This window comes from Sorangium sp. So ce385 (genome assembly GCF_051474135.1).
GTDB classification, from domain to species: Bacteria; Myxococcota_A; Polyangia; order Polyangiales; family Polyangiaceae; genus Sorangium; species Sorangium cellulosum_D.
On the sequence record NZ_CP150337.1, the window covers coordinates 804,762 to 1,035,447 of the forward strand.

The 230,686-nt window shown below is 72.8% G+C and carries 167 protein-coding genes and 5 tRNA genes (2 of these 172 only partly in view); 97 read left to right on the forward strand and 75 right to left on the reverse strand.

The genetic code is table 11. The features are described 5' to 3' along the window. The 7 genes from WME83_RS03055 to WME83_RS03085 all read left to right on the forward strand — a co-directional run. Positions 1-1,117, forward strand: partial view of a substrate-binding domain-containing protein gene (locus tag WME83_RS03055; RefSeq protein ID WP_437317764.1) — the 3' portion only. 74 nt of this gene lie to the left of the window's left edge; the window shows 1,117 of its 1,191 coding nt (coding positions 75-1,191); its start codon lies off the left edge, out of view; its stop codon occupies positions 1,115-1,117. 288 nt (positions 1,118-1,405) lie between these two features. Beyond that, positions 1,406-2,365, forward strand: coding sequence for a hypothetical protein (locus WME83_RS03060; RefSeq protein WP_437317765.1), 960 nt, complete (start codon positions 1,406-1,408; stop codon positions 2,363-2,365). A 42-nt stretch (positions 2,366-2,407) separates the two neighbouring features. Next, positions 2,408-3,178: a thioesterase II family protein gene (locus WME83_RS03065; protein ID WP_437317766.1), complete on the forward strand. Its 771-nt coding sequence runs from the start codon at positions 2,408-2,410 to the stop codon at positions 3,176-3,178. Positions 3,179-3,270: 92 nt separating this feature from the next. Then, a complete protein-coding gene (locus tag WME83_RS03070; RefSeq protein WP_437317767.1) occupies positions 3,271-4,917 on the forward strand; it encodes a fumarate hydratase in 1,647 nt (548 codons plus the stop codon). A gap of 363 nt (positions 4,918-5,280) precedes the next feature. Then, a complete protein-coding gene (locus WME83_RS03075; protein WP_437317768.1) occupies positions 5,281-5,604 on the forward strand; it encodes a hypothetical protein in 324 nt (107 codons plus the stop codon). After that, positions 5,604-6,551, forward strand: a complete 948-nt coding sequence (locus WME83_RS03080; RefSeq protein ID WP_437321956.1) for an alpha/beta fold hydrolase — start codon at positions 5,604-5,606, stop codon at positions 6,549-6,551. Before WME83_RS03075 ends, WME83_RS03080 begins: the two co-directional genes overlap by 1 nt. Positions 6,552-7,100: 549 nt before the next feature. Beyond that, positions 7,101-8,735: a serine/threonine protein kinase gene (locus tag WME83_RS03085; protein WP_437317769.1), complete on the forward strand. Its 1,635-nt coding sequence runs from the start codon at positions 7,101-7,103 to the stop codon at positions 8,733-8,735. 197 nt (positions 8,736-8,932) lie between these two features. Here WME83_RS03085 and WME83_RS03090 read toward each other — a convergent pair whose 3' ends face one another. The 4 genes from WME83_RS03090 to treS form a co-directional block, all read right to left on the reverse strand. After that, positions 8,933-9,568 (reverse strand): superoxide dismutase family protein, encoded by a 636-nt coding sequence (locus WME83_RS03090; RefSeq protein ID WP_437317770.1) that lies wholly within the window; start codon positions 9,566-9,568, stop codon positions 8,933-8,935. A gap of 214 nt (positions 9,569-9,782) precedes the next feature. Next, positions 9,783-10,322, reverse strand: coding sequence for a hypothetical protein (locus tag WME83_RS03095; RefSeq protein ID WP_437317771.1), 540 nt, complete (start codon positions 10,320-10,322; stop codon positions 9,783-9,785). A gap of 112 nt (positions 10,323-10,434) precedes the next feature. After that, a complete protein-coding gene (locus tag WME83_RS03100) occupies positions 10,435-11,313 on the reverse strand; it encodes a hypothetical protein (protein WP_437317772.1) in 879 nt (292 codons plus the stop codon). A gap of 470 nt (positions 11,314-11,783) precedes the next feature. Next, the gene (treS, locus tag WME83_RS03105) at positions 11,784-15,179 is read right to left on the reverse strand and encodes a maltose alpha-D-glucosyltransferase (protein ID WP_437317773.1); all 3,396 of its coding nucleotides are present in this window, start codon (positions 15,177-15,179) and stop codon (positions 11,784-11,786) included. A 430-nt stretch (positions 15,180-15,609) separates the two neighbouring features. On the opposite strand from treS, the gene WME83_RS03110 reads away from it, so the two are divergent. Both WME83_RS03110 and WME83_RS03115 read left to right on the forward strand, forming a co-directional pair. Continuing rightward, the gene (locus WME83_RS03110; protein WP_437317774.1) at positions 15,610-16,209 is read left to right on the forward strand and encodes a hypothetical protein; all 600 of its coding nucleotides are present in this window, start codon (positions 15,610-15,612) and stop codon (positions 16,207-16,209) included. Between the two features lie 104 nt (positions 16,210-16,313). Then, the gene (locus tag WME83_RS03115) at positions 16,314-17,915 is read left to right on the forward strand and encodes a serine/threonine-protein kinase (RefSeq protein WP_437317775.1); all 1,602 of its coding nucleotides are present in this window, start codon (positions 16,314-16,316) and stop codon (positions 17,913-17,915) included. A gap of 34 nt (positions 17,916-17,949) precedes the next feature. Here the strand turns inward: WME83_RS03115 and gspC are convergent, their stop codons facing one another. The 3 genes from gspC to WME83_RS03130 form a co-directional block, all read right to left on the reverse strand. Beyond that, positions 17,950-18,903, reverse strand: coding sequence for a type II secretion system protein GspC (gene gspC / locus WME83_RS03120; RefSeq protein WP_437317776.1), 954 nt, complete (start codon positions 18,901-18,903; stop codon positions 17,950-17,952). 270 nt (positions 18,904-19,173) lie between these two features. Then, positions 19,174-20,961 (reverse strand): cytochrome b N-terminal domain-containing protein, encoded by a 1,788-nt coding sequence (locus WME83_RS03125; protein ID WP_437317777.1) that lies wholly within the window; start codon positions 20,959-20,961, stop codon positions 19,174-19,176. Continuing rightward, positions 20,958-21,515 (reverse strand): ubiquinol-cytochrome c reductase iron-sulfur subunit, encoded by a 558-nt coding sequence (locus tag WME83_RS03130; protein WP_437317778.1) that lies wholly within the window; start codon positions 21,513-21,515, stop codon positions 20,958-20,960. Before WME83_RS03130 ends, WME83_RS03125 begins: the two co-directional genes overlap by 4 nt. Before the next feature lie 314 nt (positions 21,516-21,829). On the opposite strand from WME83_RS03130, the gene WME83_RS03135 reads away from it, so the two are divergent. Next, positions 21,830-24,136 carry an autotransporter assembly complex protein TamA gene (locus WME83_RS03135; RefSeq protein ID WP_437321957.1) on the forward strand — a complete coding sequence of 769 codons (2,307 nt, stop codon included), beginning with the start codon at positions 21,830-21,832 and terminating at the stop codon, positions 24,134-24,136. 80 nt (positions 24,137-24,216) lie between these two features. Here WME83_RS03135 and WME83_RS03140 read toward each other — a convergent pair whose 3' ends face one another. The 5 genes from WME83_RS03140 to WME83_RS03160 all read right to left on the reverse strand — a co-directional run bounded on the left by WME83_RS03140 (position 24,217) and on the right by WME83_RS03160 (position 29,595). Further along, a complete protein-coding gene (locus WME83_RS03140) occupies positions 24,217-24,570 on the reverse strand; it encodes a hypothetical protein (protein WP_437317779.1) in 354 nt (117 codons plus the stop codon). 181 nt (positions 24,571-24,751) lie between these two features. After that, positions 24,752-27,115 carry a (Fe-S)-binding protein gene (locus WME83_RS03145; protein ID WP_437317780.1) on the reverse strand — a complete coding sequence of 788 codons (2,364 nt, stop codon included), beginning with the start codon at positions 27,113-27,115 and terminating at the stop codon, positions 24,752-24,754. Between the two features lie 198 nt (positions 27,116-27,313). After that, entirely contained in the window at positions 27,314-28,012 is a 699-nt protein-coding gene (locus tag WME83_RS03150; RefSeq protein ID WP_437317781.1) for a hypothetical protein, read from the reverse strand. 13 nt (positions 28,013-28,025) lie between these two features. Then, positions 28,026-28,862 carry a TrmH family RNA methyltransferase gene (locus WME83_RS03155; RefSeq protein ID WP_437317782.1) on the reverse strand — a complete coding sequence of 279 codons (837 nt, stop codon included), beginning with the start codon at positions 28,860-28,862 and terminating at the stop codon, positions 28,026-28,028. 205 nt (positions 28,863-29,067) lie between these two features. Next, positions 29,068-29,595: an ureidoglycolate lyase gene (locus WME83_RS03160; protein WP_437317783.1), complete on the reverse strand. Its 528-nt coding sequence runs from the start codon at positions 29,593-29,595 to the stop codon at positions 29,068-29,070. A 205-nt stretch (positions 29,596-29,800) separates the two neighbouring features. On the opposite strand from WME83_RS03160, the gene WME83_RS03165 reads away from it, so the two are divergent. From WME83_RS03165 to WME83_RS03180, 4 genes are all read left to right on the forward strand, one after another. Then, on the forward strand, positions 29,801-30,427 hold the full coding sequence (locus tag WME83_RS03165; RefSeq protein WP_129572892.1) for a LemA family protein: 627 nt from the start codon (positions 29,801-29,803) through the stop codon (positions 30,425-30,427). 15 nt (positions 30,428-30,442) lie between these two features. After that, entirely contained in the window at positions 30,443-31,240 is a 798-nt protein-coding gene (locus WME83_RS03170) for a TPM domain-containing protein (protein ID WP_437317784.1), read from the forward strand. A gap of 236 nt (positions 31,241-31,476) precedes the next feature. Then, a complete protein-coding gene (locus tag WME83_RS03175; protein WP_437317785.1) occupies positions 31,477-32,688 on the forward strand; it encodes a thiolase family protein in 1,212 nt (403 codons plus the stop codon). A 131-nt stretch (positions 32,689-32,819) separates the two neighbouring features. Then, complete coding sequence (locus tag WME83_RS03180) at positions 32,820-33,389, forward strand: peptidylprolyl isomerase (protein WP_437317786.1); 570 nt, start codon at positions 32,820-32,822, stop codon at positions 33,387-33,389. A 67-nt stretch (positions 33,390-33,456) separates the two neighbouring features. Here WME83_RS03180 and WME83_RS03185 read toward each other — a convergent pair whose 3' ends face one another. The 3 genes from WME83_RS03185 to WME83_RS03195 all read right to left on the reverse strand — a co-directional run bounded on the left by WME83_RS03185 (position 33,457) and on the right by WME83_RS03195 (position 37,461). Then, on the reverse strand, positions 33,457-34,530 hold the full coding sequence (locus WME83_RS03185; RefSeq protein WP_437317787.1) for a hypothetical protein: 1,074 nt from the start codon (positions 34,528-34,530) through the stop codon (positions 33,457-33,459). Positions 34,531-34,693: 163 nt separating this feature from the next. Then, the gene (locus tag WME83_RS03190; protein WP_437317788.1) at positions 34,694-35,872 is read right to left on the reverse strand and encodes a CHAD domain-containing protein; all 1,179 of its coding nucleotides are present in this window, start codon (positions 35,870-35,872) and stop codon (positions 34,694-34,696) included. Next, positions 35,869-37,461: a ribonuclease J gene (locus WME83_RS03195; protein ID WP_437317789.1), complete on the reverse strand. Its 1,593-nt coding sequence runs from the start codon at positions 37,459-37,461 to the stop codon at positions 35,869-35,871. Before WME83_RS03195 ends, WME83_RS03190 begins: the two co-directional genes overlap by 4 nt. Before the next feature lie 432 nt (positions 37,462-37,893). Here WME83_RS03195 and sppA point away from each other — a divergent pair, with 432 nt between their 5' ends. From sppA to WME83_RS03210, 3 genes are all read left to right on the forward strand, one after another. Beyond that, positions 37,894-39,681 (forward strand): signal peptide peptidase SppA, encoded by a 1,788-nt coding sequence (gene sppA / locus WME83_RS03200; RefSeq protein ID WP_437317790.1) that lies wholly within the window; start codon positions 37,894-37,896, stop codon positions 39,679-39,681. Between the two features lie 565 nt (positions 39,682-40,246). Next, positions 40,247-43,612: a vitamin B12-dependent ribonucleotide reductase gene (locus tag WME83_RS03205; protein WP_437317791.1), complete on the forward strand. Its 3,366-nt coding sequence runs from the start codon at positions 40,247-40,249 to the stop codon at positions 43,610-43,612. A gap of 470 nt (positions 43,613-44,082) precedes the next feature. Next, entirely contained in the window at positions 44,083-44,583 is a 501-nt protein-coding gene (locus WME83_RS03210) for a hypothetical protein (protein WP_437317792.1), read from the forward strand. Positions 44,584-44,628: 45 nt separating this feature from the next. On the opposite strand, the gene thiL is transcribed toward WME83_RS03210, so the two are convergent. From thiL to WME83_RS03240, 6 genes are all read right to left on the reverse strand, one after another. Next, a complete protein-coding gene (gene thiL / locus WME83_RS03215; protein WP_437317793.1) occupies positions 44,629-45,618 on the reverse strand; it encodes a thiamine-phosphate kinase in 990 nt (329 codons plus the stop codon). Between the two features lie 10 nt (positions 45,619-45,628). After that, complete coding sequence (locus WME83_RS03220; RefSeq protein WP_437317794.1) at positions 45,629-47,230, reverse strand: ATP-binding protein; 1,602 nt, start codon at positions 47,228-47,230, stop codon at positions 45,629-45,631. Then, the gene (locus WME83_RS03225) at positions 47,227-47,955 is read right to left on the reverse strand and encodes a GTP-binding protein (protein ID WP_020732588.1); all 729 of its coding nucleotides are present in this window, start codon (positions 47,953-47,955) and stop codon (positions 47,227-47,229) included. The genes WME83_RS03220 and WME83_RS03225 overlap by 4 nt, the downstream gene beginning before the upstream one ends. A gap of 149 nt (positions 47,956-48,104) precedes the next feature. Continuing rightward, complete coding sequence (locus WME83_RS03230; protein WP_437317795.1) at positions 48,105-49,922, reverse strand: dynamin family protein; 1,818 nt, start codon at positions 49,920-49,922, stop codon at positions 48,105-48,107. Between the two features lie 47 nt (positions 49,923-49,969). After that, the gene (locus WME83_RS03235; RefSeq protein ID WP_437317796.1) at positions 49,970-50,863 is read right to left on the reverse strand and encodes a M48 family metallopeptidase; all 894 of its coding nucleotides are present in this window, start codon (positions 50,861-50,863) and stop codon (positions 49,970-49,972) included. A gap of 143 nt (positions 50,864-51,006) precedes the next feature. Further along, positions 51,007-52,026, reverse strand: coding sequence for a homoserine kinase (locus WME83_RS03240; protein WP_437317797.1), 1,020 nt, complete (start codon positions 52,024-52,026; stop codon positions 51,007-51,009). A gap of 290 nt (positions 52,027-52,316) precedes the next feature. Here WME83_RS03240 and hflX point away from each other — a divergent pair, with 290 nt between their 5' ends. Then, positions 52,317-54,176: a GTPase HflX gene (gene hflX / locus WME83_RS03245; protein ID WP_437317798.1), complete on the forward strand. Its 1,860-nt coding sequence runs from the start codon at positions 52,317-52,319 to the stop codon at positions 54,174-54,176. Between the two features lie 45 nt (positions 54,177-54,221). On the opposite strand, the gene WME83_RS03250 is transcribed toward hflX, so the two are convergent. The 6 genes from WME83_RS03250 to WME83_RS03275 all read right to left on the reverse strand — a co-directional run bounded on the left by WME83_RS03250 (position 54,222) and on the right by WME83_RS03275 (position 60,748). Next, on the reverse strand, positions 54,222-55,178 hold the full coding sequence (locus tag WME83_RS03250) for a hypothetical protein (protein ID WP_437317799.1): 957 nt from the start codon (positions 55,176-55,178) through the stop codon (positions 54,222-54,224). A gap of 12 nt (positions 55,179-55,190) precedes the next feature. Beyond that, entirely contained in the window at positions 55,191-56,507 is a 1,317-nt protein-coding gene (locus WME83_RS03255) for a PEGA domain-containing protein (protein WP_437317800.1), read from the reverse strand. 148 nt (positions 56,508-56,655) lie between these two features. Then, a complete protein-coding gene (locus WME83_RS03260; RefSeq protein ID WP_437317801.1) occupies positions 56,656-57,264 on the reverse strand; it encodes a precorrin-2 dehydrogenase/sirohydrochlorin ferrochelatase family protein in 609 nt (202 codons plus the stop codon). 83 nt (positions 57,265-57,347) lie between these two features. Continuing rightward, positions 57,348-58,148: a hypothetical protein gene (locus WME83_RS03265; protein ID WP_437317802.1), complete on the reverse strand. Its 801-nt coding sequence runs from the start codon at positions 58,146-58,148 to the stop codon at positions 57,348-57,350. Continuing rightward, the gene (locus tag WME83_RS03270) at positions 58,145-59,764 is read right to left on the reverse strand and encodes a BamA/TamA family outer membrane protein (RefSeq protein WP_437317803.1); all 1,620 of its coding nucleotides are present in this window, start codon (positions 59,762-59,764) and stop codon (positions 58,145-58,147) included. The genes WME83_RS03265 and WME83_RS03270 overlap by 4 nt, the downstream gene beginning before the upstream one ends. An 81-nt stretch (positions 59,765-59,845) precedes the next feature. Continuing rightward, the gene (locus WME83_RS03275; RefSeq protein WP_437317804.1) at positions 59,846-60,748 is read right to left on the reverse strand and encodes a hypothetical protein; all 903 of its coding nucleotides are present in this window, start codon (positions 60,746-60,748) and stop codon (positions 59,846-59,848) included. A gap of 100 nt (positions 60,749-60,848) precedes the next feature. On the opposite strand from WME83_RS03275, the gene WME83_RS03280 reads away from it, so the two are divergent. Next, positions 60,849-61,391 carry a hypothetical protein gene (locus WME83_RS03280; RefSeq protein WP_437317805.1) on the forward strand — a complete coding sequence of 181 codons (543 nt, stop codon included), beginning with the start codon at positions 60,849-60,851 and terminating at the stop codon, positions 61,389-61,391. A 12-nt stretch (positions 61,392-61,403) separates the two neighbouring features. On the opposite strand, the gene hisIE is transcribed toward WME83_RS03280, so the two are convergent. Together hisIE and WME83_RS03290 are read right to left on the reverse strand one after the other, a co-directional pair. Next, a complete protein-coding gene (gene hisIE / locus WME83_RS03285) occupies positions 61,404-62,093 on the reverse strand; it encodes a bifunctional phosphoribosyl-AMP cyclohydrolase/phosphoribosyl-ATP diphosphatase HisIE (RefSeq protein ID WP_437317806.1) in 690 nt (229 codons plus the stop codon). A gap of 3 nt (positions 62,094-62,096) precedes the next feature. Further along, positions 62,097-63,578, reverse strand: a complete 1,482-nt coding sequence (locus WME83_RS03290; protein ID WP_437317807.1) for a prolipoprotein diacylglyceryl transferase — start codon at positions 63,576-63,578, stop codon at positions 62,097-62,099. 213 nt (positions 63,579-63,791) lie between these two features. On the opposite strand from WME83_RS03290, the gene WME83_RS03295 reads away from it, so the two are divergent. Next, positions 63,792-64,547, forward strand: a complete 756-nt coding sequence (locus WME83_RS03295; RefSeq protein WP_437317808.1) for a hypothetical protein — start codon at positions 63,792-63,794, stop codon at positions 64,545-64,547. Positions 64,548-64,552: 5 nt separating this feature from the next. After that, positions 64,553-66,184 (forward strand): MXAN_5187 C-terminal domain-containing protein, encoded by a 1,632-nt coding sequence (locus WME83_RS03300; RefSeq protein WP_437317809.1) that lies wholly within the window; start codon positions 64,553-64,555, stop codon positions 66,182-66,184. 208 nt (positions 66,185-66,392) lie between these two features. Here the strand turns inward: WME83_RS03300 and WME83_RS03305 are convergent, their stop codons facing one another. Together WME83_RS03305 and WME83_RS03310 are read right to left on the reverse strand one after the other, a co-directional pair. Further along, the gene (locus tag WME83_RS03305) at positions 66,393-66,545 is read right to left on the reverse strand and encodes a hypothetical protein (protein ID WP_187345854.1); all 153 of its coding nucleotides are present in this window, start codon (positions 66,543-66,545) and stop codon (positions 66,393-66,395) included. A 371-nt stretch (positions 66,546-66,916) separates the two neighbouring features. Next, complete coding sequence (locus WME83_RS03310) at positions 66,917-68,716, reverse strand: serine/threonine-protein kinase (protein ID WP_437317810.1); 1,800 nt, start codon at positions 68,714-68,716, stop codon at positions 66,917-66,919. 885 nt (positions 68,717-69,601) lie between these two features. Here WME83_RS03310 and WME83_RS03315 point away from each other — a divergent pair. The 18 genes from WME83_RS03315 to panB all read left to right on the forward strand — a co-directional run bounded on the left by WME83_RS03315 (position 69,602) and on the right by panB (position 88,819). After that, positions 69,602-69,674: transfer RNA gene (locus WME83_RS03315), tRNA-Thr, on the forward strand. 81 nt (positions 69,675-69,755) lie between these two features. After that, positions 69,756-69,837: transfer RNA gene (locus WME83_RS03320), tRNA-Tyr, on the forward strand. Positions 69,838-69,910: 73 nt separating this feature from the next. After that, positions 69,911-69,983, forward strand: a tRNA-Gly gene (locus tag WME83_RS03325). A gap of 16 nt (positions 69,984-69,999) precedes the next feature. Continuing rightward, positions 70,000-70,075: transfer RNA gene (locus WME83_RS03330), tRNA-Thr, on the forward strand. A gap of 52 nt (positions 70,076-70,127) precedes the next feature. Further along, positions 70,128-71,318, forward strand: coding sequence for an elongation factor Tu (tuf, locus tag WME83_RS03335; RefSeq protein WP_020733175.1), 1,191 nt, complete (start codon positions 70,128-70,130; stop codon positions 71,316-71,318). A 9-nt stretch (positions 71,319-71,327) separates the two neighbouring features. Continuing rightward, complete coding sequence (gene rpmG, locus WME83_RS03340) at positions 71,328-71,498, forward strand: 50S ribosomal protein L33 (protein ID WP_020732607.1); 171 nt, start codon at positions 71,328-71,330, stop codon at positions 71,496-71,498. Between the two features lie 29 nt (positions 71,499-71,527). Beyond that, a tRNA-Trp gene (locus WME83_RS03345) sits at positions 71,528-71,600 on the forward strand. Between the two features lie 87 nt (positions 71,601-71,687). Then, positions 71,688-72,314, forward strand: coding sequence for a preprotein translocase subunit SecE (secE, locus tag WME83_RS03350; RefSeq protein WP_437317811.1), 627 nt, complete (start codon positions 71,688-71,690; stop codon positions 72,312-72,314). A 30-nt stretch (positions 72,315-72,344) separates the two neighbouring features. Then, positions 72,345-72,875 (forward strand): transcription termination/antitermination protein NusG, encoded by a 531-nt coding sequence (gene nusG / locus WME83_RS03355; protein WP_020732609.1) that lies wholly within the window; start codon positions 72,345-72,347, stop codon positions 72,873-72,875. Positions 72,876-72,992: 117 nt separating this feature from the next. Then, on the forward strand, positions 72,993-73,436 hold the full coding sequence (rplK, locus tag WME83_RS03360) for a 50S ribosomal protein L11 (RefSeq protein ID WP_061618350.1): 444 nt from the start codon (positions 72,993-72,995) through the stop codon (positions 73,434-73,436). 145 nt (positions 73,437-73,581) lie between these two features. Beyond that, positions 73,582-74,292 (forward strand): 50S ribosomal protein L1, encoded by a 711-nt coding sequence (gene rplA / locus WME83_RS03365; protein WP_020732611.1) that lies wholly within the window; start codon positions 73,582-73,584, stop codon positions 74,290-74,292. 3 nt (positions 74,293-74,295) lie between these two features. Continuing rightward, entirely contained in the window at positions 74,296-74,826 is a 531-nt protein-coding gene (rplJ, locus tag WME83_RS03370; RefSeq protein WP_061628734.1) for a 50S ribosomal protein L10, read from the forward strand. Positions 74,827-74,924: 98 nt separating this feature from the next. Beyond that, positions 74,925-75,317 carry a 50S ribosomal protein L7/L12 gene (gene rplL / locus WME83_RS03375; protein WP_061628733.1) on the forward strand — a complete coding sequence of 131 codons (393 nt, stop codon included), beginning with the start codon at positions 74,925-74,927 and terminating at the stop codon, positions 75,315-75,317. A 366-nt stretch (positions 75,318-75,683) separates the two neighbouring features. Next, complete coding sequence (gene rpoB / locus WME83_RS03380) at positions 75,684-79,820, forward strand: DNA-directed RNA polymerase subunit beta (RefSeq protein ID WP_437317812.1); 4,137 nt, start codon at positions 75,684-75,686, stop codon at positions 79,818-79,820. A 141-nt stretch (positions 79,821-79,961) separates the two neighbouring features. Further along, the gene (rpoC, locus tag WME83_RS03385; protein ID WP_437317813.1) at positions 79,962-84,251 is read left to right on the forward strand and encodes a DNA-directed RNA polymerase subunit beta'; all 4,290 of its coding nucleotides are present in this window, start codon (positions 79,962-79,964) and stop codon (positions 84,249-84,251) included. A 430-nt stretch (positions 84,252-84,681) separates the two neighbouring features. Further along, positions 84,682-87,027 carry an HD domain-containing phosphohydrolase gene (locus WME83_RS03390; RefSeq protein ID WP_437317814.1) on the forward strand — a complete coding sequence of 782 codons (2,346 nt, stop codon included), beginning with the start codon at positions 84,682-84,684 and terminating at the stop codon, positions 87,025-87,027. Between the two features lie 22 nt (positions 87,028-87,049). Continuing rightward, complete coding sequence (locus WME83_RS03395; protein ID WP_437317815.1) at positions 87,050-87,679, forward strand: GNAT family N-acetyltransferase; 630 nt, start codon at positions 87,050-87,052, stop codon at positions 87,677-87,679. Positions 87,680-87,871: 192 nt separating this feature from the next. Then, positions 87,872-88,819: a 3-methyl-2-oxobutanoate hydroxymethyltransferase gene (gene panB, locus WME83_RS03400; RefSeq protein ID WP_061621593.1), complete on the forward strand. Its 948-nt coding sequence runs from the start codon at positions 87,872-87,874 to the stop codon at positions 88,817-88,819. A gap of 79 nt (positions 88,820-88,898) precedes the next feature. Here panB and WME83_RS03405 read toward each other — a convergent pair whose 3' ends face one another. Both WME83_RS03405 and WME83_RS03410 read right to left on the reverse strand, forming a co-directional pair. Further along, positions 88,899-91,010: a VWA domain-containing protein gene (locus WME83_RS03405; protein ID WP_437317816.1), complete on the reverse strand. Its 2,112-nt coding sequence runs from the start codon at positions 91,008-91,010 to the stop codon at positions 88,899-88,901. Continuing rightward, positions 91,007-91,951, reverse strand: a complete 945-nt coding sequence (locus tag WME83_RS03410) for a DUF58 domain-containing protein (protein WP_437317817.1) — start codon at positions 91,949-91,951, stop codon at positions 91,007-91,009. Before WME83_RS03410 ends, WME83_RS03405 begins: the two co-directional genes overlap by 4 nt. Before the next feature lie 212 nt (positions 91,952-92,163). Here WME83_RS03410 and ftsH point away from each other — a divergent pair, with 212 nt between their 5' ends. Next, positions 92,164-94,023 (forward strand): ATP-dependent zinc metalloprotease FtsH, encoded by a 1,860-nt coding sequence (ftsH, locus tag WME83_RS03415; RefSeq protein WP_437317818.1) that lies wholly within the window; start codon positions 92,164-92,166, stop codon positions 94,021-94,023. A gap of 34 nt (positions 94,024-94,057) precedes the next feature. Here the strand turns inward: ftsH and WME83_RS03420 are convergent, their stop codons facing one another. The 3 genes from WME83_RS03420 to WME83_RS03430 form a co-directional block, all read right to left on the reverse strand. Continuing rightward, on the reverse strand, positions 94,058-95,482 hold the full coding sequence (locus tag WME83_RS03420; RefSeq protein WP_437317819.1) for a choice-of-anchor D domain-containing protein: 1,425 nt from the start codon (positions 95,480-95,482) through the stop codon (positions 94,058-94,060). Positions 95,483-95,544: 62 nt separating this feature from the next. Beyond that, positions 95,545-96,792, reverse strand: coding sequence for a serine/threonine-protein kinase (locus WME83_RS03425; protein WP_437317820.1), 1,248 nt, complete (start codon positions 96,790-96,792; stop codon positions 95,545-95,547). Then, positions 96,789-97,769, reverse strand: coding sequence for a LysM peptidoglycan-binding domain-containing protein (locus WME83_RS03430; protein ID WP_437317821.1), 981 nt, complete (start codon positions 97,767-97,769; stop codon positions 96,789-96,791). Before WME83_RS03430 ends, WME83_RS03425 begins: the two co-directional genes overlap by 4 nt. A 116-nt stretch (positions 97,770-97,885) precedes the next feature. On the opposite strand from WME83_RS03430, the gene WME83_RS03435 reads away from it, so the two are divergent. Further along, positions 97,886-98,884: an OmpA family protein gene (locus WME83_RS03435; RefSeq protein ID WP_437317822.1), complete on the forward strand. Its 999-nt coding sequence runs from the start codon at positions 97,886-97,888 to the stop codon at positions 98,882-98,884. A gap of 111 nt (positions 98,885-98,995) precedes the next feature. Here the strand turns inward: WME83_RS03435 and WME83_RS03440 are convergent, their stop codons facing one another. From WME83_RS03440 to WME83_RS03450, 3 genes are all read right to left on the reverse strand, one after another. Beyond that, positions 98,996-99,880, reverse strand: a complete 885-nt coding sequence (locus WME83_RS03440) for a hypothetical protein (protein WP_437317823.1) — start codon at positions 99,878-99,880, stop codon at positions 98,996-98,998. A gap of 149 nt (positions 99,881-100,029) precedes the next feature. Continuing rightward, the gene (locus WME83_RS03445) at positions 100,030-101,586 is read right to left on the reverse strand and encodes an ArnT family glycosyltransferase (protein WP_437317824.1); all 1,557 of its coding nucleotides are present in this window, start codon (positions 101,584-101,586) and stop codon (positions 100,030-100,032) included. Continuing rightward, positions 101,579-103,237: a helix-turn-helix domain-containing protein gene (locus WME83_RS03450; protein WP_020732631.1), complete on the reverse strand. Its 1,659-nt coding sequence runs from the start codon at positions 103,235-103,237 to the stop codon at positions 101,579-101,581. Before WME83_RS03450 ends, WME83_RS03445 begins: the two co-directional genes overlap by 8 nt. Positions 103,238-103,441: 204 nt before the next feature. On the opposite strand from WME83_RS03450, the gene WME83_RS03455 reads away from it, so the two are divergent. Next, positions 103,442-104,665, forward strand: a complete 1,224-nt coding sequence (locus tag WME83_RS03455) for a DUF1015 domain-containing protein (RefSeq protein WP_437317825.1) — start codon at positions 103,442-103,444, stop codon at positions 104,663-104,665. Between the two features lie 32 nt (positions 104,666-104,697). After that, positions 104,698-105,135 (forward strand): rhodanese-like domain-containing protein, encoded by a 438-nt coding sequence (locus WME83_RS03460; protein ID WP_437317826.1) that lies wholly within the window; start codon positions 104,698-104,700, stop codon positions 105,133-105,135. 64 nt (positions 105,136-105,199) lie between these two features. Here the strand turns inward: WME83_RS03460 and WME83_RS03465 are convergent, their stop codons facing one another. Continuing rightward, positions 105,200-105,775, reverse strand: a complete 576-nt coding sequence (locus WME83_RS03465; RefSeq protein ID WP_437317827.1) for a hypothetical protein — start codon at positions 105,773-105,775, stop codon at positions 105,200-105,202. Positions 105,776-105,897: 122 nt separating this feature from the next. Here WME83_RS03465 and WME83_RS03470 point away from each other — a divergent pair, with 122 nt between their 5' ends. From WME83_RS03470 to WME83_RS03480, 3 genes are all read left to right on the forward strand, one after another. Next, complete coding sequence (locus WME83_RS03470; RefSeq protein ID WP_437317828.1) at positions 105,898-106,677, forward strand: glycosyltransferase family 2 protein; 780 nt, start codon at positions 105,898-105,900, stop codon at positions 106,675-106,677. Positions 106,678-106,893: 216 nt separating this feature from the next. Beyond that, positions 106,894-109,032 carry a HAMP domain-containing sensor histidine kinase gene (locus WME83_RS03475; RefSeq protein ID WP_437317829.1) on the forward strand — a complete coding sequence of 713 codons (2,139 nt, stop codon included), beginning with the start codon at positions 106,894-106,896 and terminating at the stop codon, positions 109,030-109,032. Next, the gene (locus tag WME83_RS03480; RefSeq protein ID WP_044985472.1) at positions 109,029-109,397 is read left to right on the forward strand and encodes a response regulator; all 369 of its coding nucleotides are present in this window, start codon (positions 109,029-109,031) and stop codon (positions 109,395-109,397) included. The genes WME83_RS03475 and WME83_RS03480 overlap by 4 nt, the downstream gene beginning before the upstream one ends. Here WME83_RS03480 and WME83_RS03485 read toward each other — a convergent pair. Further along, a complete protein-coding gene (locus WME83_RS03485) occupies positions 109,385-110,410 on the reverse strand; it encodes a squalene/phytoene synthase family protein (RefSeq protein ID WP_437317830.1) in 1,026 nt (341 codons plus the stop codon). The two genes, WME83_RS03480 and WME83_RS03485, sit on opposite strands and share 13 nt — an antisense overlap. A gap of 964 nt (positions 110,411-111,374) precedes the next feature. After that, on the reverse strand, positions 111,375-115,298 hold the full coding sequence (locus tag WME83_RS03490; RefSeq protein WP_437317831.1) for a serine/threonine-protein kinase: 3,924 nt from the start codon (positions 115,296-115,298) through the stop codon (positions 111,375-111,377). Positions 115,299-115,843: 545 nt separating this feature from the next. Here WME83_RS03490 and WME83_RS03495 point away from each other — a divergent pair. The 4 genes from WME83_RS03495 (at position 115,844) to WME83_RS03510 (ending at position 120,273) form a co-directional block, all read left to right on the forward strand. Further along, positions 115,844-116,368 (forward strand): hypothetical protein, encoded by a 525-nt coding sequence (locus WME83_RS03495; RefSeq protein WP_437317832.1) that lies wholly within the window; start codon positions 115,844-115,846, stop codon positions 116,366-116,368. 295 nt (positions 116,369-116,663) lie between these two features. Further along, positions 116,664-117,797: a hypothetical protein gene (locus WME83_RS03500; protein WP_437317833.1), complete on the forward strand. Its 1,134-nt coding sequence runs from the start codon at positions 116,664-116,666 to the stop codon at positions 117,795-117,797. A gap of 283 nt (positions 117,798-118,080) precedes the next feature. Then, a complete protein-coding gene (locus WME83_RS03505) occupies positions 118,081-119,547 on the forward strand; it encodes a PLP-dependent aminotransferase family protein (RefSeq protein ID WP_437321958.1) in 1,467 nt (488 codons plus the stop codon). Positions 119,548-119,805: 258 nt separating this feature from the next. Then, positions 119,806-120,273 (forward strand): carboxymuconolactone decarboxylase family protein, encoded by a 468-nt coding sequence (locus WME83_RS03510; protein WP_437317834.1) that lies wholly within the window; start codon positions 119,806-119,808, stop codon positions 120,271-120,273. Between the two features lie 99 nt (positions 120,274-120,372). On the opposite strand, the gene WME83_RS03515 is transcribed toward WME83_RS03510, so the two are convergent. Genes WME83_RS03515 through WME83_RS03525 form a run of 3 tightly spaced genes read right to left on the reverse strand, consistent with a single transcriptional unit; the run spans position 120,373 to position 123,633 of the window. After that, positions 120,373-121,935 (reverse strand): AMP-binding protein, encoded by a 1,563-nt coding sequence (locus tag WME83_RS03515; RefSeq protein ID WP_437317835.1) that lies wholly within the window; start codon positions 121,933-121,935, stop codon positions 120,373-120,375. A 10-nt stretch (positions 121,936-121,945) separates the two neighbouring features. Then, positions 121,946-122,215, reverse strand: coding sequence for an acyl carrier protein (locus WME83_RS03520; RefSeq protein ID WP_020732644.1), 270 nt, complete (start codon positions 122,213-122,215; stop codon positions 121,946-121,948). A gap of 32 nt (positions 122,216-122,247) precedes the next feature. Continuing rightward, positions 122,248-123,633: a cystathionine beta-synthase gene (locus WME83_RS03525; RefSeq protein WP_437317836.1), complete on the reverse strand. Its 1,386-nt coding sequence runs from the start codon at positions 123,631-123,633 to the stop codon at positions 122,248-122,250. A gap of 151 nt (positions 123,634-123,784) precedes the next feature. Between WME83_RS03525 and WME83_RS03530 the strand changes: the two genes are divergently transcribed. Beyond that, positions 123,785-124,414, forward strand: coding sequence for a hypothetical protein (locus WME83_RS03530; protein ID WP_437317837.1), 630 nt, complete (start codon positions 123,785-123,787; stop codon positions 124,412-124,414). Between the two features lie 100 nt (positions 124,415-124,514). After that, a complete protein-coding gene (locus WME83_RS03535; RefSeq protein WP_437317838.1) occupies positions 124,515-124,949 on the forward strand; it encodes a VOC family protein in 435 nt (144 codons plus the stop codon). A gap of 54 nt (positions 124,950-125,003) precedes the next feature. On the opposite strand, the gene WME83_RS03540 is transcribed toward WME83_RS03535, so the two are convergent. Continuing rightward, a complete protein-coding gene (locus WME83_RS03540) occupies positions 125,004-126,536 on the reverse strand; it encodes a phytoene desaturase family protein (RefSeq protein ID WP_437317839.1) in 1,533 nt (510 codons plus the stop codon). A 140-nt stretch (positions 126,537-126,676) separates the two neighbouring features. On the opposite strand from WME83_RS03540, the gene WME83_RS03545 reads away from it, so the two are divergent. Then, positions 126,677-128,041 (forward strand): sigma 54-interacting transcriptional regulator, encoded by a 1,365-nt coding sequence (locus WME83_RS03545; protein WP_437317840.1) that lies wholly within the window; start codon positions 126,677-126,679, stop codon positions 128,039-128,041. A gap of 97 nt (positions 128,042-128,138) precedes the next feature. On the opposite strand, the gene WME83_RS03550 is transcribed toward WME83_RS03545, so the two are convergent. Then, positions 128,139-128,438 (reverse strand): CsbD family protein, encoded by a 300-nt coding sequence (locus WME83_RS03550; protein WP_437317841.1) that lies wholly within the window; start codon positions 128,436-128,438, stop codon positions 128,139-128,141. 409 nt (positions 128,439-128,847) lie between these two features. On the opposite strand from WME83_RS03550, the gene WME83_RS03555 reads away from it, so the two are divergent. Continuing rightward, positions 128,848-129,105 carry a GlsB/YeaQ/YmgE family stress response membrane protein gene (locus tag WME83_RS03555; protein WP_020732654.1) on the forward strand — a complete coding sequence of 86 codons (258 nt, stop codon included), beginning with the start codon at positions 128,848-128,850 and terminating at the stop codon, positions 129,103-129,105. Positions 129,106-129,663: 558 nt separating this feature from the next. Beyond that, positions 129,664-130,878 carry a pyridoxal-phosphate-dependent aminotransferase family protein gene (locus tag WME83_RS03560; protein WP_437321959.1) on the forward strand — a complete coding sequence of 405 codons (1,215 nt, stop codon included), beginning with the start codon at positions 129,664-129,666 and terminating at the stop codon, positions 130,876-130,878. Positions 130,879-130,898: 20 nt separating this feature from the next. On the opposite strand, the gene WME83_RS03565 is transcribed toward WME83_RS03560, so the two are convergent. Together WME83_RS03565 and WME83_RS03570 are read right to left on the reverse strand one after the other, a co-directional pair. Beyond that, positions 130,899-132,800 carry a chloride channel protein gene (locus WME83_RS03565; RefSeq protein WP_437317842.1) on the reverse strand — a complete coding sequence of 634 codons (1,902 nt, stop codon included), beginning with the start codon at positions 132,798-132,800 and terminating at the stop codon, positions 130,899-130,901. Between the two features lies 1 nt (position 132,801). Continuing rightward, positions 132,802-133,362 carry a MarR family winged helix-turn-helix transcriptional regulator gene (locus WME83_RS03570; RefSeq protein ID WP_437317843.1) on the reverse strand — a complete coding sequence of 187 codons (561 nt, stop codon included), beginning with the start codon at positions 133,360-133,362 and terminating at the stop codon, positions 132,802-132,804. 333 nt (positions 133,363-133,695) lie between these two features. On the opposite strand from WME83_RS03570, the gene glyQ reads away from it, so the two are divergent. Next, the gene (glyQ, locus tag WME83_RS03575) at positions 133,696-134,643 is read left to right on the forward strand and encodes a glycine--tRNA ligase subunit alpha (protein WP_437317844.1); all 948 of its coding nucleotides are present in this window, start codon (positions 133,696-133,698) and stop codon (positions 134,641-134,643) included. Between the two features lie 82 nt (positions 134,644-134,725). On the opposite strand, the gene pyrE is transcribed toward glyQ, so the two are convergent. Genes pyrE through WME83_RS03595 form a run of 4 tightly spaced genes read right to left on the reverse strand, consistent with a single transcriptional unit; the run spans position 134,726 to position 136,812 of the window. Further along, entirely contained in the window at positions 134,726-135,304 is a 579-nt protein-coding gene (pyrE, locus tag WME83_RS03580; protein ID WP_437317845.1) for an orotate phosphoribosyltransferase, read from the reverse strand. Further along, on the reverse strand, positions 135,301-136,014 hold the full coding sequence (locus WME83_RS03585) for a bactofilin family protein (RefSeq protein WP_437317846.1): 714 nt from the start codon (positions 136,012-136,014) through the stop codon (positions 135,301-135,303). The genes pyrE and WME83_RS03585 overlap by 4 nt, the downstream gene beginning before the upstream one ends. Before the next feature lie 3 nt (positions 136,015-136,017). After that, positions 136,018-136,332, reverse strand: a complete 315-nt coding sequence (locus tag WME83_RS03590; RefSeq protein ID WP_020732660.1) for a bactofilin family protein — start codon at positions 136,330-136,332, stop codon at positions 136,018-136,020. Between the two features lie 54 nt (positions 136,333-136,386). Continuing rightward, positions 136,387-136,812, reverse strand: coding sequence for a bactofilin family protein (locus WME83_RS03595; RefSeq protein WP_061623199.1), 426 nt, complete (start codon positions 136,810-136,812; stop codon positions 136,387-136,389). Between the two features lie 674 nt (positions 136,813-137,486). Here WME83_RS03595 and WME83_RS03600 point away from each other — a divergent pair. Together WME83_RS03600 and WME83_RS03605 are read left to right on the forward strand one after the other, a co-directional pair. Continuing rightward, a complete protein-coding gene (locus WME83_RS03600; RefSeq protein WP_437317847.1) occupies positions 137,487-138,881 on the forward strand; it encodes a styrene monooxygenase/indole monooxygenase family protein in 1,395 nt (464 codons plus the stop codon). Between the two features lie 124 nt (positions 138,882-139,005). Then, entirely contained in the window at positions 139,006-139,983 is a 978-nt protein-coding gene (locus tag WME83_RS03605) for a serine/threonine protein kinase (RefSeq protein WP_437317848.1), read from the forward strand. A 54-nt stretch (positions 139,984-140,037) separates the two neighbouring features. On the opposite strand, the gene WME83_RS03610 is transcribed toward WME83_RS03605, so the two are convergent. Beyond that, positions 140,038-142,113 (reverse strand): hypothetical protein, encoded by a 2,076-nt coding sequence (locus WME83_RS03610; RefSeq protein ID WP_437317849.1) that lies wholly within the window; start codon positions 142,111-142,113, stop codon positions 140,038-140,040. A gap of 83 nt (positions 142,114-142,196) precedes the next feature. Beyond that, positions 142,197-145,409, reverse strand: a complete 3,213-nt coding sequence (locus tag WME83_RS03615; RefSeq protein ID WP_437317850.1) for a VWA domain-containing protein — start codon at positions 145,407-145,409, stop codon at positions 142,197-142,199. Between the two features lie 386 nt (positions 145,410-145,795). On the opposite strand from WME83_RS03615, the gene WME83_RS03620 reads away from it, so the two are divergent. From WME83_RS03620 to WME83_RS03635, 4 genes are all read left to right on the forward strand, one after another. Continuing rightward, positions 145,796-146,941 (forward strand): serine/threonine-protein kinase, encoded by a 1,146-nt coding sequence (locus tag WME83_RS03620; RefSeq protein ID WP_437317851.1) that lies wholly within the window; start codon positions 145,796-145,798, stop codon positions 146,939-146,941. Between the two features lie 131 nt (positions 146,942-147,072). Beyond that, positions 147,073-148,449, forward strand: coding sequence for an AAA family ATPase (locus WME83_RS03625; protein ID WP_437317852.1), 1,377 nt, complete (start codon positions 147,073-147,075; stop codon positions 148,447-148,449). Between the two features lie 91 nt (positions 148,450-148,540). Beyond that, positions 148,541-148,999, forward strand: coding sequence for a hypothetical protein (locus tag WME83_RS03630; RefSeq protein WP_437317853.1), 459 nt, complete (start codon positions 148,541-148,543; stop codon positions 148,997-148,999). Positions 149,000-149,123: 124 nt separating this feature from the next. Continuing rightward, positions 149,124-149,714 (forward strand): Uma2 family endonuclease, encoded by a 591-nt coding sequence (locus WME83_RS03635; RefSeq protein ID WP_437317854.1) that lies wholly within the window; start codon positions 149,124-149,126, stop codon positions 149,712-149,714. Positions 149,715-149,748: 34 nt separating this feature from the next. Here WME83_RS03635 and WME83_RS03640 read toward each other — a convergent pair whose 3' ends face one another. Then, positions 149,749-151,830 (reverse strand): VWA domain-containing protein, encoded by a 2,082-nt coding sequence (locus WME83_RS03640; protein WP_437317855.1) that lies wholly within the window; start codon positions 151,828-151,830, stop codon positions 149,749-149,751. Position 151,831: 1 nt separating this feature from the next. Further along, positions 151,832-152,746, reverse strand: a complete 915-nt coding sequence (locus WME83_RS03645; RefSeq protein WP_437317856.1) for a DUF58 domain-containing protein — start codon at positions 152,744-152,746, stop codon at positions 151,832-151,834. A 356-nt stretch (positions 152,747-153,102) separates the two neighbouring features. Here WME83_RS03645 and WME83_RS03650 point away from each other — a divergent pair, with 356 nt between their 5' ends. From WME83_RS03650 to WME83_RS03675, 6 genes are all read left to right on the forward strand, one after another. After that, positions 153,103-154,260, forward strand: coding sequence for a zinc-dependent alcohol dehydrogenase (locus tag WME83_RS03650; RefSeq protein WP_437317857.1), 1,158 nt, complete (start codon positions 153,103-153,105; stop codon positions 154,258-154,260). Between the two features lie 340 nt (positions 154,261-154,600). Then, positions 154,601-156,181, forward strand: a complete 1,581-nt coding sequence (locus WME83_RS03655; protein WP_437317858.1) for a hypothetical protein — start codon at positions 154,601-154,603, stop codon at positions 156,179-156,181. A gap of 11 nt (positions 156,182-156,192) precedes the next feature. Continuing rightward, positions 156,193-157,767 carry a vWA domain-containing protein gene (locus WME83_RS03660; protein ID WP_437317859.1) on the forward strand — a complete coding sequence of 525 codons (1,575 nt, stop codon included), beginning with the start codon at positions 156,193-156,195 and terminating at the stop codon, positions 157,765-157,767. A gap of 305 nt (positions 157,768-158,072) precedes the next feature. Next, positions 158,073-158,897 carry a hypothetical protein gene (locus WME83_RS03665; protein ID WP_437317860.1) on the forward strand — a complete coding sequence of 275 codons (825 nt, stop codon included), beginning with the start codon at positions 158,073-158,075 and terminating at the stop codon, positions 158,895-158,897. A gap of 10 nt (positions 158,898-158,907) precedes the next feature. Then, positions 158,908-159,810 carry a hypothetical protein gene (locus tag WME83_RS03670; RefSeq protein WP_437317861.1) on the forward strand — a complete coding sequence of 301 codons (903 nt, stop codon included), beginning with the start codon at positions 158,908-158,910 and terminating at the stop codon, positions 159,808-159,810. Between the two features lie 353 nt (positions 159,811-160,163). Next, positions 160,164-160,832, forward strand: a complete 669-nt coding sequence (locus tag WME83_RS03675) for a YsnF/AvaK domain-containing protein (protein WP_437317862.1) — start codon at positions 160,164-160,166, stop codon at positions 160,830-160,832. Here WME83_RS03675 and WME83_RS03680 read toward each other — a convergent pair. Then, entirely contained in the window at positions 160,829-162,304 is a 1,476-nt protein-coding gene (locus tag WME83_RS03680; protein ID WP_437317863.1) for a WD40/YVTN/BNR-like repeat-containing protein, read from the reverse strand. The genes WME83_RS03675 and WME83_RS03680 overlap by 4 nt on opposite strands. 84 nt (positions 162,305-162,388) lie before the next feature. On the opposite strand from WME83_RS03680, the gene WME83_RS03685 reads away from it, so the two are divergent. Both WME83_RS03685 and WME83_RS03690 read left to right on the forward strand, forming a co-directional pair. After that, on the forward strand, positions 162,389-165,103 hold the full coding sequence (locus WME83_RS03685) for a hypothetical protein (RefSeq protein WP_437317864.1): 2,715 nt from the start codon (positions 162,389-162,391) through the stop codon (positions 165,101-165,103). Positions 165,104-165,150: 47 nt separating this feature from the next. Then, complete coding sequence (locus tag WME83_RS03690) at positions 165,151-165,897, forward strand: hypothetical protein (RefSeq protein WP_437317865.1); 747 nt, start codon at positions 165,151-165,153, stop codon at positions 165,895-165,897. A gap of 94 nt (positions 165,898-165,991) precedes the next feature. On the opposite strand, the gene WME83_RS03695 is transcribed toward WME83_RS03690, so the two are convergent. Next, the gene (locus WME83_RS03695; RefSeq protein ID WP_437317866.1) at positions 165,992-166,960 is read right to left on the reverse strand and encodes a hypothetical protein; all 969 of its coding nucleotides are present in this window, start codon (positions 166,958-166,960) and stop codon (positions 165,992-165,994) included. A gap of 386 nt (positions 166,961-167,346) precedes the next feature. Here WME83_RS03695 and WME83_RS03700 point away from each other — a divergent pair, with 386 nt between their 5' ends. Next, on the forward strand, positions 167,347-168,807 hold the full coding sequence (locus WME83_RS03700) for a hypothetical protein (protein WP_437317867.1): 1,461 nt from the start codon (positions 167,347-167,349) through the stop codon (positions 168,805-168,807). Positions 168,808-168,822: 15 nt separating this feature from the next. Here WME83_RS03700 and WME83_RS03705 read toward each other — a convergent pair whose 3' ends face one another. Continuing rightward, positions 168,823-169,794 (reverse strand): tetratricopeptide repeat protein, encoded by a 972-nt coding sequence (locus WME83_RS03705; RefSeq protein WP_437317868.1) that lies wholly within the window; start codon positions 169,792-169,794, stop codon positions 168,823-168,825. 467 nt (positions 169,795-170,261) lie between these two features. Here WME83_RS03705 and WME83_RS03710 point away from each other — a divergent pair, with 467 nt between their 5' ends. Next, positions 170,262-171,950, forward strand: a complete 1,689-nt coding sequence (locus WME83_RS03710) for a serine/threonine protein kinase (protein ID WP_437317869.1) — start codon at positions 170,262-170,264, stop codon at positions 171,948-171,950. Positions 171,951-172,048: 98 nt separating this feature from the next. After that, positions 172,049-174,238 (forward strand): bifunctional alpha,alpha-trehalose-phosphate synthase (UDP-forming)/trehalose-phosphatase, encoded by a 2,190-nt coding sequence (locus WME83_RS03715; protein ID WP_437317870.1) that lies wholly within the window; start codon positions 172,049-172,051, stop codon positions 174,236-174,238. Between the two features lie 16 nt (positions 174,239-174,254). Here WME83_RS03715 and WME83_RS03720 read toward each other — a convergent pair whose 3' ends face one another. Further along, positions 174,255-175,808, reverse strand: coding sequence for a right-handed parallel beta-helix repeat-containing protein (locus WME83_RS03720; RefSeq protein WP_437317871.1), 1,554 nt, complete (start codon positions 175,806-175,808; stop codon positions 174,255-174,257). A 582-nt stretch (positions 175,809-176,390) separates the two neighbouring features. Here WME83_RS03720 and WME83_RS03725 point away from each other — a divergent pair. Then, complete coding sequence (locus WME83_RS03725; RefSeq protein WP_437317872.1) at positions 176,391-177,008, forward strand: Maf family protein; 618 nt, start codon at positions 176,391-176,393, stop codon at positions 177,006-177,008. A gap of 69 nt (positions 177,009-177,077) precedes the next feature. Here WME83_RS03725 and WME83_RS03730 read toward each other — a convergent pair whose 3' ends face one another. Beyond that, the gene (locus tag WME83_RS03730; RefSeq protein ID WP_437317873.1) at positions 177,078-178,094 is read right to left on the reverse strand and encodes a LacI family DNA-binding transcriptional regulator; all 1,017 of its coding nucleotides are present in this window, start codon (positions 178,092-178,094) and stop codon (positions 177,078-177,080) included. Positions 178,095-178,492: 398 nt separating this feature from the next. On the opposite strand from WME83_RS03730, the gene mgtE reads away from it, so the two are divergent. Beyond that, positions 178,493-179,827 carry a magnesium transporter gene (gene mgtE, locus WME83_RS03735; protein ID WP_437317874.1) on the forward strand — a complete coding sequence of 445 codons (1,335 nt, stop codon included), beginning with the start codon at positions 178,493-178,495 and terminating at the stop codon, positions 179,825-179,827. 25 nt (positions 179,828-179,852) lie between these two features. Here mgtE and WME83_RS03740 read toward each other — a convergent pair whose 3' ends face one another. Next, complete coding sequence (locus WME83_RS03740) at positions 179,853-180,458, reverse strand: hypothetical protein (RefSeq protein ID WP_437317875.1); 606 nt, start codon at positions 180,456-180,458, stop codon at positions 179,853-179,855. 314 nt (positions 180,459-180,772) lie between these two features. Between WME83_RS03740 and WME83_RS03745 the strand changes: the two genes are divergently transcribed. The 3 genes from WME83_RS03745 (at position 180,773) to purU (ending at position 182,894) form a co-directional block, all read left to right on the forward strand. Then, positions 180,773-181,078, forward strand: a complete 306-nt coding sequence (locus tag WME83_RS03745) for a hypothetical protein (protein ID WP_437317876.1) — start codon at positions 180,773-180,775, stop codon at positions 181,076-181,078. Positions 181,079-181,201: 123 nt separating this feature from the next. After that, positions 181,202-181,939, forward strand: a complete 738-nt coding sequence (locus tag WME83_RS03750; RefSeq protein ID WP_437317877.1) for a histidine phosphatase family protein — start codon at positions 181,202-181,204, stop codon at positions 181,937-181,939. A 58-nt stretch (positions 181,940-181,997) separates the two neighbouring features. Continuing rightward, positions 181,998-182,894 (forward strand): formyltetrahydrofolate deformylase, encoded by an 897-nt coding sequence (gene purU, locus WME83_RS03755; RefSeq protein ID WP_437317878.1) that lies wholly within the window; start codon positions 181,998-182,000, stop codon positions 182,892-182,894. Positions 182,895-182,997: 103 nt separating this feature from the next. On the opposite strand, the gene WME83_RS03760 is transcribed toward purU, so the two are convergent. The 3 genes from WME83_RS03760 to WME83_RS03770 all read right to left on the reverse strand — a co-directional run bounded on the left by WME83_RS03760 (position 182,998) and on the right by WME83_RS03770 (position 185,737). Further along, positions 182,998-183,585 (reverse strand): hypothetical protein, encoded by a 588-nt coding sequence (locus WME83_RS03760; RefSeq protein ID WP_437317879.1) that lies wholly within the window; start codon positions 183,583-183,585, stop codon positions 182,998-183,000. A 431-nt stretch (positions 183,586-184,016) separates the two neighbouring features. Continuing rightward, complete coding sequence (locus WME83_RS03765) at positions 184,017-184,709, reverse strand: glutathione S-transferase N-terminal domain-containing protein (protein ID WP_437321960.1); 693 nt, start codon at positions 184,707-184,709, stop codon at positions 184,017-184,019. A gap of 149 nt (positions 184,710-184,858) precedes the next feature. Beyond that, on the reverse strand, positions 184,859-185,737 hold the full coding sequence (locus tag WME83_RS03770) for a homocysteine S-methyltransferase family protein (RefSeq protein WP_437317880.1): 879 nt from the start codon (positions 185,735-185,737) through the stop codon (positions 184,859-184,861). A gap of 384 nt (positions 185,738-186,121) precedes the next feature. On the opposite strand from WME83_RS03770, the gene WME83_RS03775 reads away from it, so the two are divergent. From WME83_RS03775 to WME83_RS03785, 3 genes are all read left to right on the forward strand, one after another. Further along, the gene (locus WME83_RS03775) at positions 186,122-186,730 is read left to right on the forward strand and encodes a hypothetical protein (RefSeq protein WP_437317881.1); all 609 of its coding nucleotides are present in this window, start codon (positions 186,122-186,124) and stop codon (positions 186,728-186,730) included. Positions 186,731-186,777: 47 nt separating this feature from the next. Next, the gene (locus WME83_RS03780) at positions 186,778-188,397 is read left to right on the forward strand and encodes a S53 family peptidase (RefSeq protein ID WP_437317882.1); all 1,620 of its coding nucleotides are present in this window, start codon (positions 186,778-186,780) and stop codon (positions 188,395-188,397) included. A gap of 89 nt (positions 188,398-188,486) precedes the next feature. Beyond that, positions 188,487-189,452 carry a hypothetical protein gene (locus WME83_RS03785; RefSeq protein WP_437317883.1) on the forward strand — a complete coding sequence of 322 codons (966 nt, stop codon included), beginning with the start codon at positions 188,487-188,489 and terminating at the stop codon, positions 189,450-189,452. 76 nt (positions 189,453-189,528) lie between these two features. On the opposite strand, the gene WME83_RS03790 is transcribed toward WME83_RS03785, so the two are convergent. Next, positions 189,529-192,087, reverse strand: coding sequence for a glycoside hydrolase family 31 protein (locus WME83_RS03790; RefSeq protein ID WP_437317884.1), 2,559 nt, complete (start codon positions 192,085-192,087; stop codon positions 189,529-189,531). Between the two features lie 605 nt (positions 192,088-192,692). Here WME83_RS03790 and WME83_RS03795 point away from each other — a divergent pair. The 7 genes from WME83_RS03795 (at position 192,693) to WME83_RS03825 (ending at position 202,227) form a co-directional block, all read left to right on the forward strand. Next, positions 192,693-194,201: a L,D-transpeptidase gene (locus WME83_RS03795; protein WP_437317885.1), complete on the forward strand. Its 1,509-nt coding sequence runs from the start codon at positions 192,693-192,695 to the stop codon at positions 194,199-194,201. Between the two features lie 502 nt (positions 194,202-194,703). Further along, positions 194,704-197,442: a Kelch repeat-containing protein gene (locus WME83_RS03800; RefSeq protein ID WP_437317886.1), complete on the forward strand. Its 2,739-nt coding sequence runs from the start codon at positions 194,704-194,706 to the stop codon at positions 197,440-197,442. 209 nt (positions 197,443-197,651) lie between these two features. Then, complete coding sequence (locus WME83_RS03805) at positions 197,652-198,032, forward strand: cupredoxin domain-containing protein (protein ID WP_437317887.1); 381 nt, start codon at positions 197,652-197,654, stop codon at positions 198,030-198,032. 29 nt (positions 198,033-198,061) lie between these two features. Continuing rightward, complete coding sequence (locus WME83_RS03810) at positions 198,062-198,637, forward strand: hypothetical protein (RefSeq protein WP_437317888.1); 576 nt, start codon at positions 198,062-198,064, stop codon at positions 198,635-198,637. Continuing rightward, positions 198,627-200,108 carry a TolC family protein gene (locus tag WME83_RS03815; RefSeq protein WP_437317889.1) on the forward strand — a complete coding sequence of 494 codons (1,482 nt, stop codon included), beginning with the start codon at positions 198,627-198,629 and terminating at the stop codon, positions 200,106-200,108. Before WME83_RS03810 ends, WME83_RS03815 begins: the two co-directional genes overlap by 11 nt. Before the next feature lies 1 nt (position 200,109). Further along, positions 200,110-201,438, forward strand: a complete 1,329-nt coding sequence (locus WME83_RS03820; protein ID WP_437317890.1) for a multicopper oxidase family protein — start codon at positions 200,110-200,112, stop codon at positions 201,436-201,438. Positions 201,439-201,642: 204 nt separating this feature from the next. Continuing rightward, positions 201,643-202,227, forward strand: coding sequence for a DUF2914 domain-containing protein (locus WME83_RS03825; RefSeq protein WP_437317891.1), 585 nt, complete (start codon positions 201,643-201,645; stop codon positions 202,225-202,227). 36 nt (positions 202,228-202,263) lie between these two features. Here WME83_RS03825 and WME83_RS03830 read toward each other — a convergent pair whose 3' ends face one another. From WME83_RS03830 to WME83_RS03865, 8 genes are all read right to left on the reverse strand, one after another. Next, complete coding sequence (locus WME83_RS03830; RefSeq protein ID WP_437317892.1) at positions 202,264-202,869, reverse strand: Uma2 family endonuclease; 606 nt, start codon at positions 202,867-202,869, stop codon at positions 202,264-202,266. A 68-nt stretch (positions 202,870-202,937) separates the two neighbouring features. Then, positions 202,938-204,305, reverse strand: a complete 1,368-nt coding sequence (locus WME83_RS03835; RefSeq protein WP_437317893.1) for a metallophosphoesterase — start codon at positions 204,303-204,305, stop codon at positions 202,938-202,940. 110 nt (positions 204,306-204,415) lie between these two features. Beyond that, positions 204,416-206,395 carry an alpha/beta hydrolase gene (locus WME83_RS03840; RefSeq protein ID WP_437317894.1) on the reverse strand — a complete coding sequence of 660 codons (1,980 nt, stop codon included), beginning with the start codon at positions 206,393-206,395 and terminating at the stop codon, positions 204,416-204,418. A 37-nt stretch (positions 206,396-206,432) separates the two neighbouring features. Further along, complete coding sequence (locus tag WME83_RS03845; RefSeq protein ID WP_437317895.1) at positions 206,433-207,473, reverse strand: hypothetical protein; 1,041 nt, start codon at positions 207,471-207,473, stop codon at positions 206,433-206,435. Further along, positions 207,466-208,695: a tyrosine--tRNA ligase gene (gene tyrS, locus WME83_RS03850; protein WP_437317896.1), complete on the reverse strand. Its 1,230-nt coding sequence runs from the start codon at positions 208,693-208,695 to the stop codon at positions 207,466-207,468. Before tyrS ends, WME83_RS03845 begins: the two co-directional genes overlap by 8 nt. Positions 208,696-208,939: 244 nt before the next feature. Beyond that, positions 208,940-209,284 (reverse strand): HU family DNA-binding protein, encoded by a 345-nt coding sequence (locus WME83_RS03855; RefSeq protein ID WP_437317897.1) that lies wholly within the window; start codon positions 209,282-209,284, stop codon positions 208,940-208,942. A gap of 134 nt (positions 209,285-209,418) precedes the next feature. Then, positions 209,419-211,911, reverse strand: a complete 2,493-nt coding sequence (locus tag WME83_RS03860; RefSeq protein WP_437317898.1) for a hypothetical protein — start codon at positions 211,909-211,911, stop codon at positions 209,419-209,421. Position 211,912: 1 nt separating this feature from the next. Then, positions 211,913-214,360, reverse strand: a complete 2,448-nt coding sequence (locus tag WME83_RS03865; RefSeq protein ID WP_437317899.1) for a hypothetical protein — start codon at positions 214,358-214,360, stop codon at positions 211,913-211,915. A gap of 619 nt (positions 214,361-214,979) precedes the next feature. Between WME83_RS03865 and WME83_RS03870 the strand changes: the two genes are divergently transcribed. From WME83_RS03870 to WME83_RS03910, 9 genes are all read left to right on the forward strand, one after another. Beyond that, positions 214,980-215,249: a hypothetical protein gene (locus WME83_RS03870; RefSeq protein WP_437317900.1), complete on the forward strand. Its 270-nt coding sequence runs from the start codon at positions 214,980-214,982 to the stop codon at positions 215,247-215,249. A gap of 467 nt (positions 215,250-215,716) precedes the next feature. Then, positions 215,717-217,855 (forward strand): GAF domain-containing protein, encoded by a 2,139-nt coding sequence (locus tag WME83_RS03875; protein ID WP_437317901.1) that lies wholly within the window; start codon positions 215,717-215,719, stop codon positions 217,853-217,855. A gap of 12 nt (positions 217,856-217,867) precedes the next feature. Beyond that, on the forward strand, positions 217,868-219,559 hold the full coding sequence (locus WME83_RS03880) for a sensor histidine kinase (RefSeq protein ID WP_437317902.1): 1,692 nt from the start codon (positions 217,868-217,870) through the stop codon (positions 219,557-219,559). Between the two features lie 170 nt (positions 219,560-219,729). Then, positions 219,730-220,560, forward strand: coding sequence for a TIGR02757 family protein (locus WME83_RS03885; protein WP_063823778.1), 831 nt, complete (start codon positions 219,730-219,732; stop codon positions 220,558-220,560). Between the two features lie 801 nt (positions 220,561-221,361). Then, positions 221,362-222,561 carry an alpha/beta fold hydrolase gene (locus WME83_RS03890; RefSeq protein ID WP_437317903.1) on the forward strand — a complete coding sequence of 400 codons (1,200 nt, stop codon included), beginning with the start codon at positions 221,362-221,364 and terminating at the stop codon, positions 222,559-222,561. Between the two features lie 236 nt (positions 222,562-222,797). Continuing rightward, a complete protein-coding gene (locus WME83_RS03895; protein WP_437317904.1) occupies positions 222,798-225,746 on the forward strand; it encodes an MXAN_6577-like cysteine-rich protein in 2,949 nt (982 codons plus the stop codon). 233 nt (positions 225,747-225,979) lie between these two features. After that, a complete protein-coding gene (locus WME83_RS03900) occupies positions 225,980-228,655 on the forward strand; it encodes an MXAN_6577-like cysteine-rich protein (RefSeq protein ID WP_437317905.1) in 2,676 nt (891 codons plus the stop codon). 534 nt (positions 228,656-229,189) lie between these two features. Continuing rightward, positions 229,190-230,296 (forward strand): hypothetical protein, encoded by a 1,107-nt coding sequence (locus WME83_RS03905; RefSeq protein ID WP_437317906.1) that lies wholly within the window; start codon positions 229,190-229,192, stop codon positions 230,294-230,296. Between the two features lie 255 nt (positions 230,297-230,551). Then, a protein-coding gene (locus WME83_RS03910; protein WP_437317907.1) for an NADH-quinone oxidoreductase subunit A crosses the window boundary here: on the forward strand, positions 230,552-230,686 show its 5' end (the start). 222 nt of this gene lie beyond the right edge of the window; the window shows 135 of its 357 coding nt (coding positions 1-135); its start codon is at positions 230,552-230,554; the stop codon falls past the right edge of the window.

A 230,686-nucleotide genomic window follows, 5' to 3' on the forward strand; every position in this document is an offset into this window, starting at 1 on the left:
GGCGGCGCAGGCCGTGCCGTGCTCCTCGCTGCCCTTCCCGGTCTACGTCACCGGATCGAGCGCGGTGAAGCCGTTCCTCGCCGAGCTCGCGAAGGTGCTCAGCGCGTCGACGCCCCCCATCTCGGTCGTCTATCAGGGGCAGGGCTCGTGCTCCGGGGTCGCCGCCTTCTTCGAGGGCGCGCCGCTCTCGGGCGCCGGCCTGAGCCACTGGGACGCGGACACCGAGCTCCGCTGCGACGCCGGTCCGGACGGGAGCCCGATCGACGTCGCGGTCTCCGACGTGTTCGCGACGACCTGCGACGCCGCCTTCACGACCTCGAGCACGATCAGCGACTTCACCGGCCCCATCCAGCCGATGACCTTCGTCGTGCCCAACGCGTCGACGCAGGCGTCGATCAGCGCCGAGGCCGCGTACTTCGTGTACGGGTTCGGCCAGGGCTCCGGCGTCGCGCCCTGGGTCGACGAGCGGTTCATCTTCCAGCGCAACGCCGGCTCCGGCACGCAGCAGATGATGGCGGCGGCGATCGGCGTCCCCGCGTCGCGCTGGCTCGGGGCGCCGACCGAGTCGAGCGACGACATGAGGAGCAGCGTCGCGTTCTCGACCGACGCGGAGCGCACGATCGGCGTCCTCGGCGCCAACGTGGCGAGCGAGAGCGCCTCGCTGCTCAAGGTGCTCGCTTACCAGCACTACGACCAGCGCTGCGGCTATTACCCCGACTCCGATCCTCTGAAGCGCGACAAGCGCAACGTCAGAGACGGCCATTACGCGATCTGGGGGCCTCTCCATTTCCTCACGCGGGTCAACATCAACACCGGAGCTCCGTTGAGCGACGGCGCGGCGCTGGTGATCGACTATCTCACCGGCAGGAAGCAGCCGCCGGCGGGGCTCGATCTCATCAAGCTCGAGGCGCAGCACGACGTCGTCCCCGAGTGCGCCATGCGGGTGCGGCGCACCGAGGAGATGGGGCCGCTCGCGTCGTTCATGCCGACGCGCTCGTGCTGGTGTTACTTCGACGCCGTCGCCGGCGGCAGCGCCGACTGCGCGCCTTGCGACAGCGACGCGGATTGCCCGTCGGACGCGCCGAAGTGCAACTTCGGCTACTGCGAGCCGCAGTGAGCCGGGCGCCCCGCGCCGGCGGCCGCGCGGCGCGGCGCCGGCGGTGACCCACGGCGCTCCGCCGGCCCTGCGCCGCGCGGCCGGCGCGCGCTCCGGCGGGGCCGCGCGACGCAGGGCGTCGCAGGGTCGCGGCGGTCAAAAAGCTTGCATCCAGGGCGCTCGGGCTGCATGGATCCGAGCGAGCGCCGCGGTCATGGGGCCTCTCCCGTGCGATGCGGCGGCACAGTGCGACAAGGTGGTTCATCGCCCTCAGAGCCCGCGCGTCGAGAACGAGATGGGAGACACCAGGTGAGCACGACCAAAGCGTCTCTTGGCACCCTGTTCCTCATGCTCTCCCTGGCCGCGCCCGCGCTGGCGCAGGAGCCGCCGCCTTCGCGGCAGCCCGTCACGGACAAGACGAAGGAGCGTTGGGCGAAGAGCCAGGGAGGCCGGTTCGGGTTCGAGGTCGACGTCCTCAGCTCGTCGTACCAGAAGCAGATCGTCGAGGTGCGCCCGGGCCCCGACGAGGCCAGGCTCGAGGAGTCCGATCGGCTCGGCATCGCGATCACCGCCGCCGCGCAGTACCAGATCGTCGCGGGGCTCCACCTCGACGCGGAGATACCGTTCGTCTACGGCGACGTCTCGGGCCGCCAGGACACGGACCTGTTCGGCAAGCGATTCTGGAGCGAAGGCGAGCACAGCCATTTCTTCTTCGGTAACCCCACGTTCGGCCTGCATTACGCTGGCAACGCGCTGCCGAACCTCGCGCTGTTCGGCGGCATGAGCCTGACGATCCCGCTCCATCCGCACCCGGGCTCGCGCCTCGAGGTCGCGGCGGTGGCGAATTTCCCGGCGCGGGCCTACTTCGACGCGCAGCGCGTGCTGCTCGGACACTGGGCCCTCCGGGCGCGCGTGGGGACCGAGATCCACTTCGGGAAGATCCTGTTCCTCACCCACGACGTCGCGACTCAGTTCTTCATGCCGACCCGTGCAGGGGATTTCACGAAGACCGTCATCGAGCAGGGCAACGAGATCGCGTTTCGCCCGTTCGGCAACTTCGGCATCGGCATGCGCCTCCAGGCCGCGTTCCCCCTCTCCTCGAGCAACTCCGCCCAGCTGGCGGCGGAGCCGTTCATCGACTGGGAGCCGCTCGTGAAGGGCTCCTTCACCCGGGTCGGCGCGCTGGTCGCGCTGGACGACGATCTCGGCTTCGGCCTGGACCAGGGGAAGGTCGCCACCATCCGCGTCGCCCTCGGCAGCAAATGGTAGGGGGCGGGCGCGGCGGCGGCGAGCTACGCTGAGCGCCGCACGATGACCACGAGCTCAACCTCCGACACGTGGGTCGGCTGCCCGCGGCCGAACCCCGGTGCCCGGCTTCGCCTCTTCTGCTTCCCCTACGCCGGCGGCGGCTCATCGATCTACAGCGCCTGGTGGCGCGAGCTCCCCGCGCACACCGAGGTCTGCGCGATCAAGCTCCCCGGCCGGGAGGCGCGCCTGAGCGAGCCGCCGTTCGATCGCCTCACCCCGCTCGTCCAGGCCCTCGCCACCGGGATCGAGCGCTGGCTCGCGAAGCCGTTCGCCTTCTACGGCCACAGCCTCGGCGCGCTGGTGAGCTTCGAGCTCGCGCGCGAGCTGCGCCGGAGGGGCGCCCCCTTGCCGCGCCACCTCTTCTTGTCGGGCCGGCGCGCGCCCCACCTGCCCGGCCCGGCGCCGCTCCACGGCCTGCCCGATCGCGAGTTCCTGGACTGGATCCGCCGCATGGGCGGCACGCCCGACGAGGTGCTGCGCGAGCCGGAGCTCCTGGCGCTCTTCCTGCCCACGCTCCGCGCGGACGTGGCGGTCAACGAGGTGGAGCCGTTCGTCCCCGAGCCCCCGCTCGGCTGCCCGATCTCCGCCTTCGGCGGCCTCGAGGACGAGCGCGCGGGCCGCGCCGAGCTCGAAGCCTGGCGCGAGCACACGCGCGGGGCGTTCCGGGTCGAGATGTTCCCCGGCGGGCACTTCTTCCTGCGGAGCGCCCGGGAGCCGCTCCTGCGGTCGATTTCGGCCCTCCTCGACGACACCGTGCGCGAGCTGCCCGCGTGAGGCGGCCGGCGCTGGGCGGGTGTTGAGCCCGGGGCCGGAGCCATGCAAAGAAGGGGGGACCCGCAGCCTCCCTGCCCCCGGAGACCCGAACGATGACCGAATTCCAGTACCAGGACATGCTGCCCATCGGGCATGACGAGACGCCGTACCGCCTCGTCAGCCGCGACCATGTCTCCACCTTCGAGGCCGCCGGCTCGACCTTCCTCAAGGTCGAGCCGGAGGGGCTCACCCTGCTCGCGCGCGAGGCCATGCGCGACATCGCCCACCTCCTCCGGCCCGGCCACCTCGCGCAGCTCGCGCGCATCCTCGGCGATCCCGAGGCCTCGTCGAACGATCGCTTCGTCGCGCTCGAGCTCCTCAAGAACGCGAGCATCGCCGCGGGGGGCGTGCTCCCGTCGTGCCAGGACACCGGCACGGCCATCGTCATGGGCAAGAAGGGCCAGCTCGTCTTCACGGGCGGCGGCGACGAGGCGGCGATCGCGCGCGGCGTCTTCGAGACCTACCGCGCGCAGAACCTCCGCTACTCGCAGCTCGCGCCGCTCGACATGTACAAGGAGGTCAACACGAACGACAACCTCCCTGCGCAGATCGAGATCTTCGCGACGGACGGCGACGCCTACAAATTCCTGTTCATGGCGAAGGGCGGCGGCTCCGCGAACAAGAGCTATCTCTACCAGGAGACCAAGGCGCTCCTGAACCCCGAGAGCCTGCTCTCCTTCGTCGAGGCCAAGATCCGCGCGCTCGGCACGGCGGCGTGCCCGCCGTACCACCTCGCCATCGTCGTCGGCGGCACCTCGGCCGAGCACACGCTCAAGGTCGCGAAGCTCGCCTCGGCGCGCTACCTCGACACGCTCCCGGCCGAGGGCAACGCGCGCGGCCGCGGCTTCCGCGACCGCGATCTCGAGCAGAAGGTCCTCGAGATCGCGCAGCGGACCGGGATCGGCGCCCAGTTCGGGGGCAAGTACTTCTGCCATGACGTGCGGGTCATCCGCCTGCCGCGGCACGGCGCCTCGTGCCCGGTGGGCATCGCGGTCTCGTGCTCCGCGGACCGGCAGGCGCTCGGCAAGATCACGCGCGAGGGCATCTTCCTCGAGCAGCTCGAGGCCGAGCCCGCGAAGTACCTGCCCGACACCACGGACGCGGATCTCGGGGGCGAGGTCGTGAAGATCGACCTCCGCCGCCCCATGCGCGAGATCCGCGCCGAGCTCTCGAAGTACCCGATCCGGACGCGGCTCTCGCTGACCGGGCCGATGATCGTCGCGCGCGACATCGCGCACGCGAAGATCAAGGAGCGCCTCGATCGCGGCGAGGGCATGCCGAGCTACATGCAGGAGTTCATGGTCTACTACGCGGGGCCCGCGAAGACGCCGGCGGGCTATGCCTCCGGCTCGTTCGGGCCCACCACGGCCGGCCGGATGGACGCGTACGTCGATCTCTTCCAGGCGAACGGCGGCAGCTACGTCATGCTCGCCAAGGGCAACCGCTCGCCCGCGGTCACCGCGGCGTGCAAGAAGCACGGCGGCTTCTACCTCGGCTCGATCGGCGGTCCGGCCGCGCGCCTCGCCAAGGACTGCATCAAGAAGGTCGAGGTGCTCGAGTACCCCGAGCTCGGCATGGAGGCGGTCTGGAAGATCGAGGTCGAAGATTTCCCCGCCTTCATCGTCGTGGACGACAAGGGCAACGACTTCTTCGCCGACATCAACAAGCCCGCCGGCCGGAAGCTCGACGTCGCGGGCTGAGCTCCCGAGCCCGGGGATCGCGGCCGGGCAGCTCCTCGGCCCTCGCCGGCGCGGCCGCCGATCGGCCGCGCCGCGCTGCGCGCGCCAGACCTTCCAGGACGTGCGGACATTCCGCGCCGGCGGACCTGAAATAACGAGTTCGACTGGCGATCATGTCCGCCGGACCGATCGTGGAAAACCCCTGTTTCATCCGTTCGTGACAAGGTCCTTGACCTGCGCTTCGCCGGGATCGAACGAGGCAAAAGGTCACACTCGGGGCGTCTTTGCCCCTGCTCAGTCCGCTCTAGGCCCCGCGATCATCTCTGGATCTGCGGTTCGCAGGGGCACGGTCCGTGCTTTGACTCGGTGCGGAAGGAGCTGAGCATGACAGTTCGAGCTGATCGCATGGTGTCCCATGGCCATGCTGAGAACGGGCACCACCGCTTCGAGGATCGTCACGGCGGTCCGAACGGGGCTCGCCATCACCTGGAGGAGGAGCGCCTGGAGCGGCTGGTGCGCGCCGCGCAGGAGGTCTCGGACCAGGCCGAGCGCGGAGAGCGCGACGGGCGCCGCGACGCTGGCCAGGCTGGCCAGGATCGACGGGCCGCCGCTGGCGGCGCCGAGGCGCGGCCGGCTCCGAGGACCGCGAGCATCGCCGATATCGAGCGCGCGGACGACGAGGGGATGCCCCCCGTGGAGGGGACGTGATGACGACGCGCGCGATGAGCCTCGATGGGGTCGTCGATCGATTCCGCTTCGTGCCGAGCGCGCTCCGCCGGCTGGAGCGCGCGCCCCTCGCGGCGGCGCTCGACGCGGAGATCCGGCACGTCGACACGTGGAGCGCCGGGCGCCTCGCCTACTACGTGGACACGCGCGCGACGGGGCGCCCCGTGGTGCTGCTGCACGGGGTCGACGCGGCCGCCTCGTCCAAGGAGATGGCTCCCCTGTTCGATGCGCTCCGCGGGGAGCGGCCCGTCTATGCGCTCGATCTCCCGGGCTTCGGCCTCTCGGAGCGCGCGGACCGCGCCTACGATCGCGAACTCTATCGCGCCGCGGTGCGCCGCTTCCTCACGGACGTGGTCCGCGAGCCTGGCGGCGCCGACGTCATCGCGCTCTCCCTCACGTCGGAGTTCGTCGCCGCCGTCGCCTGCGAGGAGATGAGCCTCGTGCACAGCCTCGTGCTCGTCTCGCCGACGGGGCTCGGCCGCGAGGCGCCCGGCGCGAGCGCCGTCCTCCGGACGATCGCGCACGTCCCCCCGGTCGCCGGGGCGCTCTATCGCATGCTGGCCTCGCCGCCGAGCATTCGCTGGTTCCTGAAGAAGAGCTTCGTCGGCGCTCCGGATCCCGGCCTCGTCGACTACGCCATCCGCACGTCGAAGGAGCCTGGCGCCCACCGCGCGCCCCTCGCGTTCATCTCGGGCGCCCTGTTCACGGAGGACGCCTTCGAGCGCCTGTATGCGCGCCTCCCCGTCCCCACCCTGATCGTCCATGATCAAGACCCGTATTCGCGCTTCGAGCGCCTCGGCGACCTCCAGCAGCGGAACGCGCGCGTCGAGGTCGCCCGCATCGCGCCCACGCGGGGCCTCCCCCACTTCGAGCAGCTCGACGCCACGCTCGAGGTCGTGCGCAGGTTCTGGGCGCAGGACCCCTGGTAAAGACCCCTTCCACGAACGACCCGGACAGCGCGGAGGCGACTCCGCGCTGGGCGGATGTTGCGCGCTCGCGCAGCCCCGGCGCGGCCGGGAGCGACGAGACTGCCGGTGTCCGAGCGGTCGGACGAGAGTGCGTAGGCTGGATTACGGAAACGCGCTCTCCGGGCTCGCCGGCGCTCCGCCGGCCGAAGCCGATCGAGCCGAGGCTCGACCGGGCCCCTTGCGTTCCGGGTCGTGAAGCTGCTGTTGTACAAGGAAGCCGTTGCCGAGCGGCGGGCGAGATGACATCACCGCACTGTGTGCACGGCTACACATGAGCCGCTCACATTCTATCCACTTCGTTAGGACCCTGACATTTCCTGCCTCGACCGGGTTTGCCCGCGGGCGCGATGGAGCGCTGCGCCAGAATGCCACGGTGTGGCGGCGAACGATGGAGCGGCGCGCCACGCGTCCGGGAGGTGCTCCGGGAGGTGCGCGGAGTGTTTCCAAACATAAAAGTCTTTGCAAACTCGGGGTCAACGGGGTAATTAAGCTCTTATAGCGGGGGATGTCGTGAATGCAGGCGGCCAAACCATCTCGACGAACAAGCAAGCGAGCAATAGCTTGCTTGGTCGATACCGCCTGGTTGCAAAATTAGGCCGTGGGGGAATGGCGGATGTGTTCCTCGCCGTTTCCCGCGGGCCCGGATCGTTCAACAAGCTCGTTGTCGTGAAGTGTCTCCGCGTCGGGATGGCGGAGGACCCGCGCTACGTCCTGATGTTCCTGGACGAGGCCAAGCTCTCGGCGCGGCTCAACCACCCGAACGTCGTCCAGACCTACGAGATCGGGGGCGAGAGCGGCGGGTACTTCATCGTGATGGAGTACCTCGAGGGGCAGCCGCTCAAGGACATCGTGAGGGCGGTGGTCAGCAGCTGTCCCGGCGCCGCGAACTTCACGCGCGCGGTGTGGGTCAGGATCATCGCCGAGGCGCTGCGCGGGCTGCACTACGCGCATGAGCTCACGGATTTCGACGGCCGACTGCTCGGCGTCGTGCACCGCGACGTCTCGCCGCACAACATCTTCATCACGTACGACGGCGCGGTAAAGATCGTCGATTTCGGCGTTGCGAAGGCGTCCCTGAACGCTGCGCACACCGAGAGTGGGACGTTCAAGGGCAAGATGGCGTACGCCGCGCCCGAGCAGGCGATGGCGAGCGGCGACGTCGACCGGCGGGCCGACATCTTCGCGATCGGCATCGTGCTCTGGGAGCTCCTGGCGATGCGGCGGCTCTTCGATGGCGATCATGTCGCCGTGATGCACCAGCTGCTCACGCGGGACATCCCGCGGCTCTCCGCCGTCGTTCCGGACATCGATCCGGCGCTCGACGAGATCGTGGCCCGGGCGCTCCAGCGGGATCCGGCGCAGCGGTTCGCCACCGCGCAGGAGATGGGCGACGCGCTGGAGAGCTACCTGCGGGGCTCGGGCGAGGACGTCCGCACCGAGCAGCTCGGCGCGCACGTGCTCCAGATGTTCGCGGAGAGCAGGGCGCTCGTGCGCCAGCAGGTCACCGCGCAGTTCGAGTACCTGACCTCCCTGGACGTCGCGGGCGACATCCAGCGCGCCTCGATGGTCGGCGAGTTCCCGCGCGCGTCGATGGTCATGGGGATGAACCGCTCCATGTGGCCCTCCGCGACCGCGGCGTCGCTGCCCGTGCTCACCGATCACAGCAGCCCCGCGAACCACCAGTACGAGCCTGCAGCCGTCGACCCCGACAGCCTGGGCGCGACGGTGGGGCGCGTCTCGTCGTGGCGGCAGCGCGGGTATCTCGCCTCCGCGCTCGGCGTGGTGGCGCTGCTGGCCGTGGGGGCCGTCGCGATGCTCCGTGGGGGACCGGCGGAGCCGGTGGAGCCTGTCGTGTCGACGCGGCCTCCTCCCGAGTCCACGGTCGAGCAGGTGGTCGAGCCCAACGTGGCGAAGGCCAAGGTCACGATCCGGAGCGAGCCCGCGGACGCGAACGTGAGCTGGAACGGCAGCATGCTCGGCACGACGCCGCTCAGCATCGAGCTCCCTCGGGGGATGCAGGTCGTCGTGGTGTCCAGGTCCGGCTGGTTCGACGAGTCGATCTTCCTGCAGCTCTCCGCGTCCGACGTCGTCGAGCGCACCGTGACCCTCCGCCGTCAGGAGGTCACGGGGATGCCTCCGAAGTAGAGACTCCGAGCCTCGGCTCGTCGGGCGTCCTTGGCGTCGTGGCGGTCATCGTATCCGGGCGGCGCGCCCGAGTCGCACGCTGGCGCGCCTGACGGACGCCGCGAGCGGCCCGGGCCCGGAGAGCGCGCCTGCCGGGAAGCGGCGCGCCCTCGGCGGGCCCGGACAGAAGAGCTCCACAGAAGAGCTCCGCGGAGGGGTTACTCCTGCTCGATGAGGCCGCAGCCGATGCGGCCGCCGGCGTTCGGATCTGCCGCGGCGTGGACGACGATCGAGTACTTCGTCACGTCGGTGGCCGCGTCGCCGCCGACGGTCCAGACGTCGGTCCCGCGCTTGACCGTGTGCGTGCCCTCGCCAGCGTCATCGCACGTGAAGCTGCCGAGTCCTTCGCCGTTCGGAATCCAGTGGGCGCCCGCAGCGTCGCCGTTCTCCTCGCAGCTCTTGTTCTCGTGGATGTGAGCGGAGTGCTCGCCGGCAGGGCAGCCGGACACCGTGATGGTGAGCGTCACCTCCTCGCCGGACTGCGTGAACGTCGCGGTCCCGCTCAGGCCGCTCGAGTTGAGCTCCAGGAGCTCCGCCTCGGCCTGCAGGGACTCGCCGCCGCTCCCGCCGTCGCCGCCGCTCCCGCCGTCGCCGCCGCCGTTCCCGCCGTCGCCGCCGTTCCCGCCGTCACCGCCGCCGTTCCCGCCGTCGCCGCCCGAGCCGGTCGTGGCCGACGTGCTCGTGCCGCTCGACGTGCTGCTGGACCCAGCGGGCGATTCTCCGTCGTCTCCGCACGCGGCCAAGAGGGCGCTGGCACCAACGGCAAGCAACGAGAGCTTCAACCAACGTGACATAAGTCTCCTTTCCTCGGCGCGACCCGAGCGGCACACCATTGCCCCCGGATACGGCCAAGCCATCGAGGGCACGAGTATGTCCCAACACGGCGAGCGTCCAAGCAGCTACGCCACAAAAGTCATGCAATGACCGCCTTTTCGGCGAAGAAATTGCGCTGATGATAGAAAAATGTGGCCCTGCTCGCCGACTCCAGCGCTCCGGCCGCGTGATGGTCTATTCGGCCCGGAGCGCTCGAGGGGAGGACGCTGCAGTGGCAGCGCGGCGATCGTATTCTCGACCGAGCCAGTCGAGAAAATCCTGATTCCACGTAGGGCCGTCTGGCCAGCCTTGAAGGATGAGCGCGGCGAGCTCGAGATCCCAGCGGCCGTAGAGGTCCACGAGCGCGTCCTGGGCCCTGCGGCCGGCCAGCGCTTCAGGGTCGCCGCGACCCTCGCCCCCGTGCGCGAAGGCGTCGTCGCAGACATAGTAATTGCACGTCGCGGCGCGCCGCTCGGGCGGGATGGTGCACCCCTCGGGGCCGTGGAAAGCGCACCGCTTCGGCAGCGCGTGGCCGTCGCTGCCCTGGGGCTCGACGCGCAGGATGAGCAGGCCGCGGCGGCCGGGGCGCAGGTTGCCCGCGGTCATCTGATCGAGCAGCCAGCCTGCGCCGCCGAGCGACACGATCCGCCCGATGTCCGACCACTCGACCCCCGGCGGGCTGGCGCAGCAGCCGGTCGGCCCCTGCGGGCAGGCGCCGCACAGCGTCGAATGCAACCGCGTATGCGCGCCTGCGAGCTCCAGCCGGATCATCGCCACACCAGCGCTCGAGGATAACGGCGGCGCCCGCGTCGTCCAGCGCGCCGGCGGGCTCAGCGGAGGGGCTGGCTCACCACACGCCGCGGAGCGCGATGCCGCTGGGCGACGCGGTGACCTCGGCGCGCGGGCTCGGCGACGACTCGGTGAAGAGCGCAATCCCGAGGGTGCCGGCCGCCAGCACGCCGCCGGTGATGAAGCTGGCGGCGCCGAGCTCGCGCGCCGTGAACATGGTGTCCTCGTACCTGGCGGCCCGCTTGCATTCCGGCGCGATGAGGCGAAGGCAGTTGTTGCCGCCGGCGCTGCGCGCGGTCTCGTTCCGGCTCATCTCCGCCTCGTGCGCCACGATCATCAACCCGCCGCCGAGCGCCAGGAAGAGCGTCGAGGCCGCGGCGCCCCCGAGGATGAGGCCGGTCCGCAGCCTGGAGGCGGGCGGCGCGCTCGCGAGCGCAGGGGCCCTCGTCGCCGTCGGCCGGAGCGATGGACCAGGCACGTCGAGCCGGACGTCGCGGAGCTCCCCGCGGCGGACATCGACGTCGACCCGGGCGGCGGCGCCGTTCAGCGTCGCCACCACGGCGTGGCGCCCCGGGGTGACGGGGATCGGCTTGTCGCGCTCGACCGTGACCTGCTCGCCGTCGATCGTGCAGGTCGCCCCGGCGGGGATGGCGATGCGGAGCTCGCCGACGAGCTGGCGCGCGCGCGCCAGGTCGAAGAGCCGCGACTCGTACAGCTCGCGCTCCTCCGGCGTGCGCGGCGGCCGCATGATCTCCTTGCAGAGCGACAGCCAGCGCACGGCCGCGGGGGCGTCGCCGATCCGGTAGGCGAGCGCCCCGATATTGCAGGCGGCGACCTGCGAGCGCTCCATCGTCCAGATCGCCTCCCAGATCTCCCGCGACTCGGCGAAACGCCCCTCCGCCTGGGCGGCGTTCGCCTGCGCGCGCAAGCGGGTCACCGCGTCGTTGGCGGAATTTCCGGGCTCGGCGCGCACATTGAATGAGAAAATCAGAAGCGTGGCGACAATGCGTAGTCCCAAACCGAGTTGCGAACTCCTGCTCACTGGTAGGACCTCCTGGCCCGAGGTTCAGGCCAACCGCGCTCCTGGTGCTGTCCGTCAGCCGCGCAGGCCGCCAGTCTAGCAGAGATAACTGCCGTCCGACTCGACTCTTCGCCTGCCGACCAAGCCAGTCGCACCACGCCAAAGCACCTTCTCCGCGGGAGAGCCGACGCGCGCGCCGCCGGACAGGCCCTCGCGGTCGCGGTGGGCGCGGCCCGCGCGGGCAACGAGCTGCAGCCCGCGAGCCCGCGAGCCCGCCGGGTCTCCGCGAGCGCCGCGCATCGGGCGCGCGCTCGGCTGGGCGGCGCCCGATGCGGTCTGACCGGCTGGAGGGGAAGGGGAGGGGAGGGAGGCGCGCCGGGAGGTGATTACGCCCTGGGCGTAATGAGACGCTCCAGCCCGCGCAGCGGGATGTCCAGCCAGTCGGGCCGGTTGTTGAGCTCGTAGCCGAGCTCGTAGATGCACTTCTCGAGCTGGTAGAAGTCGAGCAGGAGCGCCGTGTCCGCGTCGCTCGCGGGCACGTACGGCGCCGTCTCGTCCGCCCGCGGCTCGGCGTCCGCCTGAGCGCGCGCGATCGTCTCCAGGTATCCCGCGAGGTAGCTCGCGGAGATCCACGCCACCCAGGCGTCGGTCCACGGCTTGAGGACGGTGACGTCCTCGGGCCGGAGGCGAGCGTCGCGGAGCGCGGAGGCGCCGGCGTAGTCGAACGAGCGCAGCATCCCGCCCACGTCGCGGAGCGGGCCGCGCTTGTAGCGGCGCTCGCTCAGCGGCCGCGCCGGCTCCCCCTCGAAATCGATCAAGATGAAGTCGTCGCCCGTCGAGAGCACCTGGCCGAGGTGGAAGTCGCCGTGCGTCCGGATGCGGGTCACGTCGAACTTCCTCGACACGATCTGCTGGAGCTTGGCGTTGATCTCGGCCTCGCGCTGCAGCATCGCCGACACCAGCTCGCGCACGTTCTCGGGGAGCGCGCGCTCGCGCTTCCGGAGCAGCGTGAAGGTGCGCGAGAGCATGCCGTGCGCCGACTGGAAGATCGACTGCTGGTGCAGCGTCGTGAACGCCTGCTGCCCGAACGCCGGGTCCTTGCTCTCCTTGCCGAGCGTGAGGTGGAGCTGCGCGGTGCGCTCGCCGAGCAGCCGCATCCTCACGAGCTCGGTGCCCATGAGCTGGTTCACGACCGGAGGCGGCGCCGCGCGCGACGCGTCGACGAGCGTGCCGGCCGGCATCGGCGGCACGCTCCCCTTCACCGAGCCCTCGTCGGCGAGCACCCGCTCGAAGAAGCGGTTCAGCGACTCGAGCGTGCTCGTCCACGCGTCGCTCTGGCTCTGCACGTACTCCTGGAGCATCGCCACCGTGGTCGGCTCGCGGCCGCGGCCCTTGTACTCGATCGCCCCGGCGAGCCGCGGCGTCGCGGGGAACTGGTGGTCGGTCAGGAACCTGCCGATCTCGAGCTCCGGGTTGATGCCCTCCTCGACCTGCCGGAAGATCTTGAGGAGCAGCTTGTCGCCGTAAATGATGGTGGTGTTGCTCTGCTCGCTCTCGGCGACGCGCGCCGGGAGCTCTCCCTCCGCGCCGAGCGCCTCGAGCGTCGTCCCGAACGGCAGCGCCTGGAGCTCGCCGGCGGCGCCGGTCGCGACGCCCTGCGCGCGGATCGCGGCGAGGATGAGCGCGGCGAACTCCGGGGTCGTGAGCGCGTCGTACAGGACGCCCTCCGGCGCCGCCGCGGCCTCCGGCTCCGGATCGCGCACCGTGACGTCGGCGATCACCGCGTGGCGCGTCCGCGTGGCGAGCGTCCGCGCGTAGTCGCCCGTGGCGAAGCCGATCGGCACGACGTACGTCTCCGGCGAGCCGTCCGTGTACTCGACGCGCACGAGCAGGAGGTAGTGCTCCGCCACCGCCTGCTCGCTGCGCAGGATCGGGATGACGTCCGCGAGCGTCGTCGCGCGCCGGGTGCGCGCCTTGCCGCGGAACCAGCGCCGCGCCGCGATGAACTTCCCGAGCGCCGGCTCGAGCGCCCTGCGCCCCTCGGGCGAGAGCAGCGCCCGCCACGAGCCGCTCGTCGAGATCGCGGGCACCGCCTGGGCCTCGCCCACGGACGTCGCCGGCGTCGCCGGCTCCAGCGCGAACCAGAAGAAGTCGTGCGGCCCGAGCGACAGCGGGTAGGAGCGGCTCGTGATCTCCGGGAAGCGGCTCCTGCCGAACAGCTCGACGGGCACCATGCCCTCGAAGCGCGCGAGGTCGAGCTCGACGTGCTGCGCGTACCGCGACAGGTTCGCCACGATGAGCAGCCGCTCGTCCCCGTACGCGCGGATGAACGCGAGCACCTTGCTGTTGTCCGGGTGCAGGAACTCGATCGTGCCGCGGCCAAGCACCTTGTTCTGCTTGCGCAAGGTGATGAGCCGCTTCATCCACCAGAGGAGCGAGGCGGGGTTCTGCTGCTGCGCCTCGACGTTGATCGCCTCGTAGTGGTACTCGGGGTCGATGATGATCGGCAGGTAGAGCTTCTGCGGGTTCGCCCGCGAGAAGCCGGCGTTCCGGTCGGCGCTCCACTGCATCGGCGTGCGCACGCCGTCGCGGTCGCCGAGATAGATGTTGTCGCCCATCCCGATCTCGTCGCCGTAGTAGAGGACGGGCGTCCCCGGCAGCGAGAAGAGCAGCGCGTTCATCAGCTCGATCCGGCGCCGCGTCTTCATGAGCGGGGCGAGCCGCCGCCGGATGCCCAGGTTGATCCGCGCGGTGTGCTCCTGCGCGTAGACGCGGTACATGTAGTCCCGGTCCTCGTCGGTCACCATCTCGAGCGTGAGCTCGTCGTGGTTCCGGAGGAACGTCGCCCACTGGCAGGTCTCGTGGACCACGGGCGTCTGCTTCAGGATGTTGACGATCGGGAAGCTGTCCTCGAGCTCCACCGCCATGAACATCCTGGGCATGAGCGGGAAGTGGAAGTTCATGTGGCACTCGTCGCCGTTCCCGAAGTACGCCGCGGCGTCGGCGGGCCACTGGTTGGCCTCGGCGAGGAGCATGCGATCGGAGAAGTTCGCGTCGATGTGCCGCCGGAGCTTCCGCAAGAACTCGTGCGTCTCCGGCAGGTTCTCGCAGTTCGTGCCGTCGCGCTCGTAGAGGTACGGCACGGCGTCGAGCCGCAGCCCGTCGACGCCCATCTCGAGCCAGAAGTCGACCACCTTGAACACGGCGGCGTGCACCTCCGGGTTCTCGAAGTTGAGGTCGGGCTGGTGGGAGTAGAAGCGGTGCCAGTAATAGGCGTTGGCCACCGGATCCCACGTCCAGTTCGACGTCTCGAAATCCTTGAAGATGATCCGGGCGTCCTTGTAGCGGTGGGGCGTGTCGCTCCAGACGTAGAAGTCGCGCCAGCGCGAGCCCTTGGGCGAGGTCCGCGCCCGCTGGAACCACTCATGCTCGTTCGAGGTGTGGTTCAGGACGAGCTCGGTGATGACGCGGATGTCGCGGCGGTGCGCCTCGCGCAGCAGGCGGGCGAACTCGCGCCGCGTCCCGTAAGACGGGTTGATGTTCGTGTAGTCCGCGATGTCGTATCCGCCGTCGCGCAGCGGCGATGGGTAAAACGGCAGGAGCCAGATCGCAGTGACGCCGAGATCCTGGAGGTAGTCGAGCTTGTCGACGAGCCCCTCGAAGTCGCCGATGCCGTCGGCGTTCGAGTCGCTGAACGCGCGGACATGGAGCTCGTAAATGATCGCGTCCTTGTACCAGAGGGCGCTGCCTTCGGCGGGAGGGGGCTTTTGATCCTGGCTCATGGCTGCTCCGACGAATGCGCGTTATCCGCGCGACGACGCCGGGCGCTCAGGACACAGCGGGACGGCCCCCCGCGGCGTGAGCACGCCGCCTGGGCCGGAGGAGGCCAGGAGGCAAGGCACGCTGCGGAGGTCCACCACTGGGCGCGCACTGCCGTCCCACGCAGGTGACGCGAATCACGTGTATAGTTTAACTACTTGGAATTGCAAGACCGCGCAGGCCAACCTCGGATAGCACGCCGCGCGCTGGGCGCAAAGCGGCGCGGCGGCGGCGGGCGCCGTCCGTTGTCGTTCGTCGCCTTCCGTTGCCGCCGCGCTGTCGAGGCCGCTGCGTCGCGCGCTCGGCCAACACGTCGAACCGCAGCCGGTGTAAGAAGCGCCGGCACCTCGTTCAGTGATCGGGCGAGCTCATGCCCATCGAAGGAGCATTCTCATGATGCGTGTCTTCCACGTACTCCCGCTCTCCCTGGCCGCGCTCGGAGCGCTCGCCTGCTCGTCGACGCCTGAGCCGACGATCGACCCGAGCAACCCGTGCCCGCCCGGCCAGTGGTGCGCGTCGGCCGTGCCGACGACGGCGACGACGGTGCCCACGACGACGGCCACGCCCGCGCCCGCGGGCACGGCCGCCACGCCGATCCCGCCGGTCGCCGCGGTGGCCGCGACGCCCGTCCTGCAGGGGATGGGCACGACGGAGGCGCCGGGCATGAAGGCGGACGGCGGGCCGTTCGCGGGGCAGTTCCAGGAGGGCCAGACGCTCGAGCAGGACATCTCCATCTCGGCCGGCAAGTGCTACACGGTCGTCGGCATCGGCATCGGCGTCCAGGAGCTCGACATCCAGCTCGTGTCGCAGCCGGCGCCCGGGCTGCCGCCCGTCGTCCTCGCGCAGGACAGCACGACCGGCGCCGCGGCGACGCTCGGCGGCAAGGCCTCCGGCTGCTGGAAGAACCCGCTGCCGGTCGGCGGCCCGGGCAAGGTGATCCTCAAGGCGACGAAGGGCACCGGGCTCGCGGCCGCGCAGGTCTTCTCCAAGTAGCGCCGCCGGAGCGCGCGGCGGGGGCGCCGCGCTCCTCTTCTATTCCCCCCGCCTGCGTGCTCCCCTAGAGGCTGGCGGGCGCGGCCGTGCGCCGCGCGCGACGCATGAGCGAGACCGTCTTCCTCGGCCCCGACGCCAGCAATCCCTGCGCGAGGACGCGCTGGGAGTGGCTGTCGCCGCGGCTCCCCCCGGACCTCGAGGAGGAGGCGGTGCGGCGCATCGCGTGGCTGGCGCTCTTCACGATCGTCGTGGGCGCCGCCGGCTTCATCGTGTCGGAGCTCTTCCCGGGCGTCGCGCTCGGCCCCCGCCCGATCCGCTTCGCGGTCTTCCTGCCGTTCGTGCTCGTCTCGGCCGCGCTCTTCGTCGTCGCGCGGCGGCGGCTGCTCTCGCCGCCGCGGATCGTCGACCTCTCGTTCGCCTACAAGGTCCTCGGCGCCGCCTCCATCGCCGTCATGACCAACGCGCAGCCGTGGCCCGAGGGGCCGATGCTGCCGGGCTGGCCGCCGGTGGCCGTCTGGGTGCTGGTGTTCCCCATCATCATCCCCGCCCCGAGCGTTCGCACCCTGCTCACCTCGACGGTGGCGATCCTCACCGACCCGGCGTGCCTCTGGGTGCTCGTCCGGTCGGGCTTCATGGAGATGCCACCGCGCGAGGCGATGTTCCGCCGCTTCTTCCCGAGCGTCATCGCGCTCGCGCTCTCCGTGTTCGTGTCGCGCGTGGTCTTCGGCCTCGGGCGCAAGCTCGACGCGGCGCGGGAGCTCGGCAGCTACCGCCTCGTCGAGCGGCTCGGCGGCGGCGGCATGGGCGAGGTGTGGCGGGCGAGGCACCGCATGCTCGCGCGCCCCGCGGCCGTGAAGCTGATCCGCCCGGAGGCGTTCCAGGGCGAAGCGGCGAGCGGCGGCAACGCGAAGGCGCGGTTCGAGCGCGAGGCGCAGGCGACCGCGGCGCTGAGGTCGCCGCACACGATCGGCATCTTCGACTTCGGCGTCGCCCGCGACGGGTCGTTCTACTACGTGATGGAGCTGCTCGACGGCATGGACCTCGACACGCTCGTCAAGCTGGACGGCCCGCAGCCGCCCGCGCGGGTGGTCCACCTGCTGCGGCAGGCCTGCCACTCGCTGCACGAGGCGCACAGGGCCTTCCTGGTGCACCGCGACATCAAGCCCGCCAACCTCTTCCTGTGCCGCTACGGCGCGGATCTCGACTTCTTGAAGGTGCTCGATTTCGGGCTCGTCGCCGTGCGCAAGAAGGACGCGGCCCCCTCCACGCTGACGGCGGACAACGCGATCACCGGGACGCCCGCGTTCATGGCCCCGGAGGTGGTGGTCGGCGACCGCCCCGTCGACGGCCGGACGGACATCTACGCGCTCGGGTGCGTCGCCTACTGGCTGCTCACGGGCGCGCTCGTGTTCGAGGCCGAGACCGCGATGAAGATGGTGCTGCTCCACGCCACCGAGGCGCCCGTCGCGCCGTCGAAGCGCGCGGGGCGCCCGATCCCGCCGGCGCTCGACCGGCTCGTGCTCGACTGCCTCGAGAAGGACCCGGCGAAGCGGCCGCAGTCCGCGCGCGAGCTGTCCGAGCGGCTCGCCGCGCTTCGCCTGGACGCCGAGTGGACCGAGCAGCACGCGGCGGCGTGGTGGGAGTCGGTCGCGCCGCCGTCGCTGACGGGCCGGGCGGCCAAGGCGACGCTCGACGCCCTCGGCTGAGCCCCGCGGGGCTCCGCCCGAGGCGCCGACGCCGTCAGCGGATGTTGAAGTCGACGGTCATCAGCTGGCCGCCGCGCTCGATCGCCACGGACAGGTGGTTCGCGGTCCGGAGCCGCGCGTAGGCCTCCAGCGCCTTCTGCGGATCGGTGACGTCGAAGCCGTTGATCGACCTCAGCGAGTCGCCGCTCTCCAGCCCGAGCGACTCGAGCAGCGAGCCCCGCTTGATCCTGAGCTTCAGCCCGACGACCCGTCCCCCTTGCCGCTCCGGGATCACCCGGGCGGAGCGCATGAGGAGCGCCTGCTGCTCGAGGATCTGGTCGACCGCCGACCGGTCGACGTTGAACTCCGTGGCGCTCACCCGCCGGATGCGGGCGGCGATCTCCGGCGGGATCGAGCTCATGCCGCCCTCGGCGCCGACCGGCCTCGCCTCGGGCCGCGGCGGCGGCGGCTCCGGCGCCGCCGCGCGCGCGCTCTTCCCGAGCTGCAGCTGACAGCGCGCGCCGCCCGCGGCGATCCAGACGCGGTCCCAGGCGATGCGCGCGAGCGTGCCCCCCGGCGCGTCGCCGCCGAGCCGCCGGAGCTGCGTCCGCCCGTCGGGGCCCTCGATGGCCGCGAACGACCACGCGTCGTCCTGCGAGGCCGCGATGAGCACCACGCGCCCGGCGTCGCAGATCGGATCGCGCCACGGATCGCCGCCCGCCGCGGCCGCGCGCGCCTCGGGGGCGCCGCCCGGCGCCGGCAGGAGCGGCCCCGTCGCCGAATCGAACGGGTTGCGCTGCAGGATCGCGTCGGCGTTCGTCGCGTGCAGGTCGTTCCGCTGCGCGCGGCGGGAGGCCTGCGCCAGGGGCGCGATCCCCGCGGCTCTGTCCGGGATGATCGTCCTCCCGAGAAGGTGCGAGAACCCCGCTGCCTGGAAGTAGGCGGCGGACGCGATCAGCGTGCCCGCGATCCACGGGAAGTGATGCTTCACGGCCGCATCCAGGTCCACGGATCCTGCTCTTTCTGGGCGCGCGCGCGCCGCCGCCGTCGAGGCGAGCGCCGCGCGCACGCCGGCGTGAGAGGCGACCGTGCACGATGTCGCCACCGGCCCCCGCCCTCGTGGACGCACAGCACCGCGCATGCCGGCGTGCGCGCCGGGGCGCGCGCGAGCGCCGGCATGCGCGCCGCGACCCGAACGGATCAGCGCGCGCCGGCGTTCATCGAGAGGAGGAGCGAGCGGAGGGAGGTCTGGGACGGCGGGGGCCCGAGCGCGGCGCGCTCAGGGCTTCTTCTCGGGCTCCTTGGCGCCGGCCGCGGCCTCGCCGCGGCCGCGGCGGTACACCCAGGCGGCGAGGATCTTCCGGTCGTTCGCGGAGATCTTCTCCTCGAACGCCGGCATGTGGCCCTCGAGATCCTTCGCCATGGCCGCCGGCGGGTAGGCCTTGCCGCTGCCGGGGTTCGCGATCTGCGCCTCGATCCACGCGACCGAGGCCCAGCCGCGGAGCTCGGGCGCGGCCGACTCCTCGTCGTCGGTCTTGCCGTCGAGCCGGTGGCAGCTCGTGCACCGCTGCCGGACCAGCTTCTCCCCCTGGGTCCCGGCGCTCGGCTCCCCGCGCGCCTGCGCCTCGAGGAACGCGGCGATCGTCTCCTGGTCGGCCGCGCTCATCGGCGTGAACACCTTCGCCGCCTCGGGATCCGCGGGCGGCTTGACCACCGACGGCATCATCTCCTTGAACGGCGTCTTGCCGAAGAGGTGGTCGGCGTCGGGATCCCTCAGCACCTCGAGCGCCCAGGCCTTCGTCCCGAACCCGGTGAGGTCCGGCGCCGTCTGCTTGTCCTTGGGCGGGCCGAGATCGTTCAGCCGGTGGCAGCTCGCGCACTCCTTCTTGTAGAGGTCCTCGCCGCGCGTCTCCGGATCGTTGCGCAGCATCGCGAGCGCGCCCTCGGGCGGGACGCCCTGCTTGAACAGCGCGATCGCGCGCGCGGTCCGCTGGGCGTTCTGCGCCTGCGAGCGCTGGTAGCCCTCGTCCTTCGCGTCGGACGCGAACGATTTCGCGAGGAGGCCGACGGCCCCGAGGCCGACCAGGAACAGCGGCGCGAGCGCCGGCAGGCGCGCGCGGAGCGGGCCGGGCTTCCTGTCGATGAACGGGAGCAGGGCGAGGTACAGCCCGAGCACGCCCGGCAGGCCGACGGTCGCGATGAGCTCCAGCGAGCCGGGGAAGAACTTGCGCAGCTCGAAGAGCGGGCGGAAGTACCACGCCGGGCGGGCGGTGTAGTCGCTGACCGGGTCCGCGGGCGCCTCGAGGGGCGCGCCGTGCTCGATGGCCGCGAGATCGAAGAGGACGACGAGCGCGACCGCGGCGGCGAGGAGGATCATGCCGAGCTGCTTCGGGAAGAACCGGTCCGCCTTCGAGAGGTTCGCGCCGTGGGGCGCGCCGAAGCCGTGCTTGCGGAACTGCGCGAAGCTGCCGGCGAGCAGCAGGGCCGTGGCCGCCGGCAGCACGAACACGTGCAGCGCGTAGAGCCTCGTCAGCGTCAGGTGGCCGAGCGAGCTGCCGCCGACCACGAGCTCTTGCGTGAGCGGCCCGACGACGGGGACCGCGCCCATGATGCCCGTCTCGACGCGCGTGCCCCAGTAGCCGTCCTGGTCCCACGGGAGCGGGTTGCCGGTGAAGGCGAAGCCGAGGATCATCAGCAGCAGGCCGAGCTTCAGGAGCCAGCCGACCTCGCGCGGCGCGCGGTACGCCCCGTGGATCGCGATCTGCGCCACGTGGACCGCGACCAGGATGACGAGCGCCTGCGCTCCGAAGTAGTGCAGGCCCCGGATGAGCCACCCGGCGCGCAGCGTGAAATTGATGTGCGCGACGCTCGCCCACGCCGTGGTCGCGCTCGGCGCGTACGCCGACATGAGCAGCGCGCCCGTGACGGCCTCGACGAGCAGCAGCAGCGCCAGCGCGCCGCCCCAGACGTAGCCGATGCGCGCGCCGCCGGGGATGGGCTCGTCGAGCAGGCGGCGGAGGGGCTCGCGGTAGCCGACGCGCTCGTTCAGCCAGTCGCCGAAGCTCATCCTGCGATCTCCTGGAGCTCGGCGGTCCCGTCACGGTAGCGCCGGAAGTCCACCTCGACCCAGCCGTCCACGACCCGCGTCGCGAGCGCATCCATCGGGCGCGGGGACGGCCCCGTCTCCGGCACGCCCGACAGGGCGAAGCGCGAGGCGTGGCACGGGCAGTTGAAGCTCTTCTTGTCGTCGTTGAGCTCGATGCCGCAGCCGAGGTGCGGGCACGTGGCGCTCATCGCGCGGATCTTCTCGCCCTCGCGGATGACCCAGATGGCGCCGAGCATCTGGTCCTTCGCGACCGTGAAGGCGTCGCGCTCCTCGCCGATCACCTTGAGGCGTCGGGGCTCACCCGGCGGGAGATCCGCGAGGCGCCCGACCCGCACCCAGCGCTCTCGCCCGCTTGACGTGCCGGCGTTGCCGGTGGGACTGGCGAGGAACGTCGCCGCCGGCACGGCGATCGCGCCGGCGTACGCGAGGCCGCCGATCGCCACGAGCGCCTTCAGGGCGCCGCGCCGCTCCTCGGGGGGCGGCGCTCCGAACGGCGCGCCGGCGCTCGCGGGCACCCCGTGGGCACCAGGCTCGTGCGGCAATCCATATCCCGGGTACCCACCGGCACCAGGTTCCTTTTGCGTCGGCTCTGCCATCTCGTAGGCTCTCCCTCGCTCGCGCCGCTCCGAGGGCCCGCTCAGACTCGGAGCGGGCCTCCGGCGGCCGAAGTGGACGGCAGCATATCGAAAACACGGGCCAAACGTTGAATCCTCGCCATCGCGCTCACCGGGGCGGCCGCATCGTCGCCGGCTCAACCGAAAGTTCTCTTTCAGGTGTCCAGGTCCCGCCGTCGCGATCCGTCGCCGCAGCGCTCACGGCGCTCGCAGCGCTGGGGGTCTCCGCCTGTGCCGCTTCGCGTCAACCGCCGGCGTGCACGCGCCCGGACCTCAGCGGGTGCGCCATCGAGGAGGTCTCGTTCGACGGCGACGAGGTGATCAGCGGCGACGAGCTCGCCGATCGGATCGCGACGGCGGAGAGCTCGCATCTGCTCGGCGGCGCGTTCGAGCCCGTGCCGATCCTGAGCATCTGGGACGCGCTCACGGTCGAGTACGAGCGGTTCGACCGGTTCGTCCTCGAGCGGGACATGGCGCGCATCGAGCGGTATTACCGGGCGCGCGGGTTCTACCACGCGCGGGCGCGCGCGGCGCGGGTGCAGCGGACCGGCGGCCCCGGCAAGGAGGGGCGCGTGCGGGTGCGCATCGTCGTCTCCGAGGGGCAGCCGGTGAAGATCGCCTCGGTGGACCTCCAGTGGCGGGACTGGACCCTGGAGAAGGGCAAGGACATCGCCCGGCCGGTGACCGACGCGAAGGCCCGGCTCCGGGTCGGCGAGCGCCTGGACGAGGAGCAGTACGAGGAGCTGAAGAAGGCGCTGCTCCGGGTGCTCACGGATCGCGGCTTCGCCTACGCGACGGTCGAGGGGCACGTCGACGTCGACCTCGTGAAGAACGAGGCGCGGGTCCGCTACACGATCGAGCTCGGCCCCGAGTGCACGTTCGGCAAGGTGAAGCTGGAGGGGCTCGGCGAGCTGCCCGAGGGGCCGGTCAGGACGGCGATCGGCATCGAGGAGGGCGAGCGCTTCTCGACCGCGGCGCTCGCGGAGGCGGAGCAGGCGCTGGCCGATTTCGGCGTGTTCGGCGCCGTCGCCGTGAAGCCCGAGCTCGCGCCGCCCGGGCAGCCGAGGAGCCCGGTCGTCCCCGTGACGTTCTCCGTGGAGCCGGCCGCGCTGCGCGCCGTGAAGCTCGGCGGCGGCGCCGAGGTCGGCTCGCGCGTCGAGGCGCACCTCGTCGCCGGGTGGGAGGATCGCAACTTCCTCGGCGGCCTGCGCCGCTTCAACATCGAGGCCCGGCCGGGGCTGGTCTTCTATCCGGTCGAGTTCTCGACCCTGCTCGGCGAGGATCTCGGGGACACCTTCCGCCTCCTGCCGGAGATCCAGCTGCGGTCCGAGCTCCGCCAGCCGGGGGCGTTCGAGCGGCGCACGGCCGCGGTGCTGCGCGGCTCGTTCAAGCTCTATTGCCCGCGGACCGGTGAGTTCTGCACCAAGCCCGATAAGGCAGAGAAACCGGAAGAGGGGGAGTCAGAAAATGCAGCAAACCCTCCTCAGGAGCCGCCGGAGCACGCGATCATCGGCTACCGCGAGTACGTCGGTTCCATCGGTCTGGAGCGGCCGTTCCTGAAATCGGACCTGAACGCGGCCCTCCTCTACAACGTTCAGCTCAACAGCCCGTTCTCCTACAACGACGTGCCGCTGCCGCAGGGGTTCCAGTCCATCTTCATCCCTTATCTGCAAGCGCTCGTGTCCTACGATCGCCGCCTGAACCGGGCGGGCAAGCCGGACCGGCTGACCCCTCACCATGGCTACTACGTCTCGCTGGACGCGCAGCTCGCCGGGTACTTGAAATTCGACACCGCGCTGGCGAACGCCATCGTCGGGCACGAGGTCCGCGCCGCGCGCGACCTCCGCCTCCAGCCCGAGTTTCGCGCCTACCTCCCCGTCTCGCGGAAATGGACCCTCGGCTTCCGCATGACCACCGGGTGGCTGTTCCCGAGCGGCTACGGCGACGCGTCGTCCGCGGATCTGACCCGGTGCGACACCCTCGCGGAGGACGATCCGGCCCGGGCGGGCTGCCGGGCGGACGTGGGGGCCGACGTCCAGCTCATGCAGTTCCGCGGGTTCTTCAGCGGCGGCGCGACGAGCAACCGCGGCTACGGGTTCAACGAGGTCGGTCCCCACGCCCGCGTGCCGAGCCTGACCGGCCAGCGGGATACCCAGGGCGATGAGGCCCCGCTGGTCCCCATCGGCGGCCGGCTGCTCTGGGAGGCGAGCCTGGAGCTCCGGATACCGCTCGGCGAGAGCTTCGGCACCGTGATCTTCGCCGACGCGGGCGACGTCACCCGGGAGCTCAGCCTGTTCCGCGCGGGGGCGCAGCGGCCGCACCTCTCGGCCGGCGTCGGGCTGCGCTACACCACGCCGGTCGGCCCGCTGCGCTTCGACGTCGGCTACCGCGTCCCGTGCATGCAGGTGTTCGGCAAGTGCACGCCCGGGGAGGAGGGCTGGCCCCCGGACGAGCGGACGCCGGACGCGCTGTTCGGCGTGCTGCCCATCGCCGTGAACCTGGCGATCGGCGAGGCGTTCTGAGAGATGCTGAGGTGGAGCGAGCCGCCGGGCGGCGGCGCGGCCCGCGCCCGTCGCCCCTCGACGCGGCCGCGGAGGCGGGCTCAGCCCTCTTCTTCCTCGACGTTCCAGGCGGACAGCGCGGTCATTCCGATGGCGACGGCGCAGCCGCCGCACAGGGCGGGCTCCTCGATCCGGAGCTCATCGCCGCGCGACCACACGTAGAGGCCGCGCCCGGCGGGCTCGCCCTCGATGGCCGCGTCGCACACATCGCAGCGGAGCTCGGTCGCCCCTGAGGCGGCCTGACGCGCGCGCAGCGCGCTGTCGGCGACCGCGTCGACCGAGATGCAGATCGGGTGAGTCAATGTCCCCCTCAGCCGGTGCTCCGCGTTCGCGGCTCCCTCCAGCGTAGGGCGGGGGTCCAGGTTCGCGGTCCCCTTCAGAGCGCCTTCAATCACATCCACCTCCGGCGGCACGGCCGAATCTAGCTCAGGCCGAGACGGGACGCACGAGAAGGCTGCGCCTGATCCTCGTCAGGCTTGCTCCAGGGCGCAAATGTAGGCGAATGCGCGGGATCGTACGCCGTGGACCTCACGGCGCGGCGGTCCCGCGTGCGTTCGCAACGGAAATATGGGGGAGCTAGGCGGTGGCGGCCGTCTCGGAGCCGGCGGCCTCCTGGGCGGCGCGGCTGCCGGCCGTGCGGTCGAGGGCGCAGCTCTCTTCGAGCAGCTCGACAACGTCGAGCTGGCGGATCGAGTCCTCCTTGGACTGATCCTTGAGCCCGTCGGTGATCATCGTCTGGCAGAACGGGCAGGCGGTCGCGATCGTCTTCGCCTCGGTCTGGAGCAGCTGCAGCGTCCGCTTGACGTTCACGCGGTCCTTGTTCTGCTCCTCCATCCACATCTGCGCGCCGCCGGCGCCGCAGCAGAGCCCCTTCTGCCGGTTCCACCCCTCGGCCTCGACGAGCTGCACGCCGGGGATGCGCTTCAGGATGTCGCGCGGCTGCTCGTACACGTCGTTGTAGCGGCCGAGGTAGCAGGAGTCGTGGAAGACCACCTTCCCCTCGACCGGCTTCTTGGGGACGAGCTTCTTCTCGGCGACCAGGCCGAGCAGGAAGTCCGTGTGGTGCACGACCTCGAACTTCGCGCCGAAGTCCGGGTACTCGTTGGCGAGCGTGTTGAAGCAGTGGGGGCAGGTCGTGACGATCTTCCGGATGCCGCCCTGCTCCTTGTAGCCGTTCAGGGTCGCGGCGTTCTGCTCGGCCAGCATCGCGAAGAGGTACTCGTTGCCCGCGCGCCGCGCCGGATCGCCGGTGCAGGTCTCCTCCTGGCCGAGGATCGCGAAGTCGACGCCGGCCGCCTTCAGGAGCCGCGCCGTCGCGCGCGCGATCTTCTTCGCGCGGTCGTCGTAGCTCGCCGCGCAGCCGACCCAGTAGAGCACCGGCGCCTGCGGCTTGTCGGCCATCGTCGGGATCTCGAGCCCCTCGGCCCAGTTTGCGCGATCGAGGCGCGCGAGGTTCCACGGGTTGCCGTTGACCTCGATCGCGTTGAACGGATTGCCGAGCTCGGCCGGGAACTCGCCCTTCACCATGACCAGGTGGCGGCGCATCGAGACGATCTTGTCGACGTAGCTGATCATCACCGGGCACTGCTCCTCGCAGGCCCGGCACGTGGTGCAGGCCCAGAGCACGTCCGGGTGGACGACGTTCGCCACGAGGTCGACGGGCTTGTACCCCGCCTCCGGGGTCGGGACCGGGTTCTCCGGCGCCGCCTGCTCCGCGTGGCCGGCGCCCTCCGCCTCCGCGCCCTGGCCGTCCTGCGCCGCCGCGCCGTCGCCGGCGTGGCCGTTCGCCTGCGCCGCGTGGCCGTTGCCCTCGCCCCGCGGGCCGCCGGGCCGGTTGAGGAACTCGACGTCGCGGCCGTACAGGTGGTCGCGCAGGTCGAGCGTGAGCTGCTTGGGGCTCAGGATCTTGCCCGTCTTGTGGGCCGGACAGTTGTCGCTGCAGCGGCCGCACTCGGTGCACGTGTAGAAGTCGAGGATCGCCTTCCAGGTGAAGTCCTCGATGCGCCCGACGCCGACCGGCTCGGCCTTCTCGGGCTCCTCGGCGGCCTTCATGACCATCTCGCCGATCGCCTCGGCGCTGCCCGCGACGAGCGGCAGCCGGCCGCGCGGGTCGAGGTTGCGCGCGAAGACGTTCGGGATCGACGTGATGATGTGGAAGTGCTTCGAGTACGGGAGCAGGTTCAGGAACACGAGCACCAGCGTGACGTGCGTCCAGAACCCGATGTGCGCGAGGACGACGAGGGTCCCGGGGCTCGCGCCGCTCAGGAGCACGGCGAACAGCGAGCCCGCCGGCGCGGGGAACAGGTGCCAGCGGAGCGCCGCCGGGTCCGCGGGGACGCCCGCGAACGGGGCGGTCACGGTGGCGACGCGCTCGCAGAGCGCCGCGTCGCCGGAGGCGCACGCCGCGGTCGACCAGCGGTGGTGCAGCACCAGCGAGGCGCCGTCATAGAGCATGTCGCTCAGCATCATCGTGACGATGATGCCGAGGATGAGCAGCCCCTCGCCGGACAGGGTCATGCGCCGCTCGCGCTTGATCGCCCGGTAGTAGATGAACACGAGCGCGCCGGCGACGACCAGCGAGGCCATGACGTCCTTCACGAACTCGTAGATGCCGCCGAGCGGCACCGCGCCGATGCCCGGCAGCCGCACCGGGTCGTGCCCCAGGATCCACAGGTCGAACGCCGGGTCGAAGCCGCGCCCCCACAGGATCAGCGTGCGGAGCAGGAGAACCAGGAATCCGAAGAAAATGAGCTTATGCGCGAGCCCGGCGAGCGGGTAGTAACCCATCTTTCGCTGGCGGAAGGCGTACTCCCAGGTGCCTTTGAGGCGCTCGGCGAGCCGGTCGAGCCGGTTTTCCCCGCGCCCGACCTTGAGGAGCTGCCAACGCCGGTTGGCGCTCCACGCAAAGGCGGCGAAGAGGCCGACGAGCAATGTGAGCATCCAAATGGGATTCATTCGCGGGACGTCTCCGGGTGTAAAATGGCCACATCTTTTAAGGTGGGGGGATGGCGGACGTCAACCGCGCGGCGGCGGCGAAGCGCGCGGATCGCTGTCGCTGGATCCCGTTCCTGTTAGGGCGGAGTTGCTGGTGCGCGCGCTCGCGGATCGCGCTCGGGCCGGAGGTGGGCCCGCCGGGGCTCAGAGCGTGAACTCGACGCTCTTCTCCTCGCTCGCGGGCGAGGGAGACAGGTCGAGCGCCATGCTGTACGAGCGCTGGCCGACCCGCGCGCTCAGGCGGACGCGGATGGGCGCCGTCGCGTCGTTCAGCTTGTCGAGCCGCACGACGACGCGGTAGCGGCCTCGGGCCGGCTCGCCCTCGGTGAGGAAGACGTTCTCCACGTTCTGCTCCTGGCATTCGCCGCTCACGCGCGGGCAGTCGCGGTCCTTCATGAGGCCGCTCGCCGTCGGCTCCCCGACGCGGGCGAGCTCTCCCGCCGGATCGTAGACGTTGAGATCGACGTCGGCCTCGGCCTCTTCCCAGGCGATCGTGAACTGGAGGATCCCGGTGTGGAGCCCGCACCCCTCGTCGATCACGCCGTTGCAGTTGTTGTCGCGGGCGTCGAAGCAGAGCTCGACCCCCGTCGGCGTGCACGCGATCTCGAGCCCGACACCCTCGGGGACCTTGAGGTCCTTCGGCTCGAGGGGCGGCTTGGGCGGAGGCGGCGGCACCTCGATGCAGCCGGCGAGGAGCACGGCCGCGAGCGCCGCGCCGAGGGCGCGCCTCGCCCCTGCGAGCGCCCCGCGCACGCCGGCGAGGCGCGCGCGGGGGCCGGGGGTCGCTTTCGGGACGGCGCCGCGGGGTCGGCGCTCGCGCCGCGGGGGACCGGGGCTTTGCATGGGGGGCTGCATGCTAGCCGCCTTCCGGCTCCTGCGGGGCGCCGGCGCCGCGCTCGTCCCGCGCGGGGGCCGCGGCCGGCCGCCGCGGCTTGGGGCCGCGCGGCTTCGGCGGAGGGGGCGGCGTTCCTCCGAGCGGCGGCGGCAGGTGCATGCCCCGCGCGGCCAGGATCTCCGCCGCGTGAGGGACGGTGAGCACCAGCGCGCGGGCGTAGAGGCTCGTCTGGTAGGGCTCGGGCAGATCGCCGGGCCGGCCGCTGGTCGCCTGCTCGAGCAGGATCGCCGCGGTGACGCTCACGTTGAGGCTCTCCGCGAAGCCCCGCATCGGGACGCGCACGGCGCGGGCGCAGGCGGCGGCCAGGTCGGGGCGGATCCCGTCGCGCTCGTTGCCGAGCACCAGCGCGAGGCGGGGGATGCCCGCGAGATCGCGCGGGGTCAGCTCGCCGTCCGGGCGGGTCGCGACGAGCTCGTGCCCCGAGGCGCGGAGCGCCGCGACCGCGGCCTCGGTGGTCGCGTGCGTGCGCACGTCGACCCAGCGCTCGGAGCCGCGCGAGACGGTGTTCGACACGAGGAACTGCTCGGCGCGCTCGATGATGTGCAGCCGCTGGAGGCCGAACGCGTCGCACGACCGGAGCACGGCGGCCCCGTTGTGCGGGTCGTGCGGCGCGTCCATGGCGACGGTGACCGCGTCGAGCCGCGCCGCGATGACGCCGCGCAGCCGGGCCTTGCGCTCGTCGGTGACGAACTCCTCGAGGATGCGGGCGACGGCGACGACGTCGAGGGAATCGAGCGCGGCGAGCAGCCTTCGCTGCTCCTGCGCGACGAACGAGCAATTGGGGGTCGAGCGGCGCATGGGATGGGTCGGGGGCGCCTCTATAGCGCGGCGCGCCCCCGGAGGCTGCGGCGCATCGCGGCCCGGAGGGACCGCCTCCGCCGCGGCCCCGCCTCGGCCGGCGCAGGCCGCCGCGCCTCGCCGGGCCGGCGCGGGCGGCGGGCCGGCACGGGCGGCGGGCCGGCACGGGCGGCGGGCCGGCACGGGCGGCGGGACAGAGCGGCGGTCAGGGCTCGATCGCGATCACGACCCGCTCGCCCTCGGCGTACTCGACGACGGCGCAGTCGCCGGGGGAGCCGTCTTCCCAGACCAGACAGACGAAGTCGGCCTCGGCGTCGAGCGCGATCATGGGGTGGTGCCACACGCCGGGGCGATAGGTGATGCCCTGGGCGCCGTGGGCGATGAAGGCGGCGAGCGTCGTGAGGTCGGGCCGGTCGCCGCCCAGGGCGACGACGACGAGGTAGCGCCGCGCGTTCATCGGCACGAACGCCTGCGTGGAGCCGGGGTGCTTCTCGAGCAGCGCGAGCGGCAGCGGAAAGCTCGAGCGCGGAGCGCAGCGGAAGACCGAGACGTTCAGCGCCGCGTGCCCGGGGCGGAGGTTCTCGATCGCGGCGAGGTGATCGAAGCGGCGGGCGGTCCCCTGGTTGGCCGGCCTGCCGGGCTGGCCGTGCGGCGAGGCCATGAGGATGTCGCCGTACGGCGCATAGGCTGCAGGGCTGAGCGAATGGGCTGCGATGCGCGGGCGGTGGCTCATCGGAACGGGCGGCTGTGGCGGTGCGCCACGCGTGTGGCCCTCCTGCGGCGAGCGCCCGGGCCGCGGGCGCGATCGCGCAGGCGAAGGGTACCACGTCGCCGGGGCGGCCGGCGGGACACCCCGCGACCGCCACGAGGCCGACGTTTTGCATGACACGGCGCGACGCCTTACCCGTCGGGTAACGCGAGCGACCCTGGAGTCAGTCATGCGGATTGTTCACAAATCGACATTTCGGAAGCGCCTCGCGGTGTTCTCCGTGTTCTTGGCGGTGCTCGCCCTCATGACGTCTGTCGTCGGCTGCCAGCGCTACGACGTGCTCGTCGAGAAGGATCAGATCGCGGCCCAGAAGTGGTCGGATCTCGAGGCGAACCTCCAGCGGCGTTACGACCTCGTCCCGAACCTCGTGGCGGTGGTGAAGGCGTCGGCCAAGCACGAGGAGCAGACGCTCGCGAGCGTCGCCGAGGCGCGCGCCCGCGCCACCAGCGTCCAGCTGAAGGCCGAGGACCTGACCGATCCCGAGAAGGTGCAGGCCTTCCAGAAGGCGCAGGAGCAGCTCAGCGGCTCGCTCTCGCGGCTCCTCGTGGTGCAGGAGCAGTACCCCGATCTCAAGGCCAACCAGAGCTTCCACAGCCTCCAGGTCCAGCTGGAGGGCATCGAGAACCGCATCCTGCGAGCGCGCGAGGAGTACAACCAGGCGGCGCGCGAGTACAACGCGGAGCTCCTGAAGATCCGGGGCCAGGTGGTGAACAAGGCGACGGGGCAGCCGTTCAAGCCGCGCGTGTACTTCACCGCTTCCCCCGAGGTCCAGTCGGCGCCCAAGGTCGCGTTCTGAGAGGAGGGGGTGGCGATGCGCCAGGCAGTCTCGGGCGGAGCGCGGCTGCGGGCCGTGGCCAGGGCGGTCGCCGCCGCGATCGCGCTCGTCTGCGCGCTCGTCGCCCGGCCCGCCCTCGCCGAGTTCACGCCGCCGAAGCTCACGGGGCACGTCGTCGACACCGCCGGGCGGCTCGGCCCGTCCGATATCCTCTACCTCGACCAGAAGCTCGATCGCCTCCGCCGCCAGACCGGCTTCGAGATCGTCGCCTTCGTGGCGGGATCGCTCGAGGGCGAGACGATCGAGGACGTCGCGTACGAGGCCTTCAACACGTGGCAGCTCGGCCAGCGGGGGGCCGACAACGGCGTCCTCCTGGTGATCGCCCCGTCCGAGCGGCGCGTCCGCATCGAGACGGGCAAGGGCGTGGGCGGGGCGCTCACGGACCTCCAGTCGAACGACATCATCCGGCAGACGATCAACCCGCTGCTCCGGCAGGATCGGTTCCGCGACGCCATCGATCAGGGGACGACCGAGATCGCCCGGGCGCTGATCGCCGGGACGCCCGAGGAGGAGCGGCGCCCGGCGCCCGGGCCGGCGCCCACCCCGGTCTCGCCGATCAAGATCGGCGTCACGCTCGTCGCGATCGTGGCGGCGCTGCTGCTCGCGCTGATCTCGCCCTCCTTCCGCTGGTTCCTGTGGATCGTCCTGCAAGCGCTCCTCTTCCGCGGCGGCGGCGGCTTCCGCGGCGGCGGCGGTCGCGGCGGCGGTGGATCCGGGTTCGGCGGCGGCGGCGGCGGTCGCTCCGGCGGCGGCGGATCCAGCGACAGCTACTGAGCCGCTGCGGCGCGCCAGCGTCATGCTGCGGCGCGCCAGCTCGCCTGCGTTGCGCCAGCGCTCCGTCGGAACACGGATCGGGTCGCCCGTCCGTCGCGACGTCGCCTGCGGCGCTGTGCTGCGCCGGCCGTGACCCGGCGGGCAGGCGCGACCTCGTCGCCGCCCCGCGCGGACGAGGGCTCGAGCGCGCGCCATCTCGGGGCGGCGCCGCGACCGGGCGAGGCTACGCTCTCCTCATGGCTGCTGCCCTGCGCCCTGTCTTCGTCGTCGACGCCGTCCGCACCCCGATCGCACGTTACGCCGGCGCCCTGGCGACGGTCCGCCCGGACGACCTCGCGGCGCACGTCCTCGAGGCGCTCGTGCGCCGCCAGCCCTCGCTCGCGCCGCGCCTCGACCAGGTCGTCCTCGGCGCGACGAACCAGGCCGGAGAGGACAACCGCAACGTCGCGCGCATGGCCGCCCTGCTCGCCGGCCTCCCTTACGAGGTCCCGGGCGTCACGGTGAACCGCCTCTGCGGCTCGGGGCTCGAAGCGGTGGCCGACGCCGCGCGCATGATCGCCACCGGCGAGGCCGACTGCGTGATCGCCGGCGGCGTCGAGAGCATGACGCGCGCGCCGTTCACGATGCCCAAGCAGGCCGAGCGCTTCGAGCGGAGCGCGCCGACGGTCTACGATACGACCCTCGGCTGGCGCTACCCGAACCCGAGGATGGCCGCGCGGTTCGAGCTCCAGTCCATGGGCGAGACCGCCGAGAACGTGGCCAAGAAGCACGGCGTCAGCCGCGAGGATCAGGATCGGTTCGCGCTCCTGTCCCACGAGCGCGCCACGCTCGCGTGGGAGTCGGGCGGGTTCGCCGCCGAGGTCGTCCCGGTCCCCGTCCCCCAGAAGAAGGGCGCGCCCGTCCTGTTCGAGCGCGACGAGTCCGTGCGCGCCGACGCCTCGCTCGAGGCGCTGTCGAAGCTGAAGCCCGCCTTCCGCGAGGGCGGGACGGTGACCGCGGGCAACGCCTCGCCCCTCAACGACGGCGCGGCCGCGCTCCTGCTCGCCTCGGGCGACGCCGTGCAGTCCACCGGGGCGACGCCGCTCGCGCGCGTGGTCGCGACCGCGACCGCGGGGGTGGATCCCAACCTCATGGGCGAGGGGCCGATCCCCGCCGTGAAGAAGCTGCTCCAGCGGACCGGGCTGCGCGTGCCCAACGTGGACGTCTTCGAGCTCAACGAGGCGTTCGCGGCGCAGGCGCTCGCGTGCTCGCGCGCGCTGGAGCTCGATCCGGCGCGCGTCAACGTCCGGGGCGGGGCGATCGCGCTCGGGCACCCGATCGGCTGCTCGGGCGCGCGCATCGCGTGCACGCTCGTGCATGCGATGCGCGCGCGCGGCGCCAAGGTCGGGGTCGCTTCGCTGTGCATCGGCGTGGGCCAGGGCATCGCGACGCTGTTCGAGCGCGCCTGAGGCGATTTCGCCGCTCGTCCGCGGCGCCAGATGCGATAAGACCGCCGTACCAGGACGCAGGAGGGGGGCTCGCGGCCCTCCTCCCTCGGCTGACGGCGCCGCCTCGGCGGCAAAGAACAGGAGAAGGCCCGATGGAGTTCCCCCCGATCAATGTGCCCGGCACCGGCCAGCTTCACGCTCGACTGAAGACCTCGCTCGGTGAGATCACCATCCGCCTCGAGGAGCAGCGCGCCCCGAACACCGTCAAGAACTTCGTCGGCCTCGCCACGGGCGCGATCAACTGGACCGATCCGACGACGGGCAAGGGGATGCAGGGGACGCCCTGTTACGACGGCGTCCGCTTCCACCGCGTCATCTCGGGGTTCATGATCCAGTGCGGCGATCCGCTCTCGCGCTACCCGGAGAAGGCGCCGCTCTGGGGCACGGGCGGCCCGGGCTACAAGTTCGCCGACGAGTTCAACCCCGAGCTGCGGCACGACGGCCCCGGCGTGCTCTCCATGGCGAACTCCGGCAAGAACACGAACGGCGCGCAGTGGTTCATCACCGAGGGGCCGACGCCGCACCTCGACAACCGGCACTCGGTGTTCGGCAAGGTCGTGAGCGGGCTGGACGTCGTGAACCGCATCGCCAACGTTGCGACCACGCGCGACCGGCCGAACCAGGACGTCGTCCTCGAGCGCGTCGAGATCTTCCGGCAGTAGCCGCGCCGAGCGCCGCGCGATCGCGCCGAGCGCCGCGCGATCGCGCCGAGCGGCGCGCGGCGCTCGTTCAGCGGGCGCAGCAGACGGTGATCTTGTCGTCGCCTTCCTCGACCTCGCCTCGAGGGTCGCCGCCGCGCGGCTGGCAGCTGCCGGTTCCGGTCACCTCGATCGACACCGAGGCGGCGGCGGGCGGATCGTCGACGCAGGCCCCGTTGAACGGCACGGTCTCGATGGGCTCCCGACAGCGGGTCTCCCCGAAGAGCGCCAGCGTCGCCGCGCAGCGCACGCCGTCCGCGTCGCACGTGCACTGCGTGCAGCCGCGGTTGTCGACCATCGAGCTCGCGAACACGTGCCGCTCGCCGAACTCCTCGGGGCAGCGCCGCTCCCCCTCGCGCCAGATGCAGACGCCCTGCTCGAACGGCGCGTCGACCTCTCGCGGGGCGCAGGCCTCGCCCGCGTCACATCCGCCGGCGTCCGGCCCGGGGGCGCACACGAGCCCCTCGATGCCGAAGCGCGGCGGCGGCAACGTCGGCTCGCCGCCCGACGCGGCGCACGTCGCCGAATCCACGTCGGGGGCGTCGGCGCTGTAGCTGCCGGGCTGGAAGTCGCGGAGGTTGATGCAGTTCTCCGACTCGACCGGCAGCGTCACGCTCGCCCCGTCACACCCCTCGTCCCCATACACGGTGACCGCCGGACGCTCGCACGCCACGTCCGGCGCGCCGCACGAGCACGGGCTGCAGGTCGCGGGCGCGTCGACCGGATCGCGGCCGCCCACGTCCACCCGCGTGGAGAAGCCCGCAGGACAGGCGACGTCCGCGGCCTCGGGGCCCTGGTACAGGAGGCCGGGCCCCTGCCAGTCCTCGGGCACGGCGACGCACGCGAACCCGCCGCAGTCGTCGTCGGCGCAGTCGACCGCGCCGTCGCCGTCGTCGTCGTCGCCGTTCGAGCACTGCTCGCCGCCGCCGCCGCCGCTGCTCGTGGTGCTCGCGGTCGTCGTCTGGCCGCCGCCGTTGCCGCCGGAGCCGCTCCCGGACGACTGCGGGAAGAGCTCGGGCTCGAACTGATCGAAGTCCTGGGTGCAGGCGCTCGCCGCGAGGAGAGCGACGATCGCGGTGACGCTTTGGACGGCAGAGCGGCGCAACACGACCTCCTGGATCGGCGAGCTTCGCCTCGATGAAGGCAGCCACGGCGACGGTATCACGACCGCCCGCCATCATGGCGAGCTCCGCGGTCGGCGAGGCTCGGCGCCCGTCCGCGGCCGTCTTGCTGCGGCGCTCCTTGCTGCACCGCGCCCGCGCGCCGCGTCACCCCGGCGGGGGCGCCGCAGGCGCGTCGGACCAGAGCGACGCGAGCGTCTCGAGCTCCTGCGCGAGCTCTTCCGTCGCCTTGCCCGCGAGCCGCGCCCGCTCGGCGCCGAGCGCCTCGACGACGGCGGCGCGATCGTCGGGGGACAGCTCCGCCGCCTTCGTCATCTGCGCGAGCGCCTCGTCGACGTCGTGCAGCTGGCCGAGGCGGCGCTGCAGGCGTGACGCCGATTTGGCGGTGCGCTCGGCGCGCTCTCCGAAGAGCGGCGAGAACGTCTCCGCGGAGTAGCGCAGCCGCTTGAAGCGGATCCGGAGCGCGTGCATGGCCGCGCCGTCGCTCGGATCGCTCGCCGCGAGCGCGCGCACGTCCGCCAGGGCATCGCGGATCGCCCGCCGCGCGAGCGCCTCGGCGCCGCGCTTCTTCGCCTTCTTGCGCGAGATGCGCCGCTCGAGGCGCGCGAGGTACGGCTCCAGCCGGAGCCGCTTGCCCACCACGGGCGCGCCGGCCCGCGGCTCGCCCGCGTCGCCCACCACGGGCGCGCCTGCCCGCGGCTCGTCCGCCTCGCCCGCCGGCGGCGCGTCGGCCCGCGGCTCATCCCCGTCGCCCGCCGGCGCATCGGCTTTCGGCGCACCTTTGTCGACCGGACGATCCCGCCGGAGCAGCTCGACGATGTGGGCCCTCGCCTCGTGCTCGCGGCGCGAGCGCTGCGCGACCCATCCGGCGACGGCCGCCCGTGGCGCCTCGCCCAGCTCGAGCGCGGTGAGCGTCTCGCGCAGCACCTCCTCGTCGCGCAGCGTCCCGGTCGCCCGCGCGAACTCCCGCAGCCCGTCGGCGATGGGGCGGATCCGCTTCTTGCCGTAGATGCGTCGCGCCGGCTTGAGCAGCGTCCGGAGCCGGCGGAGCGACACCCGGAAGTCGTGCACCGCTTCCTCGTCCGGCTCGGCGCCGTGCGCGCTCGTGGCGACCACGCGCCGCGCATCGGCGCGCACGCTCTCGATGTGGGTGAGCAGCACCGGACCCAGGAAGTCCCGCGCCGAGAGCTTCGCCCCGCCGCCGCCCGCCGGCGGGGCGCTCCCCTCACCACCGCCTTGCGGCGGCGCGCTCCCCTCGCCACCGCCTTGCGGCGGCGCGCTCCCCTCGCCACCGCCTTGCGGCGTGCTCCCCTCGACCGGCGTCACAGCCGCGTGAGCGCCACCGTCACCAGCGGTCGCCTCCCGAGCTTCGCCTCGAGCGTCCGGCGCGCTGCGAGCCGGGCGACCTCGATGATGTCGTTGTCCCGGCGCCGCGCGCGCGGCTCGCAGTCGTTCACCGCCTGCGCGACCGCGCGCGCCGCGGCCCTCAGCGCGCCGCCCTCGAGCTCCCCGGTGACCCCGCGGGCGACGACCTGCGGCGGCGCCGCGAGCGCCCCGTGCACGTCGACGACCAGCGACACGAAGGCCACCCCGGAGCGACCGAGGTTCGCGCGCTCCCGGAGGATCTCCTCGCCGAGCTCCTCGCCCCCCGCCGTCGCCACCCGGCCGGTCACGGCCCGGCCGCTCCGGCCGAGCGGCTGCGTCTTGCCGATCTCCACGACGTGGCCGTTCTCGGCCACGAGCACCTCGGCCACGCCGCGCTCCCGCGCCAGCGCCGCGTGCCGCGTCAGGTGGTGCAGCGCGCCGTGCACGGGGAGGAAGCTGCGCGGCTGGGTGAGATCGATCATGCGCTCCTGCTCTGTCCGGTGCGCGTGCCCGCTCGCGTGCACGCGCCGATCCGTCGACCACGTCACGAGCTCGACGCCGAGGCGGAGCAACCCGGCCATCATATCGACGACCGGGCGGTCGTTGCCAGGGATGACGCGGCTCGAGAGCACGACCCGATCCCCCTCTTCGAGGCGCAGCAGCGGGTGCGTCCCCGACGCAAACCGCGTCAGGGTGGAGGCCCGCTCGGCCTGGGTGCCGCTCGCGACCACGAGGAGCCGCTCGCGCGGCATGGAGGAGGCGACCTCGGGCGGGACGAGCAGGTCGCTCGGCCACGGGAGCCGCCCCACGGCCTGCGCGGCGCGCACGTGCGTCTGCACGCTGCGGCCGAGGAGGCAGATCTTGCGGCGCGCGCGGACCGCGGCCTGACCGAGGGCGAGCAGGCGCTGGACGTTGGAGGCGAAGACGCCGACCACGACGCGCGCCGGCGCGGTCTCGACGAGCTCCGCGAGCGCGTGGGCGACGTCGCGCTCGCTCCCCGCCTCGCCGGGCGAGTCCACGTTCGTGCTGTCGGACAGGAGCAGCCGGACCCCGGCGTCGCCGAGCGCGCGGAAGCGGGCCTCGTCGGTCGGCTCGTTGTCGAGCGGCGTCGGGTCCAGCTTGAAGTCCCCGGTGTGGACGACGAGCCCCGCGGCCGTCTGGATCGCCAGCGCCGTGGCGTCGACGATGGAGTGCGTCACCCGGAGCGGCTCCACGACGAAGCCGCCGATCGCGACCTCGCGCCCGACCTGCGTCGGCAGGAGCCGCACCTTGTCCTCGAGCGCGTGCTCGGCGAGCCGGTAGCGCACGAGCTCCAGCGCGTGCGGCGGGCCCCAGACGGGGACGTCGAGGTGGCGCAGGAGGAAGGGCAGCCCGCCGATGTGGTCCTCGTGGCCGTGCGTCAGCACGACGCCGCGCACCCGCTCGCGCAGCGCGAGCACGTGATCGAAGCGCGGGTGGTACACGTCGACGCCAAGGTCCGAGCTCGGGAACGTCACCCCGCAGTCGATGAGCAGCACGCCATCGGCCTGCTCGAGCGCGAGACAGTTCATCCCGACCTCGCCGAGCCCTCCGAGAGGCACGAGCCGCAGGGTGGACGGGGCTGGCGGGGGGAGCTGGCTCGGGGCGGGGGCGCTCTGCTCGGGATGCACGTTCGATGAAGGGGGTCTGCCACCCAGGGCGCCGGAGGCCTACGGCCCGCGGCTTGCTGAGCTGGTCTGTAAGAGAGAGGACGACTTCTTCAAGACCTAACCGACATCGGCTCGCCGTCCCCTTCGAAACTTCGAGCGACAGTGTAGCCACAGGGTGGCCCCTTGCGTCACGCTCTCTCTTTCTCGTCGCGGCGCGAGGCCTGGGGCCGCCGGCCTCGCCGGGGTCGCGCCGCGCGGTCCGGTCCCAGCGCACCTTGCCTTCTCCGCCGTCTCACCGCCGCCCGATGTCGGACCCCGAGCCGCCTTTCCCCTGAACGTTCCGAGGAGCCACCGGTGATCGCTGCCCTGCTCGTCAATCTCCTCCGCCTGCTGCTGCTCCCGGTGAGCGCGCTTCGCTGGGCGTTTGCTGCACCACGGGGCGGGTATGTCGTCCTCGAAATCGACGGCCGGGTGGTCGACCTCCAGCCGCCCCGGGTCCGCCTCGCCCTCTGGTGGCGTCCTCGGAAGAGGGCTCCGCTCTCGGTGGAGCGCGTCCGGGAGCTCGGCAAGCACCTGATGAAGGACCCGCGCCCGGCGGGGCTGCTGCTCCGGATGCGATCGGTCCACGCGGGGCCCGCGGTGCTCGCCTCGCTGCGGGACGCGCTCCTCGAGATCCGCGCGGGGGGCAAGGACATCGTGGCGTACCTGCCGATGGGCGCCGACAACGCGATGCTCCTGCTCGCCTCGGCGGCGCGCGCCGTCGTCGTCGGGCCCGAGACGCTGGTCTCGCCGCTCGGGTTCGCGGTGGAGGGCCGCTACGTGCGCCGCGCGCTGGAGCGCGCCGGCGTCGAGCCCGAGGTGTTCGCGAAGGGCATGTACAAGAACGCCGGCGAGGTGCTCGTGCGCGACACGATGAGCCCCGCGCAGCGCGAGCAGGTCGGCGCCCTGCTCGACGCGCGCCTCGGCGACCTCGTCGCGGCGCTCGCCCAGGGGCGCCGCGTCGATCGCGAGACGGCCGCGCGCTGGATCGACGAGGCCCCCTACGGCGCGGAGCAGGCCGTGGCGCGGGGCATCATCGACGCGGTCGCGTACGAGGACGAGCTCGAGCACATGCTCGCGACGGGGCTGCTCCCCGGCACGACCGCGCCGCGCCGCGCCCAGGTCAGCGCCTCGGGCTCCGCGGGCGAGGGGGCCCTCGCGTCCGGGCGGCACGGGAGGGCCCGCCTCGTGGCGGCGGGCCGCTACCTGCGCGCGCGGCGCGCGCTCTCGCTGCGGCCGATGCTGCCGCGGCCCATCATCGGCGTCGTCGAGGTGCACGGCGCGATCGTCAGCCGCGCCCGCTTCCGGGGCGCCTCGCTCGCCAGCGAGGAGCGGCTCGTCGCGAGCCTGCGCGCGGCGCGGCAGAACCCGCGCATCCGGGGGGTCATCCTCCACATCGACTCGCCGGGCGGGTCTGCGCTCGCGTCCGACCGCATCCACCACGAGGTCACGCGGCTCGCCGAGGTGAAGCCGGTCGTGGCGTGCATGTCGAACGTGGCGGCGAGCGGCGGCTACTACGTGGCGGCGGCGGCGCACGCGATCGTCGCGCAGCCGCAGACGATCACGGGGAGCATCGGCGTGGTGTCGGCGCGCTTCGCGCTCGGCCCGTTGCTCGAGCGGCTCGGCGTCTCGACCGACGTCGTGAAGCGCGGCGCGCGGGCCGACCTGTTCTCCCCGTCGCGCAAGCTCGACGCGGGGGAGCGGGCGGTGATGGAGCGCGAGCTCGACGCGATCTACGCGACGTTCCTCCGGGTGGTCGCGCGCGGGCGACGGCGTCCGGTCGAGGAGATCGAGCCGCTCGCGCAGGGGCGCGTCTACAGCGGCGCCGAGGCGCAGGCGCGCGGGCTCGTCGACATGCTCGGCGGGTTCGAGCGGGCGCTCCACGAGCTGCGCCAGATGATCGGGCCGAAGGCGGCGGCCATCGAGCCGGCGATCGTGCGCGCGTCGCGGTACATCCCGCCGCCGCCGCTGCTGCCGGCGCCGGTGCCGACGCTGCTCGAGCTCGTCGGGCTGCGCGGGGTCGCCGAGGAGGTGACGCTCGCGATCCACTGCCAGGGGGAGCGGGTGCTCGCGTACTGCGCGGAAGCGACGGAGCTCGACTAGAGCAGCGACGGCTGCGGGAGGTGTGGGCGCGCCCGCGCTCCCACACCTCGCCCGGCTCTCCGGATTCATTGAATCCCCTTCCGGACGGCGTCGGATTTTTGCGGGGGAAAGCTGTGCGTAATCTGTGCGCCCGGTGGGTAGCACCTGTTCAGAACTGATCAGAGATCGCGACGAATCCCGCGCCGAACGGACGAGACGCTATATGTGGGCCCTGTTCGGCCCGGGATACCAAGATGTAGCGGTTCTCCTTGACGCACGGGCCCTTCGCGGGTTTGACTAGCTGGCGGTCAGGCGCTCCCGAATGTCGGCGCACGCCTTTCAGGCATGGCACCTGGACCTATGCTCACTGGCCGGAAGCCGGAACGTTTGAGCAGGTAGCAGGGGAGAAGCAACGGGACCTGTGGAGATCCGAGGCGAACAAGCCTCAGGTGTTCTCCCGGGAACTATTTGTGCTTTCGGTACGATCCGAGTCACCGACCGGTGCGGTGGCTTACAGGAGGACTTGGAGATGGCCCAGTCGGCAGTTGTGGGTGACGGCGGTAAGCTACCCGCCGGGAACGGGAAGATGACGGCGCGGACGAAGGAAGATGCGGGGGCCCGTCCGGTGACCGGCGGGGCTGCCAGGGCGCAGGTCAACGGCGCGGCTGCGACGAAGGCCGCGAAGAAGGGGGCCTCGCGCCCGCGTGGGCTCGGGTTCGAGCGGCGGTTCACCCACCGCGGCGTGGACCCGCTCGACGAGGTCACCTGGGAGCGCCGCTCGAGCGTCATCACCAACCCCGACGGCTCGGTCGTCTTCAAGATGGAAGGGGCCGAGATCCCCGCCGGCTGGTCGCAGCTCGCGACCGACATCGTCGTCTCCAAGTACTTCCGCAAGGCAGGGATCCACGGCAAGAAGGAGCTCGGCGAGACCAGCGTCCGCCAGGTCGTCCACCGGCTCGCGCGCACCATCCGCGAGGCGGGCGAGCACTTCGGCGGCTACTTCTCCTCCACGAAGGACGCGGACACCTTCGAGGCCGAGCTCGCGTACCTGCTCGTCCACCAGTACGGCGCGTTCAACTCGCCCGTGTGGTTCAACTGCGGGCTCTACCACCGCTACGGCATCGAGGGGTCGGGCGGCAACTACGCCTGGAACGAGGCCTCGGCCGACGCGGGGAACGGGAGCGCCGTCGGGAAGGGCGCGTCCACGAGCCGGGCGAACGGGGCGGGCGCGGTCGACGAGATCGTCGAGACCCGGAACGCGTACGAGCGACCGCAGTGCTCCGCGTGCTTCATCCAGGCGGTCGAGGACGACCTGATGAGCATCTACGACCTCGTCAAGGCCGAGGCCCGGCTGTTCAAGTACGGGTCGGGGACGGGGACGAACTTCAGCGCGATCCGCGGGAAGCAGGAGAAGCTCTCGGGCGGCGGGACGAGCTCGGGGCTCATGAGCTTCCTCGAGGTGTTCGACCGCGCCGCCGGCGCCACCAAGAGCGGCGGCACGACGCGGCGCGCCGCCAAGATGGTCTGCCTCGACATGGACCACCCGGAGATCGTCGACTTCATCCAGTGGAAGGTCCGCGAGGAGAAGAAGGCGATGGCCCTCATCGCCGCGGGGTACCCCTCCGACTTCAACGGCGAGGCGTACCACACGGTGAGCGGGCAGAACTCGAACAACTCCGTGCGCGTGAGCGACGACTTCATGCGCGCGGCGGCGACGGGCGCGCCTTGGGAGACGCGCTCCCGGACCACCGGTGAGGTCGTCGACACCCTGAGCGCCAAGGACCTCTGGCGCCAGATCGCCGAGGCGGCGTGGGGCTGCGCCGACCCGGGGGTGCAGTACGACACGACCATCAACCGCTGGCACACGTGCCCGAACACGGCGCGCATCAACGCCTCGAACCCGTGCTCCGAGTACATGTTCCTCGACGACTCGGCCTGCAACCTGTCGAGCCTCAACCTCACCCGGTTCCTCCGCGAGGACGGCTCGTTCGACATCGAGGGCTACCGCCACGCGGTGCGGGTGTTCTTCGTCGCGCAGGAGATCCTCGTCGACTTCTCGGCGTACCCCACCCGGAGCATCGCGAAGAACTCGCACGACTACCGCCCGCTCGGGCTCGGCTACGCGAACCTCGGCACCCTGCTCATGCTGCAGGGCATCCCGTACGACTCCGACCAGGGCCGCGCGGTCGCGGGCGCGCTCACCGCGATCCTGTGCGGCCACGCGTACCGGGTCTCGGCCGAGATGGCCGCGGCGAAGGGGCCGTTCGCCGGGTTCGCGAAGAACCGCGAGCCGATGCTCCGGGTGATGGGCATGCACCGCGACGCCGCCTACGCGATCGATCGCGACCGCTGCCCGGAGTCGCTCTGGCGGGCGGCGTGCGCCGACTGGGACGAGGCGGTGCGGCTCGGGCAGGAGCACGGCTACCGCAACGCCCAGGCGACCGTGCTCGCCCCGACCGGCACCATCGGCCTGCTGATGGACTGCGACACGACGGGCATCGAGCCCGACTTCTCGCTCGTGAAGTTCAAGAAGCTCGCCGGCGGCGGCTATTTCAAGATCGTGAACCAGTCCGTCCCCGAGGCGCTCCGGCGGCTCGGCTACCCCGAGGCCGAGGTGCAGGAGATCGTCGCCTACGTCTCCGGCACGAACACCCTCCTGGCGGCGCCGCACGTGAACCGCGCCTCGCTCAAGGCGCGGGGGCTCACGAATGACGACCTCGCGAAGGTCGAGGCCGCCATCCCCGGCGTCTTCGATCTCGATCTCGCCTTCGGCCCGTGGATCCTCGGCGAGGAGACCTACGACCGGCTCGGCGTCTCCAAGGAGTCGCGGGCGCGCTTCGGCTTCTCGCTGCTCCAGCACCTCGGCTTCTCGCCCGCGGAGATCGAGGAGGCGAACGAGACGATCATCGGCCGCATGACGGTCGAGGGGGCGCCGCACCTGCGCGAGGAGCACTACGCGGTGTTCGACTGCGCCAACCGTTGCGGCAAGAAGGGCCGGCGCTTCCTCGCGCCGATGGCGCACGTCCGGATGATGGCCGCGGCGCAGCCGTTCCTGTCCGGCGCGATCTCGAAGACCGTGAACCTGCCGAACGACGCGACGGTCGAGGAGGTGCAGCGGATCTACGAGGAGGGGTGGCGCCTCGGGCTCAAGGCGGTCGCGCTCTACCGCGACGGCTGCAAGGCGTCGCAGCCGCTCTCGTCGACCTCCAGCTCGAGCGACGGCAAGGCGGACGCCAAGGGCAAGGCGGACAAGGCGGACAAGGCCGAGATCGCCGGGCCCGTGCTCCAGGCGGCGACGGCGCTGGCGCGCCCGCGCTCGCCCTCGGCGGCGGCGCCCGAGCGGTTCCGCCTGCCCAGGAAGCGCAAGGGCTTCACGCAGGAGGCGCGCGTCGGCGGGCACAAGATCTACCTCCGCACCGGCGAGTACGACGACGGGACGCTCGGCGAGATCTTCATCGACCTCCACAAGGAGGGGGCCGCGTTCCGCTCGATGATGAACTGCTTCGCGATGGCGGTGTCGATCGGGCTCCAGTACGGCGTGCCGCTCGAGACGTTCGTCGAGCAGTACACCTTCACCCGGTTCGAGCCGCAGGGCGTGGTCGAGGGGCACGACTACGTGAAGTTCTCGACCTCGATCGTGGACTACCTCTTCCGCGTGCTCGGGGTCGAGTACCTGAACCGCTACGATCTCGCCCACGTGCAGCCGGTCACCTCGGCCATGGAGGATCCGGTCGAGTCGCGGGCCCAGGAGAGCGGCGTGGCGTCGTTCACGCAGGGCGCCTCGGCGTCGGCGGTGCTCGACGGCGGGGGGCGGGCGGCGAGCGCGCTCGACGCGCAGCTCGAGGACATGATGGGCGACGCGCCGGTCTGCGACGGCTGCGGGCACATCACCGTGCGCAACGGGGCCTGCTACAAGTGCCTCAACTGCGGCAACAGCATGGGTTGCAGCTGAAGAGCGACGGGCGGGGGTGGGGGTGATGCGGGAGGGGCTGGCGGGGGGCCCCTCCCACGAACTCGCGCCTTTTGGTGGCTATGGCCTCGTGAACCGGTGAGCGGGGGCTGGAAGGCCCCGCTGCGCTGAAGGCCGGCGCTCGGATTCGTGGGGCCCTACCCCCGCCAGCCCCTCCCGCATCACCCCCACCCCCGCCGACCCGAGGGGGGAAGGGGGGCGAGGAGCGATCGCCGGGACGATCGCAGACGGTGGGCGGTCAACATGGACCGCTGGGGGATCGCTGACGGTGATGGTGCTCGTTGGCCGCTGACGGTGACGATGATCACCGGCGGCGCTCGTCGACGGATCACGATGAGCGCTCAGCCGTGGCGGAGGTCGTGCTGCGCGGGAGGTCTGCGGGGACGTCCGGACGCGGTTCTACTTTGTCAGCCCGATGGCTGTGCTCCGCGAAGCTTTGTAGAAGACGACGCATGATCCGGTCGCGCTCGTCCATGGCCTTCGTCGTCCTCACCTGCGGCATCCTGTCCAGCGCCTGCCAGAAAGAAGAAGCAGCGCCGGAGACGATCCCCGCGCCCGCGCAAACGGTCGCGCCGGTGGCCGCCGATCCGGTGCCCGCTGCGACGCCGGATCCGACGCCCGCTGCAACCCAGGAGCCCTCCGCAGCGGCCTCCGCCGAGCCCGCGGCCGCCGCCGCCGATGCAGACGCGGGGACGGCGACGGCCGAGGCCGAGCCGGCGGCGGGGACATCCCGCGGCGGAGGCGCCTCCATCCAGGCGTGCTGCACGGCGCTCCACGCCGTCGCCACAAAGTCGGGCAAGTCGCCGGAGGCCAAGTCGAAGGCGGCGACGGCATCCCATCTCTGCGCCGGGATCGAGAAGCTCGTGAAGAGCGGGAAGACCCCGCGCGCGAAGGCGCTCACCCAGATCCGAGCGAGCCTCGGCGGAACCACGCCGCCCGCCGAGTGCAACTGAGCCAGGGCGGTCGGGAGGACGTTAGGCCCGCGCCCGGCAAGCGGCTCAGGCGAAGTGGTCGTACCCCCGCGCCACGAGGCTCGTGAGCTGCCCGTCCGGGCCGAGCAGCGCCACGTCGCTCGCGCCCTCCTCCCGCGGCGCGCAGCGGCCGATCGCCACGAAGCCGGGGAGCGCCCCGACGTCGGGGCCCGCGACCGCCACCGCGTAGTCCTCGCCGCCGTAGAGCGCGAGCTCCAGCGCATCGGCGCCGAGCAGCGCGGCGGCCTCGCGGAGCTCGGCGCCCACGAGCGCCCCGGGGTCGAGCAACACGCGCACGCCGCTCGCGGCCGCGAGGTGCGCGAGATCCGCGGCGAGGCCGTCGGAGATGTCGATCGCCGCGCGGGCGACCGCGGCCGCGCGGAGGCCCGCCTCGATGCGCGCCTCCGGCCGGCGGAACGCCCGGAGCGCCGGGGCGGCCGCCGCGCCGGCCAGCGAGACGCGCCGATCGAGCAGCGCGAACCCCGCCGCGGCGAGGCCGACCGGCCCCGCCAGCGCGACCACGTCGCCGGGGCGCGCGCCGTCGCGCCGGAGCGGCGCGGCCGCGACGCCGAGCGCCGTCGTGGTGATCGAGATCTCTCCGCCCCGCGAGAGATTGCCGCCGACGATCGCCGCGCCGATCTCGTCGCACGCGGCGCGCTGGCCCGCGGCGATGGCGCCGAGATCGTCGTCGCTCACGTCCGGAGGCAACACCAGCGCGGCGAGCAGGCCGAGCGGGCGCGCCCCCATCGCGGCGAGATCGCTCGCCGCGGCCATCGTCGCCCGGTAGCCGAGGTCCTCGAAGCTCAGGAGATCGCGCCGGAAATGCACGCCCTCGACCGCGCTGTCGACCGTCCAGACGAGCGGCGCCGCGCCGCCAGGGAGCGCCCCGCCCTGCGGGGCCACGGGCGCGAGGATCGCGGCGTCGTCGCCGATGCCGCAGAGCACGTGCTCGCCCGCCGCGCCGCCGAGCACGGCGCGCAGCAGCGCGATGCGCGTCCACTCGGAGCGCCCGCTCATCGAGGCCCGCTCATTGGAAGATGGGCGGCACGAGGCTGTTCGACGACGAGCCGGCGACCGTGGGCAGCTTGACCACGAACACGGTGCCGCGCGGCTCGTTCGGCTCGATGCGGACCGTGCCGCTGTGCGCCTCGACCAATCGCTTGACGATCGAGAGGCCGAGGCCCGTGCCGCCGTGCTCCCGGGTCGAGCTCTGGTCGATCTGGTAGAACGGATCGAACACCTTCAGACGCTCGCCAGGAGGAATGCCGATGCCCGTGTCCACGACGCGGATCTCGACCGCCTGCTGGAGCGGCGCGACCAGCACCAGCCCGGGGAGATCGTCCGTGTCCTCGCTCACGGCGCGGGCGACGAGCTGCACCTCGCCCCCCGACTCGGTGAACTTCACCGCGTTCTCGACGAGGTTGACGAAGACCTGGCGCAGCCGGTCGCTGTCCCCGAGCACCGGCGGGAGATCGCTCTCGGCGTGGATCCGGAGCTCGACGCCCTTCTTCGAGGCGGCCGGCGCCATCGTCGACGCCGCCTCCACGAGCACCGGGCCGACCGCCACCTCGGTGCGGTGCACGATCAGCGTGCCGCTCTCCAGCTTCGAGAGATCCAGGAGGCTCATGATGAGCCCGAGCAGCTGCTCGCTCTTCGACCGGATCGTGTCGATGAACTCGCGCTGCTCGCCCGTCAGCGGCCCGCCGATTCCCTCGGCGAGCATCTCGCTGTAGCCCATGATCGACGTGAGCGGGGTCCGGAGCTCGTGCGACACCGTGGCGAGGAAGTTCGACTTGAGCCGGTCGAGCTCCTTCAGCCGCTCGTACGCCTGCTCCAGCTCGGCGTTCTTCTGCGAGAGCTCTCGGAAGCTCTCGCGGATCGACGCGACGTGCATCGTCGACGTGAGGAGCGACTTGTGCCCGCTGAACAGGATGAGATCGAGGACGGCGCGGAGGTGATCCGCGATCTGGCCGAGCCGCTCCGGCCGGAGCCGCGGCAGCGGCCCCTCCGCCGCGCGCGCCTGATCGAGCTGCGCCGCCGCCGCGAGCTCGGCAGCGGGGGGCTCGTCGAGGCCCTCGGGCAGGTACGGGCCGAGGATCGACCGGCCGATCGCGCGGCCGTCGTACTCGATCGGGAACACCTGGTAGAGCGCGCCGGGGAAGCGGGGATCCGCGAGCTCGCCGCCGGCCGCCGGGCCGCGCCCCTGCGGCCGATCCGGAGGCGCCGCGCCGGTCCGCTGGGTCTCCTGCGCGTCGCCGGCAGGGCCGCGCGGAGACGCCAGAGACGCGAGCGCGCCGGCCTCCGCGAGCGTCGCGCCGCCGATCGACTGGATGCAGATCGGCAGCCCGAACAGCTTGTGGAACGACGCCGCCATCTCGCCGAGGGCCTGCCGATCGACGAGATCCTCGAGCGAGAGCGGGCCGATGCCGACCAGATCGACGACCGGCGCGGCCGCGGGGGGCGGCAGCGTCGAGGGCTCGGGCGCGCTCGCCGCGCCGTCGCGCTTCGAGGAGCTGGGCGCGTCGGCGACGCGCGCCGACGGCATCGGCGCGGAGCTCGGCACATGGAGGAGGTCCTCGTCGTCGAGGCCGAAATCAGCCGGCGTCCCCTTGTGGGCGTCGGGCCTCATGGAACGATCCGGGAGCTCTTCTCGAAGCTGCCGCCCATACGCCTCGCCAGGAGTTCGCCCACCGAGCTCGTCACCCCGAGCTGGCGCGCCGCGCTGTTCAGGAGCTCCTCGCCGCTGATCGACAGCCGCTTCGAGAGCTGGTGCGTCTGATCGAGCGTCTCCCACGTGAGGTGGAGCAGGCCCATGAACGTCTCCACCGTGCCCATGCCGCGGGTCGCGATGGCCCGGTACACCGGCTCCTTGCCCCGCGCGGCGAGCCGCGCCAGCTCCTCGTCGCTCCGGATGTCGGGGAGGTCGCGCTTGTTGAACTGGATGACGAGCGGCATCCGCGCGAGATCCAGGCCGTTCTCCCGGAGGTTCTGGCGGAGGTCGAAGAACGCCTCGGCGTTGCGCTGCGTCTCCGTGATCTGCGAGTCGGCGATCAGCGCGACCCCGTCCGCGCCCTGGAGCACGAGCCGCCGCGTGGCGGCGTGCATCGGCTGGCCGGGCACGGTGAACAGCTTGATGCGGAGCGAGACGTCGCCGTCCTTCGCGCGGAAGGTGAGCGGCAGGAGATCGAAGAACAGCGTGCGATCGTCCTGCGTTTCGAGCGTCATCAGGCGTCCGCGAGCGTCCGACCCGGCGAGCCCGTGCAGCGAGACGAGGTTCGTCGTCTTGCCGCTGAGCGCCGGGCCGTAATAGACGAGCTTGATCGTCACTTCACGGGCTGCGAAGTCGAGCTGCACGGCCGCATTCTCGCATGAGCGCCCGACGATTGGATATGGCCACGGCGCCCGGCCGAGGAGGCCGGCATGGCCACGGCGCCCGGCCGAGGAGGCCGGGCCGGGCAGCGCCTCCCCCCGTGTCAGGAGGCGTGCGCTCGCTCAAGCCGAGTTCAGGCGGAGCCGCCGGGCGCGTTGGGCACGCTGGACACGGGCGGAGGGATCGGCTTGCTCTCGCCGTTCTCGACGGTCCAGAGCGCGCTGCGCAGCCCCTCGAGGCGGGCCGTCAGCGCCTTGAGCGCCTCCGCCTGGTCGTCGCACGCCTTGAGCTGGGTCTCGCTGCTCGGCTCGGCGCGGACCCGCTCCTCGCGGGCCGCCTTGAGCACCTCGATGACCTCCCGGTGCAGCTCCTGGCCGGCCGTGACCACCCACGCGTCGAGGCGGCTCGCGAACTCCTGGATCATCTCGTCGAGCTTGGGCCCGATCCGGGTGGCGGCCTCGCGCAGGGCGACCGGCGCCATCTCCTTCGCCTTCTTGCGGGTCTCGGCCTCGACCTTCTCCTTCACGTACACGGCCAGGACCGGCGCCGCGAGCGCCAGGATCCCGCCGAGCAGGGCGTTCGTGAACATGACGCCGAGGCCGATCGTGAAGAGCGCGAAGACCCCGACGTCGTAGCCGAACGTGTCGACCTCGACGTTCGGCGTCTTCACGTCGCCCCCGAGCGCCTCGCTGACCCGCTTGGCCACGTCGTGCGCGTCCTCGCGGACGAGCGCGATCGTCTTCTCGGCGAGCGCCTCGAGCGCCGTGGCGATCTCCTTCGTCTCGGCCTGCGCCCACTCGGCGAAGGTGCGCTCCAAAAACGCGCCGAGGTAGACCTTGATCTCGTCGGTGTGGGCCTCATCGATGATCGCCGGCAGCTGCCGGAGCACGTCGTCGACGAAGCGGTCCAGGTCCCGGCGCACCCACGCCCGGATGGCGCTCACCTCCTCGCGGATGCCGGCGCGCCGCTCCTCGATGGTGCGCGACTGGCCGGCCAGGTCCTTCTCGATCATCTCGATGCGGCGGCTGAGCTCGTCGCGCGACATCGCGGTCGCCCGCCGCCGCGCGTCCACGCCCTTGCCGAGCAGCCGCGCGGACTCCAGGCCCTCGCCGAGCGCGTTGTCGAGGAGGATGCGCCCGCGCTCCTCGGCGAGGAACCGGGTCAGGTGATCGAGCAGCTCCGGCATGCCGCTGCCGGCCCGGTCGCCCTCCAGCGCCCGCTCGCTCGAGATCGGGAAGACCACCGGCGATTTCACGAGCCTGCCGAGCTCGCCCCGGATGTAGGCGAGCGCCTCGGCCTCCTCGTCCTGGCTCCAGATGTCGCGCTTCGTCACGACGAAGAGGATCTTGTCGCGGGACTGCCCGAGCAGCTTGTCCTGGAGGAAGACGCGCTCGCTCTCCTTGAGCGGCTGGCCGGCGTCGATGAGGAACAGCACGGCGTCGGAGCGGGGGATGTAGCTGTAGGTGATGTCCGCGCGCTGCAGCGAGAGGTCGTTCACCCCGGGGGTGTCGACGAGGACGACGCGCTCGCGCAGGAGCTCGGCCGGGTACCCCACCTCGAGGAACTTGACCTCGCCGGCGCTCGACGAGCGCTCCCCGCCGACGGTGAAGGCCCGCACGTCCTCGAAGGGCAGGCCCGCGCGCTCCCCCGACGCGTAGACCACGTCGGCGCGCGGCTCGGCCGCGTACTCGAGGTGGTGGATCACCGCCGTCGTGGGCGTCACGCCGACGGGCAGGATCGAGGCGCCGAGCAGGGCGTTCACGAAGGTCGTCTTGCCGTGGTTGAACTCGCCGACCACGACGAGGTGGAACCGATCGGCCTCGAGCTTCTTCACGAGATCGTTCGTGATGCGCGTCGCGACGCTCTTCGCGCCGAGGCTCTCGGCGAACCCCGAGAGCTCCCGGAGCGCCCCGGTCACGTCGTCTTTGCGGCTGTGGAAGGATTCGAGCATGTGCGTTGACCTCGGCCTTGGGTCGGTAGCCAGGAGGAGCGAGCCCCTCAGCCCCAGATCTTGATGACTTCGTGCACCTTCTCGTCGACCTCCTCCATCGAGAGGCCGCCCGAGCCGAGCCCGGCGTGGCGCTGGTAAAGCTCGCTCTCGGCGAAGGCCCGGAGCGCCAGGACGCGCTTCGGCAGCCACGGGTGGCTGGCCGTGAACTCGGCGAACCGGCCGATGCCGCCCTTGCCCTCGTCGTGCTGGGCGATGAACGCCTCGAGGTTCAGCTCCTCGTAGAGCTTGGTCGAGCCGAGCGCGAGCTTGGTGAGCGCGCGCGTCGAGACGTCGAGGCTCTTCGCGCAGAGCAGCCCGGCGCGGTCGCAGGTGACCTCGGCCCGGCGCGACCAGCCGGAGAGCGCGAGCATCGCCGGGCCGACGATCCACTTCACGAAGACCGACGCCATGCGCGTCAGGTAGTGCATCGCGGTCAGGTAGACGACGTGGCTGTTGTGGATGTGGCCGCACTCGTGGCCGATGACGCTGAGCAGCTCGTCGTCGGTGAAATGGTCGACGAGCGCCGAGTGCACCATGATGAACGAGTCGTCGTTCGTGCCGTAGGTGGCCGCGTTGAGGGTGGGGCTGTTGACGATGTAGAGCGTCGGGGTCGCGATCCCGAGCGTCTCGGCGCAGTGGATCGCGAGCTTGTGGACGCGCGGGAACTGCGAGGGGCCGACCTTCACGGCGTGGCCGAGGAGCTCGTTCTTGCCGACCGTCTTGAACAGCCTGACCGCGGCGGTCACGGCGAGCTCGACCGGACGCATCTTCTCGAACGCGAGCCGCGTGTTCTTATCGGACACGTAGGCGTACGCGTTGCCAGCGCCGTCCCCGCCGCCCGCGCGCTGGCCCTTCCGTCTCTCGATGAAGCCCTTGAAATCGAGCGTTCCGACCTGTGCCATCCGGCGAAGGTAACGGTCGGGCCGCGGGCGCGCAACGCCGCCCGCGCCCGGCGCCGTGAACTTCACGCAAAATGTCGAGGCGACCTTCGCGCACACCCGAATCGGACGAGAGCGGACGAGAGCGCGGGCGATGGCGGGCGCGATCAGACGCGGAGCAGCGCGAGGAGCCCCTCCGGGCCGAGGCGCTCGAGCGTCCGCTGCCGCGCGAGGAAGCGCCGGAAATCCTTGTAGACGCCGCTGCCCTTCGGCCGGAGCTCGAAGTCGGTGATCCGCGTGATGGAGAACCGCAGCGCCGCGACCAGGCTCTCGTGGAATAGACGGCCGCGCTCCTCCGTTGAGAGCGGCCGCACCGACGTGTAGCCGGCGGCGAGCGCGGCCGCGAGGTCCGGATCGAGGTCGTCGCCGTAGCACCACGCCAGCATCGTGACGGCGAGATCGAAGGCGGCGCTGCCGCGCGAGGCGCTCTCGAAGTCGAGCAGCGCCGAGATCTCGCCGCCCTGCCACAGCACGTTGTCGCGGAAGAGATCGCCGTGGATCAGCGTCTCGGGCCCGGGCGTCCGCGGCGCCGCGGCGCGGATCCGCTGGAGCCGGCCGGTGAGCTCGTCCACCGCGGCGGCCACGTCGGGCGGGAGGGCCGCGGCAGCCTCGCCGGTGGGGCGCGCGGGCGCGCGGAGGCCCTGGAGCCGCTGGTCGAGGCTGTCGAGGTCGAACCGGCTCACGTTCGCCCCCTCGAACGACGCGCCGACGAGGTGGACCCGCGCCAGGGCCGCGCCGACGCGTCGGGACGCGTCGGGCGTGACGCGCGCCTGGCAGAGCGAGTCGCCCGCGATCCACGGGAACAGCGCGACCGGCTTGCCGGCGTGCTCTGCAATGAACGCGGCGTCCTCCGACCCGGACGCTCCATCCTGGCGCCGGAGCGGCTGCGGCGTGGCCACGCCGCCGGCCGCGAGGTGCGCCAGCATGCGCGCCTCGCGCGAGGCCGCGCCGAGCTGCTGCTCCTCGTAGACGCGCAGGAAGACCTGCCCGCGACCGTCGGCGAGCGTCAGCGCGAAGTTCGAGTTCACGCTCCCGGCGAGGAGGCCGCGCACGTCGGCGACCTCGAGGCCGTAGAGCGCGCCGATGCGGCGGGCATCTGCGAGCGAAAGGGGGGTCAGGATGGCCATCGTGGGCAGCGTTGCCACGGCTCGGCCGCGGCCTCTACAGGAACGTGGAGGCGCGCGCGGGCGGGAGACGCGAAGCGCGGGAAGGGACGCTGGAAGGGAGATGGAGGCGAACGACGAAGGGGAGGGCGCGGGAGGTGCGGGGAGGCGCGGGGATCGGAAGAGGGAGGGGGAGGCGACGAGCGACGAGAAAATGCGCGACCCACGCGAGATCCGCGGCGGCCCAGGTCGCGGACCGGCCCTGCGTGCGTTATGAATGAAGGAGCGGGAGCAACACTCCCTTCAACTATCGAATGCCCACCCTCTACGGAAACACCACCGGACTCAGCCCCCTCGCCACCAAGACCCTAGAGCGCATCTACCGCCGCAAGGTCCCGCTCGCCAGCATCGCCACGCCCGAGCTCATCAAGGCGCTCGCCGAAGCGTCGCACGAGACGGGGCGCCAGGTCGGCGCCCTGGTCCACCGCTCGGGCGAGATCGACTACGTCGTCGTCGGCGACGCGACCCGGCTGATGCTGCCCGACATCGGGCGCCTCCGCGCCGCGCAGGGGCGCTTCAGGGCGCTCCGGCTCGTCCACACGCACCTCTTCAACGAGCCGCTCACGCGGGACGACCTCGTCGACCTCGTCCGCCTCCGGCTCGATCTGGTCGCGGCCGTGCAGCTCTCGCCACAGGGAGAGCCGCGGACCCTCCAGTACGCGTACAACGTGCCGGTCCACGGGAAGGAAGCGGTCACGGTGACCGTGGACGACGAGGGCGGCGACGACCGCGGGAAGGCGGAGCTGCCGTACCGGACCGTGGGCCCGGTCGCGGTCGGCCGCCTCGACGTCGATTTCGGCGCGCTCATCCAGGCGCTCGAGGACGAGTTCGCGAAGCGGTCGCGCACGCGATCGGTCGCGGCCAAGGACGGCCGGGCGATCCTCGTGCACGTCGCCGAGAAGGCCAAGGCGGGCGCGCTCGCGCGGGCCGAGGAGAGCCTGCGCGAGCTGACCGACCTCGCCGGGACCGCCGGCGTCGACGTCGCGGACACGGTCCTCCAGCTGCGCGACCGCATCGATCCGCGGCTCGTGCTCGGCAAGGGCAAGCTCGACGAGGTCGTGCTGCGCGCCTCGGAGCTCGACGCGGAGACGCTGGTCTTCGACCGGGATCTCACCCCGTCGCAGGCGTCGGCGATCGCGAAGCACACGGACCTCAAGGTGCTCGATCGGACGCAGCTCATCCTCGACATCTTCGCCCAGCGCGCGGAGTCGTCGGACGGCAAGCTCCAGGTCGAGCTCGCTCAGCTGAAGTACACGCTCCCGCGCCTCGGGCAGAAGGACGACTCCCTGTCCCGCCTGACCGGCGGCATCGGGGGGCGCGGCCCCGGCGAGACGAAGCTCGAGATCGGGCGCCGCCGCGCGAAGGAGCGCGTCAGCTTCCTGGAGGCCCAGCTGAAGCGGCTCTCCCGGCAGCGCGAGCAGCGCCGCCGGCGCCGCGCCCGGCTCGGCGTGCCGGTGGTCTCGATCGTGGGCTACACGAACGCCGGCAAGAGCACGCTGCTGAACACGCTGACCGGCGCCGACGTGCTCGCCGAGAACAAGCTGTTCGCGACGCTCGACACCCGCTCGAGGCGGCTGCGCTTCCCCGAGGAGCGCGAGGTGGTGATCACCGACACGGTCGGCTTCATCCGGGAGCTCCCGAAGGACCTGTTCGCCGCCTTCCGGGCGACGTTCGAGGAGGCCGCCGACGCCGACCTCCTGCTCCACGTCGTGGACGCGAGCGATCCCGCGCGCGATCAGCACATCGAGACGACCGAGGCGCTCTTGACCGAGCTCGACCTCATCGGCATCCCCCGCATCGTGGTGTTCAACAAGGCGGACCTGATCGCCCCGGAGGAGGGGCGGCGGCTGCGGCTCGGGCACCCGGACGCGGTGCTCCTGTCCGCCACGGATCGGGAGACGACGCGGGAGCTGCTCGCGAAGCTCGCGGATCGGCTCAAGAGCCGCTGGGAGGAGGCCGCGACGGTGCCCGCCTACGAGGTGGAGGCCGAGGGCGGCGAGCTGGAGGAGGACGGCGGGCTGTTCGACGGGGAAGCCGAGTCGATGACGGTGCTCGGCCCGCCCGCCGGGGCCGAGGCGCTCGGCGCGCGCGCGCGAGGGACGTTCGGGGCGTGAGCTCCGCCGGGCTCCGCGGGGAGCCCGGCGGGAGCCGGAGAGAGCTCAGGGATCCGGGATCTCGATCTCGTCGCAGGCCCCGACGGACTCGAGGCAGTTGCCGCTCGCGCACTGCGAGTGCATGGTGCACCTCTGGCCTTCTGCCAGCTTGCAAGCGCCCTCGCCGTCGCAGACGTTGACGTCGCTGCAGTCCATCCCGTCCTCGGCGCCGAGCGGGACGTTCGAGCACGTGCCCGCCAACCCCTCGACGTTGCAGGCCTGGCAGGGCGAGTCGCAGGCGGTGTCGCAGCAGACGCCGTCGACGCAGCTCCCGCTGCCGCAGTCGGCCGCGTCCGTGCATTCCTGACCGTTCGCGGCCTTGCACTCGCCCTCGGCGTCGCACGCCTGGTCGTCCTCGCAGCCGAGGCCCGGCGTGCCCGCCGGAGCCAGCGAGCAGGTCCCCTCGCCCGCATCGCAGGCGTGGCACTTGGCGCACTGCGTGTCCTCCGAGCACTCGGCGAAGCACGCGTTCTCGTCCGGATCGCAGGCGAACGTCTCGCACGACGTCTCCTCGCCGGCCTCGCACTCCACGCTCGTCCCGTCGCAGGTGCCGCGGGCCGTCTGGACGCCGTCGGAGCACGTCGCCTCGCCGCACTCGGACTCGGCCTTCGAGGGGCCGCACGAGCCGTCCTCTTCGCCCGACTCCTTGAGATCGGCGGTGCAGGCGTCGCATTCCGCGTCGCACGCGGCGTTGCAGCAGACGCCGTCGGCGCAGAAGCCGCTCGCGCAGTCCCCTTTCGCCGTGCACGCCTTGGCGAGCTCGCATTGCGGGCAGGTGGAGCCGCCGCAGTCGATGTCGGTCTCGTCGCCGTTCTTCGTGCCGTCAGCACACCCGTCGGTGACGCCGTCGTCCCCGGGAATGCGCGAGCGGTCGACCGTGGCGATGAGCTCACAGCCCATCCCGAGGGTCGAGAGCGCGCCGGCGCTGAGCGCGATCGCGAGAAGGTACTGGTTCTTCCACATGGTGTAGTCCCCTTAGAAGGTAAACCGCGCGGCGGCGCCGCCGCCTGTCGGGCTGACGTACGGAGTGACGAACGCCTTCTTCTTCGAGCTCGAAGCAGCGGCCTTCGGCTCGGCCGGCGCGTCATCGGTGAGGAGCAGGACCGCGCCGGTGACGCCGAACGTGAGCGCCACCGCGAAGGACATGTCCGAGATGAGCGCGAAGCGGTCGACGCGATCCGCGTTCTTCGTCGTCGGCTGCTCGTCGAAGTCGCCCTTCGCGCCGAGCGCCTGGATGCCGAAGATCGTCCCGACCACGACGCCGGCGCCGGCGAGCCCGAGGGTCACGTAGGCCGGCACCGGGGAGCGCGGTTCGGCCGCCGGCGCGGGCGGCGGCGGCTGCGCCGGGGGCACCTCGGCGGCCGGCGGCGGGGCCGGGGGCTGCGCCGGCGTCGCGGCGACCGGCTCCTGCGGCTTGGGCGTCAGCGTCACGCTGACCTCGCGCGCCTCGGCGAAGGTGACCTCGAGCTCCTGGCTCGAGTCGATGAACCCCTCGGCCGAGACGGTGAGGGTGTGCTTGCCGGGCGGGACCGAGAGCTCGGTGCCCGTCTGGGCCACGCCGTCGATCGCGATCTTGAGGCCCGGCGGCGCCTCCGGAGCGGTCGCGACCTTCACCTTGGCCGGCGTCTTCTTCAGGGCCTCGACGCGCCCCTGCGCCTCGGTGATCTTGTCCTTGAACTTCTCCGCGTCCGGCTTCGAGTCGAGGAACGCCTGCCACGCCGCGACCGCCTCGGTCGCGAGCCCCTGCTTGTCGAGCGAGAGGGCGAGCTTGTACTTCGGCGCGGCGCCGGGCACGTGCTCGTCCGCCTGGCGGTACAGGTCGGCCGCGACGGCGTACTCGCCCTTCTCGAACCTGGCCTCGGCTTCCTTGTAGAGCTTCTTCGCCTCGTCCTTCTTCTGCTTCTCCGTCAGCGGCTTCTTCGGCTTGGTGGTGGTCACCTTCGCCGCGGGCTCGGCGGTCTTTCCGGGCGCTGCCGTCGCGGGCGTACCGGCGGCGGGCGGCGTGGCGCCAGCGGCGGGCGGCGTGGCGCCGGCGGCGGGCGGCGCGGCGCCGGGCGCCTGCCCCGCGGCGGCGGCGGGCTTCGCAGGACCCGGCGTCGGCGCGGCCGCGGCGGGCGCCTGCGCGGCCGCGGCGGGCGCCTGCGCGGCCCCGGCAGGCGCCTGCGCGGTCGGCTTGCCCGCCGGAGGCGGCGCCGTCTGCGCAGATACCGGACTGACGTTCGTCAGCGTCAGGAGCCCAGAGACCATCGCCGCCGAGGTCAACATCGTCAGCCGGCCCGATCGTGAACGCATACCGTAAGCCCTCCTCCGCGGATAGTGTCGCGTGGGCGCCCACTTAAGCCTTGAAGGCCGCTCTACACAAGGGTTTTCGCGTCCGTCGGGGTCGCGCGCGCCCCCTCGTTCGCGGCGCCCCCGGCTCTGCGTGCGGCATCTCCGGACATCAAGGCTCGTCGCCTCGCTCCAGCCATGCAGGGAACCGCAGCCTCGCCTCCAGGCCGAAGCCCGAGGTGGCCTTCCGCATGCGCGCGGCCCGCTCGGCGCCCCGCGGGAGGCTCTCGCGGAGCCGCCGCAGCGCCTCGATGTAGCGCGCGAACCGGGGATCCGAGAAGAGCGCGCTGAGATCTTCCCGGATGCGCCGTATCGTCCCCGGGCTGACGCCGTGGCTGCTGAAGCTCATGGTCAGTCCGGAGGCGGAGACCACCGAAGGGTTGACGAAGCTCGACACCTCCGGTCGATCCAGCGTGCAAACGAGTCGCCCGACGTCCGCGAGCTCGCGATGGAGGCGCCGCGAGAGCGCGTCGTCGCCCGGCGCGAGGAACACGATCGCCGCGCCGACGAGGTCGTCGTCCGAGAACGGCCGCCGGTGCAGCTCGAGCCGACCTTCCTGGCCGGCGCGCTCGATCGACGCGTCGACGTGCCCCGGCGCCACGACGGAGACGCGGGCGCCCGCCGAGAGGAGCCGCTCCACGGTATAGGGAACCTCGCCGTCGGCGCCGATGACGAGGGCCCGCCGGCCGTTGAGGTCGAGCGCGATGGGAAAGAGGCGCATGGGGGTGGAGTAGACACGAACCGGGGGCGGCCGCGCAGCGATTGTCGCGTGGTAGGCGCGGCGGCGGGCGAGCTCGCCGCGCCTCAGCGGCTCGGGGGGCTCTGGGGCGGCGGGGGAGGGCTCGGCGGCGGAGCCGGCGGGAGGAAGGCCTGCGTGCGGAACGCGAGCCTCCGGTCGGCGTTGCCGATGCGCGTCACGAACAGGCCGACGAAGGAGCCGAACAGCGAGTCGCTGGGCCCGATCGCGGTGGAGCCGGGCGGGCGCGTGACCCACCGCTTGATGCGATCGAGCATCTCGGCGCTCATGGGGTTCACCTCGACCAGCACGGCCACGAAATAGCGGTTGCCGTCGCGGACGAGCGACCGCTCCACGAGCGGCAGCCTCCGGGCCTCGGCGCAGTTGCGGAGCACGCCCTCCACGTTGACCGCGACCGTGCTCGACTGACCTCCGGCCTGGATCAGCTGGATCCGGAACACCTCGTCCCAGAGGTCGTAGACGATCCGGCAGCTCTTGGCGGCGAGCGCGACCGGGTTGCCCCCGCTCTCGTGGAAGAGATAGCCGCGCATCGTGATGACGGTCGGCAGCCCGCTGAGCAGCTTCTTCGAGATCTCGCCGTCGACCACGTCGCGGAAGCCGACGGTGAGCTGCACGATCGTCTTGTCGAGCGAGAGGCTCGCCACGCGCGTGGGCAGCGCGGCCGGCGTGCCGAGCGCCTGCTGCGCGTCCGCGTCGGCGATCTCCTTCGTCCTCTGTCGGACGTCCGCGCCGTCCGCCCCGCCGGGCCGCTCCTGGGCCGCCGCCCGACCCGCGCCCAGGGAGAGCGCCGCGAGCAGCGCGATCGAGAGCCAGCGCGCCGCGCCGCGGCCGGCGCCCGGGCAGCTCATTTTCGCTCACCGCGCCGCGCCGGGATCAGCCCGAGCAGGTTCGAGAAGGCGAGCGTCACGCCGCCGACCGCCGTGTCGACCCGCAGACCGAGGTTGTACGTGATGTCCACGGGCACGCGGGCGAAGCCCTCGTACCCGGTCGGCGGGTCGGTGAACTCGCGGCGGGTCGCGAGCCCGTACAGGCCTGCGGCGCCGAAGAGATCGACGCCGTAGATCGAGCCGCGGCCTGCGTAGACCGGGATCCGGTACTCCGCCTCGAGCTTCGCGGCGAAGTCCCCGTACCGGACCTCGATGATGTCCGTGCTGAGGAAGTTCGGCGGTTGCCTGCGATCGGGGGCGAGGTCGAGCAGCCGATCCGGCAGGAGATCGGTGAGGTCGCCCACGTAGAACTTCTCGAAGAACGGCGCGTCCCCCGCGACGGCGCCGGCGAACGCCTCGATGCGGAGCACGTGCCGCTTCGGGAGGCGGAACCAGCGTTGCGCGGCGAACTCGAACTTCTGGTAGCCGTAGTCGCTGCCGAACGGCGGGACGCCCACCGTGACCGCGACGGAGGCGAGCGTGCCCTGCGTCGTCAGGAACGGCGCGTCGCGCGTGTCGTAGTCGATCGCGGCGCGCAGCGACGAGAGCACCGTCCTGCCGCCCAAGATGTCGAAGTCGATGGGCTCGCGGCGGTCTCCGCGCATGTGCGAGGCGACCGTGGGCACGGTCGCGTCGATCTGCTCGAGGTGGTAGTCGAGCGACAGCTGCGAGGAGGAGGAGACGTCGTGGCCCGTCCCGAGCGTCGCCCCGAACCGCTTGTAGGCGACGACCGCGTAGCCCGTGACCTCCCGCTGCTCGAGCAGCGGGGACTCGAACGAGACGTCCCGGTTGCCGAAGAAGTCGCGCGCGTCGTTGTAGAGCACCGTCACCGCGGCCGACCAGCGGGTCCCGACGAACGCGGGATCGACGAAGCGGGTCCTCAGGGCGAGCTGGTCCGCCGCGAGGCCGACGCCGGCGCCGAGCGTGATCCCGGTCCCCGCGAGGTTGGTCTCGGCGGCCTGCACGCCGGTGAACGCGGAGAGCGGCCGCGCGTTGCCCGCCGTGTCCTCGTCGGCCGCGATGCCGAGCCAGAGGTCCTGCACGACGAACGTGTTGCGCTCGACCACGTCGATCACGAGCGTCGCGCTCCCACGCTCGGCCCCTTTGCGGAGCGACAGCCCGACCGACGCGAAGAACCCGGTCCCGAGGAGGCGGTAGCGCGTGAGCTCGATCTCCGGATCCTCGACGTCGAGCATGCCGCCCGCGCGAAACCTGACGTAGCGGAGGATCACGCGCGCGGCGGTCCGCACGTTGCCCCGGATCTCGATGCCGTCGAGGGTGTACCGGACCCGGTGCCTCTCCTGCGGCGTCGCGCCGGCGGACAGCCCTGCCGCGCGCTGGCGCGCCGCCGCGCGAGGCGCCGGCTCGGGCGCCGCGGGCCCCGCGCCGGGCGCCGTCTCCGCGCTCTGACCGAGCGCGGGCCCCGGGCGAGACGCCACGAGCAGCGCGCTAGAGAGCGCGAGGAGCGCGCGGCGGAGCACAGGGGGCAGGGGGATGGCCGGGGAGCGCGACGCGCCCCGGAATCGAGGAGGATTCACAGGATCGCCGCGACACCGCCGGAGCCTGCTGCGACGTCAGCGACGCACCCTTCGACGACGCATCGCTCAGCGGGGCACCGTTCAACGGCGCACCATAGCACGGCCTTCTGCTCCGCCGACGGGGGCGGCCGCGTCGAGCTCGGCGAGCGGCGCGGCGTCCGCGGCGTCGTCGCCGGGAGGGGCCTCGGGCGACGGCGCCCCGCGGCGGATCCGCGCGGCGGCGGGCGCGCGCTGCTGCCGCCGCGGCTCGCGCGAGATCGGGGCGGCCTCGGTGTGCTCGGCCAGCGTGAGCAGATCCAGCCGGGCCGGCGTCGGCTCGATCAGGTGATCGGCCGCGGCGAGCAGCAGCGACCGGACCTCGTCGCGGACGCCGGCGTCGCGCGTCCAGCGCGCGCCGGCGCTCGCGGCGATGGCGCGGGCCAGGAGGAGCTCCGCGCGGCCGCGCACGTCCGCGGGGATCCAGTCGGCCACGAGCGGATCCGCGAGCATGGCGAGCGTCCTGCGCAGCGCGGTGACGCGGCGGGGGCCGAACCGCTCCGGCGCGCGCGCCGCCTGGCGCGCGAGGCGCAATGCGCTGCGGAGCGCGCGCCTCGCCGCCCTGCCGACCACGGCGCCGCGCACGGTGAGCCGCTCGCGCGGCGCATCGAGGGCGCGCAGCACCGCGGCCAGCGAGAGCCCTCCCGCGATCACGAGCGCCACCGTCGCGGCGGTCGCGCCGACGCCGCGCAGCCTGAACCCGCCGGTCGCCGCGACGAAGGCGCAGGCGGCCACCAGCACGAGCCCCAGCGAGCCCAGCGCGCCTGCCGCGTGCGACCGCCAGCGGAAGGGGCCGCCCTCGCCCTGGATCCGCCCCGCGTAGCCGTCGGGCGCGATGAGCCTCCCGCCGCTCGGGATGAGGCCCACCATCGCTCGCCGCGCCGCGCGCCCGAGGCCGACCTCCAGCGGGCCGAGCTCGACGCCGGGCGGCTCACGGAACGGGCTCACGCCTCCAGGATAGCCCATCCCTCGCCGGCGCGGAGGGCGCGCCGCGGCGCAGCGGCGACGGCGGATTGCGCCCGCTTTTCACGGTCTATACGCTCGGCGCGTGAAGAGCTCCGCCGCCGGCAGCCTCGCCCTCGCCTACGCCGTCGCGACCGGGACGGTCCTGCTCGGCACCCCGGGTTGCAGGGATAGCGTCTCGTCCGCCTGCGCCGGGGTCTGCGACTGCTGGCAGTGCAGCGCCGGAGAGTACGCAGAGTGCGTGGACAGCCTGGAGGACGCCGCCCAGAGCGCCGAGCGGAAGGGCTGTCCGGCGGCGGCGGAGGCCTTCGTGCGCTGCGTCGACGCGGACGTCGAGTGCACGGCCGACGAGAGCGCCTCCGTGTCCACGCGCTGCAAGAGCGAGCAGGACGCGCTCGTCGCGTGCGGCGTCCACGCGCCCGTGCTGGGCCTCTTCTGCGAGTGGGGCGTGCAGAGGATCAAAGAGTGCGGCGCCATGTCGCCCATCCTCGCCCCGTGCGCGGAGGAGACCCGATGCATGCACGCCTGCTATGCGCTGGCGACCTGTGACGAGGTGCTGTCCGGCAGCTCGCGGCTCAACCAGTGCATCGCGCAATGCGTGGAGGCCATGCCCGCGCCGCCGCCCTGAGGCGGCGGCGCGTCACGGCGCTCCCGCCCGGTCCTTCTGCGCCCGCTGCGCCTTCTCGACGAGGCCGCTCGTGCCCATGCGCGCCGCGAGCGCGGCGAGGACCGCGCGCAGCGGGACGCCGCGCGACGCGACGCCGACCAGCAGGTGGTAGATGACGTCTGCCGCCTCCGACGCGACGCGATCGTCGCTCTCCCCGGCGATCGCCTGCGCGAGCTCGCCGGCCTCCTCGCGCAGCTTCGCGCCGATGAGCGGCGCGCCGCCGTCGAGCAGCTTGCGGGTGTAGCTCTTCGTCGCCGACGACGCCTTGCGCTCCTCGATCTCCCGCTCGAGCGACTCGAGCACCGCGGACGCGTCCTGCCCCTCGTCGGCGGCCTCCGGCTCGGCGTCGCCGCGGGCCTCGACCTGCCGGAAAAAGCAGCTCGCGCTGCCCGTGTGGCACGTCGGGCCGCGCGGCTCCGCGAGCACGAGGAGCGCGTCCCCGTCGCAATCGGCGTGAATGCTCGTGACCGCGAGCGTGTTGCCGCTCGTCGCCCCCTTCTCCCAGAGCTCGCCGCGCGAGCGGCTGAAGAAGGTGGCGCGCCCCGTCTCCAGCGTCCGGGCGAGCGACTCGCGCGTCATGTACGCGAGCATCCGGACCTGTCCAGTCAGCCGATCCTGCACGACGGCCGGAACGAGCTTGCCCTCTCCGAATGCGATCTTCACAGCCTATGCCTCTCCGGTGGTGTCGGGCGCCTCGGCAGCGGCGCCGCGTTCGCGGGCCGTCGCCCGGCCTCCGTCCTTCGCGCTGCCGCGCTTCCCCCGCGACGGTTTGTCGCCGGCCTTCGCCTTCGCGCCGGGCTTCTCGCTGGGCGCGCCCTCCTCGTCGTCTCCGTCGCCCGGCGCGTCCTCCTCGTCTTCGTCCTCGTCCTCATCTTCGCCCTCGTCGGCGGCGGGCTGGCTCTGCGGGAGGTTGAGCGCCATCGCCTGCTCCGGGTGGTCGAGGGCGGCCTTGTAGTAGATCGCGAACGCGATCGACGCGGCGAGCCCGGTCGCCAGCGCGACCGCCTGGGAGGTCGAGTACTGGAGCGCCGTGGACGCGCCGAACGTCTCGGGCTTGAGGGCGAGGTACAGGGCGACCGCGGGGGCGAAGGCGAGCGCCTGCGTCACCTTGCGCGCCACGTCGTTGCGGACGACGCGGGAGAACCCGATCGCATACCCCACGGCGAAGACGAGGAGGCCGGCGGGGAGCAGCACGTGCTCCGGGAGCGTCGGCGGGATCGAGCCGCGCTCCGCGTCGTCGCGCAGGAGCTCGAGCAGGTAGCGGCAGACGCCGTAGGAGAACGTGAAGAGCAGGAAGATCTCGCCGCGGAACTTCTGCCGCCGTCGCGCGAGGAGCAGGAGCGCGAGCAGCCCCGCGCCGACGAGGGACTCGTAGATCTGCGTCGGGTGCACGGCGAGCGACGCCTCCGAGGTCGGATCCAGCCCGCGCTCCTTGACGTGCTGCACCCACGCCGGGGACCCGCTGCCGTGGTCCAGCGTGCCCTCGGCCCAGTGGGGGAAGGTGCCGAGCTTCTTGAGCCAGGCGGGCGCCGTCTCGCCGAGCGGCCGGCCGAAATCGCAGCCGAAGAGGTAGCAGCCGATGCGCGTGATCATGAGGCCCGAGGCGAGGCTCGGGACGGCGACGTCGGCCCAGGGGAGCAGCGGGAGCCGGTGGGACCGCAGGAACAGGTACGAGCCCAGGAAGCCGCCCAGGAACCCGCCATACGCCACGAGCCCGCCGCGGCGGATGTCGAACATCGCGCCGAACGAGTCGAACTCGTCGAGGTTCGTGAGGATGTAGAGCACGCGCGAGCCGAGGACCGCGGCGAGCGCGGTGACGACGTAGCAGTTGGCCATCGTCTCCTTCGGCAGACCGTCGCGCTCCGCGAGCCCGAGCGTCAGGTACCAGCCGACGACGAGCGAGAGGCCGAGCATGACCCCGTAGCTGTAGATGGGGATCGGACCCAGGGTGTAGGTCTGCTCCTTGAACTGGGACGCGAGCACGGCGAGCACGACGCCCGCGACGCCCGCCGCAGCGGCGCCTGGCTTGTTCTTGCCGATGAGCAGCCCGATCGCGCCCGCGAAGGCGATGCCCGCAGCGATCAGGAAGACCCAGAGCAGGGGCACGGTCCAGACGGGCAGCGGGACGCGGAACAGGATGGGATGCATGGCGCCTCTCCTTACGCCCGGGATTGGAGACCATCAAGCGCCGTCTCTCGGGCATGACGCGGCGAGCCAAGGCGCTTTCCGTTGCTGGTCCGGCCGCGTCGGGCGATCGCCATGCGCCCGGGCTGGCAGCGCGGCGGAGGCTCGGCTCCCTCCGGACGATGGCGTCCGCCAGCGGTCTCGAAGTCCGCGCGCACCGCTGCTAGCATCGATTCCGTGCTCTCTGGCCGTGCCACCGTCAGCGTGTTCGCCGTGCCTTCGCTGCTCGTGAGCGCGTCGTGCGTGCCCGAGGGGCCGGCCACCGGCGACACGAGCGCGCGGCCAGCCGGGACGGTCGCGGCCTCGGCCTCCGCGTCGATCGCCGCGGGCGGCGTTCAGGGAGCGCAGCGCGCGGGGGTGTTCGAGGACGATTTCGATCGGTCGGCGCTCGGCCCCGATTGGAACGCCCTCAGCCCCAAGTGGAAGATCGAGGAGGGGCGGCTCTGCGCGCGCGGCGCGAGGAACCGCGGCGTGTGGTTGAGACGGCCGCTGCCCGAGAACGCGCGGATCGAGTTCGACGCCATCGCCGAGGCCCCCGACGGCGATCTCAAGGCGGAGCTCTGGGGCGATGGCCGGAGCGGAGCGACGGCGGCGAGCTACACGAACGCGACGAGCTACCTCGTGATCCTCGGCGGATGGAAGAACACGAAGCACGTGCTCGCCCGGCTCGACGAGCACGGTGCGGATCGCCTCGAGATCGACGTGGATCCGGACAGCGACGACGAGCGCGCGCGCCCGGTCGCGCCGGGGCAGCCGTACCGCTTCCGGATCGAGCGCCGCGACGGCAGGACGCTCTCCTGGTCGGTCGACGGCGTCGACTACTTGGAGCTCAGCGATCCCGCGCCGCTCGCCGGCCCTGGGCACGAGCACCTGGGCTTCAACGACTGGGATGCGCCAGTCTGCTTCGACAACCTGCGCATCACGCCCCTCTAGCCGCGATGGAATCGAGCGAGGTCGAACGGGAGCTTGAGGAGCTGGAGACGCGCATCGAGCGGCTGCGCGCGCTGTACGAGCAGTACTTCATGGGGATCGAGCGGATCGAGCCGCTCATCCCGCGCAAGGACGTCGAGCGCCGCATCTGGGTGATGCGGCGGGAGCAGATCAGGAACACCGCGCTCCGGTTCAAGTTCCAGATGCTGATCCAGCGCTACAACACGTTCCAGCAGTACTGGGGCCGCATCGCGCGCGAGATCGAGAACGGGACGTACCGTCGCGACGTCATCCGCGCGGCGAAGCGGGTCGGAACGAAGGAGGCGCTCACGATCGTCGGCCGGAAGCGGGCGGAGCGCTACGCGGAGCTCGCCGAGCAGCAGGCGGCGCGCGAGTCATCCCGCCGCGACGACACCGACGACCACGAGGAGATCGACGTCGACGACGAGGCCGTCACGCTGGCGCCCCCGCCGCTGCCCGCCGCGTCGCCGTCGCGCAAGCAGCCGCCGGTCGAGCTGGACGCCGAGGAGGCCTCGCCGCGCGAGTCCGTCGTGCCGCCGGTCGCGCCGCCGCCGCCCGCCGGCGCGCAGGTGCGCCCCGCCCTGGTGCCGCCCGCCACGCCGCAAGCGGCGGCGGCCGTGAAGCCGGCCCCGCTGGGGGGCTTGCCCCGGGGGCTGGGCTTGACCAGGCCCCAGCAGAAGCCGCCGGAGATCAAGCCGGCCGAGGCGAAGCCGGCCGAAGCGAAGCCGGCCGAGGCAGCTCCAGCGGGGTCGAGGACCTCCGCGCGCCCTGCCGCCGATCGGGCGCCGCCCGCGGCGGGCGCCGCCAACCGCCAGCGGCTGGCCGAGCTCGCGGCGGAGATGCGCGCGCAGCGCGCGCAGAGCGCCAAGGCCGGCGACGCTGCGGCGGTCGCGGCCGGGTCTCCCGGGGGCCTGACGGACGTCGCGCCCGATCCGTCGCCTGCTCCGCCGAAGCGACCGCCGCCTCCGCTCCCCGTCCGATCTCCGCCGAGCGCAGCGGCCGCGCCGGCAGCCGCAGCGCCGCCGGCCGCATCGGCGCCGGGCGCCGCGAAGGCGCCGGCAGCGGCAGCCGCAGCGCCGCCGGCCGCATCGGCTCCGGGCGCCGCGAAGGCGCCGGCAGCGGCAGCGCCGGCAGCGCCGGCAGCCACCGCGGAGGCGGCTGGCGAGGCGAGGGGCGCTGGAGCGAGGCGGCAGGACCGCGTGCACTCGGAGCGACCGCCGCCGAGCCGGCGCCGTCGCTCGACCGCGCCGCCCGCGGCGGACACCGGTACGGCGAGCGGCGGAGCGCGGCACGCGACGCCGCGCGCGTCGTCGCGCCCGCCGGAAGCCGCGCGCGCCGGCGCGGACGCCGCGACGCGCCCGCGTCCCGGGCCGCCCCCGCAGCGGTCGGCCGCGCGCGACGACGAGCTCCCGGAGCAGCGGCTGCGCCAGATCTACGCGAAGTACGTCGAGACCAAGCGCGCCGCGCGGGAGTCGACGGCCGGCGTCACCTACGAACGCCTCGCCGAGAGCCTCCGCGCACAGGCCGCGAAGCTGCGCGCGACGAACCCGGCCAAGTCGGTGGACTACGACGTCGTCGTCAAGGACGGCAAGACGCTGCTGAAGCCGATCCTGAAGTAGCCGGTCGTCATCGCCCAGCCGGGCTCCGCCGGCGCCGATCCAGGCGGCCCGGCGGTGCGAGCCGCCAAGGCGGGCGCTGGCGCGCGCGCGAAGGCCACCGCGGCGAGCTCCAGGAGCCGAGCGCGCCGGGGCCGTGCCCGGCGCGCCGTGTCGCTCCGGATGCGCTCGCTACGTCAGGTGGCGAAATGGATGAGGTGGTTGTGACCGATCAGTGGTGCGCGACGCGGCGCCAGAGCTGCGGCAGTCGCTGGACCTGCGCCGGGACCCCGGCCTCCTCCTCGACGAAGAGGATCGCACAGGCCGTACGGTCGGCTTCGCGCATCCGCGCGCATAAGTCGGCCAGGTCGTCGTCGGCGTCCACGACGTCGGCCTCGGCCGGCTGACAGCCACCCGTAACGTATCGGACGTTGTCAAGGGCGATCCATCGCCCAGCAAACTCTTCGGAACGACATATGTCGCGCCAGGTCATTCGAGGCGCGGCCAAACGAATCTTACTGCCCATTTCCCGTGAGCGACCTTCTCCCCCATGTTCCAAAGTCAAGCGCCGACCTACCAAGCCAGGTCATGGCGTTCACTGAACTTTCAGAACCCGTCGGGGCAGGATCTAGCATCGGTCAAAATCGCGCGTCAAGGCAAGCCTGGAACAGACTGGACCCGGCCGGCGTTGCGCCCGATCGTCCACAGCCGTCGCAGCGTTCGCCTCGTCACGCTGGCTACGTCCGCGCGGCAGGGTCACTGACACCGCGCCGGCAGCTGGGACATCGCCTCGCCGGCCCCGATGCGCGCGGCAGCCATGGCGTGGGACTTGGCCGCGCAGCCCTTGGAGGCGACGGCTCGCTTGGCGCTCGCGCTGATCGCGGCCCTCGCCTCGGCCTTCCTGGGGCCGTCGCAGGCCGCGAAGCGCTTCACCGCGAGATCCGTGTTGCCGCCGTTCGCCAGGTTGATCGCGGCCCTGCACTCCTGCTCGGCCTTCTCGTTGCCGGCGGGCGGGGTCTTCGGCCCGGCGGTCGGGGTCGGCGTGTTCTTCGCGGGGTCGGGGGGCGTCTTGACCTGACCCGTCTGCTCGGGCGGGGGCTCCGGGGTGGAGGGCTCGCTCGTCGGCGGGGCCACGGTCGGGTCCGACGCGACGGAGACGGGCGGCGCGACGGACGACGCCCCCGAGGGCAGGGGGATCGCGGTCGATGTGCTCTCCTCGGTCGCCCCTCCGCCGCCCCCCTTCGTCATCATGACGACGCCGATGACGCCGAGCACCGCGACGGCCGCGACCGCGGCGAGGATCGGGGCTGTCTTGTTCTTTTGCACCGGCGGCGGCGGCGGCGCGGGGAAGACCTGGCCGCTGCCCGTGTTCACGGGCGGGTGGGCCGGCACGGCGCCGCCCGGCATCGCCGCCTGGTCCATGACGGTGGCGGCGTGGTGGGGGACGACGGTCTTGCCCGGTCCCGTGGGCGGCCCCGCGACGAACAGCGGCTCGCCGATCTGCGTCTGACCTGAGCGCGACGGCATCAGCGCGGTCCCGCTGGTCGGGGCCTCGAGCCCGACCTGGGTGCGGGGCGGCGTTGCGAGCACCGAGAGGCGGGGCCCGGCGCCGATCGTGAGCTCCTCGTAGAACTCCCGCGCCGACTGCTGGCGCTCCTCGCGGTTCTTGCTGAGGGCCCTCATGACGGCCGCCTTCATCTTCGCCGGGGCCGCGGCGCCCATCGGCACGGCCTCGAACGGGAACGGCTGCGCCGTCATGTGCTGCGTCGCCCACGCCCACGGGGTGTCGGCGTCGAACGGCAGGCGCCCGGTGAGCATCTCGTAGGTCAGCACGCCGAGCGAGTAGATGTCGCTCCTCGCGTCGAGCTCCTTGCCCGTGAACTGCTCGGGGCTCATGTACGGCGGCGTGCCGAGCACCGTCCCTTGCTGCGTCAGCTTCTGCTCGGCCCTGGCGCTGCGCTCGTCGCGCTTCGCGATGCCGAAGTCGAGGACCTTGACGTAGTCCTCTTCGCCGGCGCGCCTGGTCAGGAAGATGTTGGCGGGCTTCAGGTCGCGGTGGACGATCCCCTTCTCGTGGGCCTCCTGGAGCGACCCGCACACCTGCGCGAGGATGCGATCGACCCGCTCGGGCGCCAGCGCGCCGCCTCGCTCGAGCGCCGTCTCCAGCGACTGCCCGGTGAGGAGCTCCATCGCGATGTAGAGCTCCCCGGTGTTCGTCTGCCCGAAGTCGTAGACCTTGATCGTGTTCGGGTGCTCGAGCTCGCTGACCGTGCCGCACTCGCGCATGAAGCGCGCGACGACCTGCGGATCCTTCGCGTGCTGCGAGAGGAGCGTCTTGATGGCGACCTTCCGCACCGAGGTCCCCATCGGCTGCTCGCCGTTGTAGACGCGGCCCATCCCGCCCTCGCCGAGCACCCCGACGATCCGGAACCGGCCGCCCACGATCGTGCCGATGAGCGGGTCTGCCTCCACCGGCGCGACAGGGAGGAGCGCGCCGCACGTGGCGCAGAAGCGCGCCCCATCGATGTTTGGCTGATGGCAAGCGGGACAGTCCATGCGATCGAACCTCTACCCCCGAAGCGTGATGAACCGCGACGACGCCCGGCGCTGCTCCGCTGCGCGCCCGAGCGAACGTGCGCCGGGCAGGATCGCAGCAGCCGCGCGCCGAGCGCAAGGGAGCTCTTGCTCGCCGGGGCGCGTCCGCGAGGGTCTCCCGTGACTTCCCGTGACTTCGCTCGCCTCCCATGGCTCCCGTGAGCGCGCGCGTCGCGACGGCGTCGTGCTGCGGGGCGCGCCGCGCGTCGCGACGGCGTCGCGCTTCGGGGCGCGCCGCGCGGCGTGACGGCGTCGTGCTGCGGAGCGCGCCGCGCGTCGCGACGGCGTCGTGCTGCGGAGCGCGCCGCGCGACGACGGTGCGGCGCGGCTCGCCGCGGTGCCCGCGCGGCGCCGTCGTGCGGCCCGGGCCCGCCGCCGTGCCTCGCGGAGACGGTGCGGATCGAGCCCGCGGTCGCTCCCGCGCCGCTTCGCGCGCTGGGCGCGACGTCCGCCTTGAAAACGGTCGTCACTCGAGCGAGATCCGCGCTGCCGGACAAGGCGGGAGCTCCGGCCCGCCGCGGCTCGACGGCGCGCTCGACCCGCGCTTCCGCAGCCGATTCCAGCGAAACAGACGAAAACGATGCACACCGCTTGACACGTCTCTTGCAGGGGGCTAAGAGCCTCCTCCCTTCGCGGGACTCGTCTACCTTCGGAGCGACGTGAGCAGCACCAGCAGCTCCACCTCGCTGCGGTCCAGGCCGGCCGGGATGCCCCGAGCCGCGCAGGCAGACGGTCCGGCAGAGCCGGGAGTTGATTGCTCGTACAGAAGTGATCGATCTTGGGACATGTCGCTAGGTCAGCACGCACGCCTCCCGGAGCCCCGGGGGCGAGCAGCGGGTCGATGTCGCTGGCGTAGCTCAATCGGTAGAGCACCTGCCTTGTAAGCAGGGGGTTAGGGGTTCAAGTCCCCTCGCCAGCTCCGATGCAAGGCAGCAGGTCGACGGTTCGGGAGGCCACGGGACGGACGAACGCGGTAAGATAAAGAAAAGACGAAAAATCTGGAGGGTTGCCCGAGCGGCCAAAGGGAGCAGACTGTAAATCTGCCGGCAATGCCTACGATGGTTCGAATCCATCACCCTCCACCGGAGCGGTCGTTCGCTCCGACAGCGGTCCGACCAAGATGTAGATCCGCTGGGGTCACTCCCGGCGGAGCCCGCGGGTGTAGCTCAGTTGGTAGAGCGTCAGCCTTCCAAGCTGAACGTCGCCGGTTCGAACCCGGTCGCCCGCTCCGTGGTCGGTCGTTTGCCCACCTAGCTCAGTTGGCAGAGCACGTCCTTGGTAAGGACGAGGTCGTCGGTTCAATCCCGATGGTGGGCTCCAGCGAGGACAGCGCAACGCAGTCGCGAACTTCATTTCGGCAGGAGACATCTCGATGGCCAAGGAGAAATTCACTCGTACGAAGCCGCACGTGAACGTGGGCACCATCGGCCACATCGACCACGGCAAGACCACGCTCACGGCCGCGCTCGTCAAGGTGCAGTCGAAGCGCCAGCTGGCGAAGGCGATCTCGTACGCCGACATCGCGAAGGGCGGGACGGTCCGTGACGAGACCAAGACGGTGACCATCGCGGCCGCGCACGTCGAGTACGAGTCCGAGAAGCGCCACTACGCGCACGTCGACTGCCCCGGGCACGCCGACTACATCAAGAACATGATCACGGGCGCGGCGCAGATGGACGGGGCGATCCTCGTCGTGTCGTCGCTCGACAGCGTGATGCCGCAGACGCGCGAGCACGTGCTGCTCGCCCGGCAGGTCGGCCTGAACCACATCGTCGTGTTCCTGAACAAGTGCGACGCCGTGGACGACCCGGAGATGCTGGACCTGGTCGAGATGGAGGTCCGCGAGCTCCTCTCGAAGTACAAGTTCGACGGCGACAACGCCCCGGTCGTCCGGGGTGCGTCGCTGCCGGCGCTGCAGGGCGACCCGAAGTGGGAGGAGACGATCCAGCAGCTGCTCAACGCGCTCGACAGCTACATCCCCGAGCCGGTGCGCGACATCGACAAGCCGTTCCTGATGGCGATCGAGGACGTGTTCTCGATCAAGGGCCGCGGCACGGTGGCCACGGGCCGCATCGAGCGCGGCGTGATCAAGGTCGGCGACGAGGTGCAGATCATCGGCTTCAAGGACACGAAGAAGTCGGTCGTGACCGGCGTCGAGATGTTCCGGAAGCTGCTCGATCAGGGGCAGGCGGGCGACAACGTCGGGTGTCTGCTCCGCGGCGTGGAGAAGGAAGAGATCGAGCGCGGCCAGGTGCTGGCGAAGCCCGGGTCGATCACGCCGCACACGAAGTTCACCGGTGAGGTGTACGTCCTCAAGAAGGAGGAGGGCGGGCGCCACACGCCGTTCTTCACCAACTACCGGCCGCAGTTCTACATCCGGACGACGGACGTGACCGGCACGGTGAACCTCCCCGAGGGGGTGAAGATGGTGATGCCGGGCGACAACATCACGATGACGATCGAGCTCATCGCCCCGGTCGCGCTGGAGGAGCAGATGCGCTTCGCCATCCGCGAGGGCGGCAAGACGGTGGGCGCCGGCGTCGTCACGAAGATCCTCGCGTAGGAGGCCGACGTGGGCGAGCAGGCCGGTGGGTGGCGTGCGGCGCGCATCGCCGTCTCACTGGCCTGCTGCGAGTGCAAGTCGCGGAACTACAAGACCACGAAGGCGCCCGACCAGGTGGTTTCGCTCAAGAAGTTCTGCAAGCAGTGCAAGAAGCACACGGTTCACAACGAGACGAAGTGAACGGGTGCTCAGGAAGGCGCAGCGATTCTAGGGGTATAGCTCAGTTGGTAGAGCAGCGGATTCCAAATCCGCAGGTCGGGAGTTCGAGCCTCTCTGCCCCTGCCGGGGAATGTGGGCGCCCAGGGGGCGCCCTCGGAGCCCCATCGAGCAGGCTTCTGTCTGCCGCGTGCCGGCGCGTTTGGTGTGGTTATGGCGAAGGGTCAAAAAGACAAGCAAACGCCGAAGGTCGCGGAGGATGGGGAGCCGGACGAATCTGGACCGTCCGCGCCCGCCGAAGCGTCGTCCCTCGTGACGCAGGGCGAGGAGCCGGGGACGGCTGACGCCGAGGGCGCCGAGGCGCAGCGCGCCGGCGAGCGCGAGGACGTTGAGGAAGCCGAGGAAGAGGTCGCGGCCACGCAGCTCGGGACCGAGCGCTATGTGCTCGCCGGCTTCTTCGCCTCCGGGATGCTGCTCGCATACCTGCTCGGCAAGGTGATCCACGGCGTCTGGGCGACCCTCTCCAACAAGGACTGGTTCAGCCGAGCGCTGCCGGCGGTCTCCGCGGTGGGTGACGACGACAAGACGACCTACGGCATGGTCGTCGGCGGCGTCATCGCGCTCATCGTCGTGCTGCGTGCGTTCCGCAACGCGGAGCTCCGCACCTGGAGCGACGAGGTCGCCGCCGAGCTGGCGAAGGTGAAGTGGCCGACCAAGAAAGAGGTGACGAACTCGACGTTCGTCGTGATCGCGACGACCACCGTGGCGACCCTCTACCTGGCGCTGCTCGACCGCTTCTGGGCGTTCGTGACCAACATCGTTTACGGCGATGGAAGCTGAAGCAGGGAGACCCTGAGGGAATCAAGCGCCATGGCCAAGAAGTGGTACGTCATCCATACCTACTCGGGATACGAGGCGAAGGTGCGCGACGCGCTCCAGCAGCGCGTGAAGCAGTACGGACTGGAAGATCGGTTCGGCGAGATCCTCATCCCGAGCGAGACGGTCACGGAGAACCGTCCCGGCGGTAAGACGCGCGTCCGTCAGAAGCTCAGCCTGCCCGGCTACATCTTCGTCGAGATGGAGATGAACGAGCAGGTCTGGCACCTGGTCAAGGACACGCCCAAGGTGACCGGCTTCATCGGCAACCAGACGCCGCAGGAAGTCCCGCTGGTGCAGATCGACAACCTCCGGCGGGGCATCGTCGAGGGGTCGGTCAAGCCGAAGCCGCGGCTCACGTTCGAGGTGGGTGAGGAGGTGCGGGTCCTGGACGGGGCCTTCGCGAACTTCACCGGCACGGTCGACGACGTGAAGATGGACAAGCAGAAGCTCAAGGTGAAGGTCAGCATCTTCGGCCGACCCACCAGCGTGGAGCTCGACTTCTCAGCCGTGGAGAAGCGCTAGCCGGGGGCGAACGGCTGCAAACCTGCGGGCGAGCGCCGCGCCTCCGCGGCGCTCCGCTGTTTCTCTGAAAAGTAGACCGCCCGTCGGGCGGCGGTTCGATAGGGTGCGAGATTCATCATGGCGAAGAAAGTCACTGGGTACGTGAAGCTGCAGCTTCCGGCGGGCAAGGCCAACCCGTCGCCCCCCGTCGGTCCGGCGCTCGGCCAGCACGGCGTCAACATCATGGCGTTCTGCAAGGACTTCAACTCGCGGACGGCAGCGCAGGGAGACATGATCATCCCGGTGGTGATCACGGTCTACTCGGATCGCTCGTTCACGTTCATCCTGAAGACGCCGCCGGCCTCCGTCCTCCTCAAGAAGGCGGCGGGGCTCGAGACCAAGAAGAAGCCGGGCGCGGGCTCCAAGGAGCCCAACAAGGTCAAGGTGGGCAAGGTCACGCAGAAGCAGCTGCAGGAGCTCGCCCAGCTCAAGATGCAGGACATGAACACGACGAACCTCGAGTCCGCGATGCGCAGCATGGCGGGCACCGCCCGCTCGATGGGCATCGACATCGTCGACTGAGGTGAGTCGCAGCGCTCCCCGCGGTCGGGGATGCGCGCCGCCCAGGCGGCGCTCCGAGGAGGGCGCCCCGGCGGACTGGGTAGAAGACTTACCACGGTAGTTTAGGCGCACCGTGGGAGGCGAGAGCCGTTAAGAAGGAGGGCATGTGCCGAAAGTCGCCAAGAAGAAACTCGCAGCGCGGGCAGTCGTCGACCGCGCTCGAAAGTACACGTTGCAGGAGGCCTGCGCGCTCGTGAAGCAAGCCGCGCCTGCCAAGTTCGACGAGACGGTGGACCTCGCGGTCCGGCTGGGGGTCAACCCGCGGCACGCAGACCAGATGGTCCGCGGCGCCGTGGTGCTCCCGCATGGTACGGGGCAGTCGCTCCGGGTGCTCGTGTTCGCCAAGGGCGAGAAGGCCAGGGAGGCCGAGGCTGCCGGGGCCGATTTCGTCGGCGAGGCGGATCTCGTGAACAAGGTCCAGGAAGGCTTCATGGACTTTGACCGCGTGATCGCGACGCCCGACATGATGGGCCTGGTGGGCAAGCTCGGCCGTATCCTCGGTCCGCGCGGCCTGATGCCGAACCCGAAGGTCGGGACGGTCACGTTCGACGTGAAGACGGCCATCACCGAGGCCAAGGCCGGCAAGGTCGAGTACCGCGTCGAGAAGGCGGGCATCGTGCACGCCCGGATCGGCAAGGTCTCCTTCGCGGAGGGCGCGCTCCAGGTCAACGCGGACGCGCTGATCCAGGCGCTCGTCCGGGCCAAGCCGGCGACGGCCAAGGGCATCTACCTCCGGAGCATCACGATGTCCTCGACGATGGGCCCGGGGGTTCGCATCGACCCGGTCCACTTCATCGGCAAGGCAGAGGAGGCGTAGCCCATGGAACGGTCCCAAAAGGAAGAGGTCGTCGGCTCCGTCCGGCAGAAGTTCGAGCGGATGTCTTCCGCGGTCTTCCTGGACTTCAAGGGGATGAACGTCGAGGCGGTCACCAAGCTTCGCGATGAGTTCCGGAAGTCCGGCGTGGAGTACCGGGTCGTGAAGAACACGCTCGTCCGCCACGCCATCAAGGAGCACCCCTGGGCGAACACGCTGGCGAAGAGCCTGACCGGCATGACCGGCGTGGCCTGGAGCTACGAGGATCCGAGCGCGGCAGCCAAGGTCGTCAAGGCGTTCCGCAAGGACAACCAGAAGCTCCAGATCAAGGCCGGGCTCATCGAGGGGCAGATCCTCTCCGGCGACGCCGTCGAGACGCAGCTCGCGACGATGCCCGGCAAGGATGAGCTCCGCGCCACGCTGCTCGCGACGCTCCAGGCGCCGCTCCAGCAGTTCGTGCAGCAGCTCAACGCGCCTCTCCAGAATTTCGCCTATCTCCTGAAGGCGAAGGAAGACGCGGCGGGCACATCGGGCTGAGGCGGCCCATTTCGTAAAAATGGGCCTTGCGCCCGTCTGGTTTTGGTTTACATGGCCCCCTCCCCGGGGCGCGCAGAAGAGTTTGAAGGAGTCTTGCAATGGCTGAGATCACGCGCGAGCAGGTCGTCGATTACCTCTCCAACCTCCCTGTCATCCAGATCGCCGAGCTCATCAAGGACCTCGAGAACAAGTGGGGCGTCAAGGCCGCCCCGGCGGCGGTCGCCGTCGCGGCCGGCGGCGCTGCCCCCGGCGCTGCCCCGGCCGAGAAGCCGCCGGAGCAGACCGAGTTCGACGTCATCCTCGCGAACGCCGGCAGCAACAAGATCGGCGTGATCAAGGCGATCCGCGAGATCACGGGTCTGGGCCTCAAGGAGGCGAAGGACCTGGTCGAGGCCGCGCCGAAGACCGTCAAGGAGCAGGTTTCCAAGGCGGACGCGGAGGAGATGAAGAAGAAGCTCGTCGAGGCAGGTGCTACCGTCGAGCTCAAGTAACGATCACCGCTCCCTGCCAGGGGAAATCGGGATCCGCCGGAGGACGGCGGCAGGGCGGTCGTCCCTGCCGCACGTCCCGCTTTTGTCTGAAGAAAGGGGCCGCGCATGCGGGCCCTCGCGCAACGCTGAGGAGGACCGCGGATACGGGTCCTCGGTCAATTCTGAAGAGGACCGCGGGTGCGGGTCCTCGACCAATGCCGGAGCTCAATGGGTCGCCACGCGGTCCGCTCTGCCCCCACAGCCAAGATGTTTTGGGTCCCCACGTGCTGGGGACGCTCGCTCGCCATTGGTGCGTAGCTTCGTGTTCGTTGCTCGGTTCGAGCCGTGCGCCCGCCCCGCGCGGCTCGTGTGAGCCGGAGGAAATCGATGCCGTCGGTCGTCCAATCCAACTTCCGCGTCCGTAAGAACCTGGGTCGCGTTCGTCGCATCATCGACGTCCCCAACCTGATCGACATCCAGAAGTCGAGCTACGACAAATTCCTCCAGATGACCGTTCCGCCGAACGAGCGGGAGGAGGTCGGGCTTCAGGCGGTGTTCCGCTCGGTCTTCCCGATCAAAGACTTCAACGGCACGAGCGAGCTCGTCTTCGTCTCGTACAACCTCGAGCCGCCGAAGTACGACGTCGACGAGTGTCGCCAGCGCGGCATGACCTACTCGGCCCCGATCAAGGTCACGAACCAGCTGATGATCTACGACACCCGCGACGGCGGGGAGCGGATCGTGCGCGACATCAAGGAGCAGGAGGTCTACTTCGGCGAGCTCCCGCTGATGACCGAGACGGGCACGTTCATCATCAACGGGACCGAGCGCGTCGTCGTCAGCCAGCTGCACCGCAGCCCCGGCGTCTTCTTCGATCACGACAAGGGCAAGACGCACTCGAGCGGCAAGCTGCTCTACTCCGCGCGCGTCATCCCGTACCGCGGCTCGTGGCTCGACTTCGAGTTCGACCCGAAGGACATCATCTACGTGCGCATCGATCGGCGGCGGAAGATGCATGCGACCGTGCTGCTGCGCGCGCTCGGGTACTCGACGCAGGACCTGCTCAACTACTTCTATTCGACCGAGACCGTGTACCTGGAGAAGGGGGGCAAGTACTCGAAGAGCATCGAGTACGATCTCCTGGCCGGTCAGCGGACGACGCGCGACATCAAGATTGGCAACGACGTCATCGTCAAGAAGAACACGAAGTTCACCCGCGCCGCCATCCGGAAGATGAAGGAGGCGAAGCTCGAGCGGCTCAGCCTCGAGCCGGAGGAGCTCGTCGGGAAGGTCGCCGCGCACGACATCGTCGACCCGGAGACGGGCGAGGTCGTGGTCGAGGTCAACGAGGAGCTCACCGAGGCGAAGCTCGAGCGGCTGCGCGACGCGAACATCGAGCAGTTCCGCATCCTCTTCATCGACGGCCTGAACGTGGGCTCGTACCTCCGCGACACGCTCCTCACCGACAAGGTGAAGACGATGGAGGACTCGATCCTCGAGATCTACCGCCGGCTGCGGCCGGGCGATCCGCCGACGCTCGAGACCGCGAAGACCCTGTTCCACAACCTGTTCTTCAACGCCGAGCGCTACGACCTGTCGAAGGTCGGCCGGCTGAAGCTGAACTACAAGTTCTACCGGGACGTCCCCGAGGACGAGCGGCCGGGGCTCGACCTCACCGTGCTCACGCCGCAGGACATCCTGGAGACGGTGCGCCACCTGATCGAGCTGAAGAACGGGCGCGGCTCGGTCGACGACATCGACCACCTCGGCAACCGCCGCGTCCGCGCGGTCGGCGAGCTGATGGAGAATCAGTATCGCATCGGCCTCGTCCGCATGGAGCGCGCGATCAAGGAGCGCATGAGCATGTCGCAGGAGATCGACACGCTCATGCCCCACGACCTGATCAACGCGAAGCCGGTCAGCGCGGTCGTGAAGGAGTACTTCGGGAGCTCGCAGCTCTCGCAGTTCATGGACCAGACCAACCCGCTCTCCGAGGTCACCCACAAGCGCCGCCTCTCGGCGCTCGGGCCGGGCGGCCTCACCCGCGAGCGGGCCGGGTTCGAGGTGCGCGACGTCCACGCGACCCACTACGGGCGCATCTGCCCGATCGAGACGCCGGAAGGCCCGAACATCGGCCTCATCGCCTCGCTGTCGACGTTCGCCCGCGTGAACGAGTTCGGCTTCGTCGAGACGCCGTACCGCAAGGTCGAGAACGGCCGCGTGACCGAGGACGTCATCTGGCTCTCCGCGCTCGAGGAAGAGGGCAAGTACATCGCGCAGGCGACCGTGAACCTCGACGAGAGCGGGCGCTTCAAGGAGTCGCTCGTCTCGGCCCGTTACAACGGCGAGTTCAAGATCGTCACGCCCGAGATGGTGGAGCTCATGGACGTCGCGCCGAACCAGATGGTGTCGGTCGCCGCCGCGCTCGTGCCCTTCCTCGAGCACGACGACGCGAACCGCGCGCTCATGGGCGCCAACATGCAGCGCCAGGCCGTGCCGCTCGTCCAGTCGCACGCGCCGCTCGTGGGCACCGGCATGGAGGAGCGGCTCGCCCGCGACTCCGGCGTCTGCGTGATCGCGCGGCGCCCCGGCGTCGTCGAGAGCGTCGACGCGACGCGCATCGTCGTCCGGGCCGAGGGCGAGGGCGCCGAGGTGCCCGACATCTACCACCTGATGAAGTTCCAGCGCTCGAACCAGTCGACCTGCTACACGCAGAAGCCGGTCGTCCGGACGGGCGAGGTGGTGAAGAAGGGCGACGTGCTCGCCGACGGCCCGTCGACGGACATGGGCGAGCTCGCGCTCGGCCAGAACGTGCTCGTCGCGTTCATGCCGTGGCAGGGCTACAACTTCGAGGACTCCATCCTCGTGTCCGAGCGCATCGCCAAGGACGACGTGTTCACCTCGATCCACATCGAGGAGTTCGAGTGCGTCGCCCGCGACACGAAGCTCGGCAAGGAGGAGATCACCCGCGACATCCCGAACGTCGGCGAGGAGGCGCTCAAGGACCTCGACGACTCCGGCATCGTCCGCATCGGGGCCGAGGTGCGCCCGGGCGACATCCTGGTCGGCAAGATCACCCCGAAGGGCGAGACCCAGCTCTCGCCCGAGGAGAAGCTGCTCCGGGCGATCTTCGGCGAGAAGGCCGGCGACGTGCGCGACAGCTCGCTCAAGGTGCCGCCCGGCGTCGGCGGGATCGTCATCAACGCCCGCGTGTTCTCGCGCAAGGGGACCGAGAAGGACGACCGCGCGCGGGACATCGAGGACCAGGAGCGAGCCCGGATCGAGCGGACGCGCGACGAGGAGATCAAGATCCTCCGCGACTCGTTCTTCCGCCGCATCCGCGAGCTCCTCCTCGGCAAGGAGGCGACGGGCAAGCTGGTCGACGACAAGGGCAAGGTGCTCTTCCAGAAGGGCGCCATCATCGACGAGGCCTCCCTCGCCGAGATCCCCCGCAAGTACTGGGGCGAGATCCCCGTCGACGACGCCGAGCGGGTCCAGCAGATCCTGCGCGACCTCGAGGAGCTCGTCCGCACGCGCGAGGAGCACTTCCGGGACAAGATCGATCGCCTGTCCAAGGGCGACGAGCTGCCGCCGGGCGTCATCAAGATGGTGAAGGTCTATATCGCCATCAAGCGCAAGCTCCAGGTCGGCGACAAGATGGCGGGCCGCCACGGCAACAAGGGCGTCATCAGCCGCATCCTCCCCGAGGAGGACATGCCGTACCTGCAGGACGGCAGGCCGGTCGATCTCGTGCTCAACCCGCTCGGCGTGCCGAGCCGCATGAACGTCGGCCAGATCCTCGAGATCCACCTCGGGTGGGGCGCCTTCGAGCTCGGCAACCAGCTGCAGCGGATGCTCGAGCAGCAGCGGTCGAGCGCCGAGATCAAGGAGCACCTCAAGGCCATCTACGCGGGCGACGAGTCGATGAACGGCTTCTTCGACGACCTCGAGGACGCCGACGTCAAGCGCTTCGTCAAGACGGTCGACGAGGGCGTCTTCATGGGATCTCCGGTGTTCGACGGCGCGCACGAGTCGGACATCAAGGGCGCGCTCGAGCTCGCGGGTCTCCCGCCCTCGGGCCAGGCGATCCTCTTCGACGGGCGCACGGGCGAGGCGTTCGATCAGAACGTCACGGTGGGCATCATGTACATGCTGAAGCTCCACCACCTCGTCGACGACAAGATCCACGCGCGCTCGATCGGGCCCTACTCGCTCGTCACGCAGCAGCCCCTCGGCGGCAAGGCGCAGTTCGGCGGGCAGCGGCTCGGCGAGATGGAGGTCTGGGCGATGGAAGCCTACGGCGCGGCCTACGCGCTGCAGGAGTTCCTCACCGTGAAGAGCGACGACGTGATGGGCCGCACCCGGATGTACGAGGCCATCGTGAAGGGGGATTACACCCTGGAGGCGGGGCTGCCGGAGAGCTTCAACGTGCTCATCAAGGAGCTCCAGTCGCTCTGCCTGAACGTCGAGCTGGTCGAGACGAGCGGAGGCGTGGAGGCCTCGGCCGCGGAGGAAGAGGAGTGATGCAGTTCGTCACGTCGCGAGCGCCGCGCGCCCGGTCGGTGATGACGGGGGAGGCGCGCCGCGCGGGCGGCGCGCCGCCGAAGTCCGACTCGGTGGGCGCTGGCAGGTTCATCGGTATCGTTTCCGTCTCCGGAGGTCTCCATGCGTGACATCTTCAGCTTCTTCGAGAAGCCCAAAGACCCGCTCTCGTTCAGCGCCATCCGCATCTCGCTCGCGAGCCCGGAGAAGATCCGCGAGTGGTCGCATGGCGAGGTGAAGAAGCCGGAGACCATCAACTACCGGACGTTCAAGCCGGAGCGCGATGGTCTGTTCTGCGCCAAGATCTTCGGGCCGGTGAAGGACTACGAGTGCAACTGCGGCAAGTACAAGCGCATGAAGCACCGTGGCATCGTGTGCGAGAAGTGCGGCGTCGAGGTCATCCAGTCGAAGGTCCGCCGCGAGCGGCTCGGGCACATCTCGCTGGCCACGCCGGTCGCCCACATCTGGTTCCTGAAGAGCCTGCCGTCGCGCATCGGCAACATGCTCGACATCACGCTCAAGGACCTGGAGAAGGTGCTCTATTGCGAGGCCTACATCGTCATCGATCCGAAGGAGACCGGCCTGATGAGGGGCGATCTCCTGAGCGAGGAGCGCTATCTGCAGCTGCTCGACGAGTACGGTGACGACAAGTTCAGCGCCGGCATGGGCGGCGAGGCGATCCTCGAGATGCTCAAGCAGGTCGACGTGCACGGCCTGGCCGAGCTGCTCAGGACGGAGATGCGCGCCGCGACCAGCGAGGCCAAGCGGAAGAAGCTCGCGAAGCGGCTCAAGGTCGTCGAGGCCTTCCGCGAGAGCGGCAATCGGCCGGAGTGGATGATGCTGACCGTGATCCCGGTGCTGCCGCCGGATCTGCGCCCGCTCGTCCCCCTGGACGGCGGCCGCTTCGCGACCAGCGATCTCAACGACCTCTACCGCCGCGTCATCAACCGCAACAACCGCCTGAAGCGGCTCCTCGAGCTGAACGCGCCGGAGATCATCATCCGGAACGAGCGCCGGATGCTGCAGGAGGCGGTCGACGCGCTGTTCGACAACGGCCGCCGCGGCAAGACGATCACCGGCCCGAACAAGCGCCCGCTCAAGTCGCTCTCCGACATGCTGAAGGGCAAGCAGGGCCGGTTCCGCCAGAACCTGCTCGGCAAGCGCGTCGACTACTCGGGCCGCTCGGTCATCGTCGTGGGCCCGACGCTGCGCCTGCACCAGTGCGGCCTGCCCAAGAAGATGGCGCTCGAGCTCTTCAAGCCGTTCATCTACAACAAGCTGGAAGAGCGCGGCTACGTCAACACCATCAAGAGCGCGAAGAAGATGGTGGAGAAGGAGCGGCCGGAGGTCTGGGACATCCTCGAGGAGGTCATCAGCGAGCACCCGGTGCTCCTGAACCGCGCCCCGACGCTCCACCGCCTCGGCATCCAGGCGTTCGAGCCGGTGCTCATCGAGGGCAAGGCGATCCAGCTGCACCCGCTCGTCTGCGCGGCGTTCAACGCCGACTTCGACGGCGACCAGATGGCGGTCCACGTGCCGCTGTCGGTCGAGGCGCAGATGGAAGCGCGCGTGCTCATGATGAGCACGAACAACATCCTCTCGCCCGCGAGCGGCAAGCCGATCATCAACCCGACGCAGGACATCGTGCTCGGGCTCTATTACGCGACCCGCGAGCGCAAGTTCGAGAAGGGGTCGTACCGCGCCGACACCCTCTCCGTCGGCGAGGACGGCGTGGCGCAGGGCTACCTGCGGGGCATCTACGCCTCCCCCGAGGAGGTGCGGATGGCCTACGACAACGGCGAGGTCGCGCTGCACGCCGGCATCCGCGTCCGCGTGCCGATCATCGACGACGACGGCAACCCGCAGCTCGACGAGTTCGGCCACGTGAAGCGCCGCATCGTCGAGACCACGGTGGGCCGCGTCATCATCTCCGAGGTCCTCCCGAAGGGGGTCGCGTTCGAGTACGCGAACAAGACCCTCGACAAGAAGGCGCTCTCGGCGCTCATCGACGTCTGCTACCGCATCCACCGCAATAAGGAGACCGTCCTCCTCGCGGACCGGCTCCGCACGCTCGGCTTCGACCACGCGATGCGGGCGGGCATCTCCATCTGCATGGATCACATGGTGATCCCGCCGGCCAAGAAGGTCCTCCTCGGCGAGGCGCAGAAGGAGGTCGAGCGCGTCGTCGAGCAGTACCAGGAGGGGCTCATCACCGACGGCGAGCGGTACAACAAGATCGTCGATATCTGGGCGAGCATCGCCGACCAGGTCACGACCGAGATGATGGCCGGCATCGGCAAGGAGACGGTCGTCGACCACGAGACGGGCAAGGAGTCGGTCGAGCCGAGCTTCAACCCGATCTACATCATGGCCGACTCCGGCGCGCGCGGCTCCACGCAGCAGATCCGGCAGCTGGCCGCGATGCGCGGCCTCATGGCCAAGCCGTCCGGCGAGATCATCGAGACGCCGATCACCGCGAACTTCCGCGAGGGTCTCAGCGTGCTCCAGTACTTCATCTCGACGCACGGCGCGCGCAAGGGCCTCGCCGACACCGCGCTCAAGACGGCGAACTCGGGTTACCTCACCCGCCGGCTCGTCGACGTGGCGCAGGACGCGGTCATCTCCGAGTTCGACTGCGGCACGCTCGACGGCATCCGCGTGGCGAAGCTCGAGGAGGCCGGCGAGGTCATCCAGCCGCTCGGCGACCGCATCCTCGGCCGCGTCGCGCTGGAGGATGTGGTCGACCCGCTCACCGGCGAGGTGCTCATCACGGCGAACACCGAGCTCGACGAGCAGGCGGTGCGGTCCATCGAGGACGCCGGCATCGAGGAGGTCGTCATCCGCTCGGTGCTCACGTGCCAGCTCCGGCGCGGGGTGTGCGCGCTCTGCTACGGCCGCGACCTCGCGCGCGGCTACCGGGTCAACATCGGCGAGGCGGTGGGCATCATCGCCGCCCAGTCGATCGGCGAGCCGGGCACGCAGCTCACGATGCGCACCTTCCACATCGGCGGCACCGCGGCGCGCGGCAAGATCGAGGCGAGCTACCTCGAGGCCCGCACCGAGGGCACCGTCCGCCTCCGCCGCGCGGTCGTCCAGAAGAAGAAGGACGGCACCATGGTGGTCATGAACCGCCACGGCGAGATCGTGGTCGTCGACGAGACGGGGCGCGAGCGCGAGCACAACCGCCTCGTCTACGGCGCCATCCTCAAGAAGGCCGACGGCGAGCGCACCAAGCCCGGCGAGCTGCTCGCCGAGTGGGACCAGTTCGCGACGCCGATCCTCACCGAGGTCTCCGGCGTGGTGAAGTTCGGCGACCTCATCGAGGGCGTCAGCGTGCAGGATCGCCTCGACGAGGTGACGGGCCTCTCGCGAAAGGTCGTCATCGAGTCGAAGGCGGCCGACGTCCGCCCGCGCATCTCGCTGAAGGACCCCGAGTCCGGCAGGACGCTGAAGCTCCCGAACAGCGAGCTCGAGGCGCGCTACCTGCTCCCGGTCGGCGCGCACATCGTCGCGCAGGAGGGGGATCTCATCGAGGCCGGCGAGGTCATCGCGAAGATCCCGCGCGACACGACGAAGGTGCAGGACATCACCGGCGGTCTGCCCCGCGTCGCCGAGCTGTTCGAGGCCCGAAAGCCGAAGGATCACGCCATCATCAGCGAGATCGACGGCGAGGTCACGTTCGGCAAGGACACGAAGGGCAAGCGGAAGGTCATCATCACGCCGTACTCGCCGGACGGGCATGCGCTCGGCGATCAGGCGCGCGAGTACCTGATCCCCAAGGGCAAGCACATCCAGGTGCAACCGGGCGACCGGGTGCGCGCGGGTGATCCGCTCCAGGACGGCCCGCCGAACCCGCACGACATCCTCCGGGTGAAGGGCGAGAAGGAGCTGTCGGCCTGGCTCGTGAACGAGATCCAGCAGGTCTACCGGCTCCAGGGCGTCGGCATCAACGACAAGCACATCGAGGTCATCGTCCGGCAGATGCTCCGGCGGGTCCGCGTGCGCGAGGTCGGCGATACGAACTTCCTGGTCGACGAGCAGGTGGAGAAGCACATCTTCGAGAAGGAGAACGAGAACGTCATCGAGCGCGGCGGCAAGCCCGCCATCGCCGAGGCGCTCCTCCTCGGCATCACCAAGGCCAGCCTGTCGACCGAGTCGTTCATCAGCGCCTCGTCGTTCCAGGAGACGACCAAGGTACTCACCGAGGCCGCGATCAACGGCAAGACGGACGATCTCCGCGGTCTGAAGGAGAACGTCATCATGGGTCGCCTGATCCCGGCCGGGACGGGTCTGCCCGCCTACAAGCGCCTCCAGGTCGTGGTCGAGGGCGAGCCGGTGGTGCAGGCGCCGTACGTCGCCCCGCGGCCGCGCCCCGAGGAGACGGCGCCGCTGACGGCGGTGAACGAGGAGTGACGACCGCCGGCGCGCCCAGGGCGGGGTCCCACCCCCGCCCCCGGGCGCGCCGCCCGGCACCCAGTCACCGGGCGCGCCGCCCGGCACGCCCAGTCACCGGGCGCGCCGCCCCGGGGGCCGCTTTCCTCTCCCAGCCCTGAGCTTGCCGGCCTGGCGAACCGCGCCGGACGTGGCGTGAGCGCCTACCCGGGGTCAGTCTTCATCTCCACGTAGCAGCGCATCGGGTCGAGCGGGACCTCGGGGGCCAACCGGCGCTGGCCGGGATGCTCACGGGGCTCGCGCACCGCTCCGAGCTCTGCTCTCATTCATCGAGCGCACCCCATGGCGGATACGCCGCGAGCGGCTGGCCAGCTTTCCCCGCGTGCTTTCGTTCCGCGAGGGTTCTTGGGCGCGCGCCTACCTCCAATTTCTGAGTAGAATCAGGGTTTCGATGGCTTCCGTTCAAGGACTGAACCAGCGGATTGCCGATCGCCTCGTCCTCGAGGGGCGCATCACCCCGGACGACCATCGTCGCGCGGTGGAGTACGCGATGCGGACCCGCGGCCGCATCGAGGACGCCATCATCGAGCTCGATATCGTCAACGAGGGCGAGCTCCTGAAGTTCATCGCGACCGTCCACAACACCCGCTTCGTCTCGACCGAGAAGCTCTCGAAGGCGATCATCGAGCCCCGCGTGCTCGCCAAGGTCTCGGCGATCACCGCGACGCTGCACGGCGTCTTTCCGGTCCTGCTCGACGAGCGGAACACGACGCTCTCGGTCGCGACCGCGGATCCCGACAACGACGCCGCGCTGCACGAGATCCGGCTGGCCGCGGGCGTGCGGGACGTACGCGCCATCGTCGCCCGGCCGGCGGCGGTGCGCGCGGCCATCGCCTACCATTATCGGGGCGACACGGCCGCCTTCAATTCGCTGCTGCGGCCGGTCAGCGCGTTCGACGAGATCCTCTACAACAACACCAACAACAATCCGTTCGAGCGTACGTCGATGACGTACGAGCGCGCGTCGATCCCCGATCGCACGTCGATGACGCACGTGCCGGCTGCGCATCCGCAGCCGATGCACCCGCAGGCGACGATGCACGGCCAGCCGGCGCACGCGACGCCCGCGCACCCGCAGGCGACGATGCACGGTCAGCCGATGCACGGTCAGCCGATGCACGCGCAGCCGATGCACCCGCAGGCGACGATGCACGGTCAGCCGATGCACGGGCAGGCGACGATGCACGGTCAGCCGATGCACGCGCAGCCGATGCACGGCCAGCCGGCGCTCGCCTCCATCCCCGCGCCGCTCGTCGCGACGCCGCAGCCTCCGGCGGTGATGCGGGGGCCCTCCGCGCCCTCGGTGCCCGCCGCGCCGCCGCGCGTGGCCCCGGCTGGCCCCCCGCCCACGCCGGTGCCGCCCTCGCCGCCGCCTCAGCCGCAGGTCGCCCCGGTCTCCGCGCCGGTCGCGGCGCCCCCGCCGCCGCCGCCGCACCCGACCACGAGCCACGCGTACGTCGAGACGCTGAACGTCCTCGTGAGCCTGCTCGAGAACGCGCGGCAGGACCTCCGGGGCCACTCCTCCACGGTCGCGCGCATCGTCCGCAAGCTCTGCGAGCGCATCGGCCTGCCGCCGACGACGGTCGCGAGCTACGTGGCCTCGGCGTACCTGCACGACCTCGGCAAGAACGGCCCGTACCACCTCACCGCGCTCAACGTGGCCGAGTACGAGGGGCACCGGCTCGCCGCGACGAAGAGCGTCGATCTCCCCGCGCACCTCATGGAGTCGGTCGGGCTGCCGCAGGAGGTCGTCTCGGCGATCAGCCTGATGTACGAGCGCTACGACGGCAGCGGCTTCCCCGACGGCCTGTCCGGCAAGGAGATCCCGCTCGGCGCGCGCATCCTCGCGGTCGCGGACACCTACGCCGACCTCACCCAGAACCCGCGCAACCCCTACCGCAAGGCGCTCCGCCCGCCCGAGGCGTGCGACGTGCTCGCCCAGTACCGCGGCACCATCTTCGATCCGAACATCGTCGACCTCTTCCGCCAGGTCATGACCGGCGACGACATGCGCGCGAAGCTCCTCTCCGACCGGCACCAGGCGCTCATCGTCGACCCGGATCCCGAGGAGACGACGGTGCTCGAGCTGCGGCTCCTCGAGCAGGGGTTCGAGGTCTCGATCGCGCGCAACGTGGCGCAGGCGCGGCGCGAGCTCGAGACGAAGGACATCGAGGTGGTCGTCAGCGAGATCGATCTCGAGGAGCCCGACGCCGGCCTCGCGCTCCGCGCCGACGCGCTGAAGCTGGGCTTCGGCCGCGACAAGACGTGGGTCATCCTCACCGCGAAGACCGACCGGCAGACCGCCCAGCGCGCCTTCGATCTCGGCGTCGACGACTTCGTCTCGAAGCCGGCGTCGACCGACGTCATGGCCGCCAAGCTCCGCCAGCTCATCGAGCGGCGCTCCTCGACCGCCGCCCCGCGCGGCGTGTCCGGCTCGCTCGCCGAGATGGGCCTGCCGGACATGATCCAGATCCTCTGGCACGGCCGGAAGACGTGCGCGCTCAAGATCCAGGCGAACTCCATGGCCGGCGAGATCCACTTCGCCGACGGGCAGGTCGTCCACGCGCTCTGGGCCGGCGCGCAGGGCGAGGACGCGTTCTACCGGATGCTCACGCTCCGCGAGGGCGACTTCCGCCTCGACCCGACCTTCTCGCCGAGCACGCGCAGCATCACCGCCTCGCCCGAGGCGCTGCTCCTCGAAGGGATGCGCCGCCTCGACGAGGGGACCCTGTCGTAGGCGCGCCGCGCGGGAGGCCGGGTTGAAGAGCTCCGTCTGCATCGAGACCCCGCGGCTGCGGGTCCTCCTCCCGCCCCTCGACTTCGCCGGCCGCTACCTCGCCTATTTCGAGCGCAACCGCGAGCACCTCGCCCGGTGGGATCCGCCGCGCCCCGAGGGCTTCTACACCGAGGCGTTCTGGCGCGAGCGCCTCCTCCGCGACCACGACGACTTCGCCGCCGATCGGGCGCTCCGGCTCGCGCTGCAGTGGCGCGGCGCCCCCGACGGCGAGGTGATCGGGGTCTGCAACTTCACCCAGTTCGTGCGCGGCGCCTTCCAGGCCGCGACGCTCGGCTACTCGCTCGACCAGCGCGCCGTGGGCGCGGGCGTGATGTTCGAGGCGCTCGAGGCCGCGATCGCGTACATGTTCGACGCGCTCGGGTTCCACCGGGTGATGGCGAACTACCTGCCGCACAACGAGCGCAGCGGCCGGCTGCTCCGGCGCCTCGGCTTCGTCGTCGAGGGGTACGCCCGCGATTACCTGTTCATCGACGGCGCCTGGCGCGACCACGTCCTGACCGCGCTGACGAACCCGAGGTCCGCGTCGCCGGGCGCGTCGCGAGCGCCGGCGGCGGCGCTCCCCTCCGGCGCCGCCGGGCACCGCCGCGGATGAGCGGCCGGCGCAAGCGCGGGCGCGCCTCGCCTGCGCCCGCCGCGGCTGCTGTCGTGGATAAGTGCCCAGGATGCTTGGGGATTGTGACCAGGTAGGCCGCGGCCCATGCGCGCCGCGTCTTGCCCGGAAACGGGCGCGGCCCTAGCCTCTCCGGAGGCGTGGACCGCAGGTGCGGCCGCGACCCGGAGGAACATGTACGGTCCGCAAGGCAATGGTGGGGGCGGCGCGCGCAGGCCCGCGCAGCGCTCGACGAAGGTCACGGTCCCCGAGATCCGCGCCCGCAAGGGGGTCTCGCCGATCGCGATGGTGACGGCCTACGACTTCACGATGGCGCGGCTGCTCGACGAGGGCGGCGCCGATCTGCTGCTCGTCGGCGACTCGCTCGGGATGGTCGTGCAAGGGCACGCGACGACCCTCCCCGTGACGGTCGAGGAGATCTGTTATCACGGGCGCGCGGTGGCCCGCGGCGCGCGGCGCGCCCACGTCGTCGGCGACATGCCGTTCATGAGCTTCCAGCTCTCTCCGATGCACGCGCTCGAGAACGCCGGGCGGATGATGAAGGAGGGCAGCTTCGAGAGCATCAAGCTCGAGGGGGGCGCCGAGATCGCGGAGCACGTGCGCCGGATCGTCGCCGCGGGCATCCCGGTGATGGGCCACCTCGGGCTCACGCCGCAGTCGGTGCACGCGATGGGCGGCTTCAAGGTGCAGGGCAAGGGCGACGAGGCGGCCGAGCGCCTCATCGCCGACGCGCGCATCCTCGACGAGGCGGGCGCCTACGCGATCGTGCTCGAGGCCATCCCGCCGGATCTCGCGCAGGAGGTGACGGCGGCGGTCTCCGTGCCGACGATCGGCATCGGCGCCGGGGCGGGCTGCGACGGGCAGGTGCTCGTCTGCTACGACCTGCTCGGGATGTTCCGCGAGCTGACGCCGAAGTTCGCGAAGCGCTTCGCCGAGGTCGGCGATCAGATCGTGGAGGCGACGCGCGCCTACGTGGACGAGGTGCAGTCGCGCACGTTCCCGGCCGCGGAGCACAGCTTCAAGCCGAACGGGCCCCGCCGAGCGGCCGTCGTGCCCGCCGCGCCGGCGAAGCCCGAGTTCGCGCCGGCGGACGAGATTCCCCCGCACTGGCAGACGCACTGAGCGCGGCGGCGCGGCGGCGCGGCGGTCGGCTGACGCCGGCCGCGCCGCTCGCAAGCCGCGCCGACGGCGGCCGCCGGCCTCAGCCCGCCCGGAGCTCCGCCGCCTCCCGCCGCCCGCCGATGGCGCGCAGCAGGAGCTCGGCCGCGAGCAGCGCGAGCAGCAGCAGCGCGACATACGGCGATCCGTCGATCGAGGCCGACATGCCGCCCAGCTCGGCCGCGCGGGCGCTCTCGGCGACGCGCCGGGGGCGGAGATCGATCTCGCGCTCCGGCACCGAGACGACGCGCGTCGAGCGCTCGCCGTCGAGGGTGAGCTCGTAGAGCCCGGCGAGCGGGGGCGAGACGCGCAGGCGCCGCTCGACCTCCACGACGGGGAGCGCCTCGCGCCCCGCGGGCCCCTCGGCGCGGTCGACCTGCACGCGCTCGACCTTGACGTCGCGGTAGCCGTCGAACGTCCACGTCTCGCCCGCGGCGAGCCGCCGCGCGCCGCCGCGGGCGCGCGCGGCGCCGACGAACCCGTCGAGCAGCGAGAGGAACGCCGGCCGCAGCGCGACGTCGCTCTCCTCCGTGCTGAGCGGCAGCGTCATGAACAGCACGACGCCGCGCCCGAGCGGGCGGCGCACCAGGAACGGGGCGCCGTCCGACCACCGGGCGAGCACCTCGGCGCCCTCCGAGGCCTCGGCGCCCAGCGTGGCCCGGCCGCGCGGGGCGACGTCGGCGAGGCCGGCCGCGGACGGGCCGAGCCAGCCCGCCGTGGCGGGATCCACCCCGCGCGCCGGGGACGCCGACCAGCGGACGACGCCGGGCACCAGCGGCTCGAACCCGGCGCCGAGCGGCGCCGCGGCCGCGCGCTGGCCGAGCGTGAGCAGCGCGACGCCGCCGCGCTCGACCCACGCGGCGAGCGAGCGGCGCACCTCGGGCGTGAAGCCGGGCGCGTCGTCGACGATGAGCCCCGCGTGCGCGGCCAGCTCGTCCGCGTGCTCCGGGACCGACGGCAGCGGCCTGATCTGCGCGTCGAGATCGAGCGCCGACAGCGCCTGCTCCAGCGGCGGAGGGCCGCCCGTCTCGACGTGCGTGGCCGCGGGGTCGACCACGACCGCGATCGACAGCGGGCCGCCCGCGGAGATGATCGGCGCGCGGTCGTCCTCGGCGATCGCGTCGCCGCCGGTGAGCGCGGCGACGAGGAACTCCGGCGTCCCGGAGGGCAGGTCGATCGTGAGCTCCTCGGCGCGCAGCGCCGGATCGAGCGCGACCTTGCCGATCACCGCGTCGCCGGCGCGCACCTCGAGAGACCGCCCCGCGGCGGCGGACGCGCCCGCGGCCGCGGCGCCGGGAGCGGCGGAGGCGGCCGGCGCCGCCGCGCCGCCGTCGCGCTCCGCAGCGGGCAGGTCGGGCCCGGGCGCGGCGGCCTGCGCGGCGGTGCAGACGACGCGGACGCGCGCCTTCTGGCTGGATCGATCCGCGCGCACGATCCCGCAGTCCTGCCCCGCCGCCTCCAGCTCCTCGAGCGGCACCCACGTGGCGATGTCGGGGGTGCCCGAGATCGGCGGGGCGCCGGGCGCGCCGTCCGCGAGGTCGCTGAGGAGCACGATGCGCTTGTCGCTCTGGGGCAGCCCGCGGAGCAGATCGCGCGCGAGATCGAGGGCGCCGTCGAGGTCGGTGGCGCGGTCCGACGGCGTCACCTCGGCGAGCGCCTCGGCGACGGCGGCGAGGTTGGTCGTCGACGCGAGGGCGACGCGGGCCGGGGCGCCCGCGAGGACGAGCGCCGCGGCGTCGCCGGGCGCGAGCCCGCCGGCGAGCTCGCGCGCGGCCGTGAGCGCGCGCTCGAAGCGCGAGGGGCCGGCGCGCTCCGCGCCGTCGCCGCCCGGGCGCGCGCGCATGCTGAGCGAGTCGTCGACGACGATGGCGAGCGCGACCGACGCGCCGGCCCTGCGGCTGAGAGACAGGTGCGTGCAGCGCAGGAGCGGCGTGGCGCCGAGCACCGCGAGCGCGAGCACCGACACGGCCCGGGTGGCGAAGAGGGCGCGGTCCTCGAGGAGGCTCCGTCGCCGCGCCGTGGGCGGCGTGGGCGGGACCAGGCGCGCGGGCGGGAACGGCCGCTCCTCGGCGCGGCGGCGGCGCAGGAGGTGCGCGGCGATCGGCGCGCCGACGAGCAGCGCGACGAGCAGCGCGCCGAGCGTGACGAAGCTCATCGCCGCACCTCGGCGATCGCCTGCACCAGGGCGCGGACGACGTCGGTCGGGGGATCGGCGCTGGTCGCGCGGAGCAGGCGGCCGCCGCGCGACGCGAGCGCGCGCGCCCAGGCGTCGGCGAGGGCGGCGAGGCGCGCCTTGTACTGCGCGCGGACCGCGCCCGCGTCGGCCTCCACGACGGCGCCGCCCTCGAGCGCGCGGAGGCGCACGTTGCCCTCGAAGTCGAGCTCGGCCTCGCTCGGGTCGAGGACCTGGAGGGCGATCAGCGTGCGGCCGCCGGTGCTGAGCGGCGTGAACGCGGAGAGGGCGCGCTCGGCGCCCGATTCATGAGCGAGATCGAGCAGATCCGAGATGAGCAGGACGACGGCGCCGCGGCGGGCCTTCTTCGCGACGGGCGCGAGCGCGCGCTCGATGGCGCCCGCGTCGCCGCTCCAGTCCTGGGCGGCGGAGGTGGCCTCGAGGGCGCCCACGATCCGCTCGAACGCCTCGCGCCCCGCCATGGCGGGCAGGCCGTGGGTGCCGGCGCCGCCGAGCCACGCGAGCCCCACCGGGTCGCCGGTGGCGAGCGCGACGCGGGCCATGGCCGCGGCGATGAGCGCCGCGTAGGCGAGCTTGGCGCCGGGCGCGCGCCGGCCGCGGTAGGACATCGAGGCGGTCGCGTCGACGCACAGCCAGAGGGCGCGGTCGGTCTCAGTCTCGAACTCGCGCACCATGAGGCGATCGTGGCGGAGCAGGGCGCGGCGATCGAAGAAGCGGAGATCGTCGCCGGGCACGTAGGGCCGCTGCCCGCCGAACTCGACGCCGGCGCCCTTGCGGATGCTCCGGTGCATGCCGGCGTAGACGCCCTCGGCGACGGCGCGCGACTTGAGGCGGAGCGGGGCGAGCCCGCCCCAGTCGATGGGGAACGCGGCGAGCGAGGCGCGGTCGGAAGCGAGCGGCACAAGGGCGCTTCTTAGCCTGGATCCCGGGGGCGATCACCCGGCCGCAACCGAGCGGTACGAGCGCAGCCGAGGCGCGGAGCGGGGCGGGTAGCGGCGCGGCCAGGCGGCGCTCGCCCACGCGCCTTCTCTTCGTCGCTTTACCGTGTGATTTCCGGTTCTTCCGGGTCCAGGGGCTTGCCGTGGCGATGCCCGCCACACATCAGCTCCATGGAATGGCTGACGAGAAAAGGCCGGTGTCGCGCACGTGGCTCGGGTACCTGCTGATCGCCGCCGCGATCCTGGTCTTTTCCGGGATCGTCAAGCCGCCGGGGCCCCCGCTCGTGCCCTACGACGAGGCGGTCGCCTCGGTGCGGCGCGGGGAGGTCGGCGCGGCGGTCGTGAAGCCCGACGAGATCGAGCTCGTCCGCCACGCCGGCGCGCAGCGGACCGAGGAGCACGTCCGCGTGACGCGGCTGCCCGGCGTCGAGGACGAGCCGCTCGTGCGGGCGCTGCTCGAGCAGCAGGTCCGCGTCGAGGCGAAGAGCGCCCGGTCCGGGGCGTGGGCGCAGGCGGCGATCTGGCTCCTGCCGCTCCTGCTCCTCAACGCGGCGTTCTTCATGATGCTGCGCCGGGCGGGGCAGGGGGCCGGCGGGCCGCTCGGGTTCCTGCGCAGCAAGGCGAAGGTCTACGACCGATCCAAGCAGGATCCGGTGCGCTTCTCCGACGTCGCGGGGGTCGACGAGGCCAAGGACGAGCTCGTCGAGGTGGTCGACTTCCTGAAGGAGCCGTCGCGGTACCGGTCGCTCGGCGGGCGGATCCCGCGCGGCCTGTTGCTCGTCGGGCCGCCCGGCACCGGCAAGACGCTGCTCGCGCGCGCCGTGGCGGGCGAGGCGGACGTGCCGTTCTTCTCGCTGAACGCGAGCGAGTTCGTCGAGATGTTCGTCGGGCTCGGGGCCGCGCGCGTGCGCGAGCTCTTCGAGGAGGCGCGCAAGAGCGCGCCCAGCATCGTGTTCATCGACGAGATCGACGCCGTGGGCAGGACCCGGGGCGGCCTCAGCGCCCTGTCGACCCACGACGAGCGCGAGCAGACGCTCCACCAGCTCCTCGCCGAGCTGGACGGCTTCGACGCGCGCACGACCGTGATCCTGATGGCCGCCACCAACCGGCCCGAGGTGCTCGATCCGGCCCTCTTGCGGCCCGGGCGCTTCGACCGCCAGGTCATCGTGGATCGCCCCGATCTGCAGGGGCGCGAGGCGATCCTCGCCGTGCACGCGCGGCGGGTGCCGCTCGCGAAGGACGTCGACCTCGGGCTCGTGGCGCGCCGCACGCCGGGCATGGTCGGGGCCGACCTCGCCAAGATCGTCAACGAGGCGGCGCTCGCCGGGGCGCGGCGCGGCGCGCGCGAGATCGGCCAGGCCGACGTCGACGAGGCGCTCGACCGGTCGCAGCTCGGCCTCCGGCGCCGCGGGCAGATCATGACCGCGGAGGAGCGGCGGCGCGTGGCCTACCACGAGGCCGGGCACGCGCTCGTCGCGCTCGCGCTGCCGGCCGCCGATCCGGTGGAGCGGGTGTCGATCGTGGCGCGCACGATCGGCGCGCTCGGCGTTACGATCCAGGTGCCGCGCGGCGAGCGCCAGCTGGTCACCGAGCAGGAGCTCGAGTCGCGCGTCACGGTGATGCTCGGCGGCAGGGCGGCGGAGGAGATCGCGCTGGGCCAGGTCTCGAGCGGCGCGCACGACGATCTCGGGCGGGCCACGGCGCTCGTCCGCGAGATGGTGACCCGCCTCGGGATGAGCCGGCGCCTCGGGCTGCCCGCGCTGTCGCGCAACGTCGGCGCGCCCATGCTCGGCGTGATCCAGGAGGAGCGCACGTGCAGCGAGGAGACCGCGCGCGAGGTCGACGAGGAGGTGAGGGAGCGGCTCGGCGAGATGTACCTGAAGGCCAAGCAGCTGCTCGTCGATCGCCGCGAGGGCCTCGAGGCCGCCGCGGAGGCGCTCGTGCTCAAGGAGACCCTGCGCGGCGAGGAGCTGGAGCAGATCGCGGCCATGTCGACGCGCCGGAAGATCTCCGTGGGGTCGCCGAGCGCGGCCTGAGGCGCGGGCCGCGCGGCGCCGGGACCCGGGGGGCTCAGGCCGCGCGGCGCCGTCGCCTGAGGCCGCCCGCGAGCGCGGCGAGCGACAGCCCGGCGGCCGCCCACGCCCGGTCGCCGGCGCCCCCGGCGGCGCGGCAGCCGCAGCCGCCGTCCTCTTCCGCGAGCTCGCCGCCGTCCGGCCCGTCGTCCGGCGGCGCGACGCCGATCCCGCGCACCGTGATCTCCTGCTCCGGATCGCTCGGGTCGTTCGACGTGAAGCGGACGGTCGCCGCGAACGCGCCGGCCGCCTTCGGCGCGAAGCGGATCGCGAAGTCGACCGCCGTCTCGGGGTCGATCTCGAGCGCCTCGTCGGCGAGCTCGAAGCTCTCTGGATCGTCGGTCGTGACGGCCACGTCGAGCAGCGCCTCGCCTGCGTTCGACAGCTGGACGATCTCCGCGTTGGCCTGCCCGACCTCGACCGGGCCGAAGTCGATCTCCCGCGTGTCCAGCGCGAGATCCGGGAGCGGCACATGGACGCGCTCGCTCTCGAAGAGCCACGCCCGCTCGGTGAGCGGGAAGTCGAGCGGGATGTCGGCGATCGGGATCGACCACTCGCGGCCGAGCAGGCTGACGCTGAACGCGGGGATGAGGTGGAGCGTGCCCTCATAGCGCACCGAGCCCTCGGGGCGCACGTTGAGCTCGACCGACGGGCCGCTCAGGTACTCCGTGAACGAGGCGCTGCGCTCCTTCGTGATGTCGCCCCCGCTCACCGTCGCCTGATCGAGCGTCTCGACGGCCACGCGGTGGGTCACGTAGCGAGCGTCGACATCCATGGCCACGTCGAGCTCGAACCTCCCCTCGATCCCGGGGATCGATCCGCCGATGAGGTCGCCGAGGGAGACCGACGCGAGCCGCTGCGGCGCGGTCGAGCTGGCCATCGCAATGCCCGGCTCCCAGCCCCAGGCGTCGAACGATTCGCTCTCGTGCACCTGGAAATCGATCTGGGGCACATAAGGGATGTCGCCCGTCCACTCGAAGTCCTGGCCGAGGACGGAGATGCTGATGCGGCCCTCTGCGCCGACGTCGAGCCCGTAGTCGCAGCTGAACGTGCCTCCGCCCTGGTCGCCGGGGGCCGCGAGCGCGAGCGCCTCTGGCCACGACGCCTCGAGCGCCCCGCTCAGCGAGACCTGCGTGTTCGCGTACACCGCCGCCCGGAGGCTCACTTGCAACGGTGAGCCCGGGGGGACCCAGCCCGTCTCGAAGTCGAGCTCGAGCGGGATTCCGTCTCTGCGCTGGAAGGTGACCGCGCCCCGCTCGCAATAGAGCGGGTCGTCGGCGCACGGCGCAGCGAGCGAGTCGTAGGCCGACGCGGCCGCGGGGGCGAGGAGGGTGAGCGCGGCGGCGGCGCAGGGGAGCGCGCGCCGGGGCCGGGCGGGGCGGGAGGCCTCGAGAGCAGCGTCGCCGGACAGCAGAGAACGCATAATAGCGATTATCACGATCCGCGCGCTCCACGCCATAGCGGCATTCCAGGGGTACAGCGTCGCTAACGTGCCCCGAACAGCGTGCCGACCACGATGCCAGCGGCCGCGCAGAGAATGGCCACCACGGTCCAGAGGAGCCGCTCGCGCGAGGCGCGCTCCGACGTCGCCGCGGCCGCCGCGCGGCCGCCGAGCGCGTCGGCGCGCGCCGCGGCTCGGCCCGGGGGCAGCGCCCCGATCCCTATGCGCTCCCGGGGCGGAACCGCGGGAGCGACGTCCGCGGTGGAAGCGTCGTTCTGGGGCGTCGCGGCGTAGTCCAGGCCGGTGCGCTCGAGCCCGAGCTCGGTGATCGAGAGGGCGTCCGCGAGGCTCGTGGGGGTGTGGCCCACGACGCGCCGCTCGCGGCAGGCGCGCAGGGCGTCGGCGAAGGCCCCGGCGCTCGGGTGCCGCTCGGCGGGGTCCTTGGCGAGGGCCCTCAGGATGACGGCCTCCAGGCCGGCCGAGATGAGCCCGTCGCGCTTGCCGGAGCGCGGCGGGAGCGGCTGCTCGGTGATGTGCGCCGTCATGACGGCGATGGGCGTCCGTTTGCTGAACGGCACGGCGCCGACCACCATCTCGTAGAGGATGCAGCCGAGCGCGTAGATGTCGCAGCGCGGGTCGACGTCCTCGCCGCGCACCTGCTCCGGCGCCATGTACTCCGGCGTCCCGAAGATCATGCCCTGCTCGGTGAGCCCGGTCGTCATCAGGTCGCCCTGCACCACCTTCGCGAGCCCGAAGTCGACGACGCGGACGCGGCCCGCGAGCGGCGACGGCGCGCCTCCAGGTTGCCCGCCCGGCGGCGGCGCGCCCGGGCGCTCGATGAGCACGTTGGCCGGCTTGAGGTCGCGATGGACCACGCCCGCCGCGTGCGCGGTCTCCAGCGCGGCGCAGATCTGGAGGGCGATCTCGATCGCCCGGTCGACCTCGATCGGCGCGTGCTCCCGCAGGAGCTCCTCCAGCGAGCTGCCGTCGATGTGCTCCAGCGCGATCATGAGCAGCCCGCCCTCCTCGACGAAGTCGAGCATCCGGACGACGTGCGGGCCCTCGAGGCGCTTCAGGATGGCGGCTTCCCGGTGGTAGCGCCGGAAGATCTGCGGCGCGCCGGAGAGGTGCCGGTGGATCACCTTGAGCGCGACGCGCTGGCCGTCCTCGTCGCGGGCGGCGCGGTAGACGACGCCGGAGGAGCCCTCGCCGACGACCGACTCCACGGTGTACCGCGACGCGACGCGGTGCCCGGGGGCCAGGCGATCGGGCGCCGGCGGCGGGGAGGTCACCGCGCACCACCCGCGTCCGCGGGGTCCGTCGGCGCCGGGTCCGGCGGAGGCAGCCTGAGGTGCTGCTCGGTGAACGAGGTGCAGGCGCGCACGATCTTCGGGCTGAGCTCGATGGGGTCGAGCCGCGCGGTCGGATCGTGCTCGCGCCACGCGGCGCAGGCGGTCTCGGCGAGCCCGGTCGCGTCGAGCGCGACGTAGGCCTCGAGCAGGTGCCGGTGCAGCGTGGCGATCTGCATCCGGGCGAGATCGCCGTAGCCGAGCAGCCGGCTCGCCCGCGCCACCGCGTCGATGTAGCGGCCGCTCCGCACGTCGCTGGCGAGCTGCGGCAGCTCGGCGTCGACCCGCCGCTGGGCCTCGCGCGCGCGGCCCGCCCCCTCGGAGCGCACGAGCGCGCCGGCGCTCGCGGCCTCGGCCTTGCCCTGGGTCGTGAGCGGCAGATCGGTGAGCGGCACGAGGATCACCATGCCGCGATGCAGCGTGTCCTTCTTGAAGTGGTTGTACTTGTGGAGCATCCACGCCTTGTCCCGCTTGCCGAGGAAGCGATAGGCGATGGTGAGCAGCGTGTCGTGCTGTCCGACGACGTACCGGAGGTTGTACGGCACGATGATCTCCTGCCCGTCGGTCGGCTCGATCCAGGGCATCGTGTCGTTCGAGAGGGCGAGGACGTCGCTCCGGTCGGCGGCGCCGAGCAGGCGCTCCGCGAGGATCGCCCAGGTCTCGCCGGCGGTGACGCGGTGGTGGCCGAGCGCGGGCACCTCCAGCCGCAGGCCGGGCATGATCGGCACGCCGGCGCCCGCGTCGAGCGCGTTGGCGGCGACGAGCACCTGCTCCATCTGCACGCGCCCGTAGGTGCGCTCCGCGATCTGCGCGAGGGTCTCCCCCTCGCGGACGACGTGCGGGAACGCCCCCGCGGCGCTGGCTGCCAGCGTCGTCGCGGCCAGGGCGCCCGCGGAAAACCAAGTTCGCCGAGAGCTCACGCCGGCGAGGGTACCAGGGGATCGCCCGGGGTGGGACGGCTCGTTCGGGGGCGGCCGCGGGACGTTCGCCGCGATTTCGTCGCGCCGACGGTTTCGTGCCAGAGTGCGCGCGACGCATGAACACCACGACGACGGCCGGTAAGATCCCGGCGTGGATGTCGCGGCGCTGGCCCGCCGTGGCGAGGCTCCTCACGGCCGCCCTGCTCGGTCTGGCGACGCCGGGCTGCCTCGTCCGGCAGGACCTGTACGACCAGGCGCGCGCGGAGATCCAGAAAGAGCGCGAGGCGGGAGAGCGGGCGCGCGCCGAGGCCGAGCTCGCCCGCGCCGAGGCGGCGCAGCGGTCGGCGCAGGCCGCCGCGATCGAGGCGGAGCTCTCGCGGCTCGCGGACGATCTCCGGGCGCGCGATCTCCGGCTGTCCGAGGTGACGACGACCGAGGCCGATCTCGCGCGGCGGCTGGACGAGCTCGCCGCGATGAACGAGGAGCTCTCGGCGCGGCTCCGGAGCGCCGGGCAGAGCGTGGGTCAGCTCGCGAACGAGCGCGGCAGCCTGTCGGCGGAGCTCGCCGAGGCGCGGGCCAAGGTCGACGAGCTGCGCCGCCACCAGGCGGCGGCCGAGGCGCGCGCGGCGCGGATGCGCGACGTCGCGAGCCGGCTCCAGGCGACGGTGGACGGCGGGAAGGTCCGCGTCGGGATCCGCGGCGGGCTGCCGCTGCTCGAGATCTCGAGCGACGCGCTGTTCGACGGCGCGAGGACCGAGGTCAAGCCGGCCGGGCGGAAGCTCCTGGCGGAGGTCGCGGGGGCGCTCCGGGCGATCGCGGATCACCGGTTCCAGGTCGTCGGGCACACGGACGACCGGAAGGCGAGGGGCGCGAAGCGCGCGTCGAGCTGGGATGTCGCGACGGCGCGCGCGGTGGCGGTCGTCGAGGTGCTCATCGAGGGCGGGGTGTCGCCTCAGCGCCTGTCCGCGGCCGGGGCCGGGGAGTTCGCCCCGGTGGCGCCGAACGCCTCGGAGGAAGGGCGGTCGAAGAACCGGCGCATCGAGATCGTCCTGCAGGCCGAGCAGGAAGGGGCGGGGAAGGCGCCCGGCGAGACGGGGGCGGCGGCGACGCCCTGAGGGGCGCGGGATCGGGCCTTCGCTCATCGGCCGGCGTCCCGGCGCGCACCGCGGCGAGGCCGTGGGCGTCGTCGGAGCCGGCGGCGGGGTGAGGCCGGTGCGTGGCCGTCCTCAGCTCGGGTCGTCGAGCACCTCGGCGAGCGCGTCCGCGGTGGCGGCCTTCTCGAGCCAGCGCTCGAGGCGTTCCGGGTCCTTCTGGGTGACGATGCGCTCGCGTGCGGCGTCTGGCACCGCGATGCCGCGAGCCCGGAGCACGCTCAACAGGGCGCGCACCGCTTCTTCGACGCGCCCCTCGACGCGCCCCTCGTCACGGCCCTGCGCGACGTACTTCTTCGCGAAATCGCTCTGGTACTCGTAGCCCTTCATCATCGCCTCCAGCGCCAGGCGGGCCGCCTCGTTCAGGGAATTGTACAGGAGATCGTAGTAGAGCCGGGCGCGTTCGTCATCGAGCCCCTCGATCGCGGGTAGCACGGCGCTGGCGATCGTTGCGCCTTGCTCGGTCTCGCCGTGGGCCATCGCGGAGAGCACCCCCAGCTCCGGTCGACGGACCGCTTCCGCTGGGTCCGTCACGACCGGAACGTTGCTGCGGCGGAGCACGGGCGGGCGCAGCACGAAGCCGGGCACGCCGATCTCGATCGGCTGCGCGCACCAGTCCGCCACGAGGGGATCGGGCGCGACGACGAGCAGGCCCGCCTGACAGCGATGCTGATCGCGCGAGACCGTCAGATAGGCGGGCCAGCTAAACGCCTTGTTGTCGTCCTTCCTGAGCTGGACCTCGACGATGATCACCCGCACCGGCTTGCCCGCATCGAGGAGCACGACGACGACATCGGCCCGGTACTCGGCGGGCGTGGTCTCGGTCAGATCGATGGAGGCGACTCGGGCTTCGCTGTAGGTCGGGAGCGTGACGCCGAGGACCTCGACGAGGATCTCGGCGGCGAGGGAAGGTCGGTTTCTGAAGAGATCCACGAGGACCTCGTGGCGCATGGAGACCATGGGTGAAGCGCCTTCGCACAGGCCCGGACAGAGGGCCAACCACCCGGCGTGCGACGATGACGCCGGGGGCGCACGGCGAGACATCCTTGCGATTCCAGAACGAGCGCGCGGCGAAGCTCGTATTCAATGCATCGGGCTCGCCGCGAGCCTCAACCCCTCTTGCGGTCTGTCGCCGGCTGCCCTGCTTCGCGCGTCGCCTCCCCGCGCCGCACCGCGCACGCCGCGAGGATGCACAGCGCCGGGGTCACCACCATGTGATACCGATCCTCGCCGAAGAACACCGCGTGCGTCAGCGCCACCGAGGCGACCGCGAACGCGAGGTAGCCGACGACGCCCCCGTTCGCGGGCCGGCCCGGCAGCGGCAGCGCCGCGAGGAGCGGGATCGCCACCGCGAGCGGCCAGAACGCGTGCTCGTCCCCGAGCACCCCCCACGCGACGAGCCCGAGCACCGCCGCGAGCGAGAGGAGCTGCGCGACGAGCGCTCGCCACGGCCTCGGCCGCGGCAGCGCCACCACCCCGAGCCCCGCGACGGAGAGCAAGGCGAAGTGCGACGTCGTGAGCACGCGGCGCCACGCCGCGCGCCGCCCCTCGGGCCATGCCGCCGGGTTCGCCTCGCCCAGGTACCCGACCGGGAACGACTCGTGATCGAACGTGAAGCTCAGCTTCTTCGGAATCAGGCCCAGCCAGCGGGATGGATCGTTCTTGATCCACCGTAGCCCCTCGGCCATCCAGCAGCGGTCCTGGGCCACCTGCCCGCGCGCGATCGGGCAGCCGTCGCCCGCGCGCAGCGTCTCGAAGCGGCCCGTCGCGCGCGGAAACGCGCCGATGGCGAGGTTCCAGCCGCCGTTCGTGGAGACGAGCGCGCAGCCGTCCATCACACGGCAGTTCCGGATCGTCCACGGCGCTACCACGGCGAGGGCCGTCGCGGTCGCGAGCGCCGCCGCGAGCGCCCCGCGCCGCCACGACGCCCGCGCCCCGCCGGTCGCCTCGCCCGGGCCGCCGCCGCGCGCGAGCAGCGCGAACGCCGGCGCGCAGAGCAGGCTCTGCGGCCGTACCAGCGTCGCCAGCCCGAGCGCCGCGCCCGCGAGGATCGCGCCGCGGACCGGGCGCCCGCGGGCCGCGTCGCGCGCGAGTAGCCACGGCGCCGTCACCAGGCCGAGCGCCGCGAGCGGCTCGGTCATCACGAGCGCCGCGTAGAGCACGAGCCCCGGCGAGAGCGCCGCGAGGAGCGCCGCCGCGCGGGCGCGCGCCGGCGTGGTCGCGTACCGGGCGAGGCGATGGACCACGACGACGAGCAGCGCGCCGGTCACCGCGTTCGCGACGGTCGCCACGTGCGGCCCGGCGCCGAACAGCTTGTAAATGAGGCCCAGAAAGCCGCTGTAGCCGACCGGGTAGTGGCACCACGGGTGCCACACCGCCTGGCCGCCGACGATGAGATCGTCCGAGTAGCCGAGGCCGGCGGCGATCCGGCGCGCGCCGAAGTCGTAGTAATGGCCGTCCCACACCGGCTCGCGCGCCCACGCGATCGCCACGTACAGCCGCGGCAGGAGCGCGAGCACGAACGCGAGCGCCGAGAAGGCGAGATCCCCGCCGGCGCCCGGCGCCTCTCCGCCCACGCGCGGGGGCGTCGAGGCCGCGGGGCCCGGTCGCGCCGCCTCGGCGCCGGCGCGCGCGGCCTCGACGCCGGCGCGCGCCGCCTCAGCCATGCTGCCTGGCGCGTGTTCCCGCGGAGATCTCGCGCAGCCGGCGCATGTAGGTCTTCGCCACCTGGGCCGGATCGAGCCGCAGGAACTTGGCGATTTCCTGAACGAATCCCTGGACATAGACGGGCGCCGGCAGGTCGCCCATCGCCTCGTTCTCGATCGCCTGGAGGTGCGCGAGCGAGATCTTCGTCCGCTGCGAGATGTCGGTGAGCTCGACCCCCTGCGACTCGCGCACCTTGCGCAAGAGCGCGCCGCTGAACTGCGTCTCGGCGTTGATCTCGCGCGCGAGCTCGGCCTGGAGCATCGCGAGCTCGGCCGCGGCGGCGGCGTTCTCGGCGCGCGCCGGGCCGAGCGGCGTGCGCGGGTCGTCCGGGTAGGTCGAGAGATCGTAGGCGCGGCGGCGCACGGGATCGAGCAGGGTGTCGTGCGCCTCCTCGATGCGCGCCTGCTCCTTCTGGAGCACCGCGGGGCTCAGCACGCTGACGACCGGCAGGCTCCCCTCGCGGTAGATGTCGCGCTGCCGCTTGTAGGCGCGCCGGATCTCGTCGTCGGCGGCCGTCCGGGCCAGGCCGAGCGCCTCGTACAGGGTGGCCGGCGCCGCGCTCTTCGAGGCGGCGGCCAGGGCGCGCGCGTGCGCCTCGGCCGGGCGCGAGTCGCGCGCGGCGAGCAGCGCGAGGATGCGGCGGGCCACGCGCTCGAGGTTGCGCGCGCTCTTCGAGGTCGGGCTGTCGATGAGGAGCGGCTGGCGGCGCCGCGCGGTCAGCCACACCGCGTCGTCGTGCTCGATGTGCCCGAGGTAATCGAGGGAGATGCCGAGGAAGCGCTCCGAGACCGCGCTCATCGCCGGGCCGAGCTCCAGGTCCGAGCGGTGCCGCGTCTGGCTGACGACGAGGTGCGGCTTCACCCGCGGCAGCTGCGCGGCGGCGAGCGACGCGACCCCCTCGTCGAACCGCTTCACCTCCATGATGAAATCGCGCGGCGTCGCGAGCGCCGGGAGCGACGAGGCCACCTTCTCGACGAGCCGGATCTTGAAGCGCTCCTTCATGAGCGCGCGGCGCAGGGTGCGCTGGTAGAGCGCGCGGCAGAAGCGGTAGGAGTGCTCGACCGCGAGCGGCTCGGGCGTGGTGACGCAGATGCCGACGTCCGCGTGCAGGAAGAGGTCGAGCGTCGAGGAGCCGGTCGCCGCGCCGAGGCTGACGATGACGTAGTCGACGTCGAGCTCCTGGATCATCTTCATCCAGTAGGCGGCGCGGCTCGGCCGGAGCGGCGTGGCCGTCATCGGGTCGTACGCGGTCGGGACGAGCCGGAGCCCGGGCACCGTGGTCGCGATCGGCTCGGCCTTGCCCTCCTCGATGTCCTCGCGCGTGACGAGCGGCGGCGCCTCGATCCCGAGCGCCGCGTGCAGTCCCGGGCTGTAGGCGTCGGTGTCGATGATGATCACGTCGCGCCCGAGCTGCGCGAAGTACACGCCCAGGTTGACCGCGAGCGTCGCCTTCCCGACGCCCCCGCGGCCGCCGCCGACGGCGATCACCCGGCGGGATCGCGAGCTGGAGAACGAGGGGAGCTCGCCCGGCAGGGCGAGGTCGTCGTCCGACGAGCCGGGCGGGAGGGTCGAGAAGCGCGACGGAGGGTAGGACTCACCGGAGCTGGACAAGGTTCCTCTTCGTGCGGCGTGCGGGGGCGATGTCGGGCGGCTGCGGCTGCTCGCGGGGCGCGCGTGTCCCTCCTAGCACGCGCCGCGCGCGGCCATCAGCGCCGACGTCGCCGGCGCCGGCGCGGGCGCGCGCGGTCCGCTCGCCCCGCTCGGCGCAGCCGGAGCCGTCTCGACGCGCACCGGCCGTTGGGCTAGTCGCTCGCCGTGGCCACCGTCCGACCCTTCCGCGCTTACCGACCTCCCCAGGCGCACGCGGCCCGCGTCGCCAGCCCGCCGTACGACGTCATCTCCACCGCCGAGGCGCGCGCGCTCGCGGCCGGGGGCCTGCACAGCTTCCTCCGCGTCTCCCGGCCCGAGATCGACCTGCCCGAAGGGACGGACGAGCACGACGACGCCGTCTACGCCCGCGGCGCGCAGAACCTCGCCGACCTCATCGCCAGCGGCGATCTCGCGCAGGACCCGGAGCCGCACCTCTACCTCTACGCCCAGAAGATGGGCGATCACCGGCAGATCGGCGTCGTCGGCTGCGCCTCGGTCGCGGAGTACGAGCAGGACGTCATCAAGAAGCACGAGAAGACGCGCCCCGACAAGGAGGACGACCGCACCCGCCACATCGAGGAGCTCGGCGCTCACGACGAGCCGGTGTTCCTCACGTACCGCGCCGACGCGGGCATCGACCGCGCCGTCGCATCGGCCATGCAGTCGCCGCCCATCTACGATTTCACGACCGCCGACGGGGTCGAGCACAAGCTCTGGGTCCTCGGCCGCGAGGCGACCGCCGACCTCGAGGAGCGCTTCCAGGCGATCCCGACGCTCTACGTCGCCGACGGCCACCACCGCAGCGCCGCGGCGGCGCGCGTCCACAAGAAGCTGCGCGGCGACGGCGGCGAGCACGACGTCTTCCTCGCCGTGGTCTTCCCGCACGACCAGATGAACATCATGCCGTACAACCGCGTCGTGCGAGATCTCGCCGGCCGCAGCGCGGACGCGATCCTCGCCGCCCTCGGCGAGCGGCTCGACGTCGCGCCGGCGAGCGACGGCGCGGCCGCGACCCCCGCCGGCCCGCGGGCCTTCGGGCTCTACCTCGGCGGCCGCTGGTTCACCGCGAAGGTCCGCCCGGGGTCGTTCGACGCGAACGACCCGGTGGCCTCGCTCGATTGCTCCATCTGCCAGGACCAGATCCTCGGCCCGATCTTCGGCGTCAGCGACCCCCGCCGGGACAGGCACGTCGATTTCGTCGGCGGCATCCGCGGCGTCGCCGAGCTCGAGCGGCGCGTCGACTCGGGCGCGTTCACGATGGCGATCCGCCTCCATCCGACGCAGATCGGCGAGCTGTTCGCGGTCAGCGACGCGGGGCTGCTCATGCCGCCGAAGAGCACGTGGTTCGAGCCGAAGCTCCGCAGCGGGCTCTTCATCCATACGTTCTGACGACAGCGCCGCGCCAGAGCTAGACTGCGCCCATGGCGGACATCCAGCGCGTATCACCCGAACAGGCAAAGAGGCTCATCGACGAGGAGGGGTATCTCTACCTCGATGTCCGGAGCGAGCCGGAATATGCGGCCGGGCACCCGAGCGGCGCGCACAACGTGCCGCTCATGCACGCCGCCGCCGGCGGCATGAAGCCCAACCCGGACTTCCTCGACGTGGTCTGCTCCCTCTATCCCAAGGACGCGAAGATCATCGTGGGCTGCCGGTCCGGACAGCGCTCCCTGCGCGCGGCCGAGGCCATGGTGTCGGCCGGCTACACGGCCGTCATCGATCAGCGCGCCGGCTTCGAGGGGCCGCGCGACGCGTTCGGCGCGCTCACCGAGAAGGGGTGGGGGCCCGCCGGGCTGCCCGTCGAGACGACCACGCCCGGCGCGTCGTACGCCGAGCTCCGGCAGAGGGCCGGCAGGTGACGGCCCCGCCGGGCCGCCGCCTGCGACGGCCCGGGCGCGCGGCGATCACGGCCGCGCGCGGTCGTCATCGCCGCAATCCATCGTAGTCCAGCGCCGCGCGCTCCACGACGTCCCAGTCGCGGGCGGCCCGCTCCGCCTCGGCGAGCAGCTCCGCGGTGAACATCGACAGCCCCCAGAGGCCGCCCTCGCGCCGCCGGAACGGGTAGCGCGTCCCCCGCGCGGTCTCGACGACCGCGCGATCGCCGTCGACCTCGACCCGCGCGACGCCGGAGAGATCCCGGCGGAGGCGGGCGATCCAGCCGAGCCGCACCGCCATCTCGACCCAGACGTCCGCGCCGTCGGGCGCCTCGGCGTGCGCCCTGTACAGCGCGAGCAGCTTCGAGCGCTCCGGCTCCGGATAGCTGGCCTGAACCCGGTCGCTCGCCTTCTGTCGATGGTCGCGGATCGCGTGGCAGGCGCGCTGCGCTTCATCGTCGAGGGCGCTGAAGGCGGGTCGGACGTCGCCGCGGCCGAGCGCGCTCGCGAGGCGGAGATACGCCCCCTCGGGGGTGCTGTCGCTGGGGTGGCGGATGACGGTGAAGCCCGTGAGCCCGCACGCGGCGGCGGCGATCCCCAGGGCGATGGCGGTGCGACGGTGCATGGCAGGAGCGGCGTGGCGCGGAGCGCGCTCCCTCTACCACGCCTGGGCGCGCAGGGGCTCGCGGCGCGCGACGCGGCGCCGAGCGGCGTTGCCGAGGGCCGCGCCTTCCGCTAGGAACCCGCGTGCTCCACGGTGCGCGCGTCGCAGTGGTCATCCCCGCGCGGGACGAGGCCCGGTGGATCGCCGAGGCGGTGGGGGCCGTCCCCGCCTTCGTCGACCACGTGATCGTCGTGGACGATGCCAGCCGAGACGGCACGGCCGAGCTCGCGCGCGGGGCCGGGGACGAGCGCCTCGAGGTGGTCGTGCACGCCGAGTGCCGCGGCGTCGGCGCGGCGATCGCCTCCGGCTACCGGCGCGCTCGCGCCCTCGGGGCCGCCGCCGTCGCCGTCATGGCCGGCGACGGGCAGATGGACCCGCGCGACCTCCCGCGCGTCGTCGCCCCGATCCTCTCGGGAGAGGCCGATTATGTGAAGGGCGATCGGCTGCGGCACCCCGACGTCTTCCGCGTCATGCCCCTCCCGCGGCTCGCGGCCACGGCCGCGCTCGCCGCGCTCACGCGCCGCGCGGCGGGGCTCGACGCCCTCTCCGACAGCCAGTGCGGATACACCGCGATCTCGTCCCGCGCGATCGACGCGCTCGACCTCGACGGCCTCTGGCCCCGCTACGGCTACCCGAACGACCTGCTCGCCGCGCTCGCGGCGCGCCGCCTCCGCGTCCGCGAGGTCAGCGTGCGCCCCGTCTACCGCGGCGAGGCGAGCGGCCTGCGCGCGCGCCACGTGATCACCATCCTTCTCCTGATCGCCAGGAGCGCCATAAGGCGCCGCCTGAGCTCCTCAGGGAAGCCGAAAGATCACCCAGGCCAGGACGGAACGCGTGAGTCTGAGTTCGTCGAATCGACATGAGCCATCGCTCAAATAGGTCGACAATCCGCGCATCGGTTCCATAGCAAAGCGGCCTGGCGACCTGACTCATCGGCTTGGCGCGGCGGACCCCACAGGCGCGGACGCCGCAGCCATGCTTCAACATGGGGGGTGACGGACGTGGCGATCAGCCGAGCCGCCTGGTCTAGAATCTGGAATCCGGGGAGGGCGCGGACTCCATCCTTCACACCCCGGGTCGTGGCCTATGCGTTCGGCATCGAGCTGCCGTATAGCCTGCTCGTCCCGGTCGCTCACCTGCGGCTCCTCGGCGTCGTGGATTCAAGGGTCCAGGCGCGCATGCTCGGGCTGATCGGGCTCATGTATATCGTGAAGACGGCGGGCCTCATCGCGCTGCTCGTCCACATGCTCCGTCCGATCGAGCACCTCCGGCGGTACGCCGTGGGCCACCCGCTCCGGAGCGGCGCTGGCGTCGAGGACCTGGCCGGCGGCGCGGCGCCTCCGGAAGAGCTCATCCTCGCCGCGGCGAACGCCGCCTACGACACGCCGCTTTCGTTCGCGACGGTCTGGGCCGTCTCCTGGGCGCTCCTGTACCTGCCGGTCACCGTGGCGCTCTACTACATCGCGCCCGACCAGAGGCCGCTCGACGTCCAGCGCGGCGTCGCGCTGGCCCTGTTCGCGCTGGCGCTCTTCGCGGCGGCGCTGCCGCTCGCCTACAGCATCCTCGGCCGCCTGCTCTCGCCCGCCGCCGGCGTCATCTCGCTCATCGCCCGCGAGCGCGGCCTGTCCGTGCCCGGCAAGGGCTACTCGCTCGCCGTCCGCCTCGTGATCCTCGGCGCCTGCCTCGCCATCGCGCCGACGAGCTGGATGGCGGCGATGGTGCTCGGCGAGACGGCGGGGCCCGCCAAGCCCGGCCTGAAGCTCACGCTGGCCATCTTCTCGATGGTCGCGGTCACCTGGGCGCCCGTCTGCGCCGGCTTCCTCGCGGGCGCCCTGGCGGGCCCGTTCCAGCAGGTCGCCGCGGTCATCCAGAAGATCGTCCAGCGCGGCGAGGTCGACCGGCTGGAGCGGATCCCGGTCTACTTCAAGGACGAGATCGGCGCCCTGGCGGGCGGCGTCAACGCCATGGTCGATCGCCTGGAGGAGTCGTCCCGGCGCATGCGCAGCTACCTGGCCGAGCGCGAGCGCCTCTTGCAGGACGCGGCGCAGCGCGCGGCGCAGCTCGGGGCCGTGCTGGACAACCTCGTCGAGGGGGTGTTCGCGTGCGACCGCCAGGGGCGGCTGACGATGATCAACGCCTCGGGGCTCAGGCTGCTCGGCCTGTCGGGCCGCTCGGAGGAGGCCGGCCGGATGGTCGAGGAGGTGATGGACCTCAGCCGGATGCGCCACACCGACGGCCGCGCCTTCACGCGCGACGAGCTGCCCATGGTGCGGGCGCTCGCCGGCGAGACCATCGTGCAGGAGGAGCAGGTGCTCGCGAACGGCCGCGCGGGCCGGGACGTCTTCCTGCGCACCAGCGCGGCGCCGATCCGCAGCGAGGGCGGGGCGATCCTCGGCGCGGTCACGGTCGCCCGCGACGTGACGGAGCTCATGGAGCTCGATCTCGTCAAGGACCAGTTCATCCGGGTCGGCGCGCACGAGCTCAAGACGCCGGTCGCGATCATGAAGGGCTACGCGCTCGCGCTCCTGCGCAACACGAGCGACCTGCCGGCGCCCCGCCGCAAGATGCTCGAGGCCATCGACCGCGGCGCGGACAGGATCAACCGCATCGTCGACGATCTCCTGGCGATCTCGCAGGTCACGCTGGACGTGCTCCAGGTCTCGGAGGAGGACGTCGATCTGAAGGAGCTCCTGGAGGAGACGGTCGATCGCGTGGCCAAGTCGGCGAGCCGCCACCGCGTGCGGCTCTCGCTGGGCGCGGAGCGGCCGCCCGTCGTGCGCGCCGATCCGGAGCGGCTGCGCCAGGTGCTCGCGAGCCTGCTCGACAACGCGGTGAAGTACTCGCCGGACGGCGGCGACATCGACGTCAGCGTCGCCGTCGCCGAGCGCGCGCCGGTGTCCTCGCCCGCCCGCTGCGACGCCGCGCTCTTCTCGCAGCGCCACGGCTCGGCCCCCGGCCTCGAGGCGGTCGTGTCGGTGCGCGACCGGGGCGTCGGCATCCCGGCGCACAAGCAGGAGCGGATCTTCGAGCGCTTCTTCCGTGCCCACACGGACACCCGACACGACTACGGCGGGATGGGCATCGGGCTGTTCCTTGCGAAGGACATGATCACCCGTCACGGTGGTCGCATCTGGTTCGAGAGCGAGGAGGACAAGGGCAGCACGTTCTATTTCACCGTCCCACTCAGCAGCGAGGCCCCCGCGGTGGACCGACGATGAGCGAAAGACATGCAAAGACGGTGCTCTTGGTGGAGGACGACGCGGACCTCGTGGCGCTCGTCTCCCTCGTGCTCCAGGAGGACGGCTACCGGGTCAAGATCGCGTGCAACGGCCGCGAGGCGCTGGCCAAGCTGGAGCACGATCTCCCGGATCTCATCCTGCTCGACATGAAGATGCCGGTGATGAACGGCCCGGAGTTCGCGCGCGAGCTCGAGGTCCGTCACGGTCGGCAGGCGCCCATCATCGTGCTCACCGCCGCGGCCGACGCGCACCGGCGGGCGGCCGAGGTCGGCGCGGACGCGTGGCTGGGCAAGCCGTTCGACCCGGACGCGCTCCTCTCGACGGTGAGGCGTTACGCGGGGTGAGCGCGGGGGAGCTGCCGCCGCTCGGCGAGGTCGCGCCGCACCTCGGCCCAGTACCGCGCGGGGAACCGGCGGTGATCGAAGCCGGTCGCGCGGAACACCCGAGCGATGCGGGCATAACGGCGCAGGCTCCAGTCTCTCATGATCTCGAGCGAGGGGTGGAGGCCGCGCGCGTCGATGAACGGCGCTGCCCGCGCGTAGAGCGACGGCATGACCTCCTCGAGCCAGGACCGCATCAGGCGCTGGTATCCGGGCAGCTCGACGCACCGTCCGGAGATCACCTGAGCGCGCGTGACGCCGTGGCGCGCGAGCTCCTCCTCGGGCAGGTAGCAGAGGCCGCGATCGGCGTCTTCCTGCATGTCCCTCAGGTTGTTGAAGAACTGATCGAGCCGGCCGAACTCCCCGGCGGCGTCCCAGTGCTCCTTCGTCAGGAACGGAACCAGCTGGAAGATATGCCCTGACAGCCGCGCCAGCATGGTGTCGTGCTCCTTCATCGTGCGGATGAGGAGCCCGGGAGCGTGGTAGTCGGCGAGGGCGCGCAGGTAGGCGTCCCAGGCGGCGAGGGCGCGCGCTTGCATGTCGTCCTGGTCGCGCCCCGCGCGCGCGGGGGGGTCGTGCCCTGGGCCGATCGCGTCCCGGAGCCACAGCGCGCGGATGGCCGAGAGCTCGCCCGCGAAGGGGCAGCTCGGATCGACGAAGCCGCGTGAACGGAGCAGCCTCCAGGCCTCCATGAACCGGCTGAAGCGCCGCTCGTGGGGCTCGATGCGCTCGTTCTCGGCGAGGCGGTCGACGATGCGGATCCAGCGGATGCGGTCGAGCCACGCCTGCTTCACGTCCGGCTCGAGGCCGAGCACCCAGGCGGCGTTGTCCTCGTCCTTCAAGGCGTCGTCGGACAGGGCGCGATAGTGCGATGAGCCGACCACCGCGGAGATGGTCTGGTAGGCAGTCCGCTCCGACGCCGGCGCCGCGGGGGGCAGGCAAGGCGGTCGGGGGGAGATGGGTTGAATAGGTTTCACGAGGTCGAGTGCCGAACGTTGATGTTGCCTGTTTCCGGTGTCGCCCCGGGCTCGCGCGCGAGCGTCGGTGATTATGGGCATGGCCCAATCTGGCTACTTGGGATCACCTGTGTTGATGATGCTTGTTGCCCTCGGTCTTGTAGAACTTTCCGCTCCTCCGCCGGATGCGGGGTGACGCGTGCTCGCCTTCCTTTATGAGACCTTATAGTCTCCCAGTCGACGCGGAAATTCGTCGTCCAGGGCACGGGCTCCGCAGATAATGCATGGATTCCCTGTGTGTTTTGCCCATGTGTTGGGAGCGGGCCGGCAATGATCGTCGGTGTATACCCTGGGCTCATACGTTGTCCAACGGATAAGACCGGGATTGGCTCGACGTTTTCGCTTCTTGGCTCTCCGTCGCGGCGGTCTCTCAGGCGTCCTGGGCAGATGGCCTTTCCGGAGTTCCGGGTGGATGGCTGCTCTGCCCACATGACGTTCGGTGGGACGCACGCGGGCGCCGCAGGGCGAGCCCTCTTTTCCGTGTCGCTCAGCCCGCTATGGCGCGCAGCGCGATCGGCTCGATCCGAGGCGCGATCCGGCGCGGTGCTAGACGCACTCGTGAGCTGGATGATTCAGCGTTTGTCGCCGCACGGCTCGTGCTGCGGTGAACGCGGCGACTCTGTGGTTGTGGTTACGACCCGATGCCGTCATCCGTGCCTGGTGGGTCGTCCACTCCAGACATAGGAGATGACCGGGACCGAGAGACGACACGTCTCCATAGGCCGACGTCCGGGCGAGAAGCCATGGAGGAGACGGTAGGCCGCCCGGGAGGGAGCCGGGCGCGCGGCGCGGGGGATGGACGGATTTTGAGCCTGGGACATCATCGCTCCGGCGCGATGTGCCGGAGCGATGATGTCCCAGGCGAGCTCGGCGGGGCCCCCGCGCCGCGCGCCCGGCTCCCTCCCGGGCGGCCGGGCATCCTCGACTATCGCTCTCGCAGCCGCGCCACCCGGTCCCGCCAGTACTGCAGATCGAGCGCCGAGAAGAGCGCGACCGCGCGCGCGATCTGCCGCTCGCGCCGCGGATCCCCGCGCTCGAGGTGCCGCGCGAGCTCGAACCGCGCGCGCGCCTCGTCGACGGGCAGGCCGCGCCGCAGCGCCTCGCCGATCGCCGCGACCCAGAGCCGCCGCGCGCGCGCGCGGCCGCCCGCGAGCCACGCGGCGAGCCCCCGCAGGCGGAGCGAGGTCGAGCGCCCGAGCGGGAAGACGCGCGCGTACCGGCCGAGCGCGCGGCACGCCTCCGCCGAGAGCCGCCCGAGCTCCCGCCGCTCCGACGGGGCGCGGGCCTCCTCGAGCAGCGCGAGCAGCACCTCGCACGTCGCCGCGTAGCCGTACAGGCAGTGGTAGCCGGCCGGCTGCCCGTCGCGGATCATCGGGAGCGTCCGCTCGGCGGCCGCGCGCGCGTCGTCGCGCGCGCCGCGGAGCAGGTGCCCCAGCGCGACCTGCCCGTGCGTGATCTGCTGCGTGCGGTCGCCGATCCGATGCACCTCGGCCGACAGCGCGTCGAAGATGGCCGTCGCGCCCTCGCCGTCGCCGAGCAGCAGCCGGCACTGCGCGCGGCCGCTCTCCGCCCAGAGGTGCCCCTGCGCGTTGTCGCTCGCGCGCGCCGCGTCCGCGAGCGCCCCGTACCGGTCGAGCGCCTCCGCCCAGCGGCCCTCGGTGTGCGCCACCCCGGCGAGCAGCGCGAGGCACTCCTCCTTGCGGCGGCGGTCCTGCAGCGCCTCCGCGAGCCGCTCCGCCTCGGCCAGCAGCGCCCGCGCGTCCCGGCACCGGCCCTCGCCGAGCGCCGTCAGCCCGCGCAGGAGCGACACCGACGCGACGCCCCGCGGATCGTCGAGCGCCGCGGCGGCCTCGGCCGCGCGCGCGGCGTAGGCGTCCGCCACCGCCTTCCACGGGACATACCCGAACGCGACGCTCAGGGTCGCGTAGCCGCGCGCGAGCGCGAGCGACGGCCCGAGCCGCGCCGCGGCGTTCGTCGCCGCCAGCGCGGCCAGGAAGGCGAGCGCCGGCTCGTTGCGGAACAGGTACGTCTCCGACAGCTTCTCCGCCGCGAGCGACGCCTCCGTGAAGCGCTCGCGCTCGGCCGCGTCGCTCGCGACCGGGATCGGCAGGCCCGCGACGTGCGCGAGCTGCAGGCCGAGCTGCTTCATCGAGGCCGCCGCGGCGCGGAGCCGCCCCCCGAGCGGCGCGCCGCCGCGCTTCCCACGCGGCGCGCCGCCCCGCTCCCCACGCGGCGCGCCGCCGCGCGAGGCGCGCAGCCACCCCGCGCCGCCCTGCGAGAGCAGCTCCACCGCCGCCGCGCAGTGCCGCTCCGCGCCGATCAGGTCGCCCATGTTGTAGTGCGCCTGGCCGAGCCGCCGCTCCCAGCGCGCGCGCCGCAGCGGCGACGCGCGCTCCTCCGGCGACAGCGCGCCGTCCAGATCGAGCGCCCTCCGGTAGAAGTCGACGGCGTCGCCGGACGCGCCGGTCGCGAGCGCCTGGGCGCCCGCCTTGTCGAGGTACTCGAGCGTCTTCTGGACGACGCCCGCGGTCGCGTAGTGGTGGGCGAGGAGCGGGTACGACAGCGCGAGGTCCGGCGCGTCGCGGTGCCGCTGCTCGATCGCGCGCGCCGCCGCGCCGTGCAGGGCCCGCCGCCCCGGCTCGGGGATGCCGGCGTAGACGACCTCGCGCAGCTTGTCGTGCACGAAGCGGAGCTGCCCCGGCTCGGCCTCCTCGAGCACGTGGCGGCCGGCGAGCTCCGCGAGCGCGTCCATCGCCTCGACGTCGGCGAGGCCGGCGGCGCCGAGGAGCAGGCGCTCCTCGAGCTCGCGGCCGAGCACCGAGGCGAGCCGCGCGAGCGCGAGCGCCCCCGGGCTCAGGCCCGACAGCCGGCGCGCCACGAGCTCGCGCAGCGAGCCCGGCAGCGGCAGCGACGGGGGCGGCTGGCTCGCGCGCGCCGCGCGCGCGAGCGCCTGCGCGGCGGCGCCCTCGGCGCTCGCGCGGATGCGCCACACGTAGGCCTCGTCCCGGTAGATCATCCGCTCCTGGATCGCGGCCCGGAGGTACTCGGCGATGAAGAACGGGTTCCCCTCCGACTGCTCGAAGAGGTAGCGCACGAGCGCCTCGGGCGGCTCGTCCAGGGCGAGCATGTCGCGCACCATCCGCCCGACCGACGCGCGATCGAGACGCCCGAGCTCGATCCGCGACGCCCAGGGCGCGCCGAGCAGCGGGGCGAGCGCGGGCGCCGCCTCGTCGGTCCGGTAGGCGCCGAGCAGGACCACGGGGTGGGCCGCGAAGTAGGCGGCGTCGAGGTGCTCGAGGACGTCGCGCGAGCTCTCGTCGGCCCACTGGAGGTCGTCGAGCACGAGCAGGGCGGGCCTCGTCGCCGCGAACGCGGCGAGCGTGTCGGCGAGCGCGGTCCGCAGCCGGTAGCGGGCCGCGTCCGGCGAGAGCTCGGGCGGCTCCGGGTAGCGCTCGTGGCCGCGGAGCTGGGCGAGCGACGGCTCGTACGGCGCGAGGACCCGGCCGCGCGGGCCGAGCAGCGCGTCGTAGCCGCCGGGCCCGAGCTCGTTGCACCGGTCGGCCACCGCGAGCAGGAGGGGGCGGAACGGGTGCAGCGGCGCGGCCCTGACGGCGCCGTCGCGCTCGCCCTCGGCGGACACGGCCGCGCACGCGCCCGTGACCACGGCCATGTGGACGAGCGCCGCCTGGTGCACCGCCTCGACCGCGAGGCGCGTCTTGCCGACGCCGCTCTCGCCGCCGACGAGGACGAGGCTGCCCTGGCGGCGCTCGTTCGCGCGCTCGATCGCGCCGTTGATCTGCCGGAGCGCCTCCCCGCGCCCGGCGAGGCGCGGCCGGTACAGGTACGGCTGCGCCGGCGGCGCGGGCGCCTCGTCGCGCGGCGGCGCGTCGTCGGCGCCGAGCGCGGCGAGCGCGTTCGCGACGTCGTCGGCGTAGCCCAGCCGGTCCTCGGGGCGCTTCTTGAGGAGCCGCGCGATGAGGGCGTCGAGCTCGGGGGGCACGTCGGCGACGAGCTCGGAGGCCGGGAGCGGCTCGGCGTAGAGGTGCATGGACAGCACGACCGCGCTCGAGTCGCCGAGGAACGGGACCGCCCCCGTGACGGCCTCGTAGAGCATGCAGCCGAGCGCGTAGAGGTCCGCGCGCGCGTCGACGAGGTCGCCGCGGATCTGCTCGGGGGACATGTAGTCCGGGCTGCCCATGAGCCGGCCGCCGGCCTGGAGCTCGTCGCGCCCCTTGTGGCCCTCGAACCGGAAGGCGAGGCCGAAGTCGAAGAGCACCGGCGCCCCGTCGTCGCGGATGAAGACGTTGTCCGGCTTGAGATCGCGGTGGACGACGCCCCGGCCGTGGACGTACGCGAGCGGCCGGCAGATGGCGCGGAGGAGCGTGAGCGCCTGGCGGAGCGCGCCGCCCGCCGCGCGGTGGAACGGGCGCGGCGCGAACGGCTGGTACGAGCGCGGGATGATCGAGTCGGGCGCGATCTCGGCCGTGGCGGTGCTCGTCTCCGCGTCGAGGATCGCGGACACGCTCACGGTCACCTCGCTGTTCGAGGGCCCGCGGGGGCGCCAGCGCTCCTGGTTGTGGTCCCGGAGCGTGCGCCCCTCGAGCAGCTCCATCGCGTACCACGGGATCCCGCCCTGGACGCCCTCATCGAGGATCCGCACGACGCCCGGGTGCTGGACGCCCCGGAGCGCGTGGATCTCGCGGCGGATGCTGGAGACGAGGCTCGCGTCGCCGACGCAGACGGTCTTCAGCGCCGCGAGCGCGCCGGTCCCGCTGTGCTGGGCGCGGTAGACGACCCCCATGCCGCCCCGGCCGAGCTGCGCGAGCACCCGCCACGGCCCGATGGACACGGGGAGATCCGGAGCGTGCCTGGCCTGGCCCGAGCTTGGCGTCGTGATCATCTGGGGACCGGGGCCCCCCGGGCCTGGGCTGGGATTCGCTCCAGGTGGTAGGCCAAAGGCGGTCTCCCCACATCGCCGCTGGGACTGAGTACATCCACCCGAGGGGCTGCGATGATGTCACGAGGCGGCCGATCCTACAACAAGTCCGTGTCGAGCCCCAATCATCGCACGAGCGCCGCGCGGTGAGGTCACCGCACCGACAGGCGACTACACGCCCGCGCACGGGCGCCGGCGCCGCGAAGCACCTCCCGGCGCGGCGCTCGGCGCGGCGCTCGGCCAAGGACGTCTCGGCCCCCTCGGGACGCTCGGGTTGTCGAGAATGGTTCTCTTTTCTCGCTCGCTGGATTCCGCATCTCCGTGGTCGATGTCCTGTTTTGCGGGGCCGCCGCCCCGTCGAGCGTCTCAATCGTGCACAACTGAGAACGAGGTACATGGCTTGCTCCCGGGTGGCCCACGGTCGCGCCCGCGGCCGCACTTAGAAAGGAAGATAGCGAATGAAGCGAACGACTCATCTCGGGGCATTTCTGACCGTCCTCTCCCTCGCCGCGTGCGGCGGCGAAGGTGCAGATTCCGCCCCGACGGACGCCGCCATGAGCAGCAAGCAGCTCAAGGACCTGACGGCCGATGACGTCCAGTCCACCTGCGATTCGCTCGAGGCGAGGGTGAAGCTCACGAAGGAAGATGCCTGTGAATATATGGGGCTCCTCGCGTCCTCCGCCCTCGGGAAGCCGTGCGGCACGCTGAGGGACGAGTGCGTCTCCGCGGAGGAGCCGGCCGAGCAGGAGGGCGCCCATCCGGACTGCATGCCTCCGACCGACCAGCGCGCGGGCTGCACCGCCACCGTGGCCGAGTACGAGGTCTGCTTGATCGCCCAGACGCAGCAGGTCCGGGCGCTCACGTGCGACTCTGCCCTGAGCGCGCTGGACACCGTCCCTCCGGATTGTGACGCGGTGGCGCGCAAGTGCCCGCAGGTCATCTCGACGCAGGCGGCCGGGGGCCAGGGCGCCGAGAGCCCCTGATCGCGGCGCCGCAGAACGCGTGATCGGGAATCGGCCGACGCGCGGCCCGCTGCCTGAACGAATTGCGGGTAGGCCCGACACGGCCGCTCAGCGGCCGTGAGCCCCGTTGTCCCACCTCCGTTCTCGTGGATCTTTTGATTCCCACCGATATTCGCGCTCGTCCGCGCCTTCCGGGGCATCTCGTCGTATGATGCTCCCGACGCTGGCGTGTCCGGGGAGCTTTCGGCTCCGGCGCGCCGGCCCGAGCGAGGCCGCGGCTCACCGCCGAGGGCTCGCTCGCACCGAGGAGGATTTCATGAAGATCACCAAGCTTTCCGGAGTGTTCGCCCTGCTGCTGGTCGCCCTCGCCGCGCCCGGGTGCGGCAAGGAAGAGCAGCCGGCCGAGGCGAACGCGACGGTCGAGGTGACCGCCACCGCCGAGTCGGCGATCGGCGAAGGCGCCTACGTCGAGGAGCACGAGAGCGGCAAGGCCGCCTTCAACGTCGCCGCGGACGGGAACGTCAAGGCCGCGGTCAGCGGTCCGGACGGCAAGCCGATCCGCGAGGACGTGAGCGGCACGCTGCTGTGGAAGGACGCGTCCGGGGAGAAGACCCTGCCGCTGACGCTCGACGCGAAGACCGGGCTCCTGGTCGCCGCCGGTCCCAAGCTCGAGGCGGATCTCACGGAGATCGGCTACACGCTCAGCGTCGCGGGCAAGCCGTGGAACGGCACCCTGCACGTCCCTGCCGGCGGCACCGCCGAGCTCTACGCCAACGCCAAGGGGTCGGCGGACCTCGGGCTCCCGGAGGGGAAGCTCGGCCCGCACGGCGGGCGCATCGAGATCGTCGGCGACGACCGCCTCGAGCTCCTCGTCGACGAGGCGACCGGCGACGTCCGCGTCTACGTGCTCGACGCCGATCTGAAGCCCATCGACATCGGCGAGCGCAAGGTCACGCTCGGCGTGGTGGCCGAGGCGCCGCAGGTGGTCGTCCTCGCCCCGGTGGCGGCGACCGCGGGGGTCGCCGCGGGGGCGTACCTGACCGGCAAGCTCGCGCTCGCGGCCGATCCGCTGAAGGTGACGGTCGCCGTGCGGAACGCGGGCCGCTCGGCGGTGGCCCTGTGCGGCTACCGGGCCGGGGCGGCGTTCGCCGTTCACGCGCGCGCCCCGCGCGTGAACGTGCGCGTGAAGACCGACTGGCACGCCCACGCGCACGCGCACGCCGACCTGAAGGCGAAGGCCGATCTCGACCCGAAGGTCCACGTCCACACCGGGGCCGGCGCGAAGGCCCACGCGAAGGCGAACGTGAACGTCAAGGCGCCGAGCGTCCGCGTGACGCCGCCGAGCGTGAACGTGCAGATCAAGGCGCCCAGCATCTCGATCCCCAAGCCGAGCTTCAAGGCGTCGGCGTCGGCGCGCGCGAGCGCGGGCGCGAGGGTGGGGACGCACTGACGCGCGCCCCGGGGGGAGCGGCGCGCGGCGCAGGCCGCCCGGCGGGCGCTCCCTCCCGTTCTTCCCACCGATTTCTTCAGCGGCGTCGGAGATCGCCTCGTTGACGCGGACGACCCCGACGACGGCGAAGACGACCCCGACGAAGGCGAAGACGACCGCGACGACGGCGAAGACGACCGCGACGACGGCGAAGACGACCGCGACGAAGGCCAAGACGACCGCGACGACGGCGAAGACGACCGCGACGAAGCGGCCGCGGCGGGCCTCGCCGCCCGCCGGCGCCGTGACGGCCGTGGTGCTCGACCCGGCGTCGAGCGCGCCGCTCCACCGGCAGGTCTACGAAGCGGTGCGCGGCGCGATCCTCGCCGGGCGGCTGCGATCCGGGAGCAAGCTGCCGTCGACGCGGGCGCTCGCGGCCCACCTCGGCCTGTCGCGCAACACGGTGCTCGGCGCGTACGCGCAGCTCCTCTCGGAGGGGTACCTGCGCGGCCGGATCGGCTCCGGGACGTACGTCGCCGACGCCTTGCCGGAGCGCCTGCTGCTCGCCAGGCCGAGGCCCGAGCCGCAGCCGGCGCCCTCGCCGGGCGCCGGGGCCCTGTCGAGGCGCGGCGCCCTCGTGGCGGGCGCCGCGTCGCCGTTCCGGCGCGCGGCCGCGCCGCTCGGGCCTGCCGGCTGGGCGTTCCAGGTGGGCGTGCCCGCGTTCGACGCCTTCCCCGCCGCCGTCTGGGGCCGGCTGATGAGCCGGCGCTGGGATCGCTCGTGGCGCGCGCTCGTGCCGCGCTGCGAGCCGCAGGGGTACGCGCCGCTGCGCCGGGCGATCGCCGACTACCTCGTCACCGCGCGGGGCGTGCGGTGCACGCCGGAGCAGGTCATCGTGGTCGGCGGCGCCCAGCAGGCGATCTCGCTCGCGGCCGAGGTGCTGCTCGATCCGGGCGATCCGGTCTGGGTCGAGGATCCGGGCTACACCGCGGCGCGGAGCGCCCTCGTGGCGGCCGGGGCGACGCCGGTCCCGGTGCCGGTGGACGACGAGGGGCTCGACGTGGCGGCCGCCCTGCGGGGGCTGCCGGCGCGGCTCGCCGTGGTGACGCCGTCGCACCAGTTCCCGCTGGGCGTGACGATGAGCCTCGGGCGCCGGCTCGCGCTGCTCGACTGGGCGAGGTCGTCGGGCGGCTGGGTCTTCGAGGACGACTACGACAGCGAGTTCCGCTACGCGGGCCGGCCGCTCGCCGCCCTTCAGGGCCAGTCGCCGGGCGCGCGGGTGATCTACGCGGGCACGTTCAGCAAGGTGCTGTCGCCGTCGCTGCGGCTCGGATACCTGGTGGTGCCGGAGGGGCTTGTCGACGCGTTCGTCGCGGCCAAGGCGCTGGCCGACGTGTCGTCGCCCCCGCTGGAGCAGGCGGTCCTGGCGGACTTCATGGCCGAGGGCCATTTCGCGCGCCACGTGCGCCGCATGCGCGTGCTGTACGAGCGGCGCCAGGCCGCGCTGGTGGCGGCGGCGGAGCGGGAGCTCCGGGGGCTGCTCGAGGTGCGCGCGGCGCCCGCCGGCATGCACCTGCTCGGCTGGCTGCCGGCAGGGCGCGACGATGGCGCGGCGGCCGAGCGGGCGGCCGCGAACGGCGTGCGGTGCGTCGCGCTGTCCGAGCTCCGCGTGCGCTCGGCCGGGCGGGGGGCGCTGGTGCTCGGCTATGCGGCGGTGGGGGAGGACGAGATCGATGAGGGCGCGCGCCGGCTCAGGGCGGCTTTGCGCTAGCTCCACGCGCCAGGAGTCCGGCCAGGGAGCCGGAGGGAGAGCTCAACGCGAAGGCGCAAAGGCGCAAAGGCGTAAAGGCACCAAATATGATGCATTGGCGTCTTTGCGCGAGCCCCGGCGCTCGCCCGAGCGCTTCGCGCACGGTGGATCCCGTCGATCGTGGCGAAGTGGCCCTCGTCGCGGCGCCGCGCGCCCCTTACAGGTGGGCTGTCGCGCGCGGCGTGGCCGGCGCAGAAGGGATGCCCACGGAGGATGAGCATGCAATCACGCATCGATTACGCGAGCGTCAACCCCGAGGCCTACAGGGCGATGCTGGCGCTGAGCGCCTGTGTGAAGCGCAGCGCGCTGGAGGAGCCGCTCAAGCACCTCGTGCTCCTCCGCGCCTCGCAGATCAACGGCTGCGCGTTCTGCATCGACATGCACTGGAAGGACGCGCGGGCGGCCGGGGAGGGCGAGCAGCGGCTCTACGGGCTCAGCGCGTGGCATGAGGCCCCCTACTACACCGAGCGCGAGCGGGCGGCGCTGGCCTGGACGGAGGCGGTGACCCTCGTGGCCCAGGACCACGTGCCCGATCACGTGTACAACGAGGTGCGTCAGCGCTTCTCGGAGCGGGAGCTCACGGATCTGACCTGGCTCGTGGCGACGATCAACGCCTGGAACCGGATGGCGATCGCGTTCCGGAAAGAGCCGGGCTCGTACGAGCGCCCGGCGCGGTCGAACACCTGAAGCGGCGCGAGGCCGGGCGGCTCGCGACGCTCAGGGCCGCGAGCGCGGCGCGCCACGAGGCCTGCGCGAGCATGCCAGTCCCCGGAGCGCCGCGCGCGCTCAACCGGGCAGCGCGCGATAGTCGATCTTCCCCGTCGGTGTCCTCGGCAGCTCGTCCAGCGTCACGATCGTCTCCGGGACCATGTACGGAGGCAGCCGCTCCGCGAGGTGCATCCGGAGCGCGCGGTCGTCCGCGTCGCCCGCGAGGGCGACGAAGCCGCGGAGCGTCTTGCCGAACCGCGCGTCCTCGACGGCGATCACGGCGGCCTGCCGCACGGCGGGGTGCGCCGCGAGCGCGGCCTCGACCTCGCCCGGCTCGACCCGGTAGCCCCGGATCTTCACCATCCGGTCGATGCGGCCGCGGAAGTAGAAGAGCCCGTCGGCCTTGCGCTCCACCCGGTCGCGCGTCCGGTACGGGCCGCCGCCCACGGTCGTCGGCCCCGAGACCACGAGCTCGCCCGTGCCTGGGCCCTCGATGGCGCGGCCGCCCTCATCGTCGGCGTCCAGCGCCAGCAAGGCGCAAGCCGCGTAGGGGCACGCGACGCCGATCGGGACCTCGCTCACCCCGTCCAGCGCCGCGCGGTCGACGCGGTGGAACGTGCAGACGTTCGTCTCGGTCGGGCCGTACAGGTTGTAGAGCGCCGCGCCGGGGGCGCGCGCCGCGAGCGCCGCGAGCTCGCGCGGCGGGAACACCTCGCCGGCGAAGAGGATGGCGCGCACCGGCGGCGAGAGCGCACCGGCCGGCGCGCCCGGGCCCGCCGCGGGGAGCGCCGCGACGAGCTTCATGAACATCGACGGCACGCCGTAGATGACCGTCGGCGCGAGCGCGGCGACCGCGTCGCGCAGCGCGCGGCCCGAGGCGAGATCGCGCCGCGCCATGGTCGCGAGCGTCGCGCCGGCGCGGAGCGTCGCGAGGTGGTCGAACCACGCGAGATCGAAGACCAGCTCGGCCACCCGGAGCACCCGATCCGCCGGCGCGAGGCCGACGAGATCGATGCAGAAGGCGGTGAACGCGTCGAGCCCGGCCCACGTGATGGGCACCGGCTTCGGCTCGCCCGTGCTGCCGGAGGTGTGCAGGATGCACGCGAGCTCCTGCGCCTCGGCGCCGCCTTCGCCGCCCGCGCCTCCGGCGCCGCCTTCGCCCGCGCCTCGGGCGCCGTCCTCGCCGCCCGCGCCATCGTCGCCACCCGCACGGGTGGGCGCCGCCCCGCGCAGCACCCGGCCCTCGGCGTCGAGCTCCACGCGCGCGAGGCCGCCGCCGAGCGCGGCGTCGATCCCGTCCGCGAGGCCCCCGGCCGCGGCGTCGAGCACGAGCGCCCGGCACCCCCGGGCCCGCGCGATCCGCCCGAGCCGCGCGGGCGGCGCGGTCGCGTCGAGCGGGACCGCCACCGCGCCGGCCGTGAGCACCCCGACGAGCGCCACCGGCTCGTCGTGCGCGCGGCCCGAGGAGAGCAGCGCCACCCGGTCGCCCGGGCGCACGCCCGCCCCGGCGAGCGCCGCGCCGACGGCCGCCGCGCGCGCCGCGAGCTCGGCGTAGGTCACCGCGGCGGCGCGCGACGCGAGCGCCACGGCGCCGCCGCGCGCCGAGAGGTCCTCGGCGCGCAGCCGGTAGGGGACGGCCACCGCGGCCCCGCTAGCCCCGCGCGGCCGCGATGCGGCCGGCGACGAAGCGCGCCATGCGGTCCACGGTCGACACCGCGTCGAGGTCCACCTCCTCGTCCGGGATCTTCACGCCGAAGCGCTGCTCGATGAACACGAGCACCCGCGTCAGCGACATGGAGTCGAACCCGGACCCGCCCTCGAAGAGATCCTCGTCCAGGGCGAGCGGCGCCTTGCGCAGCAGGATCTCGTTCACGATATGGTCGTGCAGCGCGCGCCGCACCGTCTCGAGGTCGTGTGTCACCGCGGTGTCCCTTTCCTGTCCTGTAAAGCCGCTCAGCCGAGCGCCGGCGTCGCCTTGCGGGCAAGATAATCGATGAGGTCGATCTTGGACACGACGCCGAGCACCGTCTCCTCGTCGACGACGAGCGCGATCTTCGCGTCGCTCAGGACGCCCTTCAGGAGCTCGACCTTCGTCGCCGGCGTCACGGTCGCATAGTCGCTCTCGACGAGCCCGCCGATGCTCGAGTCGAGCGTGCCGCTCCCCTCCACGAGGTGCCGCAAGAGGTCGATCTCGTGGACCATCCCGCGCAGCTTGCCGCCCTCGGTGACCGGGAGCTGGCTTATCCCGTGCGACTTCATCATGTCGATGACCTCGCGGACCCGCGCGTTCGCGTCGGCGGTGACCACCGCGCCGCTCGGCTTGACGGCGAGCAGATCGCGCACCGTCCCGAGGCCCTTGTCCTCCTCGAGGAAGCCGTTCTCGCGCATCCAGTCGTCGTTGAAGATCTTCGAGATGTACTTGGACGCGCCGTCGGGCAAGAGGACGAGGATGTTCTCCTTCTTGCCGCTCTGCCGCGCATACTTGATCGCGCCGGCGACCGCCGCGCCCGCGGAGCCGCCCACGAAGAGGCCCTCGAGCCGCACGAGATCCCGGGTCATGAGGAAGCATTCCTTGTCGTCGACCCGGATGATCTCGTCGATGATCTTGAGGTTCATCGTGCTCGGGAAGAAATCCTCGCCGATCCCCTCGACCTTGTAGGCGAAAGGCTTCGTGATCCGCTGGGTCTTCACGTAATCGTAATAGAGCGAGCCGACCGGATCGACGCCGACCATCTTGATGTCCGGTCTCCGCTGCTTGAGGAACTTGCCGACGCCGCTGATGGTGCCGCCCGTCCCCATGCCGGCGACGAAGACGTCGAGCTCGTCCCCGCACTGCTCCCAGATCTCTGGGCCGGTGGAGCCGACGTGGGCGTCGGGGTTCGACGGGTTGTGGTACTGGTTCGCGTAAAAGCAGTTCGGCGTCTCGTCGGCGATGCGCTTCGCGACCTGGTAATAGCTGCGCGGGTCGTCGGGCTCGACGGCGGTGGGACAGACCACGACGCGGGCGCCGTAGGCGCGCAGGGTCGCGATCTTCTCCTGCGACATCTTGTCGGGCATGACGAAGACGCACTTGTATCCGCGGATGGCGGCGACCATGGCGAGGGCGGCGCCCGTGTTGCCGCTGGTCGCCTCGACGATCGTCCCGCCCGGCTTGAGCCCGCTCGCCTCGGCGTCGCGGATCATGTTCAGCGCGACCCGATCCTTGTGGCTGCCGCCCGGGTTCAGGTACTCGCACTTGACGTAGATGTCGCTCTCTAGCCCCTCGGTGACCCGGTTCAGCTTGACGATCGGCGTGTGGCCGACGGCCCTCGTGATATCGCTGAGCGCGCCTCGCATCATGGGGAGACCTCTTACCCGCCGCGCGCCGCAGCGACAAGGGGAGCAAGCGGCCGCGGCGGGCCGCGCACCATCGCCTCGCGCGCCGGCGCAGGGCGGCGGCGCACAAGCGTTTTCGCGGTCGTCGGGCGGTCGATGAGATAGGGTCTTATCCATGATCTCCCGCCGCGTCGTGCTCGCCGCAGCCGGTCTATCCTTCGCGGGCGCGCTCGCCCCGGGCCTGGCCCGCGCCGCGGGCCGCGCGCCCGCGCCCCTCCCGGCGTTCCCCCTGTCGATCGCCGTGGCGGAGGAGGCGGCGGGGACGCCGGTGCGCGACGACGCGTGGATCGACGCGCAGATCGCCGAGGCGGTCCGGTTGTTCGAGCCCGCCGGCGTGGCGCTGCGCAAGGTCGGCTCGCGCGCGCTCGCCCCGCGCTTTTCGCGGCTCGAGACGCGCGCCGACCGGGACGCGCTCGCCGCGGCCATCGAGCCGCGCCGGATCAACGTGATGGTGGTCGCGTCGCTGCGCGACGTCGACGATCCCCGGCGCTTCCGGATGGGCGTGCACTGGCGGAACCGGGCGACGCCGGAGCGCCGCTGCGTCATCGTCGCGGCGAACGCGCGGCCCACCGTGCTCGCCCACGAGCTCGGGCACTTCTTCGGGCTCGGGCACAGCGGCGTCGACGACAACGTGATGAGCTACACGCGCACCGGGGCGCCCGTCTCCTTCGACCCAGCGCAGATCGAGAAGATCCGGTCCGCCGCGCGCGGGTACGCGGCGAGCAAGGCGTTCGAGCCCGCCTAGGGCGAGAGCCCCTCCTCGAGCGATCGAGGAGCGGTGTCTGCTGCTGCCGTGCCCGTTCGTCTGTATAGTCTATCTGGAGAGAAAAGCAGGAGAGTTTACAATGAAGCCGCTGATGACCCACGTTGCGCTCCACGTGAGCGATCTCGACGCGACGATCGCCTTTTATCGCGATTTCTGCGGGCTCAGGGTGGTTCACGAGCGCAACGACGCCGGCACGCGCGTCGCCTGGCTCGCCGAGGAGGGGAAGGAGCGGGCGTTCGTCCTGGTGATGATCGAGGGCGGCCGTCGCGCGCCGCAGGCGCCGGAGGACATGAGCCATTTCGGGTTCGCGCTCGAGAGCCGCGAGGCCGTGGACGAGATCGCGCGCCGCGGCCGGGAGCACCTCGTCTGGCCGCCCAAGGAGCTGCCCTATCCGGTGGCGTATTTCTGCGCGCTCAAGGACCCGGACGGCAATTACATCGAGTTCTCGTACGGCCAGCCGCTCGGGCCCGGCGCCGAGGCGCGCGACGCGGAGCTCTTGGCGGCCTCGGGCTGAGCGAGCCAGGGCTCGATCCCGCGCGCACCGGGGCCCTCGTGCGCCCGGCGCCGCTCAGCCCCCGCCCGCGCGCCCGAGGCGGCGCGCGACGCTCTCCGCGGTGCGCGCGCCGCCGATCGCCGCCGCCAGGGTGCTCTGCCCGGGAAAGACCGAGTCGCCCACCATCCAGAGCCCGTCCTGCACCGGGCGCGGCCACACCGACAGGTAATGCCCGAGCCCCGCGCGCCGCGGCACGCCGCCGACGGCGCCGCCCGCGCGCCCGGTGAAGCGCGCGAACGTCCGCGGCGACGCCGTCAGCGCGTGCACGACGTTCGCGCTCCACTCGGGCGCGAGCGCCGCGAGCCCCTCGCGCATCCGCGCCTGGATCGCGCCGATGTACTCGCCCTGCTGCCCGGGCGGGAGCGCGCGGAGCTTCGCGAGCGGGACGTGCGTCGACGCCGTGATCGTGCGGTGCCCCGGCGGCGCGCGGCCCTCGTCGGCGGCGCCGCTCACGGACACGAACAGGTGGTTGCCCTCGACGAACGGCGCGCCCGGGTCCTGCACCAGCTCCAGGTGGTGCGCCGCGGGCGAGGCGCCCTCGGGCGCGCGCGCCACGAGGTAGAGCATCGCCGCGCCCCAGCCGCCCTCTTCGACGCCGCGCGCGAGCCGATCGAGCCGCGGCAGCGCGCCCGGGGCGGCGCCGAGCAGCGCGCGGACGTCCTGCGGGAGCAGGTTCGCGATGACGTGGCGCGCGCGGATCTCGCCCGAGCGCGTCCCGGCGCGGAACCCCTCGGGGCCCGGCTCGAGCGAGCGCACCCGGGTCGCCATGCGCACCTCGCCGCCGAGCCGCTCGACCGCCCGGACGAGCGCCCACGCGAGCGCGCCGATGCCGCCGCGGACATGGCCCGTGCCGCGAAAGTAGTAGTCCATCGTCGCCATCGCGAACGGCGCCTCGGCCTCGGCGACCCCGCACTGCACCGTGATCTGGCAGAGCCCGTCGAGGTAGTGCCGGAGCGGGGCGAAGCCCGCCACGCCGAACCGCGCGAGCACGCCCTCGAGCGGCCGGCCGAGCACCGGCAGCAGCGCGGCGTAGCGCGGGGCGCTGGCCGCGTGGCGCACGAGCGCGCCCGCGCCGAGCGGCGGCAGCAGGGCGGGGTCGTCGAAGAGCGCCCAGAGCGTGTCGGCGATGCGCGCCTGGTAGGCGAAGAAGGCGCGGACGCCGGCCGCCGGGGCGCCCGGCAGGCCCGCGAGCGCGGAGACGAGCGCCTCGCGGTCGCGGCCGATCGGGAGGCGGAGCGAGGGCGTCCGCAGCTCGACGAGCGGGTCGATCCAGTCGACCGCGACGTCGAGGCCGTGGCGCGCGATCCACCGGCCGAAGAGCTGCTCCGGGGCGAGCCCGGAGAACAGCGTCGCCCCCGCCTCGAAGCGGTAGCCGCCGCGCTCGAAGGTGCTGGCGCAGCCGCCGGGGTACCGGAGCGCCTCGCACAGGACCACCTTCACCCCCCGCTCGGCGAGCGAGAGCGCCGCCCCGAGGCCGCCGAAGCCGGCGCCGACGACGAGGACGTCCGCGCTCGCGCCGCCCGGCGCGCCTGGGCTGGCCGGGCTCACGCCGCACCTGTGTGGGGCGCCGCGCAACGGGGGCGAGGCGGAGGGAACATGGAGGGGCGATTGGAGGGGCGATAGGGGAGATAGGCGAGAGAGCCGGCCAGCCCCGGCCATGCGCGGCACCGTCGTGGTAGGCTGGCGCGATGGGCTCCGAGCCGAAGGTTCAACCGAGCGCCGAGACGGCGCTCCTCAAGGTCCGCTCCAAAGAGATCGCGTTCAGCCGCTTCCGCGTGCAGGTGACGAACGGCCCCGACGCCGGGTCGTCCCAGGTGTCGGACGCCACGGAGTTCGTGATCGGCACGGCGCCCGGCAATCAGCTCATCCTGAGCGACCGGGCGGTATCGCGGCACCATTGCGTGATCACCGTCACCCCGCGGGGCTTCTTGCTCCGCGATCTCGGCAGCAAGAACGGCACGACCCTCTCCGGCTTCCGCGTCGAGGCGGCCTACCTCCAGCCGGGCGCCACGCTCGGCCTCGGGCAGTCGACGCTCCGCTTCGAGCCGCTCGCTGAGGAGATCCGCGAGCCGCTCGGCGACGAGGACCGGTACGGCCGGGTGCTCGGGCAGAGCACCGCGATGCGCCGCATCTTCGCGGCGCTGCCGCGGATCGCCGCGTCGGACTCGACGGTGCTCATCGAGGGCGAGACGGGCACGGGCAAGGGCCTGCTCGCCGAGGCGATCCACGAGAACAGCCCGCGCGCGGGCGGGCCGTTCGTCGTGATCGACTGCGGCTCCATCCCGCCGACCCTGATCGAGGCGGAGCTCTTCGGCCACGCGAAGGGCGCGTTCACGGGCGCGCAGGCGGCGCGCGCCGGCGCCTTCGAGGCGGCGCGGGGCGGCACCGTGCTGCTCGACGAGATGGGCGAGCTCCCGCTCGACATGCAGCCGAAGCTCCTGCGCGTGCTCGAGGAGCGGCAGATCCGGCGCATCGGCACGATCGAGCCGACCAAGCTCGACATCCGGGTCATCGCGACGACGAACCGCGATCTCCGCCAGGAGGTGAACCGCGGGAATTTCCGGTCGGATCTCTATTACCGGCTGAACATCGTCCGCCTGCGCGTCCCGGCGCTGCGCGAGCGCCCCGACGACATCGCGCTGCTCACGGCGCACTTCTACCGGCAGCTCGCGCAGGGGCCGGACCAGAGCCCGCCGGGCGAGCTGCTGGAGGCGTTCATGCGCCAGGACTGGCCCGGCAACGTCCGCGAGCTGCGCGGCGCGGTGGAGCGCGCGGTGCTGATGATCGATCCGGCGCTGTTCCGCGAGGCGGTGATGGCGGGGGAGAAGGAAGGCGGCGCCCCGGCGGTGGAGGCGCTCCGGGACGACGATCTCAGCCTGTCGTTCCGCGAGGCGAAGGAGCGCGCCGTGGCGCGCTGGGAGCGGACGTACCTCACGGCCCTGGTGCGCGCGAACGGCGGCAACCTCTCGCGCGCCGCGCGCGCGGCGCGCATGGACCGGAGCCACCTGCGCGAGCTCCTCCAGCGGCACGGCGTCTCGGCGACCGAGGTGTGACGGCGCGAGGCCGCGCGGGAGCCCGGCCGCGGTGGGCCGGGCTCCTGCCGAGCGGGCGCCGGCGCGCCCGCTCGTGCGGGCGGGCAGGGCGCGCACCCTACTGATTGGCCTTCTGCCGGTTCTCTCCCCGGAGCTCCTTGGCCTTTCCCTCGGCCGCCATCTGCTCGTTGTCGACGAGCTTCCCGATCCGGTTCTTGATGGCGCCGGCGGCCTCCTCGAGCGCGCCCCGCGCGCGCTCATCCGCCTTCGCGTCCTCTTGCTGGACCCTTCCTTTGAGCTCCTTGGCGCGGCCCTCCGCTTCCATCTGCTCGTCGCCGAGCAGCTTGCCGAGGCCCTTCTTGAGCTTGCCGCCCATCTCCTCGGCAGCCCCTTCGTTGCGATCGCTCTCGTTGCTCATCGTACCCTCCTCATGGTGAACGCCCGCAGAGCATCTCTGCGGTGCGCTACTGCCCTCTGGAGGTAGCAACCGCTGCGCCACCGCCGCGCGCGGCGCGTTGTCGAGGTCGCGGCGGCGAATGAGGCAGGCTACCTCGCCCGCGCTCTGCTTTTCAGCCCGTCTGAGGCAATCCGCCACGGGGTCGCGACGCGAGCGGTCCCACCGTCCGATCCGACCGTCCCGGCTCTCCTGGGCGCATTCCCCGCCGCGGTCGGATTTCGCGATGGAAAGGGTGACCCGGCGCGCTGTCCGGGCCGTTCAGCTCGCCTGAGGGCCTGTGGAGAGGCCGGACTCCACGGCATGGCGCGGCGCTTGCTGAACAGACTGCATAGCAACCAGGAGCGCTTCGCTCTACTCTGGGAGGTTCATCATGTCGTTCATTCTCTTTCTCCTGTTTGGCCTCGTCGTCGGTGCTCTGGCGCGCCTTATTGTCCCGGGGCGTGAGCCTGGCGGGTGGGTCGTCTCGATGATCATCGGCGTCGTCGGCTCCTTCGTCGGCGGGCTGCTCGGCCGCATGCTCTTCATGTATCGCGAGGGGGAGCCGGCCGGGTTCTTCATGTCCCTGATCGGCGCCATCCTGCTCACGGCCGCCTATCAGGCGATCTCGCGCCGCCGCTCGGTGGTATGAAAGGGTCGATTGACCCTATCGTGAGGCGCTACGCCCGATACCGTCTCAGGGCGCGACGAGGAGGAGCTCTCGCTCCGCTGCCGCGCCCCGTGACGTCCGGGATCACCTCGGGCCGACCGCACGAGGAACGGGGGATGAGGCGTCGCTGTGCATGAGCTCGACTCGGGCTCGAGCGCCGCAGCGCTCTCCTCGCTCCTCGCGGCAGGCCAGAGGGGGCCCTGTTCGTCGCATGGCTCGCCCCCCCAGGGCCGTGCGACGAGCAGGGCCTCCTCGGCAGGCCGGAGGGGGCCTGGCTCGTCGCATGGCTCGCCCCCCCAGGGCCGTGCGACGAGCCGGGTCCCTTCGAGCCGGCAGCCCGCGAACCGGCACCCCGGGCAGACCCGGGACGGAACGGAATACGATAGATGGCGCGTCGGCCCAGCGTCCGGCGCGCCCTCCGGCCATCCCGCGTCTGCCCGGGTCCGCCGCGGGCCCCGCCGGCTTGCCCGGTAGCGCTTGACGCCGCAGGATGCATTGGGCTTGCTAGCGCGCTCCGCGCTCTCGCCCAAGGTCCTGGCCATGTCGTTCTCCATCCTGCCCCCGCCAATCACGCCCCTCGCCGCGATCCTGCCGTCCGAGCCGCTGCTCCTCATGGGCGCCGGTCCGGTGCCGATCCCGCAGGCGGTGGCGCAGGCGAACGGGGTCATCATCAACCACCTCGGCCCGACCATGGACCGCGTCATCCAGAACGTGAAGTACATGGCGGCCTACGCGTTCCAGACGCGCAGCGACAAGATCATCGGCATCGCCGGGCCCGCGTCCGCGGCGATGGAGATGGCCGTCTCGAACCTGTGCTGGCCCGGGCGCAAGGTCCTCTGCCTCAAGGTGGGGACGTTCAGCGGGCGCCTCGGCGAGATGGCGCTCGGCGTGGGCGCCGACGTGACCTTCCTCGAGGGGCCGCCCGGCCGGCCCGTGACGCTCGCCGACGTGCGCGAGGCGATGAAGAAGCAGCGCTACGACGTGGTCACGATGGCGCACGGCGAGACGTCCTGCGGCGTCCGCATGGTGGAGATGCCGGAGATCTGCAAGCTCGCGAAGTCGCAGGGCGCGCTCACGATCGTCGACGCGGTGGTCACGCTCACGGCCATGCCGGTGCACATGGACGAGTGGGGCATCGACGTCGGCATCGTCGGCGGGCAGAAGGCGCTGTCGTCGATCCCGGGCGTGTCGGCCTGCGCGTTCTCGCAGGACGCGTGGAAGGCGGTCGAGGAGCGCCCCTCGCCGCGCCCGCACTGGTGCTACGACGCCACGCGCGCGCAGCGGTTCTGGGGGTATCAGCAATACCACTACACCGCGCCGGTTCCCGGCGTGCTCGCGCTGCACGAGGCGCTGCGCCTCGTCTGCGAGGAGACGCTCGAGCGGCGGTTCCGCCGCCATGAGATGAGCTCGCTGGCGATGCAGGCGGGCCTCGAGGCGATGGGGCTCGAGCTGTTCGCGTCGAAGGACGTGCGCCTCAACAGCGTGCTCGCCATCAAGCTGCCGAGCGGCGTCGACAGCGCCCGGATCCGCGAGTACATGACCAAGGCCTTCCGCGTCGAGATCTCCGGCGCCTTCGGCCTCAACATCGTGCGCGTCGGGCAGATGGGCGAGCAGTGCCGCTCGCACAACCTGTTCAAGACGCTCTACGCGATGGGCATGAGCTTCCAGCGCGAGGGCGTGAAGCTCGACGTCTCCAAGGGCATGGCCGCGCTCGAGCAGGGCCTCGCGGGCGACCGCGAGTACTTCGTCGACTAGCGCGGCCCTCGCCCTCGCCGCTAGCTGCGCCCAGCGGAACCATCGGCCGTCAGACCAGCGACGGCGGCGCGGTCGCCGAAGCGCCTCGCGGCGGCGAGCGCCTGCTCGCGGCGCTGCCCGGCCTCGATGCGGCTCCGGTGCGCGTCGAGCAGATCGCTGCGCGTCAGCATGCCGATCACCTTGCGCGGCGCCTCCCTGGACACGACCGGGAGCCTGCCCACCCTTTCGGTGACCATGTGATCGGCGGCCTCGCGAAGGGAGCTGTCCTCGAACACCACCGCGAGCGGGCGACGGATGAGGTCGCGGACCGAGAGCGCGCCGGGCTGCTCGGTGAGCAGGTCGCGCTGGGTGACCACGCCGAGGAGCTCGCCTCCGCGGTCCACGACGGGGAAGCCCTGGTGGCGCGAGCCCTCCGCCCGCGACAGCAGGAAGGCGCGGGCGGCCTCGACCGTGTCGTCGGCGGCGAGCGTCACGGCCGGGCGGGAGGCGACGTCGCGCACGAGGATCTGCGCCAGGTGGTCGGCCGCGTACTCGACCATCACGCGCGCGCCGCGGCGGGCGAGCTTCTCGGTCATGATGGAGTGCCGCATCAGCAGGCTCGAGACGAGGAACGCCGCGCTGCAGCCGCCGAGCAGCGGGAGGAGCCCCATCGGCTGCCGGGTCGTCTCGAAGGCGAAGACGACCGAGGCGAGGAGCGCCCGGGAGGCGCCCGCGAAGATCGCCGCCATCCCGACGAGCGCGGCGACGCGCGCGTCCACGCCCAGCCAGGGAAAGAGCGCGGCCGCGGAGAGGCCGAGGATCGCGCCGAGCCCGCCGCCGATGGTGAAGAGCGGCGCGAGCGTCCCGCCCGAGGTGCCGCTGCCGAGCGCGATCGACCAGGAGACGAACTTCAGCACCGAGAGCGACACGAGCGCGGCGAGCGCCAGGCGGCCGCTCAGGATGTCGCCGATGTTGTCGTAGCCCACGCCGAGCGTCCGCGGCGCGACGTAGCCCACGGCGCCGATCGCGACGGCGCCTATCGCCGGCCACCACATCCAGTGGAGCGGCAGGCGCTCGAACGCCTCCTCGATCGCGTAGATGGCGCGGGTCGCCCCCATGGCCGCGACGCCGAGCGCCGCGCCGAGCGCGATGTAGAAGGCGAGCGCGGGGCCGGTCGAGGGCGCCACGGCCGGCATCTCGAACGCCGGCGCGGTCTCGCCGGCGGCGAGGCGCGCGGCGGCCGCCGTGGCGGCGGCGAGGGCGACGGGGATCACCGAGCGCGGGCGGTACTCGAAGAGCAGGAGCTCGATCGCGAGCAGCACCGCCGCCACCGGGCTGCCGAACGTCGCCGACATGCCCGCCGCCGCGCCCGCGGCGAGCAGCGTCTTGCGCTCGTCCGCGGTGATCCGGAGCAGCTGCCCGACCAGCGAGCCGAGCGCCCCGCCGGTCGCGATGATCGGCCCCTCCGCGCCGAACGGCCCGCCGGTGCCGATCGCGATCGCCGCGGAGAGCGGCTTGAGCAGCGTCATCCGCGGCGGGATGCGGCTCTGGTTGAAGAGCACCTGCTCCATCGCCTCCGGGATCCCGTGGCCGCGGATCGCCTGGGAGCCGTAGCGCGCCATGAGGCCGACGACGAGCGCGCCGGCGATCGGGATGACGAGCACGAGCGCGCCCGCGTGGTGCTCGGCGGGGGAGGCGGGCGCCGCGGAGAGCCGGCCGAAGAACGCGAGGTTCGTGATGACGGCGATGAGCGCGGTGAGCAGCTCCGCCGCGAGGAACGCGGCGCCGGCGATCGCGATCGCGAGGCCGCTCACGAGGACGATCCGCCGGTCGACGGCGGCGCCCGGGGCGGGGACGCGGAGGTCCTCGAGGGTCGGGCTCATGGAGGGGGCGACCGGGATGCTCTCGCCGGCCGCGGTATTTGGGGCGTGCACGCTGGACATGTCAGCTCTCCTCGCGGTCTGCCGCCGCGGCGCCGGCGAGGGCGTCTTCGCCCTCGAAGAACAGGGGTGGGGCCTCGTCGCCGGCGCCGAGCGCGCGGGCGAGGGTGGTGAGGCTCTGCGCGAGCCCGCGGCGCTCGTCCTCCGGCAGGCGGTCCACGGCGGCGACGAGCTCGGCCTGCACGGTGCGGGGCGCGCGGCGGAGCAGCGCGCGGCCGGCGGGGGTGAGCGAGATCTCGGTCCGGCGCGCGTCCTCCGGCGAGGCGCGCCGGGCGACCAGCCCGCGCTCGGCGAGGCGCGTCACCACGACCGAGACCGAGCTCTGGTGGGTGAGCGTGCGCTGCGCGAGCTCGGCGACCGACGCGGCGGCCGCCTGGTCGAGCTGCTGCAGCACGAACAGCTGCGCGCTGCTCAGGCCGAGCTGCCGCTCGCATGCGCGCGAGGAGACGCGCAGGCGCTGCACGATGGCGCGGATCGCGTCCATGACCCGCTGCGCGTCCGGCCCGCCCTGGGCCTGCCGCGCGGCGGTCTTCCGCCGCGCCGCTGGAGATGCATGGGAGCCCATACAACGCGCCGGAAGCTACGCCACGCGCCGGGCAAGCGCAAGCGGCCGGCGGCGCCGCGCGGGCGGCGCCTCGCGGATCGGCGCGGGTCGAGGCGGGCCGGCGTGGTCCGAGGCGGGCCGGCGTGGTCCGAGGCGGGCCGGCGTGGTTTGAGGCAGGGCCGTCCTCGACGGGGCTACGCCCGGCGGGGCGACGGGCGGCGGTGGTCCGCCAGCGCGGCGCTCGGCGCGCCGCGCTGGCGGACCGCGCGCCGCCCCTCGGGCGGACCGTGCGGGCGATCCTTCGCGGGGCGTCGCCTGCGCGGGCGATTCAGGCTAAGAACCGGCCCTCCCACCATGACCTTCCAAGACCTCATTCTCACCCTGCAGAAGTTCTGGGCCGATCGCGGCTGTCTCATCGTGCAGCCGTACAACTCGGAGGTCGGCGCTGGCACCTTCAACCCGGCGACGTTCCTGCGCGCGCTCGGCCCCGAGCCCTGGAATGTGGCCTTCGTCGAGCCTTCCCGGCGGCCCGCGGACGGTCGTTACGGCGAGAACCCGAACCGGATGCAGCAGTTTCACCAGTTCCAGGTGATCCTCAAGCCGAGCCCGATCGACATCCAGGACCTCTACCTGGAGTCGCTGCGGGCGATCGGCACGAACCCGCTCGAGCACGACGTCCGGTTCCTCGAGGACGACTGGGAGTCGCCGACCCTGGGGGCGTGGGGGCTCGGCTGGCAGGTGTGGATCGACGGGCTCGAGATCTCGCAGTTCACCTACTTCCAGCAGATCGGCGGGATCGACTGCCGCCCGGTGTCCGGCGAGCTCACGTACGGCCTCGAGCGGATCGCGATGTACCTGCAGGACAAGGACAGCATCTACGACGTTGTCTACTCGGACAGCGGCGGGAAGATCGTGCGCTACGGCGACCTCTACCAGCGCGCCGAGTGGGAGTGGTCGACCTACAACTTCGAGGAGGCCGACATCCCCGAGCACTTCGCGGCGTTCGACGTGTGCGAGGCCGAGGTGAAGCGGCTGCTCTACCGCGGCGCGGATCCGGCGGCGAAGGGGGCGGTGATCGATCCGAAGAAGGCGCTCGTGCTGCCGGCGTACGATTTCGTGGTGAAGGCGGCGCACCGCTTCAACGTGCTCGACGCGCGGGGCGCGATCAGCGTGACCGAGCGGCAGCGCTACATCGGCCGGGTCCGCGCGCTGGCGCGGGCGGTCGCCGAGACGTACCTCGCGCAGCGCGAGGCGCTCGGCTACCCGCTCCTCGGCGAGCCGCAGGCGAAGGCGGCGGAGTAAAGCCGCGGGCCGAGGCGGCGGAGTCGCGCCGCGGGCCGAGGCGGCGCCGCTGCGCGCCGCCTCGCCGGGAGGGCCGCCCGCTTCAGCCGAGCGGGCTGTCGGGGATGAAATCGCGGCGCGTGCAGATCGACACGACCGGCAGCCCCGCCGCGCGGATCGCCTCGGCGCCGCCCTCGAGGCGGTCGACCAGGGCGATCACACCGACCACCGAGGCGCCCGCGGTGCGCAGCTTCTCGACCGCCTTCAGCGTCGAGCCGCCCGTCGTGATCACGTCCTCGAGGATCGCGACGGGCATCCCGGGCGCGAGCCCGCGATCGCCCTCGACCAGGCGGCGCGAGCCGTGGTCCTTGACCTCCTTGCGCACGTACAGCGCGGGGAGGGGGCGGCCGCGCAGGAAGCTCGTGAGCGACACCGCGCTCGCGAGGGGGCAGCCGCCGAGCTCGACGCCGGCGACGGCCTCGCACCGGGGGAGCGCGTCGAGCGCCTCGAACATCAGCGCGCCGACGAGGGCGTGGCCCTCGGCCGTCAGCACCGACTGCTTGCAGTCGATGAAGAAGTCGCTCTCGCGGCCGGATGCGAGGACGACGCGCTTCTGCTCGAACGATCGCTCGCGCAGCAGCGCGACGAGCCGCTCCCGCTCGGACGTGCCGGCGGCGCTCACCGCCCGCCCCGCTTGCGGAGCGACGCCTTCGCCGCCCCCTTCCGGAGCGCGGGGACGACGGGCGGCGGCGGCCCGCCGGCGCCCTCGGCCGCGTCGGCCTCATCGCCCTCGCCGCCCGCGGCAGCGGCCGACAGATCGGCCTCCTCCTCGTCCTGCGCCGCCGCGAGGCGCGGCTCGGGCGCGGGCGCAGGCCTCGCCTCGATCGGGGCCGGGCGGGCCGCCGGCGCGGGGCGCGCGGGCGCCGGCGCGGGGCGAGCCGCGGGCCGCGCGGCAGGCGCGGGCGCGCGCTCCGCCGGCGCTCGCGCCGGCCGCGCCGCCGCGGGCGCGGCCGCGGCGCGCGGCGCAGCTGCCGGGGCGGCGGCCCGGGCCGGGGCGGGCGCCGCGGCGGCGAGCGGCGCGCCGGTGGTGACGTTGCCGCGCACCAGCGCGCCGGCGTGGATGCCGATCTGCGGCGCGCCGAGGTCGCCGACGACGCGCGCGCCGGGCTCGAGGATCACGGCCTCCTCGCCGGAGATGTTCCCGGCGACCGCGCCGCGGACGACCACGCGCCGCCCCCGCACGTCGCTCTGGATGAGCGCGCCCTCGCCGATGGTCACGTCGCCGGTCATGACGACGCTCCCCTCGACGCGGCCGAGGATCTCGAGATCCCCGTCGCCCTGCACGTTCCCGCGGATGGCCGTCGTCGGCCCGATCGAGGACTGGGCGGCCATCGGCTACACGTCCATGTCGACGTTGCCCTTGAACGAGGCTCCGTCCGCGATGGTCAGCCGCGACGCCTTCACGTCGCCGACGAGGCGACCGCCCGCGAGGAGGTCCACGCGGTCGGCCGCCGTGACGTTGCCGGTCACGTTGCCGCCCACCTGGAGCGACGCCGCCCCGATGTCCGCTTCGACCAGCGCCCCTGCGTCGATGGTCAGAGGCCCCTCGACGGTGAGCTTGCCGCGCACCGTCCCGGCGACGATCACCTCGTCGTCGGAGGTGATCTCGCCCTCGATCGTGAGCCCGTTTCCGATGATCGTACCCGCCACGTTCGTGCTCCTCGTCGCGCCGTCGCGGCGCGCTTCTCCGTCCGTCAACGCGCGCTACCGCCCCGCCGGTTCGCGCCGGGGGCTCTGCGCGCGCCCGCCGGTCCGCTCCGAGAGCTCGGCCGGCAGGTCGAACTCCGCCTCGATGCGGCCGGCGAACGCCGCGCCTTCCTCGAGGATCACCTCGCTGCCGCCCACGTTCCCGGCGTACTGCGCGGTCGCCCGGATGGTGACGGGGCCGCGCGACGTCACGTCTCCCGTGAGCTGTCCGGCGACGACGAGCGAGCTCGCCTCGACGTCCCCGGTGACCGACGCTCCGTCCTCGATCTCGAGATCGCCGGTCAGCTGGATGTTCCCCTCGACGCTCCCCTCGACCCGGAGCGAGCCGTCGCCGTGGACGCGCCCGCGGATGCGGGAGCCCCTCCCGATGAGCGATTCGGCGGCGTCCGATTCGCGGTGCGTGGTTGTCGAGCCTCGGGCCATTCTCGTCTCCAGTGCGCGATGGGGGCCGCGCGAGCCGGGGCGCGCAGCAGAGGCCCGGCTCGTCCGCTCGGGCGGGGCGATCGGCGTCGCCCGGCCCTGCGGCGGCGCGGACGCTACTCCAAGGCGCTGCGCCTCGCAACCGGCGGGCGGGCTCGGTGCAGGGCGGGCTCGGTCCGGGGCGGCCTCCGCGCGCTGCAACGGAGCCCTCGGGCTGCAACGGAGCCCTCGGGCTGCAACGGAGACCTCGGGGGGAGGGGGTGTCGCGCGGGGGGCCGAGGGGGGCCCTCCCACGAACTCGCGCCTCGTGGTGGCGATGGCCTCCTGTGCGGAGGTGCCGAGTCCATGGGCGACCCGCTGCGACGCGGGCCGGCGCTCGGGTTCGTGGGGCCCTCCCCCTCGGCCCCCCGCGCGACACCCCCTCCCCCCGAGGGCTCTCTCCGAGGGAGGGGACGCCTGTGCGGTTGTCGGGAGGGAGGGGACGCCTGTGCGGTTGTCGGTCGTCCAGCACCTCGTAGGAGGCTTCCGGCGCTCCTGGCCGAGGTGATACGGTCTCCTTTGACTGGGCTTCCCTTGCTCGCGACGCCTCCGGTGCCCCTGACGGCGAACCGACTCGGACGGCTCGGCGCGCGTCGTCGTGAGACGAGCGCAGACCAACCCAACCCGGGGGTTTCCTCATGCGCAAGATTGCTATCGTGGGGTCTGGACAGGCTGGCTTGCTCGCGGCGCACGGCCTGGTGAAGGCCGGCTACGGCGTGACGCTCTACTCGGATCGGACACCCGAGCAGTGGCTCCACGAATCGAAGCCGACCGGCAGCGCCGCCCGGTTCGACAGGGCGCTCCAGCTCGAGCGCGAGCTCGGCCTCGCCTTCTGGGAGGACGCCGCGCCCCCGGGCGAGGGCGTCCAGCTGACCGCGTGCCCCGCGCCGGGCAACCGCCTCCTGACGCTGGCAGGGCGCCTGGAGCGGCCCTTCCGGGCGATCGATCTCCGGCTCCAGAGCCACCGGTGGATGCTCGAGCTCGAGCGGCGCGGGGGCAAGATCGCGATCGAGCCGGTCACCATCCCGCGGCTCGACGCCATTGCGGCGGAGAACGATCTCACCATCGTCGCCGCGGGACGAGGCGACCTGTGCAACCTGTTCGAGCGCGACCCGGCGCGCAGCGTCCACACGGAAGCGCAGCGCAACCTCGTCATGATCTGCGTGACGGGCCCGAAGCTCGGGTTCGACGGCGTCCCGCTGATTCCCGTCAAGTTCAACCTGTTCGCGGGCCTCGGGGAGGCGTTCTGGGTGCCCTACTACCACAAGGACGTGGGACCGAGCTGGAACTGCATCGTCGAGGCGGTGCCCGGAGGGGCGTTCGACCGGTTCCAGGGCGCGACGACGGGCGAGGAGATCGTCGCGATCACGAAGGAGCTGGTGAAGGAGCTCATCCCCTGGGACTACGAATGGTTCAGGACAGCCGAGCTGTCGGACAAGCATGGATGGCAGAAAGGTCGAGTCGTCCCGGCGGTGCGCAAGCCCGTCGGGCGGCTGCCCTCCGGCCGCATCGTGACGCCGCTGGGCGACACGGCGATGTCGCTCGACCCGATCGGCGGCCAGGGCGCCAACAGCGGTAACAAGATGGCGCGCAACCTGATCGAGTGCGTCGTGCAGCACGGCGATCGCCCCTTCGACGCCGAATGGATGACGCGCACCTTCGATCGCTTCTACGCGCGGCACGGCGGGCCCACCGACCGGTTCAACAACCTCCTCCTCTCCGGAGCGTCGGCGGGGATATTCCACCTCCTCTTCGCCCAGTACGGCAGCGACGGGCGGGCGGACAACGCGAGCCGACCGCAGGCGCTCGCGAACGCCTTCGTGAACAACTTCAACGATCCGGCGCAGCTCACGCCGGTCCTCGAGGACGTGGGGCGGGTGCGCGCGTTCATCGGGCAGACGACCGGGAAGCCGTGGCCGGTCGCGCTCGCGGCCGGGGGCGTGGGCGTCGGCATCGCGCAGGTGCGGCAGCGCCTCGGGCTGCCGCCCGGGCACCCGAGGGCGCCGGCGCACGCCGGGGGAGCATTCGCGTAATGCCCGCGCCAGCCCGCCCGGAGCGGGCTACGCGCGCCGGCGAATCCGGAGGTTCCACGCGACGCGGTGAGCGGCCCATCGCCATATCGCAACACGGGGCTCCGCGCCGGTCGCCCGGCGTGTCATGAAGCCGTTCGACGACCCGCCTCTCGTGCCCCTCAGGATGGGCGACGACCTCGGGCCCTATCGCATCTATCGCCGGCTGAGCAGCCCTCAGGGAACCGAGCTCTATCAGGCGCTGGACCGAGCCGATCCGGCCGCCCCTCTCGTCCGGCTGGAGGTCTGGGTGGAGCAGCCGCACGACGAGTTCATGCAGCTCTACTGGGACGAGGCGGCGCTCTTCACCCTCTTTCACCACGCTGCGTTCCTGCGCTTGCAGGGCCTGGGTAACGAGGGGCGACGCTATTACATGGTCCTTCCGTGGCGGTCGGCCCGTTCGCTGCGCGCGTGGCACGAGGCGGGATCGGGCCTGCCCTGGCCGGTCGGCGCGGCGCTCTCCATGGCCCGGGACGTTGCGCTCGGGCTGGGAGCGCTCCACCGCTGGACGCTGAACGGTGCGTCCATGAACGCCATCTATGGCGCGCTGAGCGCCGAGAGCATCCTCGTCTCCGCCCGAGGGCGGGTGCTGCTGCGCCCTGTCCCGGTGGCAGGCAAGATCGGGTACGGGCGCCCGCCCGACGCGCCGGAGCCAGGCCCAGGCACGCTGTCGCCCGAGGCGGTCCTGGGGTTGCCGCGCACCCCCGCCGCCGACGTGGCGTCGCTGGGCGCGGTGCTGTACCGCCTGCTGACAGGGGCGAGCCCTTACGAGGCCGGCTCTCCCATCGAGCGCCTCCAGCGAATCGCCGCGGGGCGCTTCGCTCCGCCCCGGGCCCTGCGGCCCGATCTCCCCGCGAGCGTGGAGCGGCTCGTCCAGCGCAGCATGGCGCGCGACCCGTCCGGGCGCCCCGCCGACGGCGACGCGCTGGCGCGGGCGATCGAGGCCACCGCCGCCGAAGAAGGCATCGCGCTCGGGGCCGCGGCCGTCCGGCGCGCCCTCCGGGAGATCGCCGGGCACAGGAGCCGCGACGACGTTCGAGCGCCGAGGCATCCGTACCGCGATTGAGGCGAGTGAGGCGAGGCAGCCACGTAGCGGTTCCCGCCTTCCGTCTCCCGCTGTTCAGCGAGAGACCTCGATTTCGTAGCGGGCGAGCTGCTCCTTGAACTCCCCCGGGAGCGCGAGCGACCACGCGGCCTCCCCGAGGCACTGGCGCACCGCCGCGGCATGCCTCCCCGCGAGCCTGACCGCGGGGACGTCGACCACCTCGTCCACCGTGGTCTCGAGCGTGACACGCGCGCTCTTCGGACCCGGAGGGCAGCCGCCGAACGCCTTGTCGAGCGCGGCGCGGAGGTGCGCGCGATGGTCGAACGCGCTCCCGCTCCCCGTCGGGCCGCCGTGGCCAAGGCTGCGCCTGAGCCCCTCGTGGGTGCTGGCCCCTCTTCCCGTGCCGCCTCCCAGGCTCACGGTCCTGGGACGCTTTCCGGGCGCGCTCGCGACGTAGCTCGTCACGGGCGAGACGGCGCCGCCGCGGAAGGCGAGGACCGCCATCTCCGGCTCGGTCAGCGACTCGAGGAGCTCGGAGCCGAACACGAGCGCAGACCAGAGCCGGCCGTGCGCCGGGTCCGGCGTGAACACGCGCCGCACGGGCCGCGCCCAGAGCTCGCCGGTCAGCACCGCCCTAGTGACCCGGCCGCCGTGGAGGCGAAGCAGCGCCAGGCCGTCGCCCTCGGGCAGCTGCTCGCCGAAGCCGACCTGCGAAAGGCCGGCTCCGCGCAACCGCACGTCCAGGCGGTCGATGCGGAGCGGGCGAACCCACTCCTCGTAAACGCGGCGCATGGCGCCGGCGTCGCCGGGCCTGGCGCTCGCGCGCGCCGTCCAGACGAGCCCCCCGGTCGCGCGCACCGGGGCGGCGAAGGGGTGCTCGTTGCGCGTGAGATCCGGCGCGCCCTCGCCGACGACACCGACGTGCACGAGCGCGCCGCTCTTGAGGATCGCGCCGAGGCGGCGGGGCGTGAGCGCGGAGCGGGTGCGGAGATCGGTGAGCGCGAGGATGCGGCGGGGGAGGCCCGCGGGCGTCGCGGCGAGCAGGGCGTCCGCGCGGGCGAGGGCGTCGTCGAGGCGGCTGCCGTTGCGGCGGGCGAGGACGAGCGTGCCAAGGTCGGCGGCGGCGCGCGCGGCGGGGACGAAGCGGCCGTGGCGCGGGCGGACCTCGCGGTCGAAGGTGAGGACCTCGACGAGGGAGCCGTCGAGATGGGAGAGATACGCCCGGGCGGCGGCGATGGCGGCGGCGCCGTCGCGCTCGGGGAGCGAGCGCGAGGCGTCGAGGAGGACGACGACACGGGCGTTGCGCGGCGGCTCGGAGAGGCGGAGCGGAGCGTCGATGCGGAGCGCGACGAGCTCGCGGCCGCTGCCGAGAAGCGAGGAGGAGAAGGCGCCGTCGAGCGCGAGCGAGGGGCGCGGGGCGAGGGCGAGATCGGTCTCGTCCTGCGCGAGCTGGACGGTGGCGCCGGGGGAGATGGGCTTCCCGTCGAGGAACAGGCGATCTCCGGGGCGCGCCGCGGAGACCACGACGGTGGCGGCGAGGGTCTCGGTCCCGACGCGTGGCAAGGTGAGGTGATGGCGGCCCTCGCGGTAGGCCGTGGGCAGGCGGAGGGTGTACTCGACGGTCCTGGGCTGGCCGGGCGCGCACGGGAATACCTGGAGCGCGAGCACGTCCTGCGAGCGCCACGAGAGGAGCGCCGGAGCCTTGGGATACAGGCCGCCGCCCCCGGTGAGCTCCCTGTACTTCGCGGCGGCGGCCTCGGACTCCATGAGGTCCGCGCGGAACCAGAACGGTCGTCCGTGCTTGAGCCCCAGCGAGGCGAGCCCGGTCGCGACCGCACCTTGCGGCACGTTGAGCAGGAAGAGCGCCTGATCATGGCGCGGGCCGCTGTTATGGACGGTGCGCTGGACGACGAGCTCGGCGTGCCCGCGGTCGAGGCGGAGCGCAATGCGGTGCTCCTTCTCGACGAGCGCACTCGTCTCGGTGCCCTCGACGGTGTCGAGGCCATCGGCCCGGGCGCCCGCGGCGGCGAGCAGCAGCGCGGCGCCGGCGAGGACGGCACTGGCGCGGCGAAGGGAGGCGGTCAGCGCGGCCGCGAGCGCCGGCCGGACGGCAGGGCGGCAGGCGCGCGGACGGGGGCGCGCGGTGAACATGCGAGGGGAGCGACAGTACGTGGCTGCGATGGTTCCCGCGCGGGGGCGGACAGGGCTCGGGAGGCTCTCCACCACATGCCATGTCACTGGCGCCCGCGGCGGCGCGCCAGGATCTTCTCCGCCGCGGTGAGCGGCCGCCCCTCGCGCGCCGTCTCGTGGCCTGCGGGGGCCGCCGTCTCGTGCGTGGCTCGCCCCGCCGCCGGTGCTCCGGCCGCACCGCGCTGCTCCGGCCGCGCGGCTGCCTGCTCTGCCGGCCATCCCGGCTGCGCGGCCCCCACGGATCCCGGCTGCGCGGCCTCCCCGGGCGGCGCCCCCCATTCCGCCTGTGCCGGCCTCCGCGTGGGCGCCGTCCACGCCGGCCCGCCCCCGCCGCGGCCCTCGCCCCCGCCGCGGCCCTCGCCCCCGCCGCGGCCCTCGCCCCCGCCGCGGCCCTCGCCCTCGCCGCGGCCCTCGCCCCCGCCGCGGCCGTCATCGCGCAGCGCCGGTCCCGCCTGCGCGCCCTCGCGCCGCCCGCGTCCCCGCTCCCGCGCCGACAGCAGCGCCCCCACCGTCTCGCCCGCGCTGGCCGCCTCCACCGCCGCTCCCGACCGCCGCGCCCGCAGCCGCTCCCCGGCCCGCGCGGCCCACGCCCACGCCGCCTCCGGCAGCGCGAGCCGCCGCGCCGCCACCGCGAGCAGCAACGCGAGCGCCGCCAGGCCGACCAGCCCCGGCGTCGCGTCCCGGTACGCGAACCGCCTCGACGCCCGGTCCTCGAAGATGCCCGCGAGCGTGTCGCGCCGCTTGCCCCCGGTGAACTCCGCGATCCGCGCGAGCAGCGACAGATCGCTGCCCGTCGGGCGCAGCTCCTCGCCCGCGGTCATCGCCGCCCCCGTGGTCCCCACGGCCTCCCCCGTCAGCTCGTCCCGCGCCACCGCCACGTAGGTGCCCGGCCGCGACAGCGGCAGCGTCGCCGTGTACGCCCCCGCGCCCGTCGCCTCGAGCGGGAGCTCCCGCGAGAAGCCGTCGGGCCCCGCCACGTGCACGACCAGCCGGCGGAACGACTGCGCCCGCCCGTCGTCGCCGATCACGCTCGCCCGCACCGACAGCTCGCCCCCCGACGCGTCCGCCTCGAGCCGCACGCGCGGATCCTCCGCCTTGCGCGTCACGTCGCGCGCCGCCTGCGCGATCATCCGCGCCGCGCCCGGCCAGCGCGTCCATGCCGCCCCCCAGCGGCCCTTCAGATCGCTCGTGAACGCCGCGGCCCGGCCGAGCCCCGCCGACCACACCGCGAGCACCGGATCCCCCTCCGGCCCGGACAGCAGCACCGTCGACCGGCTCTTCGGGACCGTCACCACGTAGCCCGCGAGCGGCGGCGCCTCGCCGAACGGCACGCCGGCCGTGATCGACGACGGCGCGCCCAGCGCCACCTGGAACGGCTCCTCCACGATCGCGCTCCTCGCCGCGAGGATCGTCTCCTGCGTGAACACCGCGGGCAGCCGCCCGGCGTCCTCCACCAGGTAGAACCGGCCGCCGCCGAGGCGCGACAGCGTCTCCAGCTCCGGCACGTCGCCGCCCTGGCCCAGCGCCACGACGCTCGTCGTGATCCCGCGGCGCATCGCCGCCCCCACCATCGCGCGGCACGGCCCCATGTTCTCCGCGTCCGACCCGTCGGCGAAGAGCAGCACGTGCTTCAGGTTCGTGGCCTCGCGGTCGAGCGCCCGGTACGCCGCGTCGAGCGTGATGTCGACGTAGATCCCGCCGCCGCCCGGCCCCACGGCGCGGATCGCCCTGTCGATCGCCGCCTTGTCCGCCACCGGCCCGAGCGGCACGCTCCACCGCACCGCCGTGTCCACGTGCGCGACGCCGAGCCGGTCGCCGGGGCCGAGCAGCGACGCCGACCGGGCGGCGGCCTCGTTGGCGAGCTCGAGCTTCGTGTGCGCGCCGGCGCTCGCCGCCATCGAGCCGGAGATGTCGATGCCGATCACCTCGGCCAGGCTCGCCCGCCGGCGCTCCTGCTTCAGGTCGAACGCGACGGGGGAGACCTCCTCGAGCGCCGTCCGCGCGTAGCCGCCCGGCCCCATGCTCCGGTCGCCGCCCATCAGGATCAGGCCGCCGCCGAGATCGCGCACGTAGCTCGCGAGCGCCTCGATCTGGTTCGGCGACAGGTCCGCCGCGCGGAGGTCGCTGAGCACCACCACGTCGTAGCCGGCGAGCTCCCCGAGGTCGGCCGGGACGCGGTCGAGGCCGCCCTCGTCCACCCGGAACGCGCCGTCCGCGAGCGCCCGCGCGATGAAGGCGCCCTGCCCGGCGTCGCCCTCCAGCACGAGCGCGGCCGCGGCCCCGCGCACGCGCAGGAACGCGCTCGCCGCGTTGTCCTCGGCGGCCTCGTCGAGCCGCGGATCCTTCGCGGTGATCTCGACGTCGTAGCGGTGCAGCCCCGGCCCCGGCGCCTTCTCGCGGATGCGCAGCACGTCCTCCCCGGCGGCGATCGAGGCGTCGGCGCGGGCGATGAGCTCGCCGTCGCGGCGCAGGCGGATCTCGACCTCGGCCGGCGACGGCGACGAGGTGACGAGCCGCAGATCGAGCGCCTCGCCCTCGTCGGCCCGCGCGGGCGCGCGGAGGGCGACCACGCGGACGTCGGGGACCATGCGCTGCTCCAGCGGGAGCACGTCGATCGGCAGGCCGGCGGCGACGGCGGCCGCGGCCGCGGCCATCGTGTCGCCGCGGGTGGCGACCCCGTCGGTCAGCAGCGCGACGCGCGCCGCGGAGTCCGGCGGCACCTCGGCGAGGGCGCGCCGGATGCCCGCGGCGAGGTCGGTCCCGTCGCGGCCGAGCGCGACCCGCTGCGGCGCGGGGAGCTGCGAGCGCGGGCGCGGCGGATCCTCGGTGGCGGCGCCGGCGGCGAACGCGATGGTGGCGATCCGGTCGTCCTCGCGCATGCCGAGCTCGGCGACGGAGAGCTCCCGCGCGACGCGCTCGTCGGCGTTCGGCACGAGGTCGATCGAGCGGCTGCGATCGATCGCGATCAGGACGGTGAGCCGGTCGAGTGGCCGGCCGATCTCTGGCCCGGCCGCGGCCATGGCCGCGGCGAACGCCGCGAAGGGCGTAAGGAGATCCCCGAGCCGCGTGCGCCACGCCCCCTGCCTGCGGGCGTACGGCGACGCGAGCGCGAGCGCGAGGTATCGGAGCGCGACGAACGACGTGGCGCCCGCCGCGAGCAGCGTGCCCCAGGGCCGCGCGAGCCGGAGCTGCGCGCCCGAGAGCAGCCCGCACCAGGCCAGCCCCACGTAGAGCGCCGGAAGCGCGCCCGCGAGCATCCAGGCGAGCAGGATCGGGCGGCGGAGCGCACCCTGTCGGAGGGCGAGGCGGAGCAGCGCGGCGAAGAGGAGCGCGCCGGCCAGCGTGGCGACATAGGGCAGGGCGCGCAGCGCGGCCGCCGGGATCAGGGAGGCCTCCGTTCGGTCCGCATGCGGTCGTGCCGCAGTAAATCATCTTTGCGGCGCTCCGGGGATGCCGCTTCCGCGGGTGTGGCCGAGTGCCCCATCGGGGCAGCCGTGCGGCGTCCCTGTCGGTTTCAAGCGGGTTACGGGCGGCATTTTGGCCCCGCCTGTTCACATTCCCATGTTTGTCAAAGATGGCACGTTGTCTGCTTCAGCGCGGGCACGGGTGCGGCGGGGCCGCGCAGCAGGGGGCAGGAGAGATCATGTCGCGCATCGAGACCACGGACGCCTGGAGCACCTCGGACGACAGCTCATGGGACCTCGACGAGGGGTTCGGTGAGGCCCCGTGCGGCGTGCATTACCAGGAGGGGGATCTCGTCGCGGGCAAGTACCGGCTGGTGCGCAAGATCGGCGAGGGGGCGATGGGCACGGTCTGGGTCGCGACCAACGTCGCGGTCGGATCGGAGGTCGCGATCAAGCTGATGCGGCCCGAGCTCCGGTCGGCGGAGCTGAACGAGTATTTCCTCCGCGAGGCGCGCGCCGCGGGGCGGTTGAACCACGCGGAGATCGTCCGGATCTTCGACCTCGGCGAGACGGCCGAGGGCGATCCGTACCTGGTGATGGAGCTCATCGAGGGCGAGTCGCTGAGGAGCGTGCTGGCGCGCGAGGGGGGGATGGCGCCGGAGCGGGCGATCGCGCTCTTGTTGCCGGTCGCGGGCGCGATGCACGCGGTGCACGAGAAGGGGGTCGTCCACCGCGATCTCAAGCCGGACAACGTGATGCTGGTGCGCCGCGGCGGCGGCCGGCTGCAGCCGAAGGTCGTCGATTTCGGCGTGGCGAAGCTCGTCGCCGAGCGCGAGGAGGGGCATGCGGCGGCGGGCTTGGAGGTGTTCGGGACCCCGGACTACATGCCGCCGGAGCAGGCGCTCGCCGTGCCTGACGTCGATCGCCGTGCCGACGTCTGGTCGTTCTGCGCGACGCTGTACGAGCTGCTCTCGGGGCGGCCGCCGTTCTCGTCGAAGAACGCGCTGGACGGCCTGCGCGCGGTCCTGCAGGACGCGGTGCCGTCGCTGGTCGACGCGTGCGGCCTCGACGCGGATCTCTGGGCGATCGTGGAGCGCGGGCTGCAGAAGGAGCCGTCGCTGCGCTGGTCGAGCATGCGCGAGCTCGGCGAGGCGCTCGCCGCGTGGCTGAAGGCGCGGGGCGTCCGGGAGGACGTGCGGGGCGTGTCGCTCGAGGGCGAGTGGCTCCCGCGCGAGGAGGCCTGCGCGCCCGTGAGTTGTGGCGTAACGCCACGCCTTTCATGGTTGGAAGAGCGAGGCCGGCCAAGCCGCCGGTGGTCGTCGCGCCGCCGGGGGCACCGGCTGCACCGGGGGCGGCCTCATGCGGAGCAGGCGGCTTGCCCGTGAGGGCGGGGGGCGCTGAGGAGCGGTCCGGGCCCGTCAGCGTGCGGTAGGTGCGTGCGATGGGCTGGTGGAAGCGCGGCACGGCGGAGGGCATGGCTTGACCTGCCGGCCTGTGTCTTGCTTTGCTCTGGCGGGTGAACGCTCGCGCAACACCACCGCTGCGCATCGCGCGGCTCGTAATCGAAAATTTCCGGACGTTTCGAAGTCCCACGGAGATCGTCTTCGCATCCGGCGGCACGGCGGATGCGATGCCCGTGTTCCACGGTTCTAACGGGACCGGTAAATCGAGCGCTCTCGCGGCGATCGATCTGTTCTTTCGGCTCGCCTCCTATTGGTTGAGCTCGGCCGTTAGCGCCGGCGGAACCAAGCCATTGGACACAGTGCTCAAGCTGCGGTGGGACTTCAGAGACAGCCACTTCGGCTTGACGATGAACCACCGGAGCTGGCCTCCCGGTGTTCGTGACCCACAGCGGATCGAGGTTCACTTCGATGATGCGCGGCTCGGCGCGCTGCGCGTTACGCTGACTCCGTCGGGCAATGAAGTCATCCTCGGACTGGAGATGGCAACATCCGCCCCAGCAAAGGGTTGGAGGGAGCCGAGGGGCAAGAAGGTGTCGCGACTGCGACCGTGGGAAGAACTCACGGAGAATGGGCCGCAAGATGACGAGATTTCAGCGCTAAAGAACGCCATCGAGGCGCCGCTCGGCCCTGGAAGCAAGCCGTTCTTCCTGCTGGACGCTCGCCGTCGCGACTTCCGCGGGATCGGCGAGGGGTGGCCGCACGACGAGGGGACAAGTACTCTGTCTGCGACCACAGCCGAACGCCTCCTCGCACTGGCCACATCTCTCGATCCGGAAGAGACGGAGCGCTGGCGCGCCTTCGTGGACCTCATCCATCGGTTCAAGACGCTTTCGGATCGAGAGATCTCCGTGCTCCGGGCTCCCATATCCGGCGAGGAGGTCACCGATCTGCGCTTCGAGGTCCGCGGCAAGCAAATCCTACGGCTGTCCGAGCTCAGCTCGGGCGAGCAGCAGGTGGTCGCCCTCGTCGCGGCCGTGCTGACCTCCCGCGCCGCTCTGGTCGCCATCGAGGAGCCGGAGATGAGCTTGCACCCCGACAACCAGGAACTCGTCCGCGGGATCCTGAGAGAGCAGGTGCAACGCGGGATCGTCGACCAGATCTTCCTCGAGAGCCACGTTCAGGTCTTCGACGGCCCGGAGGTGCTCAGGTTCAGCCGTTCCCCCGAGGGGGAGACGCGCGTCAGGCGGCAGCCTTCGCGCTCGCTTGACAGGCTCCGGGCCCATGCGCGCGAGAGCGGTGCTGAAGAGCAGTGGGTCACGCCGGACGGCTATACCCAGCTACCTGCGGAGATGCGAAACAAGCTCAGCTTGCAGAACGGTGGGTATCTCTGGTTCCTACGCTCCAGGCCGGAGGGCCGCTGGGAGGCGTGGACGGAGGCAGAGCTCGATGAGCAGCTCGGCCTCGGCGACGGGTCCTCGAAAGATACCTGACATGCGTCTGTGGATTGACACGAACGCAGCTCGCAGCCCGAGGGCGATTCGGGGCCTCTGCCGCCTCGCTCGTAGCAAAGGTGTCGAGGTCTTGATCCATGCGCAGGTCTACCTGGAACGACGCCGGCAGCAGCATGTCGAGAGTGGGGAGCAGTTCTCGGGGACGGCGTTTGATGACTTTCTCATGGTGCACCGGATCCGAGTTGTCGATATCCACCTCGATCAGCCGACCGCTGCGCGATGGGCTGACGAGTTGTGCCAGCGATACCCCACCGACGCCGAGTGGGAGCTGGCGAAGCACCGCACGCTCGGCGGCGAGTTGATCGCAGATTTCAAGATCATCCCTGGAAAGATGCCGATGACCACGGACTGGCTCATCGCCCTCGCCGTCGAGGAAGACGCCGAGTCGCGCATCATCACCCACGACAAGCACGAGGAATGGCGGCGGCTTCGCGACGCCGAGCCGAGGCGCGTATTGAGCTGGGACGAGGCGGTCACCTGGCTGGAGAACCTGCCCGCGGACGAGCCGTCGCCCGGCCGAAGCGCGTAGCGCGCCGCGCCGACCGTACGGTATCGCCCGCCCGAGGTGTGCTGGTGTTCGTCCGGCGGGGCCGGGCCTGTCGGGAGGTCCGGCCGCGCAGGCCGCGGCGGTGTATGCTCGCCGCACACCGCGCATGGACCTCGCCGAGAAGCTCGTCCGGCCCGCCACGCTCGCCGATCTCGACGAGCTGCCGCCCGGCTGGCGGGGCGAGATCATCGACGGCACGCTGTACGCCGTTCCTCGTCCGCGCTTCGCTCACGGGAACATCGAGGACCTGATCACGGCCGACCTCAAGAACCCCTACCAGCGCGGCAGGGGCGGTCCGGGGGGATGGTGGATCCTCTCCGAGCCAGGCATCCAGCTCGAGCGCGCGCCCGAGATCTCGCCTGACGTTGCAGGCTGGCGCCGCTCGCGCGTGCCCGTGCCGCCGCCCAAGGAGCCCATCGCCCTCGTTCCCGACTGGTGTTGCGAGATCCTCTCGCCGCGCACGGCGAGCTACGACAACCTCGTGAAGCGTCGCTTCTACGCCGAGATCGGCGTGCCTCACCTCTGGTACGTGGATCCCGCCCGGCGGACCTTGCTGGTCAGCCAGCTCGAGAACGGGCGGTGGGTCGAGCTGGGTCTCCACGGGCGAGACGAGAAGGTGCGCGCCGCGCCGTTCGAGGACGTCGAGATCGACCTGGCCGAGTGGTGGGAAGGGCTCGACGAGGACGAGGCAACCTGAACCCGCGCACCCCGAGGCGCGCCCCGGCAGCGCCCTAGCCCGCAGGGCTGCCGCCGCCTCGCAGCGGCCGGGGCACGCGCGTGAAATACCAGACGTCGACGACCACGAACGCGAGCGCCGCGAGCGCCACGAGCCAGGTCCACTCGGTGTGGGCGTCCGGCTCCCCCGCCGCGCTGGAGACCGCGACCCCGCCGCCGCCCTCCGCGACGACCGGCCTCGGCGTGAGATCGCTCTCGGCGACGCTCGTGAGGTTCGCTGGCACGACGGCCGACCCCGCCTGCGGCCCCTGCCAGGCGAGGCGGTAAAGGCCCGCGCGCGGCGTCTCGGCGACCACCGCCACGCCGGCGCGCTGCGCCACGTCGAGCCGCTCGCCGGCGGGGCCGATCGCCTGGAGATCCTGCGCCGTCGCCGGGACGCTCACGCGCAGCGGCTCGCCGGTGCGCGCCGGGCCGGTGATGCCGTGCGCGCGGTGGGCCCGCGCTTGCTCGAGCAGGTTGCGCACGAAGAGCACGAAGGACGCCTTGAGCGGCCAGTCGCTCTCGCCCACGTCGAAGCCGAGCAGCGTGCCCGTCCGCGACGACGTGGAGATGTCGGTCGCGATCGTGCCCTCCTGGGCGCGGATCAGCGCCTGCGCCGCCGCCTCCGGGGTGAGGGACGAGGCGGCGCGGAGGTGCACGCCGTCCAGCGTGAGGAAGCGCAGCCGCGGATCGGCCGTGTCCCACGACGTGAGCGTGGGGCGCTCGAGCGCCTGCCCGACGACCGTGCCGAAGCAGCGCCCGGGCGGCGGGTTCACGATCAGCAGATCGCCGCCCGGCGGGTCGGGCGGGCAGGCGCCGTCGATCACCACGAACGTGTCGGGATCGAGCCCGGGCGCGCCCAGGAGATCCGCGAGCCCGCCCGAGGTGACCGAGGTCATCGGGTCGGACGCGAGCGCCCGCTCGAGCCAGGCGGCGCCGCCGGAGGCCGCGCCCGGCTGCGCGCCCGTGCCCGGCTGCGCGCCCGCGCCCGGCTGCGCGCCCGTGCCCGGATCGCCCCGGCCCGCGCCGCCCGATGCGAGGAAGACCGGGAGCTTGTCGCCGGCCGGCACGCGGCCGTAGGCGACGTCGTCGAGCGGCATCGCGTCGCGCGGCGAGAGCTCGAAGACGAGCCCCTTGCGGTAGTCGCCGGGCGACGGGCGGAACGTGAGCACGACCGGCAGGCGCTCGCCCGGCTTCACCAGCACGCGCCGCGAGCCGAGCACGTCGAGCGCGCTGTCCTGCCGCATCGTCACGTAGACGTCGCGCGGTTGAGCCCCGAAGTTCGCGACCACGAGGAAAGCCTGCACCTCCTCGCTGGCCTCCGCCGGCTCGCCGCTCGCGCTGCCCGCGCTGCCGGAGCGCACGTCGACGCGGACGATGGCGGCGTTGTCGATGGGATCGCCGACGGTGATGACGTCGAGCGGGAGCGACACCCCGCGCAGCGCGCCGGGGCGGGCCAGGTTGCCGTCGGTGATCACCACGATCCGGCGGGCGCCGCCGAGCTGCCGGAGCCGGTCGACCGCGAGCGCGACCGCGGCGCCGAGATCGCCCTCGACGTCGCGCGCGGCGACGGGATCGAGCGCCGCCTTGAGCCGGACGAGATCGCGATCGAGCGCCGCGACGAGCCGCGCGTCGCGCCCCGCCTCGAGGATCAGCGCGTCGCTGCCCGGGGCGAGGCCGGACAGGAGATCCCTGGCGAGCTGCTTGGCGAGCTCGATGCGCGTCGTCGCCTCGCCCGACGGGCCCCGCGCGGCCGCGGACATCGAGGCGCTCGCGTCGAGGATGATCGCCACGTGATCGCCGGTGAGCTCGCGCCCGCGCGAGGCGGGGCGGGCGAGGGCGAGGGCGAGCAGCGCGAGCGCGAGCGCCTGAAGGATGAGCGGCAGCTGGGCGAGGAGCCTCCGGAAGGGCGCGCGCGCCATGAGGTCGCGCTGCGCGGCGGCCCAGAGCCACGTCGAGGGGACGCGGCGGCGGCTCCGCTTGATCTTGAGGATGTAGAGGAGGACGAGCGGGCCGAGCAGCGCGAGCAGCCACAGGCCGGTCGGCGAGAGCAGCGCGAGCGGGGCCCCCGCGGAGGCCTGGGCGAGCGGCGCGGCCACGTCAGTCGACGCTCCTCGCGACGAAGCGGCGGACGGCGCCCTCGAGCGGCTCGTCGCTCCGCGCCCGCACGTAGGTCGCCCCGTGCCGGCGGGCCCAGCCGCGCAGCGCCTCGCAGAGCCCGGCGAAGCGCGCCGCGTAGGCGGACAGGGCCGCGGCGTCCATGGTGACGTCGACGAGCGCCCCGGTCTCGGCGTCCTCGAGCGTCAGGTCCCCCTCGAAGCTCGGCGCGAGCTCCTCGGCGGCGACGACCTGGAGGAGCGCGACGTCGTGGCCCGCCTGCGCCGCGCGACCGAGCGCGGCGGTGACCGGGCCGGGATCGAAGAAATCGGAGACGACGCAGAGCAGGCCCGGCCGGGCGCTCTGCCGCACGACGGCGTCGATGGCCCGGGCGAGGTGCGTCCCGCCGGCCGCCTTCACGCCGTCGAGCGCGCGGAGGAGCGCGGCCAGCCCGGCGCGCCCGCGCACGGGCGCGTGCTCGCGGGCGATGCCGTCGCCCGCCACGAAGAGCTGCGCGCGCTCGGAGCGCGCGAGCGACATGTAGCCGACCGCGGCCGCGAGCCGCCGGGCGGCGTCGAGCTTCGTGGGCTCCCCGAAGTCGAGCGACGCCGACGCGTCGCACACGAGCCGGGCGATGACGTCCTCCTCGGCGCGGAACAGCTTGAGCACCGGCTCGCCGGTGCGGGCGTAGGCGGCCCAGTCGATGCGCCGCAGGTCGTCGCCGGGCGCGTAGGCGCGGTGCTCCTTGAACTCGGCCGACCCGCCGCGGCGCCGCGCGAGGTGCTCGCCGGCGCCCCCGGAGCGGGCGCGGATCTCGAGCCGCCGCTGCAGGACCTCGAGCTCGCGGACGAAGCTCGCGCCGAGCAGCGGCGCGGAACCGGGGCCGGAACCGGAACCGGAAGGAGGCGAGGGGAGCATCGGAGACGAGTAGACCTCGGCGCCGGCGAAGGGGCCAGCGGCGTCGCGACGAACGGCCGCCCGCCCGCGCGCGCGGCGTCCGCGTGGCGTCGACGAGGGCGGCGGGTGGGGCCCGGCCCGCGGCTGTCCGGCGGCTCCGAGACAAAGCGCCACCCTGGGGCACCGCGCCACATTCGGATTCTCCGGAGCCCTCCAATTTCCGTCCTCGGGCGCGCGTTCCCTCCGTGGCTCGCCGCATTCCCTCCGTGGCTCGCTTTATGCGAGCCGGCGCTGCGGTCCAGCTGTTCGTGCGTGGGCTCGACCGGGTAGAGCCGTCGATCGCCCTGTACCGAGGGTTCACCAGAGGAGGAGGCATCGTGAAGGCGCTTGTTTTCCACAAACCTTCCGACGTCCGCGTCGAAGACGTTCCGGATCCCAGCATCAAAGAGCCCACCGACGCCATCGTGCGCGTCACCGCGACTGCGATCTGCGGCTCCGATCTCCATATCTACAACGGCTTCTTCCCGCAGGCGCGGTCCATGGTGCTCGGCCACGAGTTCATGGGCGTCGTCGAGGAGACCGGCCCGCAGGTCACGAAGCTGAAGAAGGGTGACCGGGTCATCGTCCCGTTCCCCATCGCGTGCGGACATTGCTTCTTCTGTCAGGCGGCGCTCCCGGGCCACTGCGAGCGGTCGAACCCCAAGCACTATGGCCCCGAGGGCGGCGTGATCGAGAGCAAGGGCGGCGCCCTGTTCGGGTATACGGACATCTACGGCGGTTACGACGGCGGCCAGGCCGAGCTCGTGCGCGTCCCGTACGCCGATTTCGGGCCGCGGAAGGTGCCCGAGGGGCTCACCGACGAGCAGGTCCTCTTCACGACCGACGTCCTGCCGACCGGGTGGACGGCGATCGAGTGGGCAGAGCTGAAGGGCGGAGAGACGGTCGCGGTGTTCGGGTGCGGGCCGGTCGGGCTCGCGACCATGAAGATCGCCTGGCTGCGCGGCGCCGGGCGCGTCATCGGCGTCGATCGCGAGGAGTACCGCCTGAAGAAGGCCCGCGACGTCGCCCAGGCCGAGACCATCAACGTCGACAAGACCGACGCCGTCGAGGCGATCCGCTCGATGACGGACGGGCGCGGCGCGGACGTGTGCGTCGACGCGGTCGGGATGGAGGCGCATCGCACCGTCCTCGAGAAGGCCGCCAACGTGCTTCACGGCCAGGTCGGGACGATATCGACCCTGAAGCTCGCCTTCAGCGCCGTGCGCCGCGGCGGGGTCGTGCCGATCGTGGGCGTCTACGGCGTGCCGTATGACAACTTCCCGCTGGGCCAGTTCTTCGACAAGGGCCTCAGGATGAGGGCCGGCCAGGCCCCGGCGCACAACTTCGTCGATCAGATCCTGCGGCACATCCAGGAGGGCCACCTCCGCGCGGACGACATCATCACGCACCGCCTGCCGCTCTCGCGCGCCCCGCACGGCTACGAGGTCTTCAACAAGAAGCTCGAAGACTGCGTCAAGGTCGTCCTCACGCCCTGACCCGGATTCCACCGCTCCCCGCGCGCCCGCGCGCCGCGGCGCGCCCTCAGCGCCGCCCGCCGCCGGCGCGGTCGCTCCCCGAGCTCACCCCGACGACGCTCGCCCGTCGACGCGACCCGAGGCCGCGGCCTCGGGCGCTCCGGCGCCCGCGCCGCGCGGCGCGCAGCCCGGCTGCCTGACATCCGCGTCAGGGGGCGCGCCGGGATGTAGACGTATAAATTGTTGAATTTATGAATATTTTTGTGGGGTATGACCCTTGCTTTGGGCCGGTCCTCGGCAAGCCCCTCGTTCGCTTGCTTGGCCACCGTGCTGGCCCCCATCGCACGGAAGGACAGCCCCGATGCCTCGAGATCTGCGCTCGTATCGATCGCTCCTTCACCCTTTATGGCTAGGAGCCCTGGCGCTCCTCGTCCTGAACGATCACGCCCTCAAGGGGTCCGGCCTGCTCCCCGGATGGGCGACCGGAAAGCTCAGCGACTTCGCGGGTCTCCTGGTCGCGCCCGCGGTCCTCGCCTCGCTGCTCCGCCTCTCCTCGCGGCGCGGCTTCCTCGGGGCGCACGTCGCCACCGGCGCTGTCTTCTCGGCCATCAAGCTCGCTCCGGAGGCCGCCCGCGCGGTCGAGGCGCTCATGGCGCTCACGCCGCTCCCGTGGCGCATCACCGTCGACCCGACCGACCTCATCGCCCTGCCGATGCTCGTCGTGTCGTACCGCGTGCTCGGCGAGGCCGCGCGTCGACCCGAGCCCGCGCCGCGCCCGATCGCGCGCCGGCTCGCGCTGATGGCGGGCAGCCTCGCGTGCGTGGCCACGAGCTCCCCGCACGAGCCGTGCGGCGGCGACGAGGACCCGGCGTGCGAGCCGTGGGCACCGCCGCCGCCGCAGGAGGTCGCGTCGCTCCTGATCGGCAACGCGACCGAGACCGAGCAGCTCTTCCGCGTGCGCCGGCTCCGCGGGTCGGCGCGGGTCGACTGCAGCGTCATGCTCGCCGATCCGGGAGGGGCCCTCTCGCGCGATCTGTTCGAGAACGCCGAGACCTGGCTCATCGCGCCCGGCCGCGCGCTCCCGCTCGACAACGCGGGGTGCGACGCCTACCTGATCGACGCCGACGGGCTGCCGCTCACGCTGCTCGCGTGGTCGGCGGAGCAGTTCCCGGAGGAGCTCCTCGTCACCACGACGGACAACTCGCTGCCCGGCCGGGTGATCGCGCTGCAGCGCGACGGGGCCAGGCTCGCGCTCGCCGAGCACCCGGCCGTGTTCGACGCGCCCCCCGTCGAGCCCCGTCCGCCCGCGGAGGCGTGCGGCGTGTCGGTGAAAGGGAGCCGGCTCGACTGGACCGTGCCCGTCTCCGAGGCGGCGGTCCTCACCGGCATCATGTCGTCCCCGGACGGGTGCCACGCCCTCGCGCTCGATCGCGGTGAGACCTTCTTCCTCTGCGCTCCCGCCGAGGCGATCCCGTTCAGCGCGGGCGACCTCCTCCACCTGAGCCCGGTCGAGATCGACGGCGGCGTCTACCCGGAGCGCCCCGAGAACGAGCGGGCGCTCGCGCGCGGCATCCACATCGAGAGCGAGACGCACGCCGTGCTCGTGCTGCGCGGCAACGTGCTCGCCCGCGGATCGATGATCGGCCGGCAGCGGTCCGTCGATTTCCGGGCCGAGCTCACCCCGCTCAAGGGCTGCCGCGGGTTCCACGACGCGTGCGGCAGCCTCGTCGAGCCGCTCGAGGTGTCGCTCCTCGGCGACGACGTCTCCGGGGTCGTCTCGCTGCGCGCCGGAGAGAGCGCCGAGCTCGTCGAGGGCGCCGAGACGCTCCTCGTCGTGCGCGCCGAGGACATGCCCGTCCGCAACGCGGACTGCTTCACCGCCCCCATCGATCAACCCCGCCTGCTCGAGTCGATCTGGATCGCCGCCGCGCCGGCGCCCTAGGAGGTCACGCCATGAAGCTTCGAATGCATCCTCTCCTCGCGCTCTGCGCCGCCGCGGCGCTCGGCGCGATCGGCTGCGGCAACGACGCGAGCGACTCCGGCGGCTTCGCCGATCCGAGCGTGCCGGGGACCCCGCCGGGCAGCGTGGGCGTCTCCCAGGGCGGCTCGCAGGACTTCGGCCTGTTCCGCCAGATCCTGGAGGACGGCGAGATCCCAGGGCCGGACACGCTCGACGACGTCGGCTTCTTCGCCGAGCACAAGCTCGACTACCCCGCCCCGACCTGCGGCGACGACGTGTGCATGCACGGCCTGCTCGGGATCATGGGCAACATGATCAGCGGGTCGCCCTGCACGCTCATCCAGGTCGGGATGAACTCGCCCGTGGATCTCGGCGCGCTCGAGCGGCCGCCGCTGCACCTCGTCATCGCGGTCGACACGAGCGCCTCGATGATGGGCGACCCGATCGCGTACCTGAAGGCGGGGCTCGTCGAGATGATCGACGCGCTCGGGCCGGACGACCGGATCTCGCTCGTCCGCTACTCGAACGCCGCCGAGGTCGTCCTGGAGCACGCGGAGGGCTCGGACCGGGAAGCGCTCGCCGAGGCGTTCGAGGGGCTCGTCGCGGCCGGGTCGACCAACCTCTACGAGGGGCTCTTCACCGCGTTCGCGGTGGCGGAGCGGCACCTCGATCCGGGCTGGCAGAACCGCGTGATCTTCCTGTCCGACGGCGTGGCCACCGCGGGGCTCACCTCCCCGGAGCGGCTCGTCTCGCTCGCGCGCGGGTATGCGGAGATGGGGATCGGCGTCACGGCCGTCGGCGTCGGCGCCGAGTTCGACGTCGAGGCGATGCGCGGGATCAGCCAGGTCGGCGCGGGCAACTTCTACTTCCTCGAGGACCCGAAGGCGGTGGAGGAGGTCTTCACGGAGGAGGTGAAGACGTTCCTCGTGCCCCTGGCGCTCGACGTCGAGCTCGACGTCGCCGTGGGCGACGGCTACGTCGTGCGCGGCGCCTACGGCACGAACGGCTGGGAGGGCGGCGAGCGCGGCGGGGCCGTGCGCATCCCGAGCCTCTTCCTCGCCGGCCGGACCAGCGCCGCGGAGCCCGTCGGCTCGGGCCGGCGCGGCGGCGGCGGCGCCATCCTGTTCGAGCTCGTGCCGAACCCCGAGCAGCAAGGGGTCGAGGACCCGCACGCGGTGGGCTCCCTCGCGCTGTCGTGGAGGCACCCGCTGACCGGCGAGATCCACGCGCAAGAGGTGGAGATCGAGGCGCCAAGCACGCCCGACGCGCCGCCGAAGGGCGGCTATTTCTCCGGCGACACCGTCGAGAAGGGCTTCGTGATGCTGAACCTCTACGCCGGCTTCAAGCTCGCCGCGCAGCTGGCCGCCGACGCCGACCCCCGCACCGCGCGGCGCACGCTCGAGGCGCTGCGCCCGAACGTCGAGGCGTGGCTCGAGGAGCACCCGGACCCGGACGTCGAGGACGACCTGCGCTACGTCGACCTGTTCATCGAGAACCTCATCACGGCGGAGGCGAGCGTGCAGCCCTACACGCCGGCCGAGCCGCCGAACCCCTGGCCCGCCGATTGATTCCGCGCTCCTCCCGCGAGGCCGTTGCGTCGGAGACGCGCCGCGGCGGCCTCGCGGGGCGGCCGAGCCCGTCGCCCGGCATTCACACGGAGCCCATCCACTGGCGTTCACAGGCGCGCCCGGTGTCCTGAAACGGACGCGCATCGACGCGAACCGACGCGAACCGACGCGAACCGACGCGCCCTGAGCCGCTCCCCGCGCCGCGCAAATAGCGCTTCCCTGACGAGATTTGCCCTGTGTAGCATCCTGAGTTTGCGGCCGTTCGAAAAGGAGAGTTCATCGTGAGAGCATCCAGAATTCTTGGGTTGGCGAGCATCACCGTAGTTCTGACGGCCGCTCTCCCCGCGAGCGCGGGGATCGAGGAGTGCGGCAACATCCGCTTCGACGGGCTCTCGGACTGCGAGGTGCGCGTCTCGGCCGAGTGCAACGCGAGCTGCAGCGAGCTCGGTATCTACAAGACGGCGTGCGCCACAAAGCTCGTGCCGGTCTGCAAGACGGAGTGCTCCCTGTCGGCGGAGGCGACCTGCACGGACAGCTGCACCACGCAGTGCAAGACGGACTGCGACAGGGGCGTCAACGTCATCTGCTCCCACAACTGCTTCGTCGAGTGCACCACCGAGCGGGACGCCGAGTGCGCCGCCGCCGCCGACCCCGCGCAGTGCTCCGCGACGTGGGACGCGAACTGCGACAGCGAGTGCGACGCCCAGTGCGTGACGGTGGATGGAGGCTGCTACCAGCACTGTATCGAGTGCTGCGGGGGCTCGTGCACCGCCGACGCCAACATGGACTGCCAGACCACCTGTCAGGACGAGATCTTCGAGGAATGCGAGCACGAGTTCCGCGCGAACTGCGATGCTTCCTGCAGCGGGGACGGCGCGCTCTTCTGCGGGGGGAAGTTCATCATCTCCGGATCGCAGGTCCCGGCGTGCGTGAAGGCGCTGCTCGCGCAGGGCATCTCCGTCGAGGCCAAGGCCGAGGTCTCCATCGGCCCCGACGGCGTGACCGGGGATCTGTCCGCCGGCATGTGCGCCGTGAGCCCGGGGAGCAAGGCCTCCCTCGCCGCGCCGTTCGCCGCGCTCGCCGCGGCGGCAGGCTGGCTCGCGCGGCGGCGCAGGCGCGCGCCGCGCTGATCGGCGCCACGTGATCCTGCGGCCGGCCTCCCAGCTGCTCGCGCTGCTCGCCCTCATGGCCTCGGCCTGCGGGGGCGAGGAGGCCGACGCGCGCGTGGTGGCCGGCCTCACGACGGACATGGCGATCGGCTTCGAGGTCCACGCGATCGAGAGCACCACGAAGGTGGATGGCGTCATCACGCGCGCCGAGCGCCTCTCGTACGGCAGCGGCGATCTGTCGCTCCCGGCGGAGCTCCCGCTCGCGGAAGCGCGAGACGGCGCCGAGATCGAGCTGTCCATCGCGGCGTTCCGCGACGGCGAGGCGGCGCCCGTCGTGACGCGGACGGCGGCGACCCGCGCGGCCTTCGGTCGAAGCTTGCTCCTGCCCGTCTCGATCGACGCGGCGTGCTCCGGGCTGGCCTGCGCCGCCGGCGCGACCTGCGCGGCGGGGGCATGCGTCGATCCCTTCATCGCGCCGTCCGCCCTCGACGACCACGATCCCATGTGGATCGCGTCGGCGAAGGATGCGTGCAAGACGCCCTCCTCGGGCGAGCCGGCGATCGTGATCGGACAGGGGGAGAGCGCGTTTGCCCCCCTGGACGAGGGCGAGGTGGTGCCGAGCGAGGCGGGCCCTCAAGGGGGGCACCACGTGTGGCTCGCGCTGCGCGTGACCGGGCTCAGGCAGATGGGCTCGCGCCTGCGGGTGGGGGGCTACTTCCCCGAGCTCGAGCGCGAGCTGCTCCCCTTCACCGCCCTGGTCACGCTGCGCCGCGCAGGGGAAGGCCGCTGCGAGATCTACGGCATCCGCTTCCAGGTGGATCGCGGCCTCTCGGTCGAGGCCGTCCGGGGCCGAGCGCTCGACGTCGAGGTCGCCCTGGAGGACCCGAACGGCGACGCGGCGACGGCTGCGCAGCGGGTCGTCATCGCTCCCTGACATCTGGCGCAGCGACCCGGGCCTCCCGCCGCTGTCACCGCGACGCACGGAGCCGGACGGGCGCGGCGCGCTCCCGGCGACGTCGGTCTCGGGAGCGACGGCGACGCCAAGACCCCCGACGTTCTGCCGACGCTGCGATTGCATGGCGATTGCATGGCGGGGAGGGACACCGGAGGGGGGCCGCGACGCGCGACAGGGCGAGCGAGCGGTCGCCCGAGATCGGTGGGCCGAGCGGGCGCCGCTCAGCGGGGAGCCGAGCGGCCCGCGCCGGCGGCGCCCGTTCGCGATGCAGGGCCGGAGGATTCCGGGGTTGGGGGTAGATCATGGTGAAGCAACAGGAGATTGCGCGTGGAATGGTCGTCCGGAGCTCGGACGGCGAGAAGCTGGGCAAGGTGACGCGGCTCGACGTGGACGCGTTCGAGATCGAAAAGGGCTTCTTCTTCCCGAAGGAGTACGCCGTGCGCTACGACGAGGTGCTCGGCATCCGGGACGGGGACGTCATCCTCACGCACCCCCGCGACCAGCTCGCCGGGGCGCGCGACCAGGGGCGCGGGGCCGACGGCGCGATCGCGGCGGGCGACGAGATACGCGTGCCGCTCGTGGAGGAGGAGATCACGGCCGGGACGACGGTGCAGGAGGTCGGTCGGGTCCAGGTCAGGAAAGAGGTCGTGACCGAGGAGAAGCAGGTCACCGTGCCCGTGGCGCGCGAGGTCGTGCACGTCGAGCGCGTCCCCGCGAGCGAGGCGCGCCCGATCGCGTCCGGCACGACGATCGAGGAGGGGTCGATCAGCGTCCCTGTCCGCGAGGAGCAGGTGGAGATCTCGAAGCGGCCCGTGGTGAAGGAAGAGCTCCGGATCAGCAAGGAGGTCGTCCACGAGCAGGAGCAGGCGAGGGCGACCGTGCGCCGCGAGGAGGCCGAGGTCCGGACCGAAGGGCAGGTGCGGCGCGAGGACACGCCGGACGCGGCGCCCGAGCCGATGCCGCAAGAGCTGGCGACCGGGACGGGCGGCAGGCGGCGCTAAGCGCGCCGCAGCCGCCGCAGCCGCCGCGCCGCCGCGGCCGCCGCCAGGCACGCCGCGGCGACGGCGCCGGACCAGCCCGCGATCGCGCCGCCCGTGCGGCAGCCGCAGCCCCCGTCGCTCGGCGTCGCTCCGCCGGCAGGCTGTGCCCCGCCGGCGGACCCCTCGGGCGCTCCGCCCGCGCCCCCGCCGCCGCTCGACGCGCCCCCGCCGCCGCTCGCCGCCGTCGCTCCGCCGGCGCCGGTCGCGCCGGTCGCGCCGGTCGCGCTGGCGCTCGCGCCGCCGCTGGCCGCGGGGGAGCCGGCGTCCGGCGCGCAGTCCTCGTGGCCCGTCATCATCGCGATGCGCGGCCAGTCGAGCGGGCAGAGCGCCCCGACCGAGGTGCTCGTCGCGCAGTCGAGCGGGCCGCGGATGCACGCCTGCCGGAGCAGCGGCTCGAACGTCGCCCCGCCGTCGAGCGAGCGGCCGATCGTGAAGTCGTCCAGGAACTCGCTCGCGCACGCGTAGAGGCCCGCCTCCGTCCAGGCGAAGCAGCGCGGCGCGACGCTCGAGACGCGCTCGAACGAGAGCGTCGACGAGGGCGCGCGGAAGACGCCGTCGATGTCGCTGCCCACCGCCACCTCCGCGCCGTCCGGCGAGATCGCGAAGGCGCGAACGAACCCCTGCGTGTCGAACACCGGCGCGAACGTCGCGCCGCCGTCCTTCGAGACGAACAGGCGCCCCGGCGCGCTCGCGATCCGCACGTACAGCACGTCGGCGTCGCGCGGATCGACCCCCGCGATGTACGGCTCGCGCGACGTCGTGCTCCCCGGCACCACCGAGGTCTCCCACGTCTCCCCGCCGTCGGCCGAGCGCGCGATCTCCCCCTTCACGGGGCCGCCTCCGCCCGCGAGGCCGCTCACGTAGATGCGCCGCGGATCCGAGGGCGCGACGTCGACCGTCCGCGCCTGGAAGCCCGCCGGGAGGAGCGCCCCCGCGCTGGCCCAGCTCGCGCCGCCGTCGCGCGACGCCCAGAGGCCGTGCCTCTGCCCCGCGACGACGGCGACGACGTGCGACGGATCGCCCTGCCGGACCGAGAGATCGATCACCGCCTTCCCCTCGAGCTCGGCGGCGCGCGTGAAGGCGCAGCCGCCCTCGGCGCCGATCGCGATCCCGTCGCTCAGCGCGGCGAGCACCCTGCCGCCCTCCGCCGCCGCGATGGGCGGCGCGACGCCGCCCGTGTCGTCGTACCCGACCGCGCCCTCGCAGATCCACTGCCAGCTCGCGCCCCCGTCCCGCGTGGCCAGCAGGCCGTACGTCATCCGGGCCACGGCGCGCGCCGGGTCCGCCGGGTCGAAGACGATCTGGTCCGCGGAGGGAAAGACGCCGTTCGCAGCGGCAGGGGAGGGCAGCGCCGAGAGCGCCGCGGCGGCGAGCGCGGCGGCGCGCGCGCGGCGAGAGCGCGGCTTTGCAGCGCGCACGGGGGGCGATCGCATCGAGGATCCATCGTACCGCGGGGCGGGCGCGCGCACGCCAAGAACCGCCCACGCGCTCGCCGCGCCCCGCTACACTCGCCGCCAATGCCGGAGCGCATCGTCGTGTCCTTTCGAGGTACTGCGGCCCTCTCGCGACCGGACAGCACGGACGCGGTCCTGCCGTCGCTCGGCCGCCGCGGCGCCGCGCGCGCGCCCGCGACGCCCTCGCGCCACCGGGGCGCGCCGCGCGACGCGGGCGCCGCGGCGCGCGGCGACGAGAGCTACCTCGCGCGGGCGCTCGCGCTGAAGAAGCGCGCCGAGGCGCTCGGCGCCACCCTGTGCGCCTGGAGCGCGCAGACCTTCTCCTTCGAGTTCACGCCGGACGACATCGAGGAGGCGGTGCTGCTCGCCGCGCTCGCCGCGGAGGACGCGTCCGTGCACCCCGACGCGCGCTTCGCGGTCGGCATCGCGCAGGGGGAGATGACGTACGTCGGCGAGGCCGGGCGCTTCACCGCGCTCTCGTGGGGGCAGCCGCTGCTCGTCGCCGTCATGCTCGCCCGCATCGCCCTCCCGGGCGACGTGCTCCTCGACCCCGCGCTGCCCGCCGTGCTCGCGGGCGAGCTCATGACCCTCGGCGCCCACCGCGGCGTCGACGGCGCGCGCCGGGTGCGCGGCCTGCGCCTCGACGCGCAGCAGCCGCTGCGCCGGCAGGTCGCCGAGAGCGTCGCGCGCCTCGCTCGGCCGCCGCTGATCGGCCGCGACGGCGAGCTCGCCACGCTCGCCGTGCCCCCCGGCTCCCTCGCGCTCGTCCGCGCCGAGCCCGGCGCCGGCGGCTCGCGGCTGCTCCTCGAGCTGAGCCGCGTCCTCGCCCCGTCGCGGAGCCTCTTCGTCGCGCCGATCGGGGCCTCGCGCGAGCCGTTCGGCGCGCTCCGGCGCGCCCTCGCGCGCGCGTCGGCCCGCGCCGAGAAGGGCCGCGCCCGCGCGCCCTCGCTCCCGGAACGGCTGAGCCCCGCGCTCGCGCGGCTCATCGCCGGCGAGGGCGTCGAGCCGTGGACCGCCGCCGAGGTCGTCGCCTCGTGGCTCGCCCCGGAAGGCGCCCGCTCCGGCCTCCTCCTCGTCGACGATACCGGCGAGGTCGACGCCGCGAGCCTCGAGACGCTCGCGATCGCGCTCGAGATGGGCGGCGGCCTGCGCGCCGTCGTCCGGCTCGGGCGCTCGGAGCCGCTCCCCGCGCCGCTCAACGCGATGACCGTCTCCGCGACGGCCGCGCTGGGGCCGCTCTCCGCCGCGGGCGCCCAGGAGCTCGTCCGCCGCCTCCTCGACGGCTGCATCGACGAGGCGGGCGCGCGGAGGTGGGCCGCGCGCGCGCCGGCCTTCCCGCTGGCGCTGCGCGAGCTCATCTGCGAGGCGCTGGAGAGCGGCGCGCTGCGCTGGATCGGCAGGAGCGTCGCGCCGCGCCGGCGCAGCGCCGGGCGAGGCGGGCCCGCGCGCACCATGACCGGGGCCGAGCTCGCGGCGCCGCCCGCGTCCCGCGCGATCGAGGGCCGCCTGCGCCTGCTCGCGATCGGCCCGCGCACGGTCCTCACCGCGCTGGCGACGCTCGGCGGCGACGCGTCGGAGTCGGCGATCGAGGCCCTGTGCGACGGCACGGGCGCGCCGAAGGTCGCCGCGGTCCAGGCGGCGCTGCTCGGCGCCGGCTGGGTCGTCCGGCCGGAGCCGGGCTGGCTGAAGCTCTCCTCGCGCACGCTGCGCGACGTCCTGCTCGCGGCCGTCCCGCCGGGCGAGCGCTCCGCGTGGCACCTCGCCGCGGCGCGCGTCGTCGAGGACCACGCCGGCGTGCTCGGCCTCGCCGACGCGGCGTGGCACGCCGCGAAGGCGGGCGACCGGCGCTCCGCCGCCGACCTCGCCGGGCGCGCCGCGCGCGCCGCCGGCGACGCGCTGCTCGAGTCGTCGGCCGCCGAGCTGCTCGCGTTCGCCGACGAGCAGGAGACCGGGAGGGAGCACCGGCTCGACGGGGCGCCGGACAGCACCTCGAGCCAGCCGCCCACCTTCCGCACGCCGATCGAGGTGGTCGGCGACGCGCCGGATCCGCAGCGCGGCGCGCCCGCCTCGGACGGCTCCGGCCTCGACGTGTCGCGCGAGGCGGCCGACAGCGCCGCGCGCCGGCGGGGCTCCACGATGCCGGTCGAGAGCGGCGGCGCGCGCGACGGCGCCCCCCGCGCGTCGCGGCCGGACGGCGCGGCGGCGCTCCCGGACGGGGCGCCCGCGGGCTTCCCCGACGTGGCGCCGCTGGAGGACGACTTTCCGCTCGCCGACGCCTCGGGCGACCCGCTCGCGAAGACCTCGGAGTCGCCCGTCCTGTCGATGAACGACATCGCGGTGCGCCTCGCCGAGCTGGCCAAGCAGGCGCTCGTCCAGGGCGAGCTCCGCACGCTGGAGCGGCTCGTGGACGAGCTCCGCCGCACCGGCGAGCATCCGGAGCTGGTGGAGCGCATGACCGGGCTGATCTCGCTCGGGCGCGGCGCCAAGGACGAGGCGCTGCGGCGCTTCCGGATCGCGGCGGAGGCCGACGCGTCGCCCGCGCAGAAGGCGAGGGCGCTGCTCGCCTACGGGATCGCGCTCGCCGCCGCGGGCCGCACGGAGGGCGCCCTGCTCGAGGCGCTGAGCGCCCTGGCGCGGGCCCGCGAGGCCGCGGATCGCCGCGGCGAGCAGGCGTGCGCGCAGTTCCTGGCGAGGCTCGCGGCCGCGACCGGGCACGAGGAGGCGGCCCGCACGTGGACGCAGGTGGCGCGCCTCGCCGGCGCGGTGCCCCCTGCCTGACGGCGCATCGATTGACAGCGTCGTCGCGGCTGGCCATACCCGCGGCCATGTCGTCTCGAGAGCCCTCCGGCGAGCCGGCCTCGGCGCCGGGGACCGGCGAGGAGCGCGGCGCGCCGGATGCGAGCGAGGGGCGCGCCGCGCGCTCCGGCGTCGGCGCGCGCTGGATCGCCGCGCTCCTCGCGCTCGCGCTCTCGCTCGGCGCGATCGCCGTCGTCGCGCACCAGCGCTACGCCGCGGTGCACCTGCGCGAGCTCCCGAAGGTCCCCCGCTGTGTCCGCGGGGCGCGGGTCGCGTTGCGCAGGCCGGTCGCGGTGTCCGGCACGGAGCCCCGCCAGACGGCGTCGGGCGAGACGGTCCACCTCACGCCCGGCGAAGACCGCGCCGTCGCCTGCGCCCTGCAGTTCGACGAGGTGCTCGCCCGCCACCTCGCCGGAGCGCTGGCCGAGCAGACGCCCGCGCAGCGCGCCGCCCGGTTGCTCGAGCTCGTGCGCGACCGCGTGCCGCCGGATCCGGCGCACGATCGCTCGGCCTCCGCGGCCTACATGATGGCCTCGGCGGCCCTGCGCGGCCTGCCCGAGGACGCGCCCGAGGTCCGCGCCGCCGCCGAGGCGCTCGAGCAGCACCACGCCTGCCGCTTCGCCACGCGGCGCGCCTGCCCGACGCGCCCCCCGCCGCCGGCGCTCGTGTGGCTCGCCGGCGTCCCCGCGGCGCTGAGCCTGCTCGGGCTGCTCGGGATCGGCCTCGCCGCGGGCGCCGCGCGCTACCGGCGCTGGACCGCGCGGCGGGGCCGCTGATCGCCCGCGCGCCTGCCGTCGAGCGCCAGCGCGCCGGCCGCGGACCGCGCGCCGGCCGCGGATCGCCCGCGCCCCGGTCGCGCCCCCGCGCGCCTCAGTCGATCGCCTCGACGCGGAAGCTCGACTGGACCAGGCGGTGACGCCCCGCGCCGATGTCGGCCACGTCGAACCCGAAGCCCGCGCCCTGGTGGTGGATCCCGCCCGACGTGGCGCCGCTCGGCATCTTCACCGACGAGCTCACCGTCACGTAGACCTTCGCGCCCTTGGCGAACGCGGCGGTCATCGCCAGGACGCGCCCGGCGAGCTGCGCCGCCGCCTCGCGCGCCACCCGCGCCCAGAGCGCGGCGGCTCCGGCCGTCGACGACAGCGCGCGCACCCCGAGCACCGCGCCGGCGCCGCTCAGCTGCACCTCGAACACCGCGCGCGCCGTCGCGGGCGTCTCGGCGGCGCGCACCGCGTCCGCCACCACGGACGCGACCGTGCCGGCGGCGGGCAGATCCAGCCCCAGCGTCTTGTCCCGATCGCGCATCGCCTCGCGCAGCACCTCGCCGCCCCTGTCCATCGACACCTCGCGCGGCGCGGGGGGCGCGGTCGGCGCCGCCGGCGCCGGCGCGCGGTCCGGGAGCACGCCGGGCAGCTGCCACACCGGTACGCCGCCGAGCCCGGCCACGCCCGGCGGCCCCTCGGCGCTCGGCGGCCCGTCGTACTCGGAAGCCGGCGCCGGCGCCGGCGGCGCGGCGGGGCCCTCCCGCGGCTCGACCGGCCCCTCCGGCGGCGCGGGCGCCTCCGGCTCCCGGCGATCGCGGCGCGCCGTCCGCCCGAGGGCCGGCGCCGCGTCCTCGCGCGGCCGCGCCCCGTCCGGAGCGCGCGGCGGCGCGCGCGGCGCGTCCCGCTGCGGAGCGAGCGGCGCGACGGGCTCCACCTCGATCTCGACCTCGCGGTAGACGCCGCTCGATCGGGCCACCAGCGCCGGCGCCGGGCGGTCCGCGATCCGCGAGAGCCACGGGATGGCAGCGTGGAGCAGCGTCGCTGCGATCAGGAAGCGGGCCTCACGGGGGAGCAAGCGCGGAGCACCTTGCTGGGTGACGGGGAGGGGTGCAAGTGCGCGTTTCATCGCCGCCGTGCTCTGTTCACGGCGCGCACCTCACCCGCGCCGCCGCGAGCACATCGCTCTCGCTCCCCCGCTTCGACGCCCGGCGGGCTCACCCACGCGTGATCCAGCAGGGCACATCGTATTACGGTCACGCTTAAATCTGCGCTCACGGCACGGTTGCCGCTTGAGCTTAGGGCCGTGCTGGTCGATCCTCCCGCTGCCACGGCGCCTTCCAGGCTCATGGCAGGAGCAGAAACGCAGCGCGGCGCCGCACGTGCAACGCGCTCACCGAACAGAAGCAGCGCCTGGCAGCCAAGGCCGAGCGCTACGTCCCCGATGTGAGGAGGCGTATCGACATGAAGGGAAACGTGTGCGCAGACAGGTCGCCTGCGGACCTCTCACCGACGCCCACGCCGCCGCCCGTCACCGTGGTCCAGGGCTCCCCGGATCGCGGTCTCCCCCTCGACACGCCGCCCCTCGGCGCGGCGTCCGGTCCGCTGGAGCAAGGGCTGCTCTTCGATCCGCCGCCCCTCGGCGCCGAGCCCGGTCCGCTGGGGCCGGGGCCTCTCTTCGAGGATCCGCCGCCCTCCGGCGCGGCGCCCGGCCCGCTCCCGCCGGGGTTCGCGCCCGGCCTGGTCGATCCCGCGCTGTCGGGGGCGCCGCTCCACCTCGCCGGGGTCGGGCCGTACGGCTCGTTTTCCGCGCCGTCGCCGCGCGAGCGCCGCGCCCGCACGTGGCACGCGCTCGGCGCGTTCGTCCTCGCCGCGGCGACCGTGATCGCCGTCGTCGTCCTCACCGCGCGCGGCATCGCCGCGAGGATGCCGGTCAACGGCGAGGCCTTCCGCGCCATGACGCCCGTCAGCCGCGCGCTGCTCCTCGCCTCGCGCTCCGTGGCCGAGGGCGCCGCGGCCAGGGTGCTCGTCGCGCCCGAGGTGTTCGCGCGCTGGCAGGGGGCGACGCCGCCGCCCGAGATCCGGCACGACGGCTACGCGTCGATCCGCGGCGGCGTGCTCTTCACGCCCGAGACGTTCAGGCCCACCGGATCGAGCTACGATCTCGTGATCCACTTCCACGGCAACACCCAGCTCGTCCGCGAGAGCGCCGAGGTCGCCGGGCTGAACGCCGCGGTCGCCGTCATCAACCTGGGCATCGGCTCGGGCGCCTACGAGGAGCTCTACGCGCAGCCGGGCGTCTACGAGAGCCTGCTCGCGGACATCGACCGGGCGCTCGCCCAGCGCGGCCTGCCGACCCCGAAGCTCCGCCGGCTCGCGCTCTCCTCCTGGAGCGCGGGCTACGGCGCGATCGCGAAGATCCTGGAGCTCCGCCGCGGCATCGACGCGCTCGACGCGATCCTCGTCACGGACGGCATCCACTGCGGCTTCGTCCCGGACCACCCGAGCGGGCTCAACACGTTGCAGCTCGCCTCGTTCGCGCGCGCCGCGCAGCTCGCCGCCGCGGGGCAGGTGCTGTTCACGATCACGCACTCGGAGATCGACCCGATCGCGTACGCCAGCTCCAGCGCGACGGCCAACTACCTGCTCGGCGCCGCGGCCGGGCACCCCGTCGATCGGTCGCCAGCGCACGAGGCCCCGCCGCACCTGCGCCTGCGCGCGGCCGAGGGCGCCGTCTCGAGGAAGCTCGAGAAGCAGATGATCCCGACCACCGAGGCGACCGTGGGCGAGCTCCGCGTCCGCGGGTTCCGCGGCAACACGCCGGAGCACCACATGGCGCACCTGCTCCAGATGGCCTCGACCGTCCTCCCCGAGCTCGTCGAGCGCTGGCGCGACGGCGGCGACCCCGCGCCGCCTTCCCCTTGAGCCCGATCGCCCGCGTCAGCTCCGGCTCCGCGCCTCGTCCATCCAGGCCTTGATCGCCCCGGCCATCGGGTGATCCGACCCGAGCTCCGCCTCGGCCAGCCGGAGCGCCCGCTCGTAAAGCGGCAGCGCCGCGGACGGCCGCCCCGCGGCGTGGTGGACCTGCGCGAGCCGGACCAGCGTCGGCCGGAGCGACGGGTGGGCGTCCCCGACGATCGCCTCCCGCGCGGCCAGCGCGCGCTCGTACAGCGCCGCCGCCTCGGCCGCGTCCCCGAGCGCCTCCCGCGCGGCCGCCAGGTTGTGGAGGATCGACGCGCGCAGCGCCCCCTCCACGGCGGGGTCCGCCTCGGCGATCTCGAGCGCCCGCCGGAGCATCTCCTCCCGCTCGGCCGCCGGGCGGTCCTCCTCGAAGAACGTGGCCGCGTTGTAAAGCGCCTCCGCGACGAGCGGGTGGCGGGCGCCGAGCGCCCCCTCGCGCAGCGCGACCGCCCGCTGGAAGAGCGGCGCCGCCTCTGCGCGCGCCCCCTTCCGGCCGAGCAGCAGGCCGAGCCGGTTCAGCAGCGCGGACAGCTCGACCGGATCGGGGTCGCGCATCCGGTCGTAGCCCGCCAGCATCCGGCGGAACAGCGCCTCCACGTCCTCCGCCGCCCCCTGGCGCTCCAGGATGGCGGCGAGCTGCTCGAGCAGCCTCGGCAGCGGCGGGTCCGCGCCCGCCCCCGCCGCCTCGGCGATGGCGATCGCCCTGGCGGAGCTCGCGCGCGCCTCGGAGAGCCGCCCCTGCGCGAGCTGCGCCGAGCTCAGCGCGTAGAGCGGCCCCGTGAGCTCGGCGTCCTCGGGGCCGTAGATCTCCTCGGCGATGGCGATCGCCCGGGCGCACGTCGCCTCGGCCTCGGCGTGGCGGGAGCCGGCCAGCTCGGACGCCGCCTGGTCGAGTAGGCTCCGGTACTCTCTCCCCCTCCACCAGCGCCGCAGGGCGCGATCGGGTCGCATCCTTCTCTACTACCTCGTCCCCACCCGCCGGGGCGAGAGGGCCGGCAGGGACGTCCGGCGCCCGCGGCGGCGTCGCGAGGCGGGGACGATCGGAAGAGCGTTGCGCCGGCGCGGAGCAGTGTAATCTGCTCGCAGGGTCTCGTGGTGCGCAGGTGGGATGCAGACGCTCGGTGCCAGCAACTGGCGGTCCTCTTCGATCGGGGCTATGGCGCTCGGCGCATGGTGCAGCGCCTCCCGCCCGGCCTCGGGCAGGGCCTCCGGGCGGGCTCCCGGCAGGGGACACTCGGCCTCGCGGACGGGGCGATCGAGGAAAGGTCGCCAAGGACTTTTCTTCCGTTTAGACTGCCCCGACGGCCCCACGCACCGACGCCCCCCACGATCATGAGGTTCAAGCTCACGCATCGCGAGGCATCGTTACCGAGGGGAGGGCTCGCCCGCGCCCGCACGGGGAAGGCGACGGAGTTCATATGAGTGCCAACGAAAACGTCGTCGATGAAGTAGCGCGCAGCGAGCCGATCGATCCGTTGCTCGGAAAGGTGCTCAACGGCAAGTTCAAGATCCTGTCCATGCTCGCGACCGGCGGCATGGGCACGATCTATCGCGGCGAGCAGATCCCGCTCGGGCGCCCGGTGGCGATCAAGGTCCTGATCCCGAACCAGGCCTCGCGGCAGCTCGACCCGAACTTCCACAAGCGCTTCTTCCTCGAAGCGAGCATCCTCGCGCGCCTCCAGCACCCGAACATCGTCACCGTCTTCGACTACGGCCGCATCGAGGCCGACGATCAGGACCGGTTCTTCATGGCGATGGAGTTCCTCGAGGGCGAGACGCTCTTCCGGCGCGTGCGCCGGCAGGGGCGCCTGCCGCCGCCCGAGGCGATGCGCATCGCGCGGCAGATCGCGCGCGGGCTGCGCGAGGCGCACAAGCACGGCGTCGTCCACCGCGACCTCAAGCCGTCGAACGTCATGCTCGTCTCCAACGAGGACTCCGAGGAGGCGGTCAAGATCCTCGACTTCGGCCTGGTGAAGCAGCTCGGCGACGACTCGGAGGAGCTCACGCAGCAGGGCGCGTTCCTCGGATCGCCCCGCTTCATGTCGCCCGAGCAGATCTCGCACGGCAAGGTCGATCTCAGGACCGACATCTACTCGCTGGGCGTGATCCTCTACCAGATGCTCTGCGGGAAGGTCCCGTTCGAGTCCGAGAAGTCGATCCAGATCCTCATGGCGCACCTCCAGCAGCCGGTGCCGCGCATGAAGGATCGGAACCCGGACGTCGACATCCCGGAGCCGCTCGAGGCGCTCGTGATGCGCTGTCTGGCGAAGGATCCGGACGGGCGGCCCGCGACGATGGACGCGCTCATCCAGGGCCTCGGCGAGTGCGCCCGCGGCATGGGCGTGACCACCGCCTTCGGCGGCACGCAGATCACCTCGTTCGAGTCGCTGCCCGGCGTGCAGATCTCGTCGCGCTCGTCGACCGTGCAGGCGCTCAAGGAGGCGGTGACGCTCCCCGCGCCGTCGACGGACGACGAGGCGAGCGGCCGCACCTCCGGCGTCGGCACCGGGGTCTCGGCGGCGACCACGGCGGACGCGTCGAAGGGCGCCGCGGGCGCGCAGGAGGCGCGCCCCGGCGGCGGACGCAAGGCGGCGATCATCGCCGCCATCGGCGCCGTCGTCGTCGCGGCGGTCGTGTTCGTGCTGACCCGCAGCCCCGCGCAGAGCGAGGCCACGACCGATCCTCCGCCCGCCGCCGCGCCCCCGGCGGCGAGCGCGCCCAGCGAGCACAAGGGGGCGCCGTCGTTCATGCTCATCATCGAGTCGATCCCGCCGGGCGCCGAGGTCCTCGAGGACGGCAAGTCGCTCGGGCTCACGCCGCTCCAGCTCTCGATCGAGAACGAGCAGGTGCGCGCGGCGCCGCGCCGGCTGACGCTGCAGAAGGAAGGCTTCCAGCCCTACTCCATCGTCCAGGGGCCGTCCGAGATGTCCGTCCAGACCGTCGCGAGGCTCGCGCAGGCGGCGGCGCCGGCGAAGACGGAGGACCAGCCCTCCAACTCGGGCAGCAAGAGGAACTGGGGCCGCTCCGTTCGCCCGGCCGCGCCTCCGCCCACGACGAAGCCCTCCACCCCCGAGAACACGGCGCCCCCGATCCGGATCGACCGCTGACGTTCAGGACGAGCCCTACGCCGTATCGGCTCGTCCTGGATTTCGCGGCGCCGCGAGGGCGCGTCGCGGTCGCCATGCGCTAGCTTTTTCGCTCGCGCATGTCCCGCCTGCTCATCGTCTCGAACCGCCTCCCCGTGACCGTCCACGTCGATCAGGGCGACGTCTCCGTCGCCCCATCGGCGGGCGGCCTGGTCACCGCGATGCGGAGCCCGCACGAGCGCCACGGCGGCCTGTGGCTGGGCTGGCCGGGCGACGTCTCGCGCCTCGGCGCGGAGCAGCGCGAGGCGCTCGAGGAGCAGCTCCGGCAGCTCGGCACCGTCCCGGTGCACCTCACGCCGGCCGAGGTGAGGCGCTATTACGACGGCTTCTCGAACGGCGTGCTGTGGCCGCTGTTCCACTACCTGACCGAGAAGGTCCACCTCGACGCCCGGCGCGACTGGGAGACCTACCGCGAGGTGAACGAGCGCTTCACCGAGGCGATCGTCGCGCAGTACAGGCCCGGCGACCGCGTCTGGATCCACGACTACCAGCTCACGCTCGTGCCGGCGATGCTGCGCCAGCGCATCCCGGACGCGCGGATCGGCTTCTTCCTGCACATCCCGTTCCCCGCGGCCGAGGTCTTCCGGAGCCTGCCGTGGCGCGAGCAGGTGCTGCGCGGCATGCTCGGCGCCGACGTCGTCGGGTTTCACACGGCGTCGTATCGGTACCACTTCGTCTACTCCGCCGCGCGCGTGCTCGGCCTCGATCCCGACCTCGAGACGCTCGCGGTCGAGGGGCGGAAGGTGCGGCTCGGCGTCCACCCGATCAGCATCGACGTCGACGAGTTCGTGCGGCTCGCCCGCGACGAGGAGGTCCGCGCCGAGGCGCGGCGCATCCGCGAGCGCGCCCAGGGGCGGAAGATCGTGCTCGGCATCGATCGGCTCGACTACACGAAGGGGATCCCGCGGCGCATGCTCGCGATCGAGCGCTTCCTCGAGCGCGAGCCCGAGCTCCGGAGCAAGGTCCGGTTCATCCAGCTCGCGGTGCCGACGCGCGAGAAGGTGGACGCCTACGCCGACTTCCGGCGCACCGTGAACGAGCTCGTCGGCCGCATCAACGGCAGCTACGCGACGCTCGACGACGTCCCGATCCACTTCCTGCACCGGTCGATGCCCATGTCCGAGGTCGTCGCGCTCTACCTCGCGGCCGACGTGATGATGGTGACGCCGCTGCGCGACGGGATGAACCTGGTCTGCAAGGAGTACGTGGCCTCGCGGATCGACGACACCGGCGCCCTCGTGCTGAGCGAGTTCGCGGGCGCGGCCGCCGAGCTGATCGAGGCGCTCCCGGTCAACCCGTACGACATCGACTCGGTGGCCGCGACGATCAAGCGGGCGCTCGTCATGCCGCCGTCCGAGCAGCGCGTCCGGATGCAGGCGCTCCGGCGCCGCGTCGTCACGCACGACGTGCACCGCTGGTCGCACGGCTTCCTGAACGATCTCGAGCGCGCGAGCAGCGCGGCGCCCGAGGTCGGGGCGGTCCGGCGGCGCACCGACGCGCCCGAGCTCACGACGATCGCGAGCGCGCGCAGCGCCCCGTCGCTGGTCGTGATGCTCGACTACGACGGCACGCTCGTCCCGCTCGCGCCGATGCCCGAGCTCGCGCCGCCGGACGAGGAGCTCATCGCGGATCTGCGCGAGCTCGCGGCGCGCCCGCGGACGCAGGTGCACGTGGTGAGCGGCCGGCCGCGCGAGGACCTCGACCGCTGGCTGGGCGAGCTGCCGATCACCCTGCACGCGGAGCACGGGTTCTTCTCCCGCGCGTCCCCCGGCGAGCCCTGGGTCGCGCTCCGCGAAACGTCGCTCGACTGGAAGCCGCGGGTCCGCGACATCCTCCAGGGGTTCGTCGACCGCACGGCGGGCAGCTTCATCGAGGAGAAGGTGGTGTCGATCGCGTGGCACTACCGGTCGGCCGACCCGGAGCTCGCCAGCCAGATGGCGCGCGAGGTGCCCACGAAGCTCGAGGAGGTGCTGCGCGAGCGCGATCTCGAGCTGATCCCCGGCCGGAAGGTGCTGGAGGTGCGGCTGCGCGGCGTGAACAAGGGGGCGATCGTGCCGCGGGTGCTGTCGACGGTGCCGCCCGAGGCGATGGTGGTCGCGCTCGGCGACGACCGGACGGACGAGGATCTGTTCGCGGCGCTCCCCCCGACGGCCCTGACCATCCACGTGGGCGGCGGGGAGAGCTCCGCGGCGTTTCAGCTGCCCGATCCGGCCGCGGCGCGGCGCTTCCTGCGCGCGCTCGTGGCGTGAGCGCCCGCGCTGCGGCTCACGCGCTCCGGCGGCGGCCGCGGCGCCGGAGGGCGGCGCCGAGGAGCGCGGTCAGGGCGGCGGCCGCGCCCGAGCCGGCGAGCGGAGCGCCGGCGAGCGCCCCGCTGGCGCTGCACGAGCCGGCGTGGTCGGCGGCGGCGGCGTCGCTGTCGCCGGCGACGGCGTCGGTGGCGGCGGTGTCGTCGTCGCTGTCGGCGGCGTCGCTCGCGCTCTCCGCGCTGCCGCCGCCGGTGGGATCGCTGTCCGCGCCGTCGCTGTCGGCGGCGTCGCCGTCGGCGACGGCAGCCCTCATGGCGATCGTCGCGTCGGCGAGGCCGGGCCCGAACTCGTAGGCGCCGATGTCGATCGCGCCCGCGCTCGGCCGCTGCAGCGCTCCGCTGGCCGCGCGCACGCCCCTCGCGGGGGCGAACCGCGGCGCGGCGAGCGGGCTCGGGAACGGGTGCCCGTCCGGGCTCGGCGTCCACCGGGCGCCGGCGTCGACGAGCGGGCTGCCCGCCGACGGGCGGAGGTCCAGCGAGCCGACGTCGGCGAACCCGGGATCGGCGCCCTGCAGCGTGCCTGTCCACGCCGCGGGGATGGCCGAAGAGCCGGACGGAACCCAGTTGTTCGCGCCCGCGATGAGCGCCGCTCCCGTCACCCAGCTCGCCGACCTGTCGACGTAGACCTCCACGCCGCCGCCGCCGCGCCGATAGAACACGTTGTTGCTCATCTCGACGCTCTCGATGCCGTCGTACATCCGGATCGCCGGCCTCGAGCCGGGGGCGAGCAGGAACGTGTTGTTGACGAACCGGAAGCGGCCGAACGTCTGCCCGGTCCCGTCGCCCCCGACGCGCGCGACGAAGTGCTGGCCTGTCTTGACGAAGACGTTGCCGACCACGTCCGAGTCCTCGCGCGCGAGCCCCTCGTCCTGGCCGTCGGGCCCGATGAGCTCGATCTCGTGGTACTTCGCGCCCTCGATCCAGTTGTAATAGATCTCGTTCCGCTCGGCGCGGCTCTTCACGTTGTTGCCGCCGTTGCCGTCGTGGACATAGCAATGCCGCATGCGGAACACCGAGCCGAGGCGCGTCTCCTCGTCGGTCGCGATGTAGATGGGGTGCCTGGTGTCGCCGGAGCCGCACGCGTAGACCTCGACGTACTCCAGCGTGAACGAGCCCGACTCGGAGTCGGCGCCTAGGATGCCGTGGCCCGGGCAATCGTGCACCACCGCGTCGCGGACGGTGACGTCGTGCGCACGGTTGAACACGCAGCGGCTCGCGCCGCCGGTGATCTCGAATCCTTCGAAGGTGTAATGATTGCCACCGAAGACCACCGTGTTCGTCCCTCCGGACAGCACGGGGCGGCGGCCGTTCACGCGGACGCCGCGGATGGTGATCTTCTGCGCTTCGGTGCCGGATTTCTTGAAGATCACGTCCCCTGGATAGGTCGCGTCGCCTTGGACCTCGACCACATCCCCGGCAGCGAGGCGAGGGGCGACCTCCGCGAGGCTCGAATACGGCTTGCCTCGACCCACCTCGTACGTCGCTCCGCTCGCCGGCGAGGCCGCGAGCAGCACGGAGAGCCCGATGCCCGGCGCGGCGAGAGAGAGCGTGACGAGGTGTCTTGTATTGAGTTGCTGCATCGCCGCAATCTCACGTGCTGCGGAGTCGGATTGCAAGCTGCTTTTTAATGAAATGCATGATGGGTAATTCAGGCGACACCTTACGGCGGCCCATGTACGCCGTTCTTTCGCGGATCCGCGGTATTTTGGCCATTGCTGAATCTCCGCGTCCGCAGGCAGATTCGATGGAATGAATGCGGTCGGCGAATCGGCGCAGAAGTGCGGAGGGTTTTGCGCGGGGAATTCGAGCGGCGATCGAATGTGTCTGGCACGGAATCGAGGTGAGTTGAGACGAAGAAAGCCGCCGACGCGCCAAGAGAGCGAGAAGTGAGGCGAGGCAAACCGCCAAGGCGCCAAGCGCACCAAGAAAACAGCAAGGGGTGAGAGGAGGAGAACGCGCGGGGGCCACGGGAAACCCAAGAATCCTCTCTTGGCGTCCTTGGCGCCTTGGCGGTTTTCTCTTCTCTCTCCTCCGAGACGCGCACGGGGAACCGGTTCCCCTCGGCACGGGCGTCGTTTCGTGCCATGGATCCGGCCATGTCCCGGGTTGTCCTCGCGTCCACGTCTCCTTTCCGGAGGGCGCTCCTCGATCGCCTCGGGCTCGCGTACGAGGCCGTCGCGCCCGCGTTCGACGAGATCGCGCCCGAGGGGCTGCCGCCCGTCGCCTGCGCCCGCGTCTTCGCGGAGGGGAAGGCGCTGAGCCTCGCGGCCGCGCACGAAGACGCCCTCCTCATCGGCGCCGACCAGGCGCTCGATCTCGACGGCGAGCTCCTCCGCAAGCCGGCGTCGCTCGACGAGGCGGCGGACCAGCTCGGGCGGCTCGCCGGGCGCGTCCACGCCCTCCACACCGCCGTCGCGGTGCACGCGCCTCCGGGGCTGCCGCTCGCGCCCGGGGAGCCGCGGACGCTGGCCGAGGTCGTCACGGTGGAGCTCCGCGTCCGGCCGCTCGACCGCGCGCAGATCCGGCGCTACGTCGCGCTGGATCGGCCGATCGGCAGCGCGGGCGGGTACCTCTTCGAGAAGCACGGGCCGTGGCTGTTCGACGACGTGCGCCACGCCGACGAGACCGCCATCGTGGGGCTGCCGCTCGTGCCGCTCTGCCGCCTCCTGCGCCGCTTCGGGGTCGACCCGCTCGGCCCGCCCGCGCCCGCGTGAGCGCCGTTCCCGCGGCGCTCGCCGGCGCGAGCCGCCGCGGGAACGGCGCTCGCCGGCGCGAGCCGCTCGTCAGCGCGAGCAGCCGCAGGAGCGACGGAGGACGAGCTCGACCGGCAGCCGCGGCTGCGGCTCCGCGGCGCCGCTCTGGCCGCTCTGGATGAGCCGCACGAGCTCCCGGACGGCGAGCCGCGCGACGAGCTCCGTCGGCGGGCGGACCGTGGTGAGCGCCGGATCGAGGTGGCGCGCGGGGCCGATGTCGTCGAACCCCACCACCGACACGTCGCCGGGGACGCTCCGGCCCTCGCTCCGCAGCGCATCCATCGCGCCGATCGCGGCGGCGTCGCACCAGCCGACGACCGCGTCGAACGGCGCCTGCTCGCGGAGCCACGCCATCGTCGAGGCGCGCGCCTCCTCGGCGCTGAGCCCGCTGCGGCAGAGGCGCGGATCGACCGGGAGGCCGTGGCGCACGAGCGTTGACCGATACGCCTCCTCGCGCCGCCCCGCGTCCTCGTTCCCCGCGGGGCCCCGCAGGAACGCGATGCTGCGACGGCCGTGCGCCTGGATCAGGTGCTCGACCGACTCCCGCACGCCCGCCTCGTTGTCGATGGCGATGCTCTGCAACGAGAGGCCCGGCGGCGGCGTTCGATAGACGAGGAGCGCCGGGAACCCCTCGGCCGCGAGCCGCCTCAGGCTCGCCTCGCCCATCGCGGAGCCGAAGATCAGGACGCCATCGGTGTTGTGCCGGCCGAGCATCCGACGCAGCGAGCTCTCCGAGCGCAATGCGATGAGGAGATCATACCCCTCCTCGGTGGCCGCGCTGGCGACGACCTGGAGGAAGCTCGACATGAACTCGGTGCCGATGGTGGGCAGGAGAAAGCCGAGGGAGCCTGTCCGGCCCTGCGCGAGGCTCCTCGCGGCCGCGTTCGCCACGTAGCCGAGATCGCGTATCGCGGCGAGCACCCGCTCGCGCGTCTTCGCGCTGCACTTGCCCCGATCGTTCAGGACCCGGCTGACGGTCGCCGGCGACACCCCGGCGTGCCGGGCCACCTCCTCCATGCGCACCGTCGGCCGAGCGCCGGAGTTCATCGTGACAGCCTCAGGCGAAGATTTCATAGTACAAGACAAGTCGAAGGAAAGCGCTTCCATCCTAGTCGTCGCGGCTGGCTTCTGTCAAACCGAACTCCGCACGTCGACACGGTTTGATTGGCCAAGGAAAAATTCGAGGGTATCGGAACGTGCCGGAGGGCGATTGGATCGCCCCAGGCGGAGCGCTGACGCGCGGCGCTGGCCGCTGGCGCAGGCGGGCGGCGCCGCGGGCGCGCGGCCAGCGCGACCGGCGCGGCCAGCGCGGCCGTGGCGCGCGCGTTGCTAACCGGGTGATCACCGTGGATCGAGGGCCCAGCTTGCCGCTGGGCTCCTCTGACTGAGCACCTTCTGCCGGGCGACGCCGACGGGGCGGGCCAGGCGCTCGACGAGGTGAGGCGATGATGGAACGCCCGCCCATCCAGGCGAACGAGACGCTCTCGGCCGCCGAGCTGTCCGTGTCGTGGCCGGCCCTGGAGAACGAGGAGCGGGTGCAGGCCTATCGCCGCCTGCGCCGCGAGGAGGCGGAGGATTTCTTCCAGGGCCTCCCCACCGCCGACCAGGCCGCGCTCCTCGCCGCCCTCACCAAGGGCGAGCGGAGGCTGTGGCTCCGCCTGCTCGCGCCCGACGACGTGGCGGACATCCTCCTCGAGGTGTGCCCGGCCACGCAGGAAGAGCTCCTCTCGCTGCTCGACGATCCGACGCGCCGGGAGGTGAGCGCCCTCCTCGCCTACGCGGAGGACGAGGCCGGCGGGCTCATGAGCCCGTGGTTCGCGCGCGTGCGGCCGGAGGCGACGGTCGACGAGGCGATCAGCTACCTCAAGCGGCAGGCCCGGGATCACCTCGAGACCGTCTACTACGGTTATGTGCTCGACGCCGAGCAGCGGCTGCGCGGCGTGGTGTCGCTGAGGCAGCTCATGATCACGCCCGGCCACCTCAGGATCAGCGACGTCATGAAGACCGACGTCGTCTCGGTCAACGAGGACGCCGACCAGGAGGCGGTCGCGCGGCGCTTCGCGGAGCACGATCTCGTGGCGATCCCCGTCGTCGACGGCGAGGGCCGCATGAAGGGGATCGTCACCGCCGACGACATCGTGGACGTCGTGGAGGAGGAGGCGACCGAGGACATCCAGAAGCTCGGCGGCATGCAGGCGCTCGACGCGCCGTACCTCCGGACCCCGCTCTTCAAGATGCTCGGCAAGCGCGCGGGCTGGCTCTCCGCGCTGTTCGTGGGCGAGCTCCTCACCGCCACCGCGATGGGGCACTACGAGGACGAGATCGCCCGCGCGGTCGTGCTGGCCCTCTTCGTGCCGCTCATCATCTCGAGCGGGGGCAACTCCGGATCTCAGGCGACGACGCTGGTCATCCGGGCGATGGCGCTCGGCGAGATCCGGATCGGCGATTTCTTCCGCGTCAGCCGCCGGGAGCTCGCGTCGGGCCTGCTGCTCGGCGGGATCCTCGGCGGGATCGGCTTCCTGCGCGTCCTCGCCTGGGAGCAGCTCTTCGGGGCCTACGGCCGGCACTACGTGCTGCTCGCGCTGACCGTGGCCATCAGCCTGGTCGGCGTCGTGACGTGGGGCACGCTGGCGGGCGCGCTCCTGCCGTTCGCGCTCCGGGCGCTCCGCTTCGACCCGGCGAGCGCCTCGGCGCCGTTCGTCGCGACCCTCGTCGACGTCTCCGGCCTCGTGATCTACTTCAGCGTGGCCGAGCTCCTGCTCCGCGGGATCCTGCTGTGAAGCGGGCGGCGCGCGCTGGCGCGCCTTAGGGGTCGACGCGCGACGCGAGGTAGCGGGCCGCGTAGGCGCCGATCACGCGCGCGTCCTCGCGCCAGCGGCCGCCCATCGTCAGCTTGTCCGCCTCGGCGGCGCTCAAGGCCGTGTTCGGGATGGGCGACGGCGTGCGGCTCGAGAACTGGACCTCGTCGAGCACCTTGCCGTCCCGCGTCGTGATCCGCAAGGTGAGCCGGATCTGGCTGGGCGCCGAGGAGACGACCGCGTAGAAGCCGGGGTTCATGTAGCCGACATAGGGCTTGAGCACGAACGGCGCCGACGTCGTGCCGGCCGCCTCCGCGACCTCGATGCCCTCGTCCTTGGCGCCTTCGACCAGGGCCTTCGCGAACTCCTCGTTGATGGAGTCCTTGTCGGCCATGAAGCGCTGGTAGTCGTCCCCGTCCTTGCCGGCGAGGTACCGGTCCTCGGACTGGTCGATGATCTGGAGGCCCACGAAGTCGATGGGCATCAGGGCGAAATACCGCTGGCCCACGAACGGAGCGGGGCTCGCCTGGGTCACGACGCGCCAGCTCGGCGCGCACCCGACGAGGGCCGCGGCGCCGAGCAGCGCGGCCGCGATGAAGCTGCGACGGTACATGAGGTCTCCTTCAGGGGGCCGCCTTGTAGGCCATGTCGGAGCGCGCTGGCAAGCGCGGCCCCGCGCGCCGCCGGCGGGGCCCCGCGCGCCGCCGGCGGGGACCCGGGCGGCGGCGCCGCGCGGCCCCGGCGATCGGGCCGGGCGCCTCCTCCGGCCCGGACGGGCCGGCTCCCTCGCTCGGGGCGCGCGCGCCGCGCGGCCGTGTGCAATGGGCGGACATGCGCCGAGCTGGCCTGTCGAATGCATGTCGATACGACAGATGCACTCGCTACCTCGTACGCGGATGCATTTTCATCGACGTTGGAGGTGAGCTCATGGTCCCGCATTTCGTAGCAGGCCTCTTCGGCCTCTTGCCCATCGTGGTATTCCCGGCGTTCGGCGTCGATCCGCCGGGGGACGCCGGCGGCAGCGGCGCCCAGGCGGGCGGCGCGTACGAGCCGGGGAGCCCCGGCGAGCCCGGAGAGGGCGACGCGCGGTTCGTCTATTCGATCTCCTGCATCGAGGGCAGCACGGGAGAGAAGGCCTTCCGCACGGCCGACGATTTCTGCAGCGCCCTGCGCGGCGAGCAGGTCTGCTCCGAGAGCGCGGCCTTCTTCGCGCTCCTCCACGGCTGCCCCTGAGCGCCCGCGCGGCCGCGGCACAAACCCTTGACATTCGAGGGGGGCCTTGCTCTTCCTAGCGGGCGCGGACCGCCCCGCGCGGCCGACCCCCTCGCCAGGTCGCGCGCCTCGGAGGCTCAGATCGTGACGAACCTCTATCTCATCCGGCACGGAGAAGCGCTCGTCAACGTGAACCATATCGTGGGCGGGATGCGCGGGGACACCGGGCTGACGTCGCTCGGGGTCCTCCAGGCGGAGCGGCTGCGCGATCGCCTGGCCGCGACGCGCGAGCTCGCCGCCGATGTCCTGATCGCGAGCTCCTTTCGCCGGGCGCAGCAGACCGCCGAGATCGTCGCCCCCGCCCTGGGGCTGCCCATCACGCTCGACGACGACGTCCAGGAGCTCCGCCCCGGCGAGGCGGACGGGATGCCCGTCGGAGAGGCGATGGTGCGCTATGCGATCGATTTCGAGCGCGAGCCGTACCGCCCGGCCAGCCCCGGCGGGGAGAGCTGGGCTCAGTTCATGCTGCGGGTCTCCGTCGCCCTCGATCGCATCACCCGCGAGCACGAGGGGCGGACGATCGCGATCGTCACGCACGGCGGCTTCATCGACGTCGCGTTCCTCCACTTCTTCAAGATGAACGCGCTCGCGTTCCCGGTGGCGCACTTCGCCACCCGCCACACGTCGCTCACCCACTGGCAGCGCCGGCGGCGCTGGGGTCGCGCGGAGGCCTGGCACCTCATCTATTACAACGACAGCGCCCACCTGCGCGACGTCGAGCGCACCGTGCGCATCCCCTGGGCGGAGCTCTCCACGCTCGCGCCCAGGAGCGCGGAGGATCCGTCGGGGCCGCCGTCCTCGGAGAGCGGCGAGGGCCGCTAGCGCCCCCCGCCGCGCCCCGCGCTTGCGCCGCTGCCTCGGGGCGAGCACCATGGCCCGCATGACGGGTCCTGTCCACGCAACGTTCCTCATCGCCGCGCCCGACCAGCCCGGCCTCGTCGCGCGACTCGCGGGGTTCTTCTACAACATCGGCCTGAACATCATCGACGCGAGCAATCACACGGACGCGTTCACGGACGAGGGACCGCGCTTCTTCATGCGCCTCGTCGTCGATCTGTCCGGTCTCTCCTCGCCGGCCGCGGTCACCGCCCTGGGCGGCTCGGCCACCCGCAGCGCGATCGAGGCCGCCTTTCGCGAGCTCGCCACGTCGCTGTCGGCGCGCTGGTCGGTCGACTACAGCGATCACGTCCCGAAGATGGCGATCCTGGTGACCAAGGATCCAGCGTGCCTCTACGATCTCGTGCTCCGGCAGCGCGCGGGCGAGCTCCGCTGCGAGATCCCGCTCGTCATCTCCAATCACCCCACGCTCGAGGCGGTGGCCGAGAGCTTCCGAATCCCCTTCTTCTGTCTCCCGATCACCCCGGAGACGAAGCGCGAGCAGGAGCGCCAGGTGCTCCACCTGCTGAAGAGGCACCATGTCGATCTGGTCGTGCTGGCGCGGTACATGCAAATCCTGTCCGAGCAGATGCTCGATGAAGGGCCGCCCGTCATCAACATTCACCACGGGTTCCTGCCCGCGTTCCAGGGCGCGAAGCCGTACCATCAGGCGCACTCGCGCGGCGTGAAGCTCATCGGCGCGACGGCGCACTACGCCACGCGGGACCTGGACCAGGGGCCGATCATCGAGCAGGACGTCGCGCGCGTGAATCACCAGCTGGGTCCAGACGAGATGACCCGGGTGGGGCGCGACGTGGAGCGCCTCGTCCTCTCTCGCGCCGTCCGGGCGCACCTGGAGCGGCGGGTCATCGTCGAGGGCCGCCGGACCGTCGTGTTCTGACAGCCCGAGGCGCGGCGGATCCAGGGCCGATCCTGCCCGATCGCCGTGCGGGGCGGGGCCCATGGCGGCTCCGGTGAGCCGGAGGGGCTCGCGCGCGGGGAGATCAGGGGTTGCGCTGCTGGCCGAACCCGCCGGTCTGGCCCGTGGCGCCGGGCGTGACTGCCCACGGCTGGCCGACGCCCAGCTGGCCGACGTGACCGTAAGCGCCCGATTGACCGATGGCCGTCTGGCCGAGTCCGGCCTGCTGGCCCATCTGGCCCAGCATCGCCTGGCCGGATTGCTGGGCGCCGTAGCCGAACCCAGCCTTCGACGGGATCCCGCCCTTGCTCGGACCGAAGGCGCCCTTGCTCGGGCCGAAAGAGCCCTTGCTCGGACCGTAAGAGCCCTTGCTCGGACCGTAAGAGCCCTTGCTCGGACCGTAAGAGCCCTGGCTCGGGACGAAAGAGCCCTTGCTCGGACCGAAAGAGCCCTTGCTCGGGATGAGTCCAGCCTGGCTGGGGACGAGCCCCGCCTGGCTGGGACCGAGCTGGGACGTGCCCATTCCCACGTATCCGCCCAGCGCTTGCTCGGCCGACGCTATCGAGGCCTCGTCGAGCTCGGCCTGATCGAGATCGGCCTCGTCCGCGCTCACCGCGCAACCCGCGGCAAGGGCAGCGACAAGAACGGCAGGCACCAGCAGCTTGCTATGCATCGACATGATCGGTTCCCCCCGATGTCCGCGAGGGCCCAGCAGGCCCAGACATCTCGGCTCACCGCAGAGCAGAGTGTGTGCCTGTCCGACGTGTGCATACGTTTCCGCTCCCGGTATGCTTGACGTTGGCGCGGCGGAAGATGCAGCGCGCGCGATCGGCGTCCGGGTCCAGCGAGGGCGCACCGCTCCTCCGAGGCGCGGGGCGATGATCCGCCCGCGAGGCGTGTTGCGCGACGGCCTCGCCCTGCTCGGACGTTCGTCGCTCGAGCCGCGTGTGCATCGCCGGGGCGTTGGGACGGGACGGTTCGTCCGAGGTCGACCCGTCCGCCCACGCAGCAGCCCCGTTCACGAAGCGTCGCGCGCCCGCGACGCTCGAGCGCACCGCCGCGGGGCGCGGTGGCCGCGCCTCACGCGCCCCGCGGACGGGCGGCTCACGCCTGGGGCTTCTTGCCGAACAGCCAGCGCTTCGCCTCGTCGTCGAGCGACTGGCTCTGGTTCCGCAGCTCGCTCCCCGCCGCGAGCCCCCGCGCGACGGCCGGCCGCGCGCGCACCGCATCGAGCCACCGCTTGAAGTTCGGGAGCTCGTCGGCGGAGACCTTGTACCGATCGTGCAGCATCGCCCAGGGGAAGCTCGCGACGTCGGCGATCGAGTACTCGCCCGCCAGGTAGGGTCGATCCGCGAGCCGCTTGTCCATCACGCCGTAGAGTCGGCGGACCTCGTTCGTGTAGCGCTCGATCGCGTACGGGATCTTCTCCGGCGCATACTGGCTGAAGTGCCCCGCCTGACCGGTCATCGGGCCGAGGCCGCCCATCTGCCACATGAGCCACTGGGTCACCTCGTAACGACCACGGACGTCCGAGGGGATGAGCTGGCCCGTCTTCTCCGCGAGGTAGAGCAGGATCGCGCCCGACTCGAACACCGAGATCGGCGCCCCGCCGCCCGGCGGATCGTGATCGACGATCGCGGGCATCCGGTTGTTGGGGCTGATCGCGAGGAACTCCGGCTTGAACTGATCGCCCCGCCCGATGTTGACCGGGATGAGCTTGTACGGGAGGCCCGTCTCCTCGAGCATGATGCTGATCTTCCAGCCGTTCGGGGTGGGCCAGTAATAGAGGTCGATCATCGTGCGCTCCGTCTCCGTGGTGTGTCGCCGATCGCGACTGCGTGCCATCTCGGGATCTGGATCGTCTGCAGGGCGCCGCGCCGGCGCCGCCCTGCGCCTCGGGCATCGGTGGCACGTCGACCCAGGGAGAGCAACCGGCGATCGGCGCCTCAGCGCAGAGGCCCCGCCGGGCGGCGCGCCGCCTCGTCGGCGAGCGCGCGCAGCGCCGCGACGTGCGCGGGCCCCGTCCCGCAGCAGCCGCCCACGATCGTGGCGCCCGCCTCGATCCAGCCGCGCGCGAGGTCGGCGTAGCGCGCGGCCGACGGGCGGCCCTGCCCCTCGGCCCAGCCGAGCCCCTCGGCCTCGGCGCCGGCGTTCGCGTAGGCCCCGAACGGGACGCCGCACGCCGCGAGCCGCTCGACGTGCTCGAGCGTGCGCGTCGCCGGGGTGCAGTTGACCAGGACGGCCCGCGCGCCGCGGGCGGCCGCCTCCCGCGCGGCGGCGCCGATGTCCTCGGGCGAGAGGAGATCCGCGCCCGGTCCCGCCGTGAACGACACCCACGCTTCGACGCCGGTGGCGACGGCCTCCTCGAGCGCCACGAGCGCCTCGCCGACGTGCGGGAACGTCTCGCAGAGCAGGACGTCGACGCGCGCCGCCGCGAGCGCCTGCGCGAGCTCGCGGTGCTCCTGGCGCGCGCTGGCCGGGCTGAGATCCGGCCGGTAGCAGTCCTCGAGCGGCGCGATGCTCCCGGCGATCCGGTGCCGCGGGTCCACCTCGCGGACGGCCTCGCGCGCGAGCGAGACCGCGCGCGAGAGGAGCTCGGCCCACGCGGCGCCCGCCTGCCTCCGCTTCGTGCGGAAGGTGTTCGCCGTGTGCACCGTGGCGCCCGCGCGCGCGTAGTCCCGGTGGATCGCGCGCACGACGTCGCAGCCGCGCGCGTCGAGCAAGGCCGCCGCGCTCCAGAGCGGCGCCGGCGTCTCGACCCCTCGCGCGGCGAGCTCGGTCCCGAGCGGGCCGTCAAGCACCACGATGTCGGCCTCAGCCGTCATTTCGACTCGCCTGGACCGCGCGCTCTGCTCGTCCACCATGTAGGCTCCGGTATGTCCGTGACCGGCTCTCAAGGCAACCCCTGATTCCCGCAGTGCGCCCGCTGTACTGCGGCAGGTATGCCGGGCCCGCACAGCGCACCGTCCCGACCACTATGCCGCAGAAAGAACGATGGAATTCTCTTTCGCGCCGGGAATTTGCTTGCCAGGTATGGGGGGGCTGCGGCACCGTTTGAAATCATCTTCCCCTCATTCCGCTCGACTCGCGGGAGTCGTGGGGTCCAACAGGCAGCCATCGCTCGAAGGACCGACAGGGGTGGAGCTCCCTCTGGTCAGCGCTAGGCCAGGTGACCTCCGTCAGTGAGCCTCAAGAAAGGAACGCCCAACATGATCCGACAGTCCATCCGTTCTTCCAAATCGCTCGCTCTCAGTGTTGCGCTCGGCGTCATCGCGGCGGCCGGTTTTACCGGATGCGGCGCGTCGGAGGAGCCGGTCGTCGATGACGCGGTGACGCACGAGCGCATCACGCAGGCCGACCTCCCGGAGGCCGGGTTCCTGAGCCTCGAGATGGACCAGAAGACGGTCTATGCTTTCGACTACTCGGCGGCGCCGATCGACTACGCGCGCGTCAAGCTCTCCACCGGCGACGGCAAGGAGATCCTGCTCTCCGAGCAGATGGCCGCGGTGGAGAGCGCCGACTACGGCGACTACCCGGCGCCCGTGCTGACGGAGAGCTCGGACGACAGGTTCAGCATCGCCGCGGACGCGGCCGCCTTCGGCAAGCTGTCGGAGAGCGAGCTCGACCAGCTGAAGGCCGACGGGTTCTTCTACTCGGAGAAGCCCGTGAAGTCCCCGGGGGCGAGCCCGCAGAGCACCGACCCCGAGTGCATCCACGCGTACTGCGAGATCTGCACCGACAACGTCACCGGCGGGCGCCCCGAGACCTGGTATCCGGGGACGTACACCTGCTACCTCGTCGAGCACGTCTGGTGCTGAGCCTCGCCTGACGACCTCCTTCCCCCTCGCTCGCAAGGCCCTCGTTGATGCGTTCGCTCTCGGTTTGGTGCGTCGCGCCGCTCGCCCTCGCCGCGGTGGGGTGCGGGGATGATGGACCGGTGCTCCCGAGCGGCCTCCCGCGGCCGCTCGCGGGGGTCTACCTCGACTTCGGCCCGGCGCCGGAGGAGGACCGCTTCCGCGCGCTGATCGGGTTCCCGACCCGGGACGTCACCGGGCTCGAGAGCGCGATCGAGGACATGTACGATCCCGGGAAGCCGGAGACGTTCCGGAAGTACATGTCGGTCGACACCTGGATGGAGCGCCACGCCCCGTCCGAGAGCGATATCGCGGCCGTCGAGGCCTGGCTCACCCAGCACAAGATGGAGATCCGGCGCCGGTCCAGGAACCGGCTCCTGCTCGAGTTCGCGGGCACGGTGGAGCAGTTCAACACCGCCTTCGACACCGAGCTGCGCGACTTCGAGCGCGAGAACCCGTCGAAGGGCGGCAAGCCGCTCCGCACGTTCGGCGCGCTGGATCCGCTCAGGCCGCCGCAGAAGATCATCGATCTCACGTCGGGCGTCATCGCGGTCGACGTCCCGGCGGACACCGATCCGCTCCCCGGCGAGACGGGCTCGATCGAGAAGACGCCGCCGGAGGGGCAAGAGCAGGGGGTCACGCCCGCGCAGATCGCGCGCGCCTACGCGGTCGACAAGCTCCACGGCGAGGGGCACCGCGGGCAGGGCGTGAAGCTCGGCATCGTGGTCGGGGCGACGTTCAAGACCCGCGATCTCCAGTCGTTCTGGCAATCGTTCGGCATCACGTCGCGCGACAACCCGGAGGTCGTGGCCACGGCGGATCCGATCTCGACCCGCTACCTCGAGACGACGCTGGACACGGAGTGGGCGGGCGCGATGGCGCCCGAGGCGGAGCTCATCGCGTACGAGGGGCCGGACGCGCGCACCCTCTCGATCCTCTACGCGTGGAACGAGGCGATCGCGGCCGGCGAGGTGTCGGTGCTCTCGACGTCGTTCGCGCACCGCGAGGAGACGGAGGCGGAGCCGATCCGCCAGCAGTACCACGAGGCGGCGCGGATGGGCGCGGCGCTCGGGATGACGATCGTCGTCGCGGGCGGCGACTCGGCGAAGCCCGACGTGCCGTCGTCGAGCCCGTACGTGACGTGCGTCGGCGGGACGCGGCTCGAGTTCGGCGGCGACGGCGAGGTCGCGCGCGAGGTCGCGTGGAGCGGCTCGGGGTCGGGGCGATCGCGCCAGTTCGAGACCCCGTGGTGGCAGCAGGGCGTCGTCCTGGACGCGCAGGGGCAGCGCGCCGTCTCCGATGTCGCGCTGAACGCCTCGGGGGACTCCACGTACTGGCTCTACTACCTGGGCGAGTGGGAGCGGCGCAGCGGCACGTCGTTCGCCGCCCCGGTGTTCGCCGGGCTGATGGCGACGGTGAACAGCCAGCGGCTCGCGCAGGGCAAGCCCGTCGTCGGGTGGCTTAACCGGGCGCTCTACACCGACGCGAAGGTGCAGGCGGCCTTCCGCGACATCACCGAGGGCAAGACCGACGACGGGAACGGCGAGGGGTTCAGCGCGGGGCGCGGCTGGGACTATCCGACCGGCTGGGGCGCTCCGCTCGCGGACAAGCTCGCCGAGGCGCTGCCGTAGCGCTGCCGCAGGTCGCCGCGCCGCGTCCGCTCGAGCTTCCGCCGGCCTGCGCGTCGTCTCCGCGGCGACGATGCGTCATCCTGGGTCGGATGACGCCCACCGCCGCCCCGCTCTCCCGCCCGCTCGTTTGTATCGCGCTCCTCGCGGCGGCGGCGCTGGGTTGCGACCGCGCGGGCCGCGCCGCCGGGCCTGCGCCCGCGCCGCCCAGCGCCGCGCCCGCCGCGGCGCCGGAGGGCGCGGCGCCCGCCGCGGCGCGAGAGGGCGCGGCGCCCGCCGCGGACGGCGGGGCGACGCTGGCGCCCACGGGGGACGCCGCCGCGCCCGCCTCCGCGGCGGAGGGCGCCGCGCCGGCTGCTGCGCCGGTCGCGCCGCTCCGCGCGGACGCGCCGTTCGTGGAGCTCCCGGTCGACGGGTTCGCGAGCGCGGTGGTGTCGGTGCCGATCGGCGCCACGGCGCGGCGCCCGGTGCTCATCGCCTCGCATGGCAACTACGACCGGCCCGAGTGGCAGTGCCAGGTGTGGCGCGACATCGCGGGGGGCGACGCGTTCATCCTGTGCCCGCGCGGCGTCGCGCGGTCCGACTCGCCGTCGGCGAGCGACGTTCGCTTCACGTACGAGAGCAACGCCCGCCTGGAGCAGGAGATCGACGCGGGGCTCGCGGCGCTGCGCGCGCGCTTTCCCGAGCACGTCGACCCCGGCGCGGTGCTCTACACCGGCTTCTCGCTGGGCGCGATCATGGGCTCTGCGATCGCCGCGCGGCGGGCGGCGCTCTTCCCGCGGCTCGTGCTGGTCGAGGGCGGACACGACAAGTGGACGCCGAAGGCGGCCAGGGCGTTCGCGGACGGCGGCGGGCAGCGCGTCCTCTTCGTCTGCGCGCAGGCCGGGTGCGGCGCCGCGGCGAAGGCGGCGGCCGCGCGCCTCGAGAAGGCGGGCGTGCTCACGCGGGTGGTGCGCAGCGAGGAGGCCGGGCACCGGTACGACGGTCCGGTCGCCGAGGAGACGCGGCGCGCGCTCGGCTGGGCGATCGAGGGCGACGCGCGGTGGAGCGCGCCCTAGCTTCGCGTGGCGGAGCCTCCGTCTGCCGGAGCGTCGACGCAAGGCCGCGGGGTGTGGCGGAGGTGCGGGCCGTCGCTCAGTCCGCGCTCACGACCACCTTCGAGCCATTGTACGTGACCGTTTGATCCGCGGCGGCGGTGACGTCGACGCCGGCGCCATGATCGGCGCCCACCCACACGATCTTGAACGTCCTGGTGGACGGCATCCCGTCATAGCTCCCCTCCCTTGCGCCGATGGTCAAGTCCTGGGTGGCCTCGTCCCACGTGAGCGGGATTTGCGAGTATTGGCCGTCCTCGTAGTCATAGCTGTCGCCCTCGTCCTCGTACAGGGTGAACGACCCGTTTTGACCTTTATAAATCCGGATCTCCAGCGGGTCGATGCTCTGCGTCGCGTACTGGATGTTGGGACCCATGGGGACGATCGAGCCCGCTTTGACGAAGAGCGGCAGCTCGCTCAGCGGCGCGGGGGCCGTGATCGTGCTCCCGCCGTTCGTCGTCGCGCCTGTCCAGAAATTGTACCAGGTCCCCGCGGGGAGATAGACGGAGCGGCTGGTGGCGCCCGCGGCGGTCACTGGATTGACCAGGAAGGATGGCCCGAACAGGAACTGATCCTTGATGTCGAACACCTTCTCGTCGTTGGGATAGTCGAAGACCAGGTGCCGCATGATGGTGTAGCCTTCGCTGGTCACCTTCCATGCCAATGAGTAGATGTAAGGCATCAGCCGATAGCGCAGGTTGTCGATCTTGAGGAGGTTGGCCTTGGTGGCGGCGCTCCAGCTGTTGCCGTACAGCTCCCTCGACCCGCCTCCGTGGATCCGGAAGATCGGCGAGAACGCGCCATACTGGAACCAGCGGGTGAAGAGCTCGTTGTTCGCGCTGGTGCTCCAGTTCACGTTGTGGCCCCAGTACCCGCCGATGTCCGTGGTCCAGTAGGGCATCCCCGCCAGCGAGAAGTTGAGCCCCGCGGGGATCTGCTTGACATAGGTCGGGAAGTCGCTGTTGATGTCTCCCGACCAGCACGTCGTGGAGTATCGCTGCTGGCCGGCGAAGGCGCTGCGGGTGAGGTTGTAGACTCGCTTCCCTTTCGGGCCGATGCGACGCCAGTGCTCGTACAGCCCCGCGGAGTGCTGCAGGGGATAAGCGTTCACGTACAGCGCCCCCTTGCCGAGCGCGGTATTTGCCGCCCGCACGTTGACGGCGTCCGGATAGCCCTGCGGCTCGGTGTTGTCGGCCCAGATGCCGTCCCAGCCGTGCGGCCCCAGCAGGCGATCATGGATCTGCTGGTACACGAGAGCCCTGGCGGCGGGGTTGAAGGTGTCATAGAAGTGGTGTGAGCCGCCGCTGGCGTACAGCGCCCCAATTTCATCGAGCGCGCGATAGTTGTCCAGCTCTCCCGGCTTCCTCTCCGTGTTCACGCGTTGATACAATGGCCAGATCGATATCACCGTATGGACGTTGTCTTCGTGCATCTGGGTGATGAGGGACGCTGGATTGGGATAGCGGCTCTCATCCATGAGATGGGAGCCCCACGCGTACGGGGTCCAGTAGTCCCAATCTTGAACGATGCAGTCGAGCGGAATGTTGTTGTCGCGGTAGCCGTCCTTGACCCTCAGCAGCTCGGACTGGCTGCCGTATTTGTCCTTCGAGTGAAAGAGTCCGTAGGCCCATTTGGGGAACATCGGGGCTGCGCCGGTCGCGGCGCGGTAGCCGGCGACGACCTGGTCGATGCTCGGGCCATAGAAGAAATAGTAGTCCACCATCTCGCCCGCTTCGGACGAGTAGCTGTACTTCGTGTTGTTGGACTCGGTCCCGTCGAACTCCGAGACGGAGTAGTTGTCCCAGAAGATCCCGTAACCCTTGTTGGACACCAACACCGGAATGTTGATCTCTGTATTGACGTTGATGATGCGTCGTTTCGTGCCCTTGCGGTTCATCACGTTGTCCTGGTGCTGGCCGAGGCCGAACAGGGCTTCGTCAGCGGGCGATTTGAACACGGTCTCGACGCGGTTCGTGCTGACCCCCTCGACGGTCGCGGGGGTCACGGTCTTGCCGTCTTCCGACAAGATGACGTTGCCGTCCAAGTCGGCGTAGGTGACCAAGCCGCTGGCCGTGTCGACGCTGGCCTTCAGGCGTGTGGTGGTGATGGTCACGACCCCCGAATTTTCCTCGACGCAAAAGCTCCGTGTGCCCCACGTGTTGTCGACGGACAGAGAGGTCTTGTCGGGGAGCGAAGCGGCGTTGGTGTACTGGACGCGGATGATGCTCTCGTTGCAAACCTCCAGCTTCAGCAGACCGGTTCCCAAGGTGAAGGTGACGCCGGTCGCGTCGATCGCATAAGCCCCGGTCTCTGCTGGCGCAGGCGGGCAAACGAGCTGGTCGTCGCCTCCCTGGCCTCCGGTCCCGCCGCCGGCGCCGCCCCCGCCGCCGGCGCCGCCGGCGCCGCCCGCGCCGCCCCCGCCGCCGGCGCCGCCGGCGCCGCCCGCGCCGCCTCCCACGCCGGTCGTGCTGGCGGCGTCGGTCGCCGTGCCGCCGGTACCCGGATCGGGGGCGGGGTCGGGCCCGTCCGAGCATGCGCCGCCGAGCGGCGTGAGGCCGATCAGTGCCACGTAAAGATATCGATTGATCAAGTTTCGCATGGCTCCTCGCGAACAAGGGATTGGACAGCGGATCTCAGCGATTCCGGCGGTTTGCGGCGGCCCTGACCTCGCCAGGAATGCTCCTTCGCGGGGGCAATTGTGGACGAGCTCCCGCAGGCGGCGGCGTGAGGGCGGCGCCTTGGATGCATGGATGAACTGTTGAGATAGCGTCGCTCCTGCAGGGCGGACCGGCAGGAGGAACCTCGGAGCGCACGAGAACGCTCTGCCGGCCAGGGGGCAGCGCCGTCAGTCGGGGCCTGACGTTTCCATGCGCTTGGAATTCCTTCTCCCTTCACGACAAGGGAGCCCGCAGGACCAGATTGTTAACGTTAACATTAGGGGGCGTCAATTCGAATCGGCCTGCCGGCATGCTGTCGGGCCTCCACCCTCCAGCAGACGATGGCAGACACGAGCTGGCAGCTGATCCGGACGCCGAGCTGCTGGGTCCGCTCCTCCTCCGGCGCACGCGCGGCGCGCCGTGTGGCGACGCCCTCTGGCCGGCGGGCGGCCTCTGAGCTAGACGAGGCCCGTTGCTCGTCATGGCTTGCTCTTTCGTAGAAACGCGCGCGCGGCATCGCGGTGGCCCGGGTCGGTCGCTCCGCGCCGTGGCGCTCGCGGCGTCCGCCCTCGCGGCCGCCTGCGGCCCGGGCGAGGAGCCGCCGGGGCGCTCGGCCGCCGCGCTGCAGGCCGCCCCCGAGCAGCCGCCGGCCGCCTCCGGCCCCTCCGAGCTGCTCGCCGCGCTCGACGCGGGCGCCGGCGGCGAGGTCGAGCCCGCGGCGACCCGGGAGGCGTTGCGCCCCGGGCGCGGCGACAAGCTCGCGAGCATCGCGATGCGCACGTTCGTGTACGCCGCGCCCGAGCGCGGCGCCGCCAAGCTGGGCTACCTGCGGGCCGGCGCCGTCGTCGAGCGCGCGGCGGCGCCGTCGGGCGACGCGGGGTGCCCCGGCGGGTGGTACGCCGTGCACCCCCGCGGCTTCGTGTGCGTCGGCAAGGGCGCCTCGCTCGACCTGAACCACGAGATCGTCGCCGCCACGCCGGCCGGCCCGCGCCGCGGGCAGCCGTATCCCTACCGCTACGTCGTGTCGCGGAAGCCGCCGCCGCACCTCTATGTCCACCTGCCGAGCGAGGCGGAGCAGCGGCGCGTCGAGGGGCGTTCGCGCGGCCAGGGCACCCCGGCGTGGTCCCTCCGCGACGAGGCGCTCCTCGGCGAGCCGGAGCCGCTCACGCCGTTCTTCGCGAGCCGCCGCGACCTGCCGAAGCCGTTCGGCGCCGCCGAGAAGGTCCGCTTCCCCGCGCACCGCGGGCGCGCGCGGGCCGACTCGGCGTTCGGCCTGATCTCGACCTTCGCGTGGACCGGGCGGCGCTTCGGCCTGACGACCGAGCTCGATCTCATCCCGATCGACCGCACCTCGGCCGTCGTCCCCACGGCGATGCGCGGCGTCGAGGTGAAGACCGAGGGGACCCCCGCGTTCGTCATGCACCACGGGGTGCGCACGCTGAAGCCGGACGCCTCGGGCGAGCTCAAGCCGGACGCCTGGGCGCCGTTCCGCTCCGGCTGGGTGCTCACGGGCAAGACGGCCGCCGGCGGCGCTTACGCCGAGACGGACGCGGGCGCGTGGATCCCCGCGTCCGCGCTGCGCGTCGCGCGGCTGGGCCGCGACTTCTGGGGGCACGCGGCGCGCGGCCGGAAGTGGATCGACATCTCGATCGAGCTCCAGATGCTCGTCGCCTACGAGGGCGTGCGCCCCGTCTTCGCGACCCTGGTGTCGACGGGCAAGGGCGAGCTCGCCGACCCGGCGACCACGAGCGCGACCGTGCAGGGCACGTTCTTCGTCCGCGAGAAGCACGTCACGGCGACGATGGACGGCGACGATCTCAGCGAGACGTCGGTCGATCTGCGCGACGTGCCCTATGTCCAGTACTTCCACAACAGCTATGCGCTGCACGGCGTCTACTGGCACGACGCGTTCGGCAAGGTGCGGAGCAGCGGTTGCGTGAACCTCGCGCCCGCCGACGCCGCGTGGCTGTTCGAGTGGACCGATCCCCCCGTCCCCGAGGGCTGGCACGCCGCGTTCAACGACAAGGGCGGGACGCTCGTGTACATCCACGCCTAGCCTCGACGTGGGCCGCCTCGACGTGGGCCGTTGAAAGAAGGGCCATGAGCACGAAGCCGACACGGCCTCCTGGCCGATCGTGCTTGACGTGGCTTGGCTGATAGACGGGATTATAGAGCGGCGAAGCGCAGGCCGACTCCGCACCGCGGAGCTGCCTGGCCCATCATCTCCCGATCCCTGAAGCGACCGCGCCCGCTCCGGAATCCATTCGTCCCGGATGAGCGTCGCAGAAATAGAGCTTGACGCCGATATGTGAATGCCTGATTGGTTGTGAGGCGGCTTCGCAATGGCTTGGAGCTCCATTTCATTGGGTCGATAACGGGGGATCCTCCGGCCGGAGACGCGAGCTGCGTCGACGCGGGATGCGGGGCGTATTCCGCTGGAAGCCGAGCCTCGCGCTCCATGATGGTGGGCGAGTCCGACGCTCCTCATCTCAAGCCTCATCGCGCTCCGTGACGCGTGGGCCCGATGGGCTTTCCTCCATACCATAGGAGCATCCGTGATGCGTGTCCGTATCCCATTACAAGGTTCACGTCTCGCTCTGTCTGCATGGCTCGCCGCGCTCGTCGTCGGAGCGCTCTTCCTGATAGGCCTCGGCTGCGCGCCTGAGCCGGCGCCGCCGGGAGGCGACGACCTGCGCTTCCGCTTCCCTGGCCAGGCGGCGCAGGTGCTCGCGGGCAGCGAGGCGTTCGTCGCCGTCGACGGGGGGTTCGCGCTGGCGTCGACCGGCGACGCGGTCCGCGAGCTCGAAGCGCTGCTCGAGCGCCGCGGCGGGCTGCACGCCGCGCTGCCGGCGAGCGGAGACGGCAAGCTCCGCTTCCACCTGCCCGGCGGCTTTGAGATCGGCGTGCGCGAGCTCGGCGCCGAGGGCGAGGGGGCGGTCGTGGAGCGGGCCGTGGCGTACCGGCGCGAGGGCGGGACGTCGTTCTGGTCGGCGGTCGACGCGGGCTACGAGGAGTGGCTGCTGCTCGACGCCGGCGTGGCGCACGGCGGTGCGCCGGTGGCCGCGTGGGAGGTCGAGGGCGCGACGCTGCAGCAGGACGGCGACGCGGTCGCGGTCGTGGACGGCGCGGGCGCGGCGCGGATGCGGGTGACGGCGCCGGCGGCGTACGCGAGCGGGGGGCGGCCGGTCGCGCCGTGGCTCGAAGTGCGCGGGGCGAGGATTGAGCTGTGGGTCGACGCGGACGGCGAGGCGGTGCTGGTCGACCCCGTGTGGGCGCCGGCCGGGACCCTGGGCGCGGCGCGCGCCAAGCACACGGCGACGAAGCTCGGGAATGGCAAGGTGCTGGTCGTGGGCGGGTACAACGGCTCGCTCCTCGGGAGCGCCGAGCTGTACGATCCGGTGTCCAACACCTGGTCGCCGGCCGGAACGTTGGCCACGGCCCGCCAGGATCACACGGCGACGCTGCTCCCGAACGGCAAGGTGCTGATCGCTGGAGGCAAGAACTTCGGCACCACCGTCTACGCGCACGCCGATCTGTACAATCCGGGCACCAATACCTGGTCGCCCACCGGCGCGCTGGTCACGTCCCGCGCCGGGCACACGGCGACGCTGCTGGGCAACGGCAAGGTGCTGGTCGCCGGCGGGCTCGGCGCCTCCTCCTATCTGGCGAGCGCCGAGCTGTACGATCCGGCGTCCGGCACCTGGTCGTCCGTGTCGTCGATGTCGATGGCGACGAGCCGCAGCGAGCACACGGCGACGCTGCTCGGGAGCGGCAAGGTGCTCGCCGTCGGCGGGCGCAACGGGTCCTCTTTGAAGGGCGCCGAGATCTACGATCCGGCGACCAACACGTGGACAGCGACGCTGTCGATGGCGATTTCCCGCTACCACGCCACGGCGACGCTGCTCTCGAGCGGCAAGGTGCTCATCGCGGGCGGCTTCAACAATCCTTCGGGCGAGCTGCAGAGCGCCGAGCTCTACGACCCGAACCCGTCGTCACCCTCCTGGACGACCGCCGCGTCGATGAGCGCCAAGCGCTCCAGCCATACCGCGACGCTGCTGGGCAACGGCAAGGTGCTCGTGACGGGCGGATCGAGCGCTGCCTCGACCGCCAATGCGAGCGCCGAGGCCTACGATCCGGCAACCAACACCTGGACAGCGGTCCCGTCGATGAGCAGCGTCCGCATCGACCATACCGCGACGCTGCTCGGCGATGGCAAGGTGCTCATCGCGGGCGGGTACAGCCCCACCTCGCCGTCGGCCACGTACCTGTCGAGCGCCGAGATCCACGACCCGGCGGCCAGGACGTGGCAGCCGGTCGCGTCGATTCCGAACAGCCGCATTGCGCCGACCGCGACGCTGCTCAACGACGGCAGGGTGCTCGTGGCGGGCGGTAACCTGACGGGAACGAGCACCGCGCTGTACGACGCAGCGACCAACACATGGACGACGGGGCCCTCGATGTCGGGTGGGCGCCAGTACCATACGGCGACGCTGCTGGGCAACGGCAAGGTGCTGGTCGTGGGCGTTCACCTCATCACGTACAGCGCGAACGCCGAGCTGTTCGATCCCGTGAGCAACACCTGGTCGTCCGTAGGCTCGTCAAGCCCAACGCTGAACCGAATCGGGCACACCGCGACGCTGCTCCCGAACGGCAAGGTGCTGGTGGTCGGAGGGAAGCAGGTCGGCGCCTCCACCACGACCGAGCTGAGCTCCGCGGCGCTCTTCAACCCGGTGACCAACAGCTGGTCGTCCGCCGCCCCTATGGCCTATGGGCGTGCCTATCATGCCGCGACGCTGCTCGCCGACGGCAGGGTTCTCGTCTCGGGCGGTACGAGCGGCACGGTGGGGCCGATCACCGGCACCCTGATCTATGATCCGACGCTCGATCATTGGTCGGTCGCAGATTGGATGAACGAGCCCCGCGACCATCTTACGTTGACGTTGCTGGACAATGGCAAGGTGCTGGCGGCGGGGGGAGACTCGACGGCCTTGTACGAGCTCTATGACCCGGCGCTCAATACATGGTCCGGAGTCAATTCGATCGGCACCCGCCGCTCGCCTACCGCGACGCTGCTCAACGACGGCAAGGTGCTGATCGCGGGGGGCAGCGACAACGCAGAGACCGCGCGACGGACCGCCGTCATCTACAATCCCCTGACGAATGACCACGAGGTGACCGGGGAGCTGAACGATCCCCGGTACGCTCATGCAGCGGTCCGGCTCGGGACCGGCAAGGTGCTCGTCGTCGGCGGCAGCGACGGCATGTCGATGTCGAGCGCCGAGCTCTACACCCCCTGACGCCGGCGGGGCGCCGCAGGTCCACGAGCCAGCCCCTCCGCTGGCGCTGAAAGAGACCGCTCTTGACGAGCCGGACACCCGAGGGAGCCGCCGAGCAGGCTGAGCCATCGCCCCGGCCCAGCAGCCCATGGATCCGATCGCAGACCGTGTAATGCCGCCGGGGCGCGCGCGTCCGCCAGGTACAACCCCGAACGAAGGTACCCATGGTCATGACGCGTCTCCTTGTCGTCTCCGGTTTGTTCGCTGCCTCGCTCCTCGTCCCCTCGCTGCGCGCGCCGAGCGCCGCAGCGGAGGAGGCGCCCGCCCCATCGCCGCAGGCCGTCCGCGAGATTGAGATCGTGGTGGACGGCGGTTACAAGCCGAGCCGCATCGTCGTCACCGAGGGCGAGCGGGTCCGCCTGAAGCTGGTCCGGCGGGACTACTCGCCTTGCTCGCGCGAGGTCGTGTTCGCTTCCCTCGGGATCCGGCGCGAGCTGCCGACGAACGTGCCGGTGGTGATCGATCTTCCGGCGCTGAGCCCGGGAGAGATCGAGTTCAAATGCGGCATGAACATGCTACGGGGCATCATCGTCGTCGAGCCCCGCAAGTGATCGCGCTCGTCGATGCTGGAGCGGCTTCCATGAAACCACGTCACCTCGCCGGGCCGAACGCCCTGCTGATGCTCGTCGTTGCGCTCGCCGGCTGCGCGCCGCGCAGCGTTCCCGCGAGCTTCCCCGCCTCGTCGGCCGCCTCACCGCAGGCCGCGGAGGCTCCCTCGCCGCGGATCGGCGTCGCCCTCTCGGAGGACCCTCCTCTGCCCGGAGAGCCCACCGCCGGCTGGGTCGGGCTCGAGCCGGCGCCAGCGCCCGGCGCCGATCCTCACCAGCATCACCATCATCACCATCACCACGGCCACCACGGCGCGGCGCCGGCCCCGACGCCGCCGAGCAGCGCCGCGCCGGCCCCGACGCCGCCGGGCGGTCACCAGCACCACGACCACGGCGCCGCGCCGGCCCCGACGCCGCCGAGCAGCGCCGCGCCGGCCCCGACGCCGCCGAGCGGTCCGGCGCCGGCCCCGACGCCGCCGAGCGGTCCGGCGCCGGCCCCGACGCCGCCGAGCGCTCACCACCACCATCACCCCGGCGCCGCGCCGGCCCCGGCGCCGCCGAGCGGCCCCGCGCCGCGCGCCCCCAAGGAGCCCGCCCATGCGCACTGAACCCCGTCGCTCGCGCCCGCTCGCCGCGCGCCTCGCGCCGCGCGCGGCGGTCCTCGCCCTCCTCGCCGCGGCCGCGCCCGGCTGCGGCGCCCCCTCGGCCACCGCCGACATCGCGCGGATCCGCGCGCTCTCCGGCGCGGAGCTCCCGCCGAGCGCGACGTCCGAGGCCGTCGACCCGGAGCCCGCCGGCGACGCGCGCACCCTCGGCCAGGCGCCCCGACGGCCGCTCACCGCGGACGCCGCGGTGCGGCTCGCCCTGGTCAACAACCGCGAGCTGCGCGCCGCGCTCAAGGAGGTCGGCGTCGCCCGGGGCCAGCTCGAGCAGGCCGGCGCGCTGCCGAACCCGGAGATCGAGGTCGAGGTCACGCCGCGGCAGGAGGGGCTCGAGCACACGCACGTCGAGCTCGCGGTCGAGATCGACCTCACCTCGGCGCTCCTGTCGCCGCTCCGCGCGCGGGCGGCGCGCTCGGATCACGAGGCGGCGCGCTTCCGCGCCGCCGGCGCCGTCATCGACCTCGGCTACCAGGTGCGCGCCGCGTTCTACGCCGCGCAGGCGGCGGAGCAGCGCCTCGGCATCGCGAACCGCGCGCTCGACGCGCTCGCCGCCGCCCGCGACGCCGCCCGCGCGCTCTTCGCGGCGGGCAACGTCCCGGAGCTCGACGTGGCGACCCAGGAGGCCGGCTACGAGGAGGCGCGCGTCACGGCGGCGCAGATCGAGCTCGAGCTCCTCACGCAGCGCGAGCGGCTCCACCGGCTGCTCGGCCTCTCCGGCGCGGCGACCGCGTGGACGATCGCCGGCGCGCTCCCGCCGGCGCCCGAGGCGATCGCGCCGCCCCCGCGCGCCGAGACGCAGGCCGTGCGGGCGAGCCTCGAGCTCGCGGAGCTGCGCAGCCGGCTCGACGCCGCGGCCGGCCGGGCCGGCGCGCTGCGCGCCGAGGGCTGGGTGCCGGACATGTCGATCAGCGTGCGCGGCGAGCGGGAGCTCCCCGAGCGCGGCGAGGTGGACGAGCACCCGTGGGTCCTCGGCGCCGGGCTCCGCGTCGCGCTCCCGATCTTCAACCGGCGGGGCGGCGCCGAGGCCGCGCAGACGGCGGAGTTCGACAGCCTGCTCGAGCGCTACCACGGGCGCGCCGTCGACATTCGCTCGGCGGTCCGCGAGGCCCGGAACCGGCTCGCGTCCGCGCACGCGCGGGCGCGGCACTACGAGCGCGTCGTCCTCCCCGCGCGCAAGCGGGTCCTGGAGCAGACGCTGCTCCAGTACAACGCGATGCAGGTCGGCGTCTTCCAGCTGCTCTCGGCGCGCCGCGAGCAGCTCGACGCCGAGCTCGCGGCGGTCGAGGCGCTGCGCGAGCACTGGACGGCGAAGGCGGCGTTCGACGCGCTCCTCTCGGGGCGCCGCGTCGAGGCGGCGGGGGCGGAGGCGCCCGCCGCGATGCCGAGGGCCACGGGCACGAGCGAAGGAGGGCACTGAGATGGATCGACGTTCGTTCATTCACGCGGGCGGCCTGGCCGCCGGCGCCGCCTTGCTCACGCGCGGGCTCGCGCACGCACAGGAGCGCCCGGCCGCGCCGCCCGGCGCCGCGGGGCCGGCGCCCCGCCGGATCGCGGCGCCCGGGGGGCAGCCCGCCGTGGTGACGCCGAACGGCAGCACGCTCCCGCTGCGGGTGGTGGACGGCGTGAAGGTCGGCCACCTGGTCGCGGCCCCCCTCGAGCACGAGTTCGCGCCGGGCCTGAAGAGCGAGGTGTGGGGCTACAACGGCGGCACGCCCGGCCCGACCATCGAGGCGGTCGAGGGCGATCGCCTGCGCATCTACGTGACGAACAGGCTGCCCGAGCCCACCACGGCCCACTGGCACGGGCTCGTGCTGCCGAACGGCATGGATGGAGTCGCCGGGCTCAACCAGCGGCCGATCCCGCCCGGCGAGACGTACGTTTACGAGTTCGTCGTGCGGTATCCGGGGACGTACATGTATCACTCGCATTTCGACGAGATGACCCAGATCGCGCTGGGCGCGCTGGGGATGTTCGTCGTGCACCCGCGGAGGCCCCGCGGCCCGCGCGTGGACAGGGATTTCGTGCTGGTGACACAGGAGTGGAAGATCAACGCCGGGGCGCGCCGGCCCGATCCGAACGCGATGAACGACTTCAACGTCCTCACGTTCAACGGCAAGGCGTTCCCCGCGACGGCGCCGCTCCTCGTCGGCCGCGGCGAGCGCGTGCGCATCCGCCTCGGGAACCTCGGCCCCATGGATCACCACCCGATCCACCTGCACGGCCTGTCGTTCCAGGTCACGGCGACCGACGGCGGGTATGTCCCCGAGTCCGCCCAGTACCCGGAGACCACGGTCCTCGTCCCGGTCGGCAGCACGCGGGTCATCGAGTTCGTCCCCGAGGAGCCGGGCGACTGGGCGGTTCACTGCCACATGACGCATCACACGATGATGCAGATGGGCCACGGCCTCCCGAACATGGTCGGCGCCGACACCCGCGCGCTCGATCGCCGGATGAGCCGCGTGATGCCCGACTACATGACGATGGGGACCACGGGGATGGGCGGCATGGGCGAGATGCCCATGCCGGTGCCCGCGAACAGCCTGCCGATGCGCGGCGGGCCCGGGCCGTTCTCGTACATCGACATGGGCGGGATGTTCACCATCCTGAAGGTCCGCGACGCGCCGGACACGGCGGATCCTTCGGGCTGGTACGCGCACCCGGCCGGCACCGTGGCGGGGCCGGCGAGCGCGGAGCGGATGCGCGCCGACGGGATCGACCCGGCTTCGGGAGGAAAGTCGGGCGGGTGAGCTCCTCGACGTGGTCTCCGGCGGCGGCGCGGGGCCGCCGTCGCGCCGGACACACAGGGCGCGGCCCTGCGACCACAGGGCCGGCGAAATCCTCAATGATTCCGAAGGATCAGCGGCGGTCCGCGCCTTGCCATAACGACGGCGAGACGGGGACGCCCCGGAACACGGAGGAGTGCTTCGATGGCTACGAGGATCGCTCGACGGATGACGTTTCTGGCGCTTTGCGCGGTTTCGCTCGCTGGCTGCGGTGAGCGTCACGACGCGCGGCCTCCGGCGGCGGCCGCCGCCGCGAGCGCCGCGGCGGCGCAGTGCCCCGAGCCGGCGGTCGCCGCGGCGGCGCCGCCCGCGAGCCCGCCGGCTGCGGCGGTGACGGCGCCGGCGCCGGCGCCTGAGGCGAGCGCCGCGGCGGACAAGGGCGGCAAGGCGGGCAGGGAGAAGGGGAGGGGCGCGGCGGAGCTGAAGGTGAAGCGGCTCGTGCTCGCGGAGGGGGTGAAGGACCGCGAGCCGGTGGCGCCGGGGACGACGTTCCGCGCGCCGGAGACGGAGCGGCTCTATGCCTTCCTGGAGATCGAGAATCGCGGCGACGCGGAGGGCGAGGTGACGGTCGCGTTCGTTCCGCCGGACGGCGGGGCGCCGGTCGGCAACGTGACGCTCGGGGTCGGGCCGTCGCCGCGCTGGCGGACGTGGGCGTTCACGCGCGGGGTGCGCAAGGCGGGGGAGTGGACGGCCGTCGTGCGGTCGGAGACGGGCGAGGAGCTCGCGCGCGCGCCGTTCGAGGTGACGCTGTAGCCGGCGCGGCCGCGCGCGGAGGGCGCTCCGCCTCGGTCAGGGCGCGGCCGGCGGCCCATCGCCTGTCGCGCCCTGCTCGAAGACGTCCAGGTACACCCGGTCGACGTCGAGCGCGCAGTCCAGGGACGAGAGCGCCGCGCGCTCGCCCGGCCCGTGGATCCGGAGCAGCCAGGCCCCGTCCGGCTGGCGCGTGAAGACCTCGATTCGTGGCGCCTTCTGCGACGCGAGCACGTACTCCTGGAGCGACGGCAGCGTCCGGTACTGCGCGAATTTCTCTCCGCGATCGTAGGCCTCGCTCGAGTCCGAGAGCACCTCGACCACGAGGCGCGGGTTCAGGAGCGTGTCGCGCTGCTCGTCCTCGAACTCGGGGCGCGAGCAAACGACCGCGCCGTCGGGGTACACGTAGCGGCGCGTCGCGGCGATCTTGACGCGCATGTCGGAGGTGAGCACACGGCATCCTCGACCCTGGAGCGCGCTCCGCAGCTCGCCGATGACGTTCGCGGCGACCGCGCTGTGCTCCAGCGTTCCGCCTGCCATGGCGAAGATCTCGCCGTCCGCGTACTCGTGGCGGAGCGGCGAGGAACGCTCGAACGCCAGGTATTCCTGGGGCGAAAGGCCGGTGCGCGCCGCGGCTTGTGCCATGGTCCTCAGCTTCACCCAGGACGCCGAGCGCGTCCACACGGAGCCTGCGCTCGGCGTGCTCCGGTGCGTCAGGCGGGCACGAGCTCGACCAGCGTGATCTCCGGCGGGCAGTTGATGCGCACGGGCAGCCAGCCGCCGGCGCCCGCGTTGACGTGGAGGCGCCGGCCGCGGTGCTCGTAGAGCCCGTTGTGATAGAGCCCGGCGGGCAGCATCGGCGTGAGGGCGTAATCGCCGATCCGGCCCAGCGAGATCTGCCCGCCGTGCGTGTGGCCGGACAGCATCAGATCGAACGGCAGCTCGCGCGCCGCGCGGAACGTGCCCGGGTGGTGGCTGAGCAGGACGCGCGGCGCGCCGTCGTCCTGCATCTGCCCGAGCGCGCGGGCCAGCCCGTCGGCCGTCGGGCGCCGGGCGGGCTCTCCAGGGCGCGCGCGGCTCGGGTAGTCGATCGCGCCCATCCACAGGCGATCGCCGCCGAGGCGGACCTCGCGCGCCTCGTCGACGAGCACCTGGGCGCCCGCCTCTTCGAGGCCCTTCACGATCGCCGGGATGCTGGCGGAGCGCGCGGCGATGTACTCGTGGTTGCCCATGCAGAAGAAGAGCTGCCCCCGGGCGGGGCGCAGGCCCCGGAGCAGCCGCGCGGACAGCTCGAGCTGGGAGACGTGGTGATCGAGCAGGTCGCCCGTGATGACGTGGATGTCGGCGCCGACCGCGTTGATGGCGTCGCGGAGCTCGTCGAGCCGCTCCGCGTCCATGAAGCTGCCGACGTGCACGTCGCTGAGCTGCGCGATGGTGACGCCGTGGAGGCCCGTCAGCTCGCGCCGCACGGGCAGGGCGACCCTCACCACGACCGGACGCTGTCGCGAGGCGAGCACGCCGCCCATCGAGACCGCGACGGCCGCCGCCGGCAGCGCCCACGACGCGCCGACGACGAGCCGACGTCGGATCTCGTCGACGGGCTCCGGCGCGGTCTCGGCTTCTTCTGGAGCGCTGTTGGCCTGAGCGGCTGGAGCGCTGTTGGCCTGAGCGGCTGGAGCGCTGTTGGCCTGAGCGGCTGAATCGGCCGGAGCGTTCGTGTCGACCCGAGCGTCCATGGCCGCCCCGGCGTTCGGGGCCGTCCGACCGCGGCGAAGCGCCCGGACAACCGCGGCCGCGGTTGCGGCGATCCCGAGGAGCAGCCCGTACATCAGCAGGGCCACCTGAGCGCCCATCGCGATCAGCGACACCGGCTCGGGCACGTGGCGCTGGATCGCCCGCAGCCCCGACCAGCTCGCCACGGTCATGAGCAGCGCCGGGTGCGCGACCAGCAGCAGCCCCGCGGCGCACAGCCCGTCGATCAGCGCTCTATGCCGCGGGAACGCCGCGCGGAGCCGCCGCCAGACGAGCAGGCCGAGGAGCGCGTTGACGAGCGTGACGACGAGGCCGCCGAGCTGGAACACGTGCTCGAAAGTAGCATCGCGCCGCTCGTTCGTCCGGCCGCCGGCGCCGGGCGAGCGAGCCGCGCCTCCACGAGGAGCGGCGGCGCCGGCGGCGCGCCGCGGGGCCAGCCCTAGAGTCCAGCGCCGCGGCCAGCCATCTCCGCGCTCACCGGGATCTCCCTCGCTTCGAGCCCCTCGAGCGACTCCTTGCCGGAGAGCGCGCCGAGGCACCAGCGGGCGTCCCGGAGGTAGCCGTTGAAGAACGCGGCGACGTAGCCCATCGCGATCGCCTGCTGCTCGCGGCGCGGGAGCTCGGCAGGGCCGTCGAGCGGCTCGGCGAGGCCGAGCGACGTCGTGTAGCCGAAGTGGCTCGCGCCGGGCAGGGTCACGAGGTGCTTGGCCGCGCGCGCGCGGCCGTAGAGCGCCGCCGGGACCGAGGCGGAGATCGGATCCGCGGTGCCGCGCAGGACGAGCACCGGGCGAGGCTCGAGCGCGTCGATGGGCGGGGCTCGATCCGGCTCGCCCGCCGGCGCGAGCAGCGCGAGGGCGCGGACGTGGAACGGGCAGGCGGGATCGAGCGCCAGCGCGAGGGCGGCCTGCGCGCCGAGCCCGTGGCCGAGGGCGCCCACGCGATCGAAGTCGGCCAGGAGCGGGCCCCGCGAGCCGGCCCTGAGGTGCGCGAGCGCGTCCCGGAGGACCGCGGCGCGGCGCAGCGGCGCGTCGTCCGGGGCGAGCCACGAGAGATCGGGCGCGATGACGACGAAGCCCCAGCGCGCGAGGTGCGCCATGACGCCCGCGAGCTGGCGATAATCCTGGCCGATGCCGGCGGGCGACCCACCGGTGACGGCGCTCGTGGGGAGGCGCCGCTCGTGGGCGATCGCGATGACCGGGAACGGGCCTCCCGGTGAGAGCGGCGCCTCTTCGCCGTCGGCCGACGCGGGGTAGTAGAGCAGCGCAGCGCCCTGCGCGGGGCAGCGGTAGAGGGTGCCCTGGAACGGCCAGGTGTCGGGATAGCGGGCGTCCTCCGAGAGCGAGAGCGCGCGGATGCGCCGGAACCCCGCTCGGTGCGGTCCGGCGCGCAGATGCAGCGCAGCGCTGGCGGGGCGCGGCGCGGTCGAGGGCGGCGGCGCGGGGGCGGACGCGGGCGGCGGCGGCGCAGCCGGAGAGGGGGCGTCCGCCGCAGCGAGCCCGCTGCGGAGCACCGCGCGCCGCGACCAGAGCTCGCCGTCGCGCACCAGGTGGACGATCTGCCCCTCGGCGCGCACGGCGAGCTCGATCCGCCCGAGCGGGTGGCTCTCGATGACGGACACCGCCTCACACGGGCCCAGCGCGGTGGCGAACACCGTCGGCCCGCGGAAGCGCGCCCCCCGGGCGCCATCGCCGCGACGCCACCACGCGAGCCCCACGCCCGCGAGCGGCGCGAACAGCTCGAGCGCGCCCTCGCCGCCGGACGCGCTCCGGAAGAGCGCCGGCGCCCCCCGGACCCCGGAGACCAGCTCCTCCGGGCCCTGCCACGCGGCCCCGGGAGAGCGGCGGAACATCACCAGGCGATCGCCGGCGCGCGCGACCACCTCGAGATCGCCAGGCGCTCCGGGCGCGCCGGCGCCGCGCTGGACCATCGCGACCGCCTCGAACCGCCCGAGCTCCGCGCCGAAGATCGCCGGGCCGTGCCAGCCGAGCTCCGCGGTGTCGTTGTCGCGGTGGTAGTGCGCGATCCCGCCGCCCGCGTGCGGCACCACGAGCTCGAAGTTGCCCCGGCCGCCGAAGGCGCCCTGGATCAGGGCGGGGTCGCCGGCCGCGCCCTCCGCGAAGAAGCGCGGCGCGCTCCACGACGGCTCGCGCGCGGGCGCGCACCAGAACGCGGCCAGCCGATCCCCGGCGCGCACCACCGCCTCGAGGTGGCCCGGATCGCCGAAGTTGCTCTGGATGAGCGCCACCGCGCCGACCGGGCCGAGGTCCGCGGCGAACGTCGCCGCGTGGCGCCACGGCCCGGCGGCGTCCTCGCGGCGGTGGTGCTCGACGCCGAACGGCGCCCCGGCGGCGGGCGCGACGAGCTCGAGCGTGCCGCGCGAGGCGCATTGCAGGAAGAAGCCGCTGGTCGTGGTGGGCATGGCTCCGATGAGGTTTACCGGCGAGGCGCGGCGGCGCCTACCGAAGCATCTCCTCGACCCTCTCGCCCGTCGCCGCGGCCAGCCCCCGGGCGAGCGCGCGCGGGTCCAGCTCGACGGCGACGGCCACCGCGTCCTCCGCGTGCGTCGCGAGCGGCGGCTCGACCGGCGCGTCGAGCCCGAGCAGGTGGCCGAACGAGCCGTGCGCGAGCTCCTCCCACGCCGCGAGCAGCTCCTCCGAGGCGGCCGCTCCGCTCGTCGAGAAGTCGCCCGCCACCGCGATCGCGAGCGCGATCCCCTCGCGCGCGCTCGGCCTCGCGGCCGCGCCCACGGCCGTCGCCGCCGCGAGCAGGCCGCGCGCGCCGCGGGCGAGCTCCCCGTCGAACGGGCCCAGCGCGAACGCGCGCGCGGGCGCCGGGCCGAAGCGGGCCGCGAGCGCCGCGAGCGGGCCCTCCGACAGCGCCGTCGGCGAGCGCTTGAGGCGGCCGAGCGCGTACAGCGATGCCACGCGCGCCGGCCCGCGCTGCGGGCTGCCGCCGTCCTGCACGCCGACCACGTCCTCGCCGAGGAGCACCAGCGCGTGCGGCGCCGTGCCGATGTCGCCCATCACGCGCACAACGTCCGGGCGATCGAGCGCCCGCCGCTCCTTGCCCGTGAGCCGCCGCCGGAAGAGGCGCTCGATGGTCCGGGGATCGCCGCTGTGACGCGCCACGTAGAACCTGGCCTCGCCCGACGCCCCCGCGTACGACGCGATCGCGGCCTCGCGCACCTGCCGCAGGTCGACGCCGGTCGCGCGCGCGTGCCGGGCCAGGTTCTCCTCGGGCGCCACGAGCGCGATCGAGGGGATGAGCCACGGCACGGTCGCGATCTCGCGGGGCCGGACCAGGATGAGCCACCGGAGCCCCGCCTGCGGCAAGAGGCGCGTGAGGTCCGCCGTGCCGAGCGGCGGCAGCGGCGGGCCCGGCCGAGCGTGCGGCCGCGGCGCGCGGCCGCACGACGGCAGCGCGAGGCCGAGGACGCAGCCCAGGATGCCGCCGAGCGCGCCGCGGCGGCGGAGCCCCCGCCCGGGCGCGTCAGCCAACGACGAGGTAGGCGAAGCGGCGGTTCTTCGAGCCGACGCGGACCAGAAATCGCTTCCCACGCTCGAGCTTGAGCTGGTCGTCCTTGATCACCTCGCCGTCGAGGTGCACCGCGCCGCCCTTCACGAGGCGGAGCGCCTCGGAGGTCGACTTGGCGAGCCCGGCCAGCGCGAGCGCCTTGCCGATGGGGATCGTGTCGCGGTCGCTCGCGACGTGGAGCTCCTCGATGACCTCGGGCAGGCCGCCGGCCGCGACGCTGCGGCGCCGCTCGAGGGCGGCGCGCGCGTCGTCGGCCGAGTGGAAGCGGGTGACGATCTCCTGCGCGAAGAGCTCCTTCACCGCGATGACGCTCTCCTCGCCGCGCAGGACCGCCTCCCGCAGCCGGGCGACCTCCTCGGGCGCGCGCGACGACAGGAGCTCCATGTAGCGCCAGATGACCCCGTCATCGACGAGCATCAGCTTCTGCAGCATGTCGAACGGCGGCTCGGTGATGCCGACGTAGTTGTCCGCGCTCTTCGACATCTTCGGGCCCACGACCTTGCCGTCCTCGATCCGCGCGTTCGTGCCCTCGAGGAGCGGCATCGTCATCACCATCTGGGCGCGCTTGCCGTAGCGGGGCATGAGGTCGCGCGCCACGAGCAGGTTGAAGAGCTGATCGGTGCCGCCGAGCTCGATGTCGGCCTCGAGCTCGACCGAGTCGTAGGCCTGGAGGAGCGGGTACATGAACTCGTGCACGTAGATGGGCCGCGCCTCCTCGTAGCGCTTCTTGAAGTCGTCGCGCTCGAGCATGCGGGCCACGGTGTACTTCGCGCAGAGCTCGATCATCTGCGCCGGATCGAGCTTGTTCAGCCACTCGGAGTTGTAGCGGACCTCGGTCTTGTTCCGGTCGAGGACCTTGAACGCCTGGGCCTGGTAGGTCTCGGCCGCGGCGACGACCTCCTCGCGCGAGAGCCGCGGGCGCAGCTCGTTCTTGCCGGTCGGATCGCCGACCATCGCCGTGAAGTCGCCGACCACGAAGATGACGGTGTGCCCGAAGTCCTGGAACTCCCGCATCTTCTGCATGACCACGGTGTGGCCGAGGTGGAGGTCGGGGCGGGTCGGGTCGAAGCCGGCCTTGACGCGCAGCGGCTTGCCCTCGCGGAGCCGCTCCTCGAGCTCGGCGCGGACATGGAGGTCGACGGCACCCTTGCAGAGAATCTCGAGCTGACGTTCGGCGGGGACCATGGGGCCCCGCTTCTACCGCGCAGCGGAACTGCCCGCCAGGGGGCGAGCGCGCCCCGCGCCGCGCGCGACGCACGGCGCGCGTCGACATCGACGTCGCCGACGTCACCGACCTCGCTCACATCGACGCCGTCGCGGGCGTGCGCGGGCGCGTCACGACCTCGGCGCGGCGAGCGCGCCTCGAGGCGCGCGGGCGCGTCACGTCGACGGCGCCGGCGACGTCATCGGGCGTCGCGTGCGCGCCGCCTCATTCGTCGTCGGTGTCGTCGTCCTCGTCGTCCTCGTCGTCGTCGTCGCCCGAGATGGCGTACGCGCGGCTCGCGTTGACGAGCTCCTTGAGCTCCTTGCCGACCTTGAAGAACGGGAGCCGCTTGGCGGGCACGGGCACCGGCTGGCCCGTGCGAGGGTTCCTGCCGCTGTACGGCTTGTAAGGCCTGACCGTGAAGCTGCCGAACCCGCGGATCTCGATGCCCTCGTTGCGCTGGAGCGCCTGCGTCATCGCGTCGAAGACGCAGTTCACCACGAGCTCGGCGCGAGCCTTGGTGAGCTCCCCCCGTCCCGCGATCGCGTCGATGAGCTCGCTTTTCGTCATGGTCCACCTCCCCCACCCGAGCGGACCGCCGCCGGCGCCCGACTTGCCGCTTTCCACCGCAGAGCCCCGGGAGACGCGCCGGTCCGGGAGCCGCATGACAACAGAATCCTATGAAAAGCTCGCATGTTACGGGACTAGCGGTCAACCGAATTCCCGCCCGCGACCGCGACCGCGTCGAGCGCAAAGAGGCCCCCGGCCGCGGGGCCGCCCGGGCCTCCCGGAGCGCTCTCAGCGGCGGCCTCGACGCGGATCCGCGCGGCATTCGCGGCCGTCGGCGCGGCGGCGCCGGCCTCGTCGCGCGGGCCCTCGCGCGCGTCCCGCCGCAACTTTCCGTGCTGGCGCGCATTCGCGCGCGCGATGGAGAGCTCGATTCCGACGGCGTCCTCGGGGATCGCGTGGGGCGGGAGCGCGACGCAGGTGGGCGGCGCGCCGGGGGCGCCCGGCGCGGCGGGCTCGACCCGCCAGACGTGGATGGGGGCGCCGTCGACGGCGAGGACCAACTCGCCCGCGCCGTCGCCCGAGACCGCCACGCGCGGGCTGATCCGGGCGCCGCGGAGCCACGGGGCGGGCAGGCCGACCCGGACCACGGCCTCGCCGCTCGCCGCCGCGTGCACCGCGAGGAGGCGCCCCCCGGACGCGCACGTGCCGCCGGCGTGCTCGGGCGCTGCCCAGGCGCCGCGCTGGGCGCGCGGCGGCCACAGCGACTCGCCCTCGATGAGGGCCTCGCGGGGCGGGGCGGCATCGAAGGCGAGCGGCGCGATCGAGACCGAGGCCAGGCCGCCGCCGTCCGGGATCGCGAAGCGGTAGCGGTAGGCGGGGGGGCGGCCGCGGGCCTCCCACGCCATCCGGTCGATCGCGTCGCCGCGGTAGCGCAGCACCGCGACGTCGCCCGGGGCGGGGTCGAAGCCGAGGTTGAACCCGTGGTCCGTGTCGACGAACACGAGGCCGCGCGCGACGCCCGCGCGCGCGACGGCGGCGGGATCGAACATGGGCAGGCCGCCCTCGCGGTCGCGGAGCGCGGCGTGGTCGAAGCCCGCGCGGAAGGCGAAGCCGGCGAGGGGGAGCGCCGCCGCGAAGAGCGCCGCCGGGACGAACGGCACCGGGAGGAGCGCGCGGAGCCGCCGCGCGAGGCCGCCGCGCGCGGCCGGCGATCCCGCGCGCTCCGCGATCGCGGCGCAGGCCAGGGCGGCGAGGGCGTGCTCCACCGGCAGCACGTCGGCGAAGAAGCGAGCGCCGCCGCCGGGGTAGTTGCCGTCGAAATAGAAGGGGGCGTAGGCGGCGATCTGGAGGAGCGGCGCGATCGCGAGGGCGCGCGAGCGCCGCTGCCGGAAGGCGATCGCGGCGCCGGCGATCACGAGCAGCGCGAGCGGCTCGGCGTTGAGCGCGTCGACCAGGTGGAGCTTGAGGCGGCGCAGCGTCGTGCCGGCGGCGGCCAGAAAACCGTATCCTTCCGCCAGGTTATGCCGGACGAAGTCGCCGTGCTCGAAGAGGCAGCCGACGCCTTCGCCGAAGCCGTAGCGGAAGCAGCCGGGCGGGCCGTCGGAGACGGCATAGTAGGCGCCCTGCGACGACGCGAAGGCGCCCGTCGCGGCGCGCTGGTGCGCGGCGAGCAGCGCGAGGCCGGGGACGGCGCCGATCGCGAGCGCCGCGGCGAGCCGCCCGAGCCGCGGCGAGGGGCGCGGCGCGGCGTCGCCGTCGCGAGCGCCGGCCGCGGCGCTGCCCGGCGGGCGCTCCGGCAGGAGCGCCACGAGGAGCGCCACGACGAGGGCGAGCGCGCTCGGCGGGCGCGTGGCCGCGAGCCAGCCGGCCGCGACGCCCGCGAGCGCGGCGGCGCGGACGGCGGGATCGCGGAACCAGCGCGGCGCGCTCGCCGCGGCGGCGGGGGACTCGTCGAGCGCGCGGCGCGCCGACGCGAGCGCGACCGTGAAGCAGAGGGCCGCGAGCCCGTGCGACATCGTGTCGGCCGTGTGGTAGCGGAGCGCGGCGCAGAGCGCCGAGAAGAGCGCGGCGAGCAGCGGCGCGAGGGGGATCCGCGCGCCGCTCCCGGCGGACGCCGGGGCTCCTTTCGCGAACCGCGCCGTGAGGTCGTACGTGGCGACGGTCAGCGCCGCGGCGAGCAGGGGACCGACCGCGAGCGGCGCGCCCGCGAGGAAGCCCAGCGCGAGGAGGGCGGGGTAGCCCGGGGGGAAGATGACCGCGACCTCGGCCGCGCCGCGCCGGGCCGCGTCGCCTGCGGCGTCGCTGCGGACGAGGAAGCGGCCCAGCACCGAGGCCTCGGGCTCGCCGAGGGGCCACGCGAGGTGCCCGGCGGCCATGGCGCGGGCCTCGAGCCAGTAGCTCGTCGCGTCGATGATCCGGGGGCCGCCCCGCAGGTAGACCGCGACGTACGCGGCCGAGATCAGCGCCGCGGCGAGCGCGAGGGCCGCCGCGACGGCGACGCCGCGGGGCGCGCCGGGGCGAGGCGCGGGATCGAGGCCCGCGGCGCCGGGGCGCGGGGGCGCCGGGCCAGGGCGCGCGGCGGCGGGCGAACGGCCGCGGCGGAGGAGCCAGGCGCCGGCGAGCAGCGCGGCGACGGAGAGCGCGAGCGCGATCCACTGCGCGGGATCGCGGGGCAGGCCGGCGCGCACGTCACGGCCCGGCGAGCGGCCGCGCCTCGAAGCGCGCGGCGCGCTCCAGGACCCAGACGTGGTGATCGACCCACTCGCCCTCGACCGGCGTGAGCGCGAGCGTGAACGTCTCGGGCAGCCCTTCGGGCAGGTCGATCGACGCCTCGGTCCAGCCGTCGCTCTCGCGGACGGCGAGGTGGCCGAGCTCCCGGCCGTCCGCGGTCACGCGGATCTTGGCGGGGCGGGACGCGGCGGTGCGGACGACGAGCCGGCCCCGGCCCGAGCGCGGGGCGCGCAGGCGGGCCGTCTCGCTCTTGCCGCCCGGGATGACGCGCCCCGCGTCGAACCGATCGCGCCCGGACCCGCGCGGATCCGGCAGCACGCTGAAGCTGACGAAGCCGGCCTGCGGCCGCGGGAAGGCGTAGCCGTGCGCCCGCTCGCTCACGAGGTCGGCGACGTCGAGCTCGTCGAGCACCTGCTCGCCGGCGCGCATCGACGCGGGCGGCTCGCCGTGCGCGAGCGGGCTCCAGTCGGCCTGGTAGATGACCTTCTCGGCGCCGCCGCAGATGACGTTCCCGACGACGGGGATCCCGACGATCCGCTTGCCGAAGATGGCCGGGAGCTCGCCCCACCAGGTCGGGTAGATGGCCAGCGCGTCGGGCCGGTCGTCGGCGGGGATGCGCTCGATGAGCTCCAGCGACGCGCCGAGGCCGTGGACGCCCGCGCGCGCGAACGGGAGGTCGTGGTAGCCGCCGAGCCCGATGAGGTCGAGCCCGGGCCGGTCCGACGCGTAGAGGAGCGCGCCCGCGTCGCCGACGAGGACGCGGCGCACGTCGAGCTGCTCGAGGACCTTGCCGGCGACGAGGTGCTGATCGCGGATGTTGCGGCTCGCGCGGCCGAAGAACCAGATCTGGTCGCGCATCCTGGGCAGCTGGTGGACCCAGAAGAGCGCGGCGAGGGCGAGGGCGAGCGCGACGCGCGCGGCCCAGAGGCCGCGGTCCGCGAGGCCGAAGCGGGCCGCGAGGCCGCCGGGAGCGCCGCCGGCGGCCGGGTCGCGGCGGGCGCCGAGGCCGCGCGCCCGCAGGGCCGCGAGCGGGGCCGCGAGCCCGGCCCGAGCGCCGTCGGGCCTCGCCGCGCGGCTCGCCTCGCCGTCCGGCGCGGCCCACGCGGCCCGCGCGACGAGCAGCGCGAGCCCCATCGCCGCGAGCACCAGCAGCCAGGCGACCGCGGGCATGGTGTAGCGCTCGTTCTGCCAGCGCACCTGGCCGTTCAGGGAGACGAGCGCGAGCCAGCCGGCGACCTGGACCCAGAGCAGCGCCGCGATCCCGCGCGTCCTGCGCGAGGCGAGGGGGACGAGCGCGAGGGCGGGGACGAGCCAGCCCCAGGGGAGGGCGTCCGAGAAGTGGTGGTTGGTATTGCGGGCGATGACGTAGCTGACGAGGAACTCGTAGGTGTCCCACTTTTCCTGGGACGTCATGTACGGGTTGTTCAGCGCGAGCTTGGCGATGGCGCCGCTCGCGGCCCACTCCCCGGTGAACACGCGGTTGGCGACCGCCTGGGCGACGCACGCGATCGCGCCCGGCACCGACGTCCGGAGCAGGGTCGCGACCGCGGCGCGCGCGCCGCGGGCCCGCCCCACGGCGGCGGCCGCGTACACGCTCAGGGCCGCGACGCAGACGACCGACTCCGGCCGGGTGGCGTAGAGGAGCGCCCCGGCGAGGCCGGCGATCCAGCCGAGGCGGGCGAGGCGCTCCGGCGGCGCTGCGGCGCGCTCTCCTGCGCCGGCCGGCTCGCGCGGCGCGCCGGCCGCGCCGGCGAGCGAGAGCGCGGCGAGGGTGGCGAGGGCCCAGACGCCGAGGTGGAAGGCGTTCTCCATCCCGCTGAACAGCGACCAGTCGAGCGCGCCGATGGAGAGCGCCACGGGCGGCAGCAGGTACTTCGCCCAGCGCCCGATCGGCTCGAGGAGCCGCGCGCCGACGAGCAGGAAGCCGAGCGTCGAGGCGCAGGCGACGATCGCCGCCCACTGCATCAGCAGGAGGCCGCGGAAGCCGACGAGGTAGCCGAGCGCGAGGACGAACGGGTAGCTCAGGCTGGTGTTCCCGCTCGAGAAGCCGTTGCCCTCGGACCACTCGAACGGGTATCCGCGCGCCGTGGCGCGTGCGTAGTCGAAGTGGATGAACACGTCATCGAGCGGCGCCGACCACATGCCGCCCGTCTGCTCGTGCATCGCGCGGTAGAACGCGGCGGCGGCGTAGAGCACGCACGCGCCCGCGTAGACGGCGAAGAGGACCGGATCGAGGCGCGGCCACGCGGCGACCACGCGATCGAGCCGGCCGGGGGGCGCTGCCGGACCGGCGCCCTGCGAGGCCGCGGCGTCCGTGTCGCCAGGGGAGACGCTGTTCGGCCGAGACGGGGGCGCAGCTCCTCCGGGCGGCGCGGAGGACACGGGTTCGGCGCTGGACGGTGACACGCGGCTCTTTTACACGACTTTCGCGCGGCCCGAGCCCGCGGAGCCCGGTCCGCGAAGGGGCGCCGGCGCGGGGGAGGGGCCGGCAGCCGGGTGAACGCCTGCGGCTGACGGCTCTGTCCAGCACGTTTGCAAGCGGCCGCTTCAGGATTGAAAGGCGTACGCCGGTTTTGTGGGGAAAGTGCCCGAAAACGAGAAGAATGTACCTTGGCCCGCCTCCTGCTCAGGACAGAGCCCAGAGCGCCCGTGACGGTCTCCCCCCCCACCGTCGAATGGGCGCTCTGTTTTTTTGTGCTGGTGACCCCCGGCGCGACGCGGACCGACGCGCTGGATCGCGGATGCAGCGCGGGCCGAGGGCGGTGGCCCAGCCTGCTGCGGCCCAGCCTCTCGGTGGTGGCCGGATTTGAACATGAAGGCGGGAAGAAAAGATCAATGATCTTCCTGCCTTCCCGCCTTCATGGGAGTCACTCCGGGGCAAACTGGGCCACCACCGGCCTCCCGGGGGGACCAGGGTCGCTGCCGGCTCGCTGAGCGGGGTCGTGGAGACGGCGTTCGGCTTCGACATCATCCTGCGGACGCAATAGCGAGCGTGGCGGGCCCTCGGGGGTGGATCAGCGCACGAGTGGAGTTGCAGCGTCGAGCATCGCAGATCGTCCCCTGGGTCGGGATCGCCGTCCACCTCGTGATCGGCCCGGCTTACGCGTTCGCCGGTCTCCTCGCGCCGCTTTGGGCGGTCGCGGCGCTCTGGGCGATCTGGATTGCGCTGCTCGTGATGGCCATTCGGGTGCGGGGCAGCCGCCCGTGGCTGGCTGCGGCGACCCCGTTGATGTCGGCGGCCGTGTGGCTCGGCCTGCTCACCCTCGGCGAACGGCTGCTCGGCTGGACGGCTTGAGCCCGCCCGAGGCCGCAGGCGCCGGCGCCGCGCGGCCCGCGCCGCGCTCGCGCCTCTCGCGACCGGATGGGCGACGCCGTTCCCGCTCCCAGACGGCACAGCGGATGACCAGACCGCGCGGAGGAGGATGACCTGGAGGCGACCGAGGCGGAGTGGCCCCTTCCATCGCACGACACCGCCGGCGGCGCGACAGCCGGGATCTCCCGCCTCTACAGGAATACCCGGCGGCCGTTCAGTGGCCGAGCGGATTCGACGGCGGCGCCTCGCCGCGCGGGGCGTGACTTCAGGACAGGGCGGAGTTTCCTTGCCGGTCCGCGGTTGAGAATATTTCGGGTCCTGCGCCAAAGGAGCCCGCGCGCTCTCCGTGCGGTCTGCGCGTTGACCCCTCTCGCGCGCGTCGAGTAGAACGATGTTCGCGCCAGAGCGCGCGACCCAGTCAGCGCCAGCGCGGATTGGAACCGCAAACGATGCGTTGGTTCGTCGAGATCTCGTCATTGGGCCAGAACGCGCCGCCGACCAGGAAGGTGTGCGTCGAGGCCCCGCAGTGGCAGCCCGCGCTGCAGAAGGCCCGGGCGCTCCGCGGCGATGGCGGGCCGCTCAACAACTTCTCCGTGGACCTGCTCGAGAGCGGCTACCGAGCGATCGATCCGGCGACGCGCGTGCGGTACGTCGTGCAGCGCGCGCCGGACGACGCGGCGCTGACGGACGGGGCAGACCCTCCGGCGGGCGCGCCGCCGGCCGGCGCAGCGTCTCCCAGGCCCGCCGACCCGGGGGCTCGTCTGCCGGGAAAACGGCCGGTGGCGGCCACGGTCCCGTTCATCTCGATGGGGACCGCGCTCCTCGTGCCGGAGCCCGCCGCCGCGGCGGCGCAGGCGGCCAAAGGCGGCGCCGCGGTGGAGCGGGGCGCCGCGGTGGAGCGGGGCGCCGCGGTGGAGCGGGGCGCCGCGCCGGAGCGGGGCGCCGCGCCGGAGCGGGGCGCCGCGCCGGAGCGGGGCGCCGCGCCGGAGCCGAGCGCGCTGCCGCCGTTCGAGCTCGTGTCGCAGCGCGAGGAGAACCCGTCCGAACGCTCGCCGCTCACGTACCGAGAGCTCGTCTATGCGGTCCCGACGGGCACCCCGCGCGATCTCGTCAGCGCGTTGCTGCTCGACCGGCTCGAGAAGGCACGGCAGCTCATCGACGACGCGTGCCCGGGCAAGTTCATCCATATCGCGGTGTTCGATCACGTCTTCCGCGGCCGGCCTCAGCGCGGTCCGCTCGCGACCCTCGCCTGGAAGGACTGGCGCTCGGCGGAGCCCGAGATCCAATTTCGCCCGCGCACCGGCGCCACCTCGCCGCCGCCGGCCGCCGCGCCGCCGGCCGCCGCGCTGCCGGCCGGGGGGGCTCTCCTGGCCGCCGCGCTGCCGGCCGAGGGGGCTCTTCTGGCCGCCGCGCCGCCCGCCGAAGGGTCGCCAGCGGCCGACGTCTCGTCGGCGGCCGCTGCGCCGCCGGCCGATGCGTCGCGCGCTGCCGTCGAGCCGCCGGCCGCTGCTCCACCGGCCGATGCGTCGCCCTCTGCCGCCGCGCCGCCGGCCGATGCGTCGCCCTCTGCCGCCGCGCCGCCGGCCGATGCGCCGCCGGCCGCCACGCCGTCGATCGACGGTTCCGCGCCGGCCGCTGCGCCGCCGGCCGATGGATCGCCCCCTGCCGACGCGTCGCCTTCCGCCGCTGCGCCTCCTGCCGACGCATCGCCATCCACCGCCGCGCCGCTGGCCGACGCGTCGCCATCCACCGCCGCGCCGCTGGCCGACGCGTCGCCATCCACCGCCGCACCGCCGGCCGCCGCGTCGCCCTCTGCCGCCGCACCGCTGGCCGACGCGTCGCCCTCTGCCGCTGCGCCCCCTGCCGACGCGTCGCCATCCACCGCCGCACCGCTGGCCGACGCATCGCCCTCCGCCGCTGCGTCGGCCGGCGAGCCGAGCGCGCAGCCGCGGCTGGAGGCCGCTCCGGCGTCGGCCGAGATCCCCGCGCCCACGCCGAGCCAGCCTCCACGGAGGCGCTCCTCCTTCCCGCCGAGGAACGGCCGCCTCTCCGGCGACGACCTCATCGCCGAGCTGTTCGAGGCGTGCAGCGACCTGCACTTCCTCCAGGACACGCTCGCGGGCGCCGACTTCATCCTCGCGCTCACGCTCGACAAGATCCCGTGCGCCCTCGGGCTCGTGTCGCTGTTCGACATCAACCGGCGCGAGTTCGTCGTCGTCCGGCAGTACGGCGGCAAGAGCGCGCTCCTCGCCAGGCTGTCCGAGCGCGCGCCGCTCGCCCTCGCCGCCATGCGGTCCAGGCGCGCCGTCGTGGTGCCCGACGCGTCCAGGGACGAGCGCGTCATCGACGACCGGTGGAAGGACATCGGCGTCGAGCTCCGGAGCGTCATCTGCGCGCCGGTGGAGCTCGCGGGCCGCTACCTCGGCCTCCTCGAGATCGGCAACCCCCTCGACGGCAAGCCGTTCTCCGAGAGCGACGGCAACGCGCTCACCTACATCGGCCAGCAGTTCGCGGAGTTCGTCGGGGCCCGCGGCGTGGTCCTCGACCCCGGCCTCGTGACCGCGGGGGCGAAGAAGGCCGCCCGCTAGCGGAGCTCAGCGATGGACCTCCTCCCCTCGGTCGGGCAGCGCCATCGCGTCCCGTACTTCGCCCTCGTCCCCGCCATCGTCGTCGCCGTGCTCGTCCTCGGCGGGATCGCCCTGCGCACCACGCTGCAGATCGAGAAGGCCCGCCAGCAGACCGTCTTCGACGCGACCCTCACCCTCGCCGACGAGCGCGTCGACCGCCTCGACAAGCTGATCATCGCGCAGGACAACGTCGTCGCCGCGCACGTCGACGTGGCGAACCTCTCGGTCATCGCGCGGAGGTGGCTCCCCACCGCGGCGCGCGAGACGCCGACCGTGCGCGCCATCCTGGTCCTCGACATGGACCACGAGGCCCACGACGTGCTCGCGTTCGCCTCGCGCGGCGCGTCCGGCCGGGAAGACGACGCCTTCCGCAAGCTCCTGCTCGCCCGACTCCTGCCCCAGATGAACTTCGACGGCGACGCGGCCGAGCTGCGCCACCTCCACCACGTCATCGACCAGCAGAGCCTGCTCGTGAGCTACTGGCAGCGCGAGCACCAGGGGCGCCGGTTCCTCGTGGTCGCCTGGCACGAGGTGCCGCGCCTGGTCCACGAGGTGATGCCCCGGCTCTTCCGCGACCTCGATCGAGAGAAGAGCCGGATGAACGTCATCGACGAGGAGGGCCGCATCGTGTTCGGCCCGCCCATCATCGGCGGCGAGTTCACGGTCGGGCGCCCGTTCCCCACCACGCTCTACAACTGGCGCCTCCAGATGGCGCTCACCACCGCCGAGGAGCTCGGCGAGAAGGTGGAGCGGCAGCGCCTCATCGAGATCTTGATGGTCGGCTTCTCGGCCCTGGTCGCCCTGGCCGGGCTCGCGATCGTGGTGCTCGCCTCCGTGAACGAGCGGCGGCTCGCGGCGCTGAAGAGCGACTTCGTCGCGAACGTGTCCCACGAGCTCAAGACGCCGCTCTCGCTGGTCCGCATGTTCGGCGAGCTCCTCCTCGGCGACCGCGTGCCCAACGACGAGAAGCGCCGTCAGTACCTGCAGATCATCGTGAGCGAGAGCGAGCGGCTCACCGCGCTCATCGAGAACGTCCTCGATTTCGCCCGGGTCGAGCGGGGCAAGGCCGCCTACGAGTTCGCGCGCGGGAGCGTCGCCGAGGTGGCCGCGCGCGCCGTGGACATGTACCGCTACCGCGCCGAGCGCGAGGAGATGACCGTCGAGCTGACGGTCGCCGACGGGCTGCCCGAGGCGCTCATCGACGCGCGCGCGCTCGAGCTCGCCATCGTGAACCTGCTCGACAACGCGCTCAAGTACGCGAAGGACGGCGGGCGCGTCGCGGTCGCGGTCGAGGTCGAGGGCGGCGGCGGGGGGCGCCTCTCCGCGCTGACGCACACCGCGAGGCGCGTCGCCATCCGGGTGAGCGACCGGGGGCCCGGCATCGATCCGGACGAGCAGAAGCACATCTTCGAGCGCTTCGCGCGCGGCCGGCGGGCGAGCGAGCGGCAGGTGCGCGGCAGCGGCATCGGGCTCGCGCTCGTGAAGCACATCGCCGAGAGCCACGGCGGCGCCGTGCGGGTCGAGAGCCCGGTCACCGACGACGGGCGCGGCAGCGCCTTCGTCGTGTCGCTCCCCGCGCTCGAGCACGACCGCGAGGCGCCGGAGCGGACCGCGCGGGCCGAGCCGCTCGCGGCCGACGCGGCGCCCGGCGCGGGGGCGACGTGAGGGCGCGCGTGCGCGACGGGCGCGGTGAGTCGGCGCCCCGGCGGAGCGATGCGGCGCCCCGGCGGAGCGAGACGGGGCCTCTGCGGAGCGAGTCGGCGCCCCGGCGGAGCGATGCGGCGCCCCGGCGGAGCGATGCGGCCCCCCGGCGGGACGCGGCGCGGAGCGCTGCCTTGCAGGCGGCGCTGGACGAGGTGCGCGCGCGGTGCGCCATCGAGGAGCGCCGCGCGCAGGACCCGGTCTCCTTCGTCCATCGCTACACCGATCCGGCCGATCAGGAGCTCGTGGCGCTCCTCGCCGCGTCGCTCGCCTTCGGCAACGTGAAGGCGCTGCGCGCCAAGATCGGCGAGGCGCTCGACCGGCTCGGCCCGCAGATCGCCCTCACCGCGGACGACGCCCGGGCCGTCTCCGCGCGCCTCCGCGGCTTCCGGCACCGCGTCTACCGCGACCGCGACCTCGCGGCGCTCCTCGTCGGCGCGCGGCGGGTGCAGCGCGCCTCGGGCTCGCTCGGCGCCGCCTTCGCGGCCGAGCTCTCGCGCAGCCGCGACCTGCGCCAGGCCCTCGGCGCGTGGGTGCGGGCGATCCGGCGCGCCGGCGGGCTCGACCGCCGCCCGGACGACCGGGGTGCGGCGCACATCCTCCCCGACCCCGAGAAGGGCAGCGCCACAAAGCGGCTCATGCTCCTCTTGCGGTGGATGATCCGCCCCGCCGACGGCGTGGATCTCGGCCTCTGGCCGATACCGCCGTCCGCCCTCCTGATCCCCGTCGACACCCACATCCAGAAGCTCGGCTACAACATCGGCCTCACCGACCGCAGGGGAGCCACCTGGAAGACGGCCGAGGAGATCACCGCCGCCCTCCGCGGCTTCGATCCCGCCGACCCGGTCAAGTACGACTTCGCCCTCTGCCACCTCGGCATGCTCCAGCAGTGTCCGTCGCGACGCGATCCGGTCCGCTGCCAGGGGTGCGGCGTGAAACCCGTCTGCCGCCACTGGGACGAGTGAGCACGCCGTGCACAGTCGTTTCGTCCAGGACAGCTGCAGGTCGTGCCGCAGAAGGCCTTGAAATCCTTCGAATTTGCACCGGATTTCAATTTTGTTTTGCAAGGATGCAAGGGTGGCGAGGGCGCTGCGTGATAACCACCTGAAACATGGTGGTCGACAGGCCGGCACAGAGCCTGCTCTATCGGTGGGCGAGCGCCGTCGCGGAGACCTTCCCCCCCCAGGTCCGCGAGGCGCTTTTTTCATTTTGTTTCAACGGGCGCCAGAGGGCGTCCGCCCGGCGTGACACGAAGAGCGCCGCAGCGGAGCCCCCCCGAGCTCCGCTGCGGCGCCTTGATGTGTGCCCCCGTGCACCGGGGTGCTTACGGGACCCTTTCCACGTCTCTCCTCTCCCCGACGTGATGCGACCCGCATGCCACGTCCCGGGCCGGACACGATGGAACCTTTGTGCACGCGTGCAGCGAAGGTTTCACGCCGAGCCCTGTGGCCCCGGACACTCGCCGCCATCGCCGCGCGATGCGACGCGGCTCGAAACGAGCCGTCGCGACGTCCGTTTCCGTCGAGAGCAGCCGCGGAAGCGCGCTGTGGGATGGAAGCGGCGGAGTCGACGGGCGAGCGCTGTGTGACTTTCTCGCGCGCTGGTAGAAATGATCATGAAACATCATGTTCTCATGGATTCATGATCATCCGGCGCCGAGCGCCGGTAAGCGAGCTCAGCGAGCGGCTGGCCCGCGCTCCGTCCGTGCGCCAGTATTGCCGAGCGCGCTCGCATGCGGAAACGGCGCCAGCAGGTAGATTGGGCGTATGGTCTGGACATTCGGGGCAACCCTCCTGGTCGCGCTGGCCCTCGTGGCGCTGGCGGCGATCGGGCTGTGGGCGCACCTCTTCTACTGGGTCAAGCGGCTGACCCTGCCGCTCGAGTACAGCGTCGAAGAGGTCCTGCGGACCGAGGACGGCGCCGGGATCGAGATCCGCCGCGTCCCGGTCCCGCCCGGCGCGGAAGCGCAGCCGGATCTGCCACCGATCCTCCTGGTCCACGGGATCGCCGCGAACCATAGAAATCAGGACATTCACCCCGATTACTCGCTGGCCCGCCACCTCGCCACGCTCGGACGCGACGTGTGGCTGCTGACGTTGCGGAGCGGCCGCCTCCTCACCCGCCTCGAGCGCCGCAGCGTCCGCTTCTCGGCCATGGTCCGGTACGACCTGCCCTGCGCTTTCGACGCCATCCTGAAGCGCACCGGCGCCCGCTCGCTCGATTATGTCGGCTTCTCGATGGGCGGCATGCTCCTCTATGCCGCGCTCGGCCGCAGCGTGCCGGAGGATCAGGTGCGCCGCGTCGTCATCGTCGGCTCTCCGGGCCGCCTCAGCACGCCGGCGCGGCTCATGCGCTTTCTGCCGGGGCGGCTGCTCCCGGGCGTGCCGCTCCGCTTCATGGCACGCAGCGTCGCCTTCGCCTCGGAGTGGCTGCCGACGCCGATTCACCGCGCCGTCGCCAATCCGCGCAACGTGCCTCCCGGCGTCACGCGGCTCGCGCTCGTCAACTGCATCGAGGACATCCCCGCTGCGCTGAACGCGGACTTCGCCGCCTGGCTGGCGAGCGACGGAGAGATCCGCGTGGACGGCGAGCGGGTCCTCGACGGCCTCGCGTCCGTCGCGGCGCCGGCCCTCTTCATCGCGGGCAGCGCCGACAGGATTGCCCCCGTCTCGTCGGTGCGCGCCGCGTTCGACGCGTGGGGGCGCGATCACCCGGAGACGCCCAAGCGGCTTCTCGTGCTCGGCCGTGACTTCGGGGCGCGGGAAGATTACGGCCACGGCGACCTCGCCGTGGGCGCCTATACCGGCGTCGAGCTCTTCGAGCCGATCGCCCGCTTCCTCGGCCCGGAGCGGCAGCCCGAAGACGCGCCGGGGCCCGAGACGGGCGCTCCGGCGCTGGAGGCCGTCCAGGCGCGTCAACCCACCTCCGACCAGGCCGATCCGCTGCCGGATCTCCCGGCTGCGTGACGCGTGCGCCCCGCGCGGCCGTATCGCGCATTCCGCCGGACCGCCCCTCCGTGCTGGGCTGTGCGCTCTATCTTACGAACGCGCTCACGAGCGCGCGTCCGAGTGCGTGGAGGTCGAACGATCTCGCGTCGATGCGCGGTGATCCGTGATTGCAGAGCGAAAGCGAAGAGGGGTATCCTCGACCGCGAAATCTCCAAGAGCCGCGAGGCGGCCGGCGTATCCGCCAAAGGAAGTTCATGAGTCAACCCGGATTGCGCTCCAGGTTCGGGCTGTCGTTCACAGCGCTCTGGCTGACGGCAGCTGCCCTCCTCGTCGGCTCTTCGTCCTGCGCGCGGGCAGAAACCTCGAGCATCACGTGCAATGACGGCCTCGCGACGTGCGGCGGCGCGTGCGTCGACACGCAGGTCGATCCCGACCACTGCGGCGGCTGCGACGGCGCCTGCGCGAGCGGGCAGCGGTGCGAGGCGGGCGAGTGCGTCGGCGAGGACAAGGGGAACGGCGGGGGCGGCGGGGACGAGGGGGGCATAGAGGCCCCAGGGCAGTCGGACGGGACCGGCGGCGCGCTCTGCGCGCCCGGCCTCGCGCCGTGCAGCGGCGGCTGCGTCGATCTCGACGTCAACCCGCATCACTGCGGGGGCTGCGGCCAGGAATGCCCGGCCGGGCAGCTGTGCGAGGGCGGCGCCTGCCGCTGCGACGGCGGCCTCGCGGAGTGCGGCGACAGCTGCGCGGATCTGACGAAAGATCCGCTGCATTGCGGGGGCTGCGACGTCCGGTGCGGGCTCAACGCGGCGTGCGTGGACGGGGAGTGCGCCTGCGACGAGGGCCTCACGGGCTGCGACGGCAAGTGCGTCGATCTCGCGAGCAACCCGCAGCACTGCGGCGCGTGCGGCGCGGCGTGCGGCGGGGGGCTGGTCTGCCAGGCGGGCACGTGCGCCTGCATCGTCGGCGAGCACGAGGACATCGGCTCGACGATCCCGCAGGTCGTGAGGGGCACCACGCTCGGCGCAGACACGTATTTCGGGCTGGACTGCGTGGCCGCCGGCTCGACCGAGGTCGTCTACGAGTTCACGGCGGCAGAGGCCGGCACGTACAGGTTCGATACGGCCGGGTCGAGCTACGACACCGCGATCGCCGTGCTCGACCGCGCGGTCTGCCGCGAGCTCGCGTGCAACGACGATCGCGCGGGGGCCGAGGCGGCCGCCTCGGTGGTCCTCGAGGGAGGGGAGGAGGTCCTCGTCGTCGTCTCGGGGTACAACGGCGCGCAAGGCGACTTCGAGCTCCACATCGACCGGGCGGCGCCGCCGGCCTGCCCGGTGGGCACCCTCGAGCCGACGCTCCCGCAGTCGGTCCACGGCGACACCTGGACGCTCGGCGACGCCCTCGTGGCGAGCTGCGGCTCGCTCGACACCCCCGAGGCGAGCTACGCGTTCACCGCGCCGCGCGCCGGGAGGTTCATCTTCGACACGACCGGCTCCTCGTTCGACACCGTCCTCGAGCTGCGCAGCGGGACCTGCGCAGGTTCGGTGATCTCCTGCAACGACGACAACGCATCGGAAGAGACGTCGCGCGTCGTCGCGAACCTCACCGCGGGCCAGACGGTGGTGGCGATCGTCGAAGGCGCCGATGGAGAATACGGGCCGTTCACGCTCAACGTCAGCGAGTACGTGCCGCCGCCGTGCCCGGAGCTCGTCCTCGACGCCGCCACGTTCCCGCAGCGCGTGACGGGCACCACCGCGATCGTGGATCGCGAGAGCGCCCTCTCGGCGCCCTGCGGCTCCGGCGCCGGCCCTGAGGTCACCTATGCGTTCACCGCGCCGGCGGACGCGCTCTACACCTTCGACACCATCGGCTCCGAATTCGACACGGTCCTCCACATCCACGACGGCACGTGCCGCGGGCCGAGCCTCGGGTGCAACGACGACATGGCCACCGGCGTCCGCCCATCGCAGGTAAAGGTGCTGCTCGAGGAGGGGCAGACGGTCATCGTCGTCGTGGACGGCTACACCAGCTCGTCCTCCGGCGCCTACACGCTCAACGTGAGCCAGACCCTCGTCCCCCCGTGCCCGCTGATCGATCTCGGGACGACGGTGCCTCAGACCGTGACCGGGACGACCGCGGACGCGTCGGACGTCCTGCGCCCGACCTGCGGTGAAGCCGGCGGCCGCGAGGCGACCTACAGCTTCACCGCGCCCGAGGACGGGACGTACCTCATCGATACATTCGGATCGAGCTTCGACACGACCCTCGCCGCGCTCGATGGCTCCTGCTCCGGGACCACGATCGCGTGCAACGCCGACGCGGCAGGGAGCCAGCAGTCGCTGCTCACGCTGGATCTCGACGAGGGGCAGACGATCATCCTGCTCATCGACGGCGACTCGGCGGGCGCGTCGGGCGACTTCACGCTCAATGTCGAGCGGTTCGACGGCGGCGGCACCTGCTCGACGCCCATCGAGCTCGGCTCCAGCTACCCGCAGGTCGTCACGGGGAGCACCGTGGATCAGCCCGGGTCGGTCACCCCGAGCTGCGGCTCTTCGACCGCTCCGGACATGATCTACAGCTTCACCGCGCCGGAGAACGGGACCTACATCTTCAATACGCTCGGCTCGAGCTTCGACACGGTCCTCCAGATCTTGAATGGGGGCTGCAGGGGCGCGTCGCTCGGGTGCAACGACGACGTTTCGGGCGGCCGGCAGTCGCGCATCTCCGCCGCTCTCGTCGCGGGTCAGACCGTCTTCATCGTCGTCGACGGCCGCGGCTCCAGCGCCGGCGACTATGTGCTCCAGCTGGACCGCTTCACCGGCCCGGGGACCTGCTCGACGCCGATCGACCTCGGCTCGGAGCTGCCGCTCACGAGGACCGGCACCACGTCGGGCCAGCCCAACTCGGCGACGCCCCCCTCCACCTGCACGTCCGGCTCGAGCGCTGCGGACATGGTGTTCACCTACACCGCGCCGGCCGGCGGCGAGTACGTCATCGACACGATCGGATCGTCGTACGATACCTTCCTTCACGTGCACCGCGACGGCTGCGGCGGCGCCTCGCGTGGCTGCAACGACGATGGTGGCGGCTCCGGGACGTCGAAGGTGGAGCTGACGCTCACCGCCGGTGAGGTCATCACCGTGGTCGTCGACGGATACGGCACGTCGTCGGGCAGCTTCACGCTGAACATCAACCCCGCTCCGTGAGGACGCCGCGTTCGCCCTCTCGCCGGTCTGGCGGCGCCGCCGCCCGCCGCGCTGAGCTCGCCGCGGCGCCTCCGCGAGGCGCCGCGAGCACGGTCCAGGTCGCGGCTCGAGCCGCGCGTGGACAGGCGAACTTCTCGCTTCATGCGCGCCCCCGCCGGTTGCGGATACCTCGGGCGTGGGCGTATCGTGTTGTCCGCTCCGCCCCCAACGGCCAGGTACCCCCAAGGATGCATATGAAACGATCCGGATTACGCCTCAGGCCCACCCTCTCGTCCGCTGCGTTGCTCCTGGTCGCCGGGGTTGTCCTCGCGTCGTCCTGCGCCGAGAGCGCCAACTCGCTGAACCCGTGCACGGACGGGCAGTCGCAATGCGGCGGCGAATGCGTCGATACCCAGGCGAGCGTCGACCATTGCGGCGAATGCGGCAACGCCTGCGCGGCGGGGCATCGCTGCGCGGCGGGCACCTGCGTCGAGGGCGAAGACCCCGGTGAGGGCGGGGGCGGCGAGGGGGGCGAAGGCGGCGGCCAGTTCGGCGAGGGCGGCATCGACGCTCCGGGCCAAGGGGGGGCCGACGGCGCGTGCAGCGAAGAGCATACCGAGTGCGACGGCCGCTGCGTGAACCTCCAGACCGACCCGCGGAACTGCGGGGATTGCGACGTCGCGTGCGAGGAGGGGCAGGTCTGCGCGGACGGCGAGTGCGCCTGCCCCGAGGGCCTCACGGCGTGCGACGGCGCCTGCGTGGACGCGCTGACCGACAGGACCCACTGCGGCGACTGCGAGACCCGCTGCTCGCCGACCCAGCTGTGCGTCGAGGGCGCCTGCTCCTGCTCCGAAGGCCTCACGGACTGCGACGGCTCGTGCGCCGACCTGCAGACGAGCGAGCTGCACTGCGGCTCCTGCGACGTCGCGTGCGAGCGCGGGGCCATCTGCCAGGAGGGCGCGTGCACCTGCGCCCTCGGCACCTACGACGAGATCGTCGACACGTTCCCGCAGACAGTGACGGGGACCACCATCGCGGGAGAGACGAACTACGGGCTCGCGTGCGTGGCGTCCGGCTCGTCGGAGCGGGTCTACCTCTTCACGCCCGCCGAGGCCGGGACGTACACGCTGGACACCTCGGGGTCCCGCTTCGATACGGCCCTTGGCGTTGTGTCGGCGACCAGCTGCGCTCAGCTCGCGTGCAACGATGACATCAGTCCTACCATCTTGCAGTCCAAGGTCCGCGCGGTCATCGGCGCGGGCGAGCCGGTCTTGATCGTCGTGACCGGCTTCGACGGCTCGGAGGGCGACTTCACGCTTCACCTGTCGAAGGCAGGTCCGCCGATGTGCCCTTCAGAGGACGTCGGCGACACGCTCCCGAAGACGTTCACCGGCGACACCGAGCTGCTCGGCGACGCCATCACGCCGAGCTGCGGCCACCCGGGCGGCCCCGACGTGAGCTATACCTTCACGGCGCCGGCGGACGGGAAGTATGTATTCGATACGTTCGGCTCCGAATTCAACACCATCCTGGAGCTCCAGGACGGCGAGTGCGACGGTGAGGTGCTCGCCTGCAACGACGACTCGCGAGGAGGATCGCAGTCGCGCGCCGTCGTGGAGCTCGAGGCCGGTCAGACGATCGTGGCCGTCGTCGATGGATTCGAGGGCGCGGGCGGGCGCTATACGCTGAACGTCGCCGCGTGGGAGCCGCCCCCGTGCCCCATGATGGATCTCGGCTCGACCTACCCGCAGTCGGTCACGGGCAACACGTCGGGCCTCGACCATGTCCTCGAGTCGCCCTGCGCCTCGAGCGACAGCCCCGAGGCGACCTACAGCTTCACGGCGCCCGTCGACGGGCGTTATACCTTCGATACGATCGGGTCGAGCCTCGACACGGTGCTGCACGTCCACGACGGCAGCTGCGCGGGCCCCACGCTGGGCTGCAACGACAACGCGTCGTCCTCGTCCCAGTCGGTGGTGTCCACGCCGCTCTCGGCGGGGCAGACCGCGTACGTGGTCGTCGACGGCGCGTACGACGCCTCCGGCGCCTACAAGCTCAACGTGAGCGGCATCCCGGCGCCCCCGTGCCCGGCGAACGAGCTGGGGTCGGGCGTCCCGCTGACCGTGAACGGGACGACCACCGGCCTCGGCGACTTCGTGAGCGCGCCGTGCGGCGCGCCCGGCGGCGCCGAGGCGACCTACAAGTTCGTCGCCCCGGAGGATGGCGTCTATGTCTTCGACACGTTCGGCTCGAGCTTCGACACGGTCATCCACGTGCACGACGGCGCGTGCGGCGGCCCGTCGCTCGGCTGCAACGAGAACACGGCCGGCCCCCAGTCGCGGGTCGCGGTGCCGCTCGTCGCGGGGCAGGAGACGGTCGTCGTGGTCGACGGCTCCGGGCCGTCCGCCTCGGGGGCGTTCAAGCTCAACGTCGCCCTGTCCAACGGTGAGGGCACCTGCGCGAACCCGATCAACCTCGGCTCGACGGTCCCGCAGGTGGTGAATGGCTCGACCTTGCTGCAGCCCAACTCGGCGGCGCCGGGCTGCGCGGCGTCGAGCGGCAACGACCGGGTCTACCGCTTCACCGCGCCGGAGAGCCGGACGTACATCATCGACACGCTGACCTCGACCTTCGACACCATCCTCCACGTGCACGACGGCGACAGCTGCACCGGCGCCGAGCTCGCGTGCAACGACAACGCGAGCGGGGTCGCCTCGCGGGTGGAGGTCGCCCTCACCGCGGGCCAGGTGATCACGATCGTCGGCGACAGCCGGCCCTCCTCCTCCGGCAACCTCGTGCTGCACATCGACGCCGCGCGCGCGCCCGATCCCGACCCGGGGACCGATCCGGATGCGGGGACCGATCCGGATGCGGGGACCGATCCGGATGCGGGGACCGATCCGGATGCGGGGACCGATCCCGAGCCCTAGACCGGGCGCGGGCCACCGGCGTCGACCCGTAGGAGAAGCCGCCAAGGACGCCAGGAAGCAAGAGAGTCAAAAAATTCTCTTCTTGGCGTCCTCCACGCCTTGGCGGTTTATTTTTCCTCCTAATCGGAGAGCCGCTCCTGGCCCGCGTGGAGCAGAGCCAGGGGGATAGGCTCGTGCGACGGGCGACGCCGCTGGCGCCCTCGGCCGGCTCGCGCGGGGCGTGAGGCACAGGGCTGGGTCGGGCCGGCCGCTGCGGCTCGTCGGCGGGGGGACGAGCGGGCAGGGGCGGCCCCTCGGAGCGCGGTGGGGGCAGGTGGCCCGGCGTGGCGCGATGGATGGCGGATGGCGGATGGCGGACGGCGGACGGCGGACGGCGGCGGCGGCGGCGCGCTCGAGGCCGACGCCGATGCGCGCGATCCCTAGGAGTTTTCTTGAGAGCCGCGCGCGACCGTGCGAGTCTCGCCCCCCTGGGACTTGCGTCCGCCATCCGGGACGCGCCCTTCGGATCCGGGTCGAACCATGCCAAAGGAACGCGTGTTCTCCCTCGATGCCGTTCGGACCGACGGCTGGTTCGAGCGCATAGGCGACGGCATCGGCAGCTTCCAGGCGCTCTGCGAGATCGTGGGCGAGGCGTTCTTTGCCTTCTCGATGATTACGGGCGCCCGCATCACGGCGCTCACCGTCGACCGCCGCAACCCGGACAACACGCTGGTCGACTTCGTCATCGCGCCGCCGGGCGAGGAGGAGATCGACGGCGACGTCCAGCGGCTCACGCTCGCCGACTTCCGCCACCGCCTCGTCGGCGCCCTCCTCACGGAGGACACGACGCCGCAAGCCCCCGAGCGGGACACCGACCTCGAGGGCATCCAGCTCCACATCGGCGTCCGCTACCTGCTCCTCGCCCCCCTCTACGGCTACAGCCTCCGCAAGCTCTCCGTCGAGGGGAAGACCTCGCGCCTCCTCCTCCTGCGCGACGGCATCGAGGAGACGCACGAGCTGAACGAGTTCCGCGCCCGCATCCGCTCGCACGTGCGCGACGAGCTCGAGCGCGCCTCGGCCGGCGCGCGCTCCGCCATCGACCTCACCAAGGTCGCGGAGGCCGAGGTCGCGTCCCAGCGCGGCGACTACCCGAAGGTGATCCAGCTGCTCGGCACCTGGCCGGCGCCGCTCGCGATCTTCCTGCGCACGCCCGAGGGGCAGATGCTCACCCCGGACGCCCGCAGCCTGATCGCCAAGGGGCTCGGCCTGCTCGGCACCGCGTGCGTCAAGCTCGGCGAGGAGCACCAGGGCGAGGAGGTCATGCGCCTCGCGGTCCAGTACGCGCACGACGGGGCCGCGGCCGGCGACATCTTCCGCCGGCTGGGCGAGGCCATGCTCGACGACGGCCGGGCGGGCGAGGCCATCGGCCCTCTCCGCCGCGCCGCGAACCTCGGCGCCCCGCCGAAGCAGATCTGGCCGCTCCTCGCGCGGGCGTTCGTGCAGCGCAAGAAGTTCGTCGCCGCCCTCGCCTGCGTCCGCGAGGCGCGGAGCGTCGGCGTGCCGGACGCCGAGATGGTGGAGGAGATCCGGGAGATCGAGGCGACCCTGGGAACGGCCCTGACCGCGTGGAGAGGGCTGGTCCTCGTGGCGAGCCGCTCCTAGGATTGCGGCCCGCCGGTTGGGGGCAGGTTGACCGACCGCCTCCATTGACACCCCCGCGGCGGCCGACTAGATCCGGCGCGGATTAAGCCGGGATCGCTCGGATTTTTGCTGTTTCAGGCAGCAATCGCCGCGTCGCTCTCACCTTTTTGGACTGCATGGTTCGGGGCCGCGGGCCCTGAGGTCTCGCCCGAGACGCCGCGCGCTGCGGCGAGGCGGTCGACCCTCCCGGGGTCGACCCGTAGGAGTGCTCTCTCGATGGCCACCTACATCCCCTTGTTCCTGCTGTTTCTCGTCGCCGCGGTCATCGCGCTCGCGATGTTCACGCTGACGTCGCTCCTCGGCCCGAAGAACCCGACGCCCGAGAAGATGATCCCGTACGAGTGCGGCAGC

Excerpts from the sequence above, each read along its gene's own strand:
- WME83_RS03510 (WP_437317834.1), top strand. The coding sequence starts at position 119,806 with ATGCAATCACGCATCGATTACGCGAGCGTCAACCCCGAGGCCTACAGG.
- WME83_RS03560 (WP_437321959.1), top strand. The coding sequence starts at position 129,664 with ATGTCGTTCTCCATCCTGCCCCCGCCAATCACGCCCCTCGCCGCGATC.
- ftsH (WP_437317818.1), top strand. The coding sequence starts at position 92,164 with ATGGCTGACGAGAAAAGGCCGGTGTCGCGCACGTGGCTCGGGTACCTG.
- WME83_RS03550 (WP_437317841.1), bottom strand. The coding sequence starts at position 128,438 with ATGAGCAACGAGAGCGATCGCAACGAAGGGGCTGCCGAGGAGATGGGC.
- WME83_RS03765 (WP_437321960.1), bottom strand. The coding sequence starts at position 184,709 with ATGATCGACCTCTATTACTGGCCCACCCCGAACGGCTGGAAGATCAGC.
- WME83_RS03730 (WP_437317873.1), bottom strand. The coding sequence starts at position 178,094 with ATGAACTCCGGCGCTCGGCCGACGGTGCGCATGGAGGAGGTGGCCCGG.
- WME83_RS03110 (WP_437317774.1), top strand. The coding sequence starts at position 15,610 with ATGATGCGTGTCTTCCACGTACTCCCGCTCTCCCTGGCCGCGCTCGGA.
- WME83_RS03700 (WP_437317867.1), top strand. The coding sequence starts at position 167,347 with ATGAAGGGAAACGTGTGCGCAGACAGGTCGCCTGCGGACCTCTCACCG.
- WME83_RS03710 (WP_437317869.1), top strand. The coding sequence starts at position 170,262 with ATGAGTGCCAACGAAAACGTCGTCGATGAAGTAGCGCGCAGCGAGCCG.
- rpoB (WP_437317812.1), top strand. The coding sequence starts at position 75,684 with ATGCCGTCGGTCGTCCAATCCAACTTCCGCGTCCGTAAGAACCTGGGT.
- WME83_RS03610 (WP_437317849.1), bottom strand. The coding sequence starts at position 142,113 with ATGTTCACCGCGCGCCCCCGTCCGCGCGCCTGCCGCCCTGCCGTCCGG.
- WME83_RS03065 (WP_437317766.1), top strand. The coding sequence starts at position 2,408 with ATGACCACGAGCTCAACCTCCGACACGTGGGTCGGCTGCCCGCGGCCG.
- tyrS (WP_437317896.1), bottom strand. The coding sequence starts at position 208,695 with ATGGTCCCCGCCGAACGTCAGCTCGAGATTCTCTGCAAGGGTGCCGTC.
- WME83_RS03660 (WP_437317859.1), top strand. The coding sequence starts at position 156,193 with ATGAAGCTTCGAATGCATCCTCTCCTCGCGCTCTGCGCCGCCGCGGCG.
- WME83_RS03460 (WP_437317826.1), top strand. The coding sequence starts at position 104,698 with ATGGCGGACATCCAGCGCGTATCACCCGAACAGGCAAAGAGGCTCATC.
- hflX (WP_437317798.1), top strand. The coding sequence starts at position 52,317 with ATGCCCACCCTCTACGGAAACACCACCGGACTCAGCCCCCTCGCCACC.
- WME83_RS03815 (WP_437317889.1), top strand. The coding sequence starts at position 198,627 with ATGCGCACTGAACCCCGTCGCTCGCGCCCGCTCGCCGCGCGCCTCGCG.
- WME83_RS03155 (WP_437317782.1), bottom strand. The coding sequence starts at position 28,862 with ATGCGCCGCTCGACCCCCAATTGCTCGTTCGTCGCGCAGGAGCAGCGA.
- WME83_RS03175 (WP_437317785.1), top strand. The coding sequence starts at position 31,477 with ATGGCTGCTGCCCTGCGCCCTGTCTTCGTCGTCGACGCCGTCCGCACC.
- WME83_RS03725 (WP_437317872.1), top strand. The coding sequence starts at position 176,391 with ATGTCCCGGGTTGTCCTCGCGTCCACGTCTCCTTTCCGGAGGGCGCTC.
- WME83_RS03570 (WP_437317843.1), bottom strand. The coding sequence starts at position 133,362 with ATGGGCTCCCATGCATCTCCAGCGGCGCGGCGGAAGACCGCCGCGCGG.
- nusG (WP_020732609.1), top strand. The coding sequence starts at position 72,345 with ATGGCCAAGAAGTGGTACGTCATCCATACCTACTCGGGATACGAGGCG.
- WME83_RS03680 (WP_437317863.1), bottom strand. The coding sequence starts at position 162,304 with ATGCGATCGCCCCCCGTGCGCGCTGCAAAGCCGCGCTCTCGCCGCGCG.
- treS (WP_437317773.1), bottom strand. The coding sequence starts at position 15,179 with ATGAGCCAGGATCAAAAGCCCCCTCCCGCCGAAGGCAGCGCCCTCTGG.
- WME83_RS03675 (WP_437317862.1), top strand. The coding sequence starts at position 160,164 with ATGGTCGTCCGGAGCTCGGACGGCGAGAAGCTGGGCAAGGTGACGCGG.
- WME83_RS03615 (WP_437317850.1), bottom strand. The coding sequence starts at position 145,409 with ATGCTCGCGGGCGCGCTTCCGGCGCTCTACGTGGGGCTGGCCTGGTGC.
- WME83_RS03890 (WP_437317903.1), top strand. The coding sequence starts at position 221,362 with ATGGTCTGGACATTCGGGGCAACCCTCCTGGTCGCGCTGGCCCTCGTG.
- WME83_RS03240 (WP_437317797.1), bottom strand. The coding sequence starts at position 52,026 with ATGGCCATCCTGACCCCCCTTTCGCTCGCAGATGCCCGCCGCATCGGC.
- WME83_RS03390 (WP_437317814.1), top strand. The coding sequence starts at position 84,682 with ATGGCTTCCGTTCAAGGACTGAACCAGCGGATTGCCGATCGCCTCGTC.
- WME83_RS03405 (WP_437317816.1), bottom strand. The coding sequence starts at position 91,010 with ATGAGCTTCGTCACGCTCGGCGCGCTGCTCGTCGCGCTGCTCGTCGGC.
- WME83_RS03080 (WP_437321956.1), top strand. The coding sequence starts at position 5,604 with ATGACGACGCGCGCGATGAGCCTCGATGGGGTCGTCGATCGATTCCGC.
- WME83_RS03310 (WP_437317810.1), bottom strand. The coding sequence starts at position 68,716 with ATGGACTGTCCCGCTTGCCATCAGCCAAACATCGATGGGGCGCGCTTC.
- WME83_RS03715 (WP_437317870.1), top strand. The coding sequence starts at position 172,049 with ATGTCCCGCCTGCTCATCGTCTCGAACCGCCTCCCCGTGACCGTCCAC.
- WME83_RS03115 (WP_437317775.1), top strand. The coding sequence starts at position 16,314 with ATGAGCGAGACCGTCTTCCTCGGCCCCGACGCCAGCAATCCCTGCGCG.
- WME83_RS03440 (WP_437317823.1), bottom strand. The coding sequence starts at position 99,880 with ATGGTCTCCATGCGCCACGAGGTCCTCGTGGATCTCTTCAGAAACCGA.
- rplJ (WP_061628734.1), top strand. The coding sequence starts at position 74,296 with ATGGAACGGTCCCAAAAGGAAGAGGTCGTCGGCTCCGTCCGGCAGAAG.
- purU (WP_437317878.1), top strand. The coding sequence starts at position 181,998 with ATGACGGGTCCTGTCCACGCAACGTTCCTCATCGCCGCGCCCGACCAG.
- WME83_RS03090 (WP_437317770.1), bottom strand. The coding sequence starts at position 9,568 with ATGTCACGTTGGTTGAAGCTCTCGTTGCTTGCCGTTGGTGCCAGCGCC.
- WME83_RS03645 (WP_437317856.1), bottom strand. The coding sequence starts at position 152,746 with ATGCTCCCCTCGCCTCCTTCCGGTTCCGGTTCCGGCCCCGGTTCCGCG.
- WME83_RS03235 (WP_437317796.1), bottom strand. The coding sequence starts at position 50,863 with ATGGCACAGGTCGGAACGCTCGATTTCAAGGGCTTCATCGAGAGACGG.
- WME83_RS03585 (WP_437317846.1), bottom strand. The coding sequence starts at position 136,014 with ATGGCCGCCCAGTCCTCGATCGGGCCGACGACGGCCATCCGCGGGAAC.
- WME83_RS03875 (WP_437317901.1), top strand. The coding sequence starts at position 215,717 with ATGCGTTGGTTCGTCGAGATCTCGTCATTGGGCCAGAACGCGCCGCCG.
- secE (WP_437317811.1), top strand. The coding sequence starts at position 71,688 with ATGGCGAAGGGTCAAAAAGACAAGCAAACGCCGAAGGTCGCGGAGGAT.
- WME83_RS03805 (WP_437317887.1), top strand. The coding sequence starts at position 197,652 with ATGACGCGTCTCCTTGTCGTCTCCGGTTTGTTCGCTGCCTCGCTCCTC.
- WME83_RS03195 (WP_437317789.1), bottom strand. The coding sequence starts at position 37,461 with ATGAACTGTCTCGCGCTCGAGCAGGCCGATGGCGTGCTGCTCATCGAC.
- WME83_RS03265 (WP_437317802.1), bottom strand. The coding sequence starts at position 58,148 with ATGAGCTGCCCGGGCGCCGGCCGCGGCGCGGCGCGCTGGCTCTCGATC.
- WME83_RS03210 (WP_437317792.1), top strand. The coding sequence starts at position 44,083 with ATGATCCGGTCGCGCTCGTCCATGGCCTTCGTCGTCCTCACCTGCGGC.
- mgtE (WP_437317874.1), top strand. The coding sequence starts at position 178,493 with ATGATGGAACGCCCGCCCATCCAGGCGAACGAGACGCTCTCGGCCGCC.
- WME83_RS03445 (WP_437317824.1), bottom strand. The coding sequence starts at position 101,586 with ATGGCTGAGGCGGCGCGCGCCGGCGTCGAGGCCGCGCGCGCCGGCGCC.
- WME83_RS03075 (WP_437317768.1), top strand. The coding sequence starts at position 5,281 with ATGACAGTTCGAGCTGATCGCATGGTGTCCCATGGCCATGCTGAGAAC.
- WME83_RS03555 (WP_020732654.1), top strand. The coding sequence starts at position 128,848 with ATGTCGTTCATTCTCTTTCTCCTGTTTGGCCTCGTCGTCGGTGCTCTG.
- WME83_RS03595 (WP_061623199.1), bottom strand. The coding sequence starts at position 136,812 with ATGGCCCGAGGCTCGACAACCACGCACCGCGAATCGGACGCCGCCGAA.
- WME83_RS03690 (WP_437317865.1), top strand. The coding sequence starts at position 165,151 with ATGTCGTCTCGAGAGCCCTCCGGCGAGCCGGCCTCGGCGCCGGGGACC.
- WME83_RS03260 (WP_437317801.1), bottom strand. The coding sequence starts at position 57,264 with ATGCGCCTCTTTCCCATCGCGCTCGACCTCAACGGCCGGCGGGCCCTC.
- WME83_RS03290 (WP_437317807.1), bottom strand. The coding sequence starts at position 63,578 with ATGCATCCCATCCTGTTCCGCGTCCCGCTGCCCGTCTGGACCGTGCCC.
- tuf (WP_020733175.1), top strand. The coding sequence starts at position 70,128 with ATGGCCAAGGAGAAATTCACTCGTACGAAGCCGCACGTGAACGTGGGC.
- WME83_RS03705 (WP_437317868.1), bottom strand. The coding sequence starts at position 169,794 with ATGCGACCCGATCGCGCCCTGCGGCGCTGGTGGAGGGGGAGAGAGTAC.
- WME83_RS03830 (WP_437317892.1), bottom strand. The coding sequence starts at position 202,869 with ATGGCACAAGCCGCGGCGCGCACCGGCCTTTCGCCCCAGGAATACCTG.
- WME83_RS03900 (WP_437317905.1), top strand. The coding sequence starts at position 225,980 with ATGAAACGATCCGGATTACGCCTCAGGCCCACCCTCTCGTCCGCTGCG.
- WME83_RS03800 (WP_437317886.1), top strand. The coding sequence starts at position 194,704 with ATGCGTGTCCGTATCCCATTACAAGGTTCACGTCTCGCTCTGTCTGCA.
- WME83_RS03770 (WP_437317880.1), bottom strand. The coding sequence starts at position 185,737 with ATGACGGCTGAGGCCGACATCGTGGTGCTTGACGGCCCGCTCGGGACC.
- WME83_RS03785 (WP_437317883.1), top strand. The coding sequence starts at position 188,487 with ATGACGCCCACCGCCGCCCCGCTCTCCCGCCCGCTCGTTTGTATCGCG.
- WME83_RS03160 (WP_437317783.1), bottom strand. The coding sequence starts at position 29,595 with ATGAGCCACCGCCCGCGCATCGCAGCCCATTCGCTCAGCCCTGCAGCC.
- WME83_RS03855 (WP_437317897.1), bottom strand. The coding sequence starts at position 209,284 with ATGACGAAAAGCGAGCTCATCGACGCGATCGCGGGACGGGGGGAGCTC.
- WME83_RS03125 (WP_437317777.1), bottom strand. The coding sequence starts at position 20,961 with ATGAGCTTCGGCGACTGGCTGAACGAGCGCGTCGGCTACCGCGAGCCC.
- WME83_RS03545 (WP_437317840.1), top strand. The coding sequence starts at position 126,677 with ATGGGCTCCGAGCCGAAGGTTCAACCGAGCGCCGAGACGGCGCTCCTC.
- WME83_RS03500 (WP_437317833.1), top strand. The coding sequence starts at position 116,664 with ATGAAGATCACCAAGCTTTCCGGAGTGTTCGCCCTGCTGCTGGTCGCC.
- WME83_RS03820 (WP_437317890.1), top strand. The coding sequence starts at position 200,110 with ATGGATCGACGTTCGTTCATTCACGCGGGCGGCCTGGCCGCCGGCGCC.
- WME83_RS03810 (WP_437317888.1), top strand. The coding sequence starts at position 198,062 with ATGAAACCACGTCACCTCGCCGGGCCGAACGCCCTGCTGATGCTCGTC.
- WME83_RS03205 (WP_437317791.1), top strand. The coding sequence starts at position 40,247 with ATGACGGCGCGGACGAAGGAAGATGCGGGGGCCCGTCCGGTGACCGGC.
- WME83_RS03685 (WP_437317864.1), top strand. The coding sequence starts at position 162,389 with ATGCCGGAGCGCATCGTCGTGTCCTTTCGAGGTACTGCGGCCCTCTCG.
- WME83_RS03760 (WP_437317879.1), bottom strand. The coding sequence starts at position 183,585 with ATGCATAGCAAGCTGCTGGTGCCTGCCGTTCTTGTCGCTGCCCTTGCC.
- WME83_RS03250 (WP_437317799.1), bottom strand. The coding sequence starts at position 55,178 with ATGTGGAAGAACCAGTACCTTCTCGCGATCGCGCTCAGCGCCGGCGCG.
- WME83_RS03535 (WP_437317838.1), top strand. The coding sequence starts at position 124,515 with ATGAAGCCGCTGATGACCCACGTTGCGCTCCACGTGAGCGATCTCGAC.
- WME83_RS03495 (WP_437317832.1), top strand. The coding sequence starts at position 115,844 with ATGAAGCGAACGACTCATCTCGGGGCATTTCTGACCGTCCTCTCCCTC.
- WME83_RS03070 (WP_437317767.1), top strand. The coding sequence starts at position 3,271 with ATGACCGAATTCCAGTACCAGGACATGCTGCCCATCGGGCATGACGAG.
- WME83_RS03220 (WP_437317794.1), bottom strand. The coding sequence starts at position 47,230 with ATGAGGCCCGACGCCCACAAGGGGACGCCGGCTGATTTCGGCCTCGAC.
- WME83_RS03840 (WP_437317894.1), bottom strand. The coding sequence starts at position 206,395 with ATGCCCACCACGACCAGCGGCTTCTTCCTGCAATGCGCCTCGCGCGGC.
- rpoC (WP_437317813.1), top strand. The coding sequence starts at position 79,962 with ATGCGTGACATCTTCAGCTTCTTCGAGAAGCCCAAAGACCCGCTCTCG.
- WME83_RS03605 (WP_437317848.1), top strand. The coding sequence starts at position 139,006 with ATGAAGCCGTTCGACGACCCGCCTCTCGTGCCCCTCAGGATGGGCGAC.
- rplL (WP_061628733.1), top strand. The coding sequence starts at position 74,925 with ATGGCTGAGATCACGCGCGAGCAGGTCGTCGATTACCTCTCCAACCTC.
- WME83_RS03300 (WP_437317809.1), top strand. The coding sequence starts at position 64,553 with ATGGAATCGAGCGAGGTCGAACGGGAGCTTGAGGAGCTGGAGACGCGC.
- WME83_RS03170 (WP_437317784.1), top strand. The coding sequence starts at position 30,443 with ATGCGCCAGGCAGTCTCGGGCGGAGCGCGGCTGCGGGCCGTGGCCAGG.
- WME83_RS03825 (WP_437317891.1), top strand. The coding sequence starts at position 201,643 with ATGACGTTTCTGGCGCTTTGCGCGGTTTCGCTCGCTGGCTGCGGTGAG.
- WME83_RS03530 (WP_437317837.1), top strand. The coding sequence starts at position 123,785 with ATGATCTCCCGCCGCGTCGTGCTCGCCGCAGCCGGTCTATCCTTCGCG.
- WME83_RS03600 (WP_437317847.1), top strand. The coding sequence starts at position 137,487 with ATGCGCAAGATTGCTATCGTGGGGTCTGGACAGGCTGGCTTGCTCGCG.
- thiL (WP_437317793.1), bottom strand. The coding sequence starts at position 45,618 with ATGAGCGGGCGCTCCGAGTGGACGCGCATCGCGCTGCTGCGCGCCGTG.
- WME83_RS03780 (WP_437317882.1), top strand. The coding sequence starts at position 186,778 with ATGCGTTCGCTCTCGGTTTGGTGCGTCGCGCCGCTCGCCCTCGCCGCG.
- WME83_RS03655 (WP_437317858.1), top strand. The coding sequence starts at position 154,601 with ATGCCTCGAGATCTGCGCTCGTATCGATCGCTCCTTCACCCTTTATGG.
- WME83_RS03180 (WP_437317786.1), top strand. The coding sequence starts at position 32,820 with ATGGAGTTCCCCCCGATCAATGTGCCCGGCACCGGCCAGCTTCACGCT.
- WME83_RS03255 (WP_437317800.1), bottom strand. The coding sequence starts at position 56,507 with ATGCGTTCACGATCGGGCCGGCTGACGATGTTGACCTCGGCGGCGATG.
- WME83_RS03620 (WP_437317851.1), top strand. The coding sequence starts at position 145,796 with ATGTCGCGCATCGAGACCACGGACGCCTGGAGCACCTCGGACGACAGC.
- WME83_RS03880 (WP_437317902.1), top strand. The coding sequence starts at position 217,868 with ATGGACCTCCTCCCCTCGGTCGGGCAGCGCCATCGCGTCCCGTACTTC.
- WME83_RS03635 (WP_437317854.1), top strand. The coding sequence starts at position 149,124 with ATGGACCTCGCCGAGAAGCTCGTCCGGCCCGCCACGCTCGCCGATCTC.
- WME83_RS03465 (WP_437317827.1), bottom strand. The coding sequence starts at position 105,775 with ATGCACCGTCGCACCGCCATCGCCCTGGGGATCGCCGCCGCCGCGTGC.
- WME83_RS03435 (WP_437317822.1), top strand. The coding sequence starts at position 97,886 with ATGAACACCACGACGACGGCCGGTAAGATCCCGGCGTGGATGTCGCGG.
- panB (WP_061621593.1), top strand. The coding sequence starts at position 87,872 with ATGTACGGTCCGCAAGGCAATGGTGGGGGCGGCGCGCGCAGGCCCGCG.
- WME83_RS03745 (WP_437317876.1), top strand. The coding sequence starts at position 180,773 with ATGGTCCCGCATTTCGTAGCAGGCCTCTTCGGCCTCTTGCCCATCGTG.
- rplK (WP_061618350.1), top strand. The coding sequence starts at position 72,993 with ATGGCGAAGAAAGTCACTGGGTACGTGAAGCTGCAGCTTCCGGCGGGC.
- WME83_RS03150 (WP_437317781.1), bottom strand. The coding sequence starts at position 28,012 with ATGCAAAGCCCCGGTCCCCCGCGGCGCGAGCGCCGACCCCGCGGCGCC.
- WME83_RS03775 (WP_437317881.1), top strand. The coding sequence starts at position 186,122 with ATGATCCGACAGTCCATCCGTTCTTCCAAATCGCTCGCTCTCAGTGTT.
- WME83_RS03230 (WP_437317795.1), bottom strand. The coding sequence starts at position 49,922 with ATGCTCGAATCCTTCCACAGCCGCAAAGACGACGTGACCGGGGCGCTC.
- WME83_RS03145 (WP_437317780.1), bottom strand. The coding sequence starts at position 27,115 with ATGCTCACATTGCTCGTCGGCCTCTTCGCCGCCTTTGCGTGGAGCGCC.
- WME83_RS03525 (WP_437317836.1), bottom strand. The coding sequence starts at position 123,633 with ATGATGCGAGGCGCGCTCAGCGATATCACGAGGGCCGTCGGCCACACG.
- WME83_RS03790 (WP_437317884.1), bottom strand. The coding sequence starts at position 192,087 with ATGCGAAACTTGATCAATCGATATCTTTACGTGGCACTGATCGGCCTC.
- WME83_RS03165 (WP_129572892.1), top strand. The coding sequence starts at position 29,801 with ATGCGGATTGTTCACAAATCGACATTTCGGAAGCGCCTCGCGGTGTTC.
- WME83_RS03565 (WP_437317842.1), bottom strand. The coding sequence starts at position 132,800 with ATGTCCAGCGTGCACGCCCCAAATACCGCGGCCGGCGAGAGCATCCCG.
- WME83_RS03480 (WP_044985472.1), top strand. The coding sequence starts at position 109,029 with ATGAGCGAAAGACATGCAAAGACGGTGCTCTTGGTGGAGGACGACGCG.
- WME83_RS03740 (WP_437317875.1), bottom strand. The coding sequence starts at position 180,458 with ATGTACCGTCGCAGCTTCATCGCGGCCGCGCTGCTCGGCGCCGCGGCC.
- WME83_RS03895 (WP_437317904.1), top strand. The coding sequence starts at position 222,798 with ATGAGTCAACCCGGATTGCGCTCCAGGTTCGGGCTGTCGTTCACAGCG.
- WME83_RS03420 (WP_437317819.1), bottom strand. The coding sequence starts at position 95,482 with ATGCGTTCTCTGCTGTCCGGCGACGCTGCTCTCGAGGCCTCCCGCCCC.
- glyQ (WP_437317844.1), top strand. The coding sequence starts at position 133,696 with ATGACCTTCCAAGACCTCATTCTCACCCTGCAGAAGTTCTGGGCCGAT.